The sequence below is a fragment of the Nostoc sp. GT001 genome (assembly GCF_030382115.1).
Classification (GTDB): domain Bacteria; phylum Cyanobacteriota; class Cyanobacteriia; order Cyanobacteriales; family Nostocaceae; genus Nostoc.
The window spans coordinates 3,672,191-3,902,876 of sequence record NZ_JAUDRJ010000003.1 but is presented as its reverse complement, the minus strand read 5'-3'; the positions used below and the strand labels follow the sequence as shown (position 1 = coordinate 3,902,876).

At 40.9% G+C, this 230,686-nt stretch carries 156 protein-coding genes, 1 other RNA gene and 13 pseudogenes (2 of these 170 cut by a window edge); 84 read left to right on the top strand and 86 right to left on the bottom strand.

From position 1 onward, the window contains the following. A protein-coding gene (locus QUD05_RS19525; RefSeq protein WP_289797515.1) for a type 2 lanthipeptide synthetase LanM family protein crosses the window boundary here: on the top strand, positions 1-2,823 show its 3' portion. Its footprint begins 342 nt before the window's first position; only the last 2,823 of its 3,165 coding nucleotides appear in the window; its start codon lies off the left edge, out of view; the stop codon is at positions 2,821-2,823. 186 nt (positions 2,824-3,009) lie between these two features. On the opposite strand, the gene QUD05_RS19520 is transcribed toward QUD05_RS19525, so the two are convergent. The 3 genes from QUD05_RS19520 to QUD05_RS19510 form a co-directional block, all read right to left on the bottom strand. Next, positions 3,010-3,456 (bottom strand): hypothetical protein, encoded by a 447-nt coding sequence (locus QUD05_RS19520; protein ID WP_289797514.1) that lies wholly within the window; start codon positions 3,454-3,456, stop codon positions 3,010-3,012. A gap of 386 nt (positions 3,457-3,842) precedes the next feature. Further along, complete coding sequence (locus QUD05_RS19515) at positions 3,843-7,571, bottom strand: WD40 repeat domain-containing protein (protein WP_289797513.1); 3,729 nt, start codon at positions 7,569-7,571, stop codon at positions 3,843-3,845. Positions 7,572-7,589: 18 nt separating this feature from the next. Then, positions 7,590-8,630: a CHAT domain-containing protein gene (locus QUD05_RS19510; RefSeq protein ID WP_289797512.1), complete on the bottom strand. Its 1,041-nt coding sequence runs from the start codon at positions 8,628-8,630 to the stop codon at positions 7,590-7,592. 167 nt (positions 8,631-8,797) lie between these two features. On the opposite strand from QUD05_RS19510, the pseudogene QUD05_RS19505 reads away from it, so the two are divergent. Together QUD05_RS19505 and xylB are read left to right on the top strand one after the other, a co-directional pair. Then, positions 8,798-9,046, top strand: a pseudogene (locus QUD05_RS19505) (IS701 family transposase); the annotation flags it as partial. Positions 9,047-9,554: 508 nt separating this feature from the next. Then, a complete protein-coding gene (gene xylB / locus QUD05_RS19500; RefSeq protein ID WP_289797511.1) occupies positions 9,555-11,042 on the top strand; it encodes a xylulokinase in 1,488 nt (495 codons plus the stop codon). Between the two features lie 240 nt (positions 11,043-11,282). On the opposite strand, the gene QUD05_RS19495 is transcribed toward xylB, so the two are convergent. Both QUD05_RS19495 and QUD05_RS19490 read right to left on the bottom strand, forming a co-directional pair. After that, entirely contained in the window at positions 11,283-11,891 is a 609-nt protein-coding gene (locus QUD05_RS19495) for a TetR/AcrR family transcriptional regulator (RefSeq protein ID WP_289797510.1), read from the bottom strand. Positions 11,892-12,010: 119 nt separating this feature from the next. Beyond that, on the bottom strand, positions 12,011-12,508 hold the full coding sequence (locus tag QUD05_RS19490; protein ID WP_289797509.1) for a GNAT family N-acetyltransferase: 498 nt from the start codon (positions 12,506-12,508) through the stop codon (positions 12,011-12,013). A gap of 425 nt (positions 12,509-12,933) precedes the next feature. Here QUD05_RS19490 and QUD05_RS19485 point away from each other — a divergent pair, with 425 nt between their 5' ends. Beyond that, the gene (locus QUD05_RS19485; protein ID WP_289800017.1) at positions 12,934-13,413 is read left to right on the top strand and encodes a protein tyrosine phosphatase family protein; all 480 of its coding nucleotides are present in this window, start codon (positions 12,934-12,936) and stop codon (positions 13,411-13,413) included. Positions 13,414-14,178: 765 nt separating this feature from the next. Here the strand turns inward: QUD05_RS19485 and QUD05_RS19480 are convergent. Next, complete coding sequence (locus QUD05_RS19480; RefSeq protein ID WP_176726984.1) at positions 14,179-14,502, bottom strand: slr1957 family protein; 324 nt, start codon at positions 14,500-14,502, stop codon at positions 14,179-14,181. Between the two features lie 753 nt (positions 14,503-15,255). Here QUD05_RS19480 and QUD05_RS19475 point away from each other — a divergent pair. From QUD05_RS19475 to QUD05_RS19440, 8 genes and pseudogenes are all read left to right on the top strand, one after another. Beyond that, entirely contained in the window at positions 15,256-15,747 is a 492-nt protein-coding gene (locus QUD05_RS19475; RefSeq protein ID WP_069070047.1) for a pentapeptide repeat-containing protein, read from the top strand. Continuing rightward, positions 15,744-16,898: a 5-(carboxyamino)imidazole ribonucleotide synthase gene (locus tag QUD05_RS19470; protein WP_289800016.1), complete on the top strand. Its 1,155-nt coding sequence runs from the start codon at positions 15,744-15,746 to the stop codon at positions 16,896-16,898. Before QUD05_RS19475 ends, QUD05_RS19470 begins: the two co-directional genes overlap by 4 nt. A gap of 60 nt (positions 16,899-16,958) precedes the next feature. Beyond that, positions 16,959-17,142: non-coding RNA, 6S RNA (gene ssrS / locus QUD05_RS19465), on the top strand. Positions 17,143-17,769: 627 nt separating this feature from the next. Next, positions 17,770-23,190, top strand: a pseudogene (locus QUD05_RS34465) (trifunctional serine/threonine-protein kinase/ATP-binding protein/sensor histidine kinase). Between the two features lie 165 nt (positions 23,191-23,355). Next, a complete protein-coding gene (locus QUD05_RS19455) occupies positions 23,356-24,621 on the top strand; it encodes a M16 family metallopeptidase (RefSeq protein ID WP_289797508.1) in 1,266 nt (421 codons plus the stop codon). 87 nt (positions 24,622-24,708) lie between these two features. Then, a complete protein-coding gene (locus QUD05_RS19450) occupies positions 24,709-25,980 on the top strand; it encodes a M16 family metallopeptidase (protein WP_289797507.1) in 1,272 nt (423 codons plus the stop codon). A gap of 91 nt (positions 25,981-26,071) precedes the next feature. Beyond that, the gene (locus tag QUD05_RS19445; protein WP_289797506.1) at positions 26,072-27,061 is read left to right on the top strand and encodes a peptidoglycan-binding domain-containing protein; all 990 of its coding nucleotides are present in this window, start codon (positions 26,072-26,074) and stop codon (positions 27,059-27,061) included. Positions 27,062-27,643: 582 nt separating this feature from the next. Beyond that, positions 27,644-27,997, top strand: coding sequence for a phage holin family protein (locus QUD05_RS19440; protein WP_289797505.1), 354 nt, complete (start codon positions 27,644-27,646; stop codon positions 27,995-27,997). Positions 27,998-28,001: 4 nt separating this feature from the next. Here QUD05_RS19440 and QUD05_RS19435 read toward each other — a convergent pair whose 3' ends face one another. The 3 genes and pseudogenes from QUD05_RS19435 to argS all read right to left on the bottom strand — a co-directional run bounded on the left by QUD05_RS19435 (position 28,002) and on the right by argS (position 31,000). Further along, a complete protein-coding gene (locus QUD05_RS19435; RefSeq protein ID WP_289797504.1) occupies positions 28,002-28,472 on the bottom strand; it encodes a cobalamin biosynthesis protein in 471 nt (156 codons plus the stop codon). A gap of 37 nt (positions 28,473-28,509) precedes the next feature. Further along, positions 28,510-29,074, bottom strand: a pseudogene (locus tag QUD05_RS19430) (Uma2 family endonuclease). 171 nt (positions 29,075-29,245) lie between these two features. Next, positions 29,246-31,000 carry an arginine--tRNA ligase gene (argS, locus tag QUD05_RS19425; RefSeq protein WP_289797503.1) on the bottom strand — a complete coding sequence of 585 codons (1,755 nt, stop codon included), beginning with the start codon at positions 30,998-31,000 and terminating at the stop codon, positions 29,246-29,248. 729 nt (positions 31,001-31,729) lie between these two features. On the opposite strand from argS, the gene QUD05_RS19420 reads away from it, so the two are divergent. After that, a complete protein-coding gene (locus tag QUD05_RS19420) occupies positions 31,730-32,566 on the top strand; it encodes a DUF4114 domain-containing protein (RefSeq protein WP_289797502.1) in 837 nt (278 codons plus the stop codon). A gap of 290 nt (positions 32,567-32,856) precedes the next feature. Here the strand turns inward: QUD05_RS19420 and QUD05_RS19415 are convergent, their stop codons facing one another. Next, positions 32,857-34,125 (bottom strand): tetratricopeptide repeat protein, encoded by a 1,269-nt coding sequence (locus QUD05_RS19415; RefSeq protein ID WP_289797501.1) that lies wholly within the window; start codon positions 34,123-34,125, stop codon positions 32,857-32,859. A gap of 244 nt (positions 34,126-34,369) precedes the next feature. On the opposite strand from QUD05_RS19415, the pseudogene QUD05_RS19410 reads away from it, so the two are divergent. After that, positions 34,370-34,491, top strand: a pseudogene (locus tag QUD05_RS19410) (DUF711 family protein); the annotation flags it as partial. A gap of 36 nt (positions 34,492-34,527) precedes the next feature. Here QUD05_RS19410 and QUD05_RS19405 read toward each other — a convergent pair. Further along, entirely contained in the window at positions 34,528-35,196 is a 669-nt protein-coding gene (locus QUD05_RS19405; protein ID WP_289797500.1) for a 2OG-Fe dioxygenase family protein, read from the bottom strand. 239 nt (positions 35,197-35,435) lie between these two features. Between QUD05_RS19405 and sfsA the strand changes: the two genes are divergently transcribed. Then, positions 35,436-36,161, top strand: coding sequence for a DNA/RNA nuclease SfsA (sfsA, locus tag QUD05_RS19400; protein ID WP_289800014.1), 726 nt, complete (start codon positions 35,436-35,438; stop codon positions 36,159-36,161). A 192-nt stretch (positions 36,162-36,353) separates the two neighbouring features. Here the strand turns inward: sfsA and QUD05_RS19395 are convergent, their stop codons facing one another. The 20 genes and pseudogenes from QUD05_RS19395 to QUD05_RS19300 form a co-directional block, all read right to left on the bottom strand. Continuing rightward, positions 36,354-36,755, bottom strand: coding sequence for a fasciclin domain-containing protein (locus tag QUD05_RS19395; protein WP_289797499.1), 402 nt, complete (start codon positions 36,753-36,755; stop codon positions 36,354-36,356). A 574-nt stretch (positions 36,756-37,329) separates the two neighbouring features. Then, positions 37,330-37,557 (bottom strand): MbtH family protein, encoded by a 228-nt coding sequence (locus QUD05_RS19390; protein ID WP_094347692.1) that lies wholly within the window; start codon positions 37,555-37,557, stop codon positions 37,330-37,332. Between the two features lie 38 nt (positions 37,558-37,595). Continuing rightward, positions 37,596-39,050: an aspartate aminotransferase family protein gene (locus tag QUD05_RS19385; protein WP_289797498.1), complete on the bottom strand. Its 1,455-nt coding sequence runs from the start codon at positions 39,048-39,050 to the stop codon at positions 37,596-37,598. A 176-nt stretch (positions 39,051-39,226) separates the two neighbouring features. Continuing rightward, complete coding sequence (locus tag QUD05_RS19380; protein ID WP_289797497.1) at positions 39,227-39,988, bottom strand: class I SAM-dependent DNA methyltransferase; 762 nt, start codon at positions 39,986-39,988, stop codon at positions 39,227-39,229. Positions 39,989-40,069: 81 nt separating this feature from the next. Further along, on the bottom strand, positions 40,070-44,419 hold the full coding sequence (locus QUD05_RS19375) for a non-ribosomal peptide synthetase family protein (protein ID WP_289797496.1): 4,350 nt from the start codon (positions 44,417-44,419) through the stop codon (positions 40,070-40,072). Between the two features lie 19 nt (positions 44,420-44,438). Beyond that, positions 44,439-45,467, bottom strand: coding sequence for a TauD/TfdA family dioxygenase (locus QUD05_RS19370; protein WP_289797495.1), 1,029 nt, complete (start codon positions 45,465-45,467; stop codon positions 44,439-44,441). Positions 45,468-45,489: 22 nt separating this feature from the next. Further along, positions 45,490-47,034, bottom strand: coding sequence for a condensation domain-containing protein (locus QUD05_RS19365; protein WP_289797494.1), 1,545 nt, complete (start codon positions 47,032-47,034; stop codon positions 45,490-45,492). A gap of 71 nt (positions 47,035-47,105) precedes the next feature. Beyond that, positions 47,106-47,954 (bottom strand): aspartyl/asparaginyl beta-hydroxylase domain-containing protein, encoded by an 849-nt coding sequence (locus QUD05_RS19360; protein ID WP_289797493.1) that lies wholly within the window; start codon positions 47,952-47,954, stop codon positions 47,106-47,108. Positions 47,955-48,223: 269 nt separating this feature from the next. Then, positions 48,224-49,012, bottom strand: coding sequence for an aspartyl/asparaginyl beta-hydroxylase domain-containing protein (locus QUD05_RS19355; RefSeq protein ID WP_289797492.1), 789 nt, complete (start codon positions 49,010-49,012; stop codon positions 48,224-48,226). A 65-nt stretch (positions 49,013-49,077) separates the two neighbouring features. Continuing rightward, positions 49,078-50,037, bottom strand: coding sequence for a cupin-like domain-containing protein (locus QUD05_RS19350; RefSeq protein ID WP_289797491.1), 960 nt, complete (start codon positions 50,035-50,037; stop codon positions 49,078-49,080). 21 nt (positions 50,038-50,058) lie between these two features. Next, positions 50,059-52,671: an SDR family NAD(P)-dependent oxidoreductase gene (locus QUD05_RS19345; protein ID WP_289800013.1), complete on the bottom strand. Its 2,613-nt coding sequence runs from the start codon at positions 52,669-52,671 to the stop codon at positions 50,059-50,061. Positions 52,672-53,223: 552 nt separating this feature from the next. Beyond that, positions 53,224-55,934, bottom strand: a pseudogene (locus QUD05_RS19340) (type I polyketide synthase); the annotation flags it as partial. After that, complete coding sequence (locus QUD05_RS19335) at positions 55,931-60,241, bottom strand: non-ribosomal peptide synthetase (protein WP_289797490.1); 4,311 nt, start codon at positions 60,239-60,241, stop codon at positions 55,931-55,933. The gene QUD05_RS19335 and the pseudogene QUD05_RS19340, both read right to left, overlap by 4 nt. Before the next feature lie 13 nt (positions 60,242-60,254). Then, positions 60,255-61,250, bottom strand: coding sequence for an acyl carrier protein (locus QUD05_RS19330; protein WP_289797489.1), 996 nt, complete (start codon positions 61,248-61,250; stop codon positions 60,255-60,257). 305 nt (positions 61,251-61,555) lie between these two features. Beyond that, positions 61,556-64,269 (bottom strand): annotated as a pseudogene (locus QUD05_RS19325) (type I polyketide synthase); the annotation flags it as partial. Between the two features lie 47 nt (positions 64,270-64,316). Then, complete coding sequence (locus QUD05_RS19320) at positions 64,317-67,523, bottom strand: non-ribosomal peptide synthetase (RefSeq protein ID WP_289797488.1); 3,207 nt, start codon at positions 67,521-67,523, stop codon at positions 64,317-64,319. Between the two features lie 106 nt (positions 67,524-67,629). Beyond that, positions 67,630-68,403, bottom strand: coding sequence for a class I SAM-dependent DNA methyltransferase (locus tag QUD05_RS19315; RefSeq protein ID WP_289797487.1), 774 nt, complete (start codon positions 68,401-68,403; stop codon positions 67,630-67,632). A gap of 188 nt (positions 68,404-68,591) precedes the next feature. Continuing rightward, positions 68,592-77,321, bottom strand: coding sequence for a non-ribosomal peptide synthetase (locus tag QUD05_RS19310; RefSeq protein ID WP_289797486.1), 8,730 nt, complete (start codon positions 77,319-77,321; stop codon positions 68,592-68,594). A 66-nt stretch (positions 77,322-77,387) separates the two neighbouring features. Beyond that, positions 77,388-78,404, bottom strand: a complete 1,017-nt coding sequence (locus QUD05_RS19305) for a TauD/TfdA family dioxygenase (protein WP_289797485.1) — start codon at positions 78,402-78,404, stop codon at positions 77,388-77,390. 34 nt (positions 78,405-78,438) lie between these two features. After that, a pseudogene (locus QUD05_RS19300) lies at positions 78,439-81,899 on the bottom strand (condensation domain-containing protein). Between the two features lie 643 nt (positions 81,900-82,542). Between QUD05_RS19300 and QUD05_RS19295 the strand changes: the two are divergent. The 9 genes from QUD05_RS19295 (at position 82,543) to QUD05_RS19255 (ending at position 95,136) form a co-directional block, all read left to right on the top strand. After that, a complete protein-coding gene (locus QUD05_RS19295; RefSeq protein ID WP_289797484.1) occupies positions 82,543-85,539 on the top strand; it encodes a TonB-dependent siderophore receptor in 2,997 nt (998 codons plus the stop codon). 205 nt (positions 85,540-85,744) lie between these two features. Continuing rightward, positions 85,745-86,701, top strand: a complete 957-nt coding sequence (locus QUD05_RS19290; protein ID WP_289797483.1) for a ferredoxin family protein — start codon at positions 85,745-85,747, stop codon at positions 86,699-86,701. A 54-nt stretch (positions 86,702-86,755) separates the two neighbouring features. Next, positions 86,756-87,694 carry an iron-siderophore ABC transporter substrate-binding protein gene (locus tag QUD05_RS19285; protein ID WP_289797482.1) on the top strand — a complete coding sequence of 313 codons (939 nt, stop codon included), beginning with the start codon at positions 86,756-86,758 and terminating at the stop codon, positions 87,692-87,694. Positions 87,695-87,731: 37 nt separating this feature from the next. Next, positions 87,732-89,024, top strand: a complete 1,293-nt coding sequence (locus QUD05_RS19280; protein ID WP_289797481.1) for an MFS transporter — start codon at positions 87,732-87,734, stop codon at positions 89,022-89,024. A gap of 44 nt (positions 89,025-89,068) precedes the next feature. Then, positions 89,069-91,195: an acylase gene (locus QUD05_RS19275; protein ID WP_289797480.1), complete on the top strand. Its 2,127-nt coding sequence runs from the start codon at positions 89,069-89,071 to the stop codon at positions 91,193-91,195. 5 nt (positions 91,196-91,200) lie between these two features. After that, positions 91,201-91,938, top strand: coding sequence for a hypothetical protein (locus tag QUD05_RS19270; RefSeq protein ID WP_289797479.1), 738 nt, complete (start codon positions 91,201-91,203; stop codon positions 91,936-91,938). Continuing rightward, positions 91,931-92,962 (top strand): FecCD family ABC transporter permease, encoded by a 1,032-nt coding sequence (locus QUD05_RS19265; RefSeq protein ID WP_289797478.1) that lies wholly within the window; start codon positions 91,931-91,933, stop codon positions 92,960-92,962. Before QUD05_RS19270 ends, QUD05_RS19265 begins: the two co-directional genes overlap by 8 nt. Further along, the gene (locus QUD05_RS19260) at positions 92,959-94,011 is read left to right on the top strand and encodes a FecCD family ABC transporter permease (RefSeq protein WP_289797477.1); all 1,053 of its coding nucleotides are present in this window, start codon (positions 92,959-92,961) and stop codon (positions 94,009-94,011) included. The genes QUD05_RS19265 and QUD05_RS19260 overlap by 4 nt, the downstream gene beginning before the upstream one ends. 303 nt (positions 94,012-94,314) lie before the next feature. Further along, positions 94,315-95,136: an ABC transporter ATP-binding protein gene (locus QUD05_RS19255; RefSeq protein ID WP_289797476.1), complete on the top strand. Its 822-nt coding sequence runs from the start codon at positions 94,315-94,317 to the stop codon at positions 95,134-95,136. Between the two features lie 286 nt (positions 95,137-95,422). On the opposite strand, the gene QUD05_RS19250 is transcribed toward QUD05_RS19255, so the two are convergent. Beyond that, complete coding sequence (locus QUD05_RS19250) at positions 95,423-97,489, bottom strand: VWA domain-containing protein (protein ID WP_289797475.1); 2,067 nt, start codon at positions 97,487-97,489, stop codon at positions 95,423-95,425. Between the two features lie 538 nt (positions 97,490-98,027). Between QUD05_RS19250 and QUD05_RS19245 the strand changes: the two genes are divergently transcribed. After that, on the top strand, positions 98,028-98,876 hold the full coding sequence (locus QUD05_RS19245) for an alpha/beta hydrolase (protein ID WP_289797474.1): 849 nt from the start codon (positions 98,028-98,030) through the stop codon (positions 98,874-98,876). Positions 98,877-99,011: 135 nt separating this feature from the next. Beyond that, the gene (locus QUD05_RS19240; protein ID WP_289797473.1) at positions 99,012-100,469 is read left to right on the top strand and encodes an alpha-amylase; all 1,458 of its coding nucleotides are present in this window, start codon (positions 99,012-99,014) and stop codon (positions 100,467-100,469) included. A 650-nt stretch (positions 100,470-101,119) separates the two neighbouring features. Here the strand turns inward: QUD05_RS19240 and QUD05_RS19235 are convergent. Then, entirely contained in the window at positions 101,120-102,517 is a 1,398-nt protein-coding gene (locus QUD05_RS19235; RefSeq protein WP_289797472.1) for an ATP-binding protein, read from the bottom strand. A 393-nt stretch (positions 102,518-102,910) separates the two neighbouring features. On the opposite strand from QUD05_RS19235, the gene QUD05_RS19230 reads away from it, so the two are divergent. From QUD05_RS19230 to QUD05_RS19220, 3 genes are all read left to right on the top strand, one after another. Beyond that, positions 102,911-103,318: a transposase family protein gene (locus QUD05_RS19230; RefSeq protein ID WP_289795575.1), complete on the top strand. Its 408-nt coding sequence runs from the start codon at positions 102,911-102,913 to the stop codon at positions 103,316-103,318. A gap of 119 nt (positions 103,319-103,437) precedes the next feature. Beyond that, entirely contained in the window at positions 103,438-103,719 is a 282-nt protein-coding gene (locus tag QUD05_RS19225; protein ID WP_289795576.1) for a hypothetical protein, read from the top strand. A gap of 195 nt (positions 103,720-103,914) precedes the next feature. Then, a complete protein-coding gene (locus QUD05_RS19220; protein WP_289794484.1) occupies positions 103,915-104,076 on the top strand; it encodes a hypothetical protein in 162 nt (53 codons plus the stop codon). A 156-nt stretch (positions 104,077-104,232) separates the two neighbouring features. Here the strand turns inward: QUD05_RS19220 and QUD05_RS19215 are convergent, their stop codons facing one another. The 4 genes and pseudogenes from QUD05_RS19215 to QUD05_RS19195 all read right to left on the bottom strand — a co-directional run bounded on the left by QUD05_RS19215 (position 104,233) and on the right by QUD05_RS19195 (position 109,688). Continuing rightward, entirely contained in the window at positions 104,233-105,249 is a 1,017-nt protein-coding gene (locus tag QUD05_RS19215) for a FecCD family ABC transporter permease (protein ID WP_289797471.1), read from the bottom strand. Between the two features lie 126 nt (positions 105,250-105,375). Further along, positions 105,376-106,671: a serpin family protein gene (locus tag QUD05_RS19210; protein ID WP_289797470.1), complete on the bottom strand. Its 1,296-nt coding sequence runs from the start codon at positions 106,669-106,671 to the stop codon at positions 105,376-105,378. A 483-nt stretch (positions 106,672-107,154) separates the two neighbouring features. After that, positions 107,155-108,463 (bottom strand): annotated as a pseudogene (locus QUD05_RS19200) (NF041680 family putative transposase). 601 nt (positions 108,464-109,064) lie between these two features. Continuing rightward, positions 109,065-109,688 (bottom strand): 4Fe-4S single cluster domain-containing protein, encoded by a 624-nt coding sequence (locus tag QUD05_RS19195; RefSeq protein ID WP_289797469.1) that lies wholly within the window; start codon positions 109,686-109,688, stop codon positions 109,065-109,067. A 290-nt stretch (positions 109,689-109,978) separates the two neighbouring features. Between QUD05_RS19195 and QUD05_RS19190 the strand changes: the two genes are divergently transcribed. From QUD05_RS19190 to QUD05_RS19170, 5 genes are all read left to right on the top strand, one after another. Beyond that, positions 109,979-111,226, top strand: a complete 1,248-nt coding sequence (locus tag QUD05_RS19190; RefSeq protein WP_289797468.1) for a glycosyltransferase family protein — start codon at positions 109,979-109,981, stop codon at positions 111,224-111,226. A 79-nt stretch (positions 111,227-111,305) separates the two neighbouring features. Beyond that, on the top strand, positions 111,306-112,493 hold the full coding sequence (locus QUD05_RS19185) for a glycosyltransferase family protein (RefSeq protein WP_289797467.1): 1,188 nt from the start codon (positions 111,306-111,308) through the stop codon (positions 112,491-112,493). 80 nt (positions 112,494-112,573) lie between these two features. Continuing rightward, positions 112,574-113,785, top strand: a complete 1,212-nt coding sequence (locus QUD05_RS19180; protein WP_289797466.1) for a glycosyltransferase — start codon at positions 112,574-112,576, stop codon at positions 113,783-113,785. A gap of 46 nt (positions 113,786-113,831) precedes the next feature. Then, on the top strand, positions 113,832-114,818 hold the full coding sequence (locus tag QUD05_RS19175) for a glycosyltransferase family 2 protein (protein WP_289797465.1): 987 nt from the start codon (positions 113,832-113,834) through the stop codon (positions 114,816-114,818). 26 nt (positions 114,819-114,844) lie between these two features. Continuing rightward, positions 114,845-116,692 (top strand): ABC transporter ATP-binding protein, encoded by a 1,848-nt coding sequence (locus QUD05_RS19170; protein WP_289797464.1) that lies wholly within the window; start codon positions 114,845-114,847, stop codon positions 116,690-116,692. A gap of 549 nt (positions 116,693-117,241) precedes the next feature. On the opposite strand, the gene QUD05_RS19165 is transcribed toward QUD05_RS19170, so the two are convergent. Then, entirely contained in the window at positions 117,242-118,483 is a 1,242-nt protein-coding gene (locus tag QUD05_RS19165; protein WP_289797463.1) for a peptidase, read from the bottom strand. Positions 118,484-119,126: 643 nt separating this feature from the next. On the opposite strand from QUD05_RS19165, the pseudogene QUD05_RS19160 reads away from it, so the two are divergent. From QUD05_RS19160 to QUD05_RS19145, 4 genes and pseudogenes are all read left to right on the top strand, one after another. Beyond that, a pseudogene (locus tag QUD05_RS19160) lies at positions 119,127-121,201 on the top strand (protein kinase domain-containing protein). Positions 121,202-121,590: 389 nt separating this feature from the next. After that, the gene (locus tag QUD05_RS19155) at positions 121,591-122,853 is read left to right on the top strand and encodes an O-antigen ligase family protein (protein WP_289797462.1); all 1,263 of its coding nucleotides are present in this window, start codon (positions 121,591-121,593) and stop codon (positions 122,851-122,853) included. After that, entirely contained in the window at positions 122,850-123,995 is a 1,146-nt protein-coding gene (locus QUD05_RS19150; protein ID WP_289797461.1) for a glycosyltransferase family 4 protein, read from the top strand. Before QUD05_RS19155 ends, QUD05_RS19150 begins: the two co-directional genes overlap by 4 nt. A 310-nt stretch (positions 123,996-124,305) precedes the next feature. Then, positions 124,306-124,821: an ester cyclase gene (locus QUD05_RS19145; RefSeq protein WP_289797460.1), complete on the top strand. Its 516-nt coding sequence runs from the start codon at positions 124,306-124,308 to the stop codon at positions 124,819-124,821. Positions 124,822-125,000: 179 nt separating this feature from the next. Here the strand turns inward: QUD05_RS19145 and QUD05_RS19140 are convergent, their stop codons facing one another. From QUD05_RS19140 to QUD05_RS19120, 5 genes are all read right to left on the bottom strand, one after another. After that, positions 125,001-127,628: a chloride channel protein gene (locus tag QUD05_RS19140; RefSeq protein ID WP_289797459.1), complete on the bottom strand. Its 2,628-nt coding sequence runs from the start codon at positions 127,626-127,628 to the stop codon at positions 125,001-125,003. Positions 127,629-127,848: 220 nt separating this feature from the next. Continuing rightward, positions 127,849-129,162 (bottom strand): TldD/PmbA family protein, encoded by a 1,314-nt coding sequence (locus QUD05_RS19135; protein WP_289797458.1) that lies wholly within the window; start codon positions 129,160-129,162, stop codon positions 127,849-127,851. A gap of 351 nt (positions 129,163-129,513) precedes the next feature. Further along, entirely contained in the window at positions 129,514-130,374 is an 861-nt protein-coding gene (locus QUD05_RS19130) for a Tab2/Atab2 family RNA-binding protein (RefSeq protein ID WP_289797457.1), read from the bottom strand. Between the two features lie 315 nt (positions 130,375-130,689). Next, entirely contained in the window at positions 130,690-131,334 is a 645-nt protein-coding gene (locus QUD05_RS19125; RefSeq protein ID WP_289797456.1) for an HAD-IA family hydrolase, read from the bottom strand. A 232-nt stretch (positions 131,335-131,566) separates the two neighbouring features. Further along, positions 131,567-132,760, bottom strand: a complete 1,194-nt coding sequence (locus QUD05_RS19120) for an NAD(P)/FAD-dependent oxidoreductase (protein ID WP_289797455.1) — start codon at positions 132,758-132,760, stop codon at positions 131,567-131,569. Positions 132,761-132,959: 199 nt separating this feature from the next. Between QUD05_RS19120 and QUD05_RS19115 the strand changes: the two genes are divergently transcribed. Next, on the top strand, positions 132,960-133,946 hold the full coding sequence (locus tag QUD05_RS19115; RefSeq protein ID WP_289797454.1) for a methyltransferase domain-containing protein: 987 nt from the start codon (positions 132,960-132,962) through the stop codon (positions 133,944-133,946). Positions 133,947-134,160: 214 nt separating this feature from the next. Here QUD05_RS19115 and QUD05_RS19110 read toward each other — a convergent pair whose 3' ends face one another. The 9 genes from QUD05_RS19110 to QUD05_RS19070 form a co-directional block, all read right to left on the bottom strand. Next, entirely contained in the window at positions 134,161-135,267 is a 1,107-nt protein-coding gene (locus QUD05_RS19110) for a HAMP domain-containing protein (RefSeq protein ID WP_289797453.1), read from the bottom strand. Positions 135,268-135,599: 332 nt separating this feature from the next. Next, complete coding sequence (locus tag QUD05_RS19105; protein ID WP_289797452.1) at positions 135,600-136,268, bottom strand: response regulator transcription factor; 669 nt, start codon at positions 136,266-136,268, stop codon at positions 135,600-135,602. Next, on the bottom strand, positions 136,246-137,850 hold the full coding sequence (locus QUD05_RS19100; RefSeq protein WP_289797451.1) for a sensor histidine kinase: 1,605 nt from the start codon (positions 137,848-137,850) through the stop codon (positions 136,246-136,248). Before QUD05_RS19100 ends, QUD05_RS19105 begins: the two co-directional genes overlap by 23 nt. Before the next feature lie 187 nt (positions 137,851-138,037). Continuing rightward, positions 138,038-140,065: a serine/threonine-protein kinase gene (locus QUD05_RS19095; protein WP_289797450.1), complete on the bottom strand. Its 2,028-nt coding sequence runs from the start codon at positions 140,063-140,065 to the stop codon at positions 138,038-138,040. A gap of 553 nt (positions 140,066-140,618) precedes the next feature. Continuing rightward, positions 140,619-141,713 (bottom strand): serine/threonine-protein kinase, encoded by a 1,095-nt coding sequence (locus QUD05_RS19090; protein ID WP_289797449.1) that lies wholly within the window; start codon positions 141,711-141,713, stop codon positions 140,619-140,621. Positions 141,714-142,186: 473 nt separating this feature from the next. Further along, positions 142,187-142,747 (bottom strand): hypothetical protein, encoded by a 561-nt coding sequence (locus tag QUD05_RS19085; protein ID WP_289797448.1) that lies wholly within the window; start codon positions 142,745-142,747, stop codon positions 142,187-142,189. Between the two features lie 127 nt (positions 142,748-142,874). Further along, positions 142,875-144,098 carry a type II secretion system F family protein gene (locus QUD05_RS19080; protein ID WP_289797447.1) on the bottom strand — a complete coding sequence of 408 codons (1,224 nt, stop codon included), beginning with the start codon at positions 144,096-144,098 and terminating at the stop codon, positions 142,875-142,877. A gap of 75 nt (positions 144,099-144,173) precedes the next feature. Then, positions 144,174-145,301: a type IV pilus twitching motility protein PilT gene (locus QUD05_RS19075; protein WP_289797446.1), complete on the bottom strand. Its 1,128-nt coding sequence runs from the start codon at positions 145,299-145,301 to the stop codon at positions 144,174-144,176. 150 nt (positions 145,302-145,451) lie between these two features. After that, positions 145,452-147,455: a GspE/PulE family protein gene (locus QUD05_RS19070; protein ID WP_289797445.1), complete on the bottom strand. Its 2,004-nt coding sequence runs from the start codon at positions 147,453-147,455 to the stop codon at positions 145,452-145,454. A gap of 369 nt (positions 147,456-147,824) precedes the next feature. Between QUD05_RS19070 and grpE the strand changes: the two genes are divergently transcribed. Then, on the top strand, positions 147,825-148,571 hold the full coding sequence (gene grpE, locus QUD05_RS19065) for a nucleotide exchange factor GrpE (protein WP_289797444.1): 747 nt from the start codon (positions 147,825-147,827) through the stop codon (positions 148,569-148,571). A 227-nt stretch (positions 148,572-148,798) separates the two neighbouring features. Beyond that, complete coding sequence (gene dnaK / locus QUD05_RS19060) at positions 148,799-150,757, top strand: molecular chaperone DnaK (RefSeq protein ID WP_289797443.1); 1,959 nt, start codon at positions 148,799-148,801, stop codon at positions 150,755-150,757. A 270-nt stretch (positions 150,758-151,027) separates the two neighbouring features. Here the strand turns inward: dnaK and QUD05_RS19055 are convergent, their stop codons facing one another. Further along, complete coding sequence (locus QUD05_RS19055) at positions 151,028-151,306, bottom strand: hypothetical protein (protein WP_289797442.1); 279 nt, start codon at positions 151,304-151,306, stop codon at positions 151,028-151,030. A gap of 167 nt (positions 151,307-151,473) precedes the next feature. Between QUD05_RS19055 and dnaJ the strand changes: the two genes are divergently transcribed. The 6 genes from dnaJ to QUD05_RS19025 all read left to right on the top strand — a co-directional run bounded on the left by dnaJ (position 151,474) and on the right by QUD05_RS19025 (position 157,668). After that, positions 151,474-152,604 (top strand): molecular chaperone DnaJ, encoded by a 1,131-nt coding sequence (gene dnaJ / locus QUD05_RS19050; RefSeq protein WP_289797441.1) that lies wholly within the window; start codon positions 151,474-151,476, stop codon positions 152,602-152,604. Beyond that, positions 152,604-152,861, top strand: a complete 258-nt coding sequence (locus QUD05_RS19045; RefSeq protein ID WP_289797440.1) for a sulfurtransferase TusA family protein — start codon at positions 152,604-152,606, stop codon at positions 152,859-152,861. Before dnaJ ends, QUD05_RS19045 begins: the two co-directional genes overlap by 1 nt. Next, positions 152,858-154,072 carry a small ribosomal subunit biogenesis GTPase RsgA gene (gene rsgA / locus QUD05_RS19040; RefSeq protein ID WP_289797439.1) on the top strand — a complete coding sequence of 405 codons (1,215 nt, stop codon included), beginning with the start codon at positions 152,858-152,860 and terminating at the stop codon, positions 154,070-154,072. Before QUD05_RS19045 ends, rsgA begins: the two co-directional genes overlap by 4 nt. A gap of 70 nt (positions 154,073-154,142) precedes the next feature. Beyond that, positions 154,143-154,862, top strand: a complete 720-nt coding sequence (locus QUD05_RS19035; protein WP_289797438.1) for a Uma2 family endonuclease — start codon at positions 154,143-154,145, stop codon at positions 154,860-154,862. A 43-nt stretch (positions 154,863-154,905) separates the two neighbouring features. Next, positions 154,906-155,475, top strand: coding sequence for a Uma2 family endonuclease (locus QUD05_RS19030; protein WP_289797437.1), 570 nt, complete (start codon positions 154,906-154,908; stop codon positions 155,473-155,475). Positions 155,476-156,078: 603 nt separating this feature from the next. Continuing rightward, entirely contained in the window at positions 156,079-157,668 is a 1,590-nt protein-coding gene (locus QUD05_RS19025; protein WP_289797436.1) for a glycoside hydrolase family 57 protein, read from the top strand. Positions 157,669-157,725: 57 nt separating this feature from the next. Here the strand turns inward: QUD05_RS19025 and QUD05_RS19020 are convergent, their stop codons facing one another. From QUD05_RS19020 to petC, 4 genes are all read right to left on the bottom strand, one after another. Continuing rightward, positions 157,726-158,412, bottom strand: coding sequence for a Uma2 family endonuclease (locus QUD05_RS19020; RefSeq protein ID WP_289797435.1), 687 nt, complete (start codon positions 158,410-158,412; stop codon positions 157,726-157,728). Positions 158,413-158,558: 146 nt separating this feature from the next. After that, positions 158,559-159,290: an RNA ligase family protein gene (locus QUD05_RS19015; protein WP_289797434.1), complete on the bottom strand. Its 732-nt coding sequence runs from the start codon at positions 159,288-159,290 to the stop codon at positions 158,559-158,561. 332 nt (positions 159,291-159,622) lie between these two features. After that, on the bottom strand, positions 159,623-160,624 hold the full coding sequence (gene petA / locus QUD05_RS19010) for a cytochrome f (protein ID WP_181932931.1): 1,002 nt from the start codon (positions 160,622-160,624) through the stop codon (positions 159,623-159,625). A 98-nt stretch (positions 160,625-160,722) separates the two neighbouring features. Next, positions 160,723-161,262 (bottom strand): cytochrome b6-f complex iron-sulfur subunit, encoded by a 540-nt coding sequence (gene petC / locus QUD05_RS19005; protein ID WP_289797433.1) that lies wholly within the window; start codon positions 161,260-161,262, stop codon positions 160,723-160,725. 229 nt (positions 161,263-161,491) lie between these two features. Here petC and QUD05_RS19000 point away from each other — a divergent pair, with 229 nt between their 5' ends. Both QUD05_RS19000 and QUD05_RS18995 read left to right on the top strand, forming a co-directional pair. Next, positions 161,492-161,800: a DUF3067 family protein gene (locus tag QUD05_RS19000; protein WP_289797432.1), complete on the top strand. Its 309-nt coding sequence runs from the start codon at positions 161,492-161,494 to the stop codon at positions 161,798-161,800. A gap of 135 nt (positions 161,801-161,935) precedes the next feature. Continuing rightward, a complete protein-coding gene (locus QUD05_RS18995; RefSeq protein WP_289797431.1) occupies positions 161,936-162,493 on the top strand; it encodes a hypothetical protein in 558 nt (185 codons plus the stop codon). A 539-nt stretch (positions 162,494-163,032) separates the two neighbouring features. On the opposite strand, the gene tatC is transcribed toward QUD05_RS18995, so the two are convergent. Next, on the bottom strand, positions 163,033-163,827 hold the full coding sequence (tatC, locus tag QUD05_RS18990; RefSeq protein WP_289797430.1) for a twin-arginine translocase subunit TatC: 795 nt from the start codon (positions 163,825-163,827) through the stop codon (positions 163,033-163,035). A 314-nt stretch (positions 163,828-164,141) separates the two neighbouring features. Here tatC and QUD05_RS18985 point away from each other — a divergent pair, with 314 nt between their 5' ends. The 7 genes from QUD05_RS18985 (at position 164,142) to QUD05_RS18955 (ending at position 175,284) form a co-directional block, all read left to right on the top strand. Then, the gene (locus tag QUD05_RS18985; RefSeq protein WP_289797429.1) at positions 164,142-164,372 is read left to right on the top strand and encodes a hypothetical protein; all 231 of its coding nucleotides are present in this window, start codon (positions 164,142-164,144) and stop codon (positions 164,370-164,372) included. A gap of 43 nt (positions 164,373-164,415) precedes the next feature. Continuing rightward, positions 164,416-165,273: an SDR family oxidoreductase gene (locus QUD05_RS18980; RefSeq protein WP_289797428.1), complete on the top strand. Its 858-nt coding sequence runs from the start codon at positions 164,416-164,418 to the stop codon at positions 165,271-165,273. A gap of 581 nt (positions 165,274-165,854) precedes the next feature. Then, the gene (locus QUD05_RS18975; RefSeq protein WP_289797427.1) at positions 165,855-166,604 is read left to right on the top strand and encodes a PPC domain-containing protein; all 750 of its coding nucleotides are present in this window, start codon (positions 165,855-165,857) and stop codon (positions 166,602-166,604) included. A gap of 169 nt (positions 166,605-166,773) precedes the next feature. Beyond that, entirely contained in the window at positions 166,774-167,493 is a 720-nt protein-coding gene (locus QUD05_RS18970; protein ID WP_289797426.1) for a peptidylprolyl isomerase, read from the top strand. A 606-nt stretch (positions 167,494-168,099) separates the two neighbouring features. Further along, the gene (locus QUD05_RS18965) at positions 168,100-168,231 is read left to right on the top strand and encodes a hypothetical protein (protein ID WP_289797425.1); all 132 of its coding nucleotides are present in this window, start codon (positions 168,100-168,102) and stop codon (positions 168,229-168,231) included. Positions 168,232-168,706: 475 nt separating this feature from the next. After that, positions 168,707-170,038: a P-loop NTPase fold protein gene (locus QUD05_RS18960; protein ID WP_289797424.1), complete on the top strand. Its 1,332-nt coding sequence runs from the start codon at positions 168,707-168,709 to the stop codon at positions 170,036-170,038. Next, entirely contained in the window at positions 170,014-175,284 is a 5,271-nt protein-coding gene (locus tag QUD05_RS18955; protein ID WP_289797423.1) for a WD40 domain-containing protein, read from the top strand. Before QUD05_RS18960 ends, QUD05_RS18955 begins: the two co-directional genes overlap by 25 nt. Positions 175,285-175,525: 241 nt before the next feature. On the opposite strand, the gene QUD05_RS18950 is transcribed toward QUD05_RS18955, so the two are convergent. The 3 genes from QUD05_RS18950 to QUD05_RS18940 all read right to left on the bottom strand — a co-directional run bounded on the left by QUD05_RS18950 (position 175,526) and on the right by QUD05_RS18940 (position 178,234). Next, on the bottom strand, positions 175,526-176,437 hold the full coding sequence (locus tag QUD05_RS18950; RefSeq protein WP_289797422.1) for an IS982 family transposase: 912 nt from the start codon (positions 176,435-176,437) through the stop codon (positions 175,526-175,528). 161 nt (positions 176,438-176,598) lie between these two features. Further along, positions 176,599-177,621 carry a DUF262 domain-containing protein gene (locus tag QUD05_RS18945; RefSeq protein ID WP_289797421.1) on the bottom strand — a complete coding sequence of 341 codons (1,023 nt, stop codon included), beginning with the start codon at positions 177,619-177,621 and terminating at the stop codon, positions 176,599-176,601. 1 nt (position 177,622) lies between these two features. Further along, positions 177,623-178,234, bottom strand: coding sequence for a hypothetical protein (locus QUD05_RS18940; protein WP_289797420.1), 612 nt, complete (start codon positions 178,232-178,234; stop codon positions 177,623-177,625). Between the two features lie 401 nt (positions 178,235-178,635). Here QUD05_RS18940 and QUD05_RS18935 point away from each other — a divergent pair, with 401 nt between their 5' ends. From QUD05_RS18935 to psb35, 4 genes are all read left to right on the top strand, one after another. Further along, positions 178,636-179,259, top strand: coding sequence for a Uma2 family endonuclease (locus QUD05_RS18935; RefSeq protein ID WP_289797419.1), 624 nt, complete (start codon positions 178,636-178,638; stop codon positions 179,257-179,259). Between the two features lie 586 nt (positions 179,260-179,845). Further along, positions 179,846-181,000, top strand: a complete 1,155-nt coding sequence (locus tag QUD05_RS18930) for a KamA family radical SAM protein (RefSeq protein WP_289797418.1) — start codon at positions 179,846-179,848, stop codon at positions 180,998-181,000. A 3-nt stretch (positions 181,001-181,003) separates the two neighbouring features. Further along, positions 181,004-181,993 carry a D-alanine--D-alanine ligase family protein gene (locus tag QUD05_RS18925; protein ID WP_289797417.1) on the top strand — a complete coding sequence of 330 codons (990 nt, stop codon included), beginning with the start codon at positions 181,004-181,006 and terminating at the stop codon, positions 181,991-181,993. 227 nt (positions 181,994-182,220) lie between these two features. Next, positions 182,221-182,448 (top strand): photosystem II assembly protein Psb35, encoded by a 228-nt coding sequence (psb35, locus tag QUD05_RS18920; RefSeq protein ID WP_289797416.1) that lies wholly within the window; start codon positions 182,221-182,223, stop codon positions 182,446-182,448. A gap of 129 nt (positions 182,449-182,577) precedes the next feature. On the opposite strand, the gene QUD05_RS18915 is transcribed toward psb35, so the two are convergent. Further along, the gene (locus QUD05_RS18915; RefSeq protein ID WP_069074674.1) at positions 182,578-183,018 is read right to left on the bottom strand and encodes a Crp/Fnr family transcriptional regulator; all 441 of its coding nucleotides are present in this window, start codon (positions 183,016-183,018) and stop codon (positions 182,578-182,580) included. Between the two features lie 588 nt (positions 183,019-183,606). Between QUD05_RS18915 and QUD05_RS18910 the strand changes: the two genes are divergently transcribed. After that, positions 183,607-184,281 (top strand): cadmium resistance transporter, encoded by a 675-nt coding sequence (locus tag QUD05_RS18910; protein ID WP_289797415.1) that lies wholly within the window; start codon positions 183,607-183,609, stop codon positions 184,279-184,281. Between the two features lie 231 nt (positions 184,282-184,512). Then, the gene (locus QUD05_RS18905; protein ID WP_502911400.1) at positions 184,513-185,196 is read left to right on the top strand and encodes a pentapeptide repeat-containing protein; all 684 of its coding nucleotides are present in this window, start codon (positions 184,513-184,515) and stop codon (positions 185,194-185,196) included. A 513-nt stretch (positions 185,197-185,709) separates the two neighbouring features. Here the strand turns inward: QUD05_RS18905 and QUD05_RS18895 are convergent. The 5 genes and pseudogenes from QUD05_RS18895 to QUD05_RS18875 form a co-directional block, all read right to left on the bottom strand. After that, a pseudogene (locus QUD05_RS18895) lies at positions 185,710-187,395 on the bottom strand (SulP family inorganic anion transporter). A gap of 116 nt (positions 187,396-187,511) precedes the next feature. Next, a complete protein-coding gene (locus tag QUD05_RS18890) occupies positions 187,512-187,670 on the bottom strand; it encodes a hypothetical protein (protein ID WP_289800151.1) in 159 nt (52 codons plus the stop codon). 142 nt (positions 187,671-187,812) lie between these two features. Beyond that, positions 187,813-187,974 carry a hypothetical protein gene (locus QUD05_RS18885; protein ID WP_289794484.1) on the bottom strand — a complete coding sequence of 54 codons (162 nt, stop codon included), beginning with the start codon at positions 187,972-187,974 and terminating at the stop codon, positions 187,813-187,815. 195 nt (positions 187,975-188,169) lie between these two features. Beyond that, on the bottom strand, positions 188,170-188,442 hold the full coding sequence (locus QUD05_RS18880; RefSeq protein ID WP_289794483.1) for a hypothetical protein: 273 nt from the start codon (positions 188,440-188,442) through the stop codon (positions 188,170-188,172). Positions 188,443-188,571: 129 nt separating this feature from the next. After that, a complete protein-coding gene (locus QUD05_RS18875; RefSeq protein ID WP_289795575.1) occupies positions 188,572-188,979 on the bottom strand; it encodes a transposase family protein in 408 nt (135 codons plus the stop codon). A gap of 301 nt (positions 188,980-189,280) precedes the next feature. On the opposite strand from QUD05_RS18875, the pseudogene QUD05_RS34460 reads away from it, so the two are divergent. Continuing rightward, a pseudogene (locus QUD05_RS34460) lies at positions 189,281-189,670 on the top strand (IS4-like element ISSysp3 family transposase); the annotation flags it as partial. 353 nt (positions 189,671-190,023) lie between these two features. Here QUD05_RS34460 and larC read toward each other — a convergent pair. Further along, entirely contained in the window at positions 190,024-191,310 is a 1,287-nt protein-coding gene (gene larC, locus QUD05_RS18865) for a nickel pincer cofactor biosynthesis protein LarC (RefSeq protein WP_289800009.1), read from the bottom strand. 210 nt (positions 191,311-191,520) lie between these two features. Here larC and QUD05_RS18860 point away from each other — a divergent pair, with 210 nt between their 5' ends. The 5 genes from QUD05_RS18860 to QUD05_RS18840 all read left to right on the top strand — a co-directional run bounded on the left by QUD05_RS18860 (position 191,521) and on the right by QUD05_RS18840 (position 196,489). Continuing rightward, positions 191,521-192,180: an L-threonylcarbamoyladenylate synthase gene (locus QUD05_RS18860; protein ID WP_289797414.1), complete on the top strand. Its 660-nt coding sequence runs from the start codon at positions 191,521-191,523 to the stop codon at positions 192,178-192,180. Between the two features lie 405 nt (positions 192,181-192,585). After that, positions 192,586-193,806: a HetZ-related protein gene (locus QUD05_RS18855; protein ID WP_289797413.1), complete on the top strand. Its 1,221-nt coding sequence runs from the start codon at positions 192,586-192,588 to the stop codon at positions 193,804-193,806. Between the two features lie 117 nt (positions 193,807-193,923). Next, positions 193,924-194,049 (top strand): addiction module protein, encoded by a 126-nt coding sequence (locus tag QUD05_RS18850; RefSeq protein WP_289797412.1) that lies wholly within the window; start codon positions 193,924-193,926, stop codon positions 194,047-194,049. 285 nt (positions 194,050-194,334) lie between these two features. Then, positions 194,335-195,177: a DNA adenine methylase gene (locus tag QUD05_RS18845; protein ID WP_289797411.1), complete on the top strand. Its 843-nt coding sequence runs from the start codon at positions 194,335-194,337 to the stop codon at positions 195,175-195,177. Continuing rightward, a complete protein-coding gene (locus QUD05_RS18840) occupies positions 195,170-196,489 on the top strand; it encodes a type II restriction enzyme (RefSeq protein WP_289797410.1) in 1,320 nt (439 codons plus the stop codon). Before QUD05_RS18845 ends, QUD05_RS18840 begins: the two co-directional genes overlap by 8 nt. Positions 196,490-196,516: 27 nt before the next feature. Here the strand turns inward: QUD05_RS18840 and QUD05_RS18835 are convergent. Further along, positions 196,517-196,675: pseudogene (locus QUD05_RS18835) on the bottom strand (DNA adenine methylase); the annotation flags it as partial. A gap of 165 nt (positions 196,676-196,840) precedes the next feature. Here QUD05_RS18835 and QUD05_RS18830 point away from each other — a divergent pair. The 3 genes from QUD05_RS18830 (at position 196,841) to QUD05_RS18820 (ending at position 198,666) form a co-directional block, all read left to right on the top strand. Beyond that, positions 196,841-197,047, top strand: a complete 207-nt coding sequence (locus QUD05_RS18830) for a DUF751 family protein (RefSeq protein ID WP_289797409.1) — start codon at positions 196,841-196,843, stop codon at positions 197,045-197,047. A gap of 123 nt (positions 197,048-197,170) precedes the next feature. Beyond that, complete coding sequence (rbfA, locus tag QUD05_RS18825) at positions 197,171-197,590, top strand: 30S ribosome-binding factor RbfA (protein WP_099099512.1); 420 nt, start codon at positions 197,171-197,173, stop codon at positions 197,588-197,590. A gap of 839 nt (positions 197,591-198,429) precedes the next feature. Then, on the top strand, positions 198,430-198,666 hold the full coding sequence (locus tag QUD05_RS18820; protein ID WP_094347157.1) for a DUF4327 family protein: 237 nt from the start codon (positions 198,430-198,432) through the stop codon (positions 198,664-198,666). A gap of 526 nt (positions 198,667-199,192) precedes the next feature. Here the strand turns inward: QUD05_RS18820 and QUD05_RS18815 are convergent. Together QUD05_RS18815 and QUD05_RS18810 are read right to left on the bottom strand one after the other, a co-directional pair. Further along, complete coding sequence (locus QUD05_RS18815) at positions 199,193-199,546, bottom strand: hypothetical protein (protein WP_289797408.1); 354 nt, start codon at positions 199,544-199,546, stop codon at positions 199,193-199,195. A gap of 222 nt (positions 199,547-199,768) precedes the next feature. Further along, a complete protein-coding gene (locus tag QUD05_RS18810; protein ID WP_502911436.1) occupies positions 199,769-200,005 on the bottom strand; it encodes an SDR family oxidoreductase in 237 nt (78 codons plus the stop codon). 377 nt (positions 200,006-200,382) lie between these two features. Between QUD05_RS18810 and cdf31 the strand changes: the two genes are divergently transcribed. Beyond that, complete coding sequence (gene cdf31 / locus QUD05_RS18805) at positions 200,383-201,288, top strand: CDF family zinc efflux transporter Cdf31 (RefSeq protein ID WP_289797406.1); 906 nt, start codon at positions 200,383-200,385, stop codon at positions 201,286-201,288. A gap of 248 nt (positions 201,289-201,536) precedes the next feature. Here the strand turns inward: cdf31 and QUD05_RS18800 are convergent, their stop codons facing one another. From QUD05_RS18800 to QUD05_RS18760, 9 genes and pseudogenes are all read right to left on the bottom strand, one after another. Beyond that, a complete protein-coding gene (locus QUD05_RS18800; RefSeq protein ID WP_289797405.1) occupies positions 201,537-201,941 on the bottom strand; it encodes a response regulator in 405 nt (134 codons plus the stop codon). A 651-nt stretch (positions 201,942-202,592) separates the two neighbouring features. Then, positions 202,593-204,215, bottom strand: coding sequence for a glutamine-hydrolyzing GMP synthase (gene guaA, locus QUD05_RS18795; protein ID WP_289797404.1), 1,623 nt, complete (start codon positions 204,213-204,215; stop codon positions 202,593-202,595). Between the two features lie 228 nt (positions 204,216-204,443). Next, positions 204,444-205,560: pseudogene (gene cbiD, locus QUD05_RS18790) on the bottom strand (cobalt-precorrin-5B (C(1))-methyltransferase CbiD). A gap of 58 nt (positions 205,561-205,618) precedes the next feature. Then, the gene (locus tag QUD05_RS18785; RefSeq protein ID WP_289797403.1) at positions 205,619-205,951 is read right to left on the bottom strand and encodes a DUF5615 family PIN-like protein; all 333 of its coding nucleotides are present in this window, start codon (positions 205,949-205,951) and stop codon (positions 205,619-205,621) included. After that, positions 205,948-206,172: a DUF433 domain-containing protein gene (locus tag QUD05_RS18780; RefSeq protein ID WP_289797402.1), complete on the bottom strand. Its 225-nt coding sequence runs from the start codon at positions 206,170-206,172 to the stop codon at positions 205,948-205,950. The genes QUD05_RS18785 and QUD05_RS18780 overlap by 4 nt, the downstream gene beginning before the upstream one ends. A gap of 131 nt (positions 206,173-206,303) precedes the next feature. After that, positions 206,304-206,855: a hypothetical protein gene (locus tag QUD05_RS18775; RefSeq protein ID WP_289797401.1), complete on the bottom strand. Its 552-nt coding sequence runs from the start codon at positions 206,853-206,855 to the stop codon at positions 206,304-206,306. Positions 206,856-207,102: 247 nt separating this feature from the next. Beyond that, complete coding sequence (locus QUD05_RS18770; RefSeq protein ID WP_289797400.1) at positions 207,103-207,399, bottom strand: DUF7734 family protein; 297 nt, start codon at positions 207,397-207,399, stop codon at positions 207,103-207,105. A 35-nt stretch (positions 207,400-207,434) separates the two neighbouring features. After that, positions 207,435-208,031, bottom strand: coding sequence for a DUF3177 family protein (locus QUD05_RS18765; protein ID WP_289797399.1), 597 nt, complete (start codon positions 208,029-208,031; stop codon positions 207,435-207,437). 481 nt (positions 208,032-208,512) lie between these two features. Then, entirely contained in the window at positions 208,513-208,758 is a 246-nt protein-coding gene (locus QUD05_RS18760; protein WP_069074399.1) for a Calvin cycle protein CP12, read from the bottom strand. 374 nt (positions 208,759-209,132) lie between these two features. On the opposite strand from QUD05_RS18760, the gene QUD05_RS18755 reads away from it, so the two are divergent. Beyond that, complete coding sequence (locus tag QUD05_RS18755; protein ID WP_289797398.1) at positions 209,133-210,365, top strand: FIST signal transduction protein; 1,233 nt, start codon at positions 209,133-209,135, stop codon at positions 210,363-210,365. A 67-nt stretch (positions 210,366-210,432) separates the two neighbouring features. On the opposite strand, the gene QUD05_RS18750 is transcribed toward QUD05_RS18755, so the two are convergent. Beyond that, positions 210,433-211,560, bottom strand: a complete 1,128-nt coding sequence (locus tag QUD05_RS18750; RefSeq protein ID WP_289797397.1) for a metallophosphoesterase family protein — start codon at positions 211,558-211,560, stop codon at positions 210,433-210,435. 466 nt (positions 211,561-212,026) lie between these two features. Here QUD05_RS18750 and QUD05_RS18745 point away from each other — a divergent pair, with 466 nt between their 5' ends. Continuing rightward, a complete protein-coding gene (locus QUD05_RS18745; protein ID WP_289800008.1) occupies positions 212,027-212,899 on the top strand; it encodes an S-methyl-5'-thioadenosine phosphorylase in 873 nt (290 codons plus the stop codon). A gap of 234 nt (positions 212,900-213,133) precedes the next feature. On the opposite strand, the gene QUD05_RS18740 is transcribed toward QUD05_RS18745, so the two are convergent. The 3 genes from QUD05_RS18740 to QUD05_RS18730 all read right to left on the bottom strand — a co-directional run bounded on the left by QUD05_RS18740 (position 213,134) and on the right by QUD05_RS18730 (position 218,356). Further along, positions 213,134-215,398, bottom strand: a complete 2,265-nt coding sequence (locus tag QUD05_RS18740) for a CHASE2 domain-containing protein (RefSeq protein ID WP_289797396.1) — start codon at positions 215,396-215,398, stop codon at positions 213,134-213,136. Further along, positions 215,391-216,926 carry an AAA-like domain-containing protein gene (locus tag QUD05_RS18735; protein ID WP_289797395.1) on the bottom strand — a complete coding sequence of 512 codons (1,536 nt, stop codon included), beginning with the start codon at positions 216,924-216,926 and terminating at the stop codon, positions 215,391-215,393. The genes QUD05_RS18740 and QUD05_RS18735 overlap by 8 nt, the downstream gene beginning before the upstream one ends. Before the next feature lie 830 nt (positions 216,927-217,756). Further along, on the bottom strand, positions 217,757-218,356 hold the full coding sequence (locus QUD05_RS18730) for a hypothetical protein (protein ID WP_289797394.1): 600 nt from the start codon (positions 218,354-218,356) through the stop codon (positions 217,757-217,759). Between the two features lie 335 nt (positions 218,357-218,691). Between QUD05_RS18730 and QUD05_RS18725 the strand changes: the two genes are divergently transcribed. Next, on the top strand, positions 218,692-219,612 hold the full coding sequence (locus QUD05_RS18725; RefSeq protein ID WP_289797393.1) for a lysylphosphatidylglycerol synthase domain-containing protein: 921 nt from the start codon (positions 218,692-218,694) through the stop codon (positions 219,610-219,612). A 12-nt stretch (positions 219,613-219,624) separates the two neighbouring features. Here QUD05_RS18725 and QUD05_RS18720 read toward each other — a convergent pair whose 3' ends face one another. Then, positions 219,625-220,947 carry a Sll1247 family protein gene (locus tag QUD05_RS18720; RefSeq protein WP_289797392.1) on the bottom strand — a complete coding sequence of 441 codons (1,323 nt, stop codon included), beginning with the start codon at positions 220,945-220,947 and terminating at the stop codon, positions 219,625-219,627. 1,056 nt (positions 220,948-222,003) lie between these two features. Between QUD05_RS18720 and ndhL the strand changes: the two genes are divergently transcribed. The 4 genes from ndhL (at position 222,004) to QUD05_RS18700 (ending at position 224,415) form a co-directional block, all read left to right on the top strand. Beyond that, complete coding sequence (gene ndhL, locus QUD05_RS18715; RefSeq protein WP_185581107.1) at positions 222,004-222,216, top strand: NAD(P)H-quinone oxidoreductase subunit L; 213 nt, start codon at positions 222,004-222,006, stop codon at positions 222,214-222,216. A gap of 24 nt (positions 222,217-222,240) precedes the next feature. Beyond that, positions 222,241-222,552 (top strand): DUF3007 family protein, encoded by a 312-nt coding sequence (locus QUD05_RS18710; protein WP_289797391.1) that lies wholly within the window; start codon positions 222,241-222,243, stop codon positions 222,550-222,552. 124 nt (positions 222,553-222,676) lie between these two features. Then, positions 222,677-223,504: a tryptophan synthase subunit alpha gene (trpA, locus tag QUD05_RS18705; protein ID WP_289797390.1), complete on the top strand. Its 828-nt coding sequence runs from the start codon at positions 222,677-222,679 to the stop codon at positions 223,502-223,504. A 236-nt stretch (positions 223,505-223,740) separates the two neighbouring features. Beyond that, positions 223,741-224,415, top strand: a complete 675-nt coding sequence (locus QUD05_RS18700; RefSeq protein ID WP_289797389.1) for a heterocyst differentiation related protein — start codon at positions 223,741-223,743, stop codon at positions 224,413-224,415. Between the two features lie 494 nt (positions 224,416-224,909). On the opposite strand, the gene QUD05_RS18695 is transcribed toward QUD05_RS18700, so the two are convergent. Beyond that, positions 224,910-226,838, bottom strand: a complete 1,929-nt coding sequence (locus tag QUD05_RS18695; RefSeq protein ID WP_289797388.1) for a serine/threonine protein kinase — start codon at positions 226,836-226,838, stop codon at positions 224,910-224,912. A gap of 163 nt (positions 226,839-227,001) precedes the next feature. On the opposite strand from QUD05_RS18695, the gene QUD05_RS18690 reads away from it, so the two are divergent. From QUD05_RS18690 to ygfZ, 5 genes are all read left to right on the top strand, one after another. Next, positions 227,002-227,490, top strand: a complete 489-nt coding sequence (locus QUD05_RS18690; protein WP_289797387.1) for a hypothetical protein — start codon at positions 227,002-227,004, stop codon at positions 227,488-227,490. Positions 227,491-227,764: 274 nt separating this feature from the next. Further along, positions 227,765-228,232 carry an Hsp20/alpha crystallin family protein gene (locus QUD05_RS18685; protein ID WP_289800007.1) on the top strand — a complete coding sequence of 156 codons (468 nt, stop codon included), beginning with the start codon at positions 227,765-227,767 and terminating at the stop codon, positions 228,230-228,232. Positions 228,233-228,356: 124 nt separating this feature from the next. Continuing rightward, positions 228,357-228,572, top strand: coding sequence for a DUF1816 domain-containing protein (locus QUD05_RS18680; protein WP_289797386.1), 216 nt, complete (start codon positions 228,357-228,359; stop codon positions 228,570-228,572). 308 nt (positions 228,573-228,880) lie between these two features. Then, on the top strand, positions 228,881-229,867 hold the full coding sequence (locus QUD05_RS18675) for a zinc-dependent alcohol dehydrogenase family protein (protein WP_289797385.1): 987 nt from the start codon (positions 228,881-228,883) through the stop codon (positions 229,865-229,867). 256 nt (positions 229,868-230,123) lie between these two features. Further along, a protein-coding gene (ygfZ, locus tag QUD05_RS18670) for a CAF17-like 4Fe-4S cluster assembly/insertion protein YgfZ (protein WP_289797384.1) crosses the window boundary here: on the top strand, positions 230,124-230,686 show its 5' portion. The gene runs 433 nt beyond the window's last position; 563 of the gene's 996 nt are visible here — the first part of the coding sequence; its start codon is at positions 230,124-230,126; its stop codon lies beyond the right edge, outside the window.

The following is a 230,686-nucleotide window of genomic DNA, read 5'->3' as shown; positions in this document are numbered from 1 at the left end:
TTTCAAGAACTATTGCTACCGACAATCTCTGTGGCGCGACAGCAGTTATTAATTCGTTTGGGTACTAATTCCCTATCTGATGAACATCTACCTTTAAAAATACTCTCTGAGTCCTCTTACCTCACTTTTGAGTGTAGCTTGTTGGAAAAACTACTCAATCTCAGTGCCAAAACTTTCACAGCAGAATATTCCCGTTTTGTTGCCTTGGAGCAGAAATTTCCTCATCGGACGGGAATACAATCACAAAATCAGACTAATCCTCAAGATAAATACAATACTTTTGTGGAGAAACTCTTAGGGGATGGAATGTTAGGGTTTTTCCAGCAATATCCTGTTTTAGGACGCTTAATGGCAACTGCTGTTGATTTTTGGGTGGAAGCAATCGCAGATTTCCTGCAACGTCTGCAAGCAGATATTCCAGCAATTCAACAAATATTCTCATCATCCCAGCCTCATCTGGGAAAAGTCATTGACATTCAGCCTTCCCTTTCCGATCCCCATCATCAAGGAAGAACGGTAATTGCCCTTACCTTTGAATCGGGACTAAAACTAGTATATAAACCTAAAGGCTTAGGGGCAGAAGTAGCTTTTACTCAGTTCTTAGATTGGTGCAATCAGCAGGATATTTCCTTACCTTTCAAAGTTCTAAAAATATGCGATCGCGTTGATTATGGTTGGGTAGAATATGTTGAGCATCTACCCTGTGCAGACAAAGCAGCAGCACAACGATTTTACCAGCGATCGGGAATGCTATTGTGTTTACTGCATATCTTAAGAGTAACTGACTGTCACCATCAGAATTTAGTCGCCAATGGGGAACATTTTGTCCTGGTGGATATGGAAACCCTCATGCAACCAGAGGCGAAACTGATGGCAGACTTTCCCCAAGAAACGGAAGTTGAGAAAATACTCGGTAAACAGTTCTGCGATTCTGTAGTCCGTACCGGGCTTCTCCCTCGTTGGGGTTTTCTAGAAAATGGCTGCATTGCCTATCAAAATAATGCCCTCAGCAGATGTCAGAATCATCCCTCTCCTGCACTAACGAACGTACCCATGTTAAATGGTATTCCTCTTGAAGGTGGGGACTATCTTGATGAAATTGTGTGGGGATTTGAACAGATGTATCGTCTGTTAATTTCTCGTAAGCATATTTTACTAGCTGAGGATAGTCCTTTGGCGGCATTGAAAAATGTGCAAGTGCGATTTATGTTTAGGATGAGTCAGGTTTATGCAAAAATTTTAGAACACATTCAATCCCCAAAATGGCTGCGTAATGGAATTGATAGAAGTATAGAAATTGATCACCTAAGTCGAGCATTTCTGGTTGTTGACGAAAAACCCCATTATTGGGGGATTTTATCAAAGGAACTCCAGGCAATGGAGCAGTTAGATATTCCCTATTTTAGTGCTTGTTCTGGCAGCGATGAACTAGTGTTAGAGCCGGGAAAATCTATTGCAGAGTATTTCCAGGAGCCAAGTTACAAAACTGTGCAGACTCAGCTAGAAAACTTGAGTGAAGCAGATTTGGCGCGACAAGTAGAAATTATTAAAGGTTGTTTTTATGCCGAAGGAAAGGCAGTAAATTTACAGACAGCTTCATTCCCTCCAGAACCCGTGAAAAGTCAGAGCCATAGCTTAATTTCTTTGACAAAACAACAGTTACTTCAAGAAGCAACGCGGCTGGCAGAGGAAATTCAAGCACGGGCAATTTGGGGAAATGATGGTAGTGTGAAGTGGATTGGTTTTAACTACTTTTCCAATGCTAAGTGTTTTCAGTTTGAACCTCTAGGTGATAATCTCTACAATGGTAATAGCGGTATTGCTCTATTTTTGGCAGCTTTGGATTATGTGAGGGGAACAAACCAGTTCCGAGAATTGGTGATGGGAGCGTTGTTTTCTACCCGCAAGTTTTTACAAACATTTGATTTTGAGTCTCATCGCAGATTTGTCAGACAAGGAATTGGGGGTGGTATGGGTTTAGGTTCCCTTATCTACGGTTTGGTGACAACTAGCCAATTTCTTAAGGAACCTGCACTTATGGAAGATGCAGAGGGGATTGCCAATTTCATTACCCCCAAATTGATTGCATCTGACCAGCAATTTAATATTATTTATGGGGCATCAGGGGCTATTTTGGGGTTATTGTCTCTTTATCACCACACTCAAGAGACAAAGGTTTTAGAACGGGCTATTAACTGCGGTCAGCATTTATTAAACCATCAAGTGAAGGTGGCAGGAATACCCCAGGCGTGGAATATTTTACAGCAAGGGCAACATCCGGGTTTCTTTCATGGTGCAGGGGGAATTGCTTATGCTCTATTTAGGCTCTATACTGTCACCGCAGATTCCGCCTATTTAGCAGCAGCAAAGGCAGCAATTACTTATGAGCGGAGTGTATTTCTACAAAAATCAGAAGAAAATATTCAATCCAGCAGGTTTGATATTGCAGGGGAAATTATTTTAGCGCGTTTAGCTAGTTTGTCTATTTTAAAGACAGATGATGTTTATCAAGAATTAGAAATAGTTGTAAGAACTACAAACACAAATAATTTGATTGATGTAGATTCTATTGAGTGCGGTAATTTTGGCAAGATAGAGATGCTATTACTAGCTGCACAAAAACTTAACCGACCAGAGTTACGAGAAGAGGTACTTATCAGAGCTTCTTCGATAGTAAATCGTGGTCAACTTGCTAGAGGTTATCAATTTTTGAAATTGCCAAATTCCGTGTTTAATCCTGGTTTATTTCAGGGGACTGCGGGGATAGGTTATGAGTTATTGCGGCTGGTTGAAGATTCGCTTCCCTCAGTATTATCGTTATAGTACCTTGTGCGACTTTTTTAAAACTTCTTCTTTTTTAACCCACCTTCCGCACCCCCAACTGTCACAAAAGCAAACCGACCAGTATGACCATGACAAAGATATTATTAGACCTCTCCAAAATGAGATATTAACCCTGACTGCACAAGGCTTTTATATTCTTTTTCGGAGATGTCTATTGCAAACAAATTAAAATTCGATGGGGCACGATTCATCAAAAAAGCAAAGCTGACCATCATAAGGCTCAGTCAATTTAACTTTAAAACCCCGATGTACACGTTTTGTCACTCTGGGAGCTTCGTGTCTAAGATTATTCGATAGTACTTCAGAGGCTCTTTGTGTAATAGGGATATCAGCGTTTTTAAATCGCTCATTGATGAGTCTAATTAGTCCTGGGTGGTCGTTCTCATATTGCAGAACAGTATCAAGAGATATTATTTGATTGCCACCTACGATAACATCTGAATCTTTGGAGCAGGCCTTGTCTTTATCGTGGTCACATTTCGCTAGCTGCTGGTTAGCTATTAATTCTAACTCCTCATCACTTAATTTCAAATCTACATCCTCATCTATAAACTGTGTTCCATACATTTGCTGCAATAAATTATTGGATGTAAATCCATCAATATTAGACATAGCCACTGATGTCACCTGGTTACTCGATGGGAAGATGGGTTGATCGGCAGGTGGGGAAGTAAGAACAAACAAAACGATGTCTAGCATTATTTTTCGTATTTGGTATTAATTCACAGTAGTTCTCTTCTGAATTTACACTGATCAATAAGAGTTTAGTTAGAAAAAAAATCTAAAGAAGAAAGCTTTGTCCAAAGTTCAATTGCCAATTATTACCTAGCCAAGCAGTAATCTTAGTGATATGTGGTTGAAGTTTTGCGCTCATAGAAGCAAAGCCTTTAGCTTTCTTTGCATGGTCAAAAGTTCGGTCTAATGACTTACCCATCTCGTTTTGATCTGGTTGTGGCTTATTTAGCTCCTCCTGGTTATCTTCAAGGACATTGTCAATTTTACAAGGCGTTGAGTTCTGTTTGTATGTTGACGCTTGCAGGAATACCTACACCATCGCACAGATGCTTATCGCTTTCATTATTAACGGGATTAGTTTTAAAATACTCGTCCATAAAATTGCACCCTTCCTTGAGTAAATAATCAAAATCCCATCTCCACAGTTTCACTGTCTTGTCACGACTAGCAGAAGCCAGCATCTTGCCATTGGGACTGAAACTGACTCCTAAAACCCAGTGTGTATGCCCAGTGAGGGTTTTAATTTCTTGATCAGTGGAGGTATCCCACAGTTTCACCGTCTTGTCAGCACTTGCAGAAGCTAGCTTACCATCGGGTCTGAAGCTTACCCTATAAACCTTTTCTGTATGTCCAGTTAGAGTTTTAATTTCTTTTCTGGTGGAGGTATCCCACAGTTTTACTGTGTTGTCAGAACTTGCAGAAGCCAGTATTTTGCCATCGCGGCTGAAGCTTACCCCCCAAACCCAATTTGTATGCCCAGTTAGAGTTTTAATTTCTTTTCTGGTGGAGGTATCCCACAGTTTTACTGTGTTGTCAGAACTTGCAGAAGCCAGTATTTTGCCATCGCGGCTGAAGCTTACCCCCCAAACCCAATTTGTATGCCCAGTTAGAGTTTTAATTTCTTTTCTGGTGGAGGTATCCCACAGTTTTACTGTGTTGTCAGCACTTGCAGAAGCCAGCGTTTTGCCATCGGGGCTGAAGCTTACCTCCCAAACCCAATTTGTATGCCCAGTTAGAGTTTTAATTTCTTGACCAGTGGAGGTATCCCACAGTTTTACTGTCTTGTCATCACTTGCAGAAGCTAGCATCTTGCCATTGGGGCTGAAGCTTACTCCATTAACCGCTTCTTTATGCACAGTTAGAGTTTTAATTTCTTGACCAGTGGAGGCATCCCACAATTTCACTGTCTTGTCATTACTTGCAGAAGCCAGCATCTTGCCATTGGGGCTGAAGCTTACTCCATTAACCGCTTCTTTATGCACAGTTAGAGTTTTAATTTCTTGACCAGTGGAGGCATCCCACAATTTCACTGTCTTGTCATTACTTGCAGAAGCCAGCATCTTGCCATTGGGGCTGAAGCTTACTCCATTAACCGCATCTTTATGCCCAGTTAGAGTTTTAATTTCTTTTCTGGTGGAGGTATTCCACAGTTTTACGGTATTGTCAAGGCTTACAGAAGCCAGCATCCTGGCATCGGGGCTGAAGCCTACCCACCCAACTGCATCTTTATGCCCAGTTAGAGTTTTAATTTCTTTTCTGGTGGAGGTATCCCACAGTTTTACTGTGTTGTCAGCACTTGCAGAAGCCAGCATCTTGCCATTGGGGCTGAAGCTTACCCCCCAAACCGAGTTTGTATGCCCAGTGAGGGTTTTAATTTCTTTTCTGGTGGAGGTATCCCACAGTTTTACCGTCTTGTCAAGGCTTGCAGAAGCCAGCATCCTGCCATCGGGGCTGAAGCTGAGCCTGTAAACTGCTTCTCTGTGCCCAGTGAGGGTTTTAATTTCTTTTCTGGTGGAAGTATCCCACATTTTTACTGTGTTGTCAGAACTTGCAGAAGCCAGCATCTTGCCATTGGGGCTGAAGCTTACCCCATTAACCGCTTCTCTATGCCCAGTTAGAGTTTTAATTTCTTGACCAGTGGAGATATCCCACAATTTCACTGTGTTGTCAGCACTTGCAGAAGCCAGCATCTTGCCATTGGGGCTGAAGCTTACTCCATTAACCGCTTCTTTATGCCCAGTTAGAGTTCTAATTTCTTTTCTGGTGGAGGTATCCCACAGTTTCACCGTCTTGTCATTACTTGCAGAAGCCAGCATCCTACCATCGGGGCTGAAGCTTACCCCATTAACCGAGTTTGCGTGTCCTCCCAAGGTATTGGGTGCGACAACATTGTGAACTGTATTTAATAACGCCAGTTCTACCTGAGTGCGGGTATTCGCATCTACTCCCCATAATTGATGTTGCATTTTTACAGCAGCTTTGACACTTGATTTAACAGCTTTCGGTTCGTCTAAATTCAAAAACCCATCGGAACTTTGAGCTAAGGAATTAATTTCACTGATTGCAGCATTCCTCCAGGCTATACTCGCTAGCCCTGCTAAAAACAAAGCCACTCCCAAACCAACAACCAACCCTGAAATAGTCAGTTGCCTTCTGCGTTCTTGCTCCTTTTGTTCGCGATCGCGCAGTGCTACACTAGCTTGGATAAATTCTTGCTCCTCTTGGCACAGATACTCTTGGCGTTGTTTCAGCTTTTCTTCCGCCTCCACCAATGCTGCACCGCGTAGCAATGCCCCTTCATCTTGCTGCGTCTGTTTCCATTGATTGATTGCTATCCGCACCCAATCTTGCCAAGCGCGAAAACTACGGTCTGTGTCCATCCATTCTCGTAATTGACTCCAATTGCGAATCAGCGCTTCATGGACAACCTCCACTGTTTCTTGATCTTCAGGATTACGACTAGTAACTACTAATCGCGCATCTGCCAATTGTTTCACCAATCCCCAGCTTGCTTCACCCAATTCGGCTTTCGTCGCCAATCGCCGCGTATCTTCTGTTCCTTCCCCCGGACGCACCAATTGGATGAAGATTCGCCGTACTTTTTTCTTCTCATGAGGTGTCAAATTACCATATTTTTCATTAGCATGACGAGCTAGCGCACCTTTTACCTCACCAATGTCTTCATAAGCTACATGAGTTAACTGTTTTCCCTTTCGCCGTTTCCACAATTGGGTTAATGCAAACTCCAACAGAGGTAAATTACCGGGTTCTGACTCGACATCATCCAAAATGCGTTTTACCAATCCCTCTTGAAAAGTGACTCCCAACTTTTCACTAGGCTTAACAATTACTTGCTCAAGTTCTTCATAATTCATTGACCTAATAAGCTTGATATCAGTTTTTAATAAATCTCCAAAAGGGGGATACAGTAGCGCATTTCCCAAGAAATCTGCCCGCATTGTTGCAACAAGTATATGCTTGTAGTGTGATTGAGAAGGGCAAGATGGAAAGCTAGCTAATAAAGTATCCAGGAAACTACGGCGAATTATCTGATCCGTACATAGAGTGTAAATTTCTTCAAATTGATCGGCAATTAGCAAGACCTGATGCGTGGGATGATTTTGGTGAATCTGGCCAAATACATCAGCTAGAAGCACATCCCTATTCTGCAAGTATTTTGCTAACTGACGAGCTTGAGCTATCCGTTCAGTAGCATTCAAATCTTGAGTATAAAGTGGAACTAGCGCCAAAGCCAGGGCATGGAAAGGATCTGAATCGGGACGGAAGTGAGTAAATAGCCAGTGACCTTCATTTTGAAGTTTGGGCACCAGTCCCGCCAGAACTATCGAAGATTTGCCGCTTCCAGAAGCACCCAAAACTGGTATAAAATTGCAGCTTTGAGTTGCTGCGAAAAGTTCTCCTGTACATACCTCACGTCCAAAGAAAAACTCCGCATCATTGGGACTAAAGTGAAACAAACCGCGATAAGGGCAGGAGAGATTATCATCAGCAGCATCAGTAGTAGATTCAACAGATACTACCTGGGCATCTTCACGGTAATAATAGTTATATATTATTGATACGTTGCCTTTAACTGTACCAAGTGCAGTACCGCCACTCATGTCTCCAATAGCTTGGTTTTTCTGACCTCCTACATTCTGTTGAATTTCACTTGAAGGCTGTTTCTGTTGAGGTGTTGGCTCAGTTGACATAAGTCATAACTACCTTCATTACATATTTACGTTGCCGTGTACTCTACCAATTGCTTTGGCATTACCGTCCATTTTTCCAATCACTTGGTTGCCAGTACCACTGACATCTTGCTGGATATTATCACCATCAGTCCCTGTAATGGATTTTTCTGATAGAATTTGAGCAATTTCTGCTGCCAGTGTGGGTTCCCCTTCTAAAATTTTCTTCAGTTGTACCCGCAATGCAGTTTGTAAATCTTCATCTTCTGGATCATTTGCTACATCCTTAGCTGCTTCCAAAGCCGCTGCTTTACCTTCTACCTTTGGTTGCAACTTACTCCAAACAACAGTCGCTTTTCGCCAAACATCCTCACCAAGCTTCTGGGATGCTCCTTCCACTGCCTTATTGCCCACATTCAGTAGAAATGGCAGACAGGGCGTTAAAAATCTCACTAGTAAAGAAATATCCATTGGTTTATGTGGTTTATCTATATTTATTCTGGTTTTAATAACTGGAATCTCGGCTTGGGAAAGGCTTTCTAGTTTAATCGCCACTAAACCTTCCTGAAATGCTCTTGGAAATACATCTTGAATTTTTGAAGTTGCGTAACCCAATCCATCATAAAAACCTTGAGCAAACTGGATTGCAGATTGATCCTGAATCTCCTGGTTCATGCCAATGGCATAATTAATATATTTACTAATTGCCTCAGCAGATTTGACAGAGTGGCAAGCATTTAGTAGCACACAGTTTACATAATCTGCGTGTAACTCAAAAAGAGATGCCAGCCCTTCTGGTGGCACAACTTTGTTCTGTCCCCCGTTATCTTCTAACAACAAACTTCCATCTTCTAAACCGTGTCCGCAGAAATGCACGATTGTGGGTTTTTCTTCTGCGATCGCCCTGCGAATATCCTGGGGTCTAACAGCAGTTCTAATATCAACATCAAATATATCTCGTCTTACAGCACGTCGGATACATTCTTCAACTTCTCTCATTTCTTTATCCAAGCGCAAACCGTGGGGAATTGCTGCCAGAATCAAAATTTTTTGTGGCTGAGTAGCTTGTTCCTTAACCATCTCCCACCCTTGATGAATGTATTAAACCCTGCCAGATTGGAAAGGGATAAATGTTACTCCAAAGCTAAAATTAAGAATTCCGGAAAGCTGTTTTTTAAGACTTACGCATTGACAGATTGCTAAGATAATGCAGTTAAAAATGAGTGTCGTCAAAAGCAGGTATCGGAAAATTTGTGACAATTCCTGATACTCATTGGAGAATTGAAAGTTTTCACAGAGCGATAAAACAAGTATGTGGTATTTGTCGATTCATGGTTAGAGATAGCCATGCAATTAAAACACACATATTTTGTTCACTTCAAGCATTTGTTCGTTGAGAGAAAATGTGTTCTGAAAATACAATTTTCAATTAGTATGAATTTTTAGTGGTGCGCGAGTATATTGTGAACAATCTCACTAAGACTTGTTCTGTTTAGTATACATGGGTACTATTTTTTGTCAATTTGTAAGTCCTAATCTTAGAGGATGTCTGAAAAGTTTTTTTGTATACATCTAACCCTTATATCTCTCCCTAAATCCCCCTTAAAAAGGGGACTTTAAGACTCTTATTCCCCCCTTTTTTAAGGGAGATTAGGGGGGATGAAGAAATATTTGATACTTCTCTGATATCCTCTTAATAAAGTAAATATAATAAAACTTATTAAGTCTTGCCATATTGGCAGATGTTGGAGAAAATTTAACGTCTCATATCATGTCCGCATAATTAGTTATGATTTCCACAGTCATTGCACCCCACCCCCAGCCCCTCCCCGCTCTTCGGGAGGGGAGACAAAGCGCAGCTTTGGCGGGGTGGGGTTCTTGGGGTTTAGTAAGTAATCAAGCGGACATGATATCAAGCAATAACCAGAGCCGCTGATAAGCCTACTCAGTAATGCTTGCAGTTCAGTGTAGGAATATATCACGATTAAGAATTTGGAGGAGCAATTGAGCGACATCGTAGTTGGCTTAGACTTGGGTACAGGAGGAGTACGAGCGATCGCAGTTAATCTGCAAGGACAAATTATCGCTCAGTCAACCAGAAGCTATCCCTTGTTAACTCCACAACCCGGTTGGACGGAACAGAACTCATCGGATTGGATTGAAGCAAGTTTGGATGCTCTTTTAGATGTTACTCAACAGCTAGATGAACATCGACCGATCGCACTCGGTTTGTCTGGACAAATGCATGGGATGGTTCCTCTCGATGCAGAAGGCAAAGCAATCAGACCAGCAATTTTGTGGAATGACCAGCGCACAGGTAAAGCTGTTGCTGAGATAGAAGCCGCTATTCCCCGTCAGGAGTTGATCCAGCGCACTGGAAACCCAGCAATTACGGGGTTTCAACTGCCGAAGCTTCTATGGTTGCGGGCTGAAGAACCACAAGCCTATGCTCGGCTGTGGCAAATTCTTTTACCAAAGGATTATCTGGGATATGTGCTAACGGGTGAGCCAGTGACAGAACCATCTGATGCCTCTGGTATCGGCTGTCTGAATCTGGCGAATCGGCAATGGGATACAAATATTCTCCATGCTCTCAATATAAAACCAGCGTTGTTTCCCCTAGTCATCGAATCTACCGCGATCGCTGGACGGTTAAAATCAGAGATAGCTGCCCGTGTGGGATTACCTGTGGGATTACCCGTAGTCGCAGGTGGAGGTGACAATGCCGCAGCAGCCATTGGTTTGGGCATCTCATCAAGCAACCTGAGCCGGGGTAGTTTGAGTATCGGTACATCAGGAGTGATCTTTGCACCGTGCGTAGGCGTAGCCCGTCGTAGACATCGCCCAATTCCCGATCCAGAAGGTCGGGTACATTTGTTCTGCCATGTGGATGGTGGCTATCATCTGCTGGGAGTGACGCTAGCGGCAGGTGGTTCTCTGCGTTGGTATCGAGATACATTTGCACCGCATATATCCTACACCGAGTTGATGGATATGGCAGAGCGATCGCAGCCTGGGGCGCGTGGTGTTCTATTTCTACCCCACCTTGCAGGAGAGCGCAGTCCCCACCTCGATCCAGATACTCGTGGTGCTTTCGTGAATTTATTATTAGCTCATACGCAAGCAGATATAACTCGTGCAGTGCTGGAAGGGGTTGCATTTAGCTTGCGAGAAGCATTGGAGGTAATTAGTGCGATCGCTCCCCTCGATCAACTTTTAGCAACGGGTGGAGGCGCACGCTCTCACATCTGGTTACAAATTTTGGCAGATGTTCTGCAAACTAAACTTATTGCTCCCAAAGCTGAAGAAGGAGCTGCTTATGGAGCTGCTATTTTGGCAATGGTGGGGATTGGTGTTTATCCCAATTTAGAAGCTGCACTCAACATTTTACCGCAGGCTAGTAATGTCGTACAGCCACAGCCAAATCCTTTGTATGAAGCAGGTTTTAAGCGCTATAAGTTACTTTTCGATACCTTGAAAGCTGTGCGTTGATAATTAAATTATCTTAAAGTGAGAGTGAATTACCGAAGATTTACGCAAACAAGTGTTGGCAAAACAACAAGCGCTTTTAGTTAGTGGCGATCGCTCTACTTTTATCTTTATGTATATAAATAAATAAGCTGGTATTTATATCGGTTGAACTTAAAGAAGAATTCAGAAACAATAATTTGTCTCTAACTCTTTCCCCTTTCTCCCTGCTCCCTACTCCCTTCCTGCCTATTTGTATCAACCTTAAAGGGGAGTAGTACTGATACCACGCACAAAAATATCTACACAGGTTTCGATATAGTCCTCACAGCTATAGTTGCTGGAATTGAATTTTGCACTGCGGCATAACATTCCAGCTAACAGCATTCCTGTAAACATATCGACAGCCGGAAATGGATCGAGGTCTGCTCGGACAGTGCCTCGCTTCTGACTCGATTGCAGGTAAGCCACTAGTTTTTCCGCTAAGGGCTTGGCAGCTTCTTGAATCACTTGTTTGGCTGCCTCTGGATGACGTTTGGCTTCTCCAATGAAGGTACGAATTAAGTCCTCCTGTGTCTCTAGCATAGTATTGTAAAGATGGGCATACTGTTTTAAATCAATTTTTAGATCCTGTGTCCACGCTTCGGGGTGTGCAAGAGCTTCTGTCTGGAGTGCTAAGGCATTTTTCATTACCGCTCCCAGAAGTTGTTCTTTGCTAGCAAAGTGGCGAAATAAAGTCACCTCATTCACACCAGCAACACGAGCTATTTCACGGGTAGTTGCTCCTTGAACACCTAAACTGGCAAATACCTGCAAGGCGGCTTCTATCAAACGTGTACGGGTGAGAGTTGAGGAACGGATGGTTTTATGCATTTATGCTGGCAAGTACTTACTTTCATCATAGATTATGTAGAAAAAGTGGTCGTAATTTGGTGAAAATAGTGTTTATGCCAACATTTTTAAAGTTATTGAAAATATTTAACTTCTCAAATTTATTTTGGTGTGGTAGCTAATGTTTTACTCATTTTAGTAACTGGAACAAATATCCCACTTCTTAAATAATGAGGTGCTTTTTGGATGGCAGTAAATCCTAGTCGTAAATAAAACCCTTCAGCATAAAGGCTAGCAGTTGTAATTACCTTATCTATGCCTTGCTCAGTTGCTTCGTCACAAAAATGTTGAACTAAAGCACGGCCAATCCCTTTACCTTGATATTTAGGATGCACATACAGCCCGATTAGTTCATCAACAATGAAACTAGCAAAACCGATAACAACATCACCCTCGATCGCAACCCAAAAAGATTCTGTTTTCATACTCTTCAAGATATTTGAACCATCAGGTTTATCGCGGTAATTGCGCCAAGCTAAAAGTTCTTTTTGGGTGTAGAAAGTTGCAGGTAGAGCTTTAATAGCAGCAATATGAATTGCACTCAGCACCCACGCATCTGTTTCTTGGGCAGGTCGAAGGGATATTTCGTTAGCGCTCATAGGTTCAGGGCTGGGGTTGGAGGCAGGGGGCAGGGGGAAAGCAGTATGAATGAAAATTTTAGTCTTGGACTATTTGCCCAGTTTAAAAAGAAGAATTGTTCTATTTATACACTTGTTCGCGAAAATCTCGATCCAATTGCTCCCCCAACTTGCCCAATAGTATAACTCCTGAAATATAATCTACGGTAATTTTATCGATGAAAAGTATAATAAGCTCTAATCACCACTAATACTATCGATAAACCGTATATTATGGATAAAGCAATAAAATAACCAACTTCAAAAGACAAATTTTGAAGTAATCAAGCAATATATTGTGATATTTGGCTAATTTTGTTGTGTTTATTTTGAATATCTTCTCAAAGCTTGTTCTCTTAGAGTATTTAGCAAGCTGGAAGACATCTAGAAAGTTAGAAGGAGTGAATGTGATCAACGCCATACAAATTAACGAAAACTTGACAACAACAGGACAAGTCATACCAAAACAGCTTGAGCAAGCTATTCAAGAGGGTTTTAAGTCTGTTCTCAATTTGCGATCGCCTGATGAACTAGGATTTTCTCAGGATGAGCAAAAAATAGCGGAAGCATTGGGGCTGTATTATCAAAATGTTCCACTCAAGGTGGATCTCAAAAATTTGAATGAAGAGGTGATTACCAAAATCCTCACAACACTCGAACAAATCCCGAAACCAGCAGTTGTGCATTGTGCCGCCGGGATGCGATCGACTGGAATTGCGTTGTTGAGTATCGCTATCCAGGAAGGATTAACGCCAGAAGAAACCTTAGCAAAAGCAAGAAATCTCGGCTTTGGATTCTTTGAACATGCTGGCGTTAGTCCCCGATTAAAGCAATTATTTGTGAACTACGTTAGCAAACACAGTAAAATAGCTGTACCTGCTAGCTGATCTTAGAGGATGTTAGTTATTTCTAATTGTTATGTCCGAATAGACTAGAAGGCTGCTATGGCAATCCTAAATCATTCGTGAAAAATTAGATACCCGACTTCTTCGAGAAGTCGGGTATCTGGACATCGCGCATTTTCACAACTCATTTAGGATTGCTATTAGGACTTACGCATTGACAGAAAATACCAAATATGGATTCTTTGAAAAAGCACGTCTGTCGTAGGGGTAAAGCACATTGCTCATTGGTGTCAACTTCAGCTAGAAATAGCTTCGCTGCGGGCTTCATAACCCGCCAGAGAATAAATTCTCTGGCTCATAGTTAAAGTCTACTGAAGTAGACTGAATATTTTTGGGGATATCTAGTCATCTTCAGATGACTTTCGCTATGATTCTTGGAACTGAAGTTTCTTGCGGGACATAGTTTTTGCGTTAAGTTGACACCAATGAAACCCCTACAGATGACCATCGAAGAACGATTAATAAAAGGCTGAAATGACCCATTTTCGTATATGCATACCATGATTAAGTTGTACAGTGCGTAAGTCCTAGCTATATACAAATAATTGAAGAAGGATTCAGAATTAAGATGCTCTCTACGTTCCCGCTGCGGATAGCTTATTGATTTGCAGCGGTAGCGAGTCGTACAGAATNNNATTCTGACTCCTGACGCCTGACTCCTGAATTCTTTCTTCNNNAAAATTAAAAACTGCTCTTACTAAAATTAGACAAGAGCAGTCTTTAATCGCAAAGCCAAANAATAAGAATTTAGGCATCTTCAAGTTCAAATTGAGCCACCGTAACGGCGTTCAAAGCGAAAGCTAAAACTAATGGCATCGGCGACTGAAACCAAAAGGTAAAAAGAATAGCTAGGATTGTGCCAATTACTGCTGACATCGACCACAGTCGTTCTTCAATAGTCAGTCCTTTTTCGGCTTTAATCAATCTAAGAACATGAACTGGGATTGGTTCTGGCATTACCCCACCCGGAGGGAAAGCCCAGAAGTTGTTACGTCGTTCGACAAATAAATCTGTCCAGCCATTTTCTTGGCACCATGCCTCAATCCATTGAAGTGAGTAATGATTCATCATCGGGTTTCGGAGTTTGGTTTGTGGAAGTTGTGTACTTGGTGAATGTAAACTCTTGGAGATTCCTGAAGAACTAATTAATCGCTATAAAATTAACGCTAATTATCCAACTTTTAAGCTTTGTTAAGCAATTGAGACGCTTATGATTACGCTCAAACCTTGCTTTCATTAATTAAAAGACTAACAGTTGATCGGGTCTGTTGAATTTAAAAGACAATAAACTTTACTTGAGAAATTGAAAGTCAAGAAACGTAAATAAGTTGGTGAGTATTACTGCTCAATAAAACTCTTTATATCCTGAAATTCAAATCTAAGAATGAAGAATTGTGAACAAATCAACAAGTTGTAGACATAGCTAGTCATAAGGATTGCTTTATCCAGCGAAACTATTCCTTTAGAGTTAGGAATCTCAAATTTTATCTGCATCAAAAGCGATAGATTATGCTCTGGGTCTATGTTTTGCTAAAACTTGCTTGATGTGACAGGTAACTTATACTTAGTCATTGCAATCTATTGTCGTGATATTTAATTTTAGTGCGATCGCAGATTGCCGCTCTCTACCTCAAGTAGCAGGGATAATTTTGCTCAAGGTGAGAAGCTGATGCTCTTTTTGCGTTACAAAATATTAAGCAACGGAAATACACGTTCTCCAAGTCCAGTAGTCAGGCTGCGAGTCTCAATTAGGATGATCCAGTCTTACTAATATTCAAATGCGGTAATAAAATGCAGCGATTAGACACCAAATTAGCTCTCGATATGTTTTGGCGCCAAGGGTTGGCGTTCCTTCTCGGAATTATTATCTGGTGCGTGGCTGATCCCGCATTGGCAGTAGACTGGACTCATCCCCTTTCATTTAGCAATGCAGAGTTGTCAAGACGCGATTTTTCTGGTGAAAGCTTGCAAGCAGCGGAGTTTTCTAACGCCAATATGGAACTGGCTAACTTTTCAAACGCTGACTTACGAGGAGCAGTCATGAGCGCTTCGGTGATGACAAAAGCAAATCTCCACGGAGCGGATTTAACGAATGCAATGGTCGATCAGGTAAACTTGACTAAGGCAGATTTGAGCGATGCAGTTTTCAAAGAAGCTCTTTTGCTCCGCGCCATCTTTAATGATGTAAATATAGACGGTGCAGATTTTACAGATGCAATTTTGGATAGGGCACAAATCAAAGAACTGTGCGAAAAAGCCAGTGGTGTGAATTCCAAAACAGGCGTGCAAACTCGTGATTCTCTAGGATGTCAATGAAACGTGTTGGTGTAATTGGTGGCGGACAACTAGCCTGGATGATGGCAGATGCAGCACAGAAGCTAGGAGTAGAATTAGTAGTACAAACTCCAAGCGTTCACGACCCGGCCGTGTCAATCGCTCAGGAAACTATTTTCGCGCCAGTTGATGATGCAAGTGCTACGGAAATATTAGCTCAAAAATGCGATGTTATCACCTTTGAAAACGAATTTGTTAATCTGCAAGCTTTATCTATTTTAGGACAGCAAGGTGTTTGTTTCCGTCCGAGATTAGAAGCTTTAGCTCCTCTTTTAGATAAATATCATCAGCGTTGCTATTTACGGGATTTGGGCTTACCAGTTCCTCAATTTTTCGCCCTTGAAGAGGTAGAAAATCTCCAATCAAAAATAGAATATCTAGGTTTTCCAGTAGTTTTGAAATCCCGCCGTCATGGTTATGATGGTCAAGGTACTTTCATAATTCAGGATTTTGCTACTTTAGAACAAAAGTTAAGTGATGAAAGCACAACAAAAACTTTCAATCACTCACTTTTTTTGTTAGAAGAATTTGTCCCCTTTGAAAGAGAACTAGCAATAATTGCAGCTCGTTCTGTAGAGGGAGAAATTGTCACTTATCCAGTAGTGGAAACCCAACAAGAACAACAAGTATGTCGGCGGGTGATTGCGCCAGCCGAGATTACACCCAATCAAGTAGCAGAAATTCAAGCGATCGCACATACTCTATTAAATAGCCTAGAAGTAGTAGGAATTTTTGGAATTGAGCTATTTCTCAGTGCTGATGGCAAAATTCTGGTAAACGAAATTGCGCCCCGTACCCACAATTCTGGGCATTTTTCTCTTGACGCTTGCGAAACTTCTCAGTTTGAACAACACCTGAGAGCGGTTTGTGGTTTACCTTTAGGGAATCCAGCTTTACAGTGCGCTGGTGCTGTAATGGTCAACCTGTTGGGGTATGAAAATTCTCACAGCGACTACCAAAGCCAACGCCAACAAATAGCGGAGATTCCCCAGGCGCACGTTCACTGGTATGGGAAAACAGAATCACGTCCTGGGCGAAAGTTAGGTCATGTCACCGTTTTGCTGGGCGATCAAAATCGAGAATCGCCAAGTGCCATCGCCCACACCATAGAATCTATCTGGTATCCCAGGTAAATTGAGCAGAAACTTTCGATGTTGAACACACAACATCTTTTGAAAAGCTATAATGAGTGAGTTGCACTACGACGTTGGTGACTGCCATCAAGTTTTTTGATCTATGCCTTTAATGACAAGGGAATCAACTGTTCTCGTGGCAGTATACCGGGCATGTACCCGGAAACTTTAAACGAGGAATTTAGGTTCCCACCTGGATAAACCCAGGTCATAAACTTAGGTAAAACGGCGTCGCGGTGAACTTAAAATTATTTGCTCCCAAAATCAGTTAGAATTTGGGAGCTTTAATAATGGAACAGAATTCAGGAGTCAGGAGTCAGAACTCAGAATGAATTCTGACCGAAAAAGCGGATAGCCCAGCGTAAAGCCTTCTCTTTCAGAGACGCTAACGCGTAGCTTGCTTCTCCATAGGAGTACGCTTAGAGGATGTTTGAAAAGTGGTTAGCTGTGATTTTAAGCACTGGTTGATCCCCCCTAACCCCCCTTAAAAAGAGGGGNGGAAAATCCTTAAAGTCCCCCTTTTTAAGGGGAGCCACTGCGGTCTTGGGGGTTTCCCCCATGAGCAAGTGGCGTGGATTTAGGGGGATCGAAAACGTTTTGATACCGACGAGGAGACTTTTCAAACACCCTCTTAGAGCAAGTATTTTCGAGTCGCGTCTGAATAACTGAGTTTAAAGCCCCTACCAAATTGAAAATTTGGTAGTGCAGCAATTCAGTGGGGGATTCAGACCCGCCACTGATTTATTCTGAATTCTGAATTCTGAATTCTGTATTCTTCTTCAATTAAATCAGTTTAAAATAAGCGATCTCACAGTAAAGATTGCCATATTTTTGGGAAACCTAAATACTGAGGTTTCAAGAATTAAGCCCTATGGTCAGCATTCCCGGATATCACGTTAGCAAAGAACTCTACAACGGTTCTCGAACCTTGGTTTATCGCGCTAATCGAGAAACTGACCAAAAATCTGTGGTGATTAAGCTGATGAAAACTGTTTATCCCAGCTTCAGCGAATTGGTACAGTTTCGCAATCAGTTCACCATCGCCAAAAATTTGAATCTACCTGGAATCATCCAAACCTACAGTCTGGAACCCTATCAGAATGGCTATGCGTTAGTGATGGAAGACTTTGGGGGAATTTCTCTTAAAGAATGGGGAGTAGGGAGTAGGGAATGGGGAGTGGGGGGAAGGGTAGAATCTCTGATGGAGTTTTTACAAATTGCGATCGCACTGTGTAATACATTAGATATTCTAATTCGTCATCGGATCATTCACAAAGATATTAAACCTGCCAATATTTTAATTAATCCAGAAACTAAAGAAGTTAAGTTAATAGATTTTAGTATTGCATCTCTTTTGCCACGAGAAACTCAAAGCCTCATGAGTCCTAATGTACTTGAAGGGACGCTTGGCTATTTGTCTCCAGAGCAAACTGGACGAATGAATCGGGGGATTGATTACCGGACTGATTTTTATTCTCTGGGTGTAACTTTTTACGAATTACTAACAGGGCAATTACCATTTCAATCGCACGAATCGATGGAATTGATACATTGTCATATTGCCAAACTTCCGCCTTTAGTACATGAGATTAATCCACAAATTGCGCCTGTACTCTCATCTATTGTTAGCAAATTGATGGCGAAAAATGCCGAAGACCGCTATCAGAGCGCATTTGGGCTGAAATATGATTTAGAAAATTGTTTACATCAACTCAAAGAGACAGGGAAAATTGTCAGTTTCCCAATTGCTCAACGGGATGTGTGCGATCGCTTTATTATTCCAGAAAAACTCTATGGGCGTGAGCATGAAGTTGAAACTCTGCTAAAAGCATTTGACCGCGTTACCAACAACCAAACAGAATTAATGCTGGTGGCTGGTTTTTCTGGTATTGGTAAAACTGCTTTAGTTAACGAGGTTCACAAACCTATTGTCCGGCAACGGGGCTACTTCATCAAAGGCAAATTTGACCAATTTAATCGGAATATTCCCTTCTCCGCTTTTGTGCTGGCGTTTCGAGACTTAATGGGGCAATTACTAAGTGAAAGTGATGTCCAATTGTCAACTTGGAAAAATAAAATTTTACAAGTGCTGGGGGATGAGGGGCAAGTTATTCTTGAGGTAATTCCCGAATTAGAACAAATTATTGGTCAACAACCACCTGCAACGGAACTTTCACCAAGTGCAGCCCAGAATCGCTTCAATTTACTCTTTCAAAACTTCATTCAGGTATTTACCACAAAAGAACATCCATTAGTAATTTTTCTCGATGATTTGCAGTGGGCTGATTCTGCTTCACTGAAATTAATGCAGTTGTTGATGAGCGAGTTAGGAAGTGGAGCTTTACTTTTAATTGGGGCTTATCGAGATAATGAAGTATCTACCGCGCATCAGTTGATGTTGACTTTAGCGGAGATTCGCAAAGCCAATGCGACGATTCACAGCATTACTTTAGCCCCGTTAAGTAAAGCTAGTTTAAATAAATTGGTAGTTGATACCTTGAGTTGTTCGAGTAAAACTGCCCAACCTCTAACGCAACTCGTCTATCAAAAAACTCAAGGAAATCCATTTTTTGCAACGCACTTTCTCAAAGTATTATATGAAGATGGACTGATTACTTTTAATTTTGCTCAAGGTTACTGGCAATGTGATATTGCTGCTGTGAAGGCACTTGCCCTTACGGATGATGTGGTAGAGTTCGTAGCGCTACAGTTGCAGAAGTTGCCAGCCGCAACACAAAATGTGTTGAAATTAGCTGCGTGTATTGGCAACCAGTTTGATTTGCGAACCTTAGCAATTGTTTCTGAACAATCGGAAACCGAAACGGCAGCATCTTTATGGAAAGCTTTACAAGAAGGGTTAGTTTTACCTACTAGTGAAGTTTATAAATTTTTTCAAGATGGTTATAATAACTCTGACTCAAACCCATTAAATTCTAATTTTCAAGTCCCTATCTATAAATTTTTACACGATCGCGTGCAGCAAGCGGCTTACTCTCTAATTCCAGATGCAGAGAAACAATTTACCCATCTTAAAATTGGTCAATTACTCTTGCAAAATACCTCTGAGTCTCAGCAAGAGGAGCGAATTTTTGAGCTTGTCAGTCAGTTAAATCGAGGAATACTGCTAATTACCCAACCGAGCTGAACGTCAACAATTAGCTCAGTTAAATCTGAATGCCTAGGTCGAAAAGCGAAAGAAGCTACCGCTTATGGTGCAGCAATTCATTACTTCTATTCTGGAATGCAATTGCTACCGATTAATAGTTGGGAAATCGCCTATGAATTGACTCGAAGTTTATACCAAGAAGCTGCCGAAGCTGCTTTTCTCAATAACGAGTTTGACCAGATGGAATCTCTTGTTCAGGTCGTGATTGAAAAAACAACCACCTTACTGGATAGAGTGAAAGTTTATGAAGTGCAACTCCAAGCTTATCAGGTGCGGAATCAATCATTCAAAGCGATCGCAATTGGGCGTGAACTTCTCGCTCAACTTGGGGTAACATTACCTGAATCAGTAACACCTCCAGACATTCAGCAATCTGTAGTCAACACGCTCTCTACCTTGGCTGGCAGAAGTATTGAGGGCTTAGTTGATTTGCCATTGATGAATGATACCAAAGCTTTGGTTGCTTTACGGATTATGGCTAGCATTGCTCCCGCCATCCACCAAACGGCCCCTTATCTGTTCCCAATTATTGCTTGCGAAGAGGTGAATTTATCTCTTAAATACGGCAATGCACCACTTTCTGCACCAGGATATGCAGATTTTGGAATTGTACTTAATATTTGTAACCAACTCGAATCAGGCTACGAATTTGGCCAGCTAGGTTTAATGCTTGTGGATAGACTTCAAGCAAAATCTGTTCAAAGCATGACTCTATTTAAGGTGGGTGCATTGAATCAATTTAATAAACAACATATTCGCACCTCAATTAGGTTATTACAGGAATCCCATACTTTTGGATTAGAGACAGGCGATTTTTTTCATGTGCTGGCATCGATGATTTTTAAGTTATTCTATGTCTATTTAAGTGGCACAGAAGTTTTGGAAATTATTTTAGCAGATATCAAAGCTTACGAGTCTAATTATGCCCAAAATCAACGCTTATTAAATTGGTCTAATATCGTTTCTCAAACCATTAAAAATCTCACTGAATATAGCGACTATCCAGACTCCCTGATTGGTGAAGATTGTCAAGAAGAACTCTTATCTGCGCTTCTCCAAGAAAAGGATGAATTAACACTCCATATATTTTTCTTAAGTAAGTTAACACTCAGTTATTTGTTTGAGAATTTTTCGGCGGCAGTTGAGAGTGGAAATCAGGGAGAGCAATACCTCAATGGTGGCGCAGGAATGTTATCTGTGACCGTTTTCTACTATTACGATTCTTTATCTCGGTTGGCTATCTATCCAACGGCTGAACCATCTCAACAGGAGCAATTACTTTTGAAGGTTGGCGAAAATCAAGAAAAATTGCAGTTTCGAGCCAAACTTGCACCGATGAATTTCCAGCACAAATTTGATTTGGTGGAAGCAGAACGCCATCGAGTTTTGGGCGAAAAAATAGCAGCAATAGAATTGTATGATCGCGCCATAACTCTAGCGAAAGAAAACGAATATATCCAAGAAGAAGCCTTGAGCAATGAACTAGCTGCCAAGTTCTATCTCGACTGGGGCAAAGAAAAAATCGCCCAAGTTTATATGCAAGAAGCTTATTACTGCTACGCTCGTTGGGGCGCTAAAGCCAAAACTGAAGACTTAGAAAAACGCTATCCTCGACTCCTGGCTCCCATCTTACAAGGGCAGCATCATCGCTTGCAACTGAGTTCAACCGTTGATGCATCATCATTTCCACATCAAACCATCCACACAAATCTTTCTAGCAGCAGTATCTCGGAAGCCCTCGATTTTGCCACCATCTTTAAAGCCGCACAAGTTCTTTCCAGTGAAATTCAATTAGAGCAATTACTCACTACCCTTTTGCAAGTGGTGATGGAAAATGCTGGGGCACAAAAAGCTGCATTACTTGTACTCCAAAAAAACAACTTAGTGGTTGAAGCTGTAGCCACCATCAACGAAGGAGTCAGTCTGGTATCTGCACCATTGTCAACCAGCGAAGGCATTCCCATTACACTGCTAAACTATGTCAAACGCAGCTTAAAAACTGTTGTGCTGGATGATGCAACCGCACAAACTGATTTTATCGCCGACTCATATTTCATACAGCAACAACCTAAGAGTGTGTTGTGTACGCCGATGTTAAATCAAGGTAAACTCATCGGGCTGCTATATCTCGAAAATCCCCTGACAATTGGTGCATTTACAAGCGATCGCACCGAAGTAATCCAACTGCTATGCACTCAAGCTGCTATCTCTCTAGAAAATGCCCGTCTTTATCAAGAATCTCAAAATTATGCCCAAGAGTTAGAGCGATCGCTACAAGAACTTGAGCATACCCAATTACAAATGGTGCAAAATGAAAAAATGGCAACCTTGGGTAATTTGGTTGCTGGGGTGGCACATGAAATTAATAATCCCATTGGATTTCTCAAAGGCAGCCTCAACAATGCCGAAGATTATATCCAAGACTTACTTGCTCATATCCAATCCTACCAACAACATCATCCCAATCCGGCGATCGCAGTCATTGAGCATGGCGAAGAAATTGACCTAGAATTCTTGACTGAAGACTTACCAAAACTAGTAGGCTCAATGAAGGTGGCTTCAGAAAGGATCAAAGATATTAGTATCAGTCTCCGCACCTTCTCCAGAGCCGATACAACCGAAAAAGTTGCTTGTAACCTCCATGAAGGGATTGAGAGTACGCTGTTAATTTTGAAGTATCGCCTCAAAGCTAACGAAAAACGTCCAGCAATTGAAGTTATCACTGAATACGGAAAATTGCCACCAGTTAAGTGCTTTTTAGGACAGCTAAATCAAGTTTTTATGAACATCCTTGCTAATGCCATTGATGCCTTAGATACTTCCTGTGAAGGGCTTTCTTTTGCCCAAGCGCAAGACAATCATCACCAAATACTAATTAAAACCGAAGTATCCAGTGAGCAAAACATGGTAGCAATTCGGATCAAAGATAACGGTCAGGGGATGTCAGAGGAGGTTAGAACGCGGATATTTGACCACCTATTTACAACCAAAGAAGTTGGGAAAGGAACAGGATTAGGATTAGCGATCGCTCGTCAAATTGTTGAAGAAACCCATGATGGAAGCTTGAGTTGCAATTCTGTCCTTGGCGAAGGAACAGAATTTGTCATTGAGATTCCAGTGTTTTAACTAATTTGCGATTTTTCTCTCAATGCATAAGACTTCTAATTTTTCGGTAGTGCAGAGAACAGCGATCGCATAATTCTTCAAATCTGTATAATTTGATTCTAAATTACATATCGTTCAGAGTTAAGATGACACAATTGCGTCAAATTGTGGTTAAAGCTACAAAAATTGTTAAAACAACTAACTAATACCGTATTTCCAGCCTCAGTCTTCCGACTAGAGAGTGGTTTAACTTTTATTCATCAAGAAATTCCCACCACTCCTGTAGTTGTGGCGGATGTTTGGGTGCGTGCTGGAGCCAGCCTAGAGCCAAAACCGTGGTTTGGTATGGCGCACTTTTTAGAACACATGATTTTTAAAGGTACGGCGACACTACCCCCTGGAATGTTCGATTCCAAAGTGGAAAACCGTGGTGGCGTGAGTAATGCAGCAACAAGCTATGATTATGCTCATTATTCACTCACCACAGCTGCCCCTTATTTAAAAGATACTCTTCCCTACTTGGGAGAACTACTACTCAATGCGGCAATTCCAGAAGATGAATTTAGCCGGGAACGGGATGTAGTGCTAGAGGAAATTCGCTCTTGTCAAGACGATTCTGATTGGATAGGATTTCAAGCGCTGATTCAAAGCATCTATCCGCATCACCCTTACGGGCGTTCGGTGTTGGGTACTGAGCAAGAACTGATGCAGCAGTCACCAGAAGCAATGCGCTGTTTTCACCATGCCCACTATCAGCCGGAAAATATGACAGTGGTAATTGCCGGGGGTATAGCCCAGCAACCAGCTTGGGAAATGGTAAATCATTCATTTGCTGATTTTGCCGAACCCTCGAATTGTCCGCAGTTGGAGAAAGTGACAAAGCCAGCGATCGCCGGAATTCATCGTCAAGAATTGTGTTTACCACGCATAGAACAAGCGCGATTGTTGATGGCGTGGCTAGTACCCGGAGTAGAAGATATCCGTACTGGCTATGGTTTAGATTTTTTGTCGGTATTATTGGCAGAAGGGCGGACTTCGCGTTTAGTGCGCGATCTGCGCGAAGATTTGCAATTGGTACAGGGAATTTGCAGTAGTTTTTCTCTACAACGAGAATCAAGTTTATTTACAATTACCGCTTGGTTAGAACCAGAAAATCTAGAGAAAGTTGAGTCCTTAATTTGCGCTCATTTGGATGATTTGCAGACTAAAGGAATTAGCGAACAAGAACTGGCGCGCACACGCAGACTTCTATGTAACGAGTATGCGTTTTCCACCGAAACGCCAAATCAACTTACAGGGCTTTATGGGTATTACAATACCATTGCCCAAGCTGAATTAGCTGTGACATATCCCCAGCAGATTCAGTCTTTTGATGCCAAAGAACTGCAAAAATTAGCTAAACAGTATCTATCGCTGGAGAATTATGCGGTTACTATACTTAAACCGTGTTAGTCATTAGTTATTAGTCATTAGTCATTAGCAAAAGACGAATGACGAATGACGAAGAACAAGTGACAAATGACAAAGGACAAACTATAAATGACAACCTTGCTGCAAAAATCGCCCATCCATCGCACTGTATTGAACAATGGCCTTGTCGTGCTGGTGGCAGAAAATCCGGCTGCGGACATTATTGCGGCGCGAATCTTTGTGCGTGCAGGTAGTTGTAATGAAAACCGGGAGCAAGCAGGGTTGGCGCATTTGTTATCGGCAGTGATGACAAAAGGATGCGATGGACTTTCTAGCTTGGAAATTGCAGAAAAAGTTGAGTCTGTAGGGGCGAGTTTGAGTGCGGATGCTGGCACTGATTATTTTTTGCTATCTTTCAAAACCGTAACATCCGATTTTGGGGAAATCTTAACATTGGCAGGGCGGATTTTGCGATCGCCAACTTTTCCTGAAACTCAAGTGGAACTAGAACGGCGTTTAGCACTCCAAGATATTCGTTCCCAAAAAGAGCAACCGTTCAATGTCGCCTTTGAACAAATGCGGCAGGTAATGTACCAAAATCATCCCTACTCTATGTCAGTGCTGGGAGATGAATCCACCATGAGTAGCTTAACTCGTGCAGATTTAGTGGAGTATCATCAAACTTATTTCCGCCCAGATAATGTAGTAATTAGCATTGCTGGTAGAGTCACACCCACAGATGCAACAGCGTTGGTGGAAGAAGTTTTTGGTGATTGGCAATCCCCATCTCAGGCATTACCAATACTGAATTTACCTGAGATTAAGATAGAACCGCAGGTAAAACTAAAGCCAATACAGACACAACAATCAATCGTGATGCTTGGTTATTTGGGAACATCGGTGAATTCTGTTGACTACGCCGCCCTGAAATTGTTGTGTACCTACTTGGGAAATGGGCTTTCTAGCCGCTTGTTTGTGGAATTACGGGAAAAACGCGGTTTAGCTTACGAAGTATCCGCCTTTTACTCCACAAGGCTATTTCCAGCCTCATTTGTAGTTTACATGGGTACAGCGCCAGAGAATACCAGCATCGCCCTGGAAGGACTACGTACAGAGGTAGATTTGTTATGTACCACTGAAGTATCTGAAAGTGCCCTGCAAGCTGCGAAAAATAAGATTCTGGGGCAATATGCCTTGGGTAAACAAACAAACGGGCAAATTGCTCAAATATACGGCTGGTATGAAATTTTGGGATTAGGAATTGATTTTGACACCAGATTTCAAGAATTGATTGCGGCGGTGAGTGCCCAGGATGCGATCGCCGCAGCTTGTAAATATTTAAAAGAGCCTTACTTGTCTTTAGTTGGTCAAGAAGAAGCAATTAATCGTGCGATCGCGTAAATAGCCCGTCTGAGACATAGTAAATGAAGCAGCTGTTTTTTAGACCAAGCGGCTGTACCATTAGCATGAGAATCTTCTGGGAGTAAATTCCATGCAACGCAGCCTGACAGCAAGTATTTTGAGTTACTTAAAATTACTATATCCAACTGTAAATCGCTGTAAAATGGAAAAACGGCAAAAGGATTGGCGGCCAAAGAGGTCTAAATCTTTATCAGCCATTGAAATACTCTTGTTTTCCGCTACGCCTCTCTTGATTGCCTCAACGACTCTAGTATCAATAGCAGCGCCACAAAAAATTGCCCAAGTTAATCCTAAAGATAGTGTTAACCGTCCTAGCCTGAAAGTTGGTAGCCAAGGCGAACGTGTATCTGAACTTCAGGCAGCTCTAAAACTTTTGGGTTTTTATTCTGGTGCAGTAGATGGTATTTATAGTGAAAATACAGCTAGTGCTGTTTCCCGATTTAAACAAGCAGCTGGCTTGAATCCAGATGGCGTTGTTGATGCCAGCACTTGGCAACGACTTTTTCCTAATCAACCAGTAGCAGCATCAACCGTCCCTTCATCCCAGCCAAGATTTAACTCAGCGACAAATTTTCCTGTTCCAACCCAGGCTAGTAACCTCACCAACGTTGCAAATCCCAATCCTAACCCTCCGAGGCAAGCTGTAACACAAGTTCCGACTAGACCAAAACCTACTACTCCAAAAAAAGCTGTAACCCAGGTTACGACCAACCCTGAGCCAAGACCTGCTACTCCAAGAAAAACTACGACTTCTAGCACAAAGAAAACGCCGCCACGTACTACATCAACTACTCGATCTCAGTCAAACACAACTACTAAACGAACTCCTGGTATTCAATACACCTCAGAAGGTTTGCCAATTTTGCGTATAGGATTACGAGGTTCTGAAGTTGTTAAGTTGCAACAACAACTGAGAAAGCTTGGTTTCTTGAAGGGTGATGCCGATGGAGACTTTGGCGAGACAACCGAAGCAGCGGTGAAAGCTGCACAAAAACGCTATGGTTTAGAACCTGACGGCGTAGTTGGCGGCTCAACTTGGGAGGTTCTTTTGCGGCGTTAGGCATAGTATGAGCCTAGCCAACGTCTCCTTTGCGTATAAGCAAAAGTGCGGACGAAATGCTCCGAAGTTCTGATAACTTATTTCTTTTTTGGAAATCCCCAAGGTACAGAGGTTTTTCAACTTCTATAAACCTCTGTAGGGGTTTTGCGCTTCATAGAATTTATGAATTTAACTAAATCACCCTAAGTCTCTCACTTAAACTGTACTCAGGTCAGCGTGGGTAGTTCACTGCGGTACATCCTACAATACGATAAAGATATACCGATTAGAAGCATCTCTCTTAGTAGCACTGAAAAATTATACTGCTTTTAGGCTGATAAAAGATGATGGCAACTTTATAGCGGTTTGCAGTTGAGTCCAATACAGACTTAACCCCCAACCCCCTTCCCTGCAAGGGAATGGGAGTAAGATTTAAAGCCTCTCTCCTAAGAGGAGAGAGGTTTGGAGAGAGGTCAAAACTGTACTGCACCCAAACGAGAACCGCTATAGGAGTCAAGCACAACAACACTCGATCGTGTTACAAATCACAACTGCCAATAGTGAAATTAATTAAACTTACAGCTAAATTCTCTAAAAAAACTTATGCAACACTTTTTATTAACTTGGCTCGGTACTGCGGTGGCGTTATTCATTACTGCTAATATCGTTCCAGGATTCTTTATCAAGAATTTTGTGACTGCCTTAATCGCGGCCTTTGTAATTGGTTTGGTTAATGCATTTATTAGACCAATTTTGCAGATTTTGACGTTTCCGATTACCTTGCTCACCTTTGGTTTATTTACATTGGTGATTAACGCCTTAGCCCTTTGGCTGGCAAGTATCCTAACACCTGGTTCTGGTTTTGAGATTCAGGGCTTTTTACCTGCTTTGTTAGGTTCAATTGTACTAGCAATTGTTTCTAGCATCATTAACTATTTTTTGAGAGTTGTTGACTAGGAAATTAAGGAACTTTTGTAATACTAATAATATTTAAAGCTTGGGCAACAGCAAGAGTTACCACTCCTGGTTGCCCTTGTATTTGGAAAATTTGTTTAGGAACTAAAAACTTCGCTGGCAATTCCTCTATGTTTGTAAAGGGGAAAACAGTCAAAGATGTGAGTTGAGAGGCTGCAAGAATAGCAGCTGCCTCTGCTACGCTAGGTGTACCTACTTTATCGTCGGTAATTGTGGCAGGGTTGGGGACACAGACAGAACTAAGGATTTCCGCAGAAAAGGTTTTTAGGGGCAAATTGCGGAGGCGACAAAGTTTGACTAAGCCAACTTCCGAGGCTTTAGTGTCAATGGTAGCAACACCTGCGATCGCACTTGGAAAAAGTTGATTTTCTCGAAATACTTGCTCAATTGCCAGATCGATCAACTCCCATGATGTTCCTCGTTTACAACCGATTCCTACCCATAAAATCTGTTGCACTTGGCCTATTTCCTTACTCAATTCACTAGGGTTTGGTTTACTCCAACAGCCAACCAAATAAATCTCCTACAGTCAGCCTCAACTCACTTGCAAAATCTGGCACTAGAAGCAAGTCTTCTAGTTCATCCAACATAACAGGCTGTTGATTGCGAATGTATACGAACACTGTTTGTTCTTCTGGATCGATCAACCAACCCATTAGTGTTTCATAATTCAAGCAATGTAAAATATTTTTTGTAACTTTCGTTTGTCTTTGGTCAGGCGATAAAATCTCAATAGTCCAATCAGGAGCTGCTTGGAATACGTTGGCAACTTCACCATTTTGATCGCGAGGAATTCTTTGCCAAGTAAACACAGAAACATCTGGCACTATTGACCTTCCACCAAAAGTACAGCGCAATTCTGGAAAAGCACGAGCAATTTGCTTCGGTTTGACCGTTAAGTTAACAGTGCTAACCATTTCACCTTGAATTATACTGTGCTTTCCCTGTGGCATAGGTTTTTGAATAATTTGACCATTGATGTATTCACTAGCGGGTTTCGTTTCTGGTAGTATTAGAAACTCTGCCAAAGTTATGTTTTTAGANTGGTGTCTGTACCATTTGCGATCGCCTCCAGTCCAGCAATTCTAATTAAAAAACCGCAAAGTACACAAAGAAAAAATCAGCTCAACTCTTACTCTGCGTACCTTAGCGTTACCTTAGCGTACCTACCCTACGGGAAGGCGTTCGCGTAGCGTCTCGTAGAGAAGCGCCTATGCGTTAAAAAAAATATTACATCCTCTCCAATACCTGAATTCCCAACAGAGATAATCCCAGCTTCAGAGTTCTAGCAGTCAAATCACACAGAATCAAGCGAGATGTTCGTTGCGGTTCCTCCGCTTGTAGTATAGGACAGCGATCGTAGAATTGGTTAAACTTCTGGCTGAGTTCAAACAAATACTCACATAAACGATTGGGCAACAAGTCTTGCTCTACACTACTAATAACTTCATCCAGTTGAAGTAAATATTTTGCTAGTGCTAATTCTGTTTCATGCTGCAACAAAACGGCATTATTTCCCAACTCTTTAAAGTTAATATCACCCTTACGACTAATCCCATAAATCCGTGCATAAACATACAGCATATAGGGTGCAGTATTACCTTTGAGATCCAGCATTTTGTCGTAGCTAAAGATGTAGTTACTGGTGCGATTTTGGCTTAAGTCTGCATATTTAACTGCGCTGATCCCAACTACCCTAGCAACTTCATTAATAAATTCTTCAGTTTCTTGGCGTTCTTCTTTTTGTAATCTAGTTTTTAGGTCAGCATGGGCACGAGAAACAGCTTCATCTAATAAATCCCGTAACCGCACAGTATCACCAGAACGAGTTTTGAATTTCTTACCATCTTCTCCTAACACCAGCCCAAAGGGAACATGGACTAATTCCACATCATCAGGAATCCATCCGGCTTTGCGTGCTACCTGAAAAAATTGAGCGAAGTGGTTTCCTTGTCCAGCATCGGTTACATAAATTATCCGCTTTGCTTCATCCTGCTGAATCCGGTAGCGCAGAGATGCTAAATCTGTTGTGGCGTAGTTATAGCCGCCATCCGATTTCTGCACAATTAAGGGTAAAGGTTCACCTTCTCTATTTGTAAACCCTTCCAGAAAAACGCATTTTGCCCCTTGATTTTCTACCAGTAATCCAGATTTCTCTAAATCTTCTACAACCCCAGATAGTAAAGGGTTATAGAAAGATTCTCCGCGTTCAATTAATTTGATATCCAGCAACTCATAAATTATTTGAAACTCCCGCCGCGACTGTTCGCACAACAGTTTCCAAGCATGGAGTGTATCTTCTGCACCTGCTTGTAATCTGACGACTTCTTGGCGTGCTGTCTCTTGAAAAGCTTCATCGGCATCAAACCGCAATTTGGCTTTGCGATAAAAAGAGACTAAATCACCAATATCTAAAGCATTAGCGGTGGTAAGTGCGTCTGGGTAAACTTCCCGCAGATAGGTGATTAACATCCCAAACTGCGTACCCCAATCACCTACATGATTTAACCGCAGTACATCATGTCCTTGAAATTCTAAAATTCGGGCGATGGAATCACCAATAATCGTCGAACGCAAGTGTCCAACGTGCATTTCTTTAGCTATATTCGGACTGGAAAAATCCACAATTTCTCGCTTCGGCGTTTTCGCGGCTAGAACTCCCAGTCTGGGATCGGCTTGAATCGCATTTAGTTGTGCTTCTAAGTATGCTGTTTTCAGTTTGAGATTGATAAATCCTGGCCCAGCGATTTCCGGCGATTCGCAGATTTCGGATACATCTAGTTTCTCAACGATCGCACCTGCGATCGCTCTTGGTTGCTTTCCTAACTTTTTACTCAGGGATAAAGCCACATTCGCCTGATAATCGCCAAATTTAGGATTGCTAGCAGTAACCAAAATTGGATCTACTCCAGCCAATTCAGCGCCAAAAGCAGCGATTAAAGCCTGCTCTACCTGAGCTTTTAATTTTTCTTGTGTAGCGTTCATATATAGATTTTATCTGTGAAAGGGGGAATATAGCTCTGGAAAAGCTTGATTATTTTAACCTTAAAAGATATTCATCAAGCCTAAGCAAAGACTGTCATTTTAAGGTACAACCCCCTTAAATTGTCTCCCATCCTCGGCATAACTTCTAGATTCTGACGATACCGAAGTCGATTTTGATAGACTACTGCTAGTTAATCAAGTCAACTAAAGCGTAGTACGTAGTAAACACTTTAGCGCTTAAAACAAAGACTAAACTTATTTACCCAGGTTTCATTGATTTGATAGATTACTACGTTTCCCAACGTAAGTACGGAGATTATCTCTATTTGTATAGCAGCGTATTAACTGAGCCAAGGCTTAGTTGATACGGATGACGGCACACCATTACTTATCTACCTCATTTAAATAAAAACTCCTATAGATTAAGCTTTTAGCTTTTCACTATAGGAATTGCATATCTGATCTTTATAAAAAGTATATATTATTCATTAATTTTTAATCATGTATAAGTTTAATTACTAAGTACTAATAACAGTGTACTACCAGATTTAAAATATCTTTTTCCCGTAAAAATACTTTAGATAAAGAGCTATTTAAATATCCTAGCAAAAGTAAATAAACAGATTGACGTTGCAGAAGTCTAGCTGTTAGAAGTAAGAGACAACTGAAGAGAGATATCTGCTCAAAAAGCATTATCTAAATTGTCTTTCCTACTTAATGGCTCATAATATGAAACTTAATTTATTCACTGCCTTGATTGCTGCTACAGCTACATTAACCGGATTAGTTTCCAAAGTAGAAACTGCATCTGCTGCTGATTTTAATTGGAATAGTTCTTGGACTCAACCAACTGTATATAATAAGTCTCAAACTGGTTTTAACGACGCTCCTTTTCAACAATTTGTCCAAGCAGAAAGTGTTGCCCTTCCAAACAGCGGACAATTTAAATTAGACCCCAATAAATTAAACCTAAAATACGACCACGATGTTTCTGTTTACTTTATCAATGAGGGTGCAGGTTATAGAAACCAGTTAGCCTTTGAAGCTACAGGAACTACTAACAAGTCTGGGCTGCTTTTTAATGATATTTCCTGTCAAGGAAATGGATGTGTTAGTGGTGACTGGGGTGGTAACGCATTAAAACTAGGTGATGGGGTCAAAGTTGGTAATGTTACCGCAGGTACTCAACTTGACTTCTGGTTAAGAGCTGATGGTTTGAACCGTGGTACCTCTGCCAATATCTTTGGTACTGATACTGCTTCTAACGCTGACGGACTACAGCACACAGTTGCTTATGCTTACAACAACTACATCCTCCTGGCATTCGAGGATTTATACGGAGGTTTATACGCTTCAGGGGTAGATTCTGCAACTGGTAAGTGGAACGAAGGTTCTGATCGCGACTTTAATGATGTTGTCGTCGTTCTTGATATCGGTGAGGCAAATGTTAGAGCGTTAATTGGTGCTACCGTTCCTGAACCATCTGTAACTCTATCAATGTTTGCCGTGGGAGCAGTTAGTATGTTTGGATTGCGCCGTCGCCGTCAAAGCCGCACTTCTAACTAAACTTTGAAACGGTGCTAAATATAAGGTGTATTTAGTTTGATTGGAAAATAACAAGCGATCGCATTTTCACCCGTATCAATAATGTACGGGTGATTTTACGTTTTTAGTGGCATTTATCGAACAGAATTCAGGAGTCAGGTGGTCGCCGAGCGCAGTCGTTCGCGCAGCGTCTCCGGCAGGAGAGGTGAGTCAGAATTCAGTTGGGTATTCTGTATGACTGGCGGAAAGCGAGTCTTCTCCCAAGGGCGAACAAGCGTCTTGATTCTGAATTCTGCATTCTTCTTCAAATTTTATCTATTGCGATCGCGTTCTAAATCATCAATCACTTTTTGCAAATACCACTCGTCTGACATCCCAGGATGATAATCTTTGTTTTGCTGAATCAATCGTTCGGCAATTTCCCAGTATCCCCCAACCATTCGTAAAAGTCGCTGACGTAGCAGGTGATATTTTTGCTTTTTTGACTCTGGACTAAATTTCTGAATTTTTTCTAGGCTATTTAAGACTTGTTGATAATTTTCCCAGTCTTCTTGTTCGCAAAAGATACTCCCCGCCCGTTGATAATCTTCTACGGCGTTTTGTATTTCTTCTAAGCAAGTATAAGCAATGCCGCGATTGTAGTAAGCTTGAGCCTCATCAGAATTAATTTGCAGCGCTTGGGTGTAATCTTGAATTGCACCGAGATAATTACCCATTGCCCGATAGACATTACCTCTGGCAATATAAACTAAGACATCTTCGGGTTGCATCTGGACTGCTTGGTTAAGATCCGCGATCGCACCTTGATGATCTCCCAAGACTGAACGGGCTTTACCTCGGTTGCGATAGACAATGGCATCTTGAAAATTTAGTCGTAATGCTTGATTAAAATCTGCGATCGCTTCTCGATAATTACCCATTTTATAATGCACAACCCCACGACAGCAGTAAGCTTGGGCATCTTGCGGATCGGCTTTTAATACCCAGTTTAAATCGGCGAGTGCTTCTTGGGTATCTCCCTTTTCAGCCTTTTCTAATAATTGCGTAAAATAATCATTGGTGGATAAAATTGGCGTATTGCTGGAACGCGATTCCTGAAGGGCAGGTAATTCTTGTGGTTGTAGCTGTTTAATTCGTTCCAAAGACAGACGACAATTCTCTTTGTCTTGTTGCTCTAGATATAATTGTGCAGCCTTTTTAAAGTTAGCGATCGCATCTTGAATATAACCCTGTTTGCGCCGCACCATTCCCCGCAGATTATAAGCAGCAGCATAATTGAGATTGAGACGAATCGCACGTTCAACATCATCTAGCGCCCCCGATAAATTTTTCAGCGCTACCCTAGCCAATCCCCGACAATAATATGCCTCTACACTGTCAGGATTCAGCTTCAGGGCTTCGGTATAATCTGAAACAGCTTTCAGAATTGCGCCTGAGTCATAATGTGCTAAACCCCGTTGCAAATAAGCTTCGCTAAAGTAAGGTGTCAGTTGTAAAGCATGGTTAAATTCCTCAATTGCTCCCGCGTAATCTTTTCGCCTAGCCTTTTCCAATCCCCTATTGTAAAATTCGTCATTCATGGCATTTGTTTGGTTGATTCAGTTCATTGAATTTCAGCAGGCTTGTTTGTAGCCTAATCTATGTACTCGCCTTCATATTTTAAGTATATTTCATACTTTTTGTGAAATAAAAACAACACACTACCTTAAGTTTTGATAAATGGAATATTGTACACATCCAGATTTTGGAGTTCAGTTTAGTGAAAATATCACTAATAAAATTTGTGTAATGATTCAGCAGTTTATGCCTATGTATTAAACTTGAGCCATCAAGTTTAATAAACCATTGTCAGCTAGATTCTGCCCAATTCCTCATAAAAAATTGGGGAAATGACTACATTCAATTCCCCATATCTCGTAGATTGTAAAATATTTACGGTTAACTAGAATTCAGAATTTAAGAAACGAATTATCCCAATAAAATTAATCTGAAAGCAAGCTGGGAGAAGTCAGAACAAAAACATCCCAATTTCCTTGAGCCTCAGTTTGTGGTTTTATAGGATTGGCATAGTGGAAAAACTCATGGTCATTAACTAATAGTAGTTCTCCCGGATTGAGAATTTTGCTAAATACAGGCTTTTCTTTTTTGGCAGTATACAGATGTGTTTCTCCACCCTGAATATTCTCTCTATCTACTGAGAATATGCCAATAAAATCAGTGCCATCTTGATGGATACCTTCTGGTGCTGGATTACCAAAATTATCTGGAGAACAACTAATTCTAATTTGATGAACTCCGATTTCAGCTTCAGGATGAAGTTTACAAGAATCGCTAAATGCTAAAACAAGATTTTTGAAAATATCAAGTTCTATGAGTGCATCATCTAATTCTGCAAACTCTCTTTTGATATCACCCGCTAATCGATTATACTCTTTACTTTGAAAGAAGACGCCATGAGGTAATTTGATTAACTCATTTCCAGAGACTGTGAACCGAGATAATCTTCTAGAACGATAATTGTTTTTGATATAAGGGTCAAGAGGCATATTATTAAAAAATGCCTTAAAACCTTCTAGACTGATAGAATTTACCTTTCTAAGAGTAAATAGAAAAGCATATTCTAATTCCGTTGCTGTCCACACTTTTTGCATAGGATTTACCTCCTTGCACGTTGAAATTTTCCCAGATTCTTATGGGAGACTTGTAATACTTAGTATATGCTACTTTTTATTACTATGTTGTCAATTTAACTACAAAAATTGACAATCCATGATATGTAAAGTTACTCAAATGCTGTCGCAGGGCGGAGTAGCTGCTGAAAAGATTTGCAGATATGGATTTGGTGGGCAAAGAATCGACGTATATTTACAAACAGCAACAAGGTTCCATAATGATAGATTGGCTTTACAAGTACCCACCTTTGTATCCCGGTATTCTACTCAAGCGTTACAAGCGGTTTTTTGCTGACGTTCAACTTACTTCTGGCGAAATAGTGACAGCACACTGTCCTAATACAGGGCCAATGACTGGAGTATCGACACCTCTAAGTGCAGTACAGGTTTCCAAAAGCGATAATCTTAACCGCAAATTGGCTTACACTCTAGAACTAATTCAGGTACATGACAATGAGCCGACTTGGGTAGGCATAAATACTTTTTTGCCCAATCGGGTGGTAAAGATAGCTTTGGCGAAACATCTTTTTCCAGAATTGGGCGACTACAGCCAAATCAAGGGCGAGGTAGTTTATGGGTTAGATAAAAAAAGTCGAGTGGATTTTTTCTTGACGGGGAGTGATGAGGAACGCCCGATTTATTTAGAAGTGAAAAATACAACTTTGTCAGAAGGAAGATTAGCTTTATTTCCTGACACGGAGACTACAAGAGGGCAAAAGCACTTGCGAGAACTGATGGCGCTGTTACCTTTGACTCGTGCAGTGATGCTTTACTTTATCAATCGCGGTGATTGCATCGAGTTTTCCCCTGGCGATCGCACAGATCCTATATATGGTAAATTATTGCGGGATGCGATCGCTCTCGGTTTAGAAGTCTTACCTTGCCGTTTTGACATTTCCCCCGAAGGTATCCGTTATTTGGGTTTGGCAAAACTAAAAATTTGATTAAAGCTAATTAAAAGAAACTAGCAATTGCAACGTTTCTACATGCATAAAACAATAAATCCATCTAGACAGGATCTAGATGGATTTGTTGGTAGTTGATGTTTACTAAAAAACATTCAACCAGACTGTAATGAAGAAACGACTATAGATAGTCATCACCCCAGAAATAGCATTCACTATTCTGACGTTTGGTTATGCAGGAATCAAAACTGTGTCAATGACGTGGATGACACCGTTATCAGCAGCAACATCTGCTGTTGCAACTGTTGCATCATTGATCTTAACGCCATTAGAAGCGTCAATTTTTACATCTGAACCTTCAACTGTTTTAGCTGTCTTCAGCTTAACTACATCAGCAGCAAGTACCTTGCCTGAAACAACATGATAGGTCAAGATTTTCTTGAGCTTTGCAGGATCTTTCAATAATGCGTCTACAGTACCAGCAGGAAGCTTGCTAAACGCTTCGTCAGTGGGTGCGAAGACAGTGAATGGGCCTGCGCCTTTAAGTGTATCTACCAGACCAGCCGCTTGGATTGCTGCAACTAGTGTCTTGAAAGAACCATTGTTGGTAGCAGTGTCAATTATGTTGGCCATGTGTTTTACCTAGTTCTGTGTAACTTGTTACAAATCTAAACTATTCGTTTAATAAAATCTATCTATCATTAGGCGTATGTTAAATCATTTTTTTTATTGGTATCATAAAAGTTTGTATACATTTTTATACAAACAAAGAATTATATGTACATCGTCCAGGTGGATTAGTTATAAGCACTGCTGGATGCGATCGCTCTTTTTTACACAGTGGTAGAGGCGATGGGGCGATCGCATCCAAAGATTGTCAGAGCAGCGCCAACAATACCAACAAAATTAGTCAAACTGAAGTTTAAAGTATTTAGTTGGTATAAATAAAGCTTTAGATATTTAGGAGCGATCTGGAAAATTTATAGCAAAATCCATGCTGCATATACTAATTAGGGTTTTTAGAGAATTTAAATATACTTGCATTAGCCTTTTTTTACCTTTTGGAAAAGAACAGATCGTAAATCCCTCAAAATACTGTGCGGTAATTCTGAGGGATTTGGTCATCTTCTACTAAAAGTTATTTACTGAATTTCACCAACTATTCATTTTTGTATTACCTCAAGTCAATTATTCAAAAATGTTTCAACTACCGATTTTTATTAGCAGCCTCTTCCATTTGTTTTCTCAAACTTAAAGGTCTCATATCAGTCCATACTTCTTTAATGTATTCCAGACATTCTGATTTAAGTCCACTTTTTCCCGCATCTGTCCAACCAAGAGCATTTTCTCGTTCAGCAGGCCAAATAGAATATTGTTCCTCATGATTGACTACAACTTTATAAATTGTTGTATCTTCTGAAGTCATTTGACTCATTGTTACCTCCAATCAATTTTTATTACTCAACTAAAACTTTAGACAGAAAGACGGGGAGGTAAAAAACCTCCAGACCTCAGTTGTTCAACGCTATCTTTAACAGCTTGAATAATGTAGTTGATATCTTCATCTGTATGGGTTGTAGATAAATAACCGCTAATACCTAAAAGGTGAACTCCTTTATCAAGCAGATGATATTTTAATAAGCTCATAGCAACTGAAGCAGTAGAATTGTCTTCAGAAAGTTCTACAGATGCAGAACCAAATAGTGAACCAAAGTTAGCCATTTTTAGCGGTAGTTTTTCAGATGTAAAATAATTATTCAAATCAGTAACGAATTGTGTTGTACGTTCATTCAATTTCTGATGCAATGATAAACCTTCACTTTGTAGATATTTGAGTACTGCTTTTGCAGCAGCCATTGCTAATGGATGTTTACAAAAAGTACCTGCAAAAAATGTTTTTTTGGTTTGAGGGTAGGAATCATCGCCATAGTTCCATACACCACCATCAATTGCATCCATATATTTACTTTTTCCAGCAATTATCCCAATGGGTATTCCTCCCCCAACAATTTTTCCGTAGGTAGCGATGTCTGCTTGTACACCAAAATATGCTTGTGCGCCACCAGGATGAATGCGAAAACCTGTAACCATTTCATCAAAAATTAAAGCAATTTCAGTTGCTTGTGTTAATTCCCGTAATTGGTACAGAAATTCCTTTGGCTGTAAAGCTGGTCTACTTGTTTGTACAGGAACTACCAAAACTGCTGCTAATTCTTGTTGATGAGTTTTGATAATTTCTAATGATTCTGGGTTAGCATAATCTAACACCAAAACATCATTAACAAAATTTGGTAATACTCCTGGTGATAATGGAATTGCAGATTGATTATTTTCTGCATTATTACCTTTAACTAAAGTTCCATCAAAATGACCATGATAAGAACCAGAAAATATCACGATTTTATTACGTCCTGTAACGGCTCTAGCAATGCGAATAGCAGTCATTACGGCTTCCGTACCTGTATTGCTAAAACAAACCCGTTCCATCCCAGTAAGTTGAGAAATTAACTCAGCCACTTCACTAACAAGTTCTGATTGTGGGTCGATTTGAATTCCTTTATCCATTTGGGTAATTAAAGCCTCTTTAATAAAAGATGGATTATGACCAAAAAGATTAATTCCCAATCCCATCATTACATCGACATATTCATTACCATCTACATCCCATATTTTGGAACCAAAAGATCGATTAGCAACAATGGGATAATACATTTCTTTCAAGAGTAAATTAAACTCTCCTAAATTTTTATCATCAGATAAAAATAGGCGAGAATTTTGAGAAATTTGCTTTGATGTTTTTGTGCGATCGCTGTAGCTATTAATAAAATATTCTAAGTACTCTTGCTGCTGGTTAGTAAGTCCTGCTTTAGCTAGCAGCTTAGTTAGATTGTCTGAATGTTGAGGTAATGTAACTTGTGGTAAATTCATAAAATTTGTCTCTTCTAATTTACTGGTCAAATTATCTATCTGTTAGTGCAAAATCCTAAAAAGCAAAATTTATAAGTGGTTGAATTTTTCGCTCATATTCTGTTGCAATTCTAAGGTAAGTTCGAGCCTGCTAAAGCAGGCTTTCGTTTTTTATTGATGGGCTTATAATGTGAAAATTACCTATCAACTTGCACAGGTTTGTAGCAGACAAAATAAGTACTACCAGGCATCGGAGATATTTCTAAATCTCGATGGGCATCATAAATGCTAATGTCGCCGAATCCAGCAGTTTCCAAAGCAGATATAACCTCTTCTTTGCTATAACATTTCTCTAGAATAGTGCTATCTAAACGCTGCCATGCTTGCTCTATCAGTGAGAATATAGTCAAATTAATGGAAGCTACTTTAGCTTCCGAATTGTAGCTATTGCGAGTCGCCCATGCATAATCTTCTTTCACATTGCCAGTAGCTTTACCGTCCCAATTAAACTTATATTCCTCTTCCAAAAACAAATAGACTACAAAAACACCATTTGGTAATAGAGTCTGATAAACCTTATGAAATACACTAGTCAAATCTTCAAGGGTCATTATATGATTGAGAACACCAATTGAAATTACTGCATCAAAATTAGCAGAAAAATCAATAAGGCGTACATCATTAAAAATTAATTCTGCACCGGGTGCATTCTCCCGCGCATAGCGTAACATTCCTTCAGAAGCATCAATTCCTGTTACTTTATAGCCTTTGTTGAGTAGCTTTTGTGCTAATTGTCCTGTGCCACAACCAAGATCAAGAATATGTGCATCCTTGGCTAAGTTTGGTAATATTAATTTTTCTAAAGCTGGTAGTGTCTCTTGGAGAACTCCTAAAGCCCAATCATCGTTATATACACGTGCAAGAGGATCATAACTAGCAGAAAGAGTTGTGGTATTCATACAATATATCTCCTGATTTTAGTCAAAAAAATGTAGTTTTTCTTTGTATTTCTCTGATTGTTAAAAATTGCGTTTGTTTTATCAAGGTCTAGTTTTTAACATTTCTTGGTCCATCAAATAGGAAAAATAAACGCTGAGTAAGTGATTGTCTACTGGAGGACAAGTAATGGAAGTACCCATTAAGCCATTGATAACGTTTTGGTTATCAAGCTGTAAAAATCCTGAATTAGAATTTTCTTCTTGAGCTTGTCTTGCGGGAAAAAATGGTACTAAAGAATATAAAGGATGGTCTAATGAATCTTGAGTAACATTGAGCAATTTCTCTCGCCACTGGTCATAAGAATTTTGCTCAATTGAATAATCCCATGAGCGAATATGGTCTATAAGTGTATTTGAGTGGAGAGTTTGGGGATGAACTAAGTGGAAGGTTTTACCGAGAGATTCTTCCTTTTTCGATAAATGAACTATTGCTTTGCTGACATAATCCACAGGAACTATATTCTCTCTAATATCTATATCTGGCACACTTCCCAATTGGACACAACCTATTATCAGTTTATACAAGAAGTCATTACTATTAAAAACACCTGTTTTACTATCTCCCGATATACGTGATGGTCTATAAATAGAGATAGGAATGCCTCTTTCAGCCGCAGTTTGTACTAATTTTTCAGCTACCCATTTAGTTTGACAATATCCATTGCTGGGAAATTCATTCTCGTTCAGGCTATCCTGTTCTCGTACTAATTTAACTCCCGATTCAACTTTTGAAGATACAACACCAGAACTAGAAATAAAATGTACTGGTTTGGTTTTGATTTGACTAGCTAATCTGAGGATTTCTTGTGTACCCAGTACGTTTGCAGGTTTCAGAATAGAGTAGGGATAAATATGATGTACCCAAGCACCATTATGGTAAATGACATCAATTATAGATGCTAACTGGTGAATTTTTTCGGTTTCTAAACCCAAAAGTGGCTTTGATAAATCGCCGACAATGGGAATAATTCTAGAATTCCAACTTTCGTTCCAAATTCCATAAGATTCTAGGGTTCTTTGCAGCTTATTATTGCTATCCTCAAAATTTGAATTTCGTACTAAGCAATAAATATCTGCTTTGGTTTGTTGCAGAAGTTCAGCCAGTAAAAAGGCTCCTAAAAAGCCTGTGCCTCCAGTCAGTAAAATAGCGTTTGGTTCAGAGATAAACTTACCAACACTTTGAGGATAAATTGTCTGATCTAAAACAGTTTCAGTTTTGATATCAAAAGTTGAGTAATTAACTTCTGTTTGACAAACTCGATCAATATTTTCCGCTAAACCTTCTACTGTAGGTTTCTCTAACAAACTGCGTAAAGATATATCTAAATTAAAAGTTTCTTTAACTTTGGCAAGTAATTGAGTAGTTAATAAAGAATGTCCACCCAATTCAAAGAAGTTGTCGTAAATACCAATTTTTTCAACTTTTAAAACTTCTGACCAGATTTGAGCCAGCGTTTCTTCTACAGGCGTGCGAGGAGGAACAAATTCTCCTATTAAATCTGACCTGACTTGCTCTGGTGCGGGTAAGGCTTTTCTATCGACTTTACCATTAGGGCTTCGAGGTAATTCTTTTAGTATTACGATAGCTGATGGAACCATGAATTCTGGTAGTTTATCTTTCGCAAAGTTGCGGAGTTCATTAACTGTAGTGGCTGATTTTGACTGGGGAACTACATAAGCAACTAAGCGTTTGTTTCCTGGTACATCTTCACGCGCAATAACTACTGTTTCTTGCACTCCCTGATGTTGATTTAATAATACTTCAATCTCGCCTAACTCTATACGGAAGCCGCGAATCTTTACTTGATTATCAATACGTCCTAAAAACTCAATATTGCCATCATTAAGATATCGCCCTAAATCACCAGTTTTATACAGACGCATTCCTGGTTGTTGGCTGAAGGGATGGGGAATGAATTTCTCAGATGTAATTTGAGGCTGATTTAAATAACCTCTGGCTAAACCTTCACCACTAATATAAATTTCACCAGAAACACCAACAGGAACTGGATGTAAGTGAGAGTCTAGTATATATATTTTTGTATTGGCTATGGGACTACCAATGGATATTTGCGTTCCAGTTTCTAGAGAATGACAACGGTATACACTACTCCAAACAGTTGCTTCTGTTGACCCGTACTCGTTAAATAGAGATGTTTCTGACTGTAATTGAAAGTGATGTTCTACCAATTCTGGCGGACAATATTCACCTGCAACTATAACAGCACGCAGGGAATTTAACTGTTCTGGTTTTGCTTGTTGCAATATTAGAGCATATAGAGAAGGAAGACTTAATAAATGGGAAACTCTATTTTGAGAAATTAACTCTACGAGTTTAGGTACTTCCCTTTGTACACCTTCTTCTGGTAAATGTAGAGTTCCGCCACAACAAAGTGTCCAGAAAATACCTGCAATAGAACTATCAAAAGCAAAGGATGAAAGCAATAAGAAGCTGCTGACAGGTTCTTGATAGTAGGTAATACGTGCAGTTGTGGAGTGAACTAGATTACGATGTGCGATCGCAACTCCTTTAGGCTTACCTGTAGAACCAGAAGTGTAGATTACATAAGCTAAGTTTTCAGGAGTTGCTGTTGGAACGGGTGCTTCCTGACTCTGCTGTGCAATAGCTTCCCAATCTGTATCTAAGCAAATTGTCTGTGCATCGTGGTTGGGTAAGCCTTCCAGGAGATGCTGTTGAGTCAATAATATGGATACTTGAGTATCCTCTAGCATGAAAGCTAAACGCTCTTGAGGATAGTGTGGATCGAGGGGAACATAAGCACCACCAGCTTTGAGAATACCCAAGATACCTACAAGCATTTCTAAGGAACGTTCCACACAAATTCCTACTAAGACTTCTGCGCCTACCCCCAACTTTTGCAAGGAATGAGCTAATTGATTTGCACGTATATTCAGTTCAGCATAAGTGAGTTGCTGGTTGTTAAATACAACAGCAATATTATCTGGTGTACGTTCTGATTGCTCTGTAAATAGCTGATGAATAGATTTATTTTGTGGATTGTATGCTTGAGTTTGATTGAACTCAAATAGAAGCTTGTGTAAGGTGCGATCGCTTAAAATTTCTAATTTACTGATTGAACCTTCTGGATCATACGTGGCGCTTTCTAATAGCTTGTGAAATTGCTCTACTAAAACTACAATATCCTGTGGAGAAAAGAGGTTAGAGTCATAATGAAATTCTGCATTCAAAAAATCATTCTGGCGTCTACAAGAAAGTTTAATTTTGAAACGTTCAGTACAGGTATCAAGCTTGAAAATTGAAAATGAGATATTACCTGCATAATGCTTTGTATCTTCTTCTGTAAAATCAAAACCCACAGCAAAAAAAGGCAGAATATCTGATTTATTATCTCCTTCTGATATTTTTTCCCAAGTAAAACACTCTTGCCATTTGTCGATAGATTCTACAGATTCATGCACTTGCTGTAAAAGTTGACTAAATTTAAAATTACCTTCTAAATTACAATTAAGTGGTAAATATTTAGCAAATAGTCCCAATGCTCCTTTAAGTTCTTCATATTTTCTGCCATTAAATTCCTTGGCGACGGTCATTTCAGATTGTCCACTCAATCGCCAAAGTAAAACTAGCCAACAAGTTAGATAAAAGTTAGACGCAGAAGTATTATACTTCTGAGCCAATGTTTCAATATTAGCTACCAGTTCTGGAGTAATAATTGAATCTACTAATTTTGGTTGAAATTTTTGTTGGTTCGAGAGACGATTTTCAAAAGGAAGCTGGAAACTGTCAATAGTAGAGAAGTCTTGCTGTTGCCAATATTCTCTGCCTATTTTCGTTTCTTCTGCTTCTAATATTTGATTTTGCCATTCTGAAAAGTCTGCATACTGGAGTGGTTCTTCAGATAATTCTTCATCCAACTTTCCTAAGTAAGAAAGAGCCAGTTCCTGTACTAAACAATTAAGAGTGACACTATCTGCACAGAGAGCAGGCAAACTGATAAATAATATATACCTATCTGGTGAAATAGTTACCAAATATGTATGTAAGATTAAACCTTTTTCAAACTCAAAACTTTGTTGTTTAATTTTTTGAAAAATTAACTCAATCTTCTCCTCTTTTTCTTGAGTTTTCAAATTACTTATATCAGATTTTTTATCTAAAATAACCTTGCTATCTGTAATTACCTGTACTGGAATAGTCATTCCAGGTAGACAAACAAAACTGGTGCGGAGAATCTCATAGCGATTGACAACATCTTGCAAAGCCAATTCTAAATTATTGACATCAATATTTCCTTCAATCAAAATTGCACAATCGCTACGATAAGCCCAACTTTGATCAATTTGTTGTAGCAACCATAAATGCTCTTGCTGAGGTGAAAGTCTAAACCCCTCGATACTTTCTACTTGCATATGTATACCTCAGTGTTAGTTAAATACTTTGTGGTGTATAAGGTTCAGCCATTCCGACTAAAATTTTTCTGGGAGGAACAAATGGCTGACGAGCATGTATTGATAACATATTATCCAACATCAATACATCTCCTTTTTGCCAAGAAAAAGTGACCATTGCTTCTTGATAAGCAGCTCGCAGTTCAGCTAAGACTGATGGCTCAATTGCAGAACCATCACCGTAATATGTGTTAGTTGGTAAATCTTCTTCTGGCAAACTTTTCAATAACGATTCGCGTATTGTTGCTTCCAATGTGGTAACGTGAAAAAAAGTTGCGTGATTAAACCAGACCATTTCACCTGTTTGAGGATGTTTGAGAACGGCTGGCCCAACTTGTCGAGTTCTTAAGCGATCGCCTGCTTTCCATTCAACCTCAATTCCATTGCTTTGGCAATACTCTTCTACTTTTGTTTTGTCTGTAGTTTGAAATACAGTTTGCCAAGGAAGACCAAATCCATCGCCAAAATTACGCATATACATAACTTGCTTTTCAATGAAGCGATCGCGTATTTTGGGATCAATGCGCTCAAAAACTTTTCGACAACTACCAATTGGAGTTTCTCCTCCCTCCGCCGCTGGACTCACACAAAAAAAGAAGATTTTCAACGGAAACGTAGGCGAGTAAGCGTGTTCATTGTGAGGAAAAATACTTTGGTCCGCAGGGTAGTCAGTTGAAGTATAAATTCTCCCACCCACTTGAGTTCGTGGAGATGCCCGATAGCGATATTCTAATGCTTCTCCACAAATCGCTGCGATAATTTGCTCAAATTCTTCTATTGAATTAACTTTGAAATCACGAAAAAGAACCGCTGCATATTTTAATAATCCACTTTTCAAATATTCACGATTATTCTTAGCCCAATCTTGTAGATTAACTCCCTTTACACTAGGCTTAATCACCAAGGGGAAGTTAGTATCTGACTTTAGAAATTCAGTTTTAATTAACTCTTCTGTGGATATATTAACAGCTTTCCGTCTCACAGAACCTAGAGCTTCAATTTTTGTCATGATTTTTATTATTTTTTGCTGATTATCTACTCGTTCTACGTTTAACGTTGGTTAACTTTTGTTGGATAGTATTTTGATAAGCTTCTTCTCTAGCAAAATTATGCTTCTTATCTAGTTCATTGAGAATTATCTTTAGTTCACTTAATTTCGTTTCTGGGTGTGTCGCAATCTTATTTAGAAGTGTTGCAAAAATATTTGATAATCTAACAATGCTGCCCCGATCAAATAGATCAGTGTTATATTCCCATACACCAAATAATCCCTGCTCCGTTTCGTTTAACTCCAACAACAAGTCAAACTGCACTGTTTTGTTTTCAACCTTCAAAGATGTGATAGTTAGACCTGGAAGTTGTAAAGAAGGAGTTTGAGTATTTTCCAAAACAATTTTGACTTGAAATAACGGTGTGCGGTTCAACTCTCGTTTTGGATTCAGAACATCAACCAGTTTGTCAAAGGGTAAATCCTGGTGAGCATAAGCTTCTAAAGTCATTTCGCGGACTCGTTCTAACAACTCTACAAAAGTAGGATTTCCTGATAAATCTGTACGCAACACTAATTGGTTAACAAAAAACCCGATTAACTCTTTAGTCTCAGCTTGATTGCGGTTGGCAATATCAGTACCAACAACGATATCTTCTTGATCGGTGTACCAGTGCAGCAAAGTCTGAAAAGCCGCCAACAGAATCATAAACAGTGTGATACCTTGGCGCTGATTCAGAGCCTTTAGCTTCTCAGATAAAGTTTTGGGTAGAACCAGAGCTTCCCTAGCTCCTGAGAAAGTCTGGATAGGCGATTGGGGGTGATTACTAGGCAGTTCCAGAACAGGAAGTTTACCGCCTAATTGCTTTTGCCAGTAAGCAAGTTGAGTTTCTAGTCGCTCTCCCTGTAACCACTGTCGTTGCCAAACAGCAAAGTCTGCATACTGAATTGAGAGTTCCGAAAAGGGTGAGGGTTTGCCAACAGAAAAAGCTTCGTACAAAGTTGCAATTTCGTGAATTAGCACACCTATAGCCCAGCCATCAGCGACAATATGATGCATAGTCAACAATAATACATATTCTGCCGCTGCTAGTTGTAATAAAGTAACTCGCAATAAAGGGCCTTTGGTTAGGTCGAAAGGCCGTTGCGCTTCTTCACTCGCCAGTCGTAAAATATCAGTTTCTCTTTGCTTTTGAGAAAGCTCTTGTAAATCTACTACTAGTAGTTTGAAGCTCAAACTTGGAGCAATAACTTGCAGAGGTTGTCCATCAACTACTGTGAATGTAGTTCTTAAAACTTCGTGCCGTCTCACAACTTCGTGAAAGCTTTGCTCTAGCGCCGCCACATTTAAGTATCCTACAAGACGCATGGGCTGAGATATATTATAGGCGATATTCCCAGGCCGTAACTGGTCGATAAACCACAACCTTTGCTGGGCAAAAGATAGAGGAAATAAGTTAGATTCTCGACTTTGACGAACTATTTGCGATTGTGAAAAGATGTTCTCTTTTTTCTTGTGAAGGCGTTGTGCAAGAAGCTGAAGTTTCTCTGGAGAAAGACCAGCGATCCGTTGCGAAAGGTCACTCATATTCGTTAAACCTGATATGCAACAAAATAAATATAATATTGGTCTTGATTAACGTTGTAATTCTATACATTTTAGAGTGCTTGCTTATCTAAGACTTTTTCTATGTCCTGTGTATCTGGTATTTTATTTACTCCATCTTCTTCAGATGAAAAATTGAATTTTTTTAGCACAAATTGCAACAGATTTTTTTCAATTTTTGTCATTTCAGGATGATATAAGTCTAATGATAATACTACTCGTTCTTCTTGACTTTTATTCCATGCTTCGTGTTCAAAGCTATCGTCAAAAAATAAAGTCCGTCCTTTAATCCAACTTTGTGTTTTCCCGCCGACGCTTATACCACATTTTTCTGGAATCGTGAGCGCTAAATGACATGTTAAGGAAGTATTGATATTATCCGTGTGTGGTGGTAAGACAACTCCAGGTTTCATCACATAAAACTCTATATGTCCGAAAGGATATAAAAAAGGTTCCAATTTAGATAAAATATCAACTGTTTTAGGAAAGTGAGAAAGACCTATTTGTGTAAAATTACCTTCTTTCCATAACAAGTATGCTTTCCAATCATCATCTTTGAGGGATGTAAAGAGATTGCTAGCATTAAACCTAGAAACAATATTACATCCAGATGAGATATAAGCTAACCATTCATTTTCTATATCATTGAATCCTTGTTGAAGTTTATTACTGACAAGATTTAAAATATCATTATCGTGTGGCTCATACCAGGGTTTATGAGTAATGCCAGGATATAAAAACGCACTCATTTTTTGAGCAGGGTTAGAGGTTGATTCCTCTGATAAAGTTATATAAGATTTGAGTGCGTTTTCAAAACGATCAATATTTCCTTGGGGAGATAACAATTTTAATAACTTCAGAAACAAAAGAAAAAAACTTAACTCTAAAGACTGCTTATCCATAATATATTCCTCAAGTTTATCCAAGATAATTATTGAAATTTACTTCTTGTATTCTGTCACAAATAATTTCATCAAATCACACTTTGACATGAATAAATCTAAAAACTATATAGTTATTAGCTTTCTATTTTTTCATCACGTTAGTGGTGACTTATAGGCTGATCCATATTGCACGACTATGGTATAGTCTTCTATTTTGCAGTTAGCACACTCTGCTCATATAAATTTTAATGTATATTCATATCAAATTTAAAAATATAATTATGAAATTAACTGGTGGAGATAAGCTTTAATAAAGCCTTTTCAAAATTGGTGAGTTCTGGATGATATAACTCTAATAATAAAATGACTCGTTCTTCCTGGCTTTTATTCCAAGCTTCATGTTCAAAACTATTATCAAAAAATAAAATGCCACCTTGAGTTAAATTTTGTGTTTTACTAGCAACTCTCAAACCACAATTTTCTGGAATCGTAATTCCCAGGTGACATGTTAAAGAAATATTCATATCATCTATGTGTGGTGGTACTATAACTCCTGGTTTCATAACAAGAAACTCCACTAATCCGTTGCCATATAGGAAAGGTTCCAACTCAGATAAAATCTTTACTGTATTGGGAAAAAGAGCAACACCTGTCTCTGTAAATTTACCTTTATACCTCAGCTGGTATCCTTGCCAATCTTCATCCTTAAGGTGCGAATATATTTCACTTGCATTGTAGATTGAAACTACTTTCTGTCTAGATGACAAATAAGCTAACCACTCATTTTTTATATCACTAAATCCTTTTTTTAGTCTGTCATCCACAAGTTGTAAAACATCATTATCATGTGTTTCATACCAGGGTTTATGAGTAATACCAGGATATAAAAAATCACTCTTTTTTTGAGTATAATCGGTCGCAGATTTCTCCAAGAATGAGATGTAAGTCTTTATGGCATCATCAATACGCTGAATATTTTCTTTTGGATATAAAAGTTTTAAAAACTTGCTCCCTAATTTGAACACCTTGAGTAACAAAAGAGATGATGTGATTTTTGCGGAGTTTTTTACAATCATAAATGCAGTTCCAAATACACGATAACTAATTAGTGATGTAGTTCTTTAGTCTCAAGTTTCGCAGTTTAAATAACGCCAATAGCAAATAAAGTTTTGCCAAGCCACGGAAATTCTAAAACTAATGGTAAAAGATGACCTTTGATTGGATTTTTTTCAGTGATTGATTGAAAAAACAATTCTGAGTTCCACTCGTTTAGTAAGAGACTTCCCACTGCAATGGTGTTTTCAAGATTCCTCACATGATGCCACCAATTTGGTGGAATATATAAAATCTCTCCAGCTTCTAGTATGACTTCTACTGAATTTGTCTTAGCATATAGTGGAAATTTATCTAAATTGGGATTGAAAACATTAACTTTTCCAGAGTACAAAAGTTCTTCTTGATCTGGTGTAAATAAAACTATTTGTTTTCTCCCTCTAATCATTCCCAACCATGCAGAACCATTATTTGGATCTTTGTGAAGACCTATCGATGTATCTTTATGACCTATAAATAGTTCAGGGTTATCTAATTCATATTTTTTTAGCAGCTTTCTTGGTAGTCTTTGTAACCAATTTGGAAAATATATTGGTTCTTTATAGTCCTCTAAAAGCTGAGGATGATCAGAAATAAACCAGTTAGCTAAATAGAAACGTCTGTCGCTATTCCCGATATTAATATAATCAATATAATCAGCAATAGTCATCAAACCCTCAATTTCATTTTTATCTTCTTTCACAGCACATTTTATTGTTCCACACTCGGATTTAAAAAAATCTAAAGTCCATTTTGTTGTTGCTTTCCAGTCTTTTAGCACATCAGTAATAATGACAGGTTTACCAACAGATGCATACTCTTTTACAAACTCATTATATGAAAGGTTACTACGACGCTCAACAAAATCAATGGGTGTCCATACTAACTTGTATTTTTCCTTATTCCATCTTCTTTTGAGTAAATAGATAACTAAGCGTATACAAACAATTAAAGCAACTATTAAAAAACTCAATGCAATAATTTCCGAAAAATAAAGTGGTAACTGCATAGTCATATCATCTCTATTTACTTAGTTTTGTGAAGTAATTAATGCCTGTACGTCATTCTGAGATAGTTGTTCAATATCTGCTAAAGCTTGAGATAACTCTTCTAGACTTGTCTGTTCAGCCAGTTTTTGAACAATAACTTCAGACAATTCACCGATAGTTGGGCCATTAAAAAAGCCTTTATAAGAAAGTTCTATTTGGAAAACTTTGCATAGTTCAGAAACTAATTGAGTAGCAAATAAAGAGTCTCCTCCTAGCTCAAAGAAGTTATCGTGAATACCCACTTTTTGAATACCCAGAAGTTTTTGCCAAACCTCAGCAAGGGTTCGCTCAATTTCATTAACGGGAGCAATATAAGCATTTCCTAAAATCGGGCGGGGGTGAGTTGGTTTGGATTGACTAAGCTGGGCTAATTTTTCCTCCAAGGTCTTAGGAGATTCCTTTGGCTTAATCAAGCTGGGAAAATCTTGTGTTGATACGATGACCTGAGAAACTGTGCTACTAGAGAGAATACGTTTAAAGGCTTCTATACCCTCAAAAGAAGCCATTCCTGCTGTCAACTTTTCTCCTGTGATTTCCTGATGGCGTGCTTCAACAGCAGCGGCCATTCCTACGCTGTTCCATCTATCCCAGTTAATAGACTTAATGAATTTCCATGTCCCATGTTTGGAGATACTGTAGTTAGCAAAGGAGTCAAGGAAGGCATTTGCAGCTGTATAATCTGCCATTCCAGATGTGCCAATAAATGAACTTAGTGATGAACAGAGTACAAAGAAATCCAGCTTGCTTTCTTGAAATAGAGTCTCAAGTACTCGTGTTCCTTGCACTTTTGGTGCTAAAGCATTGGCTACAGTTTCTTTTGTTGTGAGTTGCATCATCCCTCCGCCGTAAACTGCGGCTGCATGAATTACTCCATGAATCTCACCAAATTGCTGATTGATTTTGTTAAACACCGCTAACATCTGGTCAAGGTTGGTAACATCGGCGCTGGCTATCATTACCTCTGCACCTAATGCCTTTATCGCCTGCAATTTTTGGATCTTTTGGCTGATAGGATCTTCTTTATCATGAGTCGATAACCATTCAGACCACTGGTCTTGGTCGGGAAAAGCTGAACGCCCCAGTAATATTAATTTTGCTTGCACAGTCTGTGCTAAATATTCTGCCAGCACCAAACCAACACCTCCTAATCCACCAGTGATGAGATATACTCCCTGTTTTCTGAGGCGGAGATTTTCGGTAACGGTTTCATGTAGTTGTACAGGTTCAAAATCTTGTACCCAGCGATTCCGTCCACGGTAAGCAATAATTTGGTCAGATATAGAAGTCGTAAGTTCCGCTATTAGCATTTGGATGAGTTCTTCTTGACCACTTTCTACAAGAACTACAACATCAATACTGCGACAGGTTATATTTGGATACTCTAGTGGCATAACTTTGCAAGTTCCGAGAACCAGTGCCTTTTCTGGACACAGTATTTCTGAACCTGTTACTTCCTGCAAATTGTTAGAGATGATGCTAATTTCTACAGCATCTGTCTGATTATTTTCTGCGTAGACGCGCAGCGCCTTGTCGTCAGACATCGTCTGCGCTAAAAACAATAGGCTCGGCCAGCCTAAAGCTTCAATTGTTGAGTTGGTGTAACTGCTTGGTGTCACACTCCACAGATGAACAATCCTTTTTGGAATCTTACCCAGGCTCCGAAGTTCTTTGAGCAAGGTGTTGTAATCATCCTTTTTTTCAGGATTAATCGTATATGTGCGTTGAGGATATTCGCTATTTTGCTGAAATTGCTCTCCAACCCTGACGATAATAACATCTTGATGCTCAAGTACTAGTTGTTTTACCAACTTTTCACCCAAGCCACACTCATCCACAAACACTAACCAGCATCCTAGCTTTACCTCAAGTCCAGGCTGAAAAGACTGCGGTGGCATAGTACGTTTCCAAGAAGGAATGTAAAACCAGTCAGCAATATCGGATTTTTTAGCCAATAAGTCTTGGCGCTGCTTGCTAGTAGCTTTTTGCTTTGTGATGGTAAATGCTGTAGGTGCTAAGTCAGTTACCGATGCAGCAGCTTGAGCTACCAAAATCTGTTCGCCGAAAGTTTCAGTTTCCGAGACAGCTGCTACCTCAACAAACCCTTGAGAGTGTAGTGCTTCTTGCCATTGCTCCTGTGATAAAAATGGATTACCACGGCTGCGTTCTTTATCCTCTAACGGATTCATCAGCAGACCATCGGTGAGATCGAAGTCTAATTGTGGTTGAGTTATTTCCCACAATAGCAGAAATCCTCCAGGAGCTAATAGCGATCGCACATGCTCCAGGGTTTTTGTTATATTCCGGGTTACGTGCAACACATTCACAGCTACCACCACATCAAAACTATGGTGGTTGAACCCTTGTGCAGTTGGCGGTTTTTCAATATCTAGAAAACGATATTCAACAAAGGGATAAGCACTAAATTTCTGTTTGGCTTGATTCAAAAACAAACCACCTACATCTGTAAAAGTGTAGTTAGTGCGTTCAGATGGCAAGATAGGCAGCAATTCTGTTGTAGCAATACCCCCTCCACCACCAATTTCCAGAATTCTCAGGTTTACATCAGGTGGTAATAACTTTACCAACTGTTCCATGCCTGTTCGCACAATCCCTTTTAAATGCGTATTCAGAGGTAATTCTCGATTTGAAATTTTTGGTTTGTTGTCTTTTACCGCAAAGTACAACTCTAACGGTTCTTTTTCACCAATCAATACATCTAGTAGATTCTCGCCACATTCTCGGACTATATTTAGCTCGTGGGGTGTATCTACATATCTGAGTTTAACTTCTTCTATCAGAGTATTAATAGAGTCGATGGAAGTGGGAACAAGGTTGGTAAATAAATCCTTTTCTTGTTGTAGATGACCTTGCTCTACGAGTACATCTAAAAAGCGACACAACAATTGCCGATAGCGAGGAATAATTTTAAATCGCTCACACAACTCCTCAAGGGAATACCGTTCATTATTTTTGCTAAAAGCACCTAAACGCTGGAGAGCAAGGTTTATATAAGCAGCACACAAACGATCCAAACACTGTTTATTCAGTAAATAAGTTTGCTCGTCCAATGTGGCGACGCTAGCACGAGCCTGTAGCCTACAAGCCTCTACGAGAGATTTACCTAAATTAACAGCCGTTTGTCTTGGCTGTTTTTGTGGTTCAATCCAGTAACGTTGGCGCTCAAATGGATAGGTTGGTAAGGGAATATGATGGCGTTGTTCGTTAGCATAAAAACCAGACCAGTCTACTTTGACACCAAAAAGCCAGAGCCGCCCCAAAGAGTTGAGTAAAAATGCTACATCCGATTGTTGTTCTTGGGGATGGCGAATTGAGGTTAGTACAACCTAGGTTGATCTTTGTGATGTTGCTTGGTAAAGGTACTTAAAGTTCTTCCCGGCCCGACCTCTAAAAAGATGCGTTCCTGTATTTTAAGTAACTCAGTCATCCCTTCGCTAAAGCGCACTGTCTGCCGTAGATGCTTTACCCAATATTTTGGGTCTGTTGCTTCAGCTACAGTAATCCAAGTGCCACTAACGTTAGATACAAACGGAATTGTGGCCGGATGAAGTTGGAGTTTTTGTAACTGTTCTGTAAATGGCTGGAGAATTGGCTCCATCATTTGAGAATGAAAGGCATGAGAAGTATGCAGTCTGCGACAGCCTACACCTTTGGATTCTAGCTGTTGTTGTAGTTGTGCGATCGCTTCAGTTGTACCAGAAACCACGCAGTAAGAAGGGCCATTGTTTGCAGCTAAAGAGAGTTCCCTATTTAATAATGGTTGTATCTCTTGTTCGGGAAGTTGGACAGAGAGCATTTCCCCATTAGGAAGTTGCTGCATCAGTCGTCCTCGAATTGCGACTAGCATTAGGGCATCTTCCAGCGAGAAGACTCCAGCTAAAGTCGCAGCTACATACTCTCCGATACTGTGACCAATCATTGACTCTGGTTTTATACCCCATGCCATCCACAATTGAGCTAGGGCGTACTCAATGACAAATAATGCTGGCTGGGCAACAGATGTCTGCTGTAGTTGCTCTGTTATCTTTACTGTCTCTGCCTCATTTGGAAACAATATATGGCGTAAATCAAGACCTAGATGGGGTTTCAGCAGTTCACAGCAGCGATCAACTGCAAGTGTAAAAGTTGGCTCACTTTCGTAGAGTTCTCTACCCATATTCACATACTGCGTTCCTTGCCCAGAAAACATAAACACTACAGGACGATTGGCAGGCTGCTGGTATTGAGTGAAAACTCGTTGTACATCTAAAGGAGAAAGCACCTTCACTGCATCATTCATGTCTTGGCATACCACCATCCGGCGATGCTCGAAAGCTCGACGACCTACACCAAGGGTATGAGCCACATCAGCAAGATGCAACTCATGATATTGCTGGAGATGATTAGCCAGATTCGCCGTAACTTTTTCTAATGCCGATTCGGTCTTCGCAGAAAGAACCAACAGATGATATTTCCTCCCCTGCCCCTCGGTCACTGAGCGTAGCCGAAGTGCTGCCCCCCCCCTCCCCTGCTCCCTTACCGGGGATTCTTCTAAAATTACATGGGCATTAGTCCCACCAATTCCAAAAGAACTGACTCCGGCACGGCGAGGAATGCCGTTTGTTGTCCATTCGGCAAGTTTGGTGTTTACATAAAAAGGACTGTTGGCAAAATCAATCTGCGGATTAGGTTCCTGAAAGTGCAAACTAGGTGGTATTTGTTGATGCTTTAGGGCCAGGACGGTTTTGATTAGACCTGTTACCCCAGCAGCAGCATCTAAATGGCCAATGTTGGTTTTTACTGAACCAATGGCGCAGAAGCCTTTTTTCTCAGTGCTGGCTCGAAAAGCTTGCGTTAACGCCGCGATTTCAATAGGATCTCCTAATGTTGTTCCTGTCCCATGAGCTTCAATATAAGTAATGGTTTCAGGTTCAACGTCGGCAAGAACTTGAGCGGTTCTAATCACCTTGGCTTGACCGTCTATCCGTGGTGCTGTATAGCTAACTTTGAAAGATCCATCGTTATTGATTGCAGAACCTTTGATGAGGGCATGAATAGTATCTCCATCTGCTAGAGCATCCTCTAATCTCTTTAAAACTACGATGCCGACACCTTCGCCACCAACAGTTCCCTGTGCTTGAGCATCAAAAGCGCGGCAGTGTCCGTCAGGCGAACCAATTCCCCCTTCTTTGTAAAGATAGCCAGTTTTTCTGGAAGAACTTATGGAAACCCCACCAGCCAAAGCTAGATCGCATTCCCCATTTAGTAAACTTTGAGTGGCTAAATGTACAGCGACTAAGGAAGTTGAGCAGGCAGTTTGAACAGTGAAACTCGGTCCTTGTAGATTCAGTTTGTAAGAAACGCGGGTAGTTAAGTAATCTTTGTCACCTGCGATCGCTAATTGGTGATTATCTATAGAGCCAATAATATCTTCGTTTAAAATAATATTCAGTAAGTATCTACTTAAGCTAGCCCCGGCGTAAACTCCAATAGAACCTTGATAATTTTCTGAGTCATAGCCAGCATCTTCAAGGGCAATATATGCACATTCTAAAAAGAGACGATGTTGTGGATCGGTAATTTCAGCTTCTCTGGGATTAAAACCAAAAAATCCAGCATCAAAAAGTTCTACATCTTCTAATACAGCTCGTGTTTTGACAAACTTCGGATTATTGAGTGTAGCTGCATCTAGCCCAGAAGCTAACAGTTCTTCATCACTAAAAACTGAAATTGACTCTACACCATTTTGGAGATTTTGCCAAAACTCATCTACATTTTTGGCTCCAGGGAACCGCCCGGCTATGCCAATGATCGCTATTTCTGAACCATTCTGCTCAACAGATGCTATGGGGATATTCATTTTTTATTAACTCCTTGATTACTCATTATCGACTTCATTTTTTGCAATCGTTTTCTTTGCTGAGATTTACCAACTGCAATTTTTTCTATTGAAATATTAGTTTCACTAAGAAATGATGTTTGATTTTTAGTTTGACTAAAAAACTCAGCAAGAGAGTTAATAGTCGGATATCTGAACATATCAAGCATTGATAAATCGGTTGGGAATATTTCGCGTAATTGGCTATGAACTTTCACCAGAAGTAATGAATGACCGCCGAGTTCAAAGAAGTTGTCGTGAATGCCTATTTTCTCGATATTGAGAGATTTTTGCCAAATTGTAGCGATAGTTTGTTCTATCTCAGTTTGTGGCATCACATAAGCAGCTTCTAACTCTGGGCGGAGAGTTTCTGGTGCAGGGAGCGATCGCCGATCGAGTTTACCGTTGGGCAACAAAGGCAAGGTTGACAAGATAATGAAACTTGAGGGCAGCATATATTGCGGTAGCTTCTCCTGAAGAAAGCCACGCAGTTCAGTGTTTATGATGGTCTGTTCTGGCTGAGGGCTAACATAAGCTACTAGATACTTATCACCATGCTCGTCTTCCCTAGCTATTACCACTGCTTCGCGTACTTTATTGTGTTGCTGCAATGTCGCTGATATTTCACCCAGTTCGATGCGGAAGCCCCGAATTTTCACTTGCTGGTCGATGCGTCCGAGAAGTTCGATATTCCCATTGGGTAAGTAGCGGGCTAAATCGCCAGTGCGATACAGACGCATTCCCGATTTTTCAGCAAAAGGGTTGGGAATAAATTTTTCGGTAGTAAGTTCAGGGTGATTGAGGTAGCCCCTGGCAATCCCAATACCACCAATATATAACTCGCCTGGTACGCCTAAAGGTGTAGGGTGCAAATGTTTATCTAGCAAATAGACCTGGGTGTTGGCAATGGGGCGACCAACAGGTACAGAATAAACAGGTTGTTTCTCTGGATAGGTAACTGGTTCAACTGGTTCATAAATGGTGACACCAATCGTTGCTTCAGTCGGGCCATAAGCATTGAGCCAACGGATACAGTGACTCTGGGAGCGATCGCCTACTAGTTTTTGCCAAAGTGCGAGTTTTTCTGGTAAAGCTTGCTCAGTTCCGACAATTATCAAGCGCAGTGTCGGCGGTAATGGTTCTGTTGTTTGAGTCAAGTCAGACACCCATTCATGCCAATAGGCTGTTGGTAAATTGATGACAGTTAGTTTTTCCTGTATCAAGAATTGTCCAAAGTGAGCAAACAATAATACCCGATTGGGTCTGATGACTACAGTTGAACCACTTAACCATGATGGAAATAGTTCTTCGGCTGCCACATCAAAGCTCACAGAAGCGAATTGGAGAATGCGATCTTCTGGTTGCAGTTCATAAGCTTTAGCAGCAGCAATACTGTGGTTCACTAAAGCTTGGTGCGTAATCAGAACGCCTTTAGGTGTTCCTGTAGAGCCGGAAGTGTAAATCACATAAGCCAGGTTTTCGGCTGTCACACTGCTACTAGGATTTTTCTGACTTTCCTGGGCGTACAGATCCCATTCGTCTAGGCATACAACCTTAGCCGCAGATGTCGGGAGTTCCGCAACTAGATGCTTTTGAGTAAGCAACACTAAAGGTTTGACATCATCTAATATTAAAGCTAGTCGTTCCTGTGGATATGCTGGATCGAGTGGCACATAAGCGCCACCAGCTTTCAGAATGCCTAAAATTCCGATTGCCATTTCAAGCGATCGCTCCACACAAATCCCTACCAATACCTCTGGTTTTACCCCAAGAGATTGTAAATAATGCGCCAATTGATTTGCGTGGTTATTTAGCTCTCGATAGGTGAGGTGTTGGTCTTCAAAGGTTACGGCAATTGCATCAGGCAATCGCTCTACTTGAGCCTCAAATAACTCATGGATACAATACTCACCAGGATAGTCAACTTTAGTATTATTCCATTCCACCAACAACTGATGCTGTTGAGTTTGTGTCAATATAGGCAATTCTTTTAGAGGTTGCTCTGAGTTGGCGACAACACCTTCTAGCAAGGTTACGTAATGTCCGAGCCAACGCTGAATTGTTTGGGTATCAAATAAATCTGTATTATATTCCAGTTCTATTACTAGTTCACTGTCTGTCTGAAGAATATTTAAATTAATATCCAGCTTAGTAGCACTGGTAGAATTTTTAGCTATTTCAAACTCTTGTTTTAAAGACTTGGACTCTAATGGAGCTTTGTCCAGATTAAACCCTGTGGTAAAAAGAGGGGTGCGGCTAGGATCTCGTGGTAACTTTAAATTTTCAATTAGTTTAATAAAAGGATAAATTTGATACTCGTAAGCATCTAACAATATCTGCTGAACTGAACTTAAATACTCTGCAAAGCCTGGATTGCCAACAACTTGGCTGCGTATGGGCAATAGATTAACACAGTGGCCGACAAGATATTCACCTGCGATCGCAGATTGTCCAGCCGAAGCAATACCAACAACGATATCTTGTTGATTCGTCAATCGTTGCAATAAGGTGAAAAATGCTGTTAAAAGAATCGTAAATAAAGTATAACCACGTTGTAGACTTAAGCTTTTCAAAGAATTATACAAAGTGGAATCGAGGCTGAGATTTTCTCGCGCTCCAGTGTACGAAAATATTGGTGGTCGAGGCCGGTCAGTTGGTAATTCCAAAACAGGCACTGAACTAGCAAATTGACTCAGCCAATAAGCTTCAGCTTTTGCCATTTCTGGACTCTGTTGCATTTGTACTTGCCACAGAGCATACTCACTCCATTTCATGGGTTGGGGAAGTTGGCTAGCAATACCTTGGCATTCTGCTGAATAAATTACTGCTAGTTCTCGTAATAAAATACTAATTGACCAACCATCAGCAATAATGTGATGATTTGTCAGAATTACAAGATGATGATCTTCCTGCAACTTGACGATATGACAGTTCAGCAACGGCCCTTTTTCTAAATGGAAAACTTGTTGAGCTTCTCGTGCTAATAATTCTGATAGCTGTGTTTCTCGTTGACTTTTACCTAAAGTTGAAAAGTCACTCACAGGAATGTCTATAGTCAAAGTGGGATGAATCAGTTGATTATCCCCCTCTGGGCTAAAAGTAGTTCGCAGCGCTTCGTGACGATTGATAATTTCCTGAACAGCTTTACGCACTGCCAATAAATTACCAGTCCCTCGCAGATGGATAGTTCTAGATTCGTTGTAGGCGCGGGAAACTTCATCTCCCATCTGTGCCAAAAACCACAGTTCTTTTTGCGCTGCTGTCAGGGGAATTTTGAGCGTTGTTGAAATCGGGGCAGGTGGCAATAATTCCCCTTCTTGCATTTCTACTACGCTTTCCTTGACTGCCCCAATTACGTGTTCAATATCTGCATCAGTATGCGCCGTAGACAGATAAAATGTGCGTCCTTCCCAAACATAAACGCCTTTTTCTAAGAGATGATAGAAAAACAACTGACCAAACTTGAGAGGAGATGAGGCGATAAAACGAAACAGCGAACCAAAATGGACTACTTGAATAGGAACTTGTTTTTGTTCAAAGTAACTATTAAGAGTCTGGGCTAATTTCGTTGTTTTTGCAGATAACTCCTGCTGTAATTTTGGTCCACTATTTTTAATATAGTTGAGTGCAGCCCAAGCCGCCGCCATTACTAAAGGATGTTTGAAGAAAGTACCTGCAAATACTGTGGTGTCCGCTTGAGGATAAGACCCATCTCCATAGTTCCACATCCCACCGTCAAGGATATCCATTAAAGCTGCCTTGCCAGCTATAACTCCAATTGGCATCCCAGCAGCAACGGCTTTACCGTATGTAGTCAAATCTGCTTGAATATTCCACAAGCCTTGAATCCCACCTGGGTGCATCCGAAAACCGGTAATTACTTCGTCAAAAATTAATACGGTTCCTGTTGCTTGAGTTAATTGTCTGAGTTGCAGCAGAAACTCTTTTGGTTGCAAATCTGGGCGACTGCTTTGTATCGGTTCCACCAGAACTGCTGCCAGTTCGTAAGCATGAGTTTTCAGAATTTCGAGAGATTCAGGTTGTCCATAGTCAAGTACGATAACATCATCAGCAATGTATGATGGAATACCTATAGCTCTGGGGATAGAACGCTTCGTTCCTTCGCTAGTTGTTACTCCTCTTACCAAAACCCCATCATAAGTACCATGATAAGAACCAGCAAATAAAGCAATCTTAGAGCGTCTTGTAGTAGCCCGTGCTAGGCGGATTGCTGCCATCACCGCTTCTGTGCCATCGTTACAAAAAGCTGCTCGTTCTGCGCCTGTCAACTCACAAATTAACTCAGCAACCTGACCAAGCGAGACGCGATTGTAGCCCGTGCAATATACCTTGCTTTATTTGTTCTTGAATAGCTTCGATGATAAAAGATGGTGAATGACCAAATAAAAGCGCACCAAACCCCATCGAAATGTCTACATACTCTTGGCCATCAACATCCCAAAGTCTTGCTCCCTCTCCACGCTGTCCGTGAATAGGATATAATATCTCTTTAATGGAGGGCAGGAAGCCTGTTATCGCCCTGCTATTGGCATGGTAGGAACGATAAGCTTGAGTAAGTCGTTTAGATTCGGGAGTAAGTTTGACAAAACGTGTAATTAAAGCATCTAAATGTTTTTGTTGACGGAGAGTTAATAGAGTCTTTGATTCTAACTGAAGAGGCTCAATTGTTTGGGTGATGAGTTGTTGATTAGACTCAGTTTGAATCGATGATGAACTTTCTGAAAAATCAGAGTTATTAATTAAAGATTGAGCAGCTTGTTCTACTTGATGCTGAATAGGGGTAGATGGGATTGCTTTTTGTACAGGTAATATCTTCTTCGAGGAACCTGCTTTTTGTAAAATGTCCAGCTGTTTAGACATCAACTGAAGCTGCTGTTCTATTACCTGTTCGAGTACTGTATCTGTTACAGACTTTTCATCTTCTTGCTCCAAATTTTGTGTATCTGAAGTCTTTTCAGTATGTGCTTGTAGTATTGGGCTAAAGGTTGATTCCTGAAAAGAAGGCTCTACAATCAGATTTTGTGGAGGTAGCTCTTGGGCTATATGAGTTCCTAATGCATGAATTGTTGATAAATCTTCAAGCAATAGGCGAAAAGGAATATCAATACCTAAATCTTGTTGAATAGCACGATTAATTTGCAACAAAATTAGAGAGTCAACACCCATCGCCAGAAAAGGAGTATGAATATCTATTCCAGATGATTTCACTCCCAATGACTCACTAATAATGTGTTTAAGTGTCGATATTATTTTTTTATATTGATAATCTTCATTCATAAAATTTTACGTTTTTTGACATTACTACGAACTAAAAAATTAGTTATTCTTGTGTGAAACTACATATCTTTTTCTAATAGTTCTAACTGCTGAAACATAATAGAAATTTGACGATCTATTATTTTTTTGGCAGGATTATCGCGTTTTTCATTTTTATTACTCAAATGGAGAATATTGTTTTGCGGAGATTCAACAAGGAAATGTTGTGATTTCTCTCCTAAATGATTTTTATGATTACTAACTTTTTCATTCTCTAACTTTTGATTATTATGAGTGTCTTTTTCATTCAATGGATTGAAGTCATTATCTTTAGAAGAATCAACCCAGTATTTTTGTCGTTCAAAAGGGTAAGTCGGTAAAGGAAGTCGATGACATTTTTGATTGGTATCAAATCCTGACCAATCCACTTGTATTCCACACAGCCACAAATGTCCCAGAGTATTTAGTAAGAATGCAACATCGGATTGTTGGTCATGAGGATGACGTATGGAGCAAAGTGCCAAATGTCCTTGAGCTTGTTGTTTAGTTAAAGTACTTAAAGTGCGACCAGATCCAACTTCTAAAAAAATCCGATTTGGCTGTTTACACAATTCAGTAATACCATCAGCAAAGCGCACTGATGACCGCAAATGTTTAGCCCAATAATTGTTATCTGTTGCTTCCTCTGGAGTAATCCAAGTGCCAGTTACGTTAGATAAAAAAGGAATTTTTGGGTGATTAAGATTGATTTTTGCAAATAACTTGGTAAATGGCTCAATAATAGATTCCATCATTTGAGAATGAAAGGCATGGGAAGTATGCAGAAAACGAGAGTCAATCCCTTGCTCGGTTAAGCGGTTTTGTAAATCTTCAATCTCTGCGGTTGGGCCTGAAACTACACAGCGCTCTGGTGCGTTGATGGCTGCTAAGGAAAGTTTATCACCTAGCATCTGCGTAACTTTTTTCTCAGGTAGTGCTACAGCCAGCATTGCTCCTGAAGGTAGTTGCTGCATCAGTTGTCCACGAGTAGCAACTAGCATCAATGCATCTGCTAAACAAAATACCCCAGCTAAACAAGCGGCGACATATTCTCCTATACTGTGACCAATCATTGCACTAGGGCATACTCCCCTAGATAACCACAATTGTGCTAGAGCATATTCGATCGCGAACAACGCCGGCTGAGTAATATGAGTTTGTGTTAGCTGCTGTGTCGCCCATTGGATCTGTTCGTCGCTGGGATAGAGAATAGTGCGTAAGTCTAACCCTAAAATAGGTTTAAGTTGTTCACAACAATAATCAACCTGTTCCCGGAAAATTGGCTCAGTTTGGTATAACTCTCTACCCATGTCTACATACTGAGATCCCTGACCGGGAAACATAAACACAACTTCTGACTCACCTGGTTCTTGATAGTGCGTGAAAACTCGTTGCGTATCCTTTGTCTCTAAAACTTTGATTGCATCATCAAGGTCTTGACAAACTACCATCCGACGATAGTCAAAAGCTCGACGACCTACCCCCAGAGTGTAAGCAACATCAGCTAAGTTTAAATCGGGATGCTGTTTGAGGTGATTAGCCAGATTTGCCGTAGCTGCCTCTAATGCTGATTCTGTTTTTGCAGAAACAACCAACAGATGATGTTTCCTCCCCTGCCCCTCGGTCACTGAGCGTAGCCGAAGTGCTGCCCCCCTGCCCCCCTGCTGCACTACCGGGGCTTCTTCTAGAATCACATGAGCATTAGTGCCGCCAATACCAAAGGAACTGACTCCTGCACGTCTAGGATGTCCGTTTGACTTCCATTCTGAAAGCTTGTTGTTAACGTAAAAGGGACTGTTAGCAAAATCAATCTGGGGTGATGGTTCTTGAAAGTGCAGACTTGGTGGTATTTGCTTGTTTTTGAGCGCGAGGACAGTTTTGATTAAACCTGCAACACCAGATGCAGTATCTAAGTGGCCGATATTCGTTTTTACCGAACCGATGGCGCAGAAATTCTTTTTCTGAGTTCTGGCGCGAAAAGATTTAGTTAACGCGGCAATTTCAATCGGATCTCCTAAAACTGTGCTTAGGTGCCATGAGCCTCTATATAACTGACCATGTCGGGTTCGATTCTGCTGATGGCGAGAGCCTCTGCAATCACCTTGGCTTGACCATCGATACTCGGAGCTGTATAGCCAACTTTGGCTGAACCATCATTATTAATGGCTGAACCTTTAATCAGACCATGAATATAATCTCGATCGGCGATCGCATCTGCTAATCGTTTTAAAATGACTATACCTACACCATCACCGCCAACTGTTCCTTGCGCTTTGGCATCAAAGGCGCGGCAGTGTCCATCGGGAGACAAAATTCCTCCCTCTTGATAAGCATAGCCAGTTTTTTGTAAGTTAGTTATAGAAACTCCACCTGCTAAGACCAGATCGGATTCACGATCTATTAAGCTTTGGCAGGCTAAATGAACAGCAACTAATGAGCTAGAGCATCCAGTTTGAATCGTGATAGCTGAACCCTTTAAGTCTAATTTATAAGCAACTCGTGTAGTCAGATTATCTGTACGATTATTATGTCTAATTTGGTCAAGACCAACTAATTTTATTAATTCAGGATTGGAAAAAAGATTGAATAAAAAGTAACTACTAATACTGGCACTACCATAAACACCAATTCGACCTTGATAAGTTTTAGAATCATAGCCAGCACTTTCCAAAGCTTCCCAAGCTGTTTCCAAAAATAGGCGGTGCTGTGGATCTATTATTTCTGCTGTTTTAGGAGAGTAATCAAAGAATCCAGCATCAAATAATTCTATATCTTCCAATATAGCTTTTGCTTTGACATAATTCGGATTATTTAGTGTAGTTTTGTCTAGACCAATTGATTCTAGCTCTTGGTCTGAAAAAAATGAAATTGCTTCCAAACCATCTTTTAAATTTTGCCAAAATTTATCCAAATTCCTGGCTTTAGGAAACCGCCCTGACATACCGATAATAGCTATGTCTAAATCGCTTATTTGATTTTCCTTAAGGTCATTATATGTCATGTGTAAATTGTTATTAGTAGGTTTTAGCAATCCTAATTTAGTCAATGTTACCTGGAGTGCGCTCTAGATTGCCTAGAAGCAGTACGGCTCTGGGCGCGTTGAGTGCTTTCCTCAAACGAAGGTATTTCGGTCTGCTTTTGCGTTAAATATTTAGCTAAAGAGTTGATGGTTGGATGTTCAAATAAATTAATTACAGATATATTGGTAGGGAAAATTTCTCGTAGTTTGGCGTGAATTTGAACAAGCAGTAATGAATGACCACCGATATCAAAGAAATTATCATAAATGCCCACTTTCTCAACATGAAGCATCTGTTGCCAGATATTAGCGATCGCTTGCTCTACCTCATTTTGTGGTGGTTCATAAGTTGCTGCCAATTCTAGGCGATCGCCATTTGACTCTGAGAGCGCACTATAGTTAACTTTACCATTGGGTGTCAGTGGCAAAGCCTTTAACATGATGAAAGTTGAGGGCATCATGTATTCCGGTAGTTGCTGTCTTAAGAATCTTTGTAGTTCGCTGACATTAAGTATTTGTTGTTGCTTAGAAACAATGTAAACTACTAAAGATTTGTTGCCATTGCCTTCCCGGACAGAAACTACAGCCTGTTGCACTTGCAGATGTTGACACAATACGTTTTCAATTTCTCCAAGTTCAATACGGAAGCCCCTAATTTTTACCTGACGATCAACTCGCCCAATGAATTCAATATTGCCGTCAGGTAAGTAACGAGCCATATCACCACTTTTGTATAAACGCGAACCTGTCTTTGCAAAAGGATTAGGAATAAACTTTTCTGCCGTTATATCAGACTGATTGAGATAACCCCTAGCTAATCCCGCACCGCCGATGTACAGTTCACCTGCTACACCAATGGGTACTGGTTGCAGTTGCTCATCCAGTAAATAAATCTGCGTATTGGCAAGTGGACGACCAAGAGGTACTGTCTGCGTACTAATTTGCTGATTTTCAACTGCAAAGGTAGTAACCCCCACGGTGGCTTCTGTAGGGCCGTAATGATTAAAGATTAAGCTAGATGGTGCTTGCTGCCGAATCTGTTCAATAAGTTGCCAGCTTGCAGCCTCGCCACCCAGAATTAGCTGCTGGCGGGGCAAGATGGAATCAGATGGTGCAGAGGCGAGAAGAGTAGCCAGGTGGGAGGGAACAATTTTGAGACAGTCGATGGGATGGGTGCGGCAATATTGTGCCAAGGCTGCTGAGTCTGTAGCACACTCGATGGATAATATATGCAGACATCCGCCAGTGCAAAGAGCAGCGAAGATTCCAGTGTTACCCAAGTCGGCAGCTAAGGTGGAAACTGTGGCGAAGTTAGTTGTTGTTGATAAGTCTAACCTCTGTGTAATTCCGTGAAGGTAATTCAGTAGTTGCCGATGTTCGATCGCAACTCCCTTCGGTTTACCAGTAGAGCCAGAGGTGAACAAGACATAAACTAAATTCTGGGCTGTCACTGCACTGGCGGGATTATCATCTTTGCGATCGGCAATAATATCCCAATTTGTATCTAGAAAAACTATCTCCGCTACATCTGTTGGCAGGTTATCGACTAATCGCTGTTGTGTCAATATTATTGGTATTTCGATATCCTGCAATCGGCTAGCAAAACCTTCCTTGGGTAAGGTTGGATCTAGTGGTAGATAAGCTCCACCAGCTTTCAGGATGCCTAAAAGTCCAATAATCATCAAGAGCGATCGCTCTGTGCAAAGTCCTACTAAAACTTCCGGCTTGACTCCTCGCTGCTGCAAATAGTTAGCAACTTGATTGGCTTTGCGATTCAATTGTGCATAAGTTAGTTGTTGATCTTCAAAGACAACGGCAATTTTATCAGGTGTTTTTTGTACTTGTGCTTCAAATAATTTGTGAATACATTTATCTTGTAGATTGTCAAGATGTGTTTGATTAAATTCTACTAGTAATTGTTGGCGATCGCTAAAGCTGAGAATTTCTAATTGGCTGATTTTCTCTTCAGGATTAGCAGTTACACTCGTTAATAAAGTTTGAAATTCTTTGGCTAGACGTTCAATAGTATCGGCTGAAAAATAATTAATATCGTAGTAGAATTCTGTCGTTAAAGAATGCTCGCGTTGAGTACAAGTAAGTTTTACTTTAAATTTTTCAATACAAGTGTAATATTGCTCAAGAGAAAATGACACGTCGCCAGCAAAGAGTTTTTCTGGTAGTTGCTCAAACTCAAAACCGATGGGAAAAGCTAGTTGCTCGTGATTTTCTATGGGTTCTGGCACAAAATAATCTTGCCATTCTGCACCCGCTTCTATAGTTTGATGAGCTAGTTCTAAAACTTCTCTAAAACGTAAATTTGGTGTCAAATGGCTGTGAATTGGCAACCAAGTAGCCACAAGTCCTAATAAATTATATAGTTCTTCATAGTCTCTGCGATCGCTAGCCATACCAATAACGATATCTGGCTGTCTTGTAAGTCGCCAAATCAGAGTTTGCCAGCAAGCTAGTAAGACAACATCTGTGGAGGTATCATACTTTTGAGCTAAGTTGGCAATCTTAGCTGTTACATCAGGAGTAATATCTAATCGACAGCAGTTTATCTCAAATTTTGATGGTTGTAATGGCTGGCTCTCAAAAGGTAACTTCAACGAAGCAAGTGTAGAAAGCTTTTGATCGTGCCAATATTTTTTAGCTGTTTCTGTATCTTCATCTGTGAGTAATTGATTTTGCCATTCTGAGAATTGCAGATATTGGACAACTTCTTCTGATATCCTCTCACCTTGTAAGCAAGCAGAATATGACTTGCTGATTTCAGTTACCAGATTTTTGAGTGTCCGGGTATCGGCACAAAGTGAAGGTAAACTGATGATTAAACTGTGCTTCTGCACATCAAGTTTCAGTAGAGATATATGTAAAAGTGGCCCTTGCTTAAACTCGAAATTAAAACTACGTGCTTCCTGACAAAAATATGCAATTTTGCTTGAAAGTTCTTTCGGTTCACAGTGAGTTAAATCAATCTCACGCCACGACAAAATACTGCTATTTCCTAAAACCATTACAGGAATTTTCATTCCAGGTAAGCAATGAAAAGTTGTACCCAAAATTCCGTGTCGAATAGCAACTTGTTCTAAAGCAATTTTTAATATCTCTGGTTTAAGATTGCCTTCTATAAGAAAAGCACATTGAGCCAAATAAGCTGAACTAGACTGCTGTAATAACCAAAGACGCTTTTGTTGAATGGAAAGCTGAAACCCCTGAGTTATTTGATTTGACATACATTTCTTATTACTCTTGAGTAAGAACACACAATTTTGCTAACCCACGCTTATTAATGCCAATTCTCTAAAATACAAAAATCTCGATTAAATCTGAATCTTTTAATTACGAACTAGTACAACTTAGTGGTTTTCGGCAAATAAAACAGGCACTTTCAAACGCTTTATCTACTCCCAAATCCTGTTTTAATTCAAACATACTAATTTCTGTGAATCCTACTTGTTCTAATACCGATTTAACATCTGGTACTGAATAAGCTTTTAAGAAAAAACTCCTGTCTGAACGTTGCCATAGCCCATTTACTAATTCAAATATGGTAGTGTCCTTTCGACCAATTTTATTTTCTGTGTCATAACTCCAAATATCTACCCAGACATTATCATCTTTAACACCGCCACCAGACTCATTATTTTGCCACTCTAACTCACATAATTCTTCAATATATAATTCAAAGGCAAAAACACCGTTTTCTAATAAGGCATCATACACATTTTGTAATGAATTTTTTAGTTCATCAATGCTGAGGATATAGTTGAGAACAACATCTGTTGAAATAGCTGCGTGAAAAGTTGGTGTTAATTTAAAAAAGCGGGCATCATCTAGAATAAATTTAGCATCTGGTGCATTTTCACGAGCAACATTCAGCATTCTTTCAGAACTATCAAGTCCAGTTACTTGATAACCTCTTTTTAGAAGCCGTTGGGCAACTTGTCCCGTACCGCAACCAAGGTCAAAAATATGCGCTCCTTCGGGAATATTTTTGAGGATAAACTTGTCTATAAACTCCAACACAATATCGTGGCGTTCTAGTTGACTTTTTAAGTCATAGATAGAAGCGATCGCATCATGATTAGTATTGAGTTGTTTTGAAGAGATCAAGTGTTTATCCTCCTGTTACATAATTGAATTTAAGACATTGCTGAATAGTATTCTTGAATTCAAAAATTAAATTTTTACTTTTTGCGCTTCTATTTTTAAAAATGACAATCCTGTTTGGCTAAAAGAGTATCAAAACTCCGAATTATCGCTACGTCTCTGTGTTAAAAATCTCAGGTTTACCATATTCATCAACTCACCATTTCCTTAATCATTTCTCCCATTGCTACCACAATTTTACGAGAACCTACATAAGAATTTCGCCCGTGGGCAGTCAGCATATTATCTAGCATTAAAATATCACCTTGCTCCCAAGGAAAGCTAGTTTGTGACTGCTGATAAACTTCATTTATTTCAGCAATAACTGAATCTTCTATAGAAGTACCATCCCCGTAATAGACATTACGCGGTAGCTGTTGCTCTCCAAATGTAGATAATAAGGATTTTCTAACTTCTTCGTCCAAATATGCTATGTGGTGCAACTGAATTTGATTGAAAAATACAGGTTCACTTGTTTTTGGATGTACTGCCAAAGCTGGACGAACTTGGCGAGTAATTAAACTGTTATTATCATACCATTCAATATCAATCTTTGCTTGACGGCAATAATTTTCTACAACAAATTTCTCATTGGTACGAAAGAAGTTTTGCCAGCTAACATCCAGACTATTGGTATAGTGACGGACATACATTAATTGTTTTTGTTCTAATCTTTCGCGTAGTTTGGGATTGATTAGTCTGTAAGCTTTGCGACAGTCTATAATCGGCGTTTCTCCACCTTGTTGTGCTGGTTGCACGCAGAAAAACCAAATCTTCAGAGGCCACTGATGTAAATGAGAGCTTTCATTATGAAAAAGGATTGCTTTGTCAGGTGGATAAGGAGTGGAACCATAAACTTTACCACCTTCACCAGTGCGGGGTAAGTCGCCATACTCAGCAAATAAATTGGGACAAATTGTTTGAGCGAAGTTTTCAAACTCTGAAACTGATCTTATATTAAAACCTCTAAATAAAATCGCTCCATGTTTTAATAATTCTGTCTCGATATATTCTCGATTATTCTCTACCCAAGATAGTAAGTCAACTTCTGTAGTATTTGGTTGAATTACAAGAGGAAAATTTTGTCCTGCTTGTAGATAGTTTGTTTTGATTAATTGCTCTGCTATGAGACTAACAGCTTTCGGAGCAATGCTCATAAATTTTTGTCTTTTAGCAGCTTTACGCTCCTGTTGTTGCATAGTTTGTTGTGCCTTATCTGCTTCTGTAAGCATTTCTAATGTATTGATGTGGCTTTCAGGTTGGTGGATAATACTATTGATTAATGTTTTCCAACTATTTGTAATTATTGTGATAGTATCTGCGGCAAATAAATCAGCATTATATTGCCATTTACCTTCTATACCTTGCTCGGTTTCTGTGAGAAATAAGGCTAAATCGAATCTAGAATTCTTGGTTTCTAATTCTAGTAATTTTAAGTTTAATCCTGGTAATTCTAAAGCTGATGTCGGTGTATTTTGCAGGACAAATAATACCTGGAATAATGGAACTGTATTGCTTAAATGGCGCTCAGGCTGTAATTCTCTAACTAATTCGTCAAAGGGTAAATCTTGATGAGCATAAGCTGATAGTGTCTGAGTGCGAATACGTTGCAACAACTCTAAGAAAGTCGGGTTAGTACTTAAGTCAGTGCGTAAAACTAATAAGTTAATGAAAAAGCCAATTAATGGTTCAATTTCTGCTTGATTGCGGTTGGCAACATCAGTGCCAACAACAATATCATCTTGGCTGCTGTAGCGTTGCAGTAAAATTTTAAAGCTTGCCAGCAGTGTCATAAATAAGGTTACACCTTCTTGCTGGGCAAGCTGTCGCACTTCTTGCACTACTGACGCAGGTATTACAAATGTGTGACTAGCACCCCGGTTAGTGTTTACTTCTGCACGTGGACGGGTTGTGGGTAGTTGCAGAATGGGTACGTTTGCTAATTGCTGCTTCCAGTAGGTGAGTAAAGCTTCTCGTCTTTCACCTTGCAAATGTTGACGTTGCCAAACTGCAAAGTCTGCATACTGAATGGGTAATTTTGGTAAAGGAGAGGCTTCTCCCGCAGAAAAAGCGGTATAAAGTGCTGCTAACTCCCGAATTAATACACCCGTTGACCAGCCATCAAAAACGATATGGTGGATAGTGAACAGTAAGATGTGTTCTTGTTCGCCTAGTTGTAAAAGTGTGCATCTGAGCAACGGTGCTTGAGTAAAATCAAAGGAATATTGAAATTCCTCAACACTCAAACGCTGAATTTCCGCTTCTCGTTCAGCTTCCGATAATTTCTGTAAGTTTACCACAGGTATTTTTAGCTGCACATTGGGGACAATTATTTGTAATGGTTCCCCATCTATTAAAGTAAAGGTAGTGCGTAAAATTTCGTGGCGACGGATAATTTCGTTAATACTTTCCTCTAATGCGTCTACATTCAACTCACCCACGAGATGAACTGCTGCCGGCATATTGTAAATACCGCTATCAGGGTTAATTTGTTCTAATAACCATAATCTAGCTTGGGCAAAGGATAGAGGTAAATTCTCATTACGGGGAACAGGTGTAATAGCAGAAACACCCTGATGACTGGCTTCTTGAACATTTTTAGCTAGTTCTGCAATGGTAGAAAATTCAAATAAAGACTGAAGCGGTATATTCACTCCCAGAGTTTTAGGAATGCGAGAAATAACTTGAGTTGCTAATAAAGAATGTCCGCCTAGTTCAAAGAAATTGTCATGAATTCCTACTTGATTCACACCCAAAACTTGAGTCCAAATTCCGGCTAATACTTCTTCTACTAGATGACGGGGAGCAACAAAATTACTTGTCTCTAAATGAGTATTTTCTGGCGTAGGTAAAGCACGACGGTTAACTTTTCCATTGGGTGTTAATGGTATTTCTGCCAAGAACATAAAAGCATTCGGTATCATATACTCAGGCAGTTGTTGCCGTAAATACTGCCGCAGTTCATCAGTAGCAACATTTTCAGCAACTAAATAAGCAACTAAACGCTGGTTTTCCGATCCATCTTCTCGAACCATCACTACACATTGATATACTGCGGGATATTGTTCTAACACCGCTTCAATTTCTCCTAACTCAATGCGGAAACCTCGGAGTTTTACTTGATAATCAATACGTCCTAAGTATTCAATTTCTCCATTGGGTAGATAACGGGCTAAATCACCAGTTTTGTAGAGTAATGTTTTCGGATTAAATGGATTAGTAATAAATTTTTCTTTAGTTAATTCTGGCTGATTAAAGTAACCCCGTGCTAATCCTACACCACCAATATATATTTCTCCCGAAATCCCTACGGGTACAGGTTGCAAATATTTATCTAAAATATATATTTGGGTATTAGCTAGAGGACGACCAATAGAAACTGTTTTTTCGCTATCACTTATTTGATAAATTGTAGACCAAATAGTTGTTTCTGTGGGGCCGTATAAATTCCAAATCTGAGAACATCTTTGGCATAATTGGCGAGCTAAACTTTGGGGTAAGGCTTCGCCACCACAGAGAATTTTGAGTTGAGAATTTCCTTCCCAGCCTGCATCTAATAACATTCGCCAAGTTGCAGGGGTAGCTTGCATAACAGTTGCAGCAGAATTATTTAGTTGCTGTAATAACTGCGCGCCATCGGTTGCAATTTCTCGACTAGTAAGAATTACTTTGGCTCCCACTATTAGAGGAAGAAAGATTTCTAAAACTGCAATATCAAAAGATAAAGTAGTAACTGAAAACAAACTATCTTGATGGCTTAAGTGTAATCCCTGCTGCATAGAAGTAAGGAAGTTTACTACATTTCTATGAGTAATTTGTACACCTTTGGGTTTGCCAGTGGAGCCGGAGGTATAGATTGTATACATCAAATTATCCGGCTCGATATTGCTGTTATAAGTGTTTATTTCTTGGATAGCAATGCTTTCCCAGTTGCTATCTAAACAAATAACTTGAGCGTGATGGGGTGGAAGATTTGGTAATAAATGTTGCTGGGTTAATAAGATTGAGGTTTGGGAGTCTTGAAGCATATACGCCAAACGCTCTTGAGGAAATGTTGGATCTAGAGGTATGTATGCACCACCTGCTTTGAGAATGGCGAGGAGGGCGACGATCATGGGTAAAGAGCGATCGCAACAAATCCCCACTAATACTTCTTTACCTACACCTGAGCTGCTTAAATAGTGTGCTAGCTGATTTGCTTTCTCGTCTAGTTCTTTGTAAGTTAGCTGTTGTGAGCCAGCTATCACAGCGATCGCATCTGGTGTCTTAGCTACCTGGGCGCTAAACAACTCATGCACGCAGACATGAGGATAATCAACTTCTGTATAATTCCATTGCCTTAAAATTTGCTGCTGTTCTGCTAGCGTAAGTATAGACAACTCTGATATAGACTTATCTGGATGCTCAACGATATCTGTTAACAAAGTTGTTAAATGCTTCAGCATAGATTTAATGCTATCAGCATCAAATAAATCACTGTTATACTCTAATTCCCCAACTAAACTCTCAACATTATCAGTAAAAGACAAACTCAAATCAAACCTAGCCGTATCATTTTCTATCGGCAAATATTCCAAATTCAAACCTGACAGCTTCAACCCATCTCCAGGCATATTTTGCAGCGCGAACATTACCTGAAATACTGGCGTGTGACTGAGACTACGCTGTGGTTGTAATTCTTCTACTAATAATTCAAAGGGTAAATCTTGATGAGTGTATGCTCCTAGAGTGATTTCTCTTACTTGTTTAAGCAAGTTAATAAAACTAGAATTTTCCTCTAGTTTAGTTCGCAAGACTACAGTATTTACAAAAAAGCCAATTAACCCTTCAATTTCACTACGATTACGGTTAGCAATAGGCGAACCGACTAAAATATCTGCCTGTCCAGAGTAGCGATAAAGCAGAGTTTTAAACGCTGCCAATAAAGTCATAAATAACGTTACACCTTGCTTTTGACTCAAAGCTTTTAGCTCATTTGTCAAAGCTGGAGATAGCATAAATGTCTGCTTTTTACCAGCAAAGGTTTGTTGCTTGGGGCGCGGTTTAGCAATAAGAAGTTCTAATACTGGTAAATCACCACTTAATTGTTGTTTCCAATATTCCATCTGAGATGCCAAAACTTCTTTCTGTAACCATGTTCTTTGCCAAACGGCAAAATCTACATATTGAATAGGTAAACTGGCTAATTCACAAGATTTACCTATGCAGAAAGACTCATAAAAAGCAGCTATTTCTTTAATAATTATTCCTGCTGACCAACCATCAGCAACTATGTGGTGTATTGTGAACAGTAAAATATATTCCTGTTCTCCTAACTGCAATAAAACAACATTTAATAATGGTGCGCTAGTTAAATTAAAAGAACGTTGTGCTTGAATTATAGCCCTGCGTTTGGTTTCTATTTCCCGGTGTTCTGGTGTTAAATCCTGTAAATTTACTACAGGTAATGTAATACTAACTTCCGGGTTAATTATCTGCTGTGGTTCTCCATTCCCACTTACAAAAGTAGTACGTAAAGCTTCGTGGCGACGGATAATTTCGTTGAAGCTTTGTTCTAATGCTGCAATATTAAGTTCTCCTTTTAGTTGTACTGCCCTCAATAGATTGTAAGCAGAACTTCCAGGTTGTAATTGGTCTAAAAACCACAGTCTTTGTTGAGCAAAGGATAACGGTAAATTATCTTCTTGTGTGACTTTTTCTATAGGTAAAACAGCTAGTTGTTGCCCCTCTCTCAGTGTCGCTTCAACACATTGCGCCAGTTCCGCTACTGTTGGCGACTCAAACAAACTGCGTAGGGGTAATTCAAGCTGAAAAGCTTCTCGTATTTGGGACATAACTTGTGTCGCTAACAGGGAATGTCCGCCTAATTCAAAAAAGTTTTCTTCAATTCCTACTTGTTTAACACTGAGAATTTTTGCCCATATCCCTGCTAAGACTTCTTCTACAGGGGTACGTGGTACGGTAATAGCACTTTTTATTTGTTGTGATAATTCTTCTGGTGCAGGTAATGCTTGGCGATTCACCTTACCATTAGGAGTCAGAGGTAAAGCTTCTAAAATGGCAAAGTTAGAGGGCAACATATAATTAGGCAAGTTATCCTGCAAAAACTTATTAAGCGCATTCAAATCTATCGCTTCTGAGTTAGCAGGAACTAAATAAGCTATTAATCGCTTATCCCCAGTTTCACTTTCCCGCATCACTACCACAGCTTCCCGCACTTGGGGATAGTGAGTTAATATTGCTTCTATTTCTGCTAATTCAATCCTGAAACCACGAATTTTAACTTGATAATCACTACGTCCAATAAATTCGATTGTGCCATCTGGTAAATAACGTCCTAAATCCCCTGTTTTATAAAGTCTTGCACCTAGTTCATGGCTAAGGGAATTAGGAATAAATCTTTCTGCTGTTAAATCAGGGCGATGTAAATATCCTTGTCCGACACCCCAACCACCTATATATAATTCACCCGCCACACCAATAGGTACTGGTTGCAAATGTTGATCTAAAAGATAGATTTGAGTGTTAGCAATTGGTTTACCTAAAGGAATTACTTTAGTTGGTGCATCTGCTTCGATAGTGATGGGATAAGTGGCGACAATACCACAGGTTTCTGTTTGACCAAACATATTAATAAGATATGTCTGATGTTGTAAGCCAAACTTCCAATTAATCGGAATATCAGATAACAGTGGTTCACTAGCAGAAACAATTAAGCGCAGTTTATTATCTAACCAATAACTTTTTGACTCTGGCGCTAAACTAGCGAGAGTGTAATTACAATTGCGCCAAAAAGAAGGAACAATATCAATGACTGTGATATTATCCTGCTTAATTCCTTGAAATAGTGTTAAGGGATCTTGACGTTGTTCCTGGGTGGCAATTTTGACAGTTGCACCTCGCATCAGAGGAACCATTAATTGTCTGACGGAAGAAGAAAAAGCTAGGGATGCAGTGTGCAAATAGACATCATCGGCTGTGATACCTAGCGCCTGTTGCATCGCTTGCACATAATGGCACAAATTAGCGTGGGTGACGCGCACACCCTTGGGTTTGCCTGTGGAACCAGAGGTATAAATTACATAAGCTAAATTAGAAGCAGATGCACTTTTTGTTAAATCTTCTGTTGACTCTTGGCTGATAATATGGCCAATTTGATCTATACACATTACCTGTGTTTCATGTGCAGGTAATTCAGCTTTGAGGTGTTCTTGAGTTAGCAAAACCTTGGGTTGAGAGTTTTGCAACATAAATGCCAAGCGCTCTTGAGGATAAGTTGGGTCTAGTGGTAGATAAGCACCACCAGCTTTGAGAATAGCTAGAATACCCAATACCATTAATGGGGATCTATCAACACATAAGCCCACTAAAATCTCAGCACCAATGCCCAATTTTTGTAGGTAACGCGCTATTTGGTTAGCTCGATTATTTAGTTGAGTGTAGGTAAATGTTTCATTTTCAAAAATGAGTGCTATTTTATCTGGTGTATTAATTACTCGTTCAGCAAAGAGGTGATGAATACATTGATTGCGATCGTAATTTACTTGGGTATCATTAAATGTTTGGAGTAATTTTTGCTTCTCTGTTTTATCAAGAACTTCTAATTGAAAAACTGGTAAATTTGGAAAAGCGATCGCACTTTCTAATAAAGTACAAAATTGCTGTGTTAATCTTTGAATATCATCGACTGAAAATAGGTTTGCATCATAGCAAAGCTTGAGGTATAGAGAGTTGTCTTGATAATAACTAGATAGTTTAATTTTATATCTATCTATATAAACAGTCTGCTGATGAATTGAGAATTTCACCTCCACAGCATCATACTGTGGTAATTGTGGTTCAAATTCAAAAGTAAAGGGTAAAAACTCAGCTTCTCTTTCTAAAGAAAAATATTCTTCGTAAGTAGAAGCTGTATCTAAATTAATTTTAACTTTCTGCCAAAGCTTTCCAAAAGTATCAGTTTCTTGAATATGAATAGAAATTGGCAAAGATTTAGAGAGCAAACCTAAAACTGATTCTAATTCTTGATATTTACGTCCATTAGTAGCAATGCCTGTAATTAAATTGTCTTGTCCTGTCAACCGCCACAGCAAGATATTCCAGCAGGTAAATAAAACATCACTTAGGGCAATATTATGAGCTTGAGCATAATTGGTAATTTTATCTTGAAAATCAATATCTAATTTCAAACAATAACTTTGAGGATTGAATGGTAAACTTGCTGCTGCTGTATTTTCAAAAGGTAGTTGTAAGGCTGCTAAAGCTGAAAAATCTATATTACTCCAAAAATCTCTACCTGCTTGGGTTTCTTCTGCTATTAAAAGCTCGTTTTGCCACGCAGATAAATCAGCATATTGTAATACTTCACTATCTAATACCTCCTCTTGATGATAGATAGAGGTATATAAATTACTTACTTGTTTAATAAAATTGTGTAATGTTAATCTATCAGCACAAAGAGCAGGTAAAGCAACCAGTAAAATATATTTATTTGTTGCTAATTTAGCTAAAGATAAATTTAATACCGCACCTTCTCTTAAGTTGAATTCTAAATTACAAAAATTGTTAAATATATTTTCTAACTTTTCTTCTTGATCTTGATAACTCTCACTACTTAAATCATAGTCTTGATGCCAAAATGCACTCCGATCGTTAATGAACTGCAACGGCAAATTCATCTCCGGCATATCTCGATAATTAGTGCGGAGAATTTCATAAGTTCCAACGACTTGATTTATAGCAGCTTTTAAAACTTCTGTTTGCAAATTTCCGGTAATTGATACAGCACAAACAGCGCAATAAACAAAACTATTGTCTTGCTGTAAACTCCACAAATACTTCTGTTGTGGAGACAGTTCAAAACTATTAACTGCCGTTAGCATATTTGACTCCAATTTTTGCTCTATTTCGTTTTTACGCAGTCATTTAGAGAATTTCGCTTACTTATATCAACCACTAAATGGTTCTGACATTCCTACTACAACCTTTCTCTTACCCACAAAAGGTTTTCTACCATGTGCTGTTAGCATATTATCTAACATCAAAATATCACCAGTCTGCCAAGGAAAAACTATTGTCTCTTGCTGATAAATAGTACGCAATTTATCTAAGACATCTACCTCAATTGGCGAACCATCACCATAGTAGGTATTATGTGGTAAATCTTCTTCAGAAAACTCAGCTAATAAAGCTTTTCTAATACCAGTCTCTAAAGTTGAAACATGAAAGAATACTGCATGATTAAACCAAACTAAATCACTCGTATGCGGATGTTTAGCAATTGCTGGGCGGATTTGTCGAGTTCTTAATTTATTCGATTCTCTCCACTCAAATTCTATACCCTGATGGTGACAAAAAGTCTCTACTTCTTCACGATTATCAGTTTGAAATACTGTTTGCCAAGGTAAGCCAAAACCATCGCCAAAGTTACGCACATACATTACTTGTTTTTGGGCAAAGCGATCGCAAATTTCTTTAGGTATTTTCCGATATAATTTTCGTGTATCAGCTATCGGTGTTTCACCTCCCTGCTGTGCTGGTGTCACACAGTGAAAGAAAATTTTCAGCGGATAGGTTGCCGTGTATGAGTTCTCACTATGGAGAAAAATACTTTCCTCGGCAGGATGATCTGTAGATGTATAAATTTTACCTTGAATTGCGCTCCGAGGTGAAGAGCGATCGCGATATTCAATTAACTCTCCCGATACCGTTTTGATTAACTTTTCAAACTCTCCTATATCTGGAATTTGAAAGCTACGAAATAAAATTCCACCATGCTTATACAAAGAATCTTTGATTAATTCTAAATTATTTGCTACCCAATTTACAAGATTTACACCTTCAATATTAGGTTGAATTAACAGCGGTAAAGTTTTATTAGCAATCAACGGTGTCATCTGCACTAATTGACTAATAGCTTTTCGTCTAATCTTTGTTGATAAATGAGCATAGCTTAACTCAGGCATAATCGTCTTCCCCAAAAAAATAAAATATGAAAAACTAAATTTCACCAATAGCTGCACGCTTGACAAACTTTAATTTGTGTCTGCTAATATCTTGTAATTCTTTTTCTTGCTGAGACTGTTGCTGTCGATCAACTTCAACTAGTAAACTTCTTAACTCATTAACCTGAATATCTGGCTTTTGCAAAATAGAACGCAGTATGACCTCATAATGCCTAACCATACGTCTAATAGTTGTCACATCAAACAAATCTATTTTGTATTCCCAAGAACCATTAATTTCCCGATCGCTTTCCCAAATGCTGAGTTTTAAATCAAATTTAGAAGTACCAACATCTACCTCTTCCGGGTGGATATTCAAATCGTTAATTTCTATATCTGGTATCGGTGCATTTTGTAAAATAAACATTACCTGAAACAAGGGGTTATAACTCAGATTGCGTTCTGGTTGTAACTCCTCTACCAGCTTCTCAAAAGGTAAGTCTTGATGGGCATAAGCATCTAATGCACAAGCACGTAAACGTTGCAGAACTTCTCGAAAACTGGGATTTCCACTAAAATCTGTGCGGAAAACTAAGGTATTGATGAAGAAGCCAATTAAGTTTTCTGTTTCTTGCCAGTTACGACCTAATACAGGTGAACCAACTAAAATATTCTCTTGCTTATTATAACAGTAAAGCAATGTTTTAAACACTGCTAATAATGTCATAAATAAAGTTACACCTTCTTGTTTATTTAAGTTTTTTACTGCTTCCTTGATTTCTCCTGCAATGGTGAAAAACTCTTTTTTACCTTTGAATGTTTGAATTGCTGGTCTAGGTCTATCGGTAGGAAGTTGAAGTAAAGGTGCGCTACCGTTTAGCTGCTGTTTCCAATAATCTAATTGAGGTTGGAGAACATCTGTTTGTAACCATTGTCTTTGCCAATAAGCATAATCTGCATATTGGATACTTAGTTCAGGTAAAGGTGAAGGTTTGCCAAGAGAGAACGCAGCATAAATTGTTGCTAGTTCTTGAATAAGCACACCAATTGACCAACCATCAGAGATAATGTGATGGATAGTAATTAGCAACAGATGCTCATCTTCTTTGAGATGTAGAAGTGTTGCTCTTAATAGCGGTAGTTGGGAAAGGTTAAATGGCTTTTGGCTTTCTTGCAAAATTAAACTTTGAATATCAGAGTCGAAATTTTGCAGAATTGATAATTTGAGTTCTAGATTCTCATGAATAACCTGAATAGGTCTTCCGTCTATAGGAGTAAAGGTTGTCCGTAAGCTCTCGTGACGCTTGATGATTTCATTCAGACTTTGTTCGAGGATCACTGGATTGAGTTTACCAGTTAATCGAATAGCGATCGCAACATTATAAAAAGGATTTCCCGGCTCTAACTGGTCAAGAAACCATAAACGCTCTTGTGCTAAACACAGAGGTAATTCACCATCGCGAGGAACAGGCTGAAGTTTGTGATTCGTGGTGGTTGTCTCTGTAGCTAACACCAGTTTAACTACCTGAGCAATACTCGCTTCAAACAAATCTATAGCCGAAATAGATACCCCTACATCTTGCTGAATCCGATTTTTCAAATCAAACGCCTGTAAGGAATCTATACCCAAATTGCTCAAAGGTTGTTGAATATTTACCTGCTCTAAAGGTACTGATAAGACTTGAGCTACCAACTGTTGTAAGTAAGTTTCTAGATTTGTCGGTTGCTCTTTCGGCAAACTCACGTCAGAATTATCCAAAATACTACTTTGGACAACATTGAGAGTCCCTGCTAAAAACTCTGCTTTGGTAGCGCGACGTTGGATTTTCCCACTAGAGGTTTTAGGAATACTACCAGGTTTAATTAACACCACTGCATAAACTTGCATCTCAAATTCTTGAGAAACCGCCTGACGAATAGCAGCAGTAACTTCTTCTAGATTTGGTTTGGCGCGGAATTCTAACTCCTGCACCACTACCAACTTCTCTTCGTTCTCTACCTCAACTGCAAATGCAGCACTACTACCTAAACGTAAAGCTGGGTGAGAGCGTTCTGTGGTGAGTTCGATATCTTGTGGGTAAAGGTTGCGGCCGCGAATAATAATTAAATCCTTGGCTCTACCCGTAATAAAGACTTCGCCACTATCCAAAAAGCCTAAGTCACCTAGGTGCGGAGAAAAGGCCCTGATGCTTCGCCAATTTTTGTATCTTGCAAAAAGGCATGAAAAGTCTGTTCTGTCTCTGTTTGACGATTCCAATAGCCTTTGCCAACACTGGGGCCAGATACCCAGATTTCCCCTACTTCTCCATCCTGACAGCGAGTTAAATTGTCTGGATTGGCAATTACAATCTGTTGTTGTGGCACACTGCGGCTACAGCTGACTAATGCTATTGAATTATCGTCCTCAGCAACCGCATCAATTACATCATTGCGTTCTAAAGCGCTCTTATTTACGTTTTTGCATCTAACTAACGCAGACTTGACGCTACCAGATACCATCAAAGTGGCCTCTGCCATGCCGTAACAAGGATAAAAAGCTTCTGGACGAAAACCGCACTCAGCAAAGGTAGCTGCAAAACGCTCTAAAGTGTGGTGGCGAATTGGTTCTGCGCCGTTAAAAGCTACACTCCAACTGCTTAAATCTAGGGTGGAGCGTTGTTCAGGAGTAATTTTTTCAATACAAAGTTCATAAGCAAAGTTGGGAGCGCCACTGGTGGTTCCTTTGTAACGGGAAATTGCTTGTAACCAACGGTAAGGACGCTGGAGAAAAGCTGCTGGCGGCATCATGATACAAGGAAAACCCCCATATAAAGGTTGTAGTACGCCGCCAATCAGCCCCATATCATGATAAACAGGCAGCCAAGTGACAAACTTACTACTGGCGGAATGTTCCATATACTGGCGCGTCACCACAGCATTGTGTAGTAGGTTGCCATGATTGAGCATCACACCTTTGGGTGTACCAGTGGAACCGGAAGTGTATTGCAAAAAGGCCAGAGTTTCTCTATCAATCAAAGGCTCTTGCCAAGACTCTTCTATACCAGGTGCGAGGTTATCGGTAGTCAGCCAGCGAATACTATCTAGATCAAATTTATCAGCAAGTAAAGATTTCAATTGAGACAAGATGGCCGTTGTTGTCAGAATTACCGCCGTTTGTGCATCTTTTAAAATCGCCAAGATTCTGGGGGTGTTGCGCTCATTGCGTGGTGGATAAGCTGGGACTGCTACCACCCCGGCATATAGACACCCAAAGAAGGCCGGTAAGTAATCTATGCCAGGTGGGTAAAGTAGTAACGCCCGCTCTCCAGTTAATTCTAAAATTTGCAGTTGAGATGCGATCGCTCTACTATATCGATCTAACTCTCCATAAGTTAGAGTCGCTCCTTGTGCTTCTCCATCGTGCAGAAAGGTAAAAGCCTCAGTGTTTCCTTGCTCTACCGACCTGTAACGCAGTAGCTCCACAATTGTAGAAAACTTACAGACCATTTCTTCTAAATCGTTGACACATTCAGTCATTGCACTTTCAAAATCCTGATGCACAAAGAATTCTGGGATATCAAGCCGTTGCAGCCTTTGCCAAAAGAATGACAAATTTTAACCGTGTTCTATTTGCGTACAGCTTATTTTCCGGTGTTGCTGAATCGAGGTATAAATCTGGATGTAGAGCCGTGTCTCTACAAGGATTTTGAAATTACGCAAAATTATTTTTCGTACCGCAATCAGCAACGCCATTTTCTAATTCAGCAATATTATTGCTACTAATTTGCAATTACTCTTAAGACTTTAAAGCAACTTAGCTAAGATAGCAAGCAAATTTTAATTAAAAACTATTATTATCTTCTGCTCAAAAATAATTTCTAGCAAGTCTATCCAAAGATAGATGACAAAGTTTAGGTTAGGTTTAATTAACTTGAATATTGCTATAGTAATACCTTGAAAAGACTGATTTATAAGGATTTTTCGCAGAACGCTAGTGAGATTTAGAAAATTCAGAAGTTTTGATAAATGCTTGCTCAGGTGTAACCTTTATGATAATGTCTCCTAATAGCACTAGAGTTAGCTGCAAATTAGTCGCAGATAGCTTTTGAGGATTTCTAGAGCTAGTGTCAAGCATTATTGATAATCTATTGCGTCATTAATATCAGACGTGAAATTTTTCATGGGCTGTGAAAATGAGTATCAATATGCAACTAGAGCTTTACTTAAAAGCCTGTTAATTACAGGTTCAGTTCAAGGAGAAACAAGAATGAAGGGTGGGTTAATGAGTGAGATACGTTCGGTGGCATTAGCATTAGCGGTAATTAGCAGCTTAGTACAACCAGCCCATGCAGGAACACAGACAGCCGAACTATCTAGTCAGAAATCTCACTCTACAAGAGCGGCACAAATGCTTGTGCAAAGTAGCGATAACGTTAATAAAGTTACAGGCGTTAAAATAAATTCTACTGATAAAGGCATTGAAATTATTTTAGAAAGTGCCAACGCCGCAGCACTCAAACCTGTCAATAACAATCAAGGCAACAGTTACATAGCAGATATACCCAATGCAGTGCTAGCACTAGACAAAGGTGGAAACTTTACCCAAAATAATCCTGCACCAGGCATTGTATCCATCAGCGTCACTCAAACTAACACCAATACTTTGAGAGTAACTGTAATCGGTGAGGGAGGTTTACCTAATACAGAATTATTTGATGGTAATGAGGGTTTGATTTTTGCAGTTACACCAGTTGTATCTGCCACTAAACCACAGCAGCCAACACAAGCCGTGGCAGAAGTTACAGAAGTCAAACTTAATCCCACCAATAACGGTTTGGAAATCATCTTGACAACTCCAGATGGTGAAAAATTACCAGTATTGCCTAAGACTGAAGGCAACACATATATTATCGAAATTAACTCGGCTCAACTGCGCTTACCCAGTGGTGGTACATTCCGCCAAGAAAAACCCATTGCCGGAGTTAGTGAAATCACCGTGACTAACTCCGATGCCAACACTATCAGAATGGCTGTAATTGGAGTAGACAGTATTCCGAAAGTAGAGTTATTTGATAGTGACCAAGGTTTGATTTTCGGTGTCGCCTCAGCTGCATCCTCTACCCAAGCACAGACGCAACCCCAAACACCAACAGAATCAACCCAGCCATCGGCCTCTGACGAACCAATTGAATTAACAGTCACAGGTGAGCAAGACGGGTATCGCGTACAAGATTCATCAACTGCAACAAAAATAGATGTTCCACTACGTGACATACCTGCATCTGTACAGGTAATACCCAAAGAAATAATTCAAGACCGACAAGTAGTTAAACTCAACGAGCTAGCAGACAACGTTAGTGGTGTACGTCGTCAAGAGACTTATGGTGGACTTTCATCTCAAGGCTACTTCATTCGTGGTTTTGAGACAGGATTTGAGACTCTGCGTAATGGCTTCAAAGATTCTGGCTTCATTAGTCCGCGTGATGTTTCTAGTATCGAACGTGTAGAATTTCTCAAAGGGCCAGCATCAATTTTGTATGGTAGCATCAGCAGTCCTGGTGGTGTCGTCAACACAATTACTAAACAGCCGCTATCAGACCCGTTCTATCAAATCAATGGCACTATTGGCAGCGACGACTTTTACCGCACATCAGTTGATTTAACCGGGCCACTTTTAGAAAATCGTTCTGCTCTCTACCGCCTGAATGTAGCTTACGAAAATGCTGATAGTTTCCGTGACTTTGTGAATAATGAAAGTACTTATGTTGGGCCGATAATTACCGTGAAAGCGGGAGAAAATACAGATATTACCTTTGGTTATGAATACCAAAAGTATGACTACACTTTTGACCGAGGTTTTCCAAATAACAACAGGGTAGTTTTCGACCTCCCCATCAGCCGATTTTTAGGTGAACCCAATCTTAATAGAGGTGAATTTACATCTAATAATTTCACCTATGTTCTAGAAAGTAAATTTGGCTACAACAATGACTGGAAATTCCGCCAAGGTTTTAATGTCCTCAACGTTAGCGGTAGTGCGGGAGGCGTTCAAGCTAATTCTATAAACGATGATGGTCTAACTGTCGCGCGAGGATATCGAGTTAGTAATGATGAATCAAGCAACATTTCATTTCAAAATGAAGTTAGTGGCAAATTTAATACTGGCTCAATTCGTCATAATATCCTTGTGGGGTTAGAGTTATCCAGTTACAGTTTTCAGTACGAATTTTTTCGGGGAGATATTGCGGATTTAGATATTTTTAATCCGATTTATGGCGCACAACCAGAATCGGTGAGTCGCTCAGATTTTCAGAAGTATGGTGGAAGTAATATTGCACTATATTTACAAAATTTAGTCGAAATAACTCCAAATCTTAAATTGCTAGCTGGTGGGCGTTTTGACTGGGTTGATTCCTTTGATAGAAACTTGGAAACAGGCACAACTAACAACGAGACTTCAGATTCTAAATTTTCGCCACGAGTTGGGATAGTTTATCAACCTACTGATTCCACTTCAATTTATGGAAGTTGGACAAATTCCTTCAATCCGCAAATATTCGGGAGAAGTATTAATAACGAAGCATTTAAACCAGAAACAGCAGAACAATTTGAAGTAGGCATTAAGCAGGAGTTTCTTGACAAACGTCTCTCGGCAACTTTAGCTTATTTCGATATCACAAAGAAAAACGTTTTGACTACAGACCCTATTGATTCTGACTACCAAATCCAAACAGGTGAACAAAACAGTAGTGGTGTTGAACTCGATGTAGTTGGAGAAATTCTTCCTGGTTGGAAAATAATTGGCACATATACTTATACAGATGCCTTTGTCAGCGAAGATAATGATCCAACATTAGTTAATAATAGATTAGCTGGCGTACCTTACAACAGTGCTAGTTTGTGGACGACATATCAATTACAAAAAGGTAATTTACAAGGTTTAGGACTAGGATTTGGTCTAGTTTATGTAGGTCAAAGGGAATCTGGCTTACCAAATAATGTAAAAATTCCTTCTTATTTGAGAACAGATGCCAGTGTTTTCTATAAACGGGATAATTGGCGGGTTGGTGTCAACATTAAAAACCTATTTGATACTAAATATTACGAGTCTCAAGGGTTTTACATTGTTCCGGCTGCACCATTCACTGTTCTGGGAACTGTTTCTTTCGATTTTTAATTTGGGAGTCATTGTAAAATGTGAAACCTTGATTGACTGAAAAATTCACCGAATGGGTGGGGTTTCCCTGCCCTAATTTTGCTTTATTATTCAGAATTGGTTCAGCAACAACTGAATTATCTTGATTACACAAATAATATGGTTGAGATCGCACTTTTAGGGTCGCAGTGAAAATTTTAGTACTAGATTACCCAATTATTTCATTATGGTTAATTCCTTTTGTGCCTTAGAGTCTCGTGATGTTGGTGAAGATCCAATTGCCAATGCTTACAATTTTGATTTTTTTGTGATGATTGAATGTCCAACTCCTTGGATAGATGAGACATTTAATTCTAAATCAGTTCCCGATAATCTGCGAAATCTAGTTAAAGAATTTGCAGAATATGAGATAGCTGTAGAGTTTTTATTAATTTATAATAAAGAATTGCAGCAGCCAGATACAACAAGAGTTTTGATATTTCATAGTCCTACTGGTTTTGCTCAAGGATATAGCAAATCTGAATTTTTATTATCTGATATTACTGAGGCGGCAACTATTATTAAAAAATGCTTATTTGAGAAAAATTTAGATACTTGTATTAACGAATGTGACACAAGAGATATTTTTATATGTACTCATGGTAGCCGTGATAAATGCTGTGCTAAATTTGGTAATCCTTTTTATCGTCAGGCAAAAAATATCGTTAAAGATTTAGGCATGAAGAATGTCAGAGTTTGGCAATCTAGTCACTTTGGTGGTCATCGTTTTGCACCTACTGCTATCGATTTTCCAGAGGCTAGATACTATGCTAGGTTAGATTCTGAATCATTTTCTTCCATTTTGACCCGCACTGGAAATCTTGAATTTATTAAGCATATTTATCGTGGGTGGGCAATATTACCAGAAGCTGCACAGGTTTTAGAAAGAGAAATGATTCTTATCTATGGTTGGCAATGGTTAAGTTACAAAGTTGATTATCAAATTATCCAACAAACTGAGAATGGGGAATTTAATCGCATAAAACTAAATTTTCTTAAGCCAGATGGGAGCTTGGGTAGTGTAAAAGCTGATGTGTTAGTTGATAAAGCTAAGACTCTATATCTAAGCGATTGCCAGGGTGAGATTGTCGAAACAATTCCCCAGTTTTATGTAGAAAATTTGTTGGCAGAGGTATATGAATAAAAAGTATACGATATGAAAAAAAGATACCTATATTATCTTAAATTGTGTATTCTGATGGCGATCTCATTATTCTTGTTTGCCGCTTGTCACAGTGGTTTTGGGCAAAATATAGGTGCATCTAAATCACAATCAATACCAGAATGTCGTTTAGTTAAGCATGAATTAGGTGAAAGTTGTGTACCTCTAAACCCGCAGCGTATTGTTGTTGCAGAGCAAATTACATTAGAACCTTTGATAGCATTAGGTTTGAAACCAATAGGTATACCTGACAATGCTTTTGTAGCTAGTAAAGCTAGTTTTCTCAAGAGCCAAATGGCTGGTATAACTTATATAGGTAAAGAGGGGCAGTTGAATTTAGAAACAATATTGAAATTACATCCAGATTTAATTATTAGCTTATATGATATTAACTTAGAAACCTATCGATTGTTTTCACAAATAGCTCCTACAGTTAAATTTAAATATGTCCATGCTCAATGGCAAGAATCTTTTCGGCAGATTGGTGAAGTATTAAACAAGGCTAAACAAGCTGAAAAATTACTCAATCAATACGAACAGCGATTAACAAAATTGCGGGCTAATCTAGATGTTCGCCTAAATAAACTCAAAGTTTCTGTCAGCCGTTTTCATGGAGGAGTACAACTACCTGAGTTTCGTTCTCAATTTTCATTCCCTGGCAGTATTTTAAAAGAAGTCGGAATTGCTATGCCAGATGCCCAACGTCAGTTAATTAAATCTCCTGACGATACTTTGGTAATACTGAACTTAGAACGTATAGACTTACTTGATGCTGATGTTTTATTTGTAGCGGTAGATCCTGGGGCTAGAGAATTATTCCAAAAATATCAAAAGACTCGTCTTTGGCAAACTCTTAATGTAGTTCAAAATCAACGAGTTTATAGTGTTGATTCTAGTTACTGGATTTTTGGAAGCATTCTATCAGCAAATGCAATACTTGATGATTTATTTAAGTATCTGCTCAAGGCAGCGTGACAGTGAATTAATTAGTCAATCATAAGGAACGCTGCTCATGAAAACAGAAATGAAATTTAGTAGTTTTCGTAATTTTATTATTGTCTGGATTGGTCAGTTTGTTTCGGCTATGGGCAGTAGTATGACCAGCTTTGCCCTGAGTATTTGGGTCTGGGAATTTACAGATCAGGTAACAACATTAACCCTTGTAGGTTTTTATACGTTACTTCCCAGTATTGTGATTACTCCAATTAGTGGAGTGATTGTAGATCGGTGGAATCGTAAGTTATTGATGATTGTAGGAGATAGCGTAGCCGTAGGAGTAACAATAGCGATCGCACTTCTATATCTAACCAATCATTTGCAAGTTTGGCACTTATATATTACAGGAGCGATCGCAGGAGTTTTTAATCAATTACAATCTCTAGCCTATTCTGCATCTGTAGGATTAATGATACCTCCAAAGCATTATTCCCGCGCTAGTAGTATGGAATTTTTATCAGATTATGGTGCAAAAATTATGGCACCAGCTTTTGCTGGTTACTTATACCATGTAATCGGCTTGGTGGGAATTTCGCTGATTGATATCTTAACTTTTACTTTTGCAATTATTAGTGTGCTTTTAATACACATTCCACAACCACCATCTAGAGAAGTTCACAGTCAACATCCAGAAAATATTTGGCAGGAGTTGGGGTTTGGTTGGCGTTATATCCAAGCACACAAGAGTCTGCTAGCTTTATTAATGACGGGAATGCTGTTTTGGTTTTTTCACGATGTTGGTGGTGCTGTTTACACACCAATGATTCTGGCACGTTCGGGCAATAACACTCTTTTGTTGGGTAGTTTAGCCTCAGCAGCAGGTATAGGTGGTGTGATGGGAGCATTAATCATGAGTGCTTGGGGTGGATCTAAGCATCGAGTTAAGGGCTTTTTATGGGGAATGATAGGTGCGGGATTGAGTAAAACCATTTTTGGGTTGGGAAATACAGTCTTCGTTTGGATTGGCGCTCAATTTTGTTCTTCGGCCAATTTTCCCTTAAATGGCAGTTCAGAAAATGCCATCTGGCTAGCAAAGGTTACTCCTGAAGTACAAGGGCGAGTTTTTGCGGTGCGATCGCTACTTTTTCAGATATTCTCAGCTATAGCCTATTTAATTGCCGAGCCTCTGGCGGATCGAGTTTTTGAACCAGCAATGAAACCAAATGGTCAGCTAGCATGGCTTTTTGGTAGTACGTTTGGCATAGATAAAGGTGCTGGGATGGCACTTTTATACGTTCTATGTTCTTTATGTATGTTGCTGGTGGGTATGTTTGGATTTAATGTCCGTTTGCTACGGAATATAGACTAAAGTCATTAAATTTTTCCAGTCAAATTAATTTAATTAAAACCATCATGTTGAATATTAAGGTGTATTTGTGGCTATTTGACCAGCCAATACTGAAAAGAAAATTATCTCGATTTTTAGCTTTTATCCTCAGTGCCATTTTAGTTGTAGTTTTGGCAAATAACAGTTTTGCGACTGCACCCAAAACTACAGAGATATTATGGGATACTTACGGCATACCGCATATATATGGTAAAGATGCTCCAAGCGCTTTCCAGGCATTTGGTTGGGCACAGATGCAGAGTCACGCTAACTTGCTGTTGCGCCTCTATGGTCAAGCTAGGGGAAAAGCTGCGGAATACTGGGGGGAAGAGTATGTAGAATCTGATAAATGGGTACTGACGATGGGAGTGGTCAATCGTGCTAATTCTTGGTATCGGGCACAAAGTCCAGCTTTTCGTAGTTATATAAATGCCTTTGCCACTGGGATAAATACTTATGCCAAAGCCCATCCTGATTTAATTGATGAGCAAGTAAAAATAGTCTTACCTGTGAAGCCAGAAGATGTGTTGGCGCATTTGCAAAGAGTGCTGTATTTTACTTTTGTCGTTAATCAAGGACAAGTAGCAGATATTACTCATACTCCATCGGAAGCTGGTTCTAACGGTTGGGCGATCGCACCTAAACATTCTGCCAGTGGCAAGGCGATGTTGTTGGCAAACCCCCACACGTTATGGTCGGATTTATTTGTCTGGTACGAAGCCCAAATTACTGCTCCAGGGATGAATGCTTCGGGAGCAGCGCTAGTGGGAATTCCGGTTTTAGCGATCGCCTTTAACGATTATTTGGGTTGGACTCATACCGTCAATACTCATGATGGTTGGGATGTATATAACTTGAAATTAGCTGATGATGGTTATCTTTTTGATGGCAAAGTCCGCCCTTTTACAACAGAAAAGTTTTTATTAAAGGTTAAGCAAAAAAATGGCTCGTTAGTCGAACAACCATTATTAGTCAAAAGTTCTGTCCACGGTGCAGTCGTTCAAGAAAAAGATGGGTTTGCTGTGGCGCTGCGGGTTGTCGGTGCAGATCGTCCCGGTGTGTTGGAGCAGTGGTGGGATATGGCACGTTCCCAAAACTTAACCCAATTTCAAAAGGTATTGAAACGCTTGCAACTACCGATGTTTACCGTCATGTATGCAGACCGAGAAGGGCATATCATGCACCTATTCAACGGTCTGGTGCCGATTCGTCAACAAGGAGACTTTCAATACTGGGAAGGTTTAATTCCTGGTGACACATCCAAAACTTTGTGGACAAAAATGCACCCATACAAAGATTTACCGCGTGTGATTGATCCGCCTAGCGGTTGGTTGCAAAATGCCAATGATGCACCTTGGACAACGACTTTTCCCACTGCGATCAAAGCAGATGATTATCCTGCTTATATGGCCCCACGAGGAGACATGTCTTTTCGGGCACAAAGTTCTGCAAAAATGCTGGCTGAAGATCCAAAAATCTCTTTTGAGAAAATGATTGAGTACAAACATTCCACCAAAATGGAACTTGCAGAACGCATCCTCGATGACCTAATTCCTGCTGCTCAAAAATATGGCGATGAATCAGCCCGTCGTGCTGCTGATATTTTGGCTGCTTGGGATCGGAATGCTGATGCTGATAGTCGAGGCGCGGTGTTGTTTTCCTTTTGGTGGGAAGAAATGGATGAAGATCAAACCTTTAGTATTCCTTGGAGTGAGAACTCGCCGCGCACCACACCCGATGGTTTAAAAGACCCAGAAAGTGCAGTGAAAGCGCTACAAATAGCGGCAACAAAAGTCGAAAAAGCTTATGGAAAGCTAGATGTTGCTTGGGGTGAAGTCTTCCGAGTGCGTAGCGGAAACTTAGATTTACCTGCCAATGGTGGCCCTGGGGATCTAGGAATATTCCGCGTCCTCCATTTTGCTCCAGCTAACGATGAACGCTTTCAAGCCGTATTGGGTGATAGTTATGTTGCAGCCGTTGAGTTTTCGCAGCCAGTAAAAGCAATGGCTCTCATCAGCTACGGTAACGCGACTCAACCCGGTTCGCCCCATATTACCGACCAACTACCACTGTTTACTCGCAAGCAATTGCGTCCTGTTTGGCGAACTCGGAAAGAAGTATTAGCAAACTTGGAGGAACGCAAAACTTTTTGACAGCTATGAGTTATGAATCAATTGCCTGTCTGTACAGTTGGAAAATTGTTCTGACGATCGCACTTATTAGTCTACCTTTACCAGCGTTGTCAGAAACCAAACAGCTGAATAATTATCAACCACAAAGTCTTCAGACAGAAATTAGCGATCGCGATCTGAAAATGATTGAGCAGTTAGTTGCGATCGCCCTACGTCAGTCTTCACAAGTACAGGAGGCAAAAGCTGCAATGGGATGGGGTGCTTTCACCGATGTTTTGAGTGTTGAATTTTCACCATCTCAAAGCACGATCGATTACAACTTACCCGATCTAGTATCTGAAAGTGAGCGCAGTTTTGCGATCGCCATGACAATTGACCCCATTAAAGTTTTGAGCATCATACAGCAATTACCGATAAGAGAAGCTCGCTGGCATGAAGTTAAACAGCAAAAACGGGTAGCAGTTGTACAGTACTACCTTGCTTACTTAAAAGCCCGTCAAGCGACGAAAATAGCTGCTTATCGAATGCAACAGCTTGCCCTTGTGGGAGCAAAAACTGAGCGGATTGCTAGCGTGAATTCCCAAGTAACTTTACCCGATGGAGTTAGTCAAATGGCGAATCCTGACTATGTTGCAGCTGCAACGGAAATGCTAAATACAAACGCACGCGATCGCTTGGCATTAGAAGAACTAGCAGCTTGTGTTGGCTTATCTTCACAAGCAACAATTACACTGCTTGAAGCCAGTAATTTGAACAATGAGTAGATCGATTCCCTCATCAGCCAGAGGATTTTTATCATCCCTAACATTTCCCGTTGCGGGTTTAATTGTGGGATTGCTAATTCTTTTGATTTGTCTAATTATCAGCGTTTCATTTGGCGCAGCAGATATTCCTCTGCATCAGGTACTCACTGCCTTTATTCAGTTTGACGGTTCCAGAGAACATTTAATTATACAAACTGTTCGCTTACCGCGATCGCTTTTGGCAATGTTGGTGGGTGCAGCAATGGCTACTGCTGGTGCAATTATGCAGGGTGTGACTCGTAACCCATTAGCCGATCCTGGTATTTTGGGGGTGAATGCAGGTGCAGCTTTTGCTGTAGTCATTAGTATTTTTCTATTTGGAACATCCGCACCAAGTGTTTATATTTGGTGTGCGTTTATTGGTGCAGGTGTTGCGGTTGTCAGTGTCTATATTTTTGCTTCTCTAGGACGTAACGGTATAACTCCCTTAAATCTGACAATTGCGGGTGCCGCTATTAGTAGCTTACTTTCTTCACTAACAACAGGAATTTTAATAGTCAGTCAGCGAACTTTGGAAGAAATTCGCTTTTGGTTGGCTGGTTCCTTGGCAGGTATGGATGAGGGTATTATTTTTCAAGTCTTGCCTTACATTTGTATTGGCATGATTTTGGCATTTGGTTTAGCAAGACAAATCACTATTTTAAGCCTCGGAGAAGATATTGCTAAAGGTTTGGGTCAACAAACTTTATGGATAAAAATTGCCGCTGCTGTCAGTGTTTTACTTTTAGAAGGTAGTTCCGTTGCTGCTGCGGGTTCAATTGGATTTATTGGATTAGTTATACCCCATATTGTTAGGTTTGTAGTTGGGGTAGATTACCGTTGGATATTACCTTATAGTGCAATTTTTGGCGGAATCTTGCTGTTAGTTTCAGATATATTGGCGCGATTATTAATTCGACCACAAGAAATACCTGTGGGAATTATGACAGCTTTAGTTGGTGCGCCATTCTTCGTTTACTTAGCCAAATATCAAGTAAAAAAATGAAGAAAAACTCACTGATTTTTCGTTCTACAAAACTAGGCTTTTCCTTTCGGATTCAAAACCAAGTTCCCAGCACTTTATTTATCTTGATAATTATCACCTTAGCAGTGATGGTAATTAACACTTCAGTGGGAGAATACCCAACACCGCCGCTAGCTGTAATTCAAACTGTACTGGGAATAGATACAGGAAATCCCGATTATGCTTTTGTAATTAATACTCTACGTTTGCCCAGAATCTTAACCGCTTGTTTGGTCGGGATGGCTTTAGCAATTTCTGGCACAATCATGCAAAGTTTAACTCGAAATTCTTTAGCTGACCCCGGAATTATTGGCATTAATTCCGGTGCAAGCCTTGCAGCTGTAAGTGTAATTGTATTATTACCAAACTTTCCAGCAGGAATTTTACCTTTATCAGCTTTTGTAGGTGCGTTAGTTGCATCTTTATTAATTTACTTTTTAGCGTGGGATCGGGGACTTCATCCCATTCGCTTAATTTTAATTGGTGTGGGAATTTCGGCTGTAGCTAGTGCTTTTACTAGTTTCATCGTGACATTTGGTCAAATTGACGATGTAAGTCAGGCTTTAGTTTGGTTAGCTGGTAGCGTTTACGGTAGAACTTGGGAACAGGTTTTTGCTTTTTTACCTTGGCTAGTTATATTTGTGCCTTTGGCTTTAATCAAAGCACCAGAATTAAATGCTTTAAATTTAGGAGATGATATTGCTAAAGGTTTAGGTAATAAAGTTGAATGGCAGCGCAGTTTATTATTATTAATTAGTGCAGCACTTTCTGGTTCAGCAGTAGCAACTGCGGGAACAATTGGATTTGTGGGATTAATTGCTCCCCATATAGCCCGTCAATTAGTAGGTGGAAATCATCAAGGTTTGATTCCAGTAGCGGGAATGACAGGAGCAATGATTGTGGTTTTATCTGATTTTATCGGCAGAATTATTTTTGCTCCTATCGAAATTCCTTGTGGAATTGTTACTGCTGTGATTGGTGCCCCATATTTTATTTATTTATTAATTAACAATCGAAAAAGCAAGACCTAATTCAGTATACTTAATACTAAGTAAGTAGAAATAAATTCTTTTTTAGGTGTAGCATTAATAAAAGCGAATAGTGTGATATGTCATGTCCAGGTAATTAGTTATGATTCCCATAGTACTTGCACCCTACGCGCCAGTTGCTCATGCCATGACCGCGCTGGCTCCCCTTAATCCCCTATCTACCTGCGGGGAGGGGAAACAAAGCGCTGATTTAGTGGGGTGGGGTTCTTTGGGTTTTATTAAGTAATCAAACGGATATGATATTACATACTTACAAAATTATCGAAGATTCTCTTAAGTTTAATTATGTCAATGTCATTATTGAGCGATAATTTACATTACCAAATGTCAGCAAATAATTTGACTTTGGGTTATGATAATATAACTATTATTAAGCATTTAGATTTAAATATACCACCAGGAAAAATAACTGCTTTAGTCGGTGCAAATGGCTGTGGAAAATCTACTTTATTACGGGGTTTAGCAAGATTATTAAAACCTCGCGTTGGCACAATTTATTTAGATACAACAGATGTATTTAAGCTATCAACAAAAGATGTTGCTAAAAAATTAGGGATTCTTACCCAAGGCCCAGTTGCACCAGAAGGATTAACCGTTCGAGATTTGGTAGCTTGCGGAAGATTTCCTTATCAAAGCTGGTTGCAGCAGTGGACAAAAGAAGATGAAAGATTAGTAGAACTAGCGTTAGAAATTACTGGGATTAAACACCTGTCAGAACGCGAGTTAGATACTCTTTCTGGTGGACAGCGACAACGTGCTTGGATTGCAATGGCATTAGCTCAAGATACGGATATTTTATTGTTAGATGAACCAACTACTTTTTTAGATTTGGCGCACCAAATAGAAGTTTTAGATTTATTGTATGATTTAAACCAAAACCAGCAACGAACGATTGTCATGGTGTTACATGATTTGAATCATGCCTGTCGTTATGCTGATTATTTGGTAGCGGTGAAAGAAGGTGAAATTTTTGCTGTCGGCGAACCTGATTTGGTGATTACTGAGAAGATGGTAAGGGAGGTGTTTGGGTTAGAATGTCGAATTATCCCAGACCCGGTTTCAGGGACACCGATGTGTATACCACTGGGAAGAAAGGGGAGAAAATAGAAGCAAATCAAAACCTTACATGGGACAATACAGTTCAGTTAAGCATTTATTCTTTCTTGTCTTGCAGAGTAGGGAATAAGTTTTCTGACTAGCAGCGATCGCCAAACATCTCGCAGATATGCAATGCTCTCTTCTGAAATTAAATTGCTGTATTTATTGCAGATATCTAATACAGTGGAGAGCGATCGCTCTTTTGTAGATTGTGAATCTCTTCTAGAGATGACAGCGGTTTTTGAGTAATTGAACTACACCACTCCCTACTCCCTGTCTCAGTTGTAGTCTAAAATCATTTTCTTGTCATCAACCCTCTAGATTGCTCCACTAGGCGAATAAACTCACCCCGATAGCCCTCCTGATCTTCCCCCTTCCCTTGGCTTGCCAATTTCATCACCAAATCATAACTAGCATCTCCTTTATACTCAGAGTCACGCAACACCATCCCAAAGGTCGCTACCGCAGCAGCAAATCTCAGGTTTGTGGAGGGTATCTGGTCGGTTCTCAAATCATCATCTTGGATGGTTTGGGTAATTAGTTGACTGGTGCTGTCCTGGGGTGACTTATAGCGCAGTTTCACCTGCATCAACTCATTACCAGCAGCCTCCGAGGCAGTTTCACCAGAACGCTGATACCGCAAAGGGTCTATCTCTGGGAGTTTCACATCGCTTTTTGTACCAGTGGGAATTATTTCATAAAGCGCTGTCACAGAATGACCAGCCCCAATATCCCCTGCATCTTTCTTGTCGTCATTAAAATCCTGGTTTTGCAGCAGACGGTTTTCGTAACCAATCAAGCGATATGCCTGAACTTTCGCCGGATTAAACTCCACCTGAATTTTCACATCCTTGGCAATAGTAAACAGAGTTCCCCTGAGATCGTTAACTAAAACCTTTTTGGCTTCTAATAGGGTATCAATATAAGCATAATTGCCGTTACCCTTATCAGCCAGTTGCTCCATTTTTCCATCCTTATAATTGCCGGTGCCAAATCCCAACACCGTCAGGAAAATTCCCTGCTCTCGCTTTTGTTCAATTAACCGTGTCAGGTCGCCATCACTGGAAACCCCAACGTTAAAATCTCCATCGGTAGCTAAAATGACTCTGTTATTACCAGATTTGAGGAAGCTTTCTTTGGCTATCTTGTAAGCTAATTCAATACCCTGACCGCCAGCAGTGGAGCCTCCAGCCTTTAAGCGGTCAATCGCCGCCAAAATTGTTGATTTTTGACTACCAGGAGTAGCAGGTAACACCAATCCAGCATTCCCCGCATAGACTACCAAACTTACCCGGTCTTCAGGACGCAGTTGATTGACCAACAATTTGAGTGACTGTTGCACCAAAGGTAATTTATTCGGGTCATCCATAGAACCGGAGACATCAATCAGAAATACTAAGTTGCTGGGTGGTAAAGTTTTGCTTTCTAGGCGTTTACCTTGCAAACCTACCTGTACCAGCTTGTGTCGAGGATTCCAGGGAGCAGCAGCAACTTCAGTGGTGACGGAAAAAGGGCGATCGCCTTTTGGTTGGGGATAATTGTAGGTAAAATAATTGATTAATTCCTCAATTCGCACTGCATCTTTGGGTGGTAATTCCCCTTGAGTAATAAACCGTCGCACGTTGCTGTAAGATGCTGTATCTACATCAATGGAAAAGGTGGAAAGGGGATCGTTACCGACGCGATGAAAGGGATTATCTTCAATCCGGTTGTAGTTTTCTGTATTGAATCCGCTACCTGTTTGTGGTTCCGGGGCAACCCTGCCAATACTGCCACTTTGGAGTTTAGGCATATTCGCACGGTTAGCAACTTGATCCTGCACAGATGAGCCAGACGGAATACTAAGGGGTGGAGCTGTGGGTACGGCTTGAGTCTTTCGGGTAGACTCAGTTTGAATACGTTCTCTGGTAGGCTGATTCGGAGTGATGGGACTACGAGCTTCCAATTCCTCTATCGGACTTTTTAGGGTTGCTAACTCCGGTGAAAATTCTGACTGCAAGCGTTGCAGAATTTTCATATCTGCTGGGGTAACGATCTTGGGATCATTCGCTATTAACTCATTGCTACGATTCACACAGGCATTCAAGACTGTGGCAAACTCAGTCCGGGTTACAGGAATAGTGCCAAAATTTTGGACGGGAACGACACAACTATACTGTTTTACCAATGCCTGGAGTGCTTGGTAGTCAGGGTGATTGGGTAGAATGGAAGTTTTTGAGGTAGAACTGGTAGGAGTCTGATTGGCTGGAACTGCGATCGTAGCAGACTGGCGTAAAATCGCAATTCCTACTGACGGTATCAATAAAAACAATATTACAAAACTGACTCGCTGCCACATTTTGGACGGAATCGGGTAAGACATGGCTAAATCCTCACACTAAATTTTTTCTATCACATTTGACTATTTACTTAGAATAGTCTTGAGCAGCTTGGGATTTGATGACCGTTTCAGTTTTGGTAACTGTAATTTATACAACACTAATCATTCCCATCTAGGATTAGGGAATATCACAGTGTTTGTTGGTATCGGCTCAATAATCTGAGTTAAGTAAATTACTCAGTTGCTTCACTCCAGATACTCATTAGACCTGCCTTAAAAATAAGGCAGGAGGCAGAAGGCAGGAAGCAGGAGGAAAAGACATTTTCATTGTTCCTTGTGAGCGCAGCTCATGGAGTCTCTTGCATAAATCAAAAATAAGAAAGAACCCCACCCCGCCAAAGCTACGCTTTGTCTCCCCTCCCCGTAAACGGGGAGGGGTTGGGGGTGGGGTTTAGGGACTTTTGCAAGAGGTCTATTTGTGACAAAGTTGGCGTGAAGTTTGATGAAGTTGTATTAAAGTTAGGAAACATCAAAAATCGGGAAACCTGGAAATAAAGTTTTACCCAATAAATAAAAACTAATGGATAAACAGCAAATTATAAAACTGCTAATTGGCGATTTGACTTGGCAACGGCTGGTCAAATCTTTAATCTTTATCTATCTATTTTTTGCCGCATTTGTATATTTTCGGGCAGATAGCATGATTTTTCTGTCTCAATCTTCTAGCTATCAGGATGATCCAACAATTCTGAAGTTAAGGAGTGGGAAAGATACAAATATCTCAGCTACATACTTATTGAACACTCAAGCGAAATATACTATTCTTTATTCTCATGGTAATTCTGAAGATTTAGGAGATATCAAACAGATTTTAGAAAAATTACACGCATGGGGTTTTAGTGTCTTTGCTTTTGATTATCGTGGTTATGGTACGAGTCAAGGAAAACCGACAGAAAGTCATGCATACGAAGATATCAATAGCGCTTACAATTATTTGACCCAAAGTTTAAAAATTCCACCTGAAAAAATTATAGTTTTGGGGCGTTCGGTTGGAGGTGGTTCGGCGGTAAATTTAGCAATGCAGAAACCAATAGCTGGTTTAATTATTGAAAGCTCGTTTATTTCCGCTTTTCAAGTAATAGTACCTTTTCGGATTTTGCCTTTTGATAAATTTCCCAATCTTGACAAGATAAAAAAAGTTAAATGTCCGATATTGGTGATTCATGGAAAAGCAGATAACATAGTTCCTTTCGCTCATGGAGAAAAGCTGTTTAAGGCTGCCATATCCCCAAAACTTTCTTTGTGGGTTGAAGAGGCAAACCATAACGATTTATTCTCGATAGCTGAAGAAAAATATCGTCAAACTTTGCAGGAGTTCACTAACCTTGTCAAGGCAAATCAGCAATTATCCCGTCCCAGTAATTCGTAATTGCTCTTTGTGAAGTCGTCATGAAACCTAAATAAATTCGGATGAAGTTCTGATGTGTGACAAAAGTAACATATCCTAGCATCAGAGATTTCTGGCAGAAATCTGTAAAATCAAAGATTCTACAAAGGCGATCGCATGAACAACGGTGTAATAATGCAGTATTACCATTGGTACATCTCCAATGATGGTACGTTATGGGACAAGCTGGATAAAACAGCCAATGAGCTAGCTAATGCGGGCTTCACTGCCTTATGGCTGCCGCCAGCTTATAAGGGTAGTGGTGGAGCATCGGATGTTGGATACGCAGTCTACGATTTGTTTGATTTGGGTGAGTTCAATCAAAAAAATACTGTTCGGACAAAATATGGAACACGCGAGCAATACTTAAGGGCTATTAAAACGGCACAGGATACAGGTATTCAAATCTATGCCGATGTGGTTTTCAACCACAAAGATGGTGGGGATGAAATAGAACGCATCTCGGCCCAGGAAATGGATTGGAATGACCGCAACCGTCCAGTCAGCGATTGGTACGAAATTGCAGCTTATACAAAGTTCAATTTTTCTGGTCGTGGAGATAAATACTCCAGTATGAAATGGTATTGGTGGTGCTTTGATTCATTATCATATAACGCAGATACCAAAAAGGCAGACAAGCTCTACCGTCTTAAAGATAAACATTTTGAGACGGAAGTTAGCTACGAACATGGCAACTACGATTATTTAATGGCGAATGACCTGGATACAGGTAATGGCTTCGTGCGCGGTGAGTTGATGTATTGGGGGCGTTGGTTTATTGACACCACAGGTGTAGATGGCTTTCGTATTGACGCTGTTAAACATATCCGCTCTACTTTTTTCCGTGATTGGTTAAATCACCTGCGAGTTCATTTTGGTGGGCGGGAACTGTTTAGCGTTGGGGAGTACTGGTCTCAAGATATCAATGCCTTACACGGTTATATTGCCTCTAGTGATGGGCGTTTGTCGTTATTTGATGTGCCTCTACATTTCAAGTTTCACCAAGCTAGTCGCCAGGGTAATAGTTTCGATATGCGATCGATTTTTGATAGAACCCTAGTTAAAGAACAACCTGCCCTAGCTGTTACCTTTGTCGAAAACCATGATACCCAACCTTGTCAATCTTTAGAGTCGCCTGTTGAACCTTGGTTTAAGCCCTTAGCCTATGCACTAATCTTATTGCGCCGAGAAGGCTATCCTTGCGTTTTCTATGCAGATTATTACGGGGCACAATATAAGGATAAAGGACGTGATACTACCCTTTACTCTCACCGTTTCTTGATTGACAAGTTCTTGAAGGCGCGTAGAGAATACGGTTTTGGCGACCAGCATGATTACTTTGACCATCCCAATACTATCGGTTGGACGCGCTTGGGTAATAGTAATCATCCAGGTGCAATGGCTGTAGTGTTGACCAATAGTTCACCAGGGAACAAGTGGATGAACATGTTCCGACCCAATCAGAAATTTTACGATGCTACAGGACATATAAACGATATCATTCACACCAATAACGACGGATGGGGAAATTTCCCATGTCCTGGTGGTTCAATATCGGTCTGGCTGCAAAAATAGTTTGAATAGAAAACTAAGGTTAAAGAGGTAGATAGTAAGGAGTTTTTTCCTCTATCTACCTCTTTGACAATAGTATTTGACGTAGAAGGCAGCAAAATTTTCAACAGGATTACGGAATGGCGATGACATCGCTTGAAGTCATAATCATCAAAACACAAACTGACTGCGATCACTGAACTTTTTGCTTGACTAATTCCAAGCAAAAAATCTTAAAACAGCCAAATAATTAAAGCTATTAAGGAGATAGATTAAGATGAGCGAGAATAATAACCCACAACCCAAAACAAAAAAACAACCTCCTAATACAATAGGAAAACCACCTAAGACTGAGTTTGTTAACTCCGAACAACAGCCCACAAGATCAGAATTATCAGATAAATAATTACTTTTGAATTTATATTAGAAAATAAAGCCTCAAACCTTGATTGGGTGATAGTTTGAGTTTTCTGCTTGGATTATTGTTTGATGAGAGTGATGGAAGAGCGTTATATCATGTCTGTATAATTAGTTATGATTTGCTTTCCACAGTCATTGCACCCCACCCCCAGCCCCTCCCCGCCTGTGGGGAGGGGAGACAAAGCATAGCTTTGGCGGGGTGGGGTTCTTCAGGTTTAATAAGTAATCTAGCGGAAATGATATTACTTATTGATTCATTTATTCGATAAGGGCAAGCAAATGGTAAAACAAGTTCTGCCTGACTGCGACTCAAATGAAAGCGTACCGTGATGGCGATTTTCTACAATCCGGCGAACGGTTTCTAAACCAAGTCCTGAACCATGCCCTACTGATTTGGTGGTGAAGAAAGGTTCAAAAATGCGGGTTTTAATTTCAGGTGGAATTCCACTGCCAGAATCTATGATGTCTATATGAGCATAGCGATCGCAATGATGTGTTGTAATTTCTAGCAGTCCTTTACCATCCATTGCATCAATGGCGTTGTCAATTAAGTTTGTCCACACCTGATTTAGTTCACTGCCATAGGCAAAGATTTTTGGAAGACTTCGATCGTAATTGCGTTGCACCTGGACACCGCACTTGAGTTTATGAGCAAACAATCGCAAGGTATCTTCCAAGCCTTGATGTATATCTACTTCTTGCTGAGTGCCTTGATCGAGATAAGAATAAGACTTCATCGCTTGCACAAGTTCGGAAATCCTCTCAGATCCTCGCAAACCATGTTTAATCATCGACATGACTTCAAAGGAAAGTGCTAGCCAGTGTAATCCCATTTCTCGCAATTCTGTGTCGTCGTTGCGCCAACGTTCCATGAGTTGCTCTAGGGTTTCAACCTCAACACCACCTTCTGCTAAAGGTTCTGCTAATTTCCATGCTTGGTTTACACCATAATCTTCTAACCATTCCAGCAATATGTCTTCGCGATCGCTTAGTGTCACCGGATCTAGGCGATTATTCAAAATCGCTTCATAGCCTAGATCGCGTACTCTCAACCAGTGTTGAGTATGGGCTTCGTCAACATTGCGTTGCCCATAAACTAAGTTCATCCGTTGTAACTCTAGGATGGCGGCTGGCATTTCTTTTAAAGTCCGAACCAGGGCTGCGGCTGGGTTGTTGAGTTCATGAGCAAGACCCGCGGCAAGTGTCCCTAAAGCTGCCATCTTTTCCCGCCCACGAATGAAAGACTCTAGCCCCCGGACACGACTTTGCATAATTCGGAAGACCATCCGCTCAAAATCACGACATTCATGCAGCAGTTTACGGAAATCTTCTCCTTTCATTTCATAGATGTGGCAATTCGTGAATGCCCGCATTGTCACAGGTGCAGGTTCATCTGTGAGTACTGGAATTTCACCAAAAAAGGATGGGGCTTCATGCTGCCCGATGGGAATTTCCACTCCTTCACTGCGGCGGGTGATGTTGATTTTACCTTTGACTAAGATAAATAAGCGACATACAGGATCTCCCTCATGGGACAACACTTCTCCAGCAGAAAGTTCAACTGTTTGAGCGCGATCGCAAACCCACTGCAACCTCTCTTTAGGAAGTTGTTGAAATGGGTCTAAGTTGATTAATTCCTCAACACATAACATCGATTAACCTCCTTGAGGGGGCACACTTCTCTACGAGAGGCTGCGCCAACGGCTACGCTCAGTGACCGAGGAGCAGGGGGGCAGGGGAGCAAGGATAAGAAAGTAGGGTTATATAGGTGTGTTTTTCTATGGAGAATTTTGGCTTAAATAGTTGAAGAAGGCTTTGTCTCAGTTTATCAGAATGCGCAAAAAACCCGATCCTTATATACGGTCTGACTTTTCACGGTATCTGGAAAACCTCTCTCTAAATCTCTTTCCTAAAAGGAGAGAGACTTTGAATTTTCCCCCTTCCCGATGCAGGAAGGCAGGGTGGATTAATTGTCGAGAGAGAAAATATAACATAGAAGGATGATTCCTTAAGAAAAACACGGTTCTCCCAGAGGAAAGTTAGGAATGAATTTAATCGAAGCAATCCAAGGGGTTCCCGATTATCGACATGCTAGAGGTATTAGACATAGACTTTGGATAATACTAACTATAGTTTTGTTAGGTAGTTGTACAGGATATTGGGGGTATAAACCTTTAGCTGAGTTCACAAAAAATCATCGATTATCTCTAATCAAATTATTAGATTTATCTCCAGATATTCAATTTCCGTCAGCATCAACATTCAGAAATATTATGATGTCAATTGATTTTCAGATATTAGCTGAACTGTTTAACGTCTGGGCAGAAAAGAGTTTGCCAATTAATTTCAAAGAATTATTTGCCATCGATGGGAAATGTATTAAAAGTACTGTAACCGGGGGAAATCAATCCTATCAAAACTTTGTGAGTATCGTTTCAGTTTTCAGTTTATAGTCATCAGCAAGGATGGGTAATCAGACATCAAGCTATGGAAAATAACAAAAACAGTGAGATTAGTGTGGTAGAAGAGCTAATTAAAAAGCTTTATGGGCATCATATCGTGATTACAGCCGATGCACTACATTGCCAAAAAAACTGTTGAGCTGATTATCGAGGGAGAAAATGACTACATTATTACTATTAAAAGAAACCAGCCAAATCTCCTGAAAGTAGCTACTGAGCTAGCTGAATCCTCAATCGCTATCGATACCAATTACCATGATGAAAATTTACATGGACGAAAGACTACTCGTCAAGTCAAAGTCTATCCAATTCCATTTGAGTCACTACCTGATTGGGTTGGCGCTAAAAGTTTAATTGAGGTTAACAGATATGGAACTCGACCTCAAGGATAGAATTGTCGTCGCCAGATTGTTGACTATCATGAACAACACTTTTATTTAAGTAGCTGAAATTATTCAGCTTCAGAATTCGCGGAGATTATTCGTGGTCATTGGTCAATTGAAAATCAACTTCATTGGGTCAAGGATGTAACTTTAAATGAAGATAACTGTATTCATACTGGCGGTTTTTCACCAGCTAATTGGGCGATGGTCAGACAGTTTTTAGTTTCCCTGGCTCGTCAGTTAAATTGTCGGACTCTTCCCGAAGCGTTAAGGCTGATGGCTAACCAACTTCAAATGATTTTTGATGCGCTATTTGACCACTCCGACTCCTTTTGCCCAATGCCTGTGAGTCCAATGGTCGAGTGAGAAAACTTTTTCTCTCCCGACAATTAATCCACCCTGCTTTTTAAGGGGGGTTGGGGGGATCTAAGACTTTGAAAACACGCCCTAGGTTTTTAGTGGACTTTCGCACATAACGTGAAAAGTCAGATATACAGTGGGGATGGATGGCGGCCCGATTGCTCAAGATTTATTAAACCCAGCAGAACGACGATAAAGTAACCAGATAAACAGGGGTGAACCCAGCAAGGCTGTGACGGAACCTACTGGTAGTTCTACTGCTCCTAGTCTAGAGAGTAAATCTGCAAATGTGAGTAACCATGCACCTGCAAGGGCGGAAAGTGGTAAAACAAAGCGATGATCTGTACCAACAATCAGGCGGACACCGTGAGGGACAACAAGACCAACAAATCCAACTAAGCCACTGATGCTGACTGCACCTGCGGCTAATAGAGTGGCGACACCACCAATTAATAGGCGCGATCGCGTTAACGAAAGCCCTAAACTCATAGCCAAATCATCTCCCAAAGCCAGTATGTTTAGCGATCGCGCCAGCAAGCATCCCCCGATCAATGCAACGATGATGTAAGGCCCAGTCGTAGCAATTTCTTGCCAACCCCGTCCATTAAGACTACCAACCAGAAAACTGAGCGCAATTTGAATTTGCCCATCTTCAGCTAAAAGCAGCAATGTACTTTGTACAGCACCAAATAAAGAACTCACCGCCACTCCCCCTAAAATCAACCGCTCAACGGAAATTCCCGACCCTGAACGACCGAGTAAAATAACGATCGCGGCAGTTAAAATTGCTCCTATCCATGCTGCTAAAGGAATTGCGATCGGGAATATATGGCACACAATCATCAAAATTACAAGTAGTCCTGCACCTGCTGAAATGCCCAAAATAAATGGATCGGCAAGACTATTACGTAACATTCCTTGCAGCAACGCCCCTGACATTCCCAAAGCTGCGCCGACAACGATCGCAGCCGTAATGCGTGGGAGACGTAAATCCCAGAGAATTGTCTGTTTAACGGGATCGCCTTTGTGGAGTATGGCTTGCCAAAATTCCGACATACTTAAAGGTACTGCTCCTTGAGAAAGCGACAGTGCTAGCGTTACCACCAGTGCTGTACCAAAAAGTAAAACAGCCCAAAATACGCGGTGTTCAGTAAAAATTTTCTGAAATGGTCTAGTCAAATTTTGCGATCCTTTCTCCAAAACAGTTCCGTCTGACGTTAAAAACACTCCGAGCATTTCTGAAGTGACATTACCCTAAAACTAAATTAAAAATGAGAAAATTTTGATAAAGAAATTTTGACTTTTTTACTGTGGGTCAATAATTGAACCCATAAATAAAACCCTTCCTGTCTGATTATCCCTAATGGCACAGAAAAAGGGACGGTCAACAATCATTTGGAATGGTGGGTTTATATTAATAATAGAAGATGATAATGTTATACCAACAGAAGTAACAGCAGCCGCTTCCGTGCCTTCTTCGTTCACTTCTACAAAAGTTTTATGCTTAACTTCGCTAATCTTAAGATTTTTACCCATGCCGGAAAAATTGGCTTTGTTGCTGAAAGCCTCCTCCATACCTAAACTTTTCAAGGAATCATTGAGTGTAATATCGTAATCTGTTTTGAAGCGGGGTAGGCGAATAAACCCTTTTTGTTTGCTGAACTGAGTTATCCATCTTTCCCAGTTTTCAACATTCAAGTTTTGATAGAAGGCTTTGAGATTAGAGTTCTGTTTCGGGAGGAAAATATAAAAACTGAATTTACCATCTTTGCCGTAAGGTAAACTAACTGCTTGAAATTGTTTGTTTTCATAGTATCTATAGTCACCGTTTTGTGACATCATCGGGTGTTGTTTTGGTCTGCCAGATGTCCTGTAAAAAGGGTATTGAGCAGTTTGATTTTTATCAAATTCTTGGCTCCATTTCCCTTTAAAATATATGGCATTAATCAGAAACAACACCTGATCTGGCTCGATTTTTTCAATGATCTTATTGATTTTACCATTAGTATTATCTTTGACCCAGTTATTGATAATACTAGATGCTGTGGGATCTTTAAAATTTAAATTGCTGACCTTAGCTTTATAGAAATACTGTACTCTTTGGAGAAAGTCTGGCTGAAAGCTAAAATTTTTATTTGCCCAAAGTGAGTTAGCAATATTCAGTTGCACTTTCGGATCGGAATTGTCTAAAAGCTGCTTTAATGTCGCCGCGTAAGAAGAGTTGATTTCTGATAGATTCAACCCCTGTAATTCCAGGGTTTTTGCGATCGCTAGTTGAGTTGTGCCGCTTGCGCCATTGTAGGTCATAGCTAGAGCGATCGCAACGCTCGAAGGTGAGATAAAAACATTCTTCTCACCTTTATCACCTTTTTGAACTTCTGAAAATAGTTTGAAGCCAAACTTATTGCTAGACGCAACGATTTTTGTATCAGTTTTGGCTGCCTTGTTGTGTAATAGAGTTTCTGGCTGAGGTAAGCTAGATTTGGCAAGGGCACTTTTATTACTATCGATTTGAGAATACCCTAATACACTAAATAGAACAACACTTGCAGTTGCCAGAGCATAACGTCTGCCGAGACTAACACCGTGAAGTCTTTGCATAAAATTTTCTCTTAAACTACTAAATTTATGCTTATTTATTTTACCACCTTACTTGTCAAAGATTCCCGTTCTGCGCTCAGAGTTGACGCAGATACTATGTCAATTATTAACCCTTTTATATTAATCTTGTGAAAGAATAATCTAGAATGCTTATGGAATAAGGATATTATAAAAAAACCTGATTTCAGTCGTTCTGTTAGAAAATAAACGCTCAAATTACTGTTGTATCTATAGTTAAAAAATTGGCTCTTATTTTTATTTTTCGAGAGTGCTTAAACAGGGTTAACTATTGCATTTGTTTTAATAAGTAGAACGATGTGGAAAAACCAAACTATGTTAAGAACAATTAAATAGACTTAAACCCTCTTCCCTCCTGCCTTCTGCCTCCTGCCTCATCCCTGGAGTTTAGACTAAGCCATGCAAAATGACCCAGCAGGGCTGAGTTAATCAGAGACTTAGTGAAATTATCAATAATCTTGAGTATTAAACTGCAATTGATGGTTCTTTGCGTGGTCGTGTTACAGTTTTTTTAACAATCGGACATCGGTTTTTACGGTGACGCTTTTTTCCTGGTTGCCAACCAGGGGACTTTCCACGAGGTTTGGGTGCAGAGGTGGGAGTACCAATGGCCGCGAAAACTCCACCCATAGCTTGAGCAACTCTTCCAGGGGTCAAATTACCCTGAGACTTCTGCCAAGGTAAAGGATTGTCAGTTACAATATCACGGGCTAACCACAATTCCCAAGTCATCAGAGGCATGAGGTCACTCCATCTTTCACAATGCTATTGGAGTACTGAACTGTGGCACTGTCCAATGTAGACGTTGCTTTAAAAAGCGATACCAATGGTCAATGGTAAAGCGACGCAAGTAGAGACACCAAACTTCCTCTAATGGTGGGATTTCTTCTCCTACCCAAGCTAACCACAAAGGTTTGGATACTCGTTCATTGCCTTGTGCGTCGAGACGTTCAACCCGCAGGAGTAACATTGGGCGTGTAGCAGCCTGACGGAAGTGTAAATCTTTCCACAAGCTAACACGCACACGCCCTAATTTTGGGTCATTCATTTCCAACACAGATGTGGCTTCACTCCATGTTATTGGTTCATTGAGCTTAAATTTATCACCATGCTTCTTGGGACGGCCAATCCCTGGATAAGCTCCTGGTTCACCCCATAAACACAAATTTGAGCGCAACCGAACGAGAATATCTGCGGGAATACTGGCAGTTTTTAAGACAAAAGGGGCGCATCCATATTCACTATCCCAAACTGAAATCGGTCTAACAGGTAAATATTTACACACCTGTTTAAGTTGCCAAACCGCTTTCCCTATTGGACTTTCCCCACTTGTGATCCGCTCATGTCTCAAAGGTAATGCCCAACTGCCTGATTTTTCAGGTATCCAGGCAATTGTGCTATATCCTTGACCAATGGTAATCGGTTTATTTCCAGCTATGGATGTGCCACTATGTTCATAAGTTCTCTCTTGTAACGTTACTGCATCTGGGCGTGACCAGTTTGTATGGTCTCCTGCTAACAATGGTCGTCCCTCTGCTGGGATCTGTTTGATGTATAGCTGCATCAATTTTTGTCTTTGTGGTCTGCTATCTTGTAAGGCTTCATAGATGCTTGGCCACTTGCGTCTAAATACTGGTGATAAGGATAAATCTGCTAAGGAATAAACATTGCGAGTCAGCAATATGGCATCTGTTAATTCAAACGTCGCATCTTTAGCTCTACCTAAATATTTGTAAGCTACTTGACGAAACTCTTCAAGTCTGGCATTTTTCATGTTGGCAGGTGAGTAATGGTAGTTCTTTTCTCACTTTCTGCCAAAAGGGGGGCTGTATTCAATTAGACACCCCTTTTTTCTTGCTCATTATCTGATAATGATAATCGAATAAGGGGGTGGGAGAGAAACGAGCGATGCTCGTTTCTCTCCCACCATTTTCATGATTATCATTATTGTATTATTTTCTCGGCAAGCATACTACACAAAAATTGTTCAAGGTCGCGGATGCTTTGAGGCTGACAAGATAATATTTTTAACCTCTAATTCCTTTTGATTTGCGTTCTCTCATATCGCTTTTAGTCTAAACTCCAGTCATCCCAACAATAAATATTCACACCGACCTACTTAAATCAAATGGAACTGTTACAAAAACTGTAACAGTCAGTTATTAGACAAAATATCAAACTTTTGTAGGGACATATGGCTGTGCATTGGTGTCAACTTAAGCCCAAACCCTTTAAAACCTCCTTTACAGCCAGAGAGGCTGGAAATACTTTTCATTGGGCTGCTAGCCACTCAGAGACTTTTGACAAGACAATCTCTAAAAGCTAGTTATAGACTGGCTTAACCTTAAGTTGACACGCATGATTAGACCTGTGCCCTACGTTAGTTCCAGTCCACCTTGATAGCCAGTAACAATGCGGCCACCATCCTTGAGGATGTGGATTTCTATCTGGTCGCTAGCCCAAGTAATCTGGTCTTGGAAAGCCGGGTTTAACACCCGAACCCGTTGATTGCTAGAAGAGACTGGAGAATTGGGAGAATTAATTGCCAGAGATTGTACAAAAGGCCCGTCAATCAAAATATCGAGTTGTTCTAACAATGCTTGGGAACCTGGCGGTGCAGATTGGGACTGTAGCTGTTTAAGAGTGAACCCACTAAAAGACATTACATTTAAACCAGCAGCTTTTACCTTCCGGGCTAAAGACGCTAGTGCCGTTGCTTGCCAAAAGGGTTCTCCACCAGAGAATGTTACACCTGTGTTGCGGGGATTGCTGAGAATATTTTCGGCAAGGGCATCAACAGCAATCAATTGGTTAGGTTCAAAAGACCAGGAGTTAGTATTAAAGCAGCCAGGACACTCACGCAGACAACCTTGTACCCAGACGACTGCACGACAACCAGGGCCATTAACTTCTGATTGATCGACGTAACCCATAATATTGAGATAGCCTGGGGGAATTTCTGTGAGTGCTAGCGATGGGTCAGTTGGCTTAATTTCCATCTCTTTAACTCCTTTTAGCCATTAACTATTAAATATAGCGAATCTCCACTTATATAATCGTGACAATAGTTATATAACTAGGGATTTAATTGTTGAAGAAGAATTCAGAAGTCAGAATTCAGGAGCCAGAATGAATCTTGTAGGATTTTTGTTAAATTTATTACATAATTGCTACAAAAATAATGATGAAAATTTTCTCATCAAAGTTTCATAAAAGACTCATGTAACTTTGGGAAGCTACTTAAGTTAATATGGCATCCATTCACTGAATAACTTAGAGACATTTAACCATGAGACTGATGGTATATTCTCACGATGGCTTCGGTCTCGGTAATATTCGCAGAATGCTGGCAATCTGCACTCACTTACTTGATTCGATTCCAGGACTTTCTATTTTAGTTGTTTCTGGTTCGCCGATGCTGCACAGCTTTCGGATTCCGAAAAGACTAGATTATATTAAATTACCCTGCTTGAATCGTGATACATCAGGTGAATTTTCTGTCAAGTATCTGGATACAGAAATTAATGAGACAGTAAAATTACGCTCAGAGTTAATTTTATCTGCGATCGCTAATTTTAAACCCAATATACTTCTAGTAGATAAAAAGCCTTATGGTATCCGTAATGAATTAAAAGCGGCTATCGAATATCTCAAAATAAAGTTGCCGGAAACTTCCCTAATTCTCCTGCTGCGCGACATTTTGGATCATCCAGATGTGACAATCCCAGAATGGCAAAAGCATAGTTACTACGAAGCAATACAAAAATTTTACGATCGCGTGCTTGTTGTTGGTAATCCCGAAATTTTCGACATTCGCCAAGAATATCAACTACCGCCAATGGTTGCCCAGAAGGTGCAGTTTTGTGGTTATATCCGCAAACAACTAGGGCGTAAAAGTCCAAATCTCATCCGTAGTGAGTTGCGATTAAATCCAGAAGAACAACTCATTTTAGTTACACCGGGTGGTGGCGAAGATGGTTACAGGTTAATTGACACATATTTATCGAGTTTGGTATTGTTACCAGCGTCCCATAAATTACGAAGCTTAATTATATGTGGCTCAGAAATGCCCCCAGAACACCAAGCTGCACTGAAACTGAAAGCTGCTGTATATCCCCAAGTGCAGATAGACGAATTTACTGATGATTTAATGAGTTACATCGCCGCCGCAGATGCCGTAGTTGCAATGGGTGGCTACAACACAACTTGCGAGATTCTTTCAGTGGGTAAGCCAGCAGTAGTAGTACCCAGAATTAAGCCATCACGAGAACAGTGCATTCGTGCAGAAAATTTGGCAAATTTGGGGATTTTAGCAGCGATTCATCCAAATGATCTGACTCCAGATATATTACTGCGATCGCTGTTACAACAACTCCAAACTCCGCAGGTTTCCCAACCGAAAATTAATCTCAATGGTTTGCCCAACATAAGCCAATACATCTCTACCTTACTNAGCAAAAAAAAGAGCGTGATTCCATTTTGCTACAACCCATCTGTACAATTACCGAAATTGGCGATGATTGCCAAAATTGTTTAATTCAAAACTAAGAAAAGTATTTATTTCATCTTCCTTTTGCCTTATTCCAACCATCCAAACTGACAAAGGTGAAACTTTCATGAAACGTATTATGTTTTACTGCCAACATATTTTAGGTATGGGGCATCTGGTTCGCAGCCGCGAAATTGTGCGAGGCTTAACCAAAGACTTCCAAGTTTGTTTTATTAATGGTGGTGAAATAATTCAAGGATTTGAAATTCCTGCTGGTGTGGAAGTTATTAATTTGCCTGCAATTAAAACTGACCCAGATTTTGCTGAACTACAAGTAGTAGATGATGCTTTTAGCCTTAATGAAGCCAAAGAAATTAGAAAAAATCGACTTTTGGAAATCTTTAAGCAATTCCAGCCTGATATTTTGATTGTTGAGTTATTTCCTTTTGGGAGAAGACGTTTTTCTTTTGAATTAATTCCATTACTAGAATTGGCAAAATCAAATAAAGGGTCAACTAAAATAGTTTCTAGCTTGCGAGACATTGTAGTTGTTAAACCTGAAAAACAAGTAAAACACGAAGAAAAAGTATGTAACTTGATCAACCAATATTTCGATATACTGTTGGTTCACAGCGACCCCGAATTAATCCCACTAGAAGCAACCTTTTCTAGAACCAATGACCTAAAATGTCAAGTATATTACACCGGATATGTAGTGCAAGAGCCACCAACAAATCCTATTTTCACTGATGAAGATCAGGAAATTATTAAATCCGACAAACCTCTGATTTTAGCCAGTGTTGGAGGTGGTAGATTTGGTCATGAGTTGCTTGAATGTGTAGTTAATACAGCCCCTTTTTTAGAGAAAATATTGCCACATCATATTCAGGTTTTTACCGGGCCATTCATCCCAAATTCAAAATTTAAGGAACTGCAAAAAATGGCAAAATTTAGTAAAAATCTCTATATTCGACGCTATACTCCTTACTTGCTAAATTACATGAAAAAAGCAGACCTTTCGATCAATATGTCTGGCTATAACACCACAATGAACATTTTAACCACAGGTGTACGAGCGATGATTCTTCCCTTTACAGGTAATCAGGATCGAGAACAAACAATTAGAGCCGAGAAGTTAAGCGATTTAGGAGTTGTCAAATTTATCAATCATAATTATTTGCAACCTGATTACCTGGCGATTAATATTATTAATTACCTCAAAGAGCAGCCTAATAAAATTAGCTTTGATTCTGGAGGAGTTGAAAAAACTGCAAACATCTTAAAAGCTTTAGTAGTCAAGCAAAAAGTTGCCTAGTTTGAGAAAGGGAGTAGGATATATTGATTTGTTATCCAAAATAAAAAATAATAGTAGATAAAATTGCAGAAAATCCAATCATGGATACAACAAAAATTTGTATTACTACGCTTGAATATCCACCCGATTTTGGCGGGGTTGGTGAGTCGGTGCATCGGATTGCAAAGATGCTAATTGACAGAGGCTATGAAGTTCATATTGCAGTGTTTCGCTCGAAACAACGGCTAGTTTCTGATGGAAGTCACAGACGAGCAAGTTGCATATCAACGCTTCAAGATGGTGTGTTTGTGCATCGCATTAAGTCAGCCGTTCGTACTCAGACAACAGAAATTCAAGACTTTTTTAGCGACGTTTATTTTCAACTCAAATGTCTGCATCAAAAACATAACTTTGACTTATTTCACGCCTTTTTTCTAAATGAAACAGGTTATGTAACGACGCTTTTAGCAAAAGAAAATGATGTTCCGGTAATCAATAGTGTTCGCGGTAGCGACTTGCACAAACATATTTTTAATCCTAAAAATCATGCTCAGATAGCATGGATTTTAGAGAATTCTGATTGGGTGACATTTGTCAGCCGTGACTTACTCAAAAGAGCTAGTGTTATTACTCCAAGTGTCAAGTTAAAATCATCGGCTTTCTGGAATTCCATTGCACCTATCGACTTTGAGCAATTCCCCATCCCGTCTTTAGTTAAAGAATTGCCAGGTATTGTTATCGGTTCATCGGGTAGATTCCGAGATAAAAAGGGGATTGAATTTCTCCTCGATGCTTGCGCCGATTTGGGTAAAGAGTTAGATTTAACACTCTTATTAATAGGTGATTTTGTTGATAAAGAACAAGAATATTGGCAGCAACAAATCCAGCAAAGTGAAATTGGTCATCGCCTCCATATTACTGGAATTACCAGCCGCCAAGAGGCTTTGGCTTATTTACCACATTTAGATATTTTTGCGATTCCCTCGCTGAATGAGGGTTGTCCCAATGCCCTGTTGGAAGCAATGTTGGCGAGTCGAGCAATAATTGGCACTCGTGTAGATGCGATCGCAGAAATCATAGAAGATGGTGTAGACGGTTTACTTATCAACCCCGGCAGTACAGAAGAATTAATTGCTGCAATCCGATATTTGGCAACACAACCAGAACTGCGGCAAAAGTTGGGTGCATCAGCTAAGACAAAAGTAACTCAACAGCTTGCCCCATCGGTAGAATATCAAAACTGGATGAATGTTTACCAACGAGTCTTAGGGATATCTGATGCAGGTTTGTTAGGCGAAATATATCTCGTATAGAAAACATTAAGTCGCTTCGCTTTGAATTTAAAATTCAACATTAACCATGAACAAATCACAAATCACAATAATTGTTTCGCAACGTGAGCGATTCAGTTACACCTGCGAATCTTTAGAAAGCATTTACGAACACACTCAATTACCTTTTTCCCTAATTTATATCGATGGCGGTTCACCTCAGCATATCCAACGCTACCTTCAAGAACAAGCGGCAGCAAAAGGATTTCAATTAATCCGCACAGAACATTACCTTTCACCCAACCAAGCGCGTAACTTTGGTTTACAACAAGTTAATAGCGAGTATTTAGTATTTATTGACAACGATGTAATTGTCAGTCCAGGTTGGCTCAACTCCTTACTTGAATGTGCTAAAGAAACAAAAGCGACTGTAGTCTGTCCGCTTACTTGCATTGGCAAGCCTTTGGGGGAAATAATACATTTAGCAGGTGGTGAAGCTCATATTGTTGTCGAGCCACAAGAAACTGGAATTAAGCGACGGGTGCATGAAAAACATTACTTTGTAAATCGGAAAGTTGCTGAGGTACGGCATCAGCTTCATCGTCAACAATGCGAGTTTGCCGAGTTTCACTGTATGTTAGTTCGCACCGAAATTTTTGAGCAAATCGGGCTGTTAGATGAGGGATTTCTAAGCACACGAGAACACATCGATTTTTCTCTAAAAGTGGCTGAAGCCAGAGGTACATTTTACTGTGAACCGACTTCGGTAGTTACTTATGTACCAGGGCTAAAGTTTGAATTGTCAGAACTAGCATTCTTTATGTTGCGCTGGAGTAATGCTTGGGAAATTGCCAGTTTAAAACACTTTTCTAAAAAGTGGAATTTGACAATGAATGACAAGTATTTCAAGAAGCGCTATAAGCGGATGGGGCATCGTCGCCATCAGGGATTTTTAAAACCGTTGCTAAGTCGTCTCACCTTTGGGCAAAATCCCCTGTGGCTGGAGAAAATAGCGATCGCTCTTGAAAGAAAATTAAATTACTATATTAGCGATCGCTATACTCATAATTCGTAAGGTTTTGGAGAATTGGTTGGTATGATATGGCGCATCGAGATCCCAAAAGTCTGAGGGCTGCTTTACCAGGAATTGTGCGGATTTTGCAGCGGTTTTCACCCCAGTTGAGCAAACAAAAGGCGCTGCTAATCGTGTCCTTTGTGGCACTAATAGCTGAGATTTTCTTACACCTGCTGGAACCTTGGCCGCTAAAGTTTATTTTTGATTACATCCTTGTAGCTGGTTTTCAGTCTCAGTCTTTAGGTATTCCCCTACTTTCAGAACTTAGCCCTTTTGCCCTATTAACAGGCTTGACGTTAGGGTTAGTTGCGATCGCTTTACTTCGCGCTACTGCTGCTTACTTCAGTGTGGTGGGGATGGCACTGGCAGCTAGTAATGTGTTAACTGAGATTCGCTCTCAACTTTACAGTCATCTCCAAAATCTTTCTTTATCATTTCACCACAAAGCCAAGACCGGCGATTTAATTACCCGCGTTACCTCCGATATTGAACGACTGCGGGAGGTGACGGTAATGGCAGTATTACCCCTAATTGCCCATTCCCTCACCTTAGCCGGGATGATTTTTGTCATGTTCTGGCTGAATTGGGAACTAGCGCTGATTGCCGTCGCCGTCTTTCCCTTATTTATTTTCTTCACCACCCGCTTGACAAAACGCATCCGGCAAGTAGTGCGATCGCAACGTCAACGCGAAGGGGCAATGGCAGCAACGGCGGCGGAATCCATCGGGGCAATCAAAGTTGTGCAAGCTCTCTCTCTGCAAAATATGCTGGAGAGTAACTTTTCCGGTCATAATCGCCAAAGTTTAAAAGAAAGTGCCAAGGCGCAAAAACTCGCAGCCGGTTTAGAACGGATGGTGGAACTGCTGGTAGGAATTGCCACTGCTTTAGTGTTATGGCGGGGTGTGCAGTTGGTATTGGCAAAGGCAATTACACCTGGGGATTTGCTCGTATTTGTCAACTATCTCAGGATTGCTTTTAAGCCGATGCGGCAACTTGCCAAATACACCGGACAAATCGCTAAAGCTACCGCTTCCGGGGAGCGTATTTTGGATGTGCTGGATACAGTACCCGAAATCCGCGATTCGCGGGGAGCAATGGATGCACCGCCTTTGTTGGGAGGCGTGCGGTTTGAAAATGTCACCTTTGCCTACGAACCAACCAAGAGAACTTTACACAACATCAACTTTGAGGTGCAACCTGGTCAACACGTCGCCTTAGTGGGGCCGTCTGGTGGCGGTAAATCCACCTTAGTAAGTTTGTTGTTGCGACTTTATGACCCATTAGAAGGGCGGATTTTAGTTGATGGTCACGACCTGCGCGCATACAAAGTGCAGTCTATTCGCCAGCAAATTAGCGTGGTGTTACAAGACAGCATTTTATTTGCTGCCAGCGTTAAAGATAATATTGCCTACGGGTGTTTGGGGGCTTCAGACCAAGCAATTGAACAAGCTGCACGTTTAGCAAATGCCCACGATTTTATCATGGCGCTACCCGAAGGCTACGAGACTATTTTGAGTGAGAGAGGGGCGACACTTTCGGGAGGACAACGGCAGAGAATTTCTATTGCTCGTGCTGCTATTCGTCAAGCTGCGATCGCAATTTTAGATGAGCCAACCACTGGTTTAGACAACGAAAATGAACACGCTCTGAATGAAGCACTTGATCGCTTGACTCAGAAATGCACCACTTTTGTAGTTTCTCATAATCTTAGAGCCGTTGAACAAGCCGATTTAATTCTCTACATCGAAGACGGACAGATTTTAGAGCAAGGTACGCATCAAGAATTACTGCACTTAGGTGGAAATTACAGCGCAATGTATACCTGGAAATCTGCGGGAAATTCCCATGAGAGTCCTCATGTAGAGACGCGATAAATCGCGTCTTTAAAGACCAATTATCTACACCAATAACTCTTAAATGAACTTTGTACAATAGACCTGCCTTGAAAATAAGGCAGGAGGAAAAGACATTTTGGGGTTGCATATTTGCGGGATGATTTTACTATTTTTGTGGGATGGGCAACATGAGCGTCCCTTGTATTTCCGGGCGGGCAGGATGCCCACCCCACAAGAATCATCCCTTAATTCAGCAACACCGACATTTTCATTGTTCCTTGTGAGCGCAGCTCATGGAGTCTCTTGCAAAAGTCCCTAACACCCCACCCCCAACCCCTCCCCGNCAAGCGGGGAGGGGAGCGTTTGCNGTTAGCAAATGCGGGGTGGGGTTCTTTATTTTNNNTTTATGCAAGAGACCCCATGAGCTGCGCTCACAAGGAATAATGAAAATGTCTTTTCCTCCTGCCTCCTGCCTTCTGCCTCCTGCCTTATTTTTAAGGCAGGTCTAATGGCATCGAGACTATTACGGTAAATCAAAAATATATCCTACTCATAGCAATAGTCTCAATACCAGAATCGGTAATTACTTCAGAAAATAGTCAATCTATATTTACCGCGTTCCTGTGGATTTTTGGAAGTAATAACTATATAGTATGTATCATCTTCAGGCAACCTCGCTCGGTCAATTAAAGCACTGTAGACACCACTTTTGTCTTTGTCTTTATCGATTGCGATCGTCTGTCCTTTAGAATTTAGCAAAGCTACATAAGGAGAAAACTCTTCATCAACACTATCTACCCGAATACTTATCAGTTGATTTTTTTTACCTTGAAAATTAGAAACATTGTAAGCGCCTCCATTTTGTTTCAAGGTTGAGCTTTTGGCAGTTAGTTGGTCTGATTCATCTAAAGTATAGCTAGCTCTATCATTCCTCAGAGCCAAACTATAGCGACCTGTATCTTGAGGATCTTGACTAGTAACAGCAATCTTGTAAATGCCATTCTTAGGCAGTCGCGCAAAAATAAATGCATCATCGCCACCACTGCTTTTATCCAAAGCGCCTTTTTTGACAATAATATTGTTATCAGGATCGTGCAGAAACAACAAGGGTTTTAAACTCAAGTTATTCGATCTGCGTGTATCATTACTGCCAATCAGTCTAATTTGAACTAATTGATTTTCTCTGCCCTCAAACTCATAGAAATGAAAATATCTCCCTTCAGATTGAAAGTCACTCTTACTTAAAATACCTAATGCAACATCTACAAAGTTAATCTCTTTGTAAGTTGGTGTTGCAGGTGAAGAAATCGCTGAATTATCGAGATTTTGGTTCCCAGTTGTAGCGACATTAGAACTTGGCTTGCGAACTCTCCTGGAGCCACCATTAGAACGATTGGCGTTTGAATTTGCAGTTCTAGTTCCAGAGGATCTAGATGCACCACCACCATTGGAACGATTAGAATTGGAGTTAGAATTCCTACGTCTAGATGCTCTAGGAGTAGAGCTATTATCTGAAACCCTGGAAGTTCGTCGCTGAGAACTTTCTCTATTAGACGATGCACGAGGAGTCTGCTGTATTGGTGACTCAATAGATATCTTCCGTCTTGGAGATATTGATGCCTGAGAAGCAGGAATTTGCTCAATTCCTTTTTTGACTGCTTCTGGTTGTCTCTCATCTGGTGATTTAGCAATTATGAATTCTTGAGAACTGTGAGATTTCACCAAAGCACTTATAGGCAGCACATTACTTGTGATTAACAAACTACTACTCACGCAACCAATTAAAACATTACTTAATTTGCGACGATAGTTTTTGTTGTCTAATAGCATAATTACACTCCTAATTTTGCTGATAATTTTGTCTCTTCCTGAAAGACAAAATTAATACTAGTTGCTGTTTTAAGCACAGCAGTGATTTAAATTGAAAGGGGAATTTAGCGTATATACCTTAGCGGCTTGCTAAAGGCATCGCCTGTAATCCAATGAATTCGTATATCCTACATACCCAAATATTGACCACAATCAAATCGGAAAAATTATATTTTCAATTTAGACTACTAGAGGAAATCTCAATTCCGTAGGTATATACTGAGCTACAAACTTAAATTGCTGCTTTTCGGAATTTTGCCCAGATATTTTTGTAAACCTGACTAAATTGCTCACACAGATGTAATACACAAGCAGACCTAATACCATTTCACGAAAAATCTGATACAGATTTAACCCCTGAAAGCTTTGCTGCATCTAAGTTTTTTAATTGCGAATTGCGAATTGTGAATTGGTATAACGCCCATCAATTCGTCAAAAGGCATAGCTCAAACACAATTTTTTGCAAGTTATCTAAATTGTTCAATACCCGATGAGGTAAGGAAATTGGGGATTTGGATGGTGTCTCAGTGATATTTACTAACAAGAGAGATTATACTGCATGACTTAAGATGAATATATACCCCAACTGAAATGGATTCCCAGTATGCTCTGTTGTGTGAATCCCGATTGCCAAAAACCCTTAAATCCTGATAAAAACAACTATTGCCATAGTTGTAGAGCGGAATTGATACCCCTGCTAGGAGGTCGCTATCGTCCCACTCAGGTTTTATCAGACGAAGGCGGATTTGGTAGAACCTATCTAGCCAAAGATGTACACAAACTGAATGAATGCTGTGTTGTTAAGCAATTCGCGCCAAAACTTCAGGGAACTGGACCACTAACTAAGGCCGTTGAATTATTTAAACAAGAAGCGAGCCGACTGCAAGAACTGGCAGAACATCCACAAATTCCAACTTTATTGGCTTATTTTGAGCAGAATAGCTATCTCTTTTTGGTGCAGCAGTTTATCGATGGGCAAAACTTACTCAAAGAATCGGAAACGCGGGCAAACTATAACGAAACGGAGATTCGCCAACTTTTGCTAGATTTACTGCTTAGGTACTGAAGTTTATCCATCTGCGGGGAGTGATTCACCGAGATATCAAGCCACAGAATATTATTCGTCGTCAAAGTGATGGGCGATTAATCCTCATTGATTTTGGAGCTTCTAAGCTGCTGACAGCAACAGTACAAACTAAAATGGGCACTGTGATTGGCTCACACGGTTACACTGCACTTGAACAGATGCAAGATGGAAAAGCTTACCCAGCCAGTGATTTATTCAGTTTGGGGGCTACTTGTTTTCATCTCCTGACTGGGGTTCGCCCATCTCAACTGTGGATACAGCAGGGTTATGGTTGGGTTGCATCTTGGCGGCAACATTTAACCAGTTCAGGTAGAGAGGGGATTTCTATATCTGTAGAGTTGGGTGAAGTTTTGGATAAGCTGTTGCAACTAGACATCCAAAAGCGTTATCAATCGGCTGATGAAGTCATCAATGACTTGACACCTCAAATACCACCATTGTCATCAGTGCCCCCAACTATACTTACACCAACATTTGCAGCTACCCCAACAAACAAGGTGCCAGTTTCACCAAAATCAAATAACAATCTGAAAAGTCAACTGCTGTTAGTTTCTAGCATTTTAGTGTTGGGATTAGGGGGAGTTTGGTATTTTCAGTCTCGTCCCCAGACAGTCAGCGAGGCTCCTCAACCTATTTCTCAGCCTATTTCTCAGCCTATTCAGCCCCAAAAAAACGTCTCAGAAAATTCTTATCTACCCAAACCCTTCAAGGGGCATTCTAGTGACGTGAATTCCGTAGCTTTCAGTCCTGATGGTACAACCCTTGGCAGTGCCAGTGATGATAAGACAATCAAGCTATGGAATCTGACAGGTGGGCAGGAAATCCGCACTTTAGAAGGACATTCCAATTGGATTTGGACTATAGCTTTCAGTCCTGATAGCAAAATCCTCGCTAGTGGCAGTGCGGACAAGACAATCAAACTGTGGAATCTGGAAACAGGAAAGTTAATCCGCACTTTGGAAGGAAATGGCGACGGAGTTACTTCCGTAGCTTTCAGTCCTGATAGCAAAACCCTTGCCAGTGGCAATGCTAGTAAGGATATGAAAATTAAAATATGGAATCTGGAGACAGGAAAGTTAATCCGCACCTTAGAGGGACATACCAATGGTATTGCATCTGTAGTTTTCAGTCCTGATGGTAAAACCCTTGCCAGTGGTAGCTGGGATAGAACAATTAAATTGTGGAATCTGGGAACAGGAAAGTTAATCCGCAGCTTAGAGGAAAGTCCAGAGTCGATTCTTTCAGTCGCTTTTGCTCCCGATGGCGTCATCCTTGCCAGTGGTAGTAAAGACAAGACAATTAAATTGTGGAATCTGAAAACAGGAAAGTTAATCCACACTTTAAAAGGACATAATGATAAGGTTAATTCTGTCGCCTTTTTGCGAAGTGTAGGTTCAAATGCTATCACCCTTGTAAGTGGCAGTAGTGACAAGACAATCAAACTTTGGAACCCAGTCACAGGAAAGGAAATTCGCACTTTGGAGACAGGTTCTGGATATATTTATGCCGTTGCCATTAGCCCAGATGGACAAACCATTGCTGATGGTGGAAGTGGTGAGAACATTCTCAAAATTTGGCAGATGATTAATTAAAAATATCTGATAGTGTACATTCGGAATAGATTGCGACTTTGTTGGGTTCTACCTCAGAAAGAATATTTAGCTGTGCAAAAATATCAAATTAATCATAGCTTCAAAAGATGATATTGGCGAAGACTGTATTATGGTAATATTCTCTACGTGTTCAGGATTATAGCTTGAAAAAAATATCAAAATCTATCCATAAACCTGCAAAAGTGGGTTTATATAGGTTTTATTCTGTCAAAAAAATATCGTAATAATTCAGGAGCCAGGAGCCAAAATAATTGTAAAATCAAGCGTATAATAACTTCTTGATTTTATTAAAATTATTAAGTTTGGGTATTAACGTCTTCTAACTTCTGGATTCTGAATTCTTACAAAATATCTTGAAATAAAAGTTTATGATTAATATATTTTTTCTACTCATACTATTTTCTTCACTTTTAGGCCGAATCAAATTTCCAGGAATAAATATTGGTATTCATTATTTATTACTTCCTGCATTTAGTTTTGGAATCATTAGTTTATCTTTCAAATCTCTACCAGAAGTTGTTAAGAAGCATAAAATAATTTTGATATCTATAAGTCTCATGTATTTGTGGATGTGGCTGTCCTCATTAATGAGCGAGTTTCCAAATATTGCTATTACTTATAGTCTAAAATACTCAAGTTATTATATATTGTTTTTTGCTTTTTTAATATTAACGTTTAAGAAGATAACACTACCATCTCTAACATTTTATTACCGTTGCATATTGCACTTACTACAGATAATTGCAGGTTTGGGTTTTTTAGAGGTTTTCTTTCCCAACAACTGGATTTTTAAATTCTTAAAGTTCCCTAGCTTTTATCCTGAGATTGGTTCCATTATGCAAAACCCTAATCAGTTTGGGGTCATAGTCGCCATTGGATTATGTTTAAGCCTGATTTTAGAAAAACAGAATAAAATTTCTAAAATTGAATTAAATATAAGCGAATTCATTTTTATAATTCCCTTAGCTTTGTCTGCCAGTGGGAATGGGTGGGTAATTTTTTTAATTGGGATATTTCTTTTGCTGATATATAAAATTATTAGTTTTAGAAAAATGATTTATCTAATAAGCCTGTTGTTTTTATTCATTGTAACTGCACCAGTTTCTACATGGAGACTTGGTTTAGCAGACAGTAAAATATTTCCATTAATTAATTTATTTTTAGAAAATTCAAATTCAGTAAATCCAAACGAAAAAAAGCCTCATACTCTTGTATTAACAGGTTCTTCAAGGTTTCAAATCTGGCAGGCAGCTATTAATGAAACTATTAAAAGACCACTTACTGGTATAGGTATAGGGGTTTTTCCAGACCAGATAGGAGTCAATGTTTGGGGAAAGAAAGGTTATCACGCACACAATATATTTTTAAATGTGTCGGCAGAACAAGGAATTCCTGGATTATTACTATTTACTAATTTTTTAGCGAAAATAGCATTTAAAGTTAAATATGCTAATCCTTTAATTACTGTTCCGATTATTATGTTTTTAGTGTCTCAAATTCTAGATTTTTTTGCTGAAGACTATACTTTTACAACTATTGAGTTTTATTTTATAGCAGCAGCTATCAATTTTAGAAAAGATGTTGTCACGCAATTACAACCTGAAATTATTGAAAATACCAAGAAACTATGAGTGCTAAACCTCGTCTTTACCTAATATTTCCGAATATATTTGATTTCAAGGGAGGTATTCAAGTTTACTCAAAATTTTTGCTGAAAGCTTTACAAGATATATATCCTGAAGCTGATTATGATGTGTTTCTCAAATATGATAAGTATAGTTTAAAACAACTAGATAAATTGCAGTTTTTAAATTCAACAAGATTTCATTATTTTGGAGATTTACCAAAATTATTACAACCAATTTTATTTGCCGCAAAAATAACTATTTTAGCTATTCTTCAACATCCCATTATAGTTATTTCTACTCATGTTAACTATGCGATTGTTTGTTATATTCTCAAATTTTTCACTGGAACTCCTTACTGGGTCGTTGCTCATGGCTTAGAAGTTTGGGATATCGAAAATAAGGCAACACAATTCGCTTTAGAAAAAGCAGATAAAATCATTAGTGTTAGTAATTACACTCGCCAGCGCTTGCTTCAAGATACAAATATTGATTCAGAAAAAATAGTTATTTTACCTAATACATTTGATGCTAGTAAATTTTTAATAAATTCTAAACCTACCTACTTACTTAAGCGATATAACTTAACAGATGAACAGCCTGTAATTTTAACAGTAACGCGGCTAGGAAGCATGGCAAAATACAAGGGTTATGACCAAATCCTTCATGCTTTAATTAAAGTGCGATCGCATCTCCCTAATGTTCACTTCATTCTTGCAGGTAAAGGAGATGATATACCTCGAATTAAAGCTTTAGTTACCAACTTAAATCTACAAAATTGTGTGACAATTGCCGGCTTTGTTCCAGATCAAGAATTGTGCGATCATTACAATCTCTGTGATGTTTTTGCTCTGCCTAGTAAAGGAGAAGGATTTGGAATCGTTTTTCTAGAAGCTTTAGCTTGTGGTAAACCTGTATTGGCGGGTAATCAAGATGGTTCTATAGATCCCTTAGCTGACGGGAAGTTGGGATGTTTGGTCGATCCTGATAACGTTGAAGAAATTGCCGATAATCTAATTCAAATCCTGCAAGGTGATTGTGCTAATCCAATAATTTACCAACCAGAATATTTACAACAAAAAACTATTGAAGCTTTTGATTTTAGTCAGTTTCGCGCAAGTTTAGCAAAGTTAATTAGTGATAAATAGTTACAATTTAAGAAAATTTGGTAAAAATAATGGACGACTCAGTATTTGTTATATTTCTTGCCTTTGGATTTCTTTGGGTTTTGATGGGAGTTGTAGGTTGGATTGCGTTTCTCAAATCTGAGGGTGAGGAAATTAAGTTTGGTAAGTGGGGGCTTATAGTTGCTATTCCAATCTTAATACCAATAATTTTTACTCTGATTATTGGTGTATTTTATCATTAATAAAATGGGCGATTGCTGGGCAAAACAGCATAATAGACGGACAATGAATGGGACAATAAATTACTTAGATCAGCTATTTGTCAGATTGTATGTGTAGAGAAATAAGTCCAACTGAACAAAATAAAGATATCGTTCTTCAGTTCTATGGAGCTTTCGACAGCCGAAATATTAGTCAAGCCCTGGCGCTTCTGTCACCCAATTTTGTTGCTCATATGGCTGGTACACCTGCTCCTCTTGATGGTGAAGGTTTTAAACAGTTTGGCATGGCTTTTTACTTAGCCTTTACCAACGGTCAACATACATTTGATCAAGTGCTTGTTGAAGGAGATAAAGTTGTTACTTGTGGAACATTTACAGCTAGGCATCTAGGTGAATTTCAAGGTCTTCCTGCAACAGGTAAAGAAATTAAGTTATCAATCATGCATATTGATCGCGTTGAAAACGGTAAAATTGTAGAGCATTGGGGGCAAGGCGATGCACTTGGATTAATGCAACAGTTGGGTATTATCTTTTTACCAGGGCCTGCCCTTTTTCCGCATATTTTGAAAAGTCTTTTATCCAAGCTGTTGAATAAACCAATAGGAATTAATAACTTAGGAGTATGATGTTTATTCTTAACACCAATGTTATGAAACTACTAGTTTTGTAACAGCGATCGCAAGAAGGTATCAATTGAGCTATAGCAATCCTAATTGAGTTGTGAAAATGCGCGATGTCCAGATCCCCGACTTCTCGAAGAAGTCGGGGATCTAATTTTTCACGAATGATTTAGGATTGCTATAGTTTATTTTTGAATCGCACCCCTGACCAAAATCACTGTACTTTCGACACCAGAAGCGATCGCTTCGGGAATATTACCTTGAATCGCTTGCTGTAGCAATCCCTCGCGGGATGCTCCCAAAACCACAACGTCGTAACCTTCAGTTTGCACTAGCTTAATCACACCTTCGGCGACTGAATTAGCTTGCACTGGGAGAGCAACTACAGTACTCGACAATTTGCGGCGACGCATCAAATGGCGGATGGCTTGTTCTGAAATTGACATATCTGGCTTGAGTTCAGATGGCTTAAACACCTGTGTCAGGCGAATTTTCGGATCGTTTCCTAATGTAATTAAAGCCGGTAGCAATTTAATTGCCAGTGGGGAATTGGGACCACCAGCCACTGGAACTAGCCAACGGTTAAAGGAGTGCTGAGTGGGGAGTGGGGAGTGGGAAGTAGTGCCTAATTTTACTAACACGACTTCGCAGGTGGCTTGGCGAATTATGGTGTCAACAACGTTACCAAAAATACGACCAGGGGTAGATGTGTTACCTTTCCATCCCATTAAAATTAGGTCGATGTGTTGTTCGTTGATTGTTTCCAAAATTGCCTGCGCCACATCGTGGGTAACTCGAATCTGCGTGTGCAAGGGAATTTTCCACTTTTTTGCTAAGACTTCTGCCTGTCGTAACAAGCGGCGACTTTTTGCTGTTCTTACCTGTGTTTCTGATGGGGAACTGTGGCGGGGTATCAGCATCACTTGCACGCAATCTATTTCATAATGGCGATCGCGGGCAATAGCTGCTGCCATTTGTAATAAAACACCTGCTGTTTCGGGATTTGCTACGGGTACTAATAATCTACCTCTACCAGTGCTGGGCGATCGCGTCTGGTAAACTATGTATGAAGGTTCTGGTCGCAGTTTCGGTGTCGCATTTTCACAATTGAGATGATCTGCCTCCGCCCGAATAATATCTGCACGAGTAATAATCCCAATCAGTTTTCGTCTATCTACCACCGGTAAGCGACTGATTTGATAGCGATCGAGTAAATATAGTACATTACTAAGGGTGTGAATTGGTGATACTGTCATCGGGACAGATGTCATAATTTCTTTTAAGAAAATATCGGCTAAATTGCGATCGCGCAGTGTGTGATTTGTACTCTCGCGGATTTTTAACAAATCTGATTGCGTTACAATCCCCACTAACTTGCTATCTTCTACCACAGGGAAACCGCGATGATGAGAATGAGCAAAAGCTTGCATTGCTTCTTCCAAGCTCATCTCTGCATCTAGAGTTTCTACCCGTTCTTGCATCACATCTTTTGCAGTTAACTTGCTTAATGCTCCTTCCATCGCAACTTCTTTGGTGAGAGTAATACCTTTTAACTCCAAAAGTTTCTCATAAAGCGAACCAGGCACTACCTTATCCGCAACCAGGTAAGCTGCGACAGAAACAATCATCAAAGGTAACACTAGGTTGAAATCTGTAGTCATCTCAAAGACAATCACAATTGCTGTGATTGGCACTTTCGAGACAGCACTAAAAAATCCACCCATACCCGCTAAGGCATAAGTAGTAGGAGAACCAGATCCAGTAATATATAACTCAGATACACCGATGATGTGTCCTAAGCAAGAACCCAAAATCAGACTGGGAGCGAATAATCCCCCCGGCGCTCCCGAACCAAATGCAATCAGTGTGAGGATGAACTGAGCCGCAAAGGCGATCGCGGCGACGCTAGGATGGGAACTTCCAGTAATTAATGACTCCCGTAGTCCCGTATTATCACGGAAGGATGGGGGGAGCATGGCCACGACAACACCAGAGATAAATCCAGCTAAAGCTACCTGCAACGGTAAGCTGATGTGTAATCTTCGATAAAATTTAATACTAAATATGATGCCGCGATTAAACAATGCACCAAACAAGCCTGCCAAAATACCTAACAGGATGAAAAAGGGAATTTCTGGAATGGAGAATTGGCTGGAAGATTTTACTAATTGCAAGTTAAGGTCAAGAGAGCCACCACCCAAAAGTCGGGATATCACGCCACCAATAAAAGAGGCGATAATGGCAGTTCCGAGAGTCAATCCTGATAAATCTTGGAGTAACTCTTCAACGATAAATAATACACCTGCGATCGGGGCATTGAAAGCAGCAGCCAAACCCGCACCCGCACCCGCTGCAATCATCTGCCGTCGATGATCTGGAGAAGTCGGAACCCAACGACTCATTCCTGCTGCCAAACCAGCCCCTACTTGGACAGTAGGGCCTTGCCGTCCCAGAGTCATGCCAGAACCAATGGCGATGATGGCACTGAGTAACTTCACACCTGCTACCCGCCAAGATAATGTCACAGGCACATTGGCAAGAGATGCTTTGACTTGTGGAATACCGCTACCAGAAGCCTCTGGTGCTAATCTATCCACCAACCATCCAGCCAGAAATCCCAGGACAAGACCAATTGCAGGTAGTACCAGCCATGCCGGCAAAAGGTGGGTAGTATGCACTCGCCATGTCCCCAGCCATCCCGATCCTACTTTCAGGAATACCGCAGATAGAGCAGCAACCAGACCGATAATACAGGCTTCGGCGATCGCTAAACCTCTTCTAGGCTGCCACCAGGTGCGAAAACGCTGATTCATACCAGTTTTGGATTTTAAATTTTGGATTACAAATCTTTCCTAAAAAGCTGTTTAGTGGAATCTTAGAGGATGGTTTAAAAGTCTATATCAAGGCTCATATCCCCGACTTCTTAAAGAAGTCGGGGATATTATTATTCACAAATAATTTAGGATCGCTATACAAAAGCACTCTCCCCAATTACGAATTACGTTAGCGTAGCGGGGCGTAGCCCATTACGAATTAATTACTTCTCCCCGTAGTGGATAGCCCTTCTACTATCAGAGATGGAGTATAACAAGAACCATTCCAATCAACATCGTTGCCTAGTGTAACCAATTGCTTCAGGGCTGTGTAAACATTACCTGCAACCATAGTATCCTTAACACGCCCAATTACTTGACCATTTTGGACGCGATAGCCTAAATCGACATTGATCGAAAAATCTCCAGAAATACTGCCGCCACCACCCAACATTTGATCGACAATCAAGCCATCATCTAGTTGTTGAATCAAATCTGGTAGCGATGCCGAACCTGGCTGGATGAGAAAATTAAATAAACCAGGGGTGGGATAGCTACCTAAACCAGGGCGAAAACCATTTCCAGTGGTGTTAGTACCCAGTTGAGAGCCGGTAGTGCGATCGCTATAGAAATGCTGTAAAGTCCCGTTTTGGATAAATACCAGAGATTGAGTCGGAGTCCCTTCATCATCAAAAGGGCAACTGTAAGGGCCAGCTTCTGGATCTTGGTACATGGTGAGACTGGGTGCAACTACTTCTTTACCCAAACGTTCTGCCCAAGGTGAAGCTGCTTCTAAAACTCGCTTGCCATTCAAAGCGGCTTGTACAGTACCCCAAAGCATATCGGCGGCTTTAGAAGTGAACAAAATCGGCACACGACCAGTAGGAGGTGAGATATTTTCTTTAGACCAAATTAACCGTTGTAAAATTTGGTTAGCTAATCTCTCTGGATCGAGTTCCCCGCGCTTAGTTTGACCATCAGCAACACTTAAAAAATCATCACCACGCACCCATTCTGCTGATATATAGCAGCTGAGGGTAGTGTCTGTATAGTGACAATCTAAACCTTTGGTGTTGACTAGTCTAGTGGTTTCAATATCACATTCCCAGTCACCATTGCATACAACATCGGGATAAGCATCACGGATGAGTGCGATCGCTTCTTTGCCCCAGTCCACCAAAACCTCTATCGGTAAACTTTCTCCTAAATCGGGGTAGTCAGGCTGAAAGTTAGAGCCTAATTCTACAGTTTCCGGTTGATTTAGTTGACTTAGAGCCAGAGCTTTTTCCACCATTACTTCGGCTAAGACAGAACCGTAAGCCACCGTTAGTCCCGGACGCCCATTTCGCCAAAGCCGTAGTGCTGTGCCTTCAGATTGGTTAGTTTCTAGCTGTTTGAGTCGGTTTGCCTCAAAAAACACTGGGCGAGAAAGCGATCGCGATTGATACACTTCAGCAGCTTCTGCTCCAGATTTTATAGCTAGTTCCAGCAACTGTTCGGCGAGTGTATCTTGTGACAAATTTTCAGAACCCATGACCCTTAGTGAATTGTGGATTTTGAACCGCATATCAACGCTGTCTCAACAGAAGTGCGATGTCTACGACGGGGTACGCCTACGCACTTTCCAGTGATGAACGCAGATAACTATCCAAAAATCATCAGTGTTTCTTTACAGTTACGATTTAAAACCGCAGATCCACACTGATGGACGCAGTTAATTATCCCAAATCATTGTCATGTCTCAACGGATCTAGTCATTTGTCATTCGTCATTCGTCATTGGGCACAAAAGACAGAGGGAAAAAACTTACTGCAACTTCTCCTCGGTCACTGAGCGTTGGTCATTGAGCGTAGCCGAAATGAGCCGAAGTGCCCCCTGCCCATTTTCAAAGATTAACCTCTTGCAACAGCCAAAAACCAGCAAAAGATTCTGCTTTGGGATCGGACTGTACACCGATAAAATGTACTCCATTAGCTTTTTGCTTGGCTGCTTCAAAACCTTTAGCTTCCGCTAAAATTTGAGGTTTTTTGATATTTGCCACAATCCAACTTTCAGTTACACCAGTTTCTAAAACCAATCTCGCCTCTTCGCTGGTGTCAAATCTTAAGAAAGCCAACTCCAAACCAGACATCCACCCAGCCAAGGGTAGCGCTCTCGATGAGAAAATCAAAATACCAGGAATACGGGCTTCAGGTGAAACTTTCGCCAACTCTAAAGGGAAAGCTTCACCAAAACCAATCTCCCACTCTGGCATATCCGCAAAATCCGCAGCATTTAAAGTAACAAATACCCACTGCTGTCCTTCCAAGGCATCCGGTAAACGTTGCGGCAAAGGTTTCTCCAAGCGGACTGAGGGATTAGTCCCCCCTTGATACCCTGCCTCTTGAGGATACACTTCTTCCATCCGCTGTTCTAACCATTGGTTGAGAACCAAAGTACGGCGGCTAGGCTGGGCGGGAATGCCTATATCTTGGCAAGCTTTAGTAATCATATTGTTCATTTGGCGGCGGAAAAAGCGGATTTTAATTGGTGCTTTTCCAGCTTGGTCAATAGCCTCCTGCAATGCTGTCCGCAACCAGCCCGAATTTACCTGGGTACTGGGACAATATTGAGTATAGCGAAACAAAGAGTCTACTTTTGTGCCGATATCCAAGGGGCTTTCGCAGACTAAGACTTCCCAAACTTTTTTTTGATTAGCGTCCAAAATCGGACGAGAGTAAAAATCGATTTCCCAAATACTGCCCATGTTTTGCGGTAAAAATCTGGCTGTTATGTTTTCCTGATATGTTGATCATACGAGTGTTGGGGCAGCAGGGGAATAACGGAGTTGGGAGTGGGGAGTGGGGATAAGGGGTTTCTGAAGTGGATGTTTTAAATTTTAACTCTTCACCATCTCCCTTATTTCTCATTGTTTGAGCAGAACATAGGAAGTTTTTGGAGTAATAGGCTTGGCGATGACTGGGGAATTCATCAGGCGATCGCTCTTAACAAACCCTGTTAGTCTTATGATTGATGTGGGCTGAAACCACTATTTTTCCGAAGGTTTATCAAAGTTTGTGATCTAATGACGGTTAATCCAAACGCCTCTGAGTCCAGCTGCTTTAGCTGCATGATAGTCTTCTACAATGCTATCGCCAATATGCCACGCCGCCTCTGGCGAACATTTATGTTTATCTAAGGCAATGGCAAAAATTTGCGGGTCGGGTTTAGCTGCACGTACCTGCGTAGAAATGGTGACGGAGGTAAAAAACTCTCTCAATCCCAAACTTTGCAATACTGAGTAAATCCGAGAATCAAAATTAGACAGCACCCCCAAGCTAACTCCCAATCGCCGCCAGTTGATTAAAGCTGGCAAGACATCGGGATAGACAAACCACGGTTCGCCAGTGCCAAAGTGAATGTAAAGTTCGCTAAAAAAAGCCGAAAAGTCAGCAAATTCCTTAAGAACACCTGCACTTTCAAAAGTGTTCAGGGCAATTATCCGCCACCAATCAAACTCGCGCTGGGGAATATCTTGCAGTTCTGCATCTGGAAATATCGGTGGCGGCGCAGCTTTAAAGCTTTTGATGAAAGCTGTATTCAATGTTTCGGCTGAAACTGTAACGTCAAATTCCTGGGCTATCTGACTATAAACTTTGCCCACACTACCTTTGACATCGAAGAGTGTACCCACAGCATCTAAAAAAATAACTTTCGGTTGTTCCATTAAAGTTTGAAAATTTTGAATGTTGAATTTTAGATTTTGGCTTGTTAAGAGCTTCTGTGGGTAGAGTCTAGCATCTGCTAAGTAGATTGGCGGAAATTAAACAAATCATCGTAAATGTATTGGTTTTTTTACCAATGCCCCATACTTCGACTTCTCTTCGAGACGCTACGCGAACGCGGTAGTTGAGCGCAGTCGAAACTCAGTACAAGTGCCCAATTCCCAACCTTGAAAGTTACCGAGAAAGTGTTTCTATAATCGGACGGAATAGCCAATTAAAACCAACTTTCAGCTGATGGTCTAAAGTTGGCAATCTATATAAATAAGCAGCACGACGAGCGACGTATGCCAAGGGACCATCTAGTTTAATTCCCAAACCAGTGAGAGTGGCGTTGTCTATTCCTAGTGCCATCATTTCTCCTAACTGTTGGTAGTGGAAAGGAAGGAGGGGGCGATTAGTCGAAGTTGCCCAGATATTCCAAGCAGTATAATCAGCTTGTTGAAAAGCGGCTTGTGCGGTGGCGGGAACTTGCTGTCCTTCAGCGTCATGACAGTCTGCTAAATCTCCCAAGGCAAAGATCTCTGGATGATCGAGGACTTGCAGATTGGATGTAGTGGTGATTTGACCACGCTGATTTTGCTTGAGAGCAAGAGAATTTACTACAGGCGCAACCCTAGTTCCCACAGTCCAAATTACCAAATCCACGGGAATCGTATCTAACTGGTTTTTGTACTCTAGGGAAATGCTATTTTGTTCGATTGATTCGATTTTGGTTTCTAAGTCAAGAAACACACCACGGGCATCTAAGGCTTTCTTTGCTGCTTCCCGATTAAACTCTGGGGAAGTTCGCAAGATTTGGTCGGCGATTTCAATTATCCGAAATCGTCCTCTTTCTCCTAGTCTGTCGGCTAACTTACAGGCTAACTCTACACCACTGTAGCCAGCCCCAACGATCGCTACCCGAATTTTATCAGCATCCGATTCTTCTAAAAATCGCAGGCGTTCTTCTAAACGATAGGCATCAGAGATTGTACGGAATGTGTAGGCGTAGGCTGCCGCACCAGGGACTAAATCTAGCGGTGTCTCACCTCCTAGCGCCAGCACTAATCGGTCGTAAGGGATTTCCGGGCCTTCTTGGATATTTACCCGTTGCTGGTCAATGTCAATTCCAGACACAACCCCTTGATAAAAACGCACCCCTGTGCCTTGTAAAAGTTCTTCAAAGGGTGGGGCAATTTCCCAGGTTTGCAGTTCGCCAGTGAGTAATTCGTAAAGTAAAGGAGAGAATAGGAAGCGATCGCTTTGATCTACTAGAACAATTTCGGGTTTTTGCGTAGATTCCCAAGGTAATTGACTTAACCGCAGGGCTGTGTAGAGACCACCAAAGCCTCCACCAAGGATACAAATTCTAGAAGTTTGTTCAGTCATCTATTCTATGTTATGGAACAATCAATATTAATTAGGCAACTAACTTCAGGGTAACTGAAAGTTTAGGTTTCAAAACCCTCCATTTGTATGAATGGTTTTAACATTGGTAACTCAGCGCTGCTTCGGTGATAAATTTGGACAGCTTGCATTCTAACAATTGGATAAACTTGTTGTTAGAAAAGATTAAGGTTTTATTTCCATGAGTTGGTTTTTTTCGACGCTGGGAGTTTTCTTGGCACTAATGATGCTGTTGCTAGCGTTATATCTAATTACTGCGAGGCCTTATCAATCATCTAACTCCGTAGCCAATTCCTATGACGAATGGACTGAAGACGGTATTTTGGAATTCTACTGGGGTGAACATATCCACTTAGGTCATTATGGTTCGCCACCACAACGAAAGGATTTTCTCACCGCTAAATCTGACTTTGTGCATGAAATGGTACGTTGGGGTGGTTTAGATAAATTACCCCCTGGCACTACTGTCTTAGATGTTGGCTGTGGAATTGGAGGTAGCAGTCGCATCTTGGCACGAGATTACGGTTTCGCAGTCACAGGTATTACCATTAGTCCCCAACAAGTCCAACGCGCCCAGCAGTTAACCCAAGAGGAACTTGATGTGCAGTTTCTTGTGGATGATGCTATGGCACTTTCTTTCCCAGATGCTAGTTTTGATGTAGTTTGGTCGATTGAAGCCGGGCCACACATGCCAGATAAAGCCATTTTTGCCAGAGAGTTGATCCGGGTGCTAAAACCCGGTGGAGTGATGGTTTTAGCCGACTGGAATCAGAGAGACGATCGCCAAAAACCGCTCAATTTTTGGGAGAAACGGGTAATGCGGCAACTATTAGATCAGTGGTCGCATCCGGCTTTTTCCAGTATTGAAGGCTTTTCCGAGCTTTTGGCAGCAACGGGATTAGTTGAGGGGGAAGTGATAACGACAGACTGGACGAAACAAACACTTCCTTCTTGGCTAGATTCCATCTGGCAAGGTGTGACTCGACCAGAGGGATTGGTGCGTTTTGGTCTATCTGGTTTCATTAAATCTCTGCGAGAAGTACCTACCCTCCTACTGATGCGGCTAGCATTCAGCGCGGGTCTGTGCCGATTCGGGATGTTCCGCGCAATCAGGGCTAACTCGTTGCAGAAATCAACTAAGCAGTATAGTTTGATTAGCAATTCCTGACAGCCTCGTTAGTTTTAGAGGACTAGTCCGAATGGCACTAACAAAAAACAAGATGATGGAGAACTCTTGAGCAAAGTGCTTTGTTGCAAACTCTTTCCCCTCTGCTCCTTTGCCCCTCTGCCCCTCTGCAACCCTTACGCTGCCTACTATACGGCTTAACTTAGTGCCATTCAGGACTAGGGCTAGTCCTATGTTACAAAAATGTGGGTAATCCCTACTTACCTTGCTGATTTTCCACGATTTGTGCTTGGGTGTGACGCAGTTCCGCTAACGCCAATTCTAAGCGTTGATTTTTTTCATCTAACTCCTGCGTCCGTTCGCGTACTTTCTTTTCTAGAACCTGGCTATATACTTCTAGCTGTTCATTACTATCCTTTTGAGCTTTTATGAGTTGCTGAACTTCCTGGATAAGACGATTGAGGGAAGTAGCTAAGATGCCAACTTCATCATTAGTCGTGACGGGTGCTTGTAAATCGAAGTTAGATTCTTCTGTAACCTGTTGGGCAATATGGGTAACAGCTTGAATGGGACGAGCAATGGCGCGGCTGGTGTAAATTGCTAGTAATGTGGCGATCGCAATTGATAGTGACAGACTGCCGACGATAATGTATAAGCGTAATTTTTCCGCTGTTTGTAGTTCCTGTTTTGCTTGCTGATACTCCTCGGCTGTAACTTTCACAAGCTTGCTGATGTCATTGAGAAAGTCATCCATCAAAAAAACTGACGAGCCATGCATAAAATTGAATAATTGAGCTTGTGCTCTCTTAATCTCTATTGGTGATAAATTATTGGGATTATTCTCTTTAAAAAAAGCTTCTGTGCGCTGTAAGTAAGCGCTAAAACCTTTATAATTCTGCAACAGAGGATAAACTGTTTTTTTTCCACTTACAAAACTATAATTTGGCTTATTAATAGTATAATTTGCTGTTAATTCAAACCAAACTTGTCGGGCTTCGGAAACATACTCTAGTAATTCAGTGTAATTTTTTTTCCATAGGTTTGGTCTATCCATGTAGAGAATCATTTGGTGTTGAGTGGTGCGGACATAAAACACACTCGTTTTTAGCTGTGAGGCTTGATATAACTCTTCAAACGCTGCTTCTTCCCGTTTTTGTGCCTTCTCCTTGTAATGATCTGCAATTAAAAAACCCATAGTAGTTCCCAGTACGGCGATACTGACAAGCAGTGCATATCCAATACCGATTTTTTGACCAACCTTCAAATAGCTAAACCAATGTCTAGAAATACTGTGATTTGATAGTTGCAAGCGGCTATTTGATTGCTTAGAGGCCAGTTTATCAAACTTACTGTGCTGTTTCATACTCAACCACGACTTAGATGGATTTCAATTCGTTCCAGTAAGTCACTGAAGCGAAATGGCTTGGTAATCTAGACTTCTTGCAGAAGTGGGGTGTATGTTAAGGATTAAAGGGTAAAGGTATGGAATTTTCCCTTACCCCTTAACCTTTAACATGCACCCCAATATCTTGGCATTTGTTACTTTTGCAAGATATCTAATAGTCATTTGCTCCATTTTTGAGTGCGATCGCTCCTTTGCGATCGTCTTTACGAACTGTGATGATGATAATCGTTAATGTCTCTCCCTGTCTACGAATTTCCCTTTATTAGCAAGGACTATTGACACGATTGGTATTATATTCGCAAGCGATAACCCATCCCTCTAACGGTTTCAATGATGTTGCTGCCTAGTTTCTTGCGAAGATAACCAACGTAGACATCAACAATATTAGAACCTGGATTATAGTCGTAACCCCAAACGAAATCTAGGAGTTGTTCTCGACTAATAACTTGTCCGGGATGACGACAAAACATTTCTGCCATTGTAAATTCACGAGCAGGTAATTCTACAAAGCGATCGCCTACTTTTACCCGTCGAGTCCGCAAATCGAGTACCACATTACCTACTGTGAGGATAAACTCTTGGGTGTCTCTCACTGGCCTAGCAGATCGCAAACGCAACTTTACCCGCGCCAGAAGTTCTTCAAATCGGAAAGGTTTGGTGACATAATCATCTGCGCCTCCTTCTAATCCAGCAACTTTATCGTGAATGTCACTCCGAGCCGAGAGAATAATTACAGGCAAATCTTCTCCCTGTCCCCGCAGTTCTTCCAATACCTGAAATCCATCTTTTCCAGGCAATCCCAAATCCAAAATTAGTAAGTCAAAAGCTCCACTGTGTATAACATCCACAACATGGAGTCCGTCGGCAACTGTTGTCGTTGTAAAACCTTGCGATCGCAATCCTTTCTCAATAAATGAGGCAATGCGGGGTTCATCTTCAACGATGAGAATGTTGGGCATAAGCACTCATCTCCTGCGGGGGATCGAGGGGTAAAACAATGGTAAACATCGAACCTTTTCCTAGTTGACTCCGAAGCAATACCTGTCCACCATGCGCCTGGGCGATCGCTCGGACAATTGACAGCCCCAATCCCGCACCCTCGGAACGACGACGACTGTTATAAGTTCGAGCAAAACGTTCAAAAATCCGTTTTTGATCGATAAGGGGAATGCCTTCGCCTGTATCGCGTACCCAGAAACGCACTTTTCCTTTAGCGATCGCAGAACCTATGGAAATAGTATCATTCTTTCCAGTATGCTGAGTCGCATTCTGGGCTAAATTCATTACAGCCTCAGTAATTCTCTGGCGATCGACTATAATCTGACCCTTTGCCACCGCATCTATTTGCCAATCTCGCTCTGCCAGAGTTTGGGCTTTGATAAATAACTCTTGGGTTAAGTCTGCTACATTCACCGTCGCTAACTGCAAAAAATCCAAGCGTTCTGCCTTTGCCAGCAAAATCATATCATCCACCAGACGGCTCATCCGGTCTAATTCTCCGATCACCAGTGCCAAGGTTTCCTGTTGCTCTTGAGGATCATCTCCCATTAGTTCCAAATGGCCGCGAATGATGGTAATGGGAGTCCTGAGTTCATGCCCCGCATCGTTGACAAATTCTCGCTGGGTGGCAAAAGCTGCCTCTAGTCTGTCCATCATTTCGTTGAATGTCGTTGCTAGTTCTGCCAGTTCTCCCTGACCTTGCGTAGGTAAGCGCTGAGTTAAATCTGACTCACTAATTGCATGGGCAGTGGTAGTAATTGTCCGTAGGGGAGCTAGCACCCGTCCCGCCGCCAACCACGCCAGAATGAACGACACCACAAACACTAAACTAGAAACTTCAATAATTACGGAAACTGCTTCTAGTGTCTCTGCTCGCTCACCATCTGTTTTATGGGCAACAACAAAGACACCTCGCATTTTTCCATTAATTTTAATCGGTTCTACTATGTAAAGGATTTTACTGAGATCGGGGTCAGAAAATTCTTTTTCTCCGTGTTCTGGCTTAGTTTGTTTTGCCCACCGTTCCATGAGTGGTGATTCCTTGGCAAGTGGTTTGGGACGCGCTCTAGGGCTAGACTTATAAAATTCACCATCAACAAAGGTAATGAAATAAGAGTCATCTTCTGGTAGTCGATATAACAAATAAGCTCTGAAAAGCCTAATCAAATCTTCTTTGGAAGTGGGAGGAGCGATTTGTTTTTTTCCGGCCAGCAACCATTTCAATTGCTCTGGCCCAATCACTATGTTTTCTGGATCGTCCTCGGTCAGCGCATCCTCTGTAGCAAAGGTTTCACCTTTAATTAAGGCATTAAAAGCCGCTATATCTTCTACCATATCTTGACGAACTCGCTCATCAATGCGGTGGTAGAGGTTATAGCGAAAGGCGGGAATGGCGATGAGAAATGTTATCCCCAAAATCAGCAAGTACCAGAGCAAAATCCGGGTGCGTGCTTCTCCAAATACTTGCTGCCAAACTGAAAACAGCTTTGTTATTTTAATCCCAAACCTGCGATCGCGGCGATGGTTGATGATGCTGCTCATTTTTACCCCTCCCCATTTGAGACAGTTTATCGCAATTGGGGATCATGGGCTGGGGAAAGGTTAAAGGNGCAAGGGGTAAAGGTAAATTCAAACTCTTTCCCTTTCCCCTTTACCCCTTAACCGAAAAGTATTGGGTTCAAAGGTGGATGAACGAGATTCTTAACTCTCCCTCATCCCCAATCCCCATTCATTGAGACAACCGCCAAATCTTAATCGTGTTATCTTCACTACCGCTAACAAGGGTTTTGCCATCAGGAGTGAAGGTAACAGATGTGACGGTGTTGGTGTGCCCCGCCAATGTGAGAATTTCTTCTCCTGTTGCTGTATTCCACAGTTTGATAGTGCGATCGCGGCTACCACTAGCAATAATTTTACCATCGGCACTGAAGGCTACGGATGTGACAGTGTTCTTATGTCCCGCTAATGTGCGAAGTTCTCTTCCGGTAGCTAAATTCCAAAGTTTGATGGTGCGATTGCGGCTAGCAGTGGCTAAGATTTTACCATTTGGGCTAATAGCCACAGTTGTCACTGTTTGAGAATTTCCTTCTAGTGTGCGGATTGGGTATCCTTTTGCTAAATTCCAGATTTTGATCGTCTTGTCAAAACTGCCACTGGTCAGAATCACACCATTAGGACTGATAGCCACCGATCGCACCCAAAATGTATGCCCTGCTAGTGTGCGAATTTGCTCTCCTGTTGCCAAATCCCAGATTTTAATCGTGTTGTCATCACTAGCACTAACTAGAGTCTCGCTATCAGCACTGATGGCTAGGGCATGAATTGAGTCAGAATGCCCTATAAGAGTGCGAATTTGTTTGCGCGTTGCCAGATTCCAGATTTTAATGGTGTTGTCATCACTAGCACTAACCAGAAGTTTGCCATTTGGGCTAATCACTACGACATTCACCTGCTGAAAATGCCCGTTGAGTGAAGAGATTAGTTTTCCGGTTGCGAGATCCCAAAGTTTGATTGTGCGATCGTCGCCACTGCTGGCAATGGTTTTACCATCGGGACTGATGGCGACAGATAAAACTGAGTTTTCGTGTCCTTGGAGGGTGTTAGCTAAGGAAACCTTACCCAAGCTAATCTGACTCAAAATCGCGTCATTTTTACCAGGACTATTGTGTTGAATCAACCTAGAGACCAAACTGGTTTGAATCCGGCGAAAATTTTTATACCAAGATTCGCTGAATCCAAATAACAGAATGAAAGCACTTACTAAGATTAAAATTCTCAGTAAGGGATAACTTTTTGGTAAAACTGGTGCTTTAGTTGGTGGTAATTTCCCAGATGACTTACCCGCAGGTGGCAGGGCGAGGAGTTGTTTGGGAGTTAAGTCTCTCAAAACTTCTTCGGCTGACTGGTAACGTTCCTGGATATCTTTTTTTAAAAGCTTGTCGATGACAAAATCCAACTCAGGATTTATCGGACTCCGTAAATATTCTCGCCAATTACTTACCCAGGCGTACCCAGATTCCATCCACAACTGAAACGGCGAATTTCCCGTTAGCAGATGAAAGCAGGTAGCCCCCACACCGAACAAGTCGCTGGCGGGGAAAGCTTTGCCATCTCTAATTTGTTCTAGGGGAGAATAACCATGCGAACCAATGGATGTGCCAGATTTCTGCTGAACTTTGGCGGTAAATTGCTTTGAGGAGCCAAAATCAATCAGGCATAATCGCCCATCATTCTTATTGCGGATAATATTTTCTGGTTTGATGTCTCGATGAATAACTTTGCGATCGTGGATAAATTTTAGGATGGGTAGTAAATCTAGCAAAATAGATTGAATGTCTCTAGAGTTATAAGCCTTGCGCTGTTGCAACTCCTTTAACAAATTATCTCCATTAATAAACTGCTGCACCAAATATAGGCAGCCGTCTTGCTCAAAATAAGCTATCAAAGTCGGAATTTGAGGATGTTCCCCCAGGTCTTGTAATCGCTGCGCTTCTTCTGCAAACAACTCCATCGCCTTTTTTTGCGACCAAGTTCCTTGGAATTTTGGGGCTAATTGCTTGATAACACAGCGTTCATTGAGTTTATCTACGTCTTCTGATAGATAGGTTCTGCCAAATCCCCCCTCATCTGAAAGGACTCGGATGACACGAAAGCGATTTCTTAAAAGTGACACCAGCGGGGTGCTACAACTTTGGCAAAACTTCTTTCCATTGGGATTCAGGGGATTTGAGCAATCGGGATTTAAGCAGCAGATCATGATCTGACAGGCGCGACTGCATGACAACTTAGGCTAAGTTTGCCCCGAACTTTCCCTTAAGATAATTGACTCTCGCTTACTTGTGGTAGATAAACCCTGGTCTGGGGATTGGGGAATTACTTATATAGTTAGCTTTTGTAAATAGTAGTAAGTCTTCCTCATCTGTGGAAAACTACGAGAGCCATAAGATTAATTGTTCTATCGATTATATAATAATCTGAATAAAAATATTTTTTTGAATCTTTAAACCTAGTAATTTTGCTTGTATCTTGGCAAGTGACAACTGACTAAGTATTGAAGATAAACCCTGATTAATGAATCATTACTGACTATAAAATATAGTTAAAATGCTTACTAAATTTGTTTTGGCTATTTTAAATTGCCCATAATTAATTATTCATTTGATACTTCAGCTAAAAAGGCTGCAACTTACAACAGATTTCAAGGAAAGTGAGGTACACAAGCTAAGTCTGTTACCCAGGTATAAAGCGTGTTTTACTCCTGTTAGCGCAGCGGGGCGTAGCCCATTCTGAATTCTGAATTCTGCTGTATGTTATCTTGTTTCCTTGAATCTTGCTCTCCATTTCCGAATGGCACTAGCAGTTCTGGCTACAGGTGGCATGTATACATCATAATTTTCGTGTTGTGTAATTTCATGTTGTGTAATTTTATTTTGTGTAATTTCGTGTTGTGTAATACTTTTATTATTTAATTTTTGGGTAGTTAGACAGTTAGCCAAAGTAGGCAAATAACTTTCACTACTTAAAGCTTTCATCACATCATCGGCAGTCTTAAACCGATCCTCTAAGGTGATTTTCACCATTTTTCCTAAAATCTGGGCGAAACTTTTGCTGATATTTACCTGTTTTTGCCAAGATATTTCACCAGTATTTGGGTCGTAGTCCAATTCTAAAGGACTTTTAGCAGTCAACATATAAATACAAGTTACACCCAGTGCATAAATATCACTGGCATAAACTGGACGTAGAGAAAACTGTTCTGGTGGTGCAAATCCCCTAGTACCGATAAAGTTGGTATTTGCAGCTTGATTAATTGAGTTTTCACAAGCGTCAACTAATTTCTCTTTCACCGCACCAAAATCAATCAGCACTATGCGCCCATCATATTCACACCGCAATAAATTTTGAGGCTTAATATCCCGATGAATCACATGATGTTTATGAAGATACTGTAATACAGGTAATAATTCCTGTAAGAACTGCTTAACTGAGGCTTCACTTTTGAGTCCAGTTTGCCGCACTTCTCGCGCCAAAGTCAAACCCGGCACATATTCTTGAATTAAAAAGAACTCCCCATTTGCTTGAAAGTAGTCTAATAACATGGGAATTTGTGAATGACTACCGAGTTGCCCCAAAGTTCTTGCTTCTTTTTCAAAGCGCATACACGCCCTTTGCCAACTTTGGGGACTAGTCACTTTTGGACAAAGCTGTTTAATAACACACAGTGGCTTCCCAGGTAATACGGCATTTTTGGCTAAAAATGTTATACCAAAACCACCTCTACCTAAAATTTGCAGTATTTCATAGCGATCGCGAAATAGCCGTTTGGAACCACACATCTGACTCAACTGAGTTTGTTGTGAAATACTCTCTTGAGAATTCGTTGTTTTTTGAGGAAAACGATTCATTAGTATAAAATATCTGCTTTTAAATGTCTCTAATTTTATGACAATTCTTTATTGGCAACAGTAAGATTACTGAATCTTTGCCAAATCCTCATTACTCTTCAAAAAGTAACAATAAATTTTTGTAGAACTGGCCCTTTCACGGATGTGTAACGAGCTAATTTGTAGTTTGTTAGAGGTGAAAGTCTGTTGCGTGGCTACTTATAACAATTTTGTATGAAGATGCGCATAATAAAACCCCTCTAGTTTAGCAAAAGGGGAACGGCGTAGCCGGGGGTAAAAATATGTAGTTTCACGCTTAGTACATTTATAGAGATGCAAGTCTTTGCATTCTTACGTTCGCGGAGCGTCCCGCAGGGTGGGATGTTTTTTTGACTATACAGCAGATTTGAAACTAGTTAGGTACACAACGATTCGTCTGTTACCCAGGTATAAAGCGTATTTTACTTTTGAATTCTGAATTCTGCTGTAAGTACCTAAGCTGGTGGAGTTTGTGAAGAGAAAATATCTGTGAGATTCTCCTCAACCAGCAAATCTGGTGTTTGTATAATAAATGGGAGTTCGGCTCCCACAAGACCTCTTTGGATGCGTTCTAAAGTCTCACTAAAAACGATAAACAGAGGATATACAGTATTAGCTCCCTCACTCAAAATATGACTGTGACGGAGAGGCATCAACCACTCATAATCGTTGTCTAGATAAACTTGGGTTTGTCGCCAACGTCCTAACAAATCAGAAAAGTCTTCGTGAGCGCGATGAATAAAGACTAAAATTTCTGCTCCAGTTTTGATTTTCCACTCTGGATCGCACATCAAAATTGCCACATCACAGGGTAAGCAAATCGTTTGTGGGGCTGTTGTAGCAGGATTGCGAAGCCGAACAATTGGCAAGGGTATAGTGATGACACTTTCATCTGGACGGCGCAGACTGGGAATCATCTCCAAGTATGGCCGATATTGCTTTAGTAAGGCGATCGCAGCTAGATGATTGCTGTACTCTGCCAAACTTGCTTCGTACTGAGATTTTTGCACAGTCATAGTTTTTTAAATAGTGAGGAGTTAGGAGTTAGGAGTTAAGAATAAAATTAATCAGTTAGAAGCTAAAAGTTAGGAATAAAATTTTTAATTACTAACTCATAACTTCTAACTCTTAACTATTAGTCCTTTATCCCAGCTTTTCAAATACCGCAAACATCGGCAGATACATCGCTAGCAAAATGGTTCCCACCATTCCCCCTAGAACTACAATCATCACAGGTTCCAAAATACTGGTCATTGCTTTTACTGCTTGTTCGACTTCATCTTCATAGAAATCGGCAACTTTCATCAACATTGCATCTAATTCTCCAGTTTCTTCTCCGATGCTAATCATCTGAATTGCCATAGCCGGAAAAACGGCATCTTTTTGTAAAGCAATGCTAATCATGCCTCCTTGTTGAATCTCCATACGGGCTGCATCTATGGCATTAGCAATCACTTGGTTTCCTGATGTATCTCGGACAATTTCTAAGCAAGTTAAAATTGGTACACCTGAACGAGTCAAAGAACCAAAAGTCCGGCTAAAGCGGGCAACTGAAGATTTTTGAATTAAGTCACCAAACAATGGCATCTTGAGGGAAAAACGATCGATTGTGATGCGACCAACAGGAGTTTTACCGTATTGTGTAAAGGCAAATTTCAGTCCTATAAGAGCAGCAAGAAGGACGATAGCACCCGGACTTCTCAGAAATTTACTCGCATCCATCAAGAATTGCGTTAGAGGTGGTAATGTGATTCCAAGTTGTGTAAAAATTGTGGCGAAAATTGGAATAAGAAAAATAGTCATACCGAGAAAGATAGCAACTGCGATAAAACCTACGACCGTTGGATAAGACAGTGCTGATTTAATTTGGTTTTGTAAACGGGCAACATCTTCTAACAACTTAGCTAAACGATTTAATACTTCGTCTAGAACACCACCAACTTCGCCAGCTTGAATCATACTTACGTATAATCCATCAAAACAGTCAGGATGCTTCCGCATTGCCTCGGAAAGATTCATTCCGCTTTGAACATCAGTACTAATCTCCACAAGAGCTTGTTTCAATTTAGTATTACTACACTGTTCGGAAAGCACCCCCAGACTTCTAACGATCGCAACTCCCGCATTCATCAAAACGGCAAATTGACGCGAAAAAACGGCTTTGTCTTTCACAGAAACCTTAACCAAGGAATTCTGGAAATTTTTGAAGGCAACATCTGGCTGAAATCCTTGAGATTGCTTGAGTTCTTGGATTACAAAACCTTGATCTCTGAGATTAGTCCGAGCTTGTACCAAGGATTCAGCAACAATTTTTTCTGTTCGAGATTTTCCTTGCGAATCCCGAACACGGGCAACGAAGTTTGGCATAAATAAATTCAAAATTCAAAATTCAAAATACTCAAGGGGATGAAATATTCTTCATCTCCCCTATCCCCCATTCTTTTAATGTGCTTTGGCAGCTGCACCGGGTTTAGCACCTGCTGCCTGTGGTGGTACAGAAGTACCGATGAGACGTTGAATTTCATCAGGCTTAGAAGTCTTAGACATTGCCGCCTCAAAAGAAATCGTTCCTGCTTTGTAAAAATCAGCTAAAACCTTCTCCAGAGTTTGCATTCCCAATTTGCCGCCAGTTTGAATCGCTGAGTAAATTTGAGATGTTTTGCCTTCTCGAATCAAGTTGGAAATAGCAGGAGTGACAATCAGAATTTCTTGAGCCATTACCCGACCATACTCACCAGGTTTAGGGCTTTTCTTAGACACCAAAGTTTGACTAAATACCGCCACTAACGAGTTAGACAGTTGCACCCGCACCTGGGTTTGTCTTTCATGGGGGAAAACGTCAATAATCCGGTCAACCGTTTGTGCAGCGGAACTGGTGTGTAGCGTACCAAATACTAAGTGTCCTGTTTCTGCTGCGGAAATCGCCAAGGAAATTGTTTCTAAATCGCGCATTTCCCCTACCAGAACAATATCTGGATCTTCCCGCAAAGCTGCTTTCAAAGCATTAGCAAAGCTCTTAGTATCTTCACCTAGTTGCCGTTGGTGAACCAAACTTTTAATTGGTTCGTAGACAAATTCAATTGGGTCTTCCACCGTCAAAATATGCTCTGCCTTGGTGCGGTTAATCAAGTCAATCATTGCCGCTAGGGTCGTTGTCTTGCCGGAACCTGTAGGGCCTGTCACCAGAATTAGCCCTCTGGGCTTATCTGTCATTTCCCGCACGATATCTGGCAAACCTAACTTTTCAAAGTTAGGAATCTTAGAACTTAATGCCCGTAAACAAGCAGCATAAGAACCACGCTCTTTATAAACATTGACCCGAAAGCGAGCCAAACCCTTAACACCATAAGAACAATCCAACTCCCAGTTCTGCTCTAAGGTTTTACGCTGGGTGTTGTTGAGCATACTAAAAATCAGCCTTTGACATTGATCGGCTGTCAATACATGCTCACCTATAGGGGTAAGTTTGCCACTGATACGGAAGTAGGGAGGTAAACCTGCGGATAAGTGCATATCCGAGCCACCCAATTCAATCAACTGCTCCATCAAGTCTTCAATCATCATTTCCATAGTTCTGCTTCCTTATGAATGTTTTTTATTTGTCATTTGTCCGTTGTCATTTGTCATTTGTTTAAAGTTATTAAGCATTCACCAATGACCAATGACTAATGACTAATGACTAATGACTAATGACTAATGACCAATGACCAATGACTAGTCTTAAAACCGAGGTGTCATACAGTAAGGACAATCCAGCCATTCTTGTTTCAATGTGGCGTCGCAACTCCGACAAGTAAGACCAGTCTTGCGTTTGGCTTTTAACTCTGCTTCCAAGCCAGTATCAGTAAACGTCACTCGTTCTACTTCTTCTAGAGTGGTGGAACCTTCACGCACTAAGTCCAAACTGTAAGCCAGCAAGGTTTTCATGCCCTCTTCTATCGCCACTTCCTTGATGCGTTCTGTGGGTGCATCTTCGTTGATCAGAGTTTGCAGATTTTCGGTGACTCGCATGACTTCATAAACACCACAACGCCCTTTGTAGCCGTTGCCATTACATTTTGGGCAAAGGTGATTTTTGGCTTTGGCATCTGCGATCGCATCTAATGTCAAGGTGTTAGCTTTATAGAAGGTGACTCCCACATCAGAGGAAGCTGATAGACCATAACGACCCAATTCCTCGGTTGTGGGAGTGTAGGGAATACGACATTCAGAACATACACGCCGCACCAAACGTTGAGCTAAAACGCCAATCAGGGAACTAGAAACCATGAAAGGCTCAATTCCCATTTCTCCCAAACGAGCGATCGCTCCTGGGGCATCATTGGTATGTAAGGTAGTTAATACTAAGTGACCAGTCAAGGCAGCTTCAATCGCTGTTTTTGCCGTTTCCTTATCCCGCGTTTCACCCACTAGTAGCACATCTGGATCTTGCCGCAAGAAAGCCCGTAAAGCGGTAGCAAAATCTAATCCTTTTTCCCGAATCACTTGTACTTGAGTAATCCCTGGAAGACTGTACTCAATTGGGTCTTCTACAGTACTGATATTAATTCCGGGATCGTTCTTTTCTGAGAGTGCAGAATACAGCGAGGTTGTTTTTCCAGAACCAGTTGGCCCAGTTACCAAAATTAGCCCAAAGGGACGGCTAACCATATCCTGGACAATATGTAAAGTCTCTGGATCGGTAATTAACTTATCTAATCCCAGTTGGGTGGAGGAGTTATCCAAAATCCGCAGTACCACCTTTTCCCCGTAGCGACTGGGTAAGGTATTCACCCGGAAATCCACCTTACGTCCCTCAAACATACGGCGGATACGTCCATCTTGGGGTAGACGGCGTTCAGCAATGTCTAGATTGGAGATGATTTTAAATCGGGCTGTCACCGCCGGGATAATTTTTTTCGGTAGGGGATCGAAAGCTTCCTTCAGTACGCCATCCTTCCGAAAGCGAATGCGTAAGTTTTCTTCTTGCGGTTCTATATGAATATCAGAAACGCCCTCATGCAAGGCTTTAGCCAGGATTCTGTTGACTAGGTTGATAACTGGGGCATCCTCCGCACCCTTCATCGCTGCCCCTAAATCAGCCTCCATTTCTTCAGGAGCATCCGAAAGATCGAGATTTCCGAGGTTTTCTAGATCCTGATTAATATCTGTAAACTTTTCTTGTTCCAGATGCTTTTGCTTAACAGCCATTTCATCCAAATATTGGTTGATTAGCTGCTGGTAATCTTCCTGGGTAATCACCATGCGCTGCAAGGCCAAACCTTGGGGGCGCAATATGCGGTTCAGGTCATCGGAAGCTTCTAGATTATCTGGAGCGACCATCGCCACTAAAACTGAGGGCGGGGTTTGGTCTTCGTGTTTCGACAGTGGTACTAAACGATGGCGACGGCAGATATCCACTGGGATGAGGGTTTCAATTAGGTTCCCCATCATCGTGTTGCCAACAGAATTGACTTCTGGATCGAGGAATTCAACTCCGTATAGTATTTTCAGTTCAAATAGTTGCTGTTTTTTGTATTGCCTGAGTAACTCAGGCGATAGTTGTTGCCCAGTAATTGACTCTAATACTTCCGTTAAGGGTCTGCCAGATTTGCGGCTTTCAATTAATGCCTGCCTCATCTGTTCGGTATTGACATAGCCAGATTGTACTAGCTTGTTGCCGAAGGGCGAAAACTCTGTTCTGGTAGTTAGAGCGGTACTGCGCCGTTGTGGTGACGAGTTCATAAATGAGCGAATGAGTAGGGGGAACCTCTGCTTAAAGTATTCCCCTACTGTGAGACAGAATTCTCATTTGCCAAAAAAGTCCTGAGTCACGTCGCTTTGCTCCGAATTCAAAATTCAAAATTCAAAATATTTTCAAATAAGATGAAGGGCGAGTCACATTCAGCGCTATTATTGCAAATTACTCGTTCGGGTTCCCGCCTTAGTGGTGTCTGGGCTAACGTGTTCACCATTTGTCACAATAAGAGGACGGTTATATCACTTCCAAGAACTTGTCGGCAATAAAATCAGCCTCAGTTGCAAGTCGTGGATGACGACGGTTGCAAGCTGTAGAGATACACTGCCATAAATAGCATCTGGAATGAATAGACAATGATCGATGAAAATAAACAGATAAACAATACAAGCCAGCAATTGGGTGAACCAACAGAGGTAAAGCAAGTAATGAAGAGTGACTTCCCAGCCCAAACTAATTTCAATGAATCTGGCAGCGAGGTGACAGAGCAAGTGGCAGCCCAAACAAATATATCAGGCGATACTGCTGTCAATTCAGAAAATAGCGTCGCTGCAACTGAAAAAACTGGAGTGGAAACAGCAGCTTTGGCAGAACTGACTCAACAAATCGAGTCCGTCAAAACGCAACTAGAAGAGCGTAGTACTCAATATATGCGGATTGCCGCTGATTTTGAGAATTACCGGAAACGCACTAGCAAAGAAAAAGAAGACCTAGAGTTACAGGTGAAGCGGAATACGATTTTGGAATTGCTACCAGTAGTCGATAATTTTGAGCGGGCGCGATCGCACCTCAAACCGCAATCTGATGGCGAAATGACAATGCACAAAAGTTACCAAGGCGTTTACAAACAATTAGTAGATAGCCTGAAGCGCTTGGGTGTATCACCAATGCGTCCCGAAGGTCAAGAATTCGATCCTAACCTGCACGAAGCAGTAATGCGGGAACCTACGGATGAACATCCTGAAGGAACAGTGTTAGAAGAGTTAGTGCGCGGATATTACTTGGGCGATCGCGTGCTACGCCATGCAATGGTCAAAGTAGCTGCTCCCAAGGAAGATACACCTTTTGCACCAGAAGATCAGTCGAGTTCAGCCAGCAGTTAAGCTGTAGTCGCTCGTCTCGCTGACCTCAAGTGCCTGGGTTATAGCAAGGACGAGCATCGCGTACCTCAAACTTGGACAAGGCTTTGGATAACTCTCTGTGTTTCAACTTCATGATTGCTATCAGCAATAGGGGTTGCACAGACGTTATCCGCTAGCCTTTGTTCTTAGCAAAAAAGTTAGTCCGCGACATATTACAGCAGAAATATTCAGTAAAAATACTGGCAAATATGGGAAAAGTTATTGGGATCGACTTAGGCACTACTAACAGTTGCGTCGCAGTTTTGGAGGGTGGTCAACCACTTGTGATCTCCAATTCTGAAGGTGGACGAACAACTCCAAGTATTGTGGGATTTGGGAAGAGTGGCGATCGCTTGGTTGGTCAATTGGCAAAGCGCCAAGCCGTAACCAATGCTGAAAACACAATTTACAGTATTAAACGATTCATCGGGCGGCGTTGGGAAGATACTGAAATAGAACGCGATCGCGTCCCCTACAACTGTATCAAAGGTCGAGACGAGACCGTTGATGTCCAAATTCGCTCAAAAAATTACACGCCACAAGAATTATCCGCGATGATCCTGCAAAAGCTGAAGCAGGATGCGGAAAACTTTTTGGGTGAGGAGGTTACTCAAGCAGTGATCACCGTACCAGCATATTTCACAGATGCCCAAAGACAAGCAACTAAAGATGCTGGCACAATTGCAGGTTTAGAAGTCCTACGAATCATTAATGAACCAACAGCTGCGGCTTTAGCTTTCGGATTGGAAAAGCAAGACCAAGAGCAGCTAATTTTAGTATTTGACTTGGGAGGCGGTACTTTTGACGTATCGATCCTGCAACTTGGGGATGGCGTTTTTGAAGTGAAGGCGACTTGTGGTAACAACCACTTGGGTGGAGACGACTTTGATAATGCGATCGTCCTTTGGATGATGGAACGTTTCCAAGAACAAGAGAAAATCGACCTTTCCAAAGACAAAATGGCACTGCAACGCTTGCGGGAAGCTGCGGAAAAGGCAAAAATTGAACTCTCCAGTATGGTGAGTACCTCCATCAACTTGCCATTTATCACAGCGGATGACACCGGGCCAAAGCATCTGGAGATGGAACTCAGCCGCTCGAAATTTGAAGAACTCGCCGCGAAATTAATTGAAGCGACCATCGAACCACTAATCCAATCGCTCAAAGATGCGGATCTCAAACCAGAAGCCATAGATCGGATTATTTTGGTAGGTGGTTCTACCCGTATTCCCGCAGTCCAAAACGCCCTAATTAAGTTTTTCAACGGCAAAGCTCCCGATCGCTCCATTAACCCTGACGAAGCTGTAGCATTGGGAGCTGCTATTCAAGCAGGTGTATTGGGTGGCGAAGTCGATAATCTTTTACTATTGGATGTGACCCCTCTGTCCTTGGGAATTGAAACTTTAGGTGAAGTGTTCACCAAAATCATTGAACGCAACACCACAATTCCTACGAGTCGGTCACAAGTTTTTTCCACCGCAGTTGATGGACAAACCTCAGTGGAAATTCACATCCTCCAAGGTGAACGAGCGATGTCACGAGATAACAAAAGTCTCGGCAAGTTTTTGCTAGCAGGAATTCCCCCATCTCCCCGTGGCGTACCGCAAATTGAAGTATCCTTTGAAATCGATGTCAACGGCATTCTGAAGGTTTCTGCTCAAGATAAAGGTACAGGTAGAGAACAGAGTATCAGGATTACCAATACAGGTGGTTTGAGTAGCAACGAAGTCGAACGGATGCGTCAAGAGGCCGAACTGTTTGCCGAAGAAGATAGAAGACGTAAAGAACTGGTTGAACTCAAAAACCAAGCAGATAATTTGTTGTTCAGTTATGAATCCACCATCAAGGATAATAGCAACTTTATCGGCGACCAGATGAAAACCTTGGCTAGTGAAAAAGTTGAACAACTCCAAGCAGCAATGATTGACTCCAGCATTTCCACAGTGGAATTTAAGCAGCGCTTAGACGACTTCCAACAAACCTTGTTTGCAATTGGTGCTGATGTTTACAATCGAGCTAACAGCCAAACTGATGAGATTGAGGGGGGTTCATCTGGTCACTTTACCCCAGAAGTAGACTCACCAATGAATGGGACGCTAATACCACAATTCAATTTTGATTTTGACGAAGAAAGTACCGCTCAGGCTGATTATGAGGCGATAGATTAGGGGTTGGGCATCCCTTCTCTGCGAGACGCTACGCGTAGCTTGCTTCCCTGGAGGGGTACGGCTTCGCTCAGGGCAAGTGGGTATTGGGTATAAGAGGCAGAGGGGCAGAGGGGAAAAACTTACTGCAACTTCTCCTTGCTCCCATGCTTCCCTGCTCCCACTCCCTAAATTGAAAATTTTTATTAAGACATTTTAATATATCTAAATANTTTAGCGAAGTTTCACAAGACCCCAGCGGTTTGCTAGATTGTAGAAGCAAATTACTTTGGGCTAGGCAATGTGCAAGTTCAGAGCCACTTCCATTGCATAAGGGTGGTTTTCCACACCTAATGGTGCGGCTAGCCCCTCTGGTTGATGGGCGAGGTTTTCCTCTCCTACGTAGCACAATTGTAAAAGAGACAGCCGACTCGGCAGTGAGAAGTCTGAGCAGAGGCTTCCCCTGTTCCTAACTTCTATAGCTTTTGTCGTCTCCCACGAGGAAAGCATCTGTTGCTCAAGATTTGTCGGTGATTTTTGTAAAAGGTAAAGGGTAAAATCAATTATTAACAAAAATTAATTTTATCTTCTGCCTGCCTTCCGGCAAGCCACCCTCTAACAGGATAATGTGTTGCTCTTGCATATCTGTAAGCAAAATACTTATCCATAGGGTAGCAAGTGACCGTGAATGACGTTCTACTGACTTCTGCTTTCTTCCTTCTAACTTTTACCTTTGCTATATGGCCCGCGACTATTATGAAATCCTGGGTGTCTCTCGTGACACTGACAAAGAAGAAATCAAACAAGCCTATCGCCGTCTAGCCCGGAAGTATCACCCAGATGTGAACAAAGAACCGGGGGCGGAGGATCGCTTTAAAGAAATTAACCGCGCTTATGAGGTACTCTCAGAACCCGAAACCCGCGCTCGTTACGATCGCTTTGGCCCAGAGGGTGTATCGGGTGCTGCTGGCGCGGGCTTTCAAGATGTCGGCGATATGGGTGGTTTTGCCGATATCTTTGAAAGCATTTTTAGTGGCTTTGCTGGCGGTATGGGTAATCCCACCCAACAAAGACGCCGCAGTGGACCTGCGAGGGGTGATGACCTGCGGCTAGACCTGAAGTTAGACTTTCGGGAAGCGATATTTGGCGGCGAAAAAGAAATTCGCATTTCCCATCTAGAAAATTGTGAAGTTTGTAGCGGTTCTGGTGCTAAACCTGGAACCCGCCCTCGGACTTGTTCGACTTGTGGCGGTTCGGCTCAAGTACGGCGTGTGACTAGAACACCCTTTGGCAGTTTCACCCAAGTCTCAACTTGTCCCACCTGTAATGGAACAGGGATGGTAATTGAAGATAAGTGTGACGCGTGTGATGGTAAGGGCGCAAATCAAGTTACAAAGAAACTCAAAATTACCATTCCGGCTGGGGTGGATAATGGCACACGTTTGCGGATTTCTAGTGAAGGAGATGCTGGTCAACGTAGTGGCCCTCCTGGGGATTTATACGTTTACTTGTTCGTGAATGAGGATGAGGAATTCCAACGGGATGGGATTAATATTCTCTCGGAAATCAAAGTTAGCTACCTGCAAGCGATTTTAGGTTGTCGGTTAGAGGTAGATACAGTAGATGGGCCGGTAGAACTAATCATTCCACCTGGAACTCAGCCAAATACAGTAATGAAGTTGGAAAATCGCGGCGTACCTCGTTTGGGTAATCCCGTAAGTCGCGGGGATCATATGCTGAACGTATTAATTGATATTCCCAATAAAATCACCCCAGAGGAGAGGGAACTGCTGGAGAAGCTAGCTAAAATTAAGGGCGATCGCACTGGTAAAGGCGGTCTAGAAGGATTCTTGGGAAATTTATTTAAGTGATGATGCCCTCTTCTGTTTTAACTCCCGATGCTCAACTTGATTTACGCGGCACCCCTTGCCCGATTAATTTCGTGCGGACAAAACTACGTCTGGAGAAAATGCCATTGGGAGGTTTGCTAGAAGTCTGGTTAGACCCTGGTGAGCCGATTGAGCAGGTTCCTGATAGTTTGACAATGGCAGGTTATCAGGTGGAACAAATTACAGACTGTACTGGTTATTTTTCTCTGTTAGTGCGCCGTCCAGTTGCTAGCCAATGACAGGGGAAATTTGTGACGCAACTGGACAGTTATTGGGTACGGTGGTGGCTGTACAGGCTAATTTTTACCGAGTACAGCTGGATCAAGAGGCAGGGGAGCAGAGGAGCGGCACTTCTCTACGAGAGGCTTCTCTTTCAGAGACGCGAACGCGAACGCCAACGGCTATGCCCTTCGGCTACGCTCAGGACAAGCTCAGTGAGCGGGGAGCAGAGGAGAAACTGGATTTAAATGCCTCTTTGCCCTCGCCTCCTCTGCTGCTTTGTACCCGAAGAACACGTCTGAAAAAAATTGGACAACAGGTGATGGTAGGCGATCGCGTTGTGGTAGAAGAGCCAGATTGGGCTGGGGGGCGGGGAGCGATCGCTGATGTCTTACCCCGTCAAAGCGAATTAGATCGTCCCGCGATCGCCAATGTGAACCAAATTCTCTTGGTATTTGCCGTTGCCGATCCACCTTTGGAACCTTATCAACTAAGTCGGTTTCTAATTAAGGCTGAGTCTACTGGTTTGGATGTGCTTTTATGTTTGAATAAAAGTGATTTAATTTCATCGCAGGAACAACAACAAGTTAGCGATCGCTTACTTGGTTGGGGTTATGAACCAATATTTATCAGCGTTAAAGATGGTATCAATACTGACCAAGCAGCCAAATACCTGAGCAATAAAATTACCGTCATTGCTGGGCCTTCCGGCGTTGGTAAATCCAGCTTGATTAATACGCTGATTGACTCTGCAAAGCTGCGAGTCGGAGAAGTTTCTGGTAAACTGGCTCGTGGTCGTCATACCACTCGCCATATAGAATTATTTGAGTTGCCTAGCGGTGGTTTACTGGCAGACACTCCCGGTTTTAATCAGCCGGACATGGATTGTGTACCAGAAGAATTAATCCATTATTTCCCAGAAGCCAGAAAGCGGTTAGCAGTTGCTAGCTGTCGCTTTAGTGATTGTCTGCATCGAGATGAGCCTGAGTGTGTGGTGCGGGGAGAGTGGGAACGATATGAACATTATTTAGAATTTTTGGATGCTGCGATCGCTCATCAAACTCAGCTGCACCAACAAGCCGATCCAGAATCTACCATGAAGTTAAAAAGCAAAAGCAAAGGCAAAGGGCAGAGTCAATACGAACCCAAGCTAGAAAGTAAAAAATATCGCCGGATTTCCCGAAAGACTCAGTTACAGGACTTGCAAGAGTTATATCGGGATGAGGAATAAGGAGTGTGAGCGCATTTCTATGCAAAGGTTGGTCACGATAGCATAGATACAAACATAAAAACTATCTTCTATGTCTCAGCCCCTTGCTGCCACCCCTAGTTTAGAAGATGTCACTGAGAGTATAATTTTCCCACCAGGTGATATCTATAGTGACGAACCCCCATTGGAATCTGACTTACACCGCGAACAAATAGATTTACTTATCCGTCTGATTAAATGGTGGTGGCGCGATCGTCAGGATTTTTATGCTACGGGCAATCTGACAATCTACTTCAGTCCCAACCAGAAAAAGTCAGAAGAATTTCGAGGCCCTGATTTCTTTGTGGTTTTAGATGCAGAAAAAAAAGACCGCAAAAGCTGGGTTGTATGGCAAGAAGACGGCAAATACCCCAATGTGATTATTGAGCTATTATCTAATTCCACTGCCTCGGTTGATAAAGGTTTGAAAAAACAAATCTACCAAAATACATTTCGCACTCCAGATTACTTTTGGTTTGACCCAAACAACCTAGAATTACAGGGATTTCACTTAGTTGATGGGCAATATCAAGACCTTGTACCCACTGAGTCAGGTTGGTTGTGGAGTCAGCAGTTAGGGCTGTATTTGGCAGTATATTTGGGCAAATTACGCTTTTTTACACCAGATAAGCAGTTGGTGATGTTGCCAGAAGAAGAAGCAAATCAACAGTTAGAGCAAGCAAACCAACAACTAGAACAAGAACGTCAACGGGCTGCAATCTTGGCAGAACGCTTACGAGCCGCAGGTATTGATCCTGAGCAAATATTCTAAAAATAGAATTTTATCTCTAAACCAGGTATAGGAAAATAATGCTATGAACCAAACAATATCTGATCAAGTCCGTTGGACAACCTCAGACTTAGAATTACTCACAACTGACGAATGGAAGCGCTATGAGATTATTGACGGAGAGCTATTTGTGACTAGAGCGCCTCACTGGAAACATCAAGGGACTGCGGGCAATATATGCTTAGAATTACAACTTTGGTCTCGCTCTAGTGGGCTAGGGGAAACCCGTCAAACTCCCGGCATAATTTTTACAGAAGCCGATAATGTCATACCCGATGTAGTTTGGATTAGTCATGAGCGTTTAGCACAATTACTAGATGAAGAAGGGCATTTGAGAGGAGCGCCAGAACTCATTGTGGAAGTGCTTTCTCCTGGGACAACTAACGAACGTCGAGATCGAGAAGCCAAGCTGAAACTATACTCATCCACAGGAGTCCAAGAATATTGGATTGCAAATTGGCAATTACAGCAACTAGAAGTTTATCGCCGAGAAGCTGCCCAATTAAAACTGATCGCAACCTTGTTGGCTGATGACGAAATCACATCACCATTGTTACCAGGCTTCGGCGTTCGAGTTCAGCGTTTTTTTGGATAATTCTGGCGTAGGCGTAGCCCAACCTAGGCATAGCTCATCAAACTCAGCTGCACCAACAAGCTAGGCAAAGGTCAGAGTCAGTACAAACCCAAGTTAGAAAGTAAAAAATACTGCCAGATTTCTCAGAAGACTCAAGTTATAAATGACGTTTTTTTAAACCAACGTGAGTCTCCTATATAAGCGCACATTAAGCCAGAATATTGCCGGGAGAAGAAGCAAACCCGCAATTGAGTTAAGTCGGTGATCAAAATTCAATATATGTGAAGAAATATAAACTTGAAGTAGGGTGTGTTACGCCGTAGGCTAATGCACCTTGAATTGTTGAGGTGAGTTAGGTGAAAAATTGACAGAACGCCTACGAGCCAAAGGTCTTGTACCGGAATAAATATTTTCAGTGCAGGATTATACAATAAACAAATAGGCAGATTTTACAACTAGTTAACAACAAAAGGCGATGGAGGCATAACAAATGTTGTGCCCTCACAAGCACTGTAATTAACTCAATTGAAAACTATTCTTACGATCCCCATAAAGTCTTAAAATATTGTTAATTTCAGCCAAACCTCTCGACCTTCAACTTACAAGTATCACCCCAAAATCACTATGGCTATCGGCTACGTCGCGCTTGTACTCCACGCACATCTACCCTTCGTTCGTCACCCGGAAAGTGACTACGTGCTGGAGGAAGAATGGCTCTATGAAGCCATCACAGAAACCTACATCCCCTTATTGAAAGTATTTGAAGGCTTAAAGCGAGACGGTATCGACTTTAAAATCACGATGAGTATGACACCCCCTTTAGTGTCGATGCTCCGCGATCCTTTGCTTCAAGAACGCTACGAAGCCCACTTAGCCCAACTAGAAGAACTCATAGCACTAGAAGCAGAACATAATGTCAACAACGGGCATCTTCGTTATTTAGCCGAGCATTACATTACTGAGTTTAGCGAAGCGCGTCAGCTATGGGAACGCTACGGCGGGGACTTGGTGACAGCTTTTAAGAAGTTCCAAGACAGTAACAACCTGGAAATCATCACTTGCGGCGCTACTCACGGCTATTTACCGTTGATGAAAATGTATCCGCAAGCAGTGTGGGCGCAAATTCAGGTAGCCTGCGAACATTACGAACAAACTTTTGGAAAAGCACCCAGAGGCATTTGGTTGCCGGAATGTGCCTACTATGAAGGTTTAGAGCGGATGCTAGCCGATGCTGGGTTACGCTACTTCCTTACTGATGGGCATGGCATTCTTTACGCCCGTCCCCGTCCGCGCTTTGGCACTTATGCCCCAATTTATACGGAAACTGGTGTTGCTGTCTTCGGTCGAGATCATGAATCCTCCCAACAGGTATGGTCTTCTGAGGTGGGCTATCCTGGAGCGGCGGAATACCGAGAATTTTACAAAGATTTGGGTTGGGAAGCAGAATATGAGTACATCAAGCCCTACATCATGCCCAATGGTCAGCGGAAAAATACGGGCATTAAGTATCACAAAATTACGGGTCGTGGCTTAGGTCTATCAGATAAGGCGCTCTACGATCCTTATTGGGCTAGAGAAAAAGCAGCAGAACATGCTGATAACTTTATGTATAACCGAGAGAGGCAATCTGAGCATCTCTATGGTATAATGCAACGCCCGCCAATTATCGTTTCGCCTTATGACGCAGAGTTATTTGGACATTGGTGGTATGAAGGCCCCTGGTTCATCGATTACCTATTCCGCAAATCGTGGTATGACCAAAAAACATATCAAATGACCCATTTAGCAGACTATTTGCGAGATCAGCCAACTCAGCAAGTGTGTCGTCCTTCGCAGTCGAGTTGGGGTTTCAAGGGTTTCCATGAGTATTGGTTGAATGAAACGAACGCCTGGGTTTATCCGCATTTGCACAAAGCTGCTGAACGGATGATTGAAATCTCGCAACTGGAACCAGAGGATGAGTTGGGGTGGAGAGCATTAAACCAAGCAGCGCGGGAATTATTATTAGCACAATCTTCCGACTGGGCATTTATTATGCGGACGGGAACGATGGTACCCTATGCAGTTAGACGGACGCGATCGCACCTAATGCGGTTTAATAAGCTCTATGAAGACGTTAAAGTTGGCAAAATTGATAGTGGTTGGCTGGAAAAAGTCGAGTTAATGGATAATATCTTCCCCGAAATCAACTATCGCGTCTACCGTCCGCTATAGTCTCACAAAAAATAATTAACAGCAGTAGGGTGGGCATTGCTCACCCTATATTATTAGCTAAAGGCTATCTGGATCAATATTTAATTCTCGGAGTTTAGCAGCTAATCTTTGCGCTTTCTCTTCTGCGGCTTGTCGTGCAAATGCTTCTTCTTCATGAGTTAGCAGCGTTTGACTGGTAGTTGGATTGTAAAAACGCAGTTTTTCTGCTTCTAGGCGTAACTCTAGCCCCAAAACTTCACTGGGTAGGGATACTGTACCATCTGGCAGGGTATTGGCTGACACTGGGAAATAATTACCATCGACCAAGTGTAAACCCTGGAGTTGGGGATTGAGATAATCGCCTGTAGGATCATATTGGAAATATTCACGCACTCCCAGAAAGGCGTAAATTCCTTTCTTTGCACCTTGGTCTTTGCTACGGGTGGCTTTTGAGGTAATTTCTAGGACAAAATCTGGGGTTTGATTATTTTCTTCCCAGGTTTTGTAAGAGCGTCTGTCTCGGTTTTCCACTTCAAATACCACAAATACATCTGGTGCGACAACCGATTCTGGATAACCTATTTCGTAGTAAATAAATACATTACCAGCGACGTATACATCTAGGTGATTTTGGAAATAAATCTGTAGCGTATTTATTCCATAAGCCAAGTAACTGAACTGGATATCTCCTTCAGCCAGCGGCTTACCATCCTCATCTGGATACTCAATCGGGGTAACGGGGATATACTCTACTGAGGCTGTCATGAGTAGTACCTCAACTCAACTAGGGCTAGATTAAATACTATCGTTCAAAATTCTATCGCCATGACTTGAAGGCTGTGAAATCACCAAAAATTCTAAATCAGAGTCACTTTCATTGAGCATCTGATGAGGAACATTAGGCGGAACTTCTACACCTTCGTGTTGAGAAAGCACTTGGCGGCATGGCGTTCATAATCTTCAAATCTCAGCTTTGCGATCGCACTTCTGGAAATTGTTCTAGCAACAATTCCCTCTGCTCGACCCTTTGCGCCTTCATCAAGAGCAACATTAGTTTTAGGAATTATCTTTTTGAGAAATTCGTGTGTTTCCTGGATACTTACTGGCAAAGCAGGAATTGTTGTAATTCGTGGTGTTAGTTCAAATCCATAATCAATTGCTGCTTTACTTAGTTCCTCTTCGTTGAGAAACACCTGACCTCCATTGTCACGCCACGCTGCCAATTGCTGTACAACCTTGGTGAATAGAATTTCAATATTTGTAAGAACTGCAACATCAAATAACCGCCAATTGACATTTTGTTGTGCCGTGTATTGTTTACTTGCAGCGGTGATTTTCCCACCATAGAGTTCGAGATATGCAACAGTGATGCTGTTTTGCACTTGAGGTAGTGAGTCTGCAACACCTTTAAGAGCATCTACGATACCAAGTGCAGGATTGCCAATGAGATCGCCTTTAGCAAACAATAACTCTTCTCTGCTACCTAAAACAAAGTTTCCATCGGGCAGGAGAATTATCCGAGAATTAGTACCATCTATCTTTTCAGTGAGGATGACTTCACCATCAAACTTAACCGTTTCTTCTAGCAAAGTACCCTTATCTCCTAGAGAATGATAGGTAGGGATACTGGGGTACTTAGTCATGGAGTTGAGCTTATTTAGCTGACAACTTCGTAGTGAAAAGTTATAGCTCATTGTTTTAAAAATATACTTTAAGTACTACAATTGTAGTGTTTAAAAACTAATTTCGCTAGGTTAGATTTTTTCAATAATTAGAAGTTAGGTATACAGTTCAGTTAATAAAAATTGTAGGTTGGGTTAAGCAAAGGACAAGCCAACAAAGCCCCGGAAATGTTTGGTTTCGTTCCTCAACCCAACCTACACAATTTAAGGTTTCTGACACTAACTGAACTGTATTGACATATAAAAAAGACAGGCTTGTTGCCTGTCTTGTAAATAATGATTTAGCAAAGAATTTAGAAATTCATCTCAGCAGCTTGAACTTTTTCAACCTGCTTCTTCTTCAGCACCAGCATAACTTGAGCCAACATTACAAGAGCGATGAACGCAATCATCCATTTGACTCTGGAAGCGTCTTGCAATACGATTTCTGCATCTATTTGACCGAATCCACCGACGTTCGGGTTGCTGGTCAAAGCATCACCAGTTTTAACTGCTTGACCTTCGGAAACAAGCAGGTCTGGCCCTAAAGGAATCGTATCAACGACAACATCACCCGATTCAGGTTGGATGTTAACTAGATATTTAACGTTACCGTCTCCATCTTCCTCTTTGGCAATCTTGGTAATTGTGCCAGTAGCGGAAGCGTTGTAAACGGCGTTGTTGCTCTTTTCGCCTGTGGGATAAACTTGTCCGCGTCCCCGATTACCACCTACGTGAACTGAATATTTACCGAAGTGGATGTTTTTGTCGGTTGCGGGGTTGGGAGAAAGAACTGGGAAGACGATTTCCTGATACTGTTCACCGGGTAAAGGACCGACGATGACGACGTTATCTTTGCCTTCGCTGTAGGGTTGGTAGAAAGTGTCGCCAACTTCTTCTTTAAGTTCTTCGGAAAGACGGTCTTCAGGAGCAATCTTAAAGCCTTCGGGTAGCATCAGTACTGCACCGACGTTCAAGCCAACCTTAGAACCATCGGCACCAACCTGCTGGGCGCTCAGATCGTAGGGGATTTTCACCACTGCTTTGAATACAGTGTCAGGTAGCACCGATTGGGGAACTTCCACTTCTGTAACCTTGGCGGCTAGGTGACAGTTGGCACAAACAATTCGCCCTGTTGGTTCGCGGGGGGTTTCGGGATAGGTTTGCTGTGCCCAAAAGGGATAGGCGGCAGCTGATTGGGGAAGAGCTAGATCGCTGGTGAAGTAAAATGTCACAGTGGCGATCGCTATGAGCAATGTTTTGACGATCGCTCTAGCACTGCGAGTTAACCTCGCTGTTAGGAAAACATTTCTCATCTCTATAAGGGCGACAATTGAATTAGTCATTAGTCATTGGTCATTAGTCATTAGTCATTAAGCCCTGAACAAAGGACAAATGACTAAGGACAAAATTATTAACCCCACCAAGGTGCATCACCTGTGCGGAAGTCGGTTTCAGTCCAAGGGGTTAAAACGATCTTGTCGTCGTTGACGCTGGTATGGGCTAAAGCCAGAGACAGAGGTGCTGGACCCCGAACAACTTTACCAGTTTCGTCATACTGAGAACCATGACAAGGACACTTGAATTTGTTCTCAGCAACGTTCCAGGGGACGACACAACCTAAATGGGTACAGATGGCGTTAATGCCATAATCTTTGATCGCCTCTTTGCTGTCTACCACAATATAGGTAGGATCTCCCTTTAGTCCTTGGACTAGGTTGCGATCGCCTGCATTCCGGTTTTCGAGAAATTTAGTGACGCTAACATCATTACCTAGCTCGTCTTTTGCTGTTGTACCGCCACCAGCGCCACCTGCTGCTGGTGGAATAAAGTACTTGACAACGGGATACAATGCACCCAGAGCTACTCCAGTGACAGTCCCAAAAGTGAGCAGATTCATGAACTGACGACGCCCCATATCGGGCACGTCTGCTGATTCAGAAAATTGAGCCATAATCTACGCGCTCTTTGTGTATTTTGTTAAGCATTTTGACAAAAGTACTAATACTTGAGCAACTCTTGTCTAAGTCGAAATGCTAGCGCTCACAACGATGCCATAATTCTTTGTTCCAAGAGATATTTAGCATCTTTTCTGTTAGCATTACATTTCTTTATATCCTTATCATACTGGAGTCACGGAACTTAACATCATAACTAAATGTAAAATCTGATTGAGAAAAGCTATGACAGGACAGGAATTACGCCAGATGTTGCTTGATAAGTGGGGATATTCTTATGATGTCCAGTTTCGACGGGCACAGGGAAAGATATTTTTGCAAGTAATGTGGAAATATCTGGAGCAAGCTTCTTTTCCCTTGAGCGAGGCGGAGTACCAAGAACATCTCGATACCATTGCCAATTATCTTCATGCCTTGGGTGGGTCAACACAGGTACAAACTTTTATTGCCCAAACACGCGATCGCCCCAGGCTCGGCAAAGCTGTTAGCATCCCTCTAGACTTGGGCGAACGTTCTTCGGAATGGATATTGTAACCGATTATTGCATTAACATTAATTAATTTCTGAGTAATTACAGTATTTTTTATTCAAAAATACTATAACGTCCTGTATAACCCTTTCACCTATTGGTAAGGTGAGAAAAAATACACGTTTTTAAGGAAAAAACAAATGGCTTTTATCTCAACATTTGAAATTCTTCTTAAGCCTCAACTTCCAAAAAAGCTTACAGATAAAGAACCTGAACTTAGCCCACTAGCGAGAAAAGTTCTCCAAGGCTATTTCCTGACGATTGCCAATGTCACTAATGAACTCGTATTTCTTTCCCTTGTAGTTACCACCAGAACACCCGGACTAGATCCTAAAAAAATCCTCACCGTTTTGGATACCACGGGTGTAGATGACCCTGTCAGCAGTATTTTTGAGGGCGTAGGAGGTATACAGAAATCACGCTTTACATTTCCTATCAATGCTAATGATACAGGCTTATTTATTCTGCAACCGGATGCTACTAATAAAAAACTTCGAGAAGAGGCAAATTTTGAGTTGCGGGGTTATGTCGAGATATCCATTAGTTCCGTATCAACTCCAAAAACAACTCAATTGCTAATCACTCCTGAGCATCGAGGTACATTTTTTGGCACAGATAAAGCCGAGCTAGGTGAGATTGCTTATGTTTTGCCTCTTGCTAATGGGAAAAGTCTATTTGAGTTAAGTAAAGATGGTTAACTCTATTTGATAAATAGTTACCTACAGCGCTTTGCAACTAAATGAGGTACAGAACCAAGGATTCACAAATCAAATTATTCTTCTGCCTCCTGCCTTCTGCCTCCTGCCTCAAAACCAGTGACTTTGTGCCTCATGTAACAGAAAACTGCTGTAATTATCATCTCTGGCATACATTAACAATTCGTAATTCGTAATTACGTTATGGATAAATATTTAGACTCCATTGCCCATAACGGTACAATCTTTAAAATTCGGGGACTTTGACCCGACGCTCAAATAGTCGCTAATGCTGCACTATCGGTTGAATTACGAACTTGTACTGAGCGTAGTCGTTGGCGTGGTAACAGAGCGTAGTCGTTCGCGGAGCGTCTCGTAGAGAAGTGCAGCCTCTCGTAGAGAAGTATTACGAACTTGTACTGAGCGACTTGTGCCGAGCGGAGCCGAGGTAAGCCGAAGTATTACGAATTACGAATCATTGGGGCTTAGATAAAGATTTGCTCACAAACTAAGATTGAAAATCTTTTTACTTCTTTCCTATGTCATTTTCCCGTGAGCTTCACCAGTCCAACACCACCGAAATAAAGCGCTAAAACTGCTCCAGCTAAAAGACTTTGAGTCAAGGGGTCAGTAGAAGGCGTCAGGACGGCTCCTAAAACTACTGCTCCCATAATCACGTAACGCCAACCAGAAACCATCCGTTCTGACGAGACAATGTTTAAATTACCGAGCAACAGTTGAATAATGGGAATTTGAAATGCTAAACCAGTGCTGAATAACAGTAGCAACACAAATTCAAAATATTTATCAATTGACCAAAGTTGTTCGACTACATCTGCTCCGTAGCTAATGAAAAATTTCAAGGCTGCGGGGATAAGGAGTAAATAGGCAAATACTAAACCAGCTCCAAACAGCACACTGGAACCCAAAACCACAGGCCCCAGTAAACGGCGTTCGCGGCGAGTCAGTCCTGGAAGCACAAACTGGATAATCTGGTAAAGAATGAAAGGACTAGTAAGTACGAAGCCAGTGTAGGCTGCAACTTTCAGGGAGACAAAGAAATATTCTCCAGGTGCAAGTTGGAGAAATTTTACTCCTTGTGCTGGAACCTCAAGTAGCTGGACAATCGGCTTAACGGCAAAGAAACAGCCAATAATGCCCACTGCTACGGCAATCAACGAATAGAAAATTCGTTGCCGCAACTCTTCTAGGTGGTCGAAAAGGGACATTTCGATTTCACCAGGCAACTCATCAAGAGGATCGGTGTCTGAGTTGCCATATCCTTCGGGGTCGAGGTTAGGAACGTTTACAGTATCTACGTCTTGTGAAGGCGTCATGAGTCAACTAGTAGGCAACATTTGTTAACTATTTTATCTGGGGAATGCAGCTACTAAGATATGTTTATTAGGTGCTGTCGGTTTTTTGTCCTGTTTTTTGGGTTTGCATCTGCATAAGTTAGTAGGAAGCCATCTTTTAGGCAATGCCTCACCTAAAAAAAGCGGAACCGATAATTTAAAAATTACGTCTCTGCGGCTAGTAGCGCTGCATAAATCCACACAACATTAACATTTAATACTCAGTTTTAAAAATCCGGTTCATCAAGGTGTCATTTATACATAGCTTAATCGGAAATTGTTAGCTGAGGTTGGATATGAACCGGATAATTTGCATTGCCCTCGTGGCATTGCCTGTTTATTTTTACAATGTTGAGCTAGGCAATACTTCTAGTAGTGATGTGACAATTGTCAAAAACCAGTATCTCACAATAGCTGCTCTAATTGCTTACAGTACAAATTCTCAGTTACGCATCTTGCCGTGGCAAATATCGGCTAGAGATGACCAAACCGAAGATTGCCTTCGGTTTGGTACTTGCAAAGATTGATACTAATTCGTAATTACGGCAGCCCCATCATCAAAGAAAATTAATGGTTGTAGAAAATCAACGTACAGTAGTGGTTACAGGAGCCTCAACAGGAATTGGTCAGGCGTGTGCTTTGCTTCTAGACCAATTGGGCTTCTCGGTTTTTGCTGGAGTACGTCAAGATGTTGATGCTCAGACACTTAAACAGAAAGGGTCACAAAGGCTGATTCCAATTTTTTTAGATGTTACTGATGCTGAATCGATCGCAGCTGCGGTTGATATGGTAACAAATGCAGTTGGTGGTGCGGGGATTTTAGGTTTAGTGAATAATGCCGGAATTGCTGTTCCTGGGCCGTTAGAATTATTAGCGATCGCAGAATTTCAACACCAGATGCAGGTTAATGTCACTGGACAATTAGCTGTGACACAAGCATTTCTTGGTCTTTTACGCCAAAGTCGGGGTCGAATTATCAATATGGGTTCCATTGCTGGTAGGAGTCCAACGCCGTTTTTGGGCGCTTATAATGCTTCTAAATTTGCCTTGGAAGCACTCACTGATGTGATGCGCATGGAGTTACGACCTTGGGGAATCTCGGTTTCAATTATTGAACCTGGTTCTATTGCGACCCCAATTTGGGAAAAGTCTCTTAGTCAATCGGAAATAGCACAGCACGACTTACCACAATCGGCACAAAATCTCTACGGTCAAGCGATGAATATTGTCCGCAAGAAAATGCAGATTCTCGCATCTAAGGGAATTTCTGCGGATATTGTCGCTCAAGTTGTTGTCCATGCGCTGACTGCAAAGCAACCTAAGACGCGCTATCTTGTTGGACAAGATGCCAAAATTGGAGCGCTGATCAAGCATATTTTGCCTGACAAGCTACATGACCGTCTAATTCTATATTCGATGGGTTTGTAGATGACTTCCGGTTTTTCAGAGCTAGTCTCAATTTACATTAGACTTCTGCCTTGAAAATAAGGCAGGAGGAAAAGACATTTTGGGGTTGCATATTTGTGGGATGGGCAACATGAGCGTCCCTTGTATTTCCGGGCGGGCAGGATGCCCACCCCACAAGAATCATCCCTTAATTCAGCAACACAGACATTTTCATTGTTCCTTGTGAGCGCAAGCTCATGGAGTCTCTTGCAAAAGTCATAATTTTAGAGTTTTTCTCTGCACCTGTGCGCCCACTGTTCGCGCATAAAGTTAAGTTCGGAAATAACTGAAATCATTTCTGTGTCTAGCTTGGAGAGACCGAAGTTAAGAAGTTAAGAAGTTTGTAAATTCGTTCTTAAGTTCGTCAACTTCGGTTGAGTTGAATGGGTTGAAATGACACAATCAATCTATAAAAGTTTTTTAGGGATCAAGAAATAATTCAGCATAAAAAATTGCTTATTACGCATAAGCAATGACTAAAGCTCTATGGCTTTAAACTCTCACTGATGCATCTGCTGAGTTTAACTTGACCAAATCATTATCAACAACAAAAGGAGTAAAAAATGACTGTCTACGATGATATCGGTGTTCTGTCTGCTACCCCTGTTACCCGCAATTACTACAATTTAAATGAACTTGATCCCACTGATGTCTTTGAGTTCAGCATCAACGAGACCAAAAACATAAATCTGTCTGTGACAGGTATTAGTGCTAGTGATGATGCTGACTTGTACCTTTATCAAGATAACGGTAACGGTTTCTTTGACACAGGCGACCAACTAGTTACTTCTTCTGGTCGTGGGGGTAACGTAGATGACTTGCTTAATATTCGAGCAAACGCAGGTACTTATTTTGCCGAAGTTCGTCGCTTTAGCAGCGGCTCATCAGGCGACGTAAGTTATGATTTAGCGTTATCTGCAACTACACCCAATTCGACACTTAGTTACAGCGATCTTTTGCCTAGAGAGTTTGAACTTGGCGACTTGTCAGCTGATGTTATCCGCTCTGGTACAATAAGTGATACCAACACCACAGATACTTACCAATTCTCTCTAGACTTCTATGAGGGTGTGGACATTACATTGAGCGGACTCCAAAGTGATGCTGACATCCGACTGATTGCGGACTATAACAACAATCGTATTGTTGATGTAGGTGAGGAAGTTGCACGCTCTAATAGTGGTGGTACTCTATCAGATGTAATTTCTAACACTGTAGATTCTGGTACTTACTTCTTGCAGGTCAATCAATATAGTAGTATACAGACTGCTTACACCTTAACTTTTGACCACTTCACCACCACCTATGTTTAAGTTGAGGCATTGGAAGTGGTTAGCGGTAATTGAAAGCATTGTAGGGTAATGCTCTCAAGGGTACGCAAATGTTGCAAGCGGCAGAGAATCATATCTGAACTTTGCCGCTTTGTTGAAAAAAGGATCACTACATTATTTATTAAATATTTCAACAAAATAGTATTTAAATATGACTAAAGCTTTACAAATAGGCGATGTCTACGACGGGCGTAGCTACATCTCGGACTTACCTACAGAAATTATACCCTTTTTAGCTAGTTATAACCTGATTGGGCAATTTTTATCTCAGAGTATTATCGAATCTGCGATGTCTACGACGGGCTACGCCAACGCACCAATCACCTGCACACAAGCAGAAATATCTCATGCTCTCAAGCAATTTTATCAGCATTGGGATTTGACAACCGAGCAAAAAATCCAAGATTGGTGTTTACGTTACTGTCTGACTGAAAAACAATTAGAACTTTTCGTAACCAGAAAGCTCAGATTTGAAAAATTCAAGCAAATAACTTGGGGGCATCAATTAGAATCTTATTTTCTCAAACGTAAAAGATATTTGGATCAAGTCATTTATTCTTTGATTCGGACTGAAAACAGAGGAATAGCCAACGAACTATTTTTCCGAATTACAGAAGGAGAACAGTCATTTGCTGAACTCGCGCGTGAATATTCTCAAGGGACAGAAGCTAATACAAATGGAATCATCAGGCTCAGTGGAACTTGGTACTATCACTCCCAATTTTGCCAAGTTACTTTGTACAAGGCAAGTGGGTATAGTTCAACGACCCTTACCCTTTGGAGAATCATGGATAATTTTACGTGTGGAAAAGTTTATAACTGCACAGTTGGACAATTTTATGCGCCAACGATTACTGCAAGAAAATTTTGAAACTTGGTTTCAACAACAACTCAATCAACTATCGCCGGAAGAAAAAGCCTGGATGGGAATGTGAATTTTACACATCCTATAAAAAGTCAGATCAAAAATTGAGTGACTAAATTGAATTTCATAAATATAGCAACGGACAGGGAGCTTAGGACAGCAATAAAATCACAAAGTACGCTGTTGAAGACGCGTTTCCCGCAAACTGTCCTAACGGCTTTGGCGACTGCTATAAAATTAATTATTTAATGCGTTATAGATTGCATTCCACAACATTAGATTGCGAACACCCAAAAGGATTCCAAGCAGCAACGGCATGTTCACTATTGATACCAATAGAAGTAGTAACAATCGACACAATTCTAACTGATGCAAGAGCCTTTAATAATTTCATAGGCTAAAAGCTTTAGACGCGTTAGAAGTAAATTCATCCACGACTGCGATCGTGCAAGTCATCTCATCGCCTCCCTAACCTTCGAGAACACTTCATGAACGGGTAGGCGAGATGCTTCTTACTGTTAGGACTTACGCAAAACTACACGCTGTAGAGGCAGTTCATGCACATTGGTGTCAACTTAACGTGAAAGCCAGCTTAGACTGAGCTTTGAGAGATTGCCTTGTTCCCAGTCGGAGAATGGGAATGGTGTCCTAGAGGCTGCGCCTCCTTTACTGGCGGCAGCAGCCCAACGATTAGCATTTCCAGCCTCTGGCTGGAAACCAGGTTTTAAAAGAGTTTTTGCTTAAGTTGACACCAATGCAAGGCTTTGCGCCCCTACGAAAATCTGTACCTCGCCTTGGCGTAGCCTCTTAGCCTCTGTCTGCGACATGCTGCGCGTTCGCGTAAGCGTCCCGCAGGGAACGTAGAGAAGTTGGAATCTGCTATAAATAGTAGTCAACTTGGGACGACTCTTGTCATCTCAAAATGAGCGAACAGACAGATTGTACTTAAAAGTACCTTTTTTGGTCTGGGATATTTTTAATATTCATAAGAGTACCTTATTCCATATGAGATATTTCTGCCATTTATACTTATAGAAGTATTTCTACTTAGTTAAAATCGAATGTCACCATTGCGGTGTGCTATATAAAACGTAGATATGAAAAATCAACCAGAATGCTGTTAATTTAGTTAGTAATTAAGGCAGATGTACTTAAATTGACAGATCAATTGCCGAAAAAAATTTTGTCATCTTTTATTCTTAAATGAACTCCATTAGTTATGCTCCTAGATTTAGAAAGATTTTATCAGGCTTGCAATCCGAGCAGACCTCTAATTATAGGAAACCCTAGCGATCGCAGGTACTATATCGATTTTGCTGCGGTGCGGGGTGGCAAAATTATCGAAGCTTTGCAGCGGACGATCGCTAAAATATCGCCGGATATCCCAACCTGTCAACTATTTACCGGACATCTCGGCTGTGGAAAATCAACGGAGTTATTGCGCCTGAAAGCTGAGTTAGAAGTGCAGCAATTTCATGTAGTTTATTTTGAGTCTACCCATGTCTTAGAAATGGCCGATGTGGATGTGACTGATATTTTGTTAGCGATCGCTGGACAGGTGAGTGAAAGCCTAGAACCGATGAAAATTAGGCTCAAGCCTCGCTACTTTAGCAAGTTGTTTGGTGAAGTTGTGGATTTCTTGCAGACGCCAATTGACGTTGGGGTAGAAGCAGAGTTGTCTGTAGGGATTGCCAAAATTACAGCTAAAACAAAAGAAAGTCCCCAATTGCGGCGGCGGTTAAGAGATTATCTAGAACCACGAACCGCAAATATTTTACAGTCAATTAATCAAGAATTACTAGAACCTGCCACCAAGGAACTGAAAGCCAGGGGTAAAAGAGGATTGGTGGTAATTGTTGATAACTTGGATCGAGTCGCAATTCGACCTTTACCATCAGGGCGATCGCTGCCAGAATATTTATTTATTCAACGGGGCGAACAATTACGCAAACTGAATTGTCATGTAGTCTACACTATTCCCCTAGCCTTGACTTTCTCCAACGATAGCGCCGAACTTCAGCATCGTTTAGGCGGTGGAGTCGCACCAAAAGTTTTACCGATGATACCTGTGCGTTTGCGCTCTGGCGAGATTTTTCCGCAAGGGCTAGCAATGATGCGGCAAATGGTGCTAGCTAGAGCTTTTCCAGACATTTTACCTAGCGATCGGTTAGGCTTAATTACAGAGGTGTTTGATAGTTTAGAAACCTTAGATCGATTGTGCCTAATGAGTGGTGGTCATGTCCGCGACTTACTAGGTTTACTGTTTGACTGTTTGCGAGAACAAGATCCACCCTTTGAGCGGGAATGTGTCGAACTGGTGATCCGAAGACAGCGCGATTACCGAGCTAACGCTATCGACCCCCATGAGTGGGAACTAATCTTTCAGGTGGTGCAACAGCAACGAGTTAGAGGTGATATAGAATACCATACCCTTTTGCGAAGTCTATTTGTATTTGAATACCGCGATCATCAGGGAGCTTGGTTTGCCGTCAACCCAGTTTTAGCAGAGACGGAAAAATTTAAATCATGGTTGAACGACACTCACAAGTAGATATAACAGCAGCTAATGAGCGGGCTTTACGGAGTTTGGGGAGAGCAATTACCCTTTCTAGCGGTCAATTTTCCTTGGTTTTGGTGTGCTGCAATTATCGAGTTTTGCAAGAACTTATGCTGCAACGACTCGAAGAAATCTCTTCAGGAGTACACCACATTCAAAAGGTAATTCTGCCGCATAATGCCAGAAGTCTTTATACAAGTATTCATTTACAACTACTAACCGAAGCTAATCCACCATCGGCGTTGATGATTTTGGGTTTAGAGTCAGTAGATGGACTCGACGATTTTCTGAGGTCTGTTAATCATATTCGGGATGAATTTCGCAAACGCCACCCATTTCCGATGATTGTCTGGATGAATGAGGAAGTGTTGCAAAAGGTAGTCCGTTTAGCACCAGATTTTGCTAGTTGGGCGGCGACACCGATTCGGTTTGAAATGACAACTCAATCACTGCTGGAATTTCTGCAACAGGAAACTGACTCTTTATTTGCTACGGTGTTAGCAAACGATGCTGCACAACACCAACCTCCTCAACTTGCAAAGCATTATTCCACTGTCGAGCAAGTCTGGGAACATAGCTATGAACTCCACTTTGCGATAAAAGAGTTGCACAATCGTGGTATTACCTTAGAGCCAGAATTACACGCTAGTTTAGAATTTGTTTTTGGTCTAGATAATTATATTAGCGATCGCATCAATACAGGTTTAAGCCATTTTCAGCAAAGCTTGCAAGTTTGGCAAAAGTTGGCAGAGACGGTGGGAGCAGCACTTCGGCTACGCTCAGTGACCGGGGAGCAGGGGAGCAGAGGGGCAGAGGAGCAGAGGGGTAGGGGAGCAGGGGAGCATACTTCTCTACGAGAGGCTGCGCCAACGACTACGCTCAGTAACCGAGGGAGCGGGGGAGATGAGGGGGTATTCTCTTCGTCTACGCCTCCTAATCGTCCATCTCCCCTACTGCTGCGACAGGGAATTTTGCTGTTTTATATTGGGTTGTGTTATTGCCGTTTTGCAGAGCAAAATCAAACAGAAAACCGCCGCCATTGGTACACTGCTAAATCTTATTTTCAGCAATGCTTGCATATCTTACAGGTGGCTGGGCGTTTAGATATAGTTGCTGGATTTATTAATCAACTTGCTGAGGTTTTGCAATATCTGCAAGAGTGGGAAGAATTGCAGACAGTTGCTCAAAAGTCTTTGGAATTACATCAAACTTATGGTACTCAAATCCAATTAGCTTGTGACTACGGTTTTCTGGCACAGGTGGCTGTGGAGCAGTCGCGGTGGGTACAGGCGAGTATCTTAGCACACGTATCGCTACTAAAATTAGGGGAGGCGCAAAAGCAGAACGACCCTTATAACTGCTTATTTCCATTATTATTGGCGCAAACTTACTATTTAGTATTGGCGAAAGCACAGCGAAATATCGGTGAGCTAGTAATCGCTCGTGAATACTTAGATAAGGCGACAAAAGAACTACCAGCAGCATTAGAAAACAGTGCCCATCAATACGATGCCCATCGTTATATTCGCTTATTGCGGAGACTGCGATCGCTCTACTTTGAAGAAGGACGATATTTAGAAGCCTATTACATTCGACAGAAACGGCGTTCTGTTGAGCAGCAGTATGGTTTTCGGGCTTTTATTGGGGCAGGACGTTTGCAACCCCAAAGACAGGCGACAAACCCAGCATTAATGTCACCTTCTGGGAGTAGCAGTGTTGCTCTAGAAATTGCGGCTTCTGGTCGAGAGCGTGATATTAATAACTTAATTGGCAGAATTAGCCGCGCCGATCAAAAATTGACGGTGATTCACGGTCAATCGGGGGTAGGTAAGAGTTCCACCGTAACGGCGGGTTTAGTTCCAGCACTGCAAAATCGAGCCATTGGCGATCAAATAGCCGTACCTGTGGTACTACAAGTTTATACCGATTGGGCACGGGAATTAGGGAAATCTTTAAGTGAAGCGATGTCTAGTGATGCATCCCTGGCGATTTACGCTGATATTGAGCTAGAAGCAACCATTGAACCGGAGGCTTTGCCTTACTCTGGCACACCGTTCACCATTGGTGGAATTTTACAACAACTCCAAGAGAATGCCGATCGCCATTTGATCACAGTTTTAATTTTTGACCAGTTTGAAGAATTTTTCTTTGGTTATAGCGATCGCAATCAAAAGCAAGAGTTTGATAAATTTATCAGCGATTGTCTCAATATACCCTTTGTCAAAGTCATTCTTTCCTTGCGAGAAGATTATTTACATCGTTTATTAGATTTTAAACATCTTTCGGCACTGGAAGCGATTAACAATAATATTCTCGACAAGCATATTCGTTACCAGTTAAATAATTTTTCGCCGGAATATGCAAAAGCAATTATCCAAAAATTGACAGAGCGATCGCAGTTTAATTTAGAACCCGCTTTAATTGATGCCTTAATCGAAGATTTATCCACAGAATTTGGAGAAGTCCGCCCCATTGAATTACAAGTTGTGGGCGCACAAATTCAAGATGAACGCATTACTACCTTAGAAGAATATCAACCATATAGACCTAACAAACTGATCGAGAGATATCTTAAGGAACTGATTAAAGACTGCGGCCCAGAAAATGAACGAGCCGCGTTACTCGTCTTATACTTATTAACAGATGAAAGTAACAACCGACCTTTTAAAACTCGTGCTGAGTTAGCGGCGCAGCTATCAGAATTAGAAGATGCTGACAAATTAGAGTTAGTCTTAGAAATTTTAGTTAGCTCCGGTTTAGTGGTACTATTCCCTGATGTACCAGAACGCTATCAACTGATTCATGATTATTTAGTAGATTTGATTCGCTACCTGCAACAACAAGAATCGAGCTTACAGGTACAACTAAATCAGTTGCGCTACAAAGTAGAACAAAGTAAAGCTGAGATTGAGCGACTGAAAAGCGAACTTAGTCAAAATAAGCAGCGTTCCAAATTGGTAGCTCCTCATCCGCAACAGGGATTAGACTTATTAACGGAATTGCGAGAATTACACAAACGGGAAGAATTAAGTCAGTTAGAAATTGAGCAATTACGAGCTGAACTTAAAGAAAAAGAGTTAACAGCTAAACTTGCAGAAAGTCAAAAGAAACAAAGACTTAGTGAAGCTCAATTAAATCGTTCGCTGAAAATTGCCCTCACAGCTTCCGTTCTCGCCATCTTGGGATTAAGTGTTTCTATCGTCACAGCAGTAGATAGCGAAATTAAAACCCTCAGTGCATCCAGTGAAGCCCTCTTTGCTTCGCAAAAAGGTATTGATGCTTTAAAAGAAAGTTTAAAAGCAGGGAGAAAATTACAACAAACAGTCTGGGTAGATTCCTATACAAGAGAGCAAGTACAGACGGCACTTTATCAAGCAGTTTCAGGGGTCAGAGAATATAACCGTTTGGACGGGCATATATCTGGGGTAAATAGTGCTACATTCAGTCTTGATCGCTCCTTAATTGCCTCAGCCAGTGCGGATAATACAATTAAACTCTGGCTTCCTGATGGTAGCTTAGTTAAAACCTTGTCGGGGCATGAGGATGTAGTTAATAGCGTCAGTTTCAGCCCAGATAGTCAAATCATTGCTTCCGCCAGTCAAGACAAGACGATAAAACTTTGGAGTCGAGAGGGTCAACTGCTTGCTACCTTATTAGGGCATCAGGGTGTGGTGAATAGTGTGAGTTTCAGCCCAGATGGCCAGATTATTGCTTCAGCGAGTACAGACAAAACAGTGAAACTGTGGAGTCGCGATGGTAAGCTGCTCAAAACCTTGCAGGGACATAATGGTGCAGTCTTGAGTGTCGCTTGGTCAGCCGATGGTCAAACCTTAGCTTCTGGGAGTGCTGACAAGACGGCGAAACTGTGGAGTCGCGATGGTAAACTGCTCAAAACCTTGCAGGGACATGAGGATGCAGTTAAAAGTGTCGCTTGGTCGCCCGATGGGAAAATAATTGCTTCTGCTAGTTTAGACCAGACAATCAAGCTGTGGAATGTTGAGGGGAAGCTACTGCGAACCTTATCGGGCCATAGTGCTGGAGTTACCAGCGTCAGTTTTAGCCGTGATGGTAACACGATGCCTACGGCGGGCTACGCCTACGCTTCCGCAAGTACTGATGAGACAATCAAACTCTGGAGTTCTGAGGGTGTGTTGCTGGGAACCCTGAAGGGACATAATAATTGGGTTAACAGTGTCAGCTTCAGCCCAGATGGTCGCACCCTGATTTCCGCCAGTCGGGACAAAACTATTAAACTTTGGCATTGGGACGATGTGTTACTGCGAAAGCCCAAAGCCGATAATGATGACTGGGTAACTAGCATCAGTTTTAGCCCAGGCGATCGCACCTTAGCAGCAGCAAGCCGAGACAAAACTGTAAAACTTTTTAGTCGAGATGGTAAACTACTGCGTATATTGACGGGGCATCAGGGTCAAGTTTGGGGTGTAGATTGGTCGCCCGATGGTCAAGTAATTGCCTCGGCTAGTAAAGATAAAACAGTAAAACTTTGGAGTGGTGACGGTCAACTGCTCAACACCTTACAGAGTCATAATGATACCGTCTTGAGTGTAGCTTGGTCGCCCGATGGTCAAGTAATTGCCTCGGCTAGTAAAGATAAAACAGTAAAACTTTGGAGTCGCAACGGTAAACTACTTAACACCTTGCAGGGACATCAAGAAGCGGTGAATTGGGTAAGTTTTAGCCCAGATGGCAAGTTGTTAGCTTCAGCTAGCGATGATAAAACCGTGAAAATCTGGAGTTTAGATGGTAAATTGCTATACACGTTAACTGGTCATAGCCGTCGGGTGAATGGGGTTGCTTGGTCGCCTGATGGTCAAAGCATTGCCTCAGTTAGTCTTGATAGCACAGTGAAGATTTGGAATCGAGACGGGAAACTGTTAAATAATCTTGCGGGCGATGGCGATAGTTTTATCAGTGTCAGTTTTAGCCCCGATGGCAAGACTTTGGCAGCTAGCAGTGATGACAAAGTGAGGATTTGGAACCGAGAAGGAACGTTGCTGATAGCTTTGAAAGGTGATAAAGATGAGTTAACCAGCGTCAGTTTCAGCCATGACGGCAAGACTCTGGCTGCGGGTAGTGGTAATGGCACAGTAATTTTCCGAGATTTAACAGATATCGAACTGGATAAATTACTGGCACAGGGTTGCAATTTGCTACATGATTATTTGCAGACTAACCAGAAAGTAATTAAAAGCGATCGCGCCTTGTGTTCTGGTAGGTGATGGCGTATTAGATTATCGAATTTACTTTTTACTTTTGCCTTATTCTACTAATGTGTTTACTAGTTCAATTTAATGTACATTCTATAAAAATGAACTTTACAACGTTCGCTAATTTAACGTGAGTTCGACTGTTAGAAAAAGCCGAAAAGCTTGCTAGATATAAAGCGCGAGAAACAGGGCACTAAGGAGCGATGCCTGCGGCGGGCTGCGCCTACGCTAAGATTACGTGAGTTCAACAGAACTAAAAAATGGCAGGAGGTAGAGCAGGCAAATCTTTTGGGTAAATATCAATCGAAGGTTTTTTAGGCAAATAGGTATAAGCAGTTAAACCGGCCATCAGATTAACCAAAAAGTTAAATGGACTACGATGACGAGAGTGTTCGATTTGACAGATGTTTTTTAGATGGTCATTAACTGACTCAATTACAGCACGTTTGCGTAATAGAATCTTATCAATCAGTTTTACCAAACGATTTTTCATTTTCTTCTTAGATTTTGTGACTAACTGCAACCCTCGTTCATATAGCTCCTTAAATAATTTTTGAGAGATATATCCTCTGTCACCAAACAGTTTACCAATCAAATCCTTAGTCATATCTGGGACTGGTTTTCGGTCGTCTACATTTGCTGGGGTTAGTGAAAACGCGAGTAATTCTCCACAATCATTAATAATTAAATGAAGCTTGAATCCAAAGTGCCAGCCGAGAGAATTTTTGCCCCATTTAACTAATCCTTTAAACACTTTGTGAGAATGTGCCCTACAGTTATGACAAACATTAATTGGGGTGGAATCGATAAAGCTAATCCCAGTAATTTCTCCTGTACGTGTATGTAAAAAGCAACATAATAGCATTAAACACCAGGGCATCAGTTCCACAAACCGAGTATAGCTGACCAGATTTGGAAATGCTTCACGCCAACTTGTCAGCACATGCATGGTATAGAATTCCTTGAAAGTCTTATATCCACTGCCATGAAATGCGATGACTATTGTCATCACTTCTGATAAATGCATTCGGGAATTGCTGCGCCTTTCTCCTGTTGTCGATGGCAATTGTGGTACTTGCCGCCAGAGATTTTCCCATTGGTTACAGAAATCATCTACGTCGCAGAAAATTTGGGTGATGTCGAGGCGAGATACAATGGTAGACATAGCCGAGACCCTTGTTTTTGTTAGATATTCTTAGTCTCGGCATTTTTTTGTGACTTTTTTGCCACTTCTCAATCAATCGTAGTGATCGCCTTTTTGTATGCTCAGTTAAGCAAATTCATACATAGCAAGCTTTTTGCGCTTTTCTATCCGTCGAACTCACGTTAATTTACATTCATACTTTCTTCTAAAATTTTATTTATAACTTGACCGCGAACATTACGTCCTTTTCTGCTAGCAGTACCTTGATGTGTATAATAATAATATTGAGCAAGCATATTTTTAGATACATCTTCTTTCTTATTTATATTTAGTTCTTCTTCTAAAGATTTTAAAGCATGAGCTAAAGTTTGATCTTGAGGCAAATAACCATACTTGTTTTTAATTTTTATTAATTCAATCATTAAAGTAAACAAACTAGACTTCTTTATCCACAAACTATCTGGAGGGAGATTAGACCCAATTATTAATTTAGATGCTTCGTTAAAATTAGTAGACATTAAATTTTTATTTGGATATTCATTATTATACTTTTCTACATAGGTCTTTACTTCTTTATCACTAGTAAAATAACCGCCTTCTTCTATTGTTGACATAATTAGCAACACATATTCCAGGTCTTTCATCCGAGAAAATTCACCTTCACTAAATACCTCTAAACTTGTAAAAAGAGCATTATTTTCTAGAATATCTTTAGCAGTTGTAATGAACTCTCCTTCGTATAAGGAATTGCTAATTTCTATCGCATTTAGTGCGTATTGTACAGAGTTTATTCTCTTAAAAACTTCTCTAATTTCACTTTCAGGAATTCTTCCTAAATCTCTGACGACAACTGTATAATCAAAAAAATCTGTTTTTTCTTGTGTAGACAATTTTTCAAACTTACTAATATTTTTGATAGTAAATTCTGGTGATGCTGTGACATATTGGTAGATTGTACTTAATCTTTGTTGACCATCTACGACAAGTGTTTTTGATGTTTGAATATCAAGATCAATTTCACCATCAGCGAGATATATTTCAGGAAAAGGGAGTTTTAATAAAATTGTTTCTATAAATTTTTCTTTATGTGCATCATTCCATACAAGCTTTCTTTGAAAAGATGGAGCAAGTATTAAAGTACCAGTTTTCATCATATTGAATAAATCTAAAACTTTTTTATTAGTTGCAATACCATTTTTGCTCATTTTAAACATCCTCCTGTCTCAGATTTTTTATATTCTGCATATGATATTTTTCAAACAGATCGGAATTATAATAAATACCACCTGCGATTTTTTGGGGTGTATATTTATAAGAGATTGATTTAAAATATTCAAACCACTCATTGGTACGAGAATATTTAAATGGAAATAAATCTGGTCTTAGCCACCCTTTAAAAAAATATTTTAAAAACTTTTCATATCTTTGTTCTTCTCTCTTAGTTCTAGATACCAAATTTATGTCGAAATCATATAACTCTGACCAAAATTTTTCAAAAATTTCTCTAGATATAATAGCTATATCTATATCTGATTCTTCAGAAAAAGAATTCCATAATTTACTTGGAGCTATACTAAATCCTAATTTAGATGAACCGACCATCAGTACACATTCTGGTCTTTCTTCAAAATGAGTAGCAATTTCGTGTTTGAGGTCAAAATATTTACCTTCATCATTTTTAAAAACATAAGGTGTACCATGTATTATATATTTTTGAACAATTATTTTCTCTGTTAGAGAGTAATCACGTAATGCTGTTTTGAATATATCAATCTTTTGATTAATATGGCTTTGGTCAATTATTAAAGTCTGCCACATAGAGTATTTTATTTAATTAACATAACTTGAGTCAAGTTTTTATAGCTAAAAAATACATATATTAAATGCTCAAATCTACTAAGTCAATCAGTGTATATACTTGAATAAATGGTGATTTAATTTTTTAGCTTTGTTAGTCCGAACAAAAGACAACAGAAGTTATAAACTATTAATAGCCACAGAATACAATCGGATAATTAAAATAGGTATTTTCACAAAAAGGCGATCGCACTACACTCACCAATTGCGTAGGCGTAGCCCATCGTAGACATCGCCTTCCATTACCCAAACTCAAGCCGTTGTTTCAGAACTACGGCAGGAAAATCAGCCAAAACTAATATACAAAGCTGTAGATATTGGTAGCATTGAGTGAAGTACCCGTCAGCAAGGGAGCGAGGGCGATGTACGCAACCGTCACACAACCACTGACTTTTGAAGAGTTTCTTGCCTGGGACGATGGTTCAGGCAGAGAGTTTGAGCTATCGGATGGAATTCCCGTGCCATTATCAGAACCAAATGCAAATCATGAGGATTTGATCGAGCGACTGTGTACCTACTTAGAAAACCACTGCCAAGAAAATGACCTGCCTTACGTGTCGCGCCAGTCCAAGCAGGTTCGGCTCAAAACAGCACTAGGCGAAAAGGAAAAAAGCCGGAAAGCAGATATTGTCATATTTGCAAGAGTTGAATGGCAGAGGATGAAAACTAGCTCTAGTTCTGCTGCTGCATATATTCCACCACCGGGAATCATTGAGGTCGTTAGCAACAACTGGAAGGACGACTATCTGACAAAACTTGCTGAATATGAGGACTTGGGCGTTTTTGAGTACATCATTGTGGACTATGCTGCTTTTGGTGGCATTCGGTTCATTGGCTCTCCCAAGCAGCCAACGATTACAATCTACCAACTTGAAGATGGAGAGTATTTACCCCCAAAGGTGTTTCGAGGACAGGATCGAATTGATTTTAAATTGTTTCCGAACATTGCCTTAACGGCTGAAAAGATTTTTGCAATGAGTCGCTGATTAGCAACGACGATTTTTAGCTACCACTAACTAACTAACTAACTAACTAACTAACTAACTAACTGCTTTCTGTCTTAGCTAATGTCGAAGCCGTCAGTTTAACTTTTGGCGGCTTGACATTTTCTATTATTGGAATTTATGGAGGATTTTCTGACATCACTCAAATTCACACAACACTTTGAGCAGATGCAGCGTGCGATCGCACCCCAAAAAATCCTTACATAATTAAATATGCGACATTGGTGTATGTATTAATACGACACAACAACACGGAAAGCCGATGGCCTCAAGCTAACAAAGACAATGAAAGAGCGATCGCTATTATCACAGCACAAGTATTTCCTGTATAGGAAAATACTTCTCGTGAACCTGGAAGTAGATTTTTTTATTTTACCTAAAAATCTAAGTAAACATACTAGTACACTGTAACGGAAATTTGCTTACCCTTAACAAGGGGTTTGAGTAGGGCAATTTATGAATTGCTTCTACTTACTTGTATGCTTAATTGAGATGGTAGCTGGATTTGCGTCGCACTCTACTAGGCTGTGATTAGTTTATTATTCTTAGTTTAATTTAGTTCTAAATCATGATCAAAAACACTATTCTAGATCCTCTAGTAACTGATATTCGGTGTGAAGAAATTTGTCAGATTTTGGGAGAGACTTACAACCAGGAACGCTGGAACGATTGGCGCTGGCAAATGCGGCATCGGTTGACTAAGCTGGAACACTTTCAGAAGTTATTAAGGCTTAGTGCTACCGAAGAACAGGGACTTTTAATTGCACCAGAAAAGTTTGCTGTAGCCGTAACTCCATACTTTGCATCGCTACTTGATCCAGAAGATCCGCTTTGTCCATTACGGTTACAAGTGATACCACGGCAAGAAGAACTAATAGTTAGTTCAGCAGACATGGTAGATCCATGCGGTGAGGATAATGACACTCCAGTACCAGGACTCGTACACCGCTATCCTGATCGAGTGTTGCTGCTTGCCCTAGATAGTTGCGCCGCTTATTGCCGTTACTGCACCCGCTCTCGTTTGGTGAGCCAAGGTGAGATGTACCCAGTAACGCGACGGTTAGATGCGATCGCTACTTACTTAGAGGAACACACCGAGATCCGTGACGTGCTAATTTCCGGTGGCGATCCTCTATTGATGGCTGATGAACCTTTAGACAATTTGCTTAGGCGGCTGCGTGCCATTAAGCATATTGAATTTATCCGCATTGGTTCTCGTGTGCCGAGTTTCTTACCGCAGCGAATTACACCAGAACTGGTTGCCTTGCTTCGTAAACATCGTGTGTGGCTATCTTTGCACTTTTGTCATGTGCGGGAACTTACCCCAGAAGTCGCACAAGCTTGCGATCGCCTCGCTGATGGCGGCATTCCTCTAGGCAGTCAAACTGTGCTGTTAAAAGGTGTGAATGATTCTGAAAAAGCCCTGAAGAATCTGTTTCACGGTCTTCTCAAACTGCGTGTGCGACCTTATTATCTTTATCAATGCGACCCTGTTGTTGGTACTGGACATCTGCGAACAAGTGTGCAAACTGGGCTTGATTTAATTTCTAAATTGCGTGGTCATACTACTGGCTACGCTGTACCAACCTATGTAATTGATGCCCCTGGTGGTGGTGGCAAAGTCCCAATTCAAGCCGAAACTCTAGTTGCTTATGAGAATGGGACAGCTACAGTGCAAAATTGGGCGGGTAAGACGTACACCTATACAGATCCAGTGGAGTAGACTATGGGGTTATTCATTGGACTATGTTATGACCTGAAGGCGGACTATCTTCAGGCTGGTTTCAGTGCCTCTGAGGTGATGGAGTTTGACGATGAAGAAACTATCATCGGGCTGGAAACTGCACTATTGCAGTTAGGTCATCAGGTTGAACGTGTTGGCAATGGTAGAGAACTTGCTCTGCGTTTGGCAAAAGGCGATCGCTGGGATTTGATTTTCAATATTGCTGAGGGTTTAAAGGGTCGTTCTCGTGAAGCTCAAGTCCCGGCAATCTGCGAATTATTCGCTCAACCTTACACCTTTTCCGATCCGCTTACCTGTGCCCTGACGTTAGACAAAGCACTAGCTAAAAGAGTAGTTCGCGATCGCGGTTTGCCGACAGCTCCCTTTGAGGTCGTAAATACTACCGCAGAAGCAGCAGCTGTGTCGCTGCCAATGCCACTTTTCCTCAAACCTATGGCGGAAGGCAGTTCTAAAGGGGTAACTGGTCGTTCTCTTGTCAAAGAACGCGAGGAACTAGTAAATACTTATCAAGCGTTACACGAACTTTTTCAGCAACCAATACTCGTAGAAACCTTTCTTCCTGGTAGAGAAGTAACAGTAGGCATTGTTGGCAACGGTAGTAACTCACGGGTAGTAGGTGTGATGGAAGTAATTTTTACAGGAAAAGTAGAAGCCTTCGCCTATACTACCCTCAACAAAGATGAGTATCTAGAACGGGTATCTTATCGTTTACTTATAGATCCTGAACCACTGGCAGCACAGGCAAAGCAATTGGCGCTGGATGCTTACCATACTCTTGGTTGCCGTGATGCTGCTCGCGTGGATCTGCGCTGCGATGCTAGTGGTGTATTACAGTTTATGGAGCTTAACCCATTGCCAGGGCTAGATCATATCCGCTCAGACTTGCCAATGATAGGACGTTTGGGTGGTGTGACATACACTGAAATCATTGCTGAAATAGTCGAGTCTGCATGGCAAAGATATAAATGCTGATTGAAGAAGAATTCAGGAGTCAGAATCAAGACGCTCGTGACGTTCGTTCGCGTAGCGTGTCGCAGACAAGTTTTAAATCCCTTACCCTTTTCCCTTTCCCCAGCCCTCCCCTCTGCCCTTTTTTATGCAATATGAAGTTGCTCAAACTAAACTACAGAGGGATGTTAGGTGATACGCTCATCTTATAGTGTGTTAAATACTGTTACCTAACTGTGGAGAATATACTCATGAATTTATTATTTATGCAAACAGCAGCACCAGCTATAGATGCTGGCCCTCATTTTCCTGTTGCTTTTACCTTGGTGTATGTCGTTGGTTTTATTGCTGCTGTCACCATTGGGTCAATAGCTTGGTACAACTCGAAACGCCCCGCAGGTTGGGAAAGCAAAGAACGTCCTGATTTTGTGCCTAAAGTTGATAAAGAAGAAACTCCAGGTCTGGGTGAACCTAAGTAATAAGCAGTGATGAGTGCTGAGTTTAATAATCAAACTTACAGCAGTTTTCATTTTTTATTTTGAACCACATTTTACATTATCCAGAACCCTTGTAGAGACGTAGCACTGCTATGTCTCTACAATTGTCTATTAACTCCGCAAAGAAGTTACATTCATATCGTCGTTCAATCTGCGAATCAGACGGGATAACTCACGAATGATATTCACCGCAATTTCGGGAGTTTCTTCGATCGCATCATATAGTTGCTCTTGCGTCAGTTCTAAAAATTCACAAGGTTCCAGAGTCGTGGCAGTGGCAGATCGAGGTTGAGTATCAAATACTGCCATCTCACCAAAATATTTTCCCTGTTCCACCTCTGCCAACTGTTTATTCCCAATGTGAACTTTAACTCGACCGGAGACGACAATATAGAGCGATCGCCCTTCTTCTCCCTGTCGAAAGATGGTGTAATTAGCTGGGAATGACAATTCGTTCATCACTGAAGTGAGCCGCACAATAAAATCATCCCGCAATTCCTTAAAAATCGGGACTCGCCGGACAAATAATAAACGGTCAACACTGGTTAGCATAATTACAAGTTAAAAATCCAACATTACTGAACATCTCAAAACTGAAGTCAGAGGGCGATTAGTCATATTACCGATGTTGAATGCTAGCCGTCAAGGATATCCGAGCCTTTACCATCTGACAAGGGTTCTCTTCAATCAGAGCGAGCGCATAGAAGTTTCTCAAACAATAGCTCAGTATTCAATACTACTCGTTTTGTGCATTTTGAACTCAGAATTTGGTTTAGGGAAAAGGTTAAAGGTTTTTTCTTTCCCTTTTCCCCTTATGAGTGTCAATGGGTACAAAGCCCAAAACATCTAGTAATTTTGTCAATCACTTCTATTTATCATTTTAAAAAACAAGAGTATTTGCTCTTATTTGGCTGAAAGCCATAATATTGACTTCATGAGCTCCCAAGGTACCTTGCTGAGAAAAAAATCACCAATTTGATTGGANGGCGATGCCTCTAAAAATTGGGTAATTGGCTGATAAATAACGAATATCGATCGGTTGTCGTTAGAAAAACAGTCACAAAATTGCCTAACCTGCCCTCACATCGAGAAGCAGAGAGGACTAAGACAAACAGCATTGAATTACTGTGAGCAACAATTATGGCTTGGCTAATTAGTACATTATTGATTGGAATCTCTGTCGCTTTTGCAACTACCTTTGACGACAACTTATATTTGACGGCTTTCTTCGGGAAGGTCAATCGGAACTTTCGTCCTAAGCATATTGTTATCGGTGAATTTCTGGGATTTACTACCTTAGTATGCGCCAGTCTCCCTGGTTTCTTCGGCGGTCTGCTCATTCCCAGCAGTTGGATTGGTTTACTAGGTTTACTTCCCATCACTATTGGTATCAGTAATCTCATCAGTCGAGAAGAGGAAGGAGAGACAGTGCAAGCTGTGTCAGTTGACTTAAACTCTCCTGTAAAATCTGGACGCCAGAAGAAATCACTATTTGCAACCATCCGCGATCCTCAAACTTACCGTGTTTCTGCTGTCACCATTGCCAATGGAGGAAACAACATTGGAATTTATGTACCGTTGTTTGCCACTAGTAATCTTCCAAGTTTGGGTGTAATTCTGTGTGTTTGCTATTGCACTGTTGGGATGTGGTGCTTACTCTCTTACAACCTGACTCGTAATCCTCTGATGACTCCCGTTTTAACTCGCTACGGTCGCAAAATCTTCCCCTTTGTCTTAATTTACTTGGGACTCTCTATCTTAATTAAAAGTGAAACATATCGACTTTTACCTAGTCTGGCAATGCTTGGGAACTAAGTATGAGGCGATCGCCCCCCTCCAGTGGATGCTCTACGCGATCGCAATTCCTGAATGTAAGCAAACAAATCAGCGATCGGTTCCCATCCAAGTAAAGATTTTTCAATCACTTGAATTTATCAATATGAATAACAATAATATTTGCTCTTATCAATCAAGTTATCTAAAGTGAAAATAAAGCACATTATCGATGGCTCTTATAAAAGCAAGCCCACCAATAGGAATCAGATTATGAAGGAACTAATGAATCAATCAAACTCTAAAAAATTAACTCAGTGGTTCGTAAAAGCAGTGTTTCTGGTAGTTTTAGCGGGATTTACTCTGCTTATCCAGCCCAGTGCTAAAGCACAAACACTAGCTCCATCTGTACCTACGGAATCTGAACTAGCTCCAGTTGAATCACCAATGGAGTCTGTAACCGCACCAGCAATATCTCCAGTTGTATCGCCAATAGAGCCTGTGACAACACCAGTCATATCACCGATTGTATCGCCAATAGTGTCTGTAGCAGACAACGTTAGACATTTATTACAAACCAATGAATGTGTCGGCTGTAACCTCGCTGGGGCAATGTTAAAAGACGCAAACCTGCAAGCAGCAAACTTGGAAGGTGCTAACTTACAAAATGCAGACTTAGAAAGGGCTAACTTGCAGCAAACAAACTTACAAGGGGCTAACTTTCAAGGAGCAGATTTAGGCAAGGTAAACCTTTGGGGAGCAAACCTGGTGGGAGCAAACCTTTTTGATGCAGACTTAGAGAAAGCCAACCTCTTGGGAGCAAATCTGCAATCCGCTAACCTACAAAACGCAGACTTGGAAAATACAAATCTGACAAATGCAAACATCCAGGGAGCTAACCTGATGGGCGTTGATTTGGACGATGCAATTAGACCGGAAGGATTCGCTATTCAGTAATTAAACTGAAGTTCTCCGTGCGAGTTGAATAAAAAATATCAAAAGCCTGATTCAGCAATGAATACAGGCTTTAACTAATTCGTAATAAACGTAGATGCAAAGGGGCTTGCCGCTAGGTTAGTACAGAGACGTAGAGAACGCAGAGAGAGGAGAAATAGAGAGGATGTTTAAAAAGTTTTTTTGGTAAGCTAATCAGCATTTAAGTTGCATAATCAGGGCGGGCAAGATGCCCACCCCACAGGATATTGAGAAAATTTTCATCTGCAAATTAGATGAACCTATCCCACTAATAATATCTGTGCTACAAAGCTTAAGCTTATTGAGAACTGAAAACGAAAAATCAAGGTTTTCAAGCACATTTTACGAAAAGAACTAGGGATTTTTACAATAGTGGGATAGGTTCATGTGTTTTAGCTTAACATCAAAGCCTCTTCTCAGAAGGAAAGAGGTTTCGAGAGGGCTTTCTAGGATATTTTGCGACTTTTCAAACATTCTCTTAATGGCAAAATATTTTCAGTCAATCAATTCCAGCAATTCTTTTGTTTTCAAATCAGCTGCTACAGGTTGAGAACATGCAATCTGAGGAGAGATAGAGCAAATCGCCTCTGTGGTTGTTTCAAAACAATTTGATAACCCAATTGTATTTAACAATCCTGTACGTTCTAGTAGTTGTTGGACTTCGGGTTGTAAACCTGTGAGAATTAATCGGCAATTGTGCCGTTCCAAGTCATGATAAATATCTTCTAAGGCTACTAATCCAGTTGTGTCCATATTGGGTACAAATCGCAACCGCAAAATTAAATATTTCACTTCCGGTTCATCGCGGAGGAAAGTAGCAAATCGTTCAGCAGCACCAAAAAACACGGGGCCATCTACCCGATAAACGGCAATTTCCTTACCTAATTCCAAAGGAGTACCAGGGGGAAATACTTCGGTTTCAGGTATTTTAACTAAACTTAAATCGCTCATCCGTTTAATGAACAAGGCTCCAGCTGCAATCAATCCCACTTCGACAGCGAGAACTAAGTCAAACAAGATTGTCACTAGCCAGGTGAGAATCATCACCGCAAAGTCGGAGTAGGTAGCACGCATCAATAAACCAATGGCTTCCCATTCAATCATTCGCAGGCTCACCACCATCAGAATGCCAGCAAGTGCAGCTAAAGGAATCTGTGCTGCTAGGGGTGCTAAAGTTAAAACGATGATGGCTAAGGCAAGACCGTGAATTACTCCAGATAGTCGGGTTTTGCCACCAGAACGGACATTTACAGCAGTCCGAGCGATCGCACCTGTGGCAGGAATGCCACCAAAAAATGGCACAATCATATTAGCCAAACCTTGACCAATTAATTCGCGATCGCTATTATGTTTCTCGCTAACCGTCATGCCATCAGCCACTACCGCCGATAGCAACGATTCAATACTCCCCAGTGCAGCTAAAGCCAAAGCCGGATTAATTAGTTCTCGAATCAAGCCAAAATTATTCCAATGGGGAATACCTTGAGGCATCGGTAAAGATTGGGGAATCGTGCCAATTGTTGGTACATTTAGATGGAAAGAAGAAGCGATCGCAGTTGCTAACACCAGTCCTACTAAAGAACCTGGTATTGTCGTATTAATTCTGGGCTACAAAACATTGGTTGCAATCACCACTACAGCTAAAGCAACCGCCGCCCAATTTAGAGCTTCTACATGAGTTAGACTTTGCCACAATCCCGGCAAAAAATGTTCGCTACGTGGTAATTTTAAACCAAAGAAATTATTTAACTGACCACAAAAAATAATGACGGCAATACCATTAGTAAAACCTGCCGTCACCGGATAGGGAATAAACTTTACTAACTGTCCAAGTTTGGCAACCCCCAAGGCAATCTGGATAATTCCAGCCATCACCCCAGCAATCCAAACTTTCTCAAGGCCGTACTTGGCGACAATTCCCACCAAAATCACAGCCATTGCACCTGTTGGCCCTGTAATCTGTACTGACGAACCACCAAAAACTGCTGCGACAATTCCCGCCACAATCGCGGTGTAAAGTCCCGCCTTTGGTTCTACACCACTGGCCACCGCAAAGGCTAAAGCTAAAGGCAATGCTACTACTGCTGCTGTTAGTCCTCCCGTGAAATCGCCACGAAGTCCACTAAACAAGCGATTCAAACGTAAAAGCTGTGGTTCTTTGAGGATATTAGATATTGCCATATCGTCATTTTCAATTCTTATACACAATTTGTTGAAGCACACACAAATGTTATTCCATCTTTTCGGTAAATTTCATCAGGGTTGCCGAGAATTCCCTGATTGCATATGGGTTTTGGTTAAAGTTCGCCTATTTGCTGATTAATCAAAACGCAGGCTTGCTTGACATAATGGATATATTGTGTATTGTATGGTGTGCGATCGCTACAAAGTTCTTTAGCAGGACGACGGCTGGTAGGTTTAAAGCTCTGCGTGTTTTGGCAGATAAGCTCGAACATGGGGAAGTAAGCATTGGTGTTAACTTAAGCCGAAAACTATATCGGACAGGCTTTTTGCAAATCCCTCACGCCCTCATCCCCTAACCCCCTTCTCCCAAGGGAGAAGCAGGGTGGATTAATTGTCGGGAGAGAAAAAGTTTTCTCACTCGACCATTGGACTCACAGGCATTGGGCAAAAGGAGTCGGAGTGGTCAAATAGCGCATCAAAAATCATTTGAAGTTGGTTAGCCATCAGCCTTAACGCTTCGGGAAGAGTCCGACAATTTAACTGACGAGCCAGGGAAACTAAAAACTGTCTGACCATCGCCCAATTAGCTGGTGAAAAACCGCCAGTATGAATACAGTTATCTTCATTTAAAGTTACATCCTTGACCCAATGAAGTTGATTTTCAATTGACCAATGACCACGAATAATCTCCGCGAATTCTGAAGCTGAATAATTTCAGCTACTTAAATAAAAGTGTTGTTCATGATAGTCAACAATCTGGCGACGACAATTCTATCCTTGAGGTCGAGTTCCATATCTGTTAACCTCAATTAAACTTTTAGCGCCAACCCAATCAGGTAGTGACTCAAATGGAATTGGATAGACTTTGACTTGACGAGTAGTCTTTCGTCCATGTAAATTTTCATCATGGTAATTGGTATCGATAGCGATTGAGGATTCAGCTAGCTCAGTAGCTACTTTCAGGAGATTTGGCTGGTTTCTTTTAATAGTAATAATGTAGTCATTTTCTCCCTCGATAATCAGCTCAACAGTTTTTTTTGGCAATGTAGTGCATCGGCTGTAATCACGATATGATGCCCATAAAGCTTTTTAATTAGCTCTTCTACCACACTAATCTCACTGTTTTTGTTATTTTCCATAGCTTGATGTCTGATTACCCATCCTTGCTGATGACTATAAACTGAAAACTGAAACGATACTCACAAAGTTTTGATAGGATTGATTTCCCCCGGTTACAGTACTTTTAATACATTTCCCATCGATGGCAAATAATTCTTTGAAATTAATTGGCAAACTCTTTTCTGCCCAGACGTTAAACAGTTCAGCTAATATCTGAAAATCAATTGACATCATAATATTTCTGAATGTTGATGCTGACGGAAATTGAATATCTGGAGATAAATCTAATAATTTGATTAGAGATAATCGATGATTTTTTGTGAACTCAGCTAAAGGTTTATACCCCCAATATCCTGTACAACTACCTAACAAAACTATAGTTAGTATTATCCAAAGTCTATGTCTAATACCTCTAGCATGTCGATAATCGGGAACCCCTTGGATTGCTTCGATTAAATTCATTCCTAACTTTCCTCTGGGAGAACCGTGTTTTTCTTAAGGAATCATCCTTCTATGTTATATTTTCTCTCTCGACAATTAATCCACCCTGCCTTCTCCCAAGGGAGAAGGGGAATTGAATGTCTAGCTCCCTCTCCCATCCGTGATCTACCGTGTATACACAAGTCGGATGTAAAGTAGGTGCAGAGGATTTTTGAGAAGCAAAAACTATGGATAATCCAATCTTAATGCACGCTTCGACGACACCAGGAACGGCATTTGGAGACCCAAGGCTGATAAAAAGGGGGCAGCATTATACGAGGCGATTCGTAAGCACCAATCGATAAATATCCGGCAAATCAGTCGAAATTGGGCAGAACAGATGGGTTATTATCGGTTTTTGGAGAATGAAAACGTAACACTATCAGAACTAGTACGTAGCCTTTCGGATGATTGCGAGTTTCATCTGGCAAAACGACACGTATTGGCAATTAGCGATACTAGCGAGATTAACTTGCAGTCTCATGCAGGTAGGCTGTCACCGCCAGGATTAGGAGTAGTAGGCAATAACACAGATGTCGGGTTTTATATTCATCCAACATTGGTATTAGATGGTGAGAGTGGATTTCCACTGGGGTTAAGCACAGTAAAACTGTGGAGCCGAGCTATAAACCATGCAGATAAACATCAGCGTCTTGCTTTGTCCGTAGCCGTGCGAACCTTACAAATGGTTGAAGGACGCGATAATACTCAACTTTCTGCCCAGCTTACCTTTTGTCTTGAACAGCAGCAATGCTTATCTGGGATTCAATCTTCTGTTGAAGGCGATACTAAAAAACTGCAAAATCCTTATCCACGCGGTTGTTTGCCCTGGGCTAATTGGATAATTGCTCGACTTGGTGGATGGTCTGGTTATACTTCTGGTAGACCTCCTGGAATGCCTACTCTTGTTCATGGTTTAAGACAATTTGAATCTATCTTTCTTGGCTGGAAACTCGCTCTGGGTGGACTTGTGTATACACGGTAGGTCGGAGACTGGGAACGAGGACTGGGAACGAGGAATTGGGATCAGGCATTGACTAAATACCAACGTTGTAGCGCCAACCGCTGAATTTCACGCCAAGGAATATTATGTTTTCGGGCTAAGTCTGCACAATCTTCATATTCTGGCTGCACATTTGCAATAACTTTTTCTGATGATCGCCCTTTCCATGCTATTTTGACATGCACTTTGCCATATTCGGTTTCCACTTGTTGAATTTCCCGTTGTAAAATGGCGCGTTGCTGAGTTGTGCGCCGAATGCCTAAAGTTGTAGTTTCGCGGAAGATAACGGCTTCACAATTGAGTAAATTTTCTGGATGACAAATCACAGTCAGCAAAATCCCCGAACGGGACTTTTTCATACCGATCGCTTGAGTAAAAACATCCAGCGCCCCAGCCGCAAACAACGCCTCAAACGTATAGCCAATCGCTTGTGGATTCAAATCATCAATTTGGGTTTCTAGTACCGAGATGGTTTCCAAATTTGAGCTAGTATCTTCAGAATCACTGAAATTTGACTGTAAAGTTGCGCTTTCACCCAACCAGAGGCGTAAAATATTGGGAATGGGTAAATTTATGGTTCCTGCTCCCAGTCCTATCTGCTTGATAGCGATCGCAGGTGGTGAACCAAAATCTCTTGCCAAAGTAGTGGCGATCGCGGCTCCTGTTGGTGTTACTAATTCTCTGTCAATGCCATTGCTATAAACTGGACAACCCCGCATTTCCCATAGCTTTAATACCGCTGGGACTGGTACTGCCATCTGACCATGTGCAGCCCGAACAGTGCCGCCACCAGTCGGAAACGCCGAGCAGTAAAGTAGGGGCAATCCTTGCTGATTGCTCTCAATCCCCAACCAATCCAACCCCAGGCAAGTACCCACAATATCTACGATCGCATCTATAGCACCTACCTCATGAAAATGAACTTTTTCAGGTGAAATGCCATGCACCGCCCCTTCTGCCACCGCTAGCTGTCGGAATATCGCCAAACTCCAAGCTTCTGCCCGTGATGGCAACTGAGCTTTGAGAATCATCTGCTCTATTTCGGGCAAATGGCGTGTGTGATGGTGACTGTGTTCGCCATCGTGGTGATGGTGGTGATGGTGATCATCTACTAAATCTACATAGACTTTAGTTGCCTGTTGACCATTCCGTTGGACAAGTTCTGCCCTTAACTGATATTCCTGTTCAATACCCAACCCATTAAGTTTTTCAATTAAATACTCCACAGGAACACCCAAACTTACTAAAGCACCCAGGCACATATCACCAGAAATTCCTGTCGGACATTGAAGATAAGCGATTTTATTCATAGTCATTAGTTATTAGTCATTGGTCATTAGTCATTGGTCATTAGTCATTGAGCATTGGGCATGGAGAAAGGGAAAAGGGTAAGGGGAAAAGGGGAAAGATTAAATTTATTCCTTTTCCCTTTAACCTTTAACCTTTTCCCCTGCTCCCCTGCCCCCTGCCCCCTGCTCCCCTGCTCCCCCTTTCCCTCCCCAATCTCCAATCCCCGTCCTATGGCAAAAATTTTCCCAGTTCATCCGGATAATCCTCAAACTCGCCGAATAGAGGAAATAAAGTCGGCGCTCTCTAGTGGCGCAGTCATGCTTTACCCTACTGATACAGTCTATGCCATCGGTTGTGATTTGAATGCCAAGTCGGCGGTAGAACGAGTGCGGCAAATTAAACAGCTAGCAAACGATAAACCATTGACATTTTTATGTCCCTCGCTTTCAAATGTGGCAACTTATGCCTTCGTAAGTGACACAGCCTATCGGATTATGAAACGCCTGATTCCAGGGCCATACACGTTTTTGCTCCCAGCTACGAAGTTAGTACCGCGATTGGTGCAAAGCCCCAAGCGGAAAACTACTGGAATTAGAGTACCAAACCATACTGTGTGTTTGGAGTTGCTGGCAGCATTGGGCAATCCGATTATTTCAACTTCAGCACATCTGCCAGCAGATGAAGCAGATAATGGCATGATTCGGATAGATCCAGAAATTGTTCAGTCGCGGGTAGAGCTATTCGATCGTTTGGACAAGTTGGTAGACATAATTGTAGACACTGGCGAGGAACCTACTTATGAAGTATCTACCATCTTGGATATGACTGGAGACGAAGCAGCAATTATACGGAGGGGTTTAGGTTGGGAAGCAGCAGCAGCATGGGTATAAAAATTCCACTTCACAGGCGCACCTCTCCGTTTCGGAAATTGTGATAAAAATAACTCCAGTTTTAAAATTGTCATATTTAAAAGCGATGTCTAGGATGGGCTGTTCGGTGAAACAGTGGATATAAGAGGATGGTGGCAAAACTTGGCACAGTAAGGTATTTGACAACTTTAAGAAAATGGCGGGTACTCGTGTGCCAGCGTTGAGATGGTGGCTTGTGAAGAAAACCGACACATTGCCATAACTGTAACTCTTTCGTATTTCCTATAGTTTTGATATATGAGCTTTAAATGTGAGCATTATATACGGCAAGTCTTGATGGATGAATGCCTAAAGATTCACAAGCCTTGGACAGCTTTGATTGCTGTGTCTGCGTTGTAATTACGGTGCAATACTACTGGAAAAGTCATGAAAGCTAACGTCGTCAATCTACCAAACTCTACACCCATTTTTGATAACCACGTTTCAACTGAAGAATTTTCAAATAGCAGCAGCGATCGCTTGATTCAATTGCTGTCTGAGGAAATGCAAGCGCAAGTGAAAGCAACACCCAAGTGTGTAGAAGCTTTAGCAAAACGCATAGCCGTAGAAGTAGAACGCATTTGCGATAAAAGCTCCCGCATTCAAACATCTGGGGAAATCAAGTCCTGGCAGATGACGTTGGGAAGGCATCGGATGCAAAAATGCTTACGTTACTACCAACTAGGTTCCAAACAAGGGCGAGTGGAATTACATAGCAATTTGGGTGCTATGGTTTACCGTCATGTAACTATGTCCGGCTCTGAGTTGGGCTTTGATGCTCGTTACAGCCTGATTGAAGATTTTTTACAAGCATTTTATATCGAAGCGATCAAAGCTTTCCGTAGAGAAAACGAACTACCAGAGAATCACACACCGCGTACTCAGCTGCAATTAGCTGAATACATGGCTTTTACAGAGCAGTATGCCAAACGCCGGATCAATTTACCTGGTGGTGCAAATCAGCAATTGATTATCTTGCGCGCCCAAGGTTTTGCTCGTCGTCAGCCCCAAGAAACGACCGTGGATATTGAAATGGCGGTAGAGTCTGCTAAGGGTGAAGAAGCAGAATCTTACCAGCGTAACTCGGCGGTGCAGCAGCTGCGATCGCAAATGATTGCCCAAACTAATTTCGATCCATCTGAAGAATCAGAACGCGATCGCGTCATCGCTGAATTGATGAAATACCTGGAATCTCAAGGTCAATCTGATTGTATGAACTACCTCAGCTTGAAACTTCAAGACCTCTCAGCCCCAGAAATTGACCAAATTCTCGGTTTAACCAGCCGTCAGCGCGATTATCTCCAACAACGCTTTAAATACCACGTAGAAAAGTTTGCCAAACAACACCACTGGCAATTAGTACATCAATGGTTAGGCGCGGGTTTAGAGCAAAAATTGGGTTTATCTTCTCAGCAGTGGGAAATCTTTGTAAATCAACTCACAGAACAGCAACAGCAAATATTACAGTTAAAAACTGCACGGGAGAATGATCTGGCGATCGCCAAGACCATCAAATGCACCCCAAAACAGCTACAAAAGCGCTGGACTCAACTTTTAGAAATAGCATGGTCTATCCGCAACGGTCATACTGAAGCACAAACAGGTTGAAGCCAAGGCGAAATAACTAAAATTTATCCAAGCTCAATTTTAGCTATTATAAATGTTGTTATAGATATGGCGGTTTTGGGCTGTAATAATGAAGGTGAATAAAATTCAGAGAAGATCATGAACCCAGTATTCCCCGAACTCTCTAGTCTTTCGAGAGCGGAAAAACTTCAACTGGTAGAAGATTTATGGGATGAAATTGCCGCTACACCAGCAGCACTTCCAGTTTTAGATTGGCAGAAATAAGAGCTAGCCCGTTGCAAAGCCGAATATCTGCAAAACCCAGCCATTGGTAGTAGTTGGGAAGATGTAAAAGCCAGAATTTCTCAACAGTATGGCTAGAAAATTATAGTAGTTTTTATTTAATTGAATCACATACTTTGTAGGGGCACAGCAATGCTGTGCCCCTAGCGCGTGATCTATTACACCTCTAACTCAACCGTATTGAGTTATATTTAAAAACTTCTTCAAGAATATCATTTTATAGTACTCTAGTACTATAAATCTACGTACTGACTTTTAGGTTAAAATATGGTCTCAGTAAATAAACTAGTAAAACCGTTTCTGAAGTGGGCAGGAGGAAAAAGGCAAATTGTTCCATTAATAGAAAATAATCTTCCTAAAAATTATAATTACCAAACCTACTATGAACCTTTTCTTGGCGGAGGAGCGCTCTTATTTACTTTGCAACCTAAAAAGGCTGTAATTAATGATAGTAATCCTGAATTAATCAATTGTTACAAAGTTGTTAAGGACTCAGTTGATGAATTAATTGATAATTTAAAACTTCATAAAAATAATGAAGAGTACTATTATGCTATTAGAGATTGGGACAGAGAAGAGAGCTTTCGAGATAGAACACCAGTAGAACGAGCATCAAGAATTATTTTTCTGAACAAGACTTGTTACAATGGCTTATTTAGAGTCAATTCTCAAGGACAATTTAATGTACCTTTTGGTAAATATAAAAATCCAAATATTTTAGATTTAGCTGTTTTAAAAGCTGTAAGTAAATACTTTAATGATAACCAAATTAAAATATTAAATTTAGATTTTCAAGACGTTCTTAAAGATGCCAAAAGATCAGACTTTGTGTATCTTGATCCTCCTTACGATCCAGTTTCGGACACTGCTTCTTTTACTGGCTATGATGTAAATGGATTTAATAAAGATGAACAAATCAGGTTAAAAGAGACATTTGATAATTTAGACAGGAGAGGTTGTAAAGTTCTATTAAGTAATGCTTATACAAACTTTATTAGAGACTTGTATAAAGATTATACACACATAAAAATATCAGCAATTAGAGCTATCAACTCAAATGCAAAAAAAAGAGGTAAAGTAGACGAAATTTTAGTAAAAAACTATGATTAGATTATCGAATAAAAGACAAAAATCTAAAAATGATATTGCCTGGGAAAAGTTATTTAAAAAATATCATATTCTAGAAAATATATCTAAGATAGGCTTTTTTGAAATAGGATCTGTAAGTATTAATGAATTCCGAGAAAGTAGATTAATGGCAAAGTTTGACCATCATGCTAACTTACCTGAAATCTTTAAAACTAACAAACTTTCTATATTATCTATCTCTAGGAATAAATATATTATTGGCAAATTTGATTCTTATTTAAATGTTATATATGATGAAACCTTAGAAGCAATTACTGTAGAGTTTCCGAAAGGAATAGAAAGTATAGACTATACAAATTTATATTCAGAAAGTTCAGCATTAAGTTGTGCTTTTAATACAGGTATGATAAATAATTTGATTGACGGTGAAGAGACATATCACACAGTTTATGGAAGAATGTCTACGGGTACATTTAATTTTAATGTAAATCAAATATTAGATTATACCCAACATAATATTGCAGTTAATAATGCTCAATGTGAAATAGATGCAGGTTTTGAAAGTGAGCAGTACTTTCTATTATTAGAAGCTAAATTATACGATGTAGATGATTTTTTAGTTAGACAATTATATTATCCATATAGGCTTTGGTCTAGTAAGATTTCAAACAAGAAAGTAATTCCTATTTTAATGACTTATTCTAACTCAAGCAATATATTTAGCTTTTTTATCTATAAATTCGATGAAATATTAAATTACAATTCAATAAGATTGGTAGAACAAAGAAACTATGTGATAGCTCCTGAAACAATAACACATGAAGATGTATCTGAGATTTTTAAATCTATTATTATAGTTACTGAGCCAAATATTCCATTTCCACAAGCCAATAAATTTGAAAGAATCATAGATTTACTTACACTTTTACTAGATAAAGAATTAACAAAAGAGGGAATTACAGCAAATTCTCAATTTGATGAAAGACAAACTAGTTATTATACTGATGCTGCTAGATATCTTGGCTTAATGGATAAGTATGTAGACCAGAATACTAAAGAAATAACATTTCGTTTAAGCGAACAAGGAAGCCATTTACTAAAAAAAAGATACAAAATAAAAATACTTTCTTTAATTGAAAAAATTTTGCAGCATCAGGTTTTTTATAAAACTTTTGAATTTACTGTTTCAAATGGTTTTATTCCAGATATTAGTGTAATCCGTCAAATTATGCAGTCTTGTAATTTAAATATAAATATTACAACTATTCAAAGGCGATCAAGCACAGTTCGTGGATGGATAGGATGGATTGTAAATATGTTATCAGAGGAATAAAGAATCAAAATACATAACCAAACTTAAGAGATAGAAAACAACAGCACCACCACCTAAAAATGGCTCATAGTAATTTTTATAACTCTTGGGAAAATAAGGAATATATTGCTGTATCAACCGACTTTTGCCCCCTGCCCACTTCAAAAATGGACGCGGGCTAGTTTCCTTCGAGACTTGAATTACCATTTACTTACAATTTAACTGAAAATAATTATGACTAAATAAAGCCAATATAACCGACAAGCCAAATTTTAGATTAACTGGCTAATTTTCCAGCCGCATATATTACAATTGAGTAGATAAAGCATATCAAAACAAACGTAAGTATATAACAAGGCAGTTTACATTCAGATGTTTGACGGATTTTGGGATAACGTCTTTCGATACCCCCGATACTTAATTACGATCGTCTTAGGCTTGTTTCTGAACACCTTTGCGCCATTAATGCCATTGTTGAAACGCCCTATCACCTTGATCGCTATCTTGGGGTTATTTGTGAGCAGCCTAGTCTTTCTTACTTTCACCCTACGGGCAATGCTGGGCTTAAGTACAATTTAGACTAGCGTTATATCGAGGCTATGCCTTATAGACGGTTGCTTTTAGCCTTGCTCTCGCTAAGTACTGTCTACGCAATTTGCATCTATTTTTGTCGTACAACCTCTGTGATGAGGCGAAATTTTTATGGCTACAAATCGTCGGGTTTCCCGCGTTGCTGAACTGATCAAACGGGAAGTTAGCCAAATGCTACTCAACGGCATTAAGGATGACCGTGTGGGTACTGGAATGGTCAGTGTGACTGATGTTGATGTTTCCGGCGATCTCCAACACGCCAAAATCTACGTCAGCATCTATGGAACAGATGAAGCTAAGGTAGAAACAATGGCAGGCTTAAAGTCGGCCACAGGTTACGTCCGCAGCGAACTTGGGGCGCGGGTACGGCTACGTCGTACACCAGAGGTGATATTTCTCGAAGATCGCTCTATAGAACGCGGCAATAAAGTATTAGCACTACTAAACCAACTTAACCACGATCGCCCGCCAGAAAATCTGGTAGCAGTAGAAGACAGCACTGTTCAAAATGATGAAGAATTCTCCGAATAAGTAACTAAAACAACAATGTAACTTCAGAACAATTAATCTCAGCAAATCCGCCAAACAGTTTACAGACGTGACTAGATCGCGTCTGTTTTAATGTGAACATAACCCAATTCAGCAAGATACTTCTCTTTTTGTAGGCGAAACAAGGTTTAAACATTCTTCCTTGCTAGAAATCCATTCCTTTATGGGTGGAATATTCACTAATTCTGAAATTCTGACTCCTGTTTATGTGTGTCCTGATTACGAATTAGAGAATTACCCGACCCTTTTACAGATGTTTTTTAAAACAAAACTGGATGATATTAGTGCTGAAATTAACTAAGAAATTACAGGCTTACTTAAGAAATTGTTAACAGATGCTATGGTTAGAGCCTTCGTAGTATACTTTGTCCGTTATGTTTTGCAACAGTTTATACCCTAGTGACTGACAAACATTATTGTGTTGTTTACCTTAGATGAATACTCGCAGTTATAGATCCAGGTTTTAAGGTGATTATTTGATATGTAAGCGATCTCGATATAAACTCCTCCCACCAACTAAATTTTGCCTAAATACAGTAACGGCAAGACTTTCAGACTTGTGGCATCAAAGTCATACAGCTACATAAGCAGGTTAAGTTAACTACTTGGAATTTTTTTTGTAAAGCGGATTATTGAAAAATGTCAGGATTCGTTGACTTTCTTAACATTTCTTGAGATAATTTCAGGAGATGTAGCGTCAAAATAAAAATAGTTCCGTATAGCAAACTACAAAATCCTAGCCACAAGTCTAATTTCTGTAATGTTTGTTCCTAATTTTTAACGGGAACACTATCGTAAGTGTTAATTTGTGAGTAAAAAACATGAGTGTGAATACGGTGCCTTCTATCAATTACTACTCTCTAGATGTGATTCAAGACGAAGCACGCCGACTGGTGCAAAAGGGAATGGTTAGCCGACAACAGCCAATATATAGCCTCTGCCAATACATTCCAGCTAGAGAGTGGGTTTGCGTTGAATGTGAATTAGAGAAATGTGACTTTTTGTTGCGCGATCGCATTGGCGACCTAATTGGTCGCGAACAGTGGGACAACGACTAATCAATGTTTGATTTGGAGTTTGGGATTGGGAGTTTGTTTTTGATGTGTGGATGTCACCATCAAAGATTCAACGCTCAATCTGGGGGATAATCTCTAGTTTTGAATGAGCATAGCCCTATACAGAATCTTGCGTTTTTGATTAATACAGAAGCATTTGAGTCTGAACTTATACAACTTTTCTAGTTAAAGAAGGCATCAAAACCATTTGTTCTGTACATATGGTGTCACGGCTTGAGTTTAGTATGTAAATTCTGCGAAGTTCCTACATCGATCCGATAGAAGTGTAGGAACTTCACATTTGACCCGCAATTTATTGCATCCCTTACTTCAGGGAAGCCATTGTCTGCTTGCTGTTAAAAGCCAAAATCAGCCTTGAAAAGTTTGCTAAGTACAGGCATAACCGTCACCAGTTACGACAATACAGAGAACCTCCGCAAGCAACTGGCTCAACTTTCGCAAAATCCAAAATTTTTATAGTATTTTTTCTAAAAAAATCTTGCAAAGCCCAGAAAAATCGGATGAACTACTATCCTACTTGCTCTAAATATTGATTAATGTCTTCAATGATGCGAGTAAGTTCAGCTTCAGTAGTCAAGCGAATGTTGACATTGCGGACAGTCAGCAAAACTTTGGCTGCGAAGGGCGTTGGCCAGATATTAGGATTACAAAAAACTTCTAAAAATACTTCACCCGTATAACGATATTCCAGGGGAGGCTGGGGAGTGACTCTACCACCGCCAGGAGTGGGTTTAGCAGCGATCGCTTTTAGGCGTTCCATCAGTTGATCCGTTGCTGCCTTTAATTCTCGTGCTGCTTGGGGTGAAAAACTGAAGGAGACTGAACCTTCAATTAAGTTCAATGTTAGAGGAATTGAAGACATATTTTTTTTATTAAAACTTCTTGATAAGTACTTATATTACCGGAAGAAGGGGTCTGAATCCCACTCTGATAGTTCCCGGTGTCTTCTTCAAAGACCATTAGTACAGCTTGGCGTAATTCGTTACTCTGTCAAGATAAGTATCTTGTCCTGGGTAAATAAGTTTGTAGTAAGCACTTCAGTGCTTACTACGTAGCAAGTTGTCATCAATTTGCAATCACAGTATCATCGGGTCGTTCTGTTACCGCCGAATGAGGCTGCGAAGCCGCCATCAATTTTCAGACTCGCACCAGTGACAAAACCGGCTTCCGCGCTGGCGAGATAGGAAACCATATCGGCGACTTCTTCACTCCAACCATAGCGCTGGATGGCAATCATACTTCTCATGGTATCGGCAAAGGAACCCTCGGCTGGGTTCATGTCGATATCCACCGGGCCGGGTTGGATATTATTTACTGTAATGCCACGAGGTTATCAGGCAGTAAATAACACTTATTAAGCCATCGGTTATTTAGAGTAAATACAGACCACTGATGGTCGTCATAATATCTTTGAATACAATTCGATATGACCTCAGTTGATGTATTAATAACAAAGTTAATTAAAATATTCCTGAAATTAATGCTAAATATACGCGGTTATTTATAAAGCCATTACTAATGCCTATCCAACTTGTAGCTGTTGTTAGTTAAAAATAATCTCAACAAATTGATCTAAAACATAGAGACTATAGAGATACTTAGTTCTTACTGTGTAAGACTTTGATACACTTCATTTGTGTTTATTTCTATTTTGAGGTCTACATTAGAAGTCATAGAACTTGATGTGATAAATTATCTATGACTTACGATAACCGCGCCGAAGTAAGAAAGGTTTTAATTATTACCCTATTACTGAACCTGTTTGTAATGGGATTGAAAGCACTTGTGGGCTACTGGACAGGTTCGTTGAGTTTATTAGCTGATGCCTTGCATAGTGTGACAGATAGCGCCAACAACGTTTTAGGATTAATTGCAAGTAAATTTTCTTCTCCACAACCCGATCGCGAGCATCCCTACGGACACAGCAAGTTTGAAGCAATAGGCGCTCTAGGAATTGCCTCGTTTTTAGGAATAGCCTGTTTTGAAATTCTGCAAGGAGCAATCGAACGAATTCTCAAAGGTGGTGGTGAACCGATAAAAATATCGCCACCGGAATTGTGGTTATTACTAATTGTGCTGGGTGTGAATATTTTTGTGGCGTTTTATGAACGTGCTGTGGGTAGGCGGGTAGGTAGCTCAATTCTCATCGCTGATGCGACACATACCATGAGCGATATTTGGGTGACAATCTCTGTAATTGGTGGCTTGATAGGAGTTTGGCTAGGTTATCAATGGATGGATTTGGTGTTAGCTTTTCCTGTCGCCTTATTGGTATTTTGGAGTGGCTGGTCAGTTTTAAAAGAGAATTTGCCTTGGCTTGTAGATCGAATGGCGATCGCACCAGAAGCAATACACGCCATCGCTACTTCTGTTCCAGGTGTAATTAACTGTCATGCGATCGCTTCTCGTGGTGTTCTTGGTCGTCAAGTATTTATTGAAATGCATTTAATAGTGGATGCATCAGACGTAGAAACCGCCCATCACATCACTGAAGAAGTAGAAAGCCGATTAGAAGAACGATTTCGTCCAGTGAGAATTTTAATTCACGTCGAGCCACCAGCGTATAAATCTGAGCAAATTAGCTTTGAAGCTGGAGCAAATTAGTCTCAGTAATTCTAAATCACGCCCTATACTATGCTGGTTCCCCTTAAAAAGGCTTGCTTTAATTCCCTCATTAAAAAGGAGAGTTAGGGGGGATCAAGCCTGAACCTAAGTATATTGTGTTATTACCAACATTTTTTTCCAAGCCAATACCTTACTAAAAGTGATGTTTTATAACCTTAATTTATTCGTTTAGAAAATATGATAAAGAACATAACAAATAACGACTGACAAATAACTGCATCTTTGTATTAACTCTTATAAGAAGCAACCAATTCTGCGACGATCGCAACTAGTTCTCCGGGATCGACTGGTTTAGGTACATGAGTCTGAAAACCCGCTTCCAAAGCACGGCTACGATACTCGCTATCACCATAAGCAGTTAAAGCGATCGCGGGAAGTTTTCCATAAAGATCGGGCTTCAGTGCCCGGATCTTGCGGATCAGGGTGTAGCCATCTTCATCAGGCATAGCAATATCACAAATCATGACATCTGGTTGCAACTCAGGTAATACTTTCAATGCTACCGCTGCCGATGCAACTGCCATAATGGTGGCTCCATCAGCTTCCAACACAGTAGTAATGTAAAAGCGGCTATCATCATCATCATCAACTACGAGGATGTTTAAGCCAGCAAGGGGAAGAGCAGGTTCCATAACATCTCCATTAATGTTGAACGAATGAAATGCATTTCCAATGAGCTGCTTATTTTTTATCTTTATCACCATACCATTGGTAATTTTACTGCGATCGCGCCGATTTTCCTAGAAAATAACTCAATTTGTCTTGTCACCATCCAATTGATGCTTAATTATTCACTGGCATTTATAATTATCGACTGGATAAAATTATGTTAGTGTTGAAATTCCTTTACATTAAAAAATTAACTTCAACTATTCGTTAAAGTTAAAAAATAATTTTACTAGCTACTGACTGCTTTATTACTAACAGGTTTGGACTTTGATAGAGCTTGAAAAAAGTCAAAAAAATAGACAATGCCGAGTCTTAAAACGAGTCAGGTCGGCATTGTCATTTTTCAATCAATACAGTTCAGGTAAGCACAAAACCCAGATGTAGAGAGCGATTTATCGCGTTTTAAAAGACCAATTATCTACACCAATAACCCTTAACTCAAGTTTATTGAAACGGAGCCGAAGAAGCTCCAGATCCAGTCAGGAATTAGGAGTCAGAAGTAATATACTTGACTATTAACTTGCAAACTGCTGTATGCGAATCTAAACTTCTGGAATTAATCTGAAGCATAGCAAAAAGTAATGAGCTTTTAGTTAAGTCAACTCAAAACTTGATTACTCCCATTCAATGGTTCCAGGTGGCTTAGAGGTGATGTCATAAACTACCCGATTCACCCCTTTTACCTCATTCACAATTCGAGTCGAAATCACTTCCAGGACATCATAAGGCACTCTCGCCCAATCAGCGGTCATGCCATCTTCACTGGTAACAATCCGCAAAACAATGGGGTAAGCGTAAGTACGTTGATCTCCCATAACGCCAACACTACGAATTGGCAGCAATACAGCAAATGCTTGCCAGAAATCATGATACATACCGCGTTGGTTAATTTCTTGCCGCACAATCAAATCAGCATCGCGCAAAATATTTAACCGCTCAGATGTAACTTCCCCCAGAATGCGAATTGCTAAACCAGGCCCAGGAAAAGGTTGCCGTTGAACTATTTCTTCTGGTAAACCAATGGAACGTCCAAGTTTGCGGACTTCATCTTTAAATAGTTTCCGCAGTGGTTCAACCAATTTAAATCTTAAGTCTTTGGGCAAACCGCCAACATTGTGATGACTCTTAATTTTCACCGCTACCCGCTCACCACTTTGGGGATCTACATTGGTGTCAGCAGATTCGATCACATCTGGATAAAGAGTTCCTTGAGCTAGATAGTCAAAGTGACCGAGGCGCTTGGATGTTTCCTCAAATACACTGATAAATTCGTGTCCGATGCGGCGGCGTTTTTCTTCAGGATCGGTGATTCCAGCAACTTTAGCCAAAAAGCGATCGCGGGCGTTAACATATTCAACAGGAATGTGAAACTGCTCTTGAAACAGCTTTACCAATCGCTCTGGCTCATATTTTCGCATAAAGCCTTGATCGATAAACACGCAAGTCAGTTGCTCGCCAATTGCTTTATACAGTAAGAAAGCCAGGGTAGAAGAATCCACTCCCCCAGACAGCGCCAACAGCACCCGCTTTTCACCAACTCTGGCGCGAATTTCTCGAATTGCTTCTTCAACAAAAGCCGCTGTTGTCCAAGTGGGTTCGCAATCGCAGATATGGTAGACAAAATTACGGATTAATGCTATACCACCAACAGAATGCACCACCTCTGGATGGAACTGAACGCCGTAAAGTTTCTTTTCGTGGTCAGCAATAGCAGCACAGGGAGTATTTTCTGTATGTGCTAGCAATTCAAACCCCGATGGCATTTGAGTTACTGAGTCTCCATGACTCATCCACATGGTAGTGCCATCTTCAACATTAGTAAGCAAATCTGTGGGATCGTCAATATATAATGAGGCTTTGCCGTATTCACCTCGATCGGCCTTTGCCACTTCCCCACCAAGTTGGTTTACCATCAACTGCATCCCATAGCAAACACCCAAAATGGGTATTCCCAAATTCCAGATTTCTGGGTCACAATGGGGAGCGTTATCACTATAAACTGAACTTGGGCCACCTGAGAGGATGATTCCCTTGGGATTGAGTTGGCGCAAATGTTCAGAAGTAGTGCGATAGGATAAAACTTCGGAGTATACTTGAGTTTCGCGGATGCGACGGGCAATCAGCTCAGAATATTGAGAGCCAAAATCCAGAATTACAATTAATTGGCGATCAAGTCTCCCAAAATTTTCCAATGTTTGGGGCGCTTGTTCTGTTGGTAGAGTCACCGCTGTATTCATGACGGAAGTGTTATATCTGTTAAGGATAAATAGATGCTTTGTGGTCTATGGTGATGCTATTATCCAGCCTGGATAGGCTGATAATGGTATAGAAAGCCTTGACAAACGCTAGTTTAGGTGCATTTGTCAAACCCCGGAGTTGGAGATGGTATTAAAACGATAAATCTACCCTAGAGTGGTTACTTAAAGGATTATTTTTTTGGATTGTTTACGATTATTCATAATAAATTAACATAATTTTCCCATCAACAGACCAGCAGTTTTACTCTTCACGATAATTTTGCGATCGCGATCGAAGAGAATAGAGCCACAGACTGTTACTTTTGTGCCACCTTCGCTATGGCTTTGGATGTATTCTTGAGAACGAACATCGATAGTTTCAGCGATCGCACTGTAAACTTTATTCACCCAATCACTACCAGTTGCAGCATCTAGGGATTTTAGGTGTGTTAGTGCTGCTTCAGCAGTTGCACTGTTAAACACAGCTTGGATATCTGGTGATTTTAAACCTGCGATCGCACAGTGGGCTGCTAAAATTTCTCGCCGTCCATCAGCTAAGTAGTGATGGGTGTGAAAAATCCCCCCAGCCAGTTTCATCAGCTTCCCGTGATAGCCAAATAATAAGATTTCTTTTACACCCAGCACATCACCTTCTACTAACATTGGGCCGAGCCAGTTAGCAGTTTTGACCAATTGATCGGGATTAATCCCTAGTTTACGCGCCAAATCTAGGCCATTTTCACCGATACAAAATACTAAACTCTCAAAACGACTGGCTTTATTTTGTAATTCCGCCCGAAAAACGGCAAGCTGATCTGGTGTACTCAAAGGTTGAGAAATGCCGGTTGTGCCTAAAAGGGAAAGTCCTTCAACTACACCAAAGGCAGAATTGGAAGTCCTAACAGCAAGCGATCGCCCTTCAGGTAGAATAATCGTCACCGTGATTTTTTCCATCAGGTGCTAATATCCGTTGCAAATTCTCTTGCAACAGCCTTTGAGCGTAAGCATAAATAGCCGGCTTGTCATCAGCATTTAATTGCCTACCAATCCCTTCTCCACCTTTAATAATTACTGCATCATCACCCTGTTCGCGCCATTCCACCAATGCCCAAATCGGTGTATCTTTAGTCAAATCGAGATTATCACCAGGATCGCTGCGGGTAATTGCTAAAGCTGTATTCTCAGATAGTCCGGCTACCTGTTCAATGGGGATTTCGGCGATTTGAGCGGGTTCAATTAAATCTACTGATGCTAAAGTTAGAGGTTTGCGATCGTGTAACCAGTGTAAAGCTGCAACAGCAGCAGCGCACGCAAAAACGGGAAGTGTGTATCCAGAACGGGACATTTTTTAAATTTAAAAATCAAAATAATTTTTCAAAACTGTTTTATGCGGTATTTTAAACCTACGCTAATACCAAAATACTTTCCACTTCGCTACTTACAAACTGGCGGATTATACCAAAGTTATCACGCAAGATTTGGACAATTTTATAAGTTGGGCTGTTGCCAATACGGAGATAGATAAATTTGGGTGGATGACCATAGAGAAGACTGCGCTGATGAAAATCAGAATCTTTGGAAGCAATTACAAAATCGTTTACTTTAGCGTAATCCCAGATAATCACATCATCGGTGTTGATTAATCCTAAAGTTTTAACGTGTACTGAATCAGGATACAAATCTACAATCTGTGAAATAATCCGATCAGACAAATTTTCGTCTAGAAGCAGTTTCACAAGGATACCACAAATAACTTATTCTCACGATCAGCAGCAAAAGCTAAACAGGCTTTAATGTCTTCGGAAGTTAATTCAGAAAAATCCTCTAAGATTTCTGCTTCAGTCATTCCACTAGCAAGATACTCCAAAATATCATAAACAGTGATTCGCATTCCCCGGATACAGGGTTTACCACTGCGTTTTCCAGGTTCAATCGTAATAATGTCGTGGTAATTCATAAATTAGTCAAGATATTTGTTTAATCAATGCCACCAGGAGATAATAGTAGAATGACAAAATTGCTAAAGTTTAACGGCGGCAGATAACCTTTCACCACCGAGATATTGCGCACGCCCATTGCAGCGCCTTATTAGCTCTTCTGAATTGCATCTCTTAACGGCTCCAAGGTCTTGAGTATGACGCGAGCGATTGCGAGCAGCTGCCTTAGAGAGGATGCGTAGCCACCGACAGCAATATGACAATCTACCTCGTGCAATACATGCTCCTTTTCCTTCTTCGGTGAGCCTGCGTGAACTGCGCCTACAACGTTTGCCTCGAATAGTACGACCTCCCTGATTGAGTACTCATGTTGGTTAACTATCGTTACAACGGTTTTGAAGAACTTATCACGGCTAACCGTTTGGCGTTTTGTGAAAGGGGGTGATGTATTGGGGTCTAGGCCATCTTGAATGCTCCAAAGCATTGGTGGTGGAATGCTCGGAGGCAAGACCATCAAAGCCGTGATCTCGAAGTTCAGCTTAAGCTTGTGGGTAGCGTTGACCCGATCTACGAGCGGATGGTCGTCGAGGAATAGTTTCCTGATAAGACCAGCGATAAGCAGTATCTCGTATGGGTCTTGAACAGATAACCTCTGTTCGATATCTGCCAAAGTGCGAAGAAAGAGAGTTTCGATGCTTATCATGGGTTTTACGGGCTAACTATCGATTATACGGAAACTTTCCATATCACTACCCTAAGAGCTAATTTGTAAACTCAAGTAAAGTACTTGTCTAGTAAGGGTTTTAGGCATTTAAGTTAATAAAGCTCTTATTCGCTCAAACTCTGACCTAGTAATGAGTTGAGCTCCCAGTGCGTCACTGAACAGCCCGTCGTAGACATCGCCTCATCAACAATCTCAAAGTCAGCCTTTCCGCAAAATTACGAATTACTTAGACTCCCACTTCTAATAATAGAGCTTCCATAGCTTCCCAAGAAATTCCTTGTTGAATATAACGGGGTGCTTCAGGATTGTAAGGACTGGCTACTCGGTCAATATTGAGGATGTTTGCACCATCTGGTAAAACTGGTACATCTGCATCAAATGCCGTTGGACGCATCAAAGAACTAGAAAAGCCTTTGAAAACAGCAATTGTATCTTGCTCATCAGCAATTTCCACCGTTACAATTAGGACTTCTTTGGTGCGTTTAGCGGTGTATTGTTCCAGTCGCTTACCAATGGAATTCATTTTTTTAAGTAGGGATTAAGGTGGCGCAACGATGGTTACTGTGGTGTGGCTGAACGTCCCTGTTTGCCTAGCTTAATCAAAACAAAATAGCTCAAGTAAACCACATAAATGACTAAACTAGTTATACCAAGAAAACCTAAGAACTCAGCCTTGCTGTTAGCATGAAAATATTCTTTGAATAGTAACGGAGCCTCGAACCAGACACGACAATAGGGAGTCTTGAGCATATTGCCAGAAAAAGCACAACCCAAAAAAGGTATAAATGCTAGTGCGCCCAAAAAACAATAAACAGTTGTCGCCCAGCGCCAAGAGGTAAAAATCAATTTTAAAGAACCACTGGTTTGATACTCAATTTCATCGTTGATATCTACCCAGAACCACAACGAAATCGGGATCAAAATCTGAGCTATCAACCCAGAGATAAAGCTAACTGGATACTGGGCAATCATTAAGTAAATCGTGATTGCCACCAAGCTTGATACTCGCCAGTATATAGCCAATAAGCGTTGTATGCCTTCTGCTTTTTGTACAAATGCCCAAATCAGAAGAATTAGCGGAATAATTACTAGGAATAATACTGCCAGTCGGTAATCAATCCAGACGAAAGGTCGAAACCAAATATCATAGTCCATATTTTTTCTCAAACAATAGATAAAAAAGAAGTCAGGAGTCCAAACAATAAATCAAGTGTGATTTTATACCATTATTTGATTGTAGACTGCTAAATAAGGCAGGGGTATTAAACCCTTTTATTCAGGAGTCAGTCGAACTCCCATTCATCCTGAATTCTTCTTGATAATAGTTTATTGAACCTCGTATGACTAGAAGTCACGAGTATTACAAAAAATTTATAGGGGCGTACATCTGTACGCCCCTAGTGCCAATTAATTGGTTGTTTAATTTATGAAAATCGCAACTTATGCCTTTGGAAGAAGTCTATTGATTGAAATAAGGAATTTATTTTTTGTTTTCACGAGTAAAATTGTTAGCTCTAAATAAACGCTTGGAAGTGAAGGACATTGGTGAGTTCCTGCGTCCTCCACTCTAGGCGTCTTCTTTAGTCAATGCTGGTTTTTGCTGACCAAACAACAGAAAATCCAGTTGCCTCAATTTCTAGTCGTCATAAACCCGGCATTCAATTGCATCTGGGTTGTCATCACAATACTGTTCTAGAGAATTTTTTGGCTTGCTTTGGCGTTTGTGGGAAGCTTCGGCTTGCAATTCTTCTACTGCATCCCAAGCAGCAGCACACTCTGGTGAGTTGCTACCGTTAATATCACAGACAGTACGCGCTTGTTCCACTTCTTCTTGGATTTTCTCTTGGATGTCGCCTTTTGCTGTTTCTTGGATGTTGGTCATTAGCTTTAGTCTCGTTGTGTGTTGTTAATACTAGTATAGAAAATGTTCAGAAATGGCAGTTTTTCGCTTGATTACTAACCATTCTAACCATTTAGTCGATCATAAGTTAGTGTTTTAGTCTATTGATTTATAACCTATACAGCAAGATACCGTATCTATAATACATTTACCTTTATTTTTTAAGATTTTGTGGAATTAGTACCATAGATAAATAATCATACAATATATTTAGATGCCTATATTAGGGAATGACAACCCCAACTTCTTGGGATGGAGGAGACAAAGGGCTGGCATCAATTCTTGTAAGATGCAATTCTTCCCAAAATAAAAAGTCAAAATCTACTAGCCTAAAAAGAGAAAGAAGCTCAAAACTCATGGCAGACCAAATGCAGTGGGCAAATGCCCTATCAACCCGTCATTCTCTGGAAGCCGCTGTTACAGATGTGGTGGAACGAGCTGTTTCATCGTTAACAGCACCTGCGGATTTAGGACTGGTATTCATTTCGTCTGCTTTTACGAGTGAGTATTCCCGACTATTACCCTTGTTAGCTGAAAAACTTTCTGTGCCTGTGCTAATTGGCTGTAGTGGTGGTGGTGTAATTGGGACGACAGTTAGCGGAGAAACGCAAGAACTGGAGTCTGAACCAGCTATTAGCTTGACTTTAGCACACCTTCCAGGAGTGAAAATTCAAGTTTTTCATATTGTTGCTGAAGAATTACCTGACTTAGATAGTTCACCAGATGCTTGGCTTGATTTGATCGGTGTCCCACCATCACCGACACCGCAGTTCATCTTGCTGTCTAGTTCTTTCGCCTCTGGAATCAACGATTTGTTGCAGGGGCTGGATTTTGCTTATCCAGGATCGGCGATCGTGGGGGGACAGGCTAGTGGTGGAGGTATGGGTGGTCGTGTTGCCCTTTTTTGTAACGATACTAACGGTGAGGAACAGCAAAACTTATATCGCGAGGGCACTGTTGGTATAGCTTTGACTGGCAATATTGTTTTGGAAACGATTGTCGCCCAAGGATGCCGACCAATTGGCAAGCCATTGCAAGTTACAAAAGCCGATCGCAACATCATTTTAGAGTTAGATGAGAAAGTACCTTTAGTGGTATTGCGAGATTTGATTGCTAGTCTCAGCGAAGAAGAACGGATTTTAGCACAGCATTCTCTGTTTGTTGGTGTGGCAATGGATGAGTTTAAGCTGGCTTTGCAGCAAGGAGACTTTTTAATTCGTGGTATTCTTGGGGTCGATCCAAATGCTGGGGCGATCGCAATTGGCGATCGCGTCCGTCCAGGACAAAGGCTGCAATTCCACCTCCGCGATGCCCAAGCCTCTGCTGAAGACCTAGAATTACTCCTCCAAAGTTATCAACACCAACGAGAATCTGAACCCTCTGCTGTAGCTGCTTTAATGTTCTCCTGTCTGGGACGAGGTGAAGGACTTTATGGTAAACCCAACTTTGATTCTGAACTATTTCAGCGCTACCTTAAAGATATTCCTGTAGGTGGCTTTTTCTGTGGCGGTGAAATCGGCCCTGTTGGTGGCAGAACCTTCTTACACGCCTACACTTCAGCATTTGGAATTTGTCGCCAAAATCAGTAATGAGTAATGAGTATTGAGTAATGAGTATTGAATCACCTTCTAACTCCTAACTCCTAACTCCTAAGTCCTAACTCCTATTCAGCAAAAGTGTACTGTTATTATCAATCATGGTCAAACCTCCAGCAGTGGCGATCGCTGAGTTAGACTGTGATGCACTATATGTCTGAATATAGCGCCGCACTTCTGGGGGAAAATGAGGATAATCTAACACTGCATCCCCATCGGCAATAGTTGCCCAGAAATCGCGCAAACCAGGAGCTATTTTTTTTGCCTGTGATAACGGTAAGTTTAATGGAGAGTGAGTTAGCAGCTTGATTAGGAAAGGGAAAGAGCGATCGCCCATCCACTGCCGTGATGACTGTTGCAAGTTGGGGAACTCAGGCACTGACTCTACGCGATGGGATAAAATTTGCAACGATTCTTTACCTTGGTTATCCCGATGAAACTCTAGCACTCGATAAGGGTGAGGATAGCTCACTAATGAACCAGTGGTAATATCATATACCCCATCTGAGTAAGCAATATCCTGGACGTGCAAATGCCCCGTAAATACTAACTTAACTCCGTAGCGCCTCAGCAGCTGCAATAGTTCTGCTGAATTGGACAACATATAACGATTTGCCAGTGGATGGTTCGATTGATTAGGCAAATGTTCCACTACATTATGATGCACCATCACCAAAACTAATTCATCAACAGATGCCGCCAGCACCTCTTCTAACCACCGTAGCTGTTTGGCATCTAAAGATCCCACTTGCTCACCCTGGTCATTAAAGGAGTTAGAATTCAGTCCAATCAGCTTAACTCCAGGCAATAACTGACGAATGTAGTAAATCTGCTGTGGATCGTCATAGCCAAACTTCGTGTAATAGTAGGGAAAATCTGCAAAAGCAATTGATTGCCGATCGGCCAACAGCACAGGAACGTCATGATTGCCAGGAACAACATAGACAGGAAAAGGTAGCTGGGCTAAACATTGTTGCAACCAGGCGTGATTCTCTGGTTCGCCGTGCTGGGTTAAATCTCCTGGCAACAACAAGAAATCTAAATCGAGTTGTGTTAAATGTTCTAGTACACTTTTAAATGCTGAGATACTTACTTCTACCAGATGAAAGCGGCTAGGATGATCCCAGATTGTGTGAGGAAGTGCCAGGTGTAAGTCGCTGACTACCGCAAAGCGAAAATTGAGAGTCATTGATTTATGAAAATGTTAAAAGCAGGGGTTAAAATAAGCCTTTTCCCAAAAGTATAACGCTTGCTTTGTTTCCGTGCGTAGGAGTGCGTCTAATTAACATTTGTATACAGAAAGCATCGATTATACACTATGGTGACAATTGATTTAAGGGTTAATCATAAGCATTTAATTTCCAAAAATTATCGGAAATTTGATTGCTAAAAATTATTAATTAATGCTCGAATAATTGGGCGATCGCTGCTATCTGTAACTGAATAAATAATGAATGGGTAATAATTCAATAGTGTTAGCGGCACAAAATGCGATGTCTACGATGGTCACTGAGCTTGCCGAAGTGTGGTCACTGAGCTTGCTGAAGTGCGGGCTATTCGGCGTCGCATATCTCATCGTAGACATCACTTTGTTTTCTGCTACTCCCCTTTTCGATAAAATAACTGAGNNNATCGGCAAAGAACGGTTCAGAATCATGGCTCAAGCTAGTATTGGGATTATAGGTGGTAGCGGTCTTTACAAAATGGATGCCCTCAAAGATGTTGAAGAGGTGCAAATTGAGACTCCTTTTGGTTCACCTTCTGATGCTTTGATTCTGGGGACTTTGGATGGTACACGGGTAGCCTTTTTAGCGCGTCATGGCCGCAATCACACGCTTTTACCCTCTGAGTTACCGTTTCGCGCTAATATCTATGCGATGAAGCAATTGGGTGTAAAGTATTTAATTTCAGCTAGTGCTGTGGGTTCCTTGAAGGAAGAGGCGAAACCACTTGATATGGTGGTGCCAGATCAGTTTATTGATAGAACAAAAAATCGGATTTCAACGTTTTTCGGTGAGGGAATTGTGGCTCACATTGCTTTTGGCGATCCGATTTGTAAGAATTTGGCTAGTGTGTTGGCAGATGCGATCGCATCTCTCAATTTACCAGAAGTTACTCTCCATCGCGGCGGCACTTATGTGTGCATGGAAGGGCCAGCTTTTTCCACTAAGGCAGAATCGAATCTTTATCGCAGTTGGGGTGCAACAATCATTGGGATGACGAATTTACCAGAGGCGAAGTTGGCAAGGGAAGCGGAAATTGCATACTCAACTTTAGCGCTGGTGACAGATTATGATTGTTGGCATCCAGACCATGACAGTGTGACAGTGGAGATGGTGATTGGCAATTTGCTGCGGAATGCTGTGAATGCTCAAAAGGTGATTCAAGAAACTGTGCGACGCTTGAGTGAAAATCCGCCAACCAGTGAGGCGCATTCGGCGTTGCAGTATGCGATTTTGACTCAGTTGGATAAAGCACCCGCAGCGACGAAGGAAAAGTTAGGGTTATTGTTGCAGAAGTATTTGTAGCTTATAACTAGGCGATCGCACTTTCTCTAACTTAATTGCGATCGCAGTTTCTCAGATTACAGCAAGAGCGATCGCTACGACAGGATATTCAGTGACGCACCATTATTTGAAATAATAGAGGCGATCGCAGTGTATTAAGATTACGGCAAGAGCGATGTTTACAACGGGCTATGCCTACACAACATCACTCGACTCAAATTCGGCAACTTGGAGCCTAATAAAAAAACAACCTAGTTATTGCGTTTCTGAGATAGTCCTCTGGGATACTACACTCCCACTTGTAACCACCAATGCCAACGCTGACGGAACTAATGGCACCCATCCAGCTTGCAAAAATAAAGCAACGGAGATTACTACTAAGCCAAATAGAGTTATTCCTGCCACCACTAGCAAAAGCAGCGGATTTTGCCACCGCCATACTAAAACACCACCTAACAGCGACCAGCCCCATACCCAAAGAAATTCCGCCCAGTCGGGCCAATACCAAATCAAGGGTCGCCCATCTAACACTGTGCTGATGAGTTGACTTGCTATCTGTGCATGAATAAACAGAGCAGGCATTCTAGCTGGTTGATCTCGCAAAGCACTGTAGGGCGTATAAAAGCCACCTGGAGGGAGATTAGCCGCTGTAGTGCCAATAATTACCAGACGGTCTTTGAATAAACTGGGGTTGACTCGACCACTAAGAACATCTGTAAGGGTTACTTGGTCGGCGAGGCTATTGGGGTGACGGTAATTTAATAATATTTGATAGCCAGCAGCATCCAAATGTTTGTAGCTACCGGAATTAGGTTGTAAAGGCGGGAACAGGATTTTACCTAACTTAAAATTTCCTTCCTTAGTGAAATCGTATTGAATGCCTTGTTTTTCCAGATAATTAATTGCTATTAGCGCACCAAATGCAAATGATGTTGTACATCTCTTATCTGTAGAGTTAGCAAATAATAAAGTACGGCGGAGAATTTGGTCGTTTTCATTATCAGCAACCACATCGCTAAACCCAACATTATCTATAGGAAAGTTGGGTGGCGGGGGAATTTCATCTCTATCCAAGCTGCTGAACAAACACGTAGTGACAATGTTGTCTTGATTTTGGAGATTAGCCGCCAAATTATTGTCTTCTGGTCGGAAAAGATATAAACCAACAATTCGCGGTTGATAAGACTCTATTTTCTTTAATAGCTGATTGATTGTCCGATCTGATAGAGGCCATTTCTCTCGTTTGATATCTTTATCAGTAATTTTAACTAGCACAATCCGCCGATCGGGTGCTTCTGCCGGACGCGATCGCAACATCTGGTCATAAACTCTTAACTCCCAAGGCTGTAACCATTTTAGTTCACGTATACTTAAAGTCAGAAACGCTACAGCTATACTTGTAAGAACCACTGTCTGAACTGTCAACATTTTCAACTTAACTGGCAGATGTTCTTTAAGCCACCTGTCATCAAATACTTTCCTGTAGATCAAATTGCGTACACACAAGCTAGCGTGTTCACGGCGCACGATAATACCTGAGAGTTTGAGGTGAGACTTGACTAAGGACTGTTCCTCATCCAAGATAATACGCTTCCCACGGCGGATATCGCTGTAGGTAGTTAAGACAGCGAACAGATCGGGTGCTCGTTTAGTAAGCATATCCCGCACAAACTGTAAGTTATTGTCTTGCTTACTCATTGCACCAAAGAACGTGCTATTTACAACGCGGTCAACTTCGGCTTGAGACCAATTGTTATTGTCTTGCTCTGTTATGGCGCGGCAGAGACGCTGCGTTAGATAGGGATGTCCTCCTGTCCACTTCAGTACCCACTTGAGCGTCTGCTGTGACTGTTCTAGTGGTAAACCCAGTCCATCAGCAAGAGCTAGTGCTTCCTCTAAGTTAAAGTCGGTTAACTCTACGCGCTGTCCAATATTGAAGGGCGTCCGCTTGGAGTCGCGGATTAAATCGCCTGGTGTTGCTACGCCGATAAGGACAAAAGAGAGACGCTGAAATTTAGGTATACGGGCACGCCCATTGTAGAGATATCGAATAGCCGCAAAAAAGTCATCGGTGAAGTCAAGGCTGAGAGTTGTGTCGATTTCATCAACGAAAATCACCAAAGGTATGGCAATTTCAACCAGCAAAATTTCTTCAAAAAACCTAGTTAAGCGTTGAGTAATGCCCAAATGCCTAAGAGATTGCCACCACTCAAGAACATCGGTATCGAGCATCAGTTGATCGGCAATGATTGTGAGCAAACCTAGATACCATTCTTCAGCAGTAACCTGTACCCCCAACTGAGTCAGATCGATAATTACCGATTGGATACCTTCATCAGCTAGTTGTTCGGCAGTCCGCACCATTAAGCTGGACTTGCCTACCTGCCGTGGAGCAAGAATATAAGCGAAAGTTCGGGCACGGCACAGTGCTAAAAGTTCCTCATCAGCTTGGCGGGAAATGTAAATGCCACCGCCAGCTTGTACAGTCCCGCCTACAGTGTAAATGGTTGGATTAGCCACGCAGATGCTCCCGGAAATAATCGGTGTAAAGTTGACAACGGGGAAACACTACACGCCCTTCCCGGCGCACTAAACCTGCACCCCGCAAGCGGAAAAAGATGCGCTCATCTTCACAGGTATTCTGGTGAATTACTTGGAACATACCCTGAACCAACTCCTGTTTATTATGCAGCCGGAAAAGGTGGTTACGCAGATGATTGCCAAAGGGGCCATTATCTGCGATCGCATTGGCAAATAATTCGGTAGGATAGAGGCGATCGCTAGCAACTGAGTAAAGTGCAAGCCTTACTAAATAAGGATGTCCACCGAGCAACGCTATTAATTGCTTTTCTTCGCTGGCGTTAAAAGGTGAACCATGACGGCGGTTTAAATCAGCAACCTGTGCTGCTGTAAAATCTTCCAAATCAATTACTAGCCCAACATTAAAGGGCGATTGGTTGAGATTATCAATTAGCTGGTAGGGTTCGGTGGAAGTAACCAGCGCTAAATCCAGTTGCTTCCAGATGGGAGTGGTGGCGCGGCTATTGTGCCAGCTTCGCAGCATTCCAAAGAAATCAGAGCGAAAATCTGTATCAAAGACCCTTTCAACTTCATCCATCGCTAAAACAATGGGGTTGCCAAATTCTTTCAGCAAATAGCGTCCGACATAGCGGGTGCAACGCTGACTATTGCCCAAAGGCATATTCCAATACTCATCAACTTTGTCAGTCATTTCCAGTTCATCAGTTAACCAAGTACAGAACTGGCGAAAGAAAAGGTCAGCATTAGTTAAGGCGGCTTTATCAAACAATTGGAAATCCAGCAAAGCAACCCGCTTAAGAGCATTCACAGCAGTATGAATCGTGCGGATTAACAAGGAACTTTTGCCCATTTGCCGGGGGCCTTTAATTGTAATTGTCACACCCTGCCGCTCAATAGTCTCTAAAGTAAGTGCATCAGATGAGCGTTCCACGTAAAAAGCAGATTGCGATTCCATTGTTCCTTCCGGCATTTCCAGCGAGACAGGCTGTGCTGAAGGAAAGGGATGAGGTAGAGGTGACGGCTGACTCATCTGGAGTAAGTCTGCTTTCGATTTTTCTTCACTGATAGCCAATGCACCGCCAGAGACAGCCTGCAACAACTCTGCAATCAGGCGCGGCGTATCTTCTGCATCTTTCCAGAACGCCCAGTTAATCCCATTTAAGTAAGCACTCAAGGGATACAAGAACGGTTCTTGATACGCCAGACGCACTGGGAGAATTATCGGGCGTCCTGATTGTGATTTTGCCAAGTGATGTGCTGTCTCGATTTCTGCTACCACCATCTCGCTGCTGGTTGACAAGCCTGAAAGAAAAGTAATCAAAAAATCAGCTTGGCGGATTTCTGCTTCAATACATTCAGCCCAGCGCGTGCCAACGGACATGGTTTGGTCGATAAAGACTTTGTGCTGCTGCGATAGCGCCTGGAAGACTTGCAGCGCTACTGGTTCATCAGGGCTAGCATTACGCTTGTAGCTGATGAAGATGCGTTTAGTCTGTGAGTTTAACATTACTATTAACCTTGTCTTCCTTCAGCTTTTTGAGTGGAAAAGCTTTTCTAGTTGCGAGTCAATCTTGTACAGAAGTTGGATAATTCTGTACTTCGTCATCCAAGGGCGATTTTTGCCTATTTTGAGGATTAGCTGAACAAATTAGGATTTTATTCACAGCGCTATCAATTAGTTACACTCTACTACAGCGCAGTTGCAGGCAATTACCGACAGCACAAAAAAATCGTTCACGCAGCTAAAAGGCTCATTAGAGATATGAAAATAATGTAGAGACGTAGCAGTGCTACGTCTCTACAAAGGTTCTGGATAACGCATATTTAATTTCTAGAGATACAGCACTTCCGGCAGCTATGAGGTACATCCTCAAAGCTGAAAGCTATGATAGAAAAGGGCAAAAAGAAAAACTGTACTGTATTGCATAATAGCTATCAGTGCTTTAACCCAAGTTTTTCTAGTCCTCTTCTAGAGGACTTGCACCATTAGACAGGGAATTCTATTCCCTGGCTGGCGGTCTGTATTGCATAATAGCTGGAAGTGCTGTATCTATAGAATAGAATTCAAGGGAATTAAACCCCAACACGGTTCAGTTAAGAATAGTAGGTTGGGTTGAGCTTAAGCGTTACCCAACAAAGCCTTGATAATGTTGGGTTTCGTTCCTCAACCCAACCTACGCCTACGCCAGTTTTAGTTTTGAGCCTTAAGTGAACCGTATTGAATTAAACCCCATCTCAAACCAAAACAAAGCCTGCATAGACAGGCTTTGCTTAGTAGCACCAGACTATAAGTCTGTGAGTGCTTTGATATTTTTGCAAAAGATTGAAAGACTAATTTCAATCAATGTTTCTGACTGCTCCCTTCACTGCATCGCCTGCATCTTCAGCTGTGCGCTTAACATTTTTACCAGCATCTTCAGCCCCACGCTGAACATTTTTCGTCACGTCTTCGGCAGCATTCTGGGTATTACCCTTGATATTTTCAATTCCTCGCTGAGTCCCCTTTACAAGCCCTTCGCGCAATTCATCAGCGGAACTGCCGATATCTTCACCCAGGTTTTTTACTCTTTCACCAAGAGGTGTCCCTTGCTGAAGATTCCGGCCATATTGCTCTCGACTGTCAACTGACTTCTGCTCAATATTCTTTTGAGCATTTTTCACTAATGCCTTAGCTCTGTCATTAGCTGCCTTTTCATCTATCGCTCTAGGATCTACATCACTAAAGTTATTCATCCCACCAGCAGGAGAATTCAAAGGATAATCTTTAGTGGAATCAGCTCGCTCGACATTAGGTGCTTGATAACCAGGCTGTGGTGGCTGTGATGCTACTCCTGGAGCACCACAAGCCTGAGTCAAAAATAGGAATATTCCTGCTAAAAAAACAGTTAAAACTTTCAAAGGACGAATGTTTTTCAGCCAAATCATTGCTTTTTTCATAGTTTTCACTCCTTGCATTTTTGTGACTAGNTTAAACTTCAACCAAGATAGATTTGGAATTAATTTTGTATCCCAAGCTTTCAGAACGAATAATAACTTTATTTAATGATATTAATAATTAAATAATTTTTACCTCTAGCGCAAGTCACATTTTAATTAGCACAAAAGGAATAATTTTATCTAACTCTAGAGAGATATAAACTAAAATAATATGATTGTTGTCAAAAGAGTTACGTCAACCTGTTTGATACTTCAAAAGCTTTGGATATATAGCTGATGTCCCATAATATTTGAGTATTTAGCTTTTGTTGCTATACCATTAAATGACTAAATTTATGAAGCAATTTTTACGCTGGATAATTTTGGGAGGGACGCTGTTTTTTTTAGGAAAAGCTCTGAAGGATAATTGGATTGGGGTGACAGCTATCCGCATTGATGGGGTAGGATGGGCAATTATGGCGATCGCTACAGGGGTAACTTTACTAGCTCATACTTGGGCAGGCTGGATCTGGACTTGGATTTTGCAAGAGTTAAATCAACCTGTATCATCTCCCCAATTCATCCAGGTTTACCTAAAAACGAACATCGCGAAGTATTTACCAGGTAACATCTGGCATCACTACGGACGAATTGTCGCCGCCAAAAATGCCAATATTCCTACAGGTGCAGCTACCTTAAGCGTTTTACTAGAACCGTTACTCATGCTAGCAGCTGCTTTAATCATCATTGTCCTATGCAGTAGCCAGTTTGCAGCAGCGAATACCACCCTTGTTATACAAGTACTACAATTTCTCAGTTTAGCTGTAGTCCTTGGTGCGATTCATCCCTGGTTTTTGAACCCGGTTATTCGCTTTTTGTATAAATTAAAAGCAAAAAAGTCTGCTGCTACCACTCAACCTACTGTTCCCTTCAGTCTTAAAAGCTACCCCCTACGCCCTTTGTTAGGAGAAGTGGGCTTTATGGGACTACGCGCCACTGGGTTTATACTAACTATGTTCGCCTTGGGTTCGTTGACTGCGAATCAAATTCCTTTGTTGTTAGGGGCTTTTAGTTGCGCTTGGTTGTTAGGATTCGTTATACCGGGTGCGCCTGGGGGATTAGGTGTGTTTGAAGCGACTGCGTATGAACTTTTACGACACCACTTTCCAGCTGCCTTAGTATTTAGTGCGATCGCTCTATATCGCCTCATTAGTATTTTAGCTGAAACTTTAGGTGCTGCCCTTGCTTGGTTAGATGAACGTCTTGCAAAATCATGAATCAGGTAAAACTCATTTTTGTCTATCTACCTTCATCTGGGAAAACACACGATAACCATCTAGATTTAATTGCTGATTACTGTTTTGTTCCTCTTCTTCCATCTTAATCAAGTTATATTCTACATTTTCTGCATAAATGGCAAACGTGATATTAAAAATCTCGATAAAATTTATTACCCCTTTGCATTCCTCTTCGGAATAGTTTTCGTAAAAACGAATCAAATGAGCAATCCGAGTTTCTAAGTGTCTCCGGGAATTTCTACAAATCAAAATAATCTTTAATAACATAATTACCAAGGTTAAAGCATGACCTTGGTTAATTAATAATAGAAATAAGTCCGAAGGCTCTTTAGCATTTTCTGTTGTAAAGTAATCAATCACTCGATTACAAGTTCTCAAGAAAAATTCTTTAGTGATAATTTCTTGATTATAATCCGTTTTCCATAAGGATAAACTATGTGCAAACTGCTGCCGCCAAGCCTCGACTGATGTTTGGTTTTCTACAGAAAAAAATAGATATTTTTCTAGGTTTATTTTAAATTCTTTCAGAGTTTGATTTTCAGTTTGCTTAATAAATATATGGGCAATATTATCATGACTAAACACACCTCTTTTTAAAACAATTGCTTTTATTAAGCGCAGAGCTTGATCTCCCAAAATACTGGGATTTTTATAGCGTGTTGTGCTTGAAACGGCAGATTGAGAACGAGCAATATACATTGCAAGTTCAAACTTAAATTTCTCTTTTATCTGTTTAGAAAGCCTCCTAGCAGCCTCTTGTTGTTCTTTAGGGTTCTTATTATTAACAGATTGATCGATCAATAAATAGGAAGTGTAGCGATTAGCCCAATGACCTTTAGATGATTCTTCATATTTAGTAGCAAATAATTTCAATTCCTTGTAATCTTTGCTCTTGGCAAAATTCTCTAACCAGATTTTACAAGTTTTTACTACTGGAGGATTATCGTCCTTAATTTTCAGATTTTCATTAACAAATAAATTAACTAAATCTTGGATATATTTGTCTTTTCGATTACTTTTCCAATTATTAACTATGATGTAACAGCACCGCTTCAGTGTATTATATAGTTCCTGCTCATGCTCATCTAGAAAAACACTATATATTCCAGGTATATAATCAGAATATTCGGAATCAAGTCCTTCTATAAATAAACCTTTGAATTCACGTAAAACATCCTCTGGCGGCAATTTATTGACAATTTCCAAAAAGAAGCTATAAACCTCCTCTTGGGCAGTTTGCACATCTAGTTGACTAGAGTTAGACGTAGCATAATGGGGATTTTCCTGAGTAATTGATAAACGATTAGCGGTCATTTCAGTTATCAGGACAAAAAGGCTTCCTGTTCATATTATTACCAGCTTAACCTTGGTGAACAGGAGCATCAATCTATTCTTCAGAAATTCAGTCATCTTTTTACATAAATTTGATTAAATAGGACTATAAATAAAGTATTAAAGACAAATTGTTTAATACTTCATCAAATAGTTCAGTGAAATTACTTATTTATAACCAGAAAAGACCATACATACATAAATAGATATGAGCGGGTTTATCTATACATTTAGATACAACCCGCTCATGCCTTCTACCGAAGCCTTTCGGTATTTTAAATTTTTAGTGGGGGTGGAGGGACTTGAACCCACACGACCTATTACGGTCAACGGATTTTCATTCTCCCGCAGTTTTCACTGCTGCCTGATGACTATAGCCAAATCAGGTTTTAAGAATTGGACTCTCCCTTTACCCTCGACTTTACGTTAGGGTAGCTCCCGTCGGGTCTCTGCACCTTCCGAACAGTTATGAGTTAGGAGTTAGGAGTNNNGAGTTTNNNATTTACTCAGCACTCAACACTCATGACTCAGACTTTCTTCGGCTTGGCTCAGGATTGCCATGTCTGTCACCAGATTTAGGTTTCCCTGAGTTTGAGAGCTTCCACTTGAGGGATTTCTCCTTCAAGGCTCAGTTATCTAAGTCCGTAGCGTCTACCATTCCGCCNACACCCCCGCAGGTGTTTGGTAAANNNCTAGTANNNCTNAGCTATTTTTTGGAGGCAGCAAATACCGCCTTATCTATTCCACCATCAATTGTGTCTTTTGTCCAACTAGATTGAAAATATTTTTTTAGATTGTGCGATCGCTTCCAAATCGGAAGTTTTATTCGTAANNNACCTAGAGGGGTTTTCCATCTGGTGTAACTAAAGCATTTATTTGCTAGTAGATTTACGATGTTAGCATAAAANNNGCTTTTATCAATCAATCTGGATAAAAAAGGAATTTTGTCGTAGTAATCTTGAAAGCATCATGATTATACTTCCCTCAGTTTGGCTGTTCAGCCTATTATGGAAAACAGATGCTTAGACCAAAAAAGTTATGATTGTCGCCCTGCTATATCTGATTTTGGCTGGAGCTTACCTTCTGGTAATCCCCATTGCTGTACTGTTCTACCTGAAGCAGCGTTGGTATGTAGCTAGCTCCATCGAGCGTTTGTTGATGTACTTTTTAGTGTTTTTCTTCTTTCCGGGTTTGTTGGTTCTATCGCCATTTGTAAATTTCCGACCCCAACGGCGACAAGTTCAAGTTTAACGAAATTGGTAGGTCATAACTCTCATGCGACGGATTGACGCTATTGGAATTGGCTTAGGTGTTTTTATCGCCGGCGGCTTGGCTTATCTAGGATTGCAGCTAGTCGGTTTGGATAATCAAAAAGCTGGTATATGGAGCCAAGTCTTACTAGTCAGTGGATTAATTGGCTGGTTAGCGACCTATTTTTTCCGTGCGGTGGGACAAAAAATGACCTACCACCAACAACGGGAACAATATGAGCAAGACTTTCTGCAAAAGCGGCTAGATGAGCTTACTCCTGAAGAACTAGCACGAATTCAAGCCGAAATAGAACAAGAAGAGCAATCTCAGGTGTAAAGTTATCATTGGTCAGTTGTCTCATTTGTTCTTTGTCATTTGTCCTTTGTAACTTGCCTAAAGCTAATGACCAATGACTAATGACCACTGACCACTGACCACTGACCACTGACTATTGACTAAAATGACTGCAATTTCTGATTGCTTTGAAACCCTTGGGCACAATCATGAGTGCGCTCTGATTCCGTTTATCACTGCTGGCGATCCAGATTTAGAAACCACAGCAAAAGCCTTGCAGGTTCTAGATCGTAGTGGAGCCGACATTATAGAAGTGGGTATACCATACTCCGATCCTCTGGCTGATGGGCCAGTTATTCAAGCTGCTGCTACTCGCGCCTTGCAAAAGGGTACGAAATTAGAGCAGGTGCTGGAAATGCTGCAAGGTATTACTCCCAAATTGCGATCGCCCATTGTTCTGTTAATCTATTACAACTCAATTTTGCATCGGGGAATTGAAAAATTTCTTCAGCAAATTGCTGCGGCTGGGGTTGCAGGATTGGTAATACCTGATTTGCCCTTAGAGGAAGCAGCAGGATTGCTCCAAGCATCTAGTGAGATGGGAATTGACGTAATTTTGTTGGTTGCTCCCACCAGTGATGCTAAACGAATAGAAGCGATCGCTCGTTCTTCCCAAGGATTTATTTATTTAGTCAGCGTGACTGGGGTTACAGGGGTGCGATCGCAACTGGAAAACCGGGTGTCCGATTTACTCAAACAAATTCGTAGTGTTACTGATAAACCCATCGCAGTCGGCTTTGGCATCTCTGAAGCTGAACAAGCCCGTCAGGTAAGGGAATGGGGCGCAGATGGTGCGATCGTGGGTAGTGCTGTTGTCAAACGGTTAGCAGAAGGGACACCAGAGCAGGGACTTTCGGCGATCGCCCAATTTTGCCAAAGTCTCAAGGCAGCCATCAAGACGACCAACACCAGCATAAATACTTCTCTTGATTAGACTGAGAAAGTAGATTAAAAAAGTATAACAGTGTAGTTTTTCTATCCTTGTTTGGTAGACAATTTGACCATTATGGTCTTGAATATTAACATCAGATATGATGATGTAAAAAAACTAGCTGATATAGTCGCTTATAGTTTGAGTATTATGTGAAATTAAGTAGGCATAATTTATGAGTGTGAGAGTGAGTCAGTTACAAATGATTATAGTTACGTCGCAATCGAGGAGCAAAGGCGATGAGTGAGAGTATGGCGTTTATCGGTGGGGTGGCCGTAGCTGGGCTGGCGGCTCTCGTATTGCTCAAAGGAACAAATACCCCTCTACAATCTAACTTCGCTGTTCCTCCACAAATCCAAGGTGCTGTAGCACGGGAATGCCAGCAAGCACAAATGTATTCTCCTTACAACCCTTATGCGCCGCCACCAGTGTATCCCGGTCAGGTTCAGCCACCGACTGGTAGTAATAATGACCAGCGCCTAGAGATGGAGAAGTTGAACACGCAGATGCAACTGGAGCGTTTAAAAAACGACAATGAACAGCTAAAGTTGCAAAATCAACAACTCCAAGGCCAAGTCCAAAATTTCAATACTCGGCAGCAGTGGGAACAAGCCCAGCAGTTTAACCAACAAAAATCAGCAGCAACATTCCAGCCGCAAAATAATTGGTGGTCTTCACCCGTGCTTTGGGCTGTGGGAGGCGCAACTCTCACTATTGGTGGTGGTGTTGTTGTCGCTGGGGTATTGGCTTTGTTCTCACCACGGCAGCGCCCAGCCCGTACTGTACAAGTTATTCACCCTTACCAAGGAAATACGCCGCCCTTGGTTCCAGTCCGTCGTGCTGAGTTTCTGCCTGCTTCGCGGATGGAAGCAAGACGAGTTGAAGCCCAAGAATACGACGAAATGCACGGATAGGGAAAATAAAACCACAGATAAATACCTATTGAAAATCTCGTTTCCAGGTATAACTTGGAAACGAGATTTATTGATCTACTGTTGCGAATCCGGCAGGCGACAGCCCTTCTTTAGTCATTCCCAGTCATATTATGTCCGCATAATTAGTTATGATTTCCACAGGCATTACACCCCACCCCCAACCCCCTCCCCGCAAGCCTACGGTGTACACACAAGTTTGATTACCTTATTCCACATCGTTTCGATCCCCCCTAACCCCCTTTGAAAAGGGGGGAACTAGAATCAAAGTCCCCCTTTTTAAGGGGGATTTAGGGGGATCAAACCACATTCTGCACCTAGTCAAGAGATGTGTGTACACCGTAGCCCCGCAAGCGGGGAGGGGAGACAAAGCGCAGCTTTGGCGGGGTGGGGTTATTGGGGTTTAGTAAGTAATCAAGCAGACATGATATCAGAAGAAGCTGGAAACAAGCAATAACTGTGTTTACTGATAACTGTTAAAAGTCAGTTTTAGGAGTTTCCGTGGTATTGGGACTCTGTGTGGTTTCAGGTTGGTTAGTATCGGGAAGTTTCTGTTGGGTGTTTTTCTGCTTACCTTGATTTTCTAGCTCAGTTAGTGCCTGTTTTGCCAGATTTTCGGCTGCTTGTTTAAATAATGGTTCTATTCTATTTCGCCAGTATTGAGTATTAGGCAATTTTTCTGGATGGTTTCTATAATCTAAAACTTTATCCCATTTCCCATCATCTATTGCTTTATTAATCTCATTAGATAATGCCTCCGCCTTTGCCCAATCTTCCTGCCACTGGGCAATCATTTTGCCCGTCTCTTGGATACCAGAAGCAGCATTTGCCGGAACCGATCTTAAAAGTGCGATCGCTCCAATTATATCCCCTGAATCATACTTCTTTTTCGCTTGTTCTACAATATTGGCACTGTTATCATTAGGCTGCGATCTTTGTGATTTCTCAGCGTCGTCAGTTGACCCCTTCGGCTTTTCTGGTAATGGAGTGACTACATCCCTAGCTTTTGGTTTTGGCTGAGAAATTGTTCGAGTCGCAATCAAGCTACTATCATCTACAATCCTAGTTGCAATGCCCTTTTCACGTAGGCAAGAACCCCATTCCTGATTATTAGTTATCACGGTCGGGTGTGCCCAAGCCAAACTACCAGATTTAAGTTTAATCTCTACCCAACCTGCTTTTGTTCGCTTGCCAGTCACCTCGAAATTGGTATTATTAGCAACAGTTTGCACAATATTATTAGAATTTATCGAACTAGGTTCAGAACGGATATTAGAATTTCCGACGACAACAGCCGAGCATTTGTTTGCTAAGGCCGTATCCTTACCTGTAAGATTTAAAGCTAAATTTTTCACATTGGGATATACATTTGTTACCAAGGCAGCCGCACCACCCGCCAGTAATATACCAATTAATATCGGCCAGGGGTCGGATTTACTAGAGTCTTTACGCGCAGGTTTGGCAGGGATAGGATTTGCTGGTGCAAATGCAACAGTTTGCAGCCGAGATACTTGAGGCTGGGATTTGGCTGCTTGGTAACTGGAATTGTTGGCGACTTCTTGAGGTGCGGAAAGTGCAGGTACTGGATTAATCGCGTCTTTACATGCTTGCAGTGCTTCCGTCGCGTTTTGGTAGCGGTCTTTGAAGTGATAACGCACCATCTTGGACAACACTGCTGCCAGTCGATGGTTCACGGTTACTGAATGCCGCCAAATAACTTCCCCCGTCTCCGGGTCTTCTTGCAATTCTGTTGGCTGTAATCCTGTTAATGCTTGAATGGCGATGATGCCAAGGGAATAGATGTCGCTGTTGGGACGGGGTTTACCTTGCCCTTGTTCTGTGGGCATATAGCCAGGAGTGCCGATAACTACTGTGGCAGAGGCTTGTCCGCCCACTGTTACCAGTTGTGTACGCAGTTGCTTCACTGCCCCAAAGTCTACTAAAACTAACTTATTATCTGAGGCGCGGCGGATGATATTATCCGGTTTGATATCGCGGTGAATCACGCCTTGGCGATGGACAAATTCGAGAATCTCTAGAACTTCCTGCAACAGTTGAACTACCTGGCTTTCACTCCAGCGCTTACCAGGTATCAGTTCCTCAGCTAGCGTATGTCCTTCAATATATTCTTGTACTAAATAAAATTCTTGGTTTTCGTCAAAATACGCTAGCAACCTGGGTATTTGGTCATGGTTGCCCAATTTTTCTAAAGTTTCGGCTTCGCTGCTGAACAGGCGTTTAGCAGTATCAAAAACTCTGGAGTCAGTTCCGGGTTTGAGGTGCTTGACAACGCAAATGGGATTGCCAGGCCGCCTAGTATCTTGGGCAATGTAGGTTTGACCAAATCCTCCCATCGCGAGGACTCGAATTACTTTGTAACGATGGTCTAGTAGCTTGCCTATCATATTCCCTCCCCAGAGTTATTACCTAATTTTCCAGCTGGTAATAAATATCTCCAAATTTTCTTCAATGAAATCCGCTATCTTGAGAAAAGATTTAGATTAAAAACGCAGCTTTTTAATAAACGCAGACTGTTTATTTTTCTTTTAGTGCCCCTGTTTATTACCAATGCCACCTAAAATAACAAATCCAGTTGCATGGCAGCAGGCTGAAATCCTCATGCAACCTGCTTTCATTCGCGTTATCGACAATATCCGCAAGCAGCTTGATGAATCTTCCTGGACAGGGACTTACCATGATGTCCTGATTTGGCCGCCTAGCACCACTGATGAAATCAAAGCATTAGTGACTGAACTGTTGCAAGCAATGGAAACTGCAACACCCCAAGAAGCAGATGAAATCAGAGGAACTCTAGCTCGTCTGCCGATGCCCCATCCAGGATATCATCTACGTTTGCAGCGTCAACAGCAAGAAGCGAGTATCGATTTGTGGGAACTGTGTTATGAAGTGTGTTTTCTTGCATACACACCACAGAAGGAAGTTGCTGATATTGATACTAGTTTAATCGATGAATTCGGTGAAGTGGATTGGCTGCGTTTGGATGCTAAGTCCAAGGAGTTAGTGGAACAGGCGTTTGCTAAATTGCCGGAGAGTTAACAAATAAAATACCTTCATAAGTTCTCAGATTACGGAGGTGAGTCAGACGCAACCATAGTAATTAAAAAAATATCAATTGTTTTCTCACAAGTTCCTCACATTTCTTTTTTAATCTGAAGATAGCAGCAAAATCTTTCTTGCTTGCAAAAGGGTTTTACTATCTTGTGCCTAGTAGCTTGCTAGATTCAGCACACACTGAAGTTAAAGCTATAAAAGTAGCGACGATCAATTTGAAATATCAAGTTTGAAATCACGAATATTGGAGGCAATGATTATGCCGATTACTCATTGGCAACCTTTCCAAGAAATTGAACGTTGGGAACCTTTGCGGGAGATGGAACATTTGCAACAACGGATGAACCGCCTGCTTGAGCGGATGCTCCCTAGTGGCAATGGAGGAGTCTCTGCACTTCCCTTTATACCCTCTGCCGAAATGGAAGAAACTTCTGAGGCGCTTCACCTCAAACTAGAAATTCCGGGGCTGGAATCTAAAGATTTGAATGTAGAAGTTACTGAAGAATCTGTTTTAATCAGTGGCGAACGCAAGTCTGAAAGCAAGACGGAAGAAAAAGGTATGGTGCGCTCTGAATTCCATTATGGTAAATTCGAGCGAGTCATTCCGCTACCTGCTCACGTTCAACAGGACAAAGCGCAAGCTGAATACAAAAATGGCATTCTCACCCTCACCCTACCGAAGATTGAAGGAGAGAAGAAAAAAGCCATCAAGATTAACCTTGGTTAAGTTTGCTGTTTTCAAAACAGGGGAGCGGAGAGCAGAGATGAAATACCTTCCCCTTTGCTCCCTTTCTTCTTCGTCTTCATCAAAGCATCTCGGAAATCAAGTTTAATTAATTTTTGTATCCCTGATGAATTTATTTCAATCTAATCAGTCAGAGTTTGCCTGGTGGGTAGAAATTAACACCGATGTTCCAGAGTGTACTTATTACTTTGGCCCTTTTGATACTGAAAAAGAAGCACAAATTTATAGAAGTGGCTACGTTGAAGACTTATATCAGGAAGGAGCCAGGAACATCGTTACACTAGTCAAACAATGCCAGCCTAATGTTCTGACGATTTTTTAGGAGAAAATAGAGTACTAAATAGTAACTTTCGCTCCTAAAATATAGGTAGGAGTATAAGCTAGGCTAAACTTTATACTCTGAAAAAAACACCTAAAATTGCTGATTGAAGCAAAATAACGGAGGTGAGAATTTATGGAATCTTTAATGCAACATTTAATGGAACATTTACTGATACCAGACAGTTGGATGTATCTAATCGTCAAAATTAGCACATTGCTTCTAGTTCTATTTATTTGGATGTTATTCATGTCACATCCTGCTTATTAAGCATTTACAATTTTTGCAGCATAATTTGAGGACTAAAATATATGCGTGCAATGATTTTGGATGCACCCGGAAAACCACTGCGACTTGCCGATTTACCCTTACCTACTCCTAGTTCCAATCAAGTTCTGATTCAGGTACATACTTGCGGTATTTGCCGCACAGATTTACATATAATTGACGGGGAACTAACAAACCCTAAGTTACCCTTAATTCCCGGTCATCAAATTGTCGGTAAAATAGTCAAGATAGGGGAAAAAGTCACAAAATTTCGAGTTGGGGAACGAGTGGGTGTTCCTTGGCTTGGACATACTTGCAACCATTGCCGTTATTGCCTAGCCGGAAGAGAAAATCTTTGCGATCAAGCTCAATTTACTGGATATCAAATTAACGGTGGTTATGCGGAATATACGGTTGCTAGCGATCGCTTCTGCTTTCCCATTCCCCCTAATTACCCCGACTTGCAAGCAGCTCCTTTGTTATGTGCTGGCTTGATTGGCTATCGGGCATTTAGGATGGTAGAGGATGCTAAAAATATTGGTTTTTACGGCTTTGGTGCTGCTGCTCATATTTTGGTTCAAGTGGCTCGCTATCAAAATCGCCAAGTATTCGCTTTTACTCGTCCTGGCGATACTGAAGGTCAAGAATTTGCCCGTAGTTTAGGTGCTGTTTGGGCTGATAGTTCCGATAAATTCCCGCCAGAACCTTTAGACGCAGCCATAATTTTTGCTTCGCTTGGTTCCCTTGTCCCTGCTGCGCTGAAGACTGTGTGTAAGGGAGGGATAGTAGTTTGTGCTGGAATTCATATGAGCGATATTCCAACATTTCCCTATGAAATTCTCTGGGGAGAACGCATATTGAGGTCAGTAGCTAATCTTACTAGGCAAGACGGAGAGGAATTTTTAGCTTTAGCACCTCAGATTCCCATTCACACGGAAGTTGAAGCATTTCCCCTCACAGCAGCAAATGAAGCTTTAGAATCTCTACGTAGCGGTAAGATTTGTGGTGCTGCTGTGTTGGTAGTAGATTGAGAAGAATCAGCAGAATTTGATGAATTTATCGAGTCATGCAGAAGGCAGTCCCAGTGAAAAAATTTTCATCACCATGAATGTCTAAATAGTTTGCTAGTAGGGAATTAATGATTGAGCGTCCTATCAATTAAAGGAATGGGAAGCTCATGCTCATTATCATTGCTAGAACAAAACCAGAGGTACATTGAAGCTGTAAACGCTTATTTGCTAAGATTTCCAGTGCGACAACATTGAAACAGGGCAACTTCTCATCGCTATGCCAACATCTACACTTGACGATAAAGACGCAGCAGCTATCCAAGCCGCCAGAGTTGGGGTTGCAATCTGCGATCGCACCGCTTGGGGACGGATTAAAGTAGCTGGCGACGATCGCCTCAATTTCTTACACAACCAAAGTACTAACAATTTCCAAATACTCAAACCAGGACAAGGTTGTGATACGGTTTTTGTCACTTCCACAGCCAGAACAATTGATTTAGTAACCGCTTACGTTAGAGAAGATGCAGTAATTTTGCTGGTTTCACCTAACCGTCGCCAGTTTTTGATGGAATGGCTGGATAAATATATTTTCTATGCCGACAAGGTGGAATTATCTGATATTACCCAATACACCAACACCTTCAGCCTGATTGGCCCAGGAAGCGACGCTGTTTTAGAAAAATTGGGTATTGGCGAACTCATTGGACAACCTTACGGTAGTCACCAAGTATACACGATCGCTCCGGCTGAGGGCGTGCGAATTGCTGTGGGTAGTGGGTTAGCCACGCCTGGATACACCTTCACTTTCCCCTATACTGACAAAGAAACGGTATGGAACAA

What these genes read in the sequence shown, in the direction of transcription:
- QUD05_RS19070 (WP_289797445.1), bottom strand. Translation starts at nt 147,455, where the DNA reads ATGAACTCGTCACCACAACGGCGCAGTACCGCTCTAACTACCAGAACA.
- QUD05_RS18815 (WP_289797408.1), bottom strand. Translation starts at nt 199,546, where the DNA reads ATGTCTTCAATTCCTCTAACATTGAACTTAATTGAAGGTTCAGTCTCC.
- QUD05_RS19210 (WP_289797470.1), bottom strand. Translation starts at nt 106,671, where the DNA reads ATGCAAAGACTTCACGGTGTTAGTCTCGGCAGACGTTATGCTCTGGCA.
- QUD05_RS19385 (WP_289797498.1), bottom strand. Translation starts at nt 39,050, where the DNA reads ATGAATTTACCACAAGTTACATTACCTCAACATTCAGACAATCTAACT.
- QUD05_RS19375 (WP_289797496.1), bottom strand. Translation starts at nt 44,419, where the DNA reads ATGCAAGTAGAAAGTATCGAGGGGTTTAGACTTTCACCTCAGCAAGAG.
- QUD05_RS18850 (WP_289797412.1), top strand. Translation starts at nt 193,924, where the DNA reads ATGAACCCAGTATTCCCCGAACTCTCTAGTCTTTCGAGAGCGGAAAAA.
- QUD05_RS19105 (WP_289797452.1), bottom strand. Translation starts at nt 136,268, where the DNA reads ATGCCCAACATTCTCATCGTTGAAGATGAACCCCGCATTGCCTCATTT.
- QUD05_RS19035 (WP_289797438.1), top strand. Translation starts at nt 154,143, where the DNA reads ATGTCTCAGCCCCTTGCTGCCACCCCTAGTTTAGAAGATGTCACTGAG.
- QUD05_RS18910 (WP_289797415.1), top strand. Translation starts at nt 183,607, where the DNA reads ATGGCTTGGCTAATTAGTACATTATTGATTGGAATCTCTGTCGCTTTT.
- QUD05_RS19415 (WP_289797501.1), bottom strand. Translation starts at nt 34,125, where the DNA reads ATGAATGACGAATTTTACAATAGGGGATTGGAAAAGGCTAGGCGAAAA.
- QUD05_RS19290 (WP_289797483.1), top strand. Translation starts at nt 85,745, where the DNA reads ATGGTTAATTCCTTTTGTGCCTTAGAGTCTCGTGATGTTGGTGAAGAT.
- QUD05_RS18960 (WP_289797424.1), top strand. Translation starts at nt 168,707, where the DNA reads ATGCTCCTAGATTTAGAAAGATTTTATCAGGCTTGCAATCCGAGCAGA.
- QUD05_RS18995 (WP_289797431.1), top strand. Translation starts at nt 161,936, where the DNA reads ATGGCTTTTATCTCAACATTTGAAATTCTTCTTAAGCCTCAACTTCCA.
- QUD05_RS19265 (WP_289797478.1), top strand. Translation starts at nt 91,931, where the DNA reads ATGAGTAGATCGATTCCCTCATCAGCCAGAGGATTTTTATCATCCCTA.
- QUD05_RS18940 (WP_289797420.1), bottom strand. Translation starts at nt 178,234, where the DNA reads ATGTGGCAGACTTTAATAATTGACCAAAGCCATATTAATCAAAAGATT.
- QUD05_RS18730 (WP_289797394.1), bottom strand. Translation starts at nt 218,356, where the DNA reads ATGAAAAAAGCAATGATTTGGCTGAAAAACATTCGTCCTTTGAAAGTT.
- QUD05_RS19405 (WP_289797500.1), bottom strand. Translation starts at nt 35,196, where the DNA reads ATGCAAAAAGTGTGGACAGCAACGGAATTAGAATATGCTTTTCTATTT.
- QUD05_RS18830 (WP_289797409.1), top strand. Translation starts at nt 196,841, where the DNA reads ATGTTTGACGGATTTTGGGATAACGTCTTTCGATACCCCCGATACTTA.
- QUD05_RS18765 (WP_289797399.1), bottom strand. Translation starts at nt 208,031, where the DNA reads ATGGACTATGATATTTGGTTTCGACCTTTCGTCTGGATTGATTACCGA.
- QUD05_RS19080 (WP_289797447.1), bottom strand. Translation starts at nt 144,098, where the DNA reads ATGCCAAACTTCGTTGCCCGTGTTCGGGATTCGCAAGGAAAATCTCGA.
- dnaK (WP_289797443.1), top strand. Translation starts at nt 148,799, where the DNA reads ATGGGAAAAGTTATTGGGATCGACTTAGGCACTACTAACAGTTGCGTC.
- QUD05_RS19515 (WP_289797513.1), bottom strand. Translation starts at nt 7,571, where the DNA reads ATGTCAACTGAGCCAACACCTCAACAGAAACAGCCTTCAAGTGAAATT.
- QUD05_RS19220 (WP_289794484.1), top strand. Translation starts at nt 103,915, where the DNA reads ATGGTCAGACAGTTTTTAGTTTCCCTGGCTCGTCAGTTAAATTGTCGG.
- QUD05_RS18760 (WP_069074399.1), bottom strand. Translation starts at nt 208,758, where the DNA reads ATGACCAACATCCAAGAAACAGCAAAAGGCGACATCCAAGAGAAAATC.
- QUD05_RS19045 (WP_289797440.1), top strand. Translation starts at nt 152,604, where the DNA reads ATGATGCCCTCTTCTGTTTTAACTCCCGATGCTCAACTTGATTTACGC.
- QUD05_RS18845 (WP_289797411.1), top strand. Translation starts at nt 194,335, where the DNA reads ATGGTCTCAGTAAATAAACTAGTAAAACCGTTTCTGAAGTGGGCAGGA.
- QUD05_RS19120 (WP_289797455.1), bottom strand. Translation starts at nt 132,760, where the DNA reads ATGACTGAACAAACTTCTAGAATTTGTATCCTTGGTGGAGGCTTTGGT.
- petC (WP_289797433.1), bottom strand. Translation starts at nt 161,262, where the DNA reads ATGGCTCAATTTTCTGAATCAGCAGACGTGCCCGATATGGGGCGTCGT.
- QUD05_RS19445 (WP_289797506.1), top strand. Translation starts at nt 26,072, where the DNA reads ATGCAACGCAGCCTGACAGCAAGTATTTTGAGTTACTTAAAATTACTA.
- QUD05_RS19025 (WP_289797436.1), top strand. Translation starts at nt 156,079, where the DNA reads ATGGCTATCGGCTACGTCGCGCTTGTACTCCACGCACATCTACCCTTC.
- QUD05_RS19015 (WP_289797434.1), bottom strand. Translation starts at nt 159,290, where the DNA reads ATGACTAAGTACCCCAGTATCCCTACCTATCATTCTCTAGGAGATAAG.
- QUD05_RS19510 (WP_289797512.1), bottom strand. Translation starts at nt 8,630, where the DNA reads ATGGTTAAGGAACAAGCTACTCAGCCACAAAAAATTTTGATTCTGGCA.
- QUD05_RS19155 (WP_289797462.1), top strand. Translation starts at nt 121,591, where the DNA reads ATGATTAATATATTTTTTCTACTCATACTATTTTCTTCACTTTTAGGC.
- rsgA (WP_289797439.1), top strand. Translation starts at nt 152,858, where the DNA reads ATGACAGGGGAAATTTGTGACGCAACTGGACAGTTATTGGGTACGGTG.
- QUD05_RS19135 (WP_289797458.1), bottom strand. Translation starts at nt 129,162, where the DNA reads ATGGGTTCTGAAAATTTGTCACAAGATACACTCGCCGAACAGTTGCTG.
- QUD05_RS18925 (WP_289797417.1), top strand. Translation starts at nt 181,004, where the DNA reads ATGGGGTTATTCATTGGACTATGTTATGACCTGAAGGCGGACTATCTT.
- QUD05_RS18775 (WP_289797401.1), bottom strand. Translation starts at nt 206,855, where the DNA reads ATGATAAGCATCGAAACTCTCTTTCTTCGCACTTTGGCAGATATCGAA.
- QUD05_RS19380 (WP_289797497.1), bottom strand. Translation starts at nt 39,988, where the DNA reads ATGAATACCACAACTCTTTCTGCTAGTTATGATCCTCTTGCACGTGTA.
- QUD05_RS18985 (WP_289797429.1), top strand. Translation starts at nt 164,142, where the DNA reads ATGAACCGGATAATTTGCATTGCCCTCGTGGCATTGCCTGTTTATTTT.
- grpE (WP_289797444.1), top strand. Translation starts at nt 147,825, where the DNA reads ATGATCGATGAAAATAAACAGATAAACAATACAAGCCAGCAATTGGGT.
- QUD05_RS19305 (WP_289797485.1), bottom strand. Translation starts at nt 78,404, where the DNA reads ATGCCTGAGTTAAGCTATGCTCATTTATCAACAAAGATTAGACGAAAA.
- QUD05_RS18885 (WP_289794484.1), bottom strand. Translation starts at nt 187,974, where the DNA reads ATGGTCAGACAGTTTTTAGTTTCCCTGGCTCGTCAGTTAAATTGTCGG.
- QUD05_RS18750 (WP_289797397.1), bottom strand. Translation starts at nt 211,560, where the DNA reads ATGACTCTCAATTTTCGCTTTGCGGTAGTCAGCGACTTACACCTGGCA.
- QUD05_RS18860 (WP_289797414.1), top strand. Translation starts at nt 191,521, where the DNA reads ATGGCAAAAATTTTCCCAGTTCATCCGGATAATCCTCAAACTCGCCGA.
- guaA (WP_289797404.1), bottom strand. Translation starts at nt 204,215, where the DNA reads ATGAATACAGCGGTGACTCTACCAACAGAACAAGCGCCCCAAACATTG.
- QUD05_RS19260 (WP_289797477.1), top strand. Translation starts at nt 92,959, where the DNA reads ATGAAGAAAAACTCACTGATTTTTCGTTCTACAAAACTAGGCTTTTCC.
- rbfA (WP_099099512.1), top strand. Translation starts at nt 197,171, where the DNA reads ATGGCTACAAATCGTCGGGTTTCCCGCGTTGCTGAACTGATCAAACGG.
- QUD05_RS18950 (WP_289797422.1), bottom strand. Translation starts at nt 176,437, where the DNA reads ATGTCTACCATTGTATCTCGCCTCGACATCACCCAAATTTTCTGCGAC.
- QUD05_RS19345 (WP_289800013.1), bottom strand. Translation starts at nt 52,671, where the DNA reads ATGGAACAGTTGGTAAAGTTATTACCACCTGATGTAAACCTGAGAATT.
- QUD05_RS19150 (WP_289797461.1), top strand. Translation starts at nt 122,850, where the DNA reads ATGAGTGCTAAACCTCGTCTTTACCTAATATTTCCGAATATATTTGAT.
- QUD05_RS18820 (WP_094347157.1), top strand. Translation starts at nt 198,430, where the DNA reads ATGAGTGTGAATACGGTGCCTTCTATCAATTACTACTCTCTAGATGTG.
- QUD05_RS19255 (WP_289797476.1), top strand. Translation starts at nt 94,315, where the DNA reads ATGTCAATGTCATTATTGAGCGATAATTTACATTACCAAATGTCAGCA.
- QUD05_RS18800 (WP_289797405.1), bottom strand. Translation starts at nt 201,941, where the DNA reads ATGGAACCTGCTCTTCCCCTTGCTGGCTTAAACATCCTCGTAGTTGAT.
- QUD05_RS18690 (WP_289797387.1), top strand. Translation starts at nt 227,002, where the DNA reads ATGCCACCTAAAATAACAAATCCAGTTGCATGGCAGCAGGCTGAAATC.
- QUD05_RS19440 (WP_289797505.1), top strand. Translation starts at nt 27,644, where the DNA reads ATGCAACACTTTTTATTAACTTGGCTCGGTACTGCGGTGGCGTTATTC.
- QUD05_RS18915 (WP_069074674.1), bottom strand. Translation starts at nt 183,018, where the DNA reads ATGCTAACCAGTGTTGACCGTTTATTATTTGTCCGGCGAGTCCCGATT.
- QUD05_RS19490 (WP_289797509.1), bottom strand. Translation starts at nt 12,508, where the DNA reads ATGAGCGCTAACGAAATATCCCTTCGACCTGCCCAAGAAACAGATGCG.
- QUD05_RS19225 (WP_289795576.1), top strand. Translation starts at nt 103,438, where the DNA reads ATGCACTACATTGCCAAAAAAACTGTTGAGCTGATTATCGAGGGAGAA.
- psb35 (WP_289797416.1), top strand. Translation starts at nt 182,221, where the DNA reads ATGAATTTATTATTTATGCAAACAGCAGCACCAGCTATAGATGCTGGC.
- QUD05_RS19475 (WP_069070047.1), top strand. Translation starts at nt 15,256, where the DNA reads ATGTTTTGGCGCCAAGGGTTGGCGTTCCTTCTCGGAATTATTATCTGG.
- tatC (WP_289797430.1), bottom strand. Translation starts at nt 163,827, where the DNA reads ATGACGCCTTCACAAGACGTAGATACTGTAAACGTTCCTAACCTCGAC.
- QUD05_RS19100 (WP_289797451.1), bottom strand. Translation starts at nt 137,850, where the DNA reads ATGAGCAGCATCATCAACCATCGCCGCGATCGCAGGTTTGGGATTAAA.
- QUD05_RS18780 (WP_289797402.1), bottom strand. Translation starts at nt 206,172, where the DNA reads ATGAATTACCACGACATTATTACGATTGAACCTGGAAAACGCAGTGGT.
- QUD05_RS19280 (WP_289797481.1), top strand. Translation starts at nt 87,732, where the DNA reads ATGAAAACAGAAATGAAATTTAGTAGTTTTCGTAATTTTATTATTGTC.
- ndhL (WP_185581107.1), top strand. Translation starts at nt 222,004, where the DNA reads ATGATTGTCGCCCTGCTATATCTGATTTTGGCTGGAGCTTACCTTCTG.
- QUD05_RS19235 (WP_289797472.1), bottom strand. Translation starts at nt 102,517, where the DNA reads ATGTTATGTGTTGAGGAATTAATCAACTTAGACCCATTTCAACAACTT.
- QUD05_RS19395 (WP_289797499.1), bottom strand. Translation starts at nt 36,755, where the DNA reads ATGGCCAACATAATTGACACTGCTACCAACAATGGTTCTTTCAAGACA.
- QUD05_RS19075 (WP_289797446.1), bottom strand. Translation starts at nt 145,301, where the DNA reads ATGGAAATGATGATTGAAGACTTGATGGAGCAGTTGATTGAATTGGGT.
- QUD05_RS18980 (WP_289797428.1), top strand. Translation starts at nt 164,416, where the DNA reads ATGGTTGTAGAAAATCAACGTACAGTAGTGGTTACAGGAGCCTCAACA.
- QUD05_RS19355 (WP_289797492.1), bottom strand. Translation starts at nt 49,012, where the DNA reads ATGATTGTAAAAAACTCCGCAAAAATCACATCATCTCTTTTGTTACTC.
- QUD05_RS19250 (WP_289797475.1), bottom strand. Translation starts at nt 97,489, where the DNA reads ATGTCTTACCCGATTCCGTCCAAAATGTGGCAGCGAGTCAGTTTTGTA.
- QUD05_RS19085 (WP_289797448.1), bottom strand. Translation starts at nt 142,747, where the DNA reads ATGACTGTGCAAAAATCTCAGTACGAAGCAAGTTTGGCAGAGTACAGC.
- QUD05_RS18675 (WP_289797385.1), top strand. Translation starts at nt 228,881, where the DNA reads ATGCGTGCAATGATTTTGGATGCACCCGGAAAACCACTGCGACTTGCC.
- QUD05_RS19275 (WP_289797480.1), top strand. Translation starts at nt 89,069, where the DNA reads ATGTTGAATATTAAGGTGTATTTGTGGCTATTTGACCAGCCAATACTG.
- QUD05_RS19090 (WP_289797449.1), bottom strand. Translation starts at nt 141,713, where the DNA reads ATGAATCGTTTTCCTCAAAAAACAACGAATTCTCAAGAGAGTATTTCA.
- QUD05_RS18955 (WP_289797423.1), top strand. Translation starts at nt 170,014, where the DNA reads ATGGTTGAACGACACTCACAAGTAGATATAACAGCAGCTAATGAGCGG.
- argS (WP_289797503.1), bottom strand. Translation starts at nt 31,000, where the DNA reads ATGAACGCTACACAAGAAAAATTAAAAGCTCAGGTAGAGCAGGCTTTA.
- QUD05_RS19130 (WP_289797457.1), bottom strand. Translation starts at nt 130,374, where the DNA reads ATGGGCAGTATTTGGGAAATCGATTTTTACTCTCGTCCGATTTTGGAC.
- QUD05_RS18945 (WP_289797421.1), bottom strand. Translation starts at nt 177,621, where the DNA reads ATGAGCAAAAATGGTATTGCAACTAATAAAAAAGTTTTAGATTTATTC.
- QUD05_RS18905 (WP_502911400.1), top strand. Translation starts at nt 184,513, where the DNA reads ATGAAGGAACTAATGAATCAATCAAACTCTAAAAAATTAACTCAGTGG.
- QUD05_RS18680 (WP_289797386.1), top strand. Translation starts at nt 228,357, where the DNA reads ATGAATTTATTTCAATCTAATCAGTCAGAGTTTGCCTGGTGGGTAGAA.
- QUD05_RS19140 (WP_289797459.1), bottom strand. Translation starts at nt 127,628, where the DNA reads ATGAATCAGCGTTTTCGCACCTGGTGGCAGCCTAGAAGAGGTTTAGCG.
- QUD05_RS18770 (WP_289797400.1), bottom strand. Translation starts at nt 207,399, where the DNA reads ATGAATTCCATTGGTAAGCGACTGGAACAATACACCGCTAAACGCACC.
- QUD05_RS18695 (WP_289797388.1), bottom strand. Translation starts at nt 226,838, where the DNA reads ATGATAGGCAAGCTACTAGACCATCGTTACAAAGTAATTCGAGTCCTC.
- QUD05_RS19020 (WP_289797435.1), bottom strand. Translation starts at nt 158,412, where the DNA reads ATGACAGCCTCAGTAGAGTATATCCCCGTTACCCCGATTGAGTATCCA.
- QUD05_RS19240 (WP_289797473.1), top strand. Translation starts at nt 99,012, where the DNA reads ATGAACAACGGTGTAATAATGCAGTATTACCATTGGTACATCTCCAAT.
- QUD05_RS19180 (WP_289797466.1), top strand. Translation starts at nt 112,574, where the DNA reads ATGGATACAACAAAAATTTGTATTACTACGCTTGAATATCCACCCGAT.
- cdf31 (WP_289797406.1), top strand. Translation starts at nt 200,383, where the DNA reads ATGACTTACGATAACCGCGCCGAAGTAAGAAAGGTTTTAATTATTACC.
- QUD05_RS19310 (WP_289797486.1), bottom strand. Translation starts at nt 77,321, where the DNA reads ATGCTAACGGCAGTTAATAGTTTTGAACTGTCTCCACAACAGAAGTAT.
- QUD05_RS19520 (WP_289797514.1), bottom strand. Translation starts at nt 3,456, where the DNA reads ATGTCTAATATTGATGGATTTACATCCAATAATTTATTGCAGCAAATG.
- QUD05_RS19185 (WP_289797467.1), top strand. Translation starts at nt 111,306, where the DNA reads ATGAAACGTATTATGTTTTACTGCCAACATATTTTAGGTATGGGGCAT.
- QUD05_RS19295 (WP_289797484.1), top strand. Translation starts at nt 82,543, where the DNA reads ATGGGCTGTGAAAATGAGTATCAATATGCAACTAGAGCTTTACTTAAA.
- QUD05_RS19030 (WP_289797437.1), top strand. Translation starts at nt 154,906, where the DNA reads ATGAACCAAACAATATCTGATCAAGTCCGTTGGACAACCTCAGACTTA.
- QUD05_RS19420 (WP_289797502.1), top strand. Translation starts at nt 31,730, where the DNA reads ATGAAACTTAATTTATTCACTGCCTTGATTGCTGCTACAGCTACATTA.
- petA (WP_181932931.1), bottom strand. Translation starts at nt 160,624, where the DNA reads ATGAGAAATGTTTTCCTAACAGCGAGGTTAACTCGCAGTGCTAGAGCG.
- larC (WP_289800009.1), bottom strand. Translation starts at nt 191,310, where the DNA reads ATGAATAAAATCGCTTATCTTCAATGTCCGACAGGAATTTCTGGTGAT.
- QUD05_RS18745 (WP_289800008.1), top strand. Translation starts at nt 212,027, where the DNA reads ATGGCTCAAGCTAGTATTGGGATTATAGGTGGTAGCGGTCTTTACAAA.
- trpA (WP_289797390.1), top strand. Translation starts at nt 222,677, where the DNA reads ATGACTGCAATTTCTGATTGCTTTGAAACCCTTGGGCACAATCATGAG.
- QUD05_RS18710 (WP_289797391.1), top strand. Translation starts at nt 222,241, where the DNA reads ATGCGACGGATTGACGCTATTGGAATTGGCTTAGGTGTTTTTATCGCC.
- QUD05_RS19195 (WP_289797469.1), bottom strand. Translation starts at nt 109,688, where the DNA reads ATGGAAATTAAGCCAACTGACCCATCGCTAGCACTCACAGAAATTCCC.
- QUD05_RS19370 (WP_289797495.1), bottom strand. Translation starts at nt 45,467, where the DNA reads ATGACAAAAATTGAAGCTCTAGGTTCTGTGAGACGGAAAGCTGTTAAT.
- QUD05_RS19145 (WP_289797460.1), top strand. Translation starts at nt 124,306, where the DNA reads ATGTGTAGAGAAATAAGTCCAACTGAACAAAATAAAGATATCGTTCTT.
- QUD05_RS19125 (WP_289797456.1), bottom strand. Translation starts at nt 131,334, where the DNA reads ATGGAACAACCGAAAGTTATTTTTTTAGATGCTGTGGGTACACTCTTC.
- QUD05_RS18735 (WP_289797395.1), bottom strand. Translation starts at nt 216,926, where the DNA reads ATGTTAAACTCACAGACTAAACGCATCTTCATCAGCTACAAGCGTAAT.
- QUD05_RS19230 (WP_289795575.1), top strand. Translation starts at nt 102,911, where the DNA reads ATGAATTTAATCGAAGCAATCCAAGGGGTTCCCGATTATCGACATGCT.
- QUD05_RS19000 (WP_289797432.1), top strand. Translation starts at nt 161,492, where the DNA reads ATGACAGGACAGGAATTACGCCAGATGTTGCTTGATAAGTGGGGATAT.
- QUD05_RS19110 (WP_289797453.1), bottom strand. Translation starts at nt 135,267, where the DNA reads ATGAAACAGCACAGTAAGTTTGATAAACTGGCCTCTAAGCAATCAAAT.
- QUD05_RS18685 (WP_289800007.1), top strand. Translation starts at nt 227,765, where the DNA reads ATGCCGATTACTCATTGGCAACCTTTCCAAGAAATTGAACGTTGGGAA.
- QUD05_RS18930 (WP_289797418.1), top strand. Translation starts at nt 179,846, where the DNA reads ATGATCAAAAACACTATTCTAGATCCTCTAGTAACTGATATTCGGTGT.
- QUD05_RS19350 (WP_289797491.1), bottom strand. Translation starts at nt 50,037, where the DNA reads ATGCAGTTACCACTTTATTTTTCGGAAATTATTGCATTGAGTTTTTTA.
- QUD05_RS19320 (WP_289797488.1), bottom strand. Translation starts at nt 67,523, where the DNA reads ATGTCAAATCAAATAACTCAGGGGTTTCAGCTTTCCATTCAACAAAAG.
- QUD05_RS19365 (WP_289797494.1), bottom strand. Translation starts at nt 47,034, where the DNA reads ATGAGTGACCTTTCGCAACGGATCGCTGGTCTTTCTCCAGAGAAACTT.
- QUD05_RS19115 (WP_289797454.1), top strand. Translation starts at nt 132,960, where the DNA reads ATGAGTTGGTTTTTTTCGACGCTGGGAGTTTTCTTGGCACTAATGATG.
- sfsA (WP_289800014.1), top strand. Translation starts at nt 35,436, where the DNA reads ATGATAGATTGGCTTTACAAGTACCCACCTTTGTATCCCGGTATTCTA.
- QUD05_RS19175 (WP_289797465.1), top strand. Translation starts at nt 113,832, where the DNA reads ATGAACAAATCACAAATCACAATAATTGTTTCGCAACGTGAGCGATTC.
- QUD05_RS19245 (WP_289797474.1), top strand. Translation starts at nt 98,028, where the DNA reads ATGGATAAACAGCAAATTATAAAACTGCTAATTGGCGATTTGACTTGG.
- QUD05_RS18855 (WP_289797413.1), top strand. Translation starts at nt 192,586, where the DNA reads ATGAAAGCTAACGTCGTCAATCTACCAAACTCTACACCCATTTTTGAT.
- QUD05_RS18725 (WP_289797393.1), top strand. Translation starts at nt 218,692, where the DNA reads ATGAAGCAATTTTTACGCTGGATAATTTTGGGAGGGACGCTGTTTTTT.
- QUD05_RS19480 (WP_176726984.1), bottom strand. Translation starts at nt 14,502, where the DNA reads ATGATGAATCATTACTCACTTCAATGGATTGAGGCATGGTGCCAAGAA.
- QUD05_RS19450 (WP_289797507.1), top strand. Translation starts at nt 24,709, where the DNA reads ATGACAACCTTGCTGCAAAAATCGCCCATCCATCGCACTGTATTGAAC.
- QUD05_RS19170 (WP_289797464.1), top strand. Translation starts at nt 114,845, where the DNA reads ATGGCGCATCGAGATCCCAAAAGTCTGAGGGCTGCTTTACCAGGAATT.
- dnaJ (WP_289797441.1), top strand. Translation starts at nt 151,474, where the DNA reads ATGGCCCGCGACTATTATGAAATCCTGGGTGTCTCTCGTGACACTGAC.
- QUD05_RS19270 (WP_289797479.1), top strand. Translation starts at nt 91,201, where the DNA reads ATGAGTTATGAATCAATTGCCTGTCTGTACAGTTGGAAAATTGTTCTG.
- QUD05_RS18970 (WP_289797426.1), top strand. Translation starts at nt 166,774, where the DNA reads ATGACTAAAGCTTTACAAATAGGCGATGTCTACGACGGGCGTAGCTAC.
- QUD05_RS18700 (WP_289797389.1), top strand. Translation starts at nt 223,741, where the DNA reads ATGAGTGAGAGTATGGCGTTTATCGGTGGGGTGGCCGTAGCTGGGCTG.
- QUD05_RS19095 (WP_289797450.1), bottom strand. Translation starts at nt 140,065, where the DNA reads ATGATCTGCTGCTTAAATCCCGATTGCTCAAATCCCCTGAATCCCAAT.
- QUD05_RS18720 (WP_289797392.1), bottom strand. Translation starts at nt 220,947, where the DNA reads ATGACCGCTAATCGTTTATCAATTACTCAGGAAAATCCCCATTATGCT.
- QUD05_RS19330 (WP_289797489.1), bottom strand. Translation starts at nt 61,250, where the DNA reads ATGAATGAAGATTATCAATATAAAAAAATAATATCGACACTTAAACAC.
- QUD05_RS18840 (WP_289797410.1), top strand. Translation starts at nt 195,170, where the DNA reads ATGATTAGATTATCGAATAAAAGACAAAAATCTAAAAATGATATTGCC.
- QUD05_RS19470 (WP_289800016.1), top strand. Translation starts at nt 15,744, where the DNA reads ATGAAACGTGTTGGTGTAATTGGTGGCGGACAACTAGCCTGGATGATG.
- QUD05_RS18935 (WP_289797419.1), top strand. Translation starts at nt 178,636, where the DNA reads ATGTACGCAACCGTCACACAACCACTGACTTTTGAAGAGTTTCTTGCC.
- QUD05_RS18755 (WP_289797398.1), top strand. Translation starts at nt 209,133, where the DNA reads ATGGCAGACCAAATGCAGTGGGCAAATGCCCTATCAACCCGTCATTCT.
- QUD05_RS18890 (WP_289800151.1), bottom strand. Translation starts at nt 187,670, where the DNA reads ATGTTCGAGCTTATCTGCCAAAACACGCAGAGCTTTAAACCTACCAGC.
- QUD05_RS19495 (WP_289797510.1), bottom strand. Translation starts at nt 11,891, where the DNA reads ATGCATAAAACCATCCGTTCCTCAACTCTCACCCGTACACGTTTGATA.
- QUD05_RS18875 (WP_289795575.1), bottom strand. Translation starts at nt 188,979, where the DNA reads ATGAATTTAATCGAAGCAATCCAAGGGGTTCCCGATTATCGACATGCT.
- QUD05_RS19165 (WP_289797463.1), bottom strand. Translation starts at nt 118,483, where the DNA reads ATGCTATTAGACAACAAAAACTATCGTCGCAAATTAAGTAATGTTTTA.
- QUD05_RS19390 (WP_094347692.1), bottom strand. Translation starts at nt 37,557, where the DNA reads ATGAGTCAAATGACTTCAGAAGATACAACAATTTATAAAGTTGTAGTC.
- QUD05_RS19285 (WP_289797482.1), top strand. Translation starts at nt 86,756, where the DNA reads ATGGCGATCTCATTATTCTTGTTTGCCGCTTGTCACAGTGGTTTTGGG.
- QUD05_RS19360 (WP_289797493.1), bottom strand. Translation starts at nt 47,954, where the DNA reads ATGGATAAGCAGTCTTTAGAGTTAAGTTTTTTTCTTTTGTTTCTGAAG.
- QUD05_RS18975 (WP_289797427.1), top strand. Translation starts at nt 165,855, where the DNA reads ATGACTGTCTACGATGATATCGGTGTTCTGTCTGCTACCCCTGTTACC.